This is a genomic window from Microbulbifer mixtoriginis (SeqCode) (assembly GCF_052466765.1).
The window spans coordinates 4,571,578-4,802,263 of record NZ_CP174289.1; the positions used below are offsets into that span (position 1 = coordinate 4,571,578).

General features: G+C 49.6%; 193 protein-coding genes and 1 tRNA gene (2 of these 194 running past the window's edge). 125 read left to right on the plus strand and 69 right to left on the minus strand.

Translation table 11 applies throughout. The features are described from left to right. Window positions 1-1,052, plus strand: the final stretch of a protein-coding gene (gene rlmKL, locus ACJJIV_RS19950) for a bifunctional 23S rRNA (guanine(2069)-N(7))-methyltransferase RlmK/23S rRNA (guanine(2445)-N(2))-methyltransferase RlmL (RefSeq protein WP_444890116.1). It extends 1,147 nt beyond the left edge of the window; only the last 1,052 of its 2,199 coding nucleotides appear in the window; its start codon lies beyond the left edge, outside the window; the stop codon is at window positions 1,050-1,052. Between the two features lie 201 nt (window positions 1,053-1,253). On the opposite strand, the gene ACJJIV_RS19955 is transcribed toward rlmKL, so the two are convergent. Both ACJJIV_RS19955 and ACJJIV_RS19960 read right to left on the minus strand, forming a co-directional pair. Beyond that, complete coding sequence (locus ACJJIV_RS19955; RefSeq protein WP_444890117.1) at window positions 1,254-3,590, minus strand: bifunctional serine/threonine-protein kinase/formylglycine-generating enzyme family protein; 2,337 nt, start codon at window positions 3,588-3,590, stop codon at window positions 1,254-1,256. Window positions 3,591-3,607: 17 nt separating this feature from the next. After that, window positions 3,608-4,540, minus strand: a complete 933-nt coding sequence (locus ACJJIV_RS19960) for a PP2C family protein-serine/threonine phosphatase (protein ID WP_444890118.1) — start codon at window positions 4,538-4,540, stop codon at window positions 3,608-3,610. 329 nt (window positions 4,541-4,869) lie between these two features. Here ACJJIV_RS19960 and ACJJIV_RS19965 point away from each other — a divergent pair, with 329 nt between their 5' ends. Together ACJJIV_RS19965 and ACJJIV_RS19970 are read left to right on the plus strand one after the other, a co-directional pair. Then, a complete protein-coding gene (locus ACJJIV_RS19965) occupies window positions 4,870-5,751 on the plus strand; it encodes an FHA domain-containing protein (RefSeq protein ID WP_444890119.1) in 882 nt (293 codons plus the stop codon). Further along, window positions 5,748-6,005: a glutaredoxin family protein gene (locus tag ACJJIV_RS19970; RefSeq protein ID WP_252081970.1), complete on the plus strand. Its 258-nt coding sequence runs from the start codon at window positions 5,748-5,750 to the stop codon at window positions 6,003-6,005. Before ACJJIV_RS19965 ends, ACJJIV_RS19970 begins: the two co-directional genes overlap by 4 nt. Window positions 6,006-6,135: 130 nt before the next feature. Here the strand turns inward: ACJJIV_RS19970 and ACJJIV_RS19975 are convergent, their stop codons facing one another. Further along, window positions 6,136-8,139, minus strand: a complete 2,004-nt coding sequence (locus tag ACJJIV_RS19975) for a transglycosylase SLT domain-containing protein (protein ID WP_444890120.1) — start codon at window positions 8,137-8,139, stop codon at window positions 6,136-6,138. Window positions 8,140-8,302: 163 nt separating this feature from the next. On the opposite strand from ACJJIV_RS19975, the gene ACJJIV_RS19980 reads away from it, so the two are divergent. Further along, window positions 8,303-10,168, plus strand: a complete 1,866-nt coding sequence (locus ACJJIV_RS19980) for an ATP-binding cassette domain-containing protein (protein WP_444890121.1) — start codon at window positions 8,303-8,305, stop codon at window positions 10,166-10,168. Between the two features lie 59 nt (window positions 10,169-10,227). On the opposite strand, the gene ACJJIV_RS19985 is transcribed toward ACJJIV_RS19980, so the two are convergent. Then, the gene (locus tag ACJJIV_RS19985) at window positions 10,228-10,671 is read right to left on the minus strand and encodes a universal stress protein (protein WP_252081967.1); all 444 of its coding nucleotides are present in this window, start codon (window positions 10,669-10,671) and stop codon (window positions 10,228-10,230) included. A gap of 146 nt (window positions 10,672-10,817) precedes the next feature. On the opposite strand from ACJJIV_RS19985, the gene ACJJIV_RS19990 reads away from it, so the two are divergent. From ACJJIV_RS19990 to ACJJIV_RS20005, 4 genes are all read left to right on the plus strand, one after another. Beyond that, window positions 10,818-11,342: a hypothetical protein gene (locus ACJJIV_RS19990; protein ID WP_252081966.1), complete on the plus strand. Its 525-nt coding sequence runs from the start codon at window positions 10,818-10,820 to the stop codon at window positions 11,340-11,342. 214 nt (window positions 11,343-11,556) lie between these two features. Further along, entirely contained in the window at window positions 11,557-14,226 is a 2,670-nt protein-coding gene (topA, locus tag ACJJIV_RS19995) for a type I DNA topoisomerase (RefSeq protein ID WP_252081965.1), read from the plus strand. After that, window positions 14,227-14,715: a DUF6586 family protein gene (locus ACJJIV_RS20000; protein WP_252081964.1), complete on the plus strand. Its 489-nt coding sequence runs from the start codon at window positions 14,227-14,229 to the stop codon at window positions 14,713-14,715. It begins immediately after the preceding gene. Window positions 14,716-14,818: 103 nt separating this feature from the next. Further along, window positions 14,819-15,073, plus strand: coding sequence for a hypothetical protein (locus ACJJIV_RS20005; RefSeq protein WP_252081963.1), 255 nt, complete (start codon window positions 14,819-14,821; stop codon window positions 15,071-15,073). Window positions 15,074-15,159: 86 nt separating this feature from the next. Here ACJJIV_RS20005 and lexA read toward each other — a convergent pair whose 3' ends face one another. Further along, entirely contained in the window at window positions 15,160-15,765 is a 606-nt protein-coding gene (lexA, locus tag ACJJIV_RS20010) for a transcriptional repressor LexA (RefSeq protein ID WP_252081962.1), read from the minus strand. Window positions 15,766-15,929: 164 nt separating this feature from the next. On the opposite strand from lexA, the gene ACJJIV_RS20015 reads away from it, so the two are divergent. From ACJJIV_RS20015 to ACJJIV_RS20035, 5 genes are all read left to right on the plus strand, one after another. Then, entirely contained in the window at window positions 15,930-16,568 is a 639-nt protein-coding gene (locus tag ACJJIV_RS20015; RefSeq protein ID WP_252081961.1) for an LOG family protein, read from the plus strand. 393 nt (window positions 16,569-16,961) lie between these two features. Next, complete coding sequence (locus tag ACJJIV_RS20020) at window positions 16,962-17,594, plus strand: TetR/AcrR family transcriptional regulator (protein ID WP_444884603.1); 633 nt, start codon at window positions 16,962-16,964, stop codon at window positions 17,592-17,594. Window positions 17,595-17,628: 34 nt separating this feature from the next. Next, a complete protein-coding gene (gene nagZ, locus ACJJIV_RS20025; protein ID WP_444890122.1) occupies window positions 17,629-18,645 on the plus strand; it encodes a beta-N-acetylhexosaminidase in 1,017 nt (338 codons plus the stop codon). A 79-nt stretch (window positions 18,646-18,724) separates the two neighbouring features. Continuing rightward, the gene (locus ACJJIV_RS20030; RefSeq protein WP_444886415.1) at window positions 18,725-19,831 is read left to right on the plus strand and encodes a mechanosensitive ion channel family protein; all 1,107 of its coding nucleotides are present in this window, start codon (window positions 18,725-18,727) and stop codon (window positions 19,829-19,831) included. 299 nt (window positions 19,832-20,130) lie between these two features. Next, entirely contained in the window at window positions 20,131-20,346 is a 216-nt protein-coding gene (locus tag ACJJIV_RS20035) for a cold-shock protein (RefSeq protein WP_020413094.1), read from the plus strand. 661 nt (window positions 20,347-21,007) lie between these two features. Here ACJJIV_RS20035 and ACJJIV_RS20040 read toward each other — a convergent pair. Continuing rightward, window positions 21,008-21,967, minus strand: a complete 960-nt coding sequence (locus ACJJIV_RS20040; protein ID WP_444890123.1) for a CsiV family protein — start codon at window positions 21,965-21,967, stop codon at window positions 21,008-21,010. Window positions 21,968-22,104: 137 nt separating this feature from the next. After that, window positions 22,105-25,584 (minus strand): transcription-repair coupling factor, encoded by a 3,480-nt coding sequence (gene mfd / locus ACJJIV_RS20045; protein ID WP_444890124.1) that lies wholly within the window; start codon window positions 25,582-25,584, stop codon window positions 22,105-22,107. 306 nt (window positions 25,585-25,890) lie between these two features. On the opposite strand from mfd, the gene ACJJIV_RS20050 reads away from it, so the two are divergent. The 12 genes from ACJJIV_RS20050 (at window position 25,891) to ACJJIV_RS20105 (ending at window position 37,425) form a co-directional block, all read left to right on the plus strand. Then, complete coding sequence (locus tag ACJJIV_RS20050; protein WP_444891736.1) at window positions 25,891-27,351, plus strand: glyceraldehyde-3-phosphate dehydrogenase; 1,461 nt, start codon at window positions 25,891-25,893, stop codon at window positions 27,349-27,351. 393 nt (window positions 27,352-27,744) lie between these two features. Continuing rightward, window positions 27,745-29,085, plus strand: coding sequence for a Na(+)-translocating NADH-quinone reductase subunit A (locus tag ACJJIV_RS20055; protein WP_444890125.1), 1,341 nt, complete (start codon window positions 27,745-27,747; stop codon window positions 29,083-29,085). A gap of 2 nt (window positions 29,086-29,087) precedes the next feature. Beyond that, entirely contained in the window at window positions 29,088-30,299 is a 1,212-nt protein-coding gene (locus tag ACJJIV_RS20060; RefSeq protein WP_252081954.1) for an NADH:ubiquinone reductase (Na(+)-transporting) subunit B, read from the plus strand. Further along, window positions 30,292-31,074, plus strand: a complete 783-nt coding sequence (locus ACJJIV_RS20065; RefSeq protein ID WP_252081953.1) for a Na(+)-translocating NADH-quinone reductase subunit C — start codon at window positions 30,292-30,294, stop codon at window positions 31,072-31,074. Before ACJJIV_RS20060 ends, ACJJIV_RS20065 begins: the two co-directional genes overlap by 8 nt. Window positions 31,075-31,076: 2 nt before the next feature. Next, window positions 31,077-31,733, plus strand: coding sequence for an NADH:ubiquinone reductase (Na(+)-transporting) subunit D (locus ACJJIV_RS20070; RefSeq protein WP_252081952.1), 657 nt, complete (start codon window positions 31,077-31,079; stop codon window positions 31,731-31,733). A gap of 3 nt (window positions 31,734-31,736) precedes the next feature. Beyond that, window positions 31,737-32,345, plus strand: a complete 609-nt coding sequence (gene nqrE, locus ACJJIV_RS20075) for an NADH:ubiquinone reductase (Na(+)-transporting) subunit E (protein ID WP_020413086.1) — start codon at window positions 31,737-31,739, stop codon at window positions 32,343-32,345. Window positions 32,346-32,362: 17 nt separating this feature from the next. Then, window positions 32,363-33,586: an NADH:ubiquinone reductase (Na(+)-transporting) subunit F gene (gene nqrF / locus ACJJIV_RS20080; RefSeq protein WP_252081951.1), complete on the plus strand. Its 1,224-nt coding sequence runs from the start codon at window positions 32,363-32,365 to the stop codon at window positions 33,584-33,586. 14 nt (window positions 33,587-33,600) lie between these two features. Then, window positions 33,601-34,659 carry an FAD:protein FMN transferase gene (locus tag ACJJIV_RS20085; protein WP_444890126.1) on the plus strand — a complete coding sequence of 353 codons (1,059 nt, stop codon included), beginning with the start codon at window positions 33,601-33,603 and terminating at the stop codon, window positions 34,657-34,659. Beyond that, window positions 34,659-34,901, plus strand: a complete 243-nt coding sequence (gene nqrM / locus ACJJIV_RS20090; protein WP_252081949.1) for a (Na+)-NQR maturation NqrM — start codon at window positions 34,659-34,661, stop codon at window positions 34,899-34,901. The genes ACJJIV_RS20085 and nqrM overlap by 1 nt, the downstream gene beginning before the upstream one ends. 136 nt (window positions 34,902-35,037) lie before the next feature. Continuing rightward, the gene (gene sthA, locus ACJJIV_RS20095) at window positions 35,038-36,435 is read left to right on the plus strand and encodes a Si-specific NAD(P)(+) transhydrogenase (protein WP_444890127.1); all 1,398 of its coding nucleotides are present in this window, start codon (window positions 35,038-35,040) and stop codon (window positions 36,433-36,435) included. Continuing rightward, entirely contained in the window at window positions 36,432-36,896 is a 465-nt protein-coding gene (locus ACJJIV_RS20100; RefSeq protein WP_252081947.1) for a thioesterase family protein, read from the plus strand. Before sthA ends, ACJJIV_RS20100 begins: the two co-directional genes overlap by 4 nt. Window positions 36,897-36,978: 82 nt before the next feature. Next, window positions 36,979-37,425: a GNAT family N-acetyltransferase gene (locus ACJJIV_RS20105; RefSeq protein WP_444890128.1), complete on the plus strand. Its 447-nt coding sequence runs from the start codon at window positions 36,979-36,981 to the stop codon at window positions 37,423-37,425. Between the two features lie 80 nt (window positions 37,426-37,505). On the opposite strand, the gene ACJJIV_RS20110 is transcribed toward ACJJIV_RS20105, so the two are convergent. Next, the gene (locus ACJJIV_RS20110; protein WP_444890129.1) at window positions 37,506-38,486 is read right to left on the minus strand and encodes an integron integrase; all 981 of its coding nucleotides are present in this window, start codon (window positions 38,484-38,486) and stop codon (window positions 37,506-37,508) included. 377 nt (window positions 38,487-38,863) lie between these two features. On the opposite strand from ACJJIV_RS20110, the gene ACJJIV_RS20115 reads away from it, so the two are divergent. From ACJJIV_RS20115 to ACJJIV_RS20145, 7 genes are all read left to right on the plus strand, one after another. Further along, complete coding sequence (locus ACJJIV_RS20115) at window positions 38,864-39,268, plus strand: DUF2251 domain-containing protein (RefSeq protein ID WP_444890130.1); 405 nt, start codon at window positions 38,864-38,866, stop codon at window positions 39,266-39,268. A 104-nt stretch (window positions 39,269-39,372) separates the two neighbouring features. Beyond that, a complete protein-coding gene (gene yidI, locus ACJJIV_RS20120; protein WP_444890131.1) occupies window positions 39,373-39,798 on the plus strand; it encodes an inner membrane protein YidI in 426 nt (141 codons plus the stop codon). Between the two features lie 211 nt (window positions 39,799-40,009). After that, window positions 40,010-41,566: a transposase gene (locus ACJJIV_RS20125; RefSeq protein WP_444889496.1), complete on the plus strand. Its 1,557-nt coding sequence runs from the start codon at window positions 40,010-40,012 to the stop codon at window positions 41,564-41,566. 156 nt (window positions 41,567-41,722) lie between these two features. After that, entirely contained in the window at window positions 41,723-42,052 is a 330-nt protein-coding gene (locus ACJJIV_RS20130; RefSeq protein WP_252081938.1) for a hypothetical protein, read from the plus strand. Window positions 42,053-42,131: 79 nt separating this feature from the next. Then, a complete protein-coding gene (locus ACJJIV_RS20135) occupies window positions 42,132-42,587 on the plus strand; it encodes a hypothetical protein (RefSeq protein ID WP_252081937.1) in 456 nt (151 codons plus the stop codon). Window positions 42,588-42,678: 91 nt separating this feature from the next. After that, entirely contained in the window at window positions 42,679-43,065 is a 387-nt protein-coding gene (locus tag ACJJIV_RS20140; protein WP_252081933.1) for a hypothetical protein, read from the plus strand. A gap of 99 nt (window positions 43,066-43,164) precedes the next feature. Next, window positions 43,165-43,464, plus strand: a complete 300-nt coding sequence (locus ACJJIV_RS20145) for a hypothetical protein (RefSeq protein WP_252081932.1) — start codon at window positions 43,165-43,167, stop codon at window positions 43,462-43,464. 35 nt (window positions 43,465-43,499) lie between these two features. Here ACJJIV_RS20145 and ACJJIV_RS20150 read toward each other — a convergent pair whose 3' ends face one another. After that, on the minus strand, window positions 43,500-44,441 hold the full coding sequence (locus ACJJIV_RS20150; protein ID WP_252082793.1) for an IS110 family RNA-guided transposase: 942 nt from the start codon (window positions 44,439-44,441) through the stop codon (window positions 43,500-43,502). Window positions 44,442-44,737: 296 nt separating this feature from the next. On the opposite strand from ACJJIV_RS20150, the gene ACJJIV_RS20155 reads away from it, so the two are divergent. The 4 genes from ACJJIV_RS20155 to ACJJIV_RS20170 all read left to right on the plus strand — a co-directional run bounded on the left by ACJJIV_RS20155 (window position 44,738) and on the right by ACJJIV_RS20170 (window position 48,856). Continuing rightward, a complete protein-coding gene (locus tag ACJJIV_RS20155) occupies window positions 44,738-45,355 on the plus strand; it encodes a LysE family translocator (RefSeq protein ID WP_252081931.1) in 618 nt (205 codons plus the stop codon). 718 nt (window positions 45,356-46,073) lie between these two features. Then, on the plus strand, window positions 46,074-47,573 hold the full coding sequence (locus ACJJIV_RS20160) for a vanadium-dependent haloperoxidase (protein ID WP_444890132.1): 1,500 nt from the start codon (window positions 46,074-46,076) through the stop codon (window positions 47,571-47,573). Between the two features lie 211 nt (window positions 47,574-47,784). Continuing rightward, complete coding sequence (locus ACJJIV_RS20165) at window positions 47,785-48,501, plus strand: helix-turn-helix transcriptional regulator (protein WP_444890133.1); 717 nt, start codon at window positions 47,785-47,787, stop codon at window positions 48,499-48,501. Window positions 48,502-48,535: 34 nt separating this feature from the next. After that, window positions 48,536-48,856, plus strand: coding sequence for a hypothetical protein (locus ACJJIV_RS20170; RefSeq protein WP_444890134.1), 321 nt, complete (start codon window positions 48,536-48,538; stop codon window positions 48,854-48,856). A 333-nt stretch (window positions 48,857-49,189) separates the two neighbouring features. Here ACJJIV_RS20170 and trmA read toward each other — a convergent pair whose 3' ends face one another. Next, a complete protein-coding gene (trmA, locus tag ACJJIV_RS20175) occupies window positions 49,190-50,278 on the minus strand; it encodes a tRNA (uridine(54)-C5)-methyltransferase TrmA (protein WP_444890135.1) in 1,089 nt (362 codons plus the stop codon). A gap of 55 nt (window positions 50,279-50,333) precedes the next feature. On the opposite strand from trmA, the gene ACJJIV_RS20180 reads away from it, so the two are divergent. Beyond that, window positions 50,334-50,738, plus strand: coding sequence for a secondary thiamine-phosphate synthase enzyme YjbQ (locus ACJJIV_RS20180; protein WP_252081926.1), 405 nt, complete (start codon window positions 50,334-50,336; stop codon window positions 50,736-50,738). An 8-nt stretch (window positions 50,739-50,746) separates the two neighbouring features. On the opposite strand, the gene ACJJIV_RS20185 is transcribed toward ACJJIV_RS20180, so the two are convergent. The 9 genes from ACJJIV_RS20185 to ACJJIV_RS20225 all read right to left on the minus strand — a co-directional run bounded on the left by ACJJIV_RS20185 (window position 50,747) and on the right by ACJJIV_RS20225 (window position 59,746). Beyond that, complete coding sequence (locus ACJJIV_RS20185; RefSeq protein WP_444890136.1) at window positions 50,747-51,082, minus strand: TusE/DsrC/DsvC family sulfur relay protein; 336 nt, start codon at window positions 51,080-51,082, stop codon at window positions 50,747-50,749. 8 nt (window positions 51,083-51,090) lie between these two features. Beyond that, entirely contained in the window at window positions 51,091-51,381 is a 291-nt protein-coding gene (gene tusB / locus ACJJIV_RS20190) for a sulfurtransferase complex subunit TusB (protein ID WP_444890137.1), read from the minus strand. A gap of 1 nt (window position 51,382) precedes the next feature. Further along, entirely contained in the window at window positions 51,383-51,745 is a 363-nt protein-coding gene (tusC, locus tag ACJJIV_RS20195) for a sulfurtransferase complex subunit TusC (RefSeq protein WP_444890138.1), read from the minus strand. A gap of 2 nt (window positions 51,746-51,747) precedes the next feature. Next, window positions 51,748-52,140: a sulfurtransferase complex subunit TusD gene (gene tusD / locus ACJJIV_RS20200; protein WP_444890139.1), complete on the minus strand. Its 393-nt coding sequence runs from the start codon at window positions 52,138-52,140 to the stop codon at window positions 51,748-51,750. Between the two features lie 65 nt (window positions 52,141-52,205). Further along, complete coding sequence (locus tag ACJJIV_RS20205; RefSeq protein WP_152453311.1) at window positions 52,206-52,889, minus strand: Bax inhibitor-1/YccA family protein; 684 nt, start codon at window positions 52,887-52,889, stop codon at window positions 52,206-52,208. Between the two features lie 178 nt (window positions 52,890-53,067). After that, window positions 53,068-55,515 (minus strand): endonuclease/exonuclease/phosphatase family protein, encoded by a 2,448-nt coding sequence (locus ACJJIV_RS20210; RefSeq protein ID WP_444890140.1) that lies wholly within the window; start codon window positions 55,513-55,515, stop codon window positions 53,068-53,070. A gap of 9 nt (window positions 55,516-55,524) precedes the next feature. Then, a complete protein-coding gene (locus tag ACJJIV_RS20215) occupies window positions 55,525-56,799 on the minus strand; it encodes a glycosyltransferase (RefSeq protein ID WP_444890141.1) in 1,275 nt (424 codons plus the stop codon). After that, window positions 56,796-59,039: a hypothetical protein gene (locus ACJJIV_RS20220; protein WP_444890142.1), complete on the minus strand. Its 2,244-nt coding sequence runs from the start codon at window positions 59,037-59,039 to the stop codon at window positions 56,796-56,798. The genes ACJJIV_RS20215 and ACJJIV_RS20220 overlap by 4 nt, the downstream gene beginning before the upstream one ends. Further along, on the minus strand, window positions 59,039-59,746 hold the full coding sequence (locus ACJJIV_RS20225) for a TVP38/TMEM64 family protein (protein ID WP_444886380.1): 708 nt from the start codon (window positions 59,744-59,746) through the stop codon (window positions 59,039-59,041). The genes ACJJIV_RS20220 and ACJJIV_RS20225 overlap by 1 nt, the downstream gene beginning before the upstream one ends. A 304-nt stretch (window positions 59,747-60,050) precedes the next feature. Between ACJJIV_RS20225 and ACJJIV_RS20230 the strand changes: the two genes are divergently transcribed. The 5 genes from ACJJIV_RS20230 (at window position 60,051) to ACJJIV_RS20250 (ending at window position 68,527) form a co-directional block, all read left to right on the plus strand. Next, window positions 60,051-61,373: a TolC family protein gene (locus ACJJIV_RS20230; RefSeq protein WP_444890143.1), complete on the plus strand. Its 1,323-nt coding sequence runs from the start codon at window positions 60,051-60,053 to the stop codon at window positions 61,371-61,373. 2 nt (window positions 61,374-61,375) lie between these two features. Beyond that, entirely contained in the window at window positions 61,376-62,482 is a 1,107-nt protein-coding gene (locus ACJJIV_RS20235; protein ID WP_444890144.1) for an efflux RND transporter periplasmic adaptor subunit, read from the plus strand. Between the two features lie 18 nt (window positions 62,483-62,500). Beyond that, on the plus strand, window positions 62,501-66,190 hold the full coding sequence (locus ACJJIV_RS20240; protein WP_444890145.1) for an efflux RND transporter permease subunit: 3,690 nt from the start codon (window positions 62,501-62,503) through the stop codon (window positions 66,188-66,190). Window positions 66,191-66,319: 129 nt separating this feature from the next. Beyond that, window positions 66,320-66,586 carry a hypothetical protein gene (locus tag ACJJIV_RS20245; RefSeq protein ID WP_444886376.1) on the plus strand — a complete coding sequence of 89 codons (267 nt, stop codon included), beginning with the start codon at window positions 66,320-66,322 and terminating at the stop codon, window positions 66,584-66,586. A 1,002-nt stretch (window positions 66,587-67,588) separates the two neighbouring features. Then, window positions 67,589-68,527 (plus strand): UDP-glucose 4-epimerase family protein, encoded by a 939-nt coding sequence (locus ACJJIV_RS20250; protein ID WP_444890146.1) that lies wholly within the window; start codon window positions 67,589-67,591, stop codon window positions 68,525-68,527. Between the two features lie 215 nt (window positions 68,528-68,742). Here the strand turns inward: ACJJIV_RS20250 and ACJJIV_RS20255 are convergent, their stop codons facing one another. Further along, the gene (locus ACJJIV_RS20255) at window positions 68,743-69,294 is read right to left on the minus strand and encodes a hypothetical protein (protein WP_444890147.1); all 552 of its coding nucleotides are present in this window, start codon (window positions 69,292-69,294) and stop codon (window positions 68,743-68,745) included. Window positions 69,295-69,832: 538 nt separating this feature from the next. Here ACJJIV_RS20255 and ACJJIV_RS20260 point away from each other — a divergent pair. Both ACJJIV_RS20260 and ACJJIV_RS20265 read left to right on the plus strand, forming a co-directional pair. Beyond that, window positions 69,833-70,999 carry a patatin-like phospholipase family protein gene (locus ACJJIV_RS20260; RefSeq protein ID WP_444890148.1) on the plus strand — a complete coding sequence of 389 codons (1,167 nt, stop codon included), beginning with the start codon at window positions 69,833-69,835 and terminating at the stop codon, window positions 70,997-70,999. A 78-nt stretch (window positions 71,000-71,077) separates the two neighbouring features. Next, window positions 71,078-71,812, plus strand: coding sequence for an SOS response-associated peptidase family protein (locus ACJJIV_RS20265; RefSeq protein ID WP_444890149.1), 735 nt, complete (start codon window positions 71,078-71,080; stop codon window positions 71,810-71,812). A 383-nt stretch (window positions 71,813-72,195) separates the two neighbouring features. Here the strand turns inward: ACJJIV_RS20265 and ACJJIV_RS20270 are convergent. Continuing rightward, window positions 72,196-72,283, minus strand: a tRNA-Ser gene (locus ACJJIV_RS20270). Window positions 72,284-72,447: 164 nt separating this feature from the next. Next, window positions 72,448-75,411: an Rne/Rng family ribonuclease gene (locus ACJJIV_RS20275; RefSeq protein ID WP_444890150.1), complete on the minus strand. Its 2,964-nt coding sequence runs from the start codon at window positions 75,409-75,411 to the stop codon at window positions 72,448-72,450. Here ACJJIV_RS20275 and ACJJIV_RS20280 point away from each other — a divergent pair. Next, a complete protein-coding gene (locus tag ACJJIV_RS20280; RefSeq protein WP_252081844.1) occupies window positions 75,410-75,895 on the plus strand; it encodes a hypothetical protein in 486 nt (161 codons plus the stop codon). The genes ACJJIV_RS20275 and ACJJIV_RS20280 overlap by 2 nt on opposite strands. 123 nt (window positions 75,896-76,018) lie before the next feature. Here the strand turns inward: ACJJIV_RS20280 and ACJJIV_RS20285 are convergent, their stop codons facing one another. Continuing rightward, window positions 76,019-76,210, minus strand: coding sequence for a hypothetical protein (locus ACJJIV_RS20285; RefSeq protein WP_444886370.1), 192 nt, complete (start codon window positions 76,208-76,210; stop codon window positions 76,019-76,021). Between ACJJIV_RS20285 and rluC the strand changes: the two genes are divergently transcribed. Together rluC and ACJJIV_RS20295 are read left to right on the plus strand one after the other, a co-directional pair. Then, window positions 76,209-77,204 carry a 23S rRNA pseudouridine(955/2504/2580) synthase RluC gene (gene rluC / locus ACJJIV_RS20290; protein ID WP_444890151.1) on the plus strand — a complete coding sequence of 332 codons (996 nt, stop codon included), beginning with the start codon at window positions 76,209-76,211 and terminating at the stop codon, window positions 77,202-77,204. The genes ACJJIV_RS20285 and rluC overlap by 2 nt on opposite strands. Before the next feature lie 12 nt (window positions 77,205-77,216). Continuing rightward, entirely contained in the window at window positions 77,217-77,861 is a 645-nt protein-coding gene (locus tag ACJJIV_RS20295; protein ID WP_444890152.1) for an HAD-IA family hydrolase, read from the plus strand. Here the strand turns inward: ACJJIV_RS20295 and ACJJIV_RS20300 are convergent. Further along, window positions 77,851-78,450, minus strand: coding sequence for a Maf family protein (locus tag ACJJIV_RS20300; protein WP_444890153.1), 600 nt, complete (start codon window positions 78,448-78,450; stop codon window positions 77,851-77,853). The genes ACJJIV_RS20295 and ACJJIV_RS20300 overlap by 11 nt on opposite strands. A gap of 108 nt (window positions 78,451-78,558) precedes the next feature. Here ACJJIV_RS20300 and ACJJIV_RS20305 point away from each other — a divergent pair, with 108 nt between their 5' ends. From ACJJIV_RS20305 to ACJJIV_RS20410, 22 genes are all read left to right on the plus strand, one after another. After that, complete coding sequence (locus ACJJIV_RS20305) at window positions 78,559-79,101, plus strand: YceD family protein (protein ID WP_444890154.1); 543 nt, start codon at window positions 78,559-78,561, stop codon at window positions 79,099-79,101. 74 nt (window positions 79,102-79,175) lie between these two features. Then, window positions 79,176-79,370 (plus strand): 50S ribosomal protein L32, encoded by a 195-nt coding sequence (gene rpmF, locus ACJJIV_RS20310; protein ID WP_252081838.1) that lies wholly within the window; start codon window positions 79,176-79,178, stop codon window positions 79,368-79,370. Between the two features lie 3 nt (window positions 79,371-79,373). Then, window positions 79,374-80,420, plus strand: coding sequence for a phosphate acyltransferase PlsX (plsX, locus tag ACJJIV_RS20315; protein ID WP_444884690.1), 1,047 nt, complete (start codon window positions 79,374-79,376; stop codon window positions 80,418-80,420). A gap of 52 nt (window positions 80,421-80,472) precedes the next feature. Then, complete coding sequence (gene fabD / locus ACJJIV_RS20320; RefSeq protein WP_444890155.1) at window positions 80,473-81,417, plus strand: ACP S-malonyltransferase; 945 nt, start codon at window positions 80,473-80,475, stop codon at window positions 81,415-81,417. 45 nt (window positions 81,418-81,462) lie between these two features. After that, complete coding sequence (fabG, locus tag ACJJIV_RS20325; RefSeq protein WP_252081835.1) at window positions 81,463-82,218, plus strand: 3-oxoacyl-ACP reductase FabG; 756 nt, start codon at window positions 81,463-81,465, stop codon at window positions 82,216-82,218. Window positions 82,219-82,440: 222 nt separating this feature from the next. Next, window positions 82,441-82,677 carry an acyl carrier protein gene (gene acpP / locus ACJJIV_RS20330; protein ID WP_152453358.1) on the plus strand — a complete coding sequence of 79 codons (237 nt, stop codon included), beginning with the start codon at window positions 82,441-82,443 and terminating at the stop codon, window positions 82,675-82,677. Window positions 82,678-82,872: 195 nt separating this feature from the next. Beyond that, window positions 82,873-84,114 carry a beta-ketoacyl-ACP synthase II gene (gene fabF / locus ACJJIV_RS20335; protein ID WP_444890156.1) on the plus strand — a complete coding sequence of 414 codons (1,242 nt, stop codon included), beginning with the start codon at window positions 82,873-82,875 and terminating at the stop codon, window positions 84,112-84,114. A gap of 79 nt (window positions 84,115-84,193) precedes the next feature. Further along, window positions 84,194-84,925, plus strand: coding sequence for an aminotransferase class IV (locus ACJJIV_RS20340; RefSeq protein WP_444890157.1), 732 nt, complete (start codon window positions 84,194-84,196; stop codon window positions 84,923-84,925). Next, entirely contained in the window at window positions 84,919-85,983 is a 1,065-nt protein-coding gene (gene mltG, locus ACJJIV_RS20345; RefSeq protein WP_444890158.1) for an endolytic transglycosylase MltG, read from the plus strand. Before ACJJIV_RS20340 ends, mltG begins: the two co-directional genes overlap by 7 nt. A 5-nt stretch (window positions 85,984-85,988) precedes the next feature. After that, window positions 85,989-86,609, plus strand: a complete 621-nt coding sequence (gene tmk, locus ACJJIV_RS20350) for a dTMP kinase (protein WP_252081832.1) — start codon at window positions 85,989-85,991, stop codon at window positions 86,607-86,609. Between the two features lie 67 nt (window positions 86,610-86,676). Next, window positions 86,677-87,696, plus strand: coding sequence for a DNA polymerase III subunit delta' (locus ACJJIV_RS20355; protein ID WP_444890159.1), 1,020 nt, complete (start codon window positions 86,677-86,679; stop codon window positions 87,694-87,696). 128 nt (window positions 87,697-87,824) lie between these two features. Continuing rightward, a complete protein-coding gene (locus ACJJIV_RS20360; protein ID WP_020415211.1) occupies window positions 87,825-88,178 on the plus strand; it encodes a PilZ domain-containing protein in 354 nt (117 codons plus the stop codon). Between the two features lie 7 nt (window positions 88,179-88,185). After that, window positions 88,186-88,962 carry a TatD family hydrolase gene (locus tag ACJJIV_RS20365; protein ID WP_444890160.1) on the plus strand — a complete coding sequence of 259 codons (777 nt, stop codon included), beginning with the start codon at window positions 88,186-88,188 and terminating at the stop codon, window positions 88,960-88,962. A 28-nt stretch (window positions 88,963-88,990) separates the two neighbouring features. Beyond that, window positions 88,991-89,614, plus strand: coding sequence for a dUTP diphosphatase (locus ACJJIV_RS20370; protein WP_444891737.1), 624 nt, complete (start codon window positions 88,991-88,993; stop codon window positions 89,612-89,614). Window positions 89,615-89,745: 131 nt separating this feature from the next. Beyond that, complete coding sequence (locus ACJJIV_RS20375) at window positions 89,746-90,726, plus strand: malate dehydrogenase (protein ID WP_444890161.1); 981 nt, start codon at window positions 89,746-89,748, stop codon at window positions 90,724-90,726. 393 nt (window positions 90,727-91,119) lie between these two features. Continuing rightward, the gene (locus ACJJIV_RS20380) at window positions 91,120-91,641 is read left to right on the plus strand and encodes a DUF2244 domain-containing protein (protein ID WP_444886357.1); all 522 of its coding nucleotides are present in this window, start codon (window positions 91,120-91,122) and stop codon (window positions 91,639-91,641) included. A gap of 82 nt (window positions 91,642-91,723) precedes the next feature. Further along, the gene (gene bcp / locus ACJJIV_RS20385; RefSeq protein WP_252081827.1) at window positions 91,724-92,200 is read left to right on the plus strand and encodes a thioredoxin-dependent thiol peroxidase; all 477 of its coding nucleotides are present in this window, start codon (window positions 91,724-91,726) and stop codon (window positions 92,198-92,200) included. A 422-nt stretch (window positions 92,201-92,622) separates the two neighbouring features. Further along, complete coding sequence (locus tag ACJJIV_RS20390) at window positions 92,623-93,069, plus strand: helix-turn-helix domain-containing protein (protein ID WP_020415217.1); 447 nt, start codon at window positions 92,623-92,625, stop codon at window positions 93,067-93,069. 115 nt (window positions 93,070-93,184) lie between these two features. Next, window positions 93,185-93,517: a preprotein translocase subunit YajC gene (gene yajC / locus ACJJIV_RS20395; RefSeq protein WP_020415218.1), complete on the plus strand. Its 333-nt coding sequence runs from the start codon at window positions 93,185-93,187 to the stop codon at window positions 93,515-93,517. A gap of 136 nt (window positions 93,518-93,653) precedes the next feature. Continuing rightward, window positions 93,654-94,244 carry an OsmC family protein gene (locus ACJJIV_RS20400; RefSeq protein WP_252081824.1) on the plus strand — a complete coding sequence of 197 codons (591 nt, stop codon included), beginning with the start codon at window positions 93,654-93,656 and terminating at the stop codon, window positions 94,242-94,244. An 87-nt stretch (window positions 94,245-94,331) separates the two neighbouring features. Continuing rightward, window positions 94,332-95,357 (plus strand): D-cysteine desulfhydrase family protein, encoded by a 1,026-nt coding sequence (locus tag ACJJIV_RS20405; RefSeq protein ID WP_444890162.1) that lies wholly within the window; start codon window positions 94,332-94,334, stop codon window positions 95,355-95,357. 108 nt (window positions 95,358-95,465) lie between these two features. Next, window positions 95,466-97,124 (plus strand): alanine/glycine:cation symporter family protein, encoded by a 1,659-nt coding sequence (locus ACJJIV_RS20410; protein ID WP_252081822.1) that lies wholly within the window; start codon window positions 95,466-95,468, stop codon window positions 97,122-97,124. Window positions 97,125-97,235: 111 nt separating this feature from the next. Here ACJJIV_RS20410 and ACJJIV_RS20415 read toward each other — a convergent pair whose 3' ends face one another. Together ACJJIV_RS20415 and ACJJIV_RS20420 are read right to left on the minus strand one after the other, a co-directional pair. Beyond that, window positions 97,236-99,359, minus strand: a complete 2,124-nt coding sequence (locus ACJJIV_RS20415) for a M4 family metallopeptidase (protein ID WP_252081821.1) — start codon at window positions 99,357-99,359, stop codon at window positions 97,236-97,238. Window positions 99,360-99,793: 434 nt separating this feature from the next. Beyond that, a complete protein-coding gene (locus tag ACJJIV_RS20420) occupies window positions 99,794-101,128 on the minus strand; it encodes a glutamine synthetase family protein (RefSeq protein ID WP_444886354.1) in 1,335 nt (444 codons plus the stop codon). Between the two features lie 229 nt (window positions 101,129-101,357). On the opposite strand from ACJJIV_RS20420, the gene ACJJIV_RS20425 reads away from it, so the two are divergent. From ACJJIV_RS20425 to cysB, 4 genes are all read left to right on the plus strand, one after another. After that, window positions 101,358-102,647: an NAD(P)/FAD-dependent oxidoreductase gene (locus ACJJIV_RS20425; protein WP_444890163.1), complete on the plus strand. Its 1,290-nt coding sequence runs from the start codon at window positions 101,358-101,360 to the stop codon at window positions 102,645-102,647. Between the two features lie 87 nt (window positions 102,648-102,734). Continuing rightward, window positions 102,735-103,415 carry a TetR/AcrR family transcriptional regulator gene (locus ACJJIV_RS20430; RefSeq protein ID WP_252081818.1) on the plus strand — a complete coding sequence of 227 codons (681 nt, stop codon included), beginning with the start codon at window positions 102,735-102,737 and terminating at the stop codon, window positions 103,413-103,415. Continuing rightward, complete coding sequence (locus ACJJIV_RS20435) at window positions 103,415-104,326, plus strand: 5'-nucleotidase (RefSeq protein WP_444890164.1); 912 nt, start codon at window positions 103,415-103,417, stop codon at window positions 104,324-104,326. The genes ACJJIV_RS20430 and ACJJIV_RS20435 overlap by 1 nt, the downstream gene beginning before the upstream one ends. Before the next feature lie 209 nt (window positions 104,327-104,535). Then, window positions 104,536-105,507 carry an HTH-type transcriptional regulator CysB gene (gene cysB / locus ACJJIV_RS20440; protein ID WP_252081816.1) on the plus strand — a complete coding sequence of 324 codons (972 nt, stop codon included), beginning with the start codon at window positions 104,536-104,538 and terminating at the stop codon, window positions 105,505-105,507. Between the two features lie 27 nt (window positions 105,508-105,534). Here the strand turns inward: cysB and ACJJIV_RS20445 are convergent, their stop codons facing one another. The 3 genes from ACJJIV_RS20445 to ppsR form a co-directional block, all read right to left on the minus strand. Continuing rightward, complete coding sequence (locus ACJJIV_RS20445; RefSeq protein ID WP_444890165.1) at window positions 105,535-105,831, minus strand: hypothetical protein; 297 nt, start codon at window positions 105,829-105,831, stop codon at window positions 105,535-105,537. Window positions 105,832-105,999: 168 nt separating this feature from the next. After that, the gene (gene pabB / locus ACJJIV_RS20450; protein ID WP_252081814.1) at window positions 106,000-107,331 is read right to left on the minus strand and encodes an aminodeoxychorismate synthase component I; all 1,332 of its coding nucleotides are present in this window, start codon (window positions 107,329-107,331) and stop codon (window positions 106,000-106,002) included. An 84-nt stretch (window positions 107,332-107,415) separates the two neighbouring features. Then, window positions 107,416-108,243 carry a phosphoenolpyruvate synthetase regulatory kinase/phosphorylase PpsR gene (gene ppsR, locus ACJJIV_RS20455; RefSeq protein WP_252081813.1) on the minus strand — a complete coding sequence of 276 codons (828 nt, stop codon included), beginning with the start codon at window positions 108,241-108,243 and terminating at the stop codon, window positions 107,416-107,418. Window positions 108,244-108,439: 196 nt separating this feature from the next. On the opposite strand from ppsR, the gene ppsA reads away from it, so the two are divergent. From ppsA to rraA, 3 genes are all read left to right on the plus strand, one after another. After that, window positions 108,440-110,803, plus strand: coding sequence for a phosphoenolpyruvate synthase (ppsA, locus tag ACJJIV_RS20460; protein ID WP_444890166.1), 2,364 nt, complete (start codon window positions 108,440-108,442; stop codon window positions 110,801-110,803). Window positions 110,804-111,231: 428 nt separating this feature from the next. Further along, on the plus strand, window positions 111,232-111,801 hold the full coding sequence (locus tag ACJJIV_RS20465) for a L,D-transpeptidase (protein ID WP_252081811.1): 570 nt from the start codon (window positions 111,232-111,234) through the stop codon (window positions 111,799-111,801). Between the two features lie 141 nt (window positions 111,802-111,942). Then, window positions 111,943-112,422: a ribonuclease E activity regulator RraA gene (gene rraA, locus ACJJIV_RS20470; RefSeq protein WP_252081810.1), complete on the plus strand. Its 480-nt coding sequence runs from the start codon at window positions 111,943-111,945 to the stop codon at window positions 112,420-112,422. Window positions 112,423-112,518: 96 nt separating this feature from the next. Here rraA and ACJJIV_RS20475 read toward each other — a convergent pair whose 3' ends face one another. Continuing rightward, a complete protein-coding gene (locus ACJJIV_RS20475) occupies window positions 112,519-113,955 on the minus strand; it encodes a di-heme oxidoredictase family protein (RefSeq protein ID WP_444890167.1) in 1,437 nt (478 codons plus the stop codon). A gap of 360 nt (window positions 113,956-114,315) precedes the next feature. Between ACJJIV_RS20475 and ACJJIV_RS20480 the strand changes: the two genes are divergently transcribed. Both ACJJIV_RS20480 and ACJJIV_RS20485 read left to right on the plus strand, forming a co-directional pair. Further along, on the plus strand, window positions 114,316-116,550 hold the full coding sequence (locus tag ACJJIV_RS20480; protein WP_444890168.1) for an acyl-CoA dehydrogenase: 2,235 nt from the start codon (window positions 114,316-114,318) through the stop codon (window positions 116,548-116,550). A gap of 24 nt (window positions 116,551-116,574) precedes the next feature. Continuing rightward, window positions 116,575-118,779 carry an acetyl-CoA hydrolase/transferase C-terminal domain-containing protein gene (locus ACJJIV_RS20485; RefSeq protein WP_444890169.1) on the plus strand — a complete coding sequence of 735 codons (2,205 nt, stop codon included), beginning with the start codon at window positions 116,575-116,577 and terminating at the stop codon, window positions 118,777-118,779. 7 nt (window positions 118,780-118,786) lie between these two features. Here the strand turns inward: ACJJIV_RS20485 and pta are convergent, their stop codons facing one another. From pta to ACJJIV_RS20500, 3 genes are all read right to left on the minus strand, one after another. Next, window positions 118,787-120,952 (minus strand): phosphate acetyltransferase, encoded by a 2,166-nt coding sequence (gene pta, locus ACJJIV_RS20490; protein ID WP_444890170.1) that lies wholly within the window; start codon window positions 120,950-120,952, stop codon window positions 118,787-118,789. Window positions 120,953-120,954: 2 nt separating this feature from the next. Then, entirely contained in the window at window positions 120,955-122,163 is a 1,209-nt protein-coding gene (locus ACJJIV_RS20495) for an acetate kinase (RefSeq protein ID WP_444890171.1), read from the minus strand. Window positions 122,164-122,422: 259 nt separating this feature from the next. Then, entirely contained in the window at window positions 122,423-124,021 is a 1,599-nt protein-coding gene (locus ACJJIV_RS20500; protein WP_444886341.1) for an isocitrate lyase, read from the minus strand. A gap of 114 nt (window positions 124,022-124,135) precedes the next feature. On the opposite strand from ACJJIV_RS20500, the gene ACJJIV_RS20505 reads away from it, so the two are divergent. The 8 genes from ACJJIV_RS20505 (at window position 124,136) to ACJJIV_RS20540 (ending at window position 135,028) form a co-directional block, all read left to right on the plus strand. Further along, entirely contained in the window at window positions 124,136-125,071 is a 936-nt protein-coding gene (locus ACJJIV_RS20505; protein ID WP_252081803.1) for a LysR family transcriptional regulator, read from the plus strand. A 189-nt stretch (window positions 125,072-125,260) separates the two neighbouring features. Beyond that, the gene (locus tag ACJJIV_RS20510; protein WP_252081802.1) at window positions 125,261-127,435 is read left to right on the plus strand and encodes a malate synthase G; all 2,175 of its coding nucleotides are present in this window, start codon (window positions 125,261-125,263) and stop codon (window positions 127,433-127,435) included. Window positions 127,436-128,338: 903 nt separating this feature from the next. Next, entirely contained in the window at window positions 128,339-130,519 is a 2,181-nt protein-coding gene (locus ACJJIV_RS20515; RefSeq protein ID WP_444890172.1) for an FUSC family protein, read from the plus strand. 17 nt (window positions 130,520-130,536) lie between these two features. Beyond that, window positions 130,537-130,749, plus strand: a complete 213-nt coding sequence (locus tag ACJJIV_RS20520) for a DUF1656 domain-containing protein (RefSeq protein ID WP_353505426.1) — start codon at window positions 130,537-130,539, stop codon at window positions 130,747-130,749. A 2-nt stretch (window positions 130,750-130,751) separates the two neighbouring features. Continuing rightward, on the plus strand, window positions 130,752-131,873 hold the full coding sequence (locus ACJJIV_RS20525) for an HlyD family secretion protein (RefSeq protein ID WP_444890173.1): 1,122 nt from the start codon (window positions 130,752-130,754) through the stop codon (window positions 131,871-131,873). After that, window positions 131,851-133,377: an efflux transporter outer membrane subunit gene (locus ACJJIV_RS20530; RefSeq protein ID WP_444884712.1), complete on the plus strand. Its 1,527-nt coding sequence runs from the start codon at window positions 131,851-131,853 to the stop codon at window positions 133,375-133,377. Before ACJJIV_RS20525 ends, ACJJIV_RS20530 begins: the two co-directional genes overlap by 23 nt. 191 nt (window positions 133,378-133,568) lie before the next feature. Beyond that, on the plus strand, window positions 133,569-134,453 hold the full coding sequence (locus tag ACJJIV_RS20535; RefSeq protein ID WP_444890174.1) for an arylamine N-acetyltransferase family protein: 885 nt from the start codon (window positions 133,569-133,571) through the stop codon (window positions 134,451-134,453). After that, on the plus strand, window positions 134,450-135,028 hold the full coding sequence (locus ACJJIV_RS20540; protein WP_444884714.1) for a flavodoxin family protein: 579 nt from the start codon (window positions 134,450-134,452) through the stop codon (window positions 135,026-135,028). The genes ACJJIV_RS20535 and ACJJIV_RS20540 overlap by 4 nt, the downstream gene beginning before the upstream one ends. A gap of 913 nt (window positions 135,029-135,941) precedes the next feature. On the opposite strand, the gene ACJJIV_RS20545 is transcribed toward ACJJIV_RS20540, so the two are convergent. The 7 genes from ACJJIV_RS20545 to ACJJIV_RS20575 all read right to left on the minus strand — a co-directional run bounded on the left by ACJJIV_RS20545 (window position 135,942) and on the right by ACJJIV_RS20575 (window position 143,336). Continuing rightward, the gene (locus ACJJIV_RS20545) at window positions 135,942-137,363 is read right to left on the minus strand and encodes an 8-oxoguanine deaminase (protein WP_444890175.1); all 1,422 of its coding nucleotides are present in this window, start codon (window positions 137,361-137,363) and stop codon (window positions 135,942-135,944) included. A gap of 346 nt (window positions 137,364-137,709) precedes the next feature. Further along, window positions 137,710-138,132, minus strand: coding sequence for a GNAT family N-acetyltransferase (locus ACJJIV_RS20550; RefSeq protein WP_444890176.1), 423 nt, complete (start codon window positions 138,130-138,132; stop codon window positions 137,710-137,712). Window position 138,133: 1 nt separating this feature from the next. Further along, the gene (locus ACJJIV_RS20555; RefSeq protein ID WP_444890177.1) at window positions 138,134-139,288 is read right to left on the minus strand and encodes a JmjC domain-containing protein; all 1,155 of its coding nucleotides are present in this window, start codon (window positions 139,286-139,288) and stop codon (window positions 138,134-138,136) included. A 157-nt stretch (window positions 139,289-139,445) separates the two neighbouring features. Continuing rightward, window positions 139,446-140,819 (minus strand): adenylosuccinate lyase, encoded by a 1,374-nt coding sequence (gene purB, locus ACJJIV_RS20560; protein ID WP_444890178.1) that lies wholly within the window; start codon window positions 140,817-140,819, stop codon window positions 139,446-139,448. Window positions 140,820-140,833: 14 nt separating this feature from the next. After that, the gene (hflD, locus tag ACJJIV_RS20565) at window positions 140,834-141,469 is read right to left on the minus strand and encodes a high frequency lysogenization protein HflD (RefSeq protein WP_152453442.1); all 636 of its coding nucleotides are present in this window, start codon (window positions 141,467-141,469) and stop codon (window positions 140,834-140,836) included. A 9-nt stretch (window positions 141,470-141,478) separates the two neighbouring features. Beyond that, complete coding sequence (gene mnmA, locus ACJJIV_RS20570) at window positions 141,479-142,624, minus strand: tRNA 2-thiouridine(34) synthase MnmA (protein WP_444890179.1); 1,146 nt, start codon at window positions 142,622-142,624, stop codon at window positions 141,479-141,481. A 97-nt stretch (window positions 142,625-142,721) separates the two neighbouring features. After that, window positions 142,722-143,336: a pseudouridine synthase gene (locus ACJJIV_RS20575; protein WP_444890180.1), complete on the minus strand. Its 615-nt coding sequence runs from the start codon at window positions 143,334-143,336 to the stop codon at window positions 142,722-142,724. Window positions 143,337-143,485: 149 nt separating this feature from the next. Between ACJJIV_RS20575 and icd the strand changes: the two genes are divergently transcribed. After that, entirely contained in the window at window positions 143,486-144,736 is a 1,251-nt protein-coding gene (gene icd, locus ACJJIV_RS20580) for an NADP-dependent isocitrate dehydrogenase (protein WP_252081790.1), read from the plus strand. Window positions 144,737-144,851: 115 nt separating this feature from the next. On the opposite strand, the gene cspD is transcribed toward icd, so the two are convergent. Then, window positions 144,852-145,160: a cold shock domain-containing protein CspD gene (gene cspD / locus ACJJIV_RS20585; RefSeq protein ID WP_286036961.1), complete on the minus strand. Its 309-nt coding sequence runs from the start codon at window positions 145,158-145,160 to the stop codon at window positions 144,852-144,854. 280 nt (window positions 145,161-145,440) lie between these two features. On the opposite strand from cspD, the gene clpS reads away from it, so the two are divergent. Further along, entirely contained in the window at window positions 145,441-145,821 is a 381-nt protein-coding gene (gene clpS, locus ACJJIV_RS20590; protein WP_252081789.1) for an ATP-dependent Clp protease adapter ClpS, read from the plus strand. Between the two features lie 134 nt (window positions 145,822-145,955). After that, window positions 145,956-148,241 (plus strand): ATP-dependent Clp protease ATP-binding subunit ClpA, encoded by a 2,286-nt coding sequence (gene clpA / locus ACJJIV_RS20595; protein WP_444886328.1) that lies wholly within the window; start codon window positions 145,956-145,958, stop codon window positions 148,239-148,241. Window positions 148,242-148,332: 91 nt separating this feature from the next. Here clpA and infA read toward each other — a convergent pair whose 3' ends face one another. From infA to trxB, 4 genes are all read right to left on the minus strand, one after another. Then, window positions 148,333-148,551, minus strand: coding sequence for a translation initiation factor IF-1 (infA, locus tag ACJJIV_RS20600; protein ID WP_010130378.1), 219 nt, complete (start codon window positions 148,549-148,551; stop codon window positions 148,333-148,335). A 126-nt stretch (window positions 148,552-148,677) separates the two neighbouring features. Then, window positions 148,678-149,397 (minus strand): arginyltransferase, encoded by a 720-nt coding sequence (locus tag ACJJIV_RS20605; RefSeq protein WP_252081787.1) that lies wholly within the window; start codon window positions 149,395-149,397, stop codon window positions 148,678-148,680. Continuing rightward, window positions 149,390-150,109: a leucyl/phenylalanyl-tRNA--protein transferase gene (gene aat, locus ACJJIV_RS20610; protein WP_444890181.1), complete on the minus strand. Its 720-nt coding sequence runs from the start codon at window positions 150,107-150,109 to the stop codon at window positions 149,390-149,392. Before aat ends, ACJJIV_RS20605 begins: the two co-directional genes overlap by 8 nt. Window positions 150,110-150,178: 69 nt before the next feature. After that, on the minus strand, window positions 150,179-151,120 hold the full coding sequence (gene trxB / locus ACJJIV_RS20615; protein ID WP_444890182.1) for a thioredoxin-disulfide reductase: 942 nt from the start codon (window positions 151,118-151,120) through the stop codon (window positions 150,179-150,181). A gap of 401 nt (window positions 151,121-151,521) precedes the next feature. Here trxB and ACJJIV_RS20620 point away from each other — a divergent pair, with 401 nt between their 5' ends. The 7 genes from ACJJIV_RS20620 to cysG all read left to right on the plus strand — a co-directional run bounded on the left by ACJJIV_RS20620 (window position 151,522) and on the right by cysG (window position 160,251). Beyond that, window positions 151,522-152,559, plus strand: a complete 1,038-nt coding sequence (locus tag ACJJIV_RS20620; protein WP_444890183.1) for a class I SAM-dependent methyltransferase — start codon at window positions 151,522-151,524, stop codon at window positions 152,557-152,559. A gap of 98 nt (window positions 152,560-152,657) precedes the next feature. Then, the gene (locus ACJJIV_RS20625; RefSeq protein WP_444890184.1) at window positions 152,658-155,000 is read left to right on the plus strand and encodes a DNA translocase FtsK; all 2,343 of its coding nucleotides are present in this window, start codon (window positions 152,658-152,660) and stop codon (window positions 154,998-155,000) included. 88 nt (window positions 155,001-155,088) lie between these two features. Further along, window positions 155,089-155,700: an outer membrane lipoprotein periplasmic chaperone LolA gene (lolA, locus tag ACJJIV_RS20630; RefSeq protein ID WP_444890185.1), complete on the plus strand. Its 612-nt coding sequence runs from the start codon at window positions 155,089-155,091 to the stop codon at window positions 155,698-155,700. Then, window positions 155,693-157,036, plus strand: a complete 1,344-nt coding sequence (locus ACJJIV_RS20635) for a replication-associated recombination protein A (protein ID WP_444890186.1) — start codon at window positions 155,693-155,695, stop codon at window positions 157,034-157,036. The genes lolA and ACJJIV_RS20635 overlap by 8 nt, the downstream gene beginning before the upstream one ends. 19 nt (window positions 157,037-157,055) lie before the next feature. Next, a complete protein-coding gene (gene crcB, locus ACJJIV_RS20640; protein ID WP_444884728.1) occupies window positions 157,056-157,430 on the plus strand; it encodes a fluoride efflux transporter CrcB in 375 nt (124 codons plus the stop codon). Between the two features lie 55 nt (window positions 157,431-157,485). Beyond that, window positions 157,486-158,769 carry a serine--tRNA ligase gene (gene serS / locus ACJJIV_RS20645; RefSeq protein ID WP_444890187.1) on the plus strand — a complete coding sequence of 428 codons (1,284 nt, stop codon included), beginning with the start codon at window positions 157,486-157,488 and terminating at the stop codon, window positions 158,767-158,769. 90 nt (window positions 158,770-158,859) lie between these two features. Next, entirely contained in the window at window positions 158,860-160,251 is a 1,392-nt protein-coding gene (cysG, locus tag ACJJIV_RS20650) for a siroheme synthase CysG (RefSeq protein ID WP_444890188.1), read from the plus strand. A gap of 488 nt (window positions 160,252-160,739) precedes the next feature. Here the strand turns inward: cysG and ACJJIV_RS20655 are convergent, their stop codons facing one another. Next, complete coding sequence (locus ACJJIV_RS20655) at window positions 160,740-163,097, minus strand: penicillin acylase family protein (RefSeq protein WP_444890189.1); 2,358 nt, start codon at window positions 163,095-163,097, stop codon at window positions 160,740-160,742. Between the two features lie 294 nt (window positions 163,098-163,391). Between ACJJIV_RS20655 and ACJJIV_RS20660 the strand changes: the two genes are divergently transcribed. The 4 genes from ACJJIV_RS20660 to ACJJIV_RS20675 all read left to right on the plus strand — a co-directional run bounded on the left by ACJJIV_RS20660 (window position 163,392) and on the right by ACJJIV_RS20675 (window position 168,873). Next, complete coding sequence (locus tag ACJJIV_RS20660; protein WP_444890190.1) at window positions 163,392-165,938, plus strand: TonB-dependent receptor; 2,547 nt, start codon at window positions 163,392-163,394, stop codon at window positions 165,936-165,938. A 188-nt stretch (window positions 165,939-166,126) separates the two neighbouring features. Further along, complete coding sequence (gene egtB / locus ACJJIV_RS20665; protein WP_444890191.1) at window positions 166,127-167,410, plus strand: ergothioneine biosynthesis protein EgtB; 1,284 nt, start codon at window positions 166,127-166,129, stop codon at window positions 167,408-167,410. 1 nt (window position 167,411) lies between these two features. Then, window positions 167,412-168,380: an L-histidine N(alpha)-methyltransferase gene (gene egtD, locus ACJJIV_RS20670; RefSeq protein ID WP_444890192.1), complete on the plus strand. Its 969-nt coding sequence runs from the start codon at window positions 167,412-167,414 to the stop codon at window positions 168,378-168,380. A gap of 22 nt (window positions 168,381-168,402) precedes the next feature. Beyond that, window positions 168,403-168,873 carry a DUF411 domain-containing protein gene (locus tag ACJJIV_RS20675; RefSeq protein WP_252081773.1) on the plus strand — a complete coding sequence of 157 codons (471 nt, stop codon included), beginning with the start codon at window positions 168,403-168,405 and terminating at the stop codon, window positions 168,871-168,873. 51 nt (window positions 168,874-168,924) lie between these two features. Here the strand turns inward: ACJJIV_RS20675 and ACJJIV_RS20680 are convergent, their stop codons facing one another. Next, window positions 168,925-170,172, minus strand: coding sequence for an ArsB/NhaD family transporter (locus tag ACJJIV_RS20680; RefSeq protein ID WP_444890193.1), 1,248 nt, complete (start codon window positions 170,170-170,172; stop codon window positions 168,925-168,927). 117 nt (window positions 170,173-170,289) lie between these two features. Here ACJJIV_RS20680 and ACJJIV_RS20685 point away from each other — a divergent pair, with 117 nt between their 5' ends. Together ACJJIV_RS20685 and ACJJIV_RS20690 are read left to right on the plus strand one after the other, a co-directional pair. Next, window positions 170,290-171,504, plus strand: a complete 1,215-nt coding sequence (locus ACJJIV_RS20685) for an MFS transporter (protein WP_444890194.1) — start codon at window positions 170,290-170,292, stop codon at window positions 171,502-171,504. Window positions 171,505-171,693: 189 nt separating this feature from the next. Further along, window positions 171,694-172,680 (plus strand): hydrolase, encoded by a 987-nt coding sequence (locus ACJJIV_RS20690; protein WP_252081770.1) that lies wholly within the window; start codon window positions 171,694-171,696, stop codon window positions 172,678-172,680. 45 nt (window positions 172,681-172,725) lie between these two features. Here the strand turns inward: ACJJIV_RS20690 and ACJJIV_RS20695 are convergent, their stop codons facing one another. Next, window positions 172,726-173,784 (minus strand): methyltransferase domain-containing protein, encoded by a 1,059-nt coding sequence (locus tag ACJJIV_RS20695; protein WP_444890195.1) that lies wholly within the window; start codon window positions 173,782-173,784, stop codon window positions 172,726-172,728. 248 nt (window positions 173,785-174,032) lie between these two features. Here ACJJIV_RS20695 and ACJJIV_RS20700 point away from each other — a divergent pair, with 248 nt between their 5' ends. Then, complete coding sequence (locus ACJJIV_RS20700; protein WP_252081768.1) at window positions 174,033-174,653, plus strand: RNA polymerase factor sigma-70; 621 nt, start codon at window positions 174,033-174,035, stop codon at window positions 174,651-174,653. 4 nt (window positions 174,654-174,657) lie between these two features. Continuing rightward, window positions 174,658-174,852: a zf-HC2 domain-containing protein gene (locus ACJJIV_RS20705; RefSeq protein ID WP_252081767.1), complete on the plus strand. Its 195-nt coding sequence runs from the start codon at window positions 174,658-174,660 to the stop codon at window positions 174,850-174,852. Window positions 174,853-174,923: 71 nt separating this feature from the next. Here ACJJIV_RS20705 and ACJJIV_RS20710 read toward each other — a convergent pair whose 3' ends face one another. Continuing rightward, window positions 174,924-175,439, minus strand: coding sequence for a hypothetical protein (locus ACJJIV_RS20710; protein WP_252081766.1), 516 nt, complete (start codon window positions 175,437-175,439; stop codon window positions 174,924-174,926). Continuing rightward, window positions 175,436-176,440, minus strand: coding sequence for a DUF2092 domain-containing protein (locus ACJJIV_RS20715; protein ID WP_252081765.1), 1,005 nt, complete (start codon window positions 176,438-176,440; stop codon window positions 175,436-175,438). Before ACJJIV_RS20715 ends, ACJJIV_RS20710 begins: the two co-directional genes overlap by 4 nt. Window positions 176,441-176,657: 217 nt before the next feature. Here ACJJIV_RS20715 and ACJJIV_RS20720 point away from each other — a divergent pair, with 217 nt between their 5' ends. From ACJJIV_RS20720 to ACJJIV_RS20750, 7 genes are all read left to right on the plus strand, one after another. Continuing rightward, window positions 176,658-177,053, plus strand: a complete 396-nt coding sequence (locus ACJJIV_RS20720) for a hypothetical protein (protein WP_252081764.1) — start codon at window positions 176,658-176,660, stop codon at window positions 177,051-177,053. 76 nt (window positions 177,054-177,129) lie between these two features. Continuing rightward, the gene (locus ACJJIV_RS20725) at window positions 177,130-178,461 is read left to right on the plus strand and encodes a TolC family protein (RefSeq protein WP_444890196.1); all 1,332 of its coding nucleotides are present in this window, start codon (window positions 177,130-177,132) and stop codon (window positions 178,459-178,461) included. Window positions 178,462-178,475: 14 nt separating this feature from the next. Continuing rightward, entirely contained in the window at window positions 178,476-179,729 is a 1,254-nt protein-coding gene (locus tag ACJJIV_RS20730) for an efflux RND transporter periplasmic adaptor subunit (protein WP_444890197.1), read from the plus strand. A gap of 13 nt (window positions 179,730-179,742) precedes the next feature. Then, window positions 179,743-182,889, plus strand: a complete 3,147-nt coding sequence (locus ACJJIV_RS20735) for an efflux RND transporter permease subunit (RefSeq protein WP_444890198.1) — start codon at window positions 179,743-179,745, stop codon at window positions 182,887-182,889. 227 nt (window positions 182,890-183,116) lie between these two features. Continuing rightward, on the plus strand, window positions 183,117-183,557 hold the full coding sequence (locus ACJJIV_RS20740; RefSeq protein ID WP_444890199.1) for a hypothetical protein: 441 nt from the start codon (window positions 183,117-183,119) through the stop codon (window positions 183,555-183,557). A gap of 539 nt (window positions 183,558-184,096) precedes the next feature. Beyond that, on the plus strand, window positions 184,097-184,330 hold the full coding sequence (locus ACJJIV_RS20745) for a hypothetical protein (protein ID WP_444890200.1): 234 nt from the start codon (window positions 184,097-184,099) through the stop codon (window positions 184,328-184,330). A 127-nt stretch (window positions 184,331-184,457) separates the two neighbouring features. Further along, a complete protein-coding gene (locus tag ACJJIV_RS20750; RefSeq protein WP_444890201.1) occupies window positions 184,458-185,264 on the plus strand; it encodes a matrixin family metalloprotease in 807 nt (268 codons plus the stop codon). Window positions 185,265-186,066: 802 nt separating this feature from the next. On the opposite strand, the gene ACJJIV_RS20755 is transcribed toward ACJJIV_RS20750, so the two are convergent. Together ACJJIV_RS20755 and ACJJIV_RS20760 are read right to left on the minus strand one after the other, a co-directional pair. Continuing rightward, complete coding sequence (locus tag ACJJIV_RS20755; RefSeq protein ID WP_444890202.1) at window positions 186,067-186,618, minus strand: serine protease external chaperone; 552 nt, start codon at window positions 186,616-186,618, stop codon at window positions 186,067-186,069. 13 nt (window positions 186,619-186,631) lie between these two features. Then, window positions 186,632-189,322, minus strand: a complete 2,691-nt coding sequence (locus ACJJIV_RS20760) for a S8 family serine peptidase (protein ID WP_444890203.1) — start codon at window positions 189,320-189,322, stop codon at window positions 186,632-186,634. Window positions 189,323-190,632: 1,310 nt separating this feature from the next. Here ACJJIV_RS20760 and ACJJIV_RS20765 point away from each other — a divergent pair. Then, window positions 190,633-191,943, plus strand: coding sequence for a hypothetical protein (locus ACJJIV_RS20765; RefSeq protein ID WP_444890204.1), 1,311 nt, complete (start codon window positions 190,633-190,635; stop codon window positions 191,941-191,943). A gap of 155 nt (window positions 191,944-192,098) precedes the next feature. Beyond that, complete coding sequence (locus ACJJIV_RS20770) at window positions 192,099-192,872, plus strand: penicillin-binding transpeptidase domain-containing protein (protein WP_444890205.1); 774 nt, start codon at window positions 192,099-192,101, stop codon at window positions 192,870-192,872. An 83-nt stretch (window positions 192,873-192,955) separates the two neighbouring features. Here the strand turns inward: ACJJIV_RS20770 and ACJJIV_RS20775 are convergent, their stop codons facing one another. Then, the gene (locus ACJJIV_RS20775) at window positions 192,956-194,845 is read right to left on the minus strand and encodes a potassium transporter Kup (RefSeq protein WP_444890206.1); all 1,890 of its coding nucleotides are present in this window, start codon (window positions 194,843-194,845) and stop codon (window positions 192,956-192,958) included. 445 nt (window positions 194,846-195,290) lie between these two features. Here ACJJIV_RS20775 and ACJJIV_RS20780 point away from each other — a divergent pair, with 445 nt between their 5' ends. Beyond that, the gene (locus ACJJIV_RS20780; protein ID WP_444890207.1) at window positions 195,291-196,931 is read left to right on the plus strand and encodes an acetolactate synthase large subunit; all 1,641 of its coding nucleotides are present in this window, start codon (window positions 195,291-195,293) and stop codon (window positions 196,929-196,931) included. Window positions 196,932-197,020: 89 nt separating this feature from the next. Here ACJJIV_RS20780 and ACJJIV_RS20785 read toward each other — a convergent pair whose 3' ends face one another. Then, window positions 197,021-198,265 (minus strand): MFS transporter, encoded by a 1,245-nt coding sequence (locus tag ACJJIV_RS20785; protein ID WP_444890208.1) that lies wholly within the window; start codon window positions 198,263-198,265, stop codon window positions 197,021-197,023. Between the two features lie 172 nt (window positions 198,266-198,437). Then, a complete protein-coding gene (locus ACJJIV_RS20790; protein ID WP_252081748.1) occupies window positions 198,438-198,689 on the minus strand; it encodes a hypothetical protein in 252 nt (83 codons plus the stop codon). Between the two features lie 161 nt (window positions 198,690-198,850). Here ACJJIV_RS20790 and norR point away from each other — a divergent pair, with 161 nt between their 5' ends. Further along, complete coding sequence (gene norR / locus ACJJIV_RS20795; RefSeq protein WP_444890209.1) at window positions 198,851-200,437, plus strand: nitric oxide reductase transcriptional regulator NorR; 1,587 nt, start codon at window positions 198,851-198,853, stop codon at window positions 200,435-200,437. Window positions 200,438-200,633: 196 nt separating this feature from the next. Here norR and ACJJIV_RS20800 read toward each other — a convergent pair whose 3' ends face one another. The 3 genes from ACJJIV_RS20800 to ACJJIV_RS20810 all read right to left on the minus strand — a co-directional run bounded on the left by ACJJIV_RS20800 (window position 200,634) and on the right by ACJJIV_RS20810 (window position 207,531). Next, window positions 200,634-203,735: an efflux RND transporter permease subunit gene (locus ACJJIV_RS20800; protein ID WP_444890210.1), complete on the minus strand. Its 3,102-nt coding sequence runs from the start codon at window positions 203,733-203,735 to the stop codon at window positions 200,634-200,636. Then, the gene (locus ACJJIV_RS20805; protein WP_444890211.1) at window positions 203,732-204,811 is read right to left on the minus strand and encodes an efflux RND transporter periplasmic adaptor subunit; all 1,080 of its coding nucleotides are present in this window, start codon (window positions 204,809-204,811) and stop codon (window positions 203,732-203,734) included. Before ACJJIV_RS20805 ends, ACJJIV_RS20800 begins: the two co-directional genes overlap by 4 nt. A 542-nt stretch (window positions 204,812-205,353) precedes the next feature. Next, complete coding sequence (locus ACJJIV_RS20810) at window positions 205,354-207,531, minus strand: heavy metal translocating P-type ATPase (RefSeq protein WP_444890212.1); 2,178 nt, start codon at window positions 207,529-207,531, stop codon at window positions 205,354-205,356. Between the two features lie 78 nt (window positions 207,532-207,609). On the opposite strand from ACJJIV_RS20810, the gene cadR reads away from it, so the two are divergent. From cadR to ACJJIV_RS20825, 3 genes are all read left to right on the plus strand, one after another. Further along, complete coding sequence (gene cadR, locus ACJJIV_RS20815) at window positions 207,610-208,035, plus strand: Cd(II)/Pb(II)-responsive transcriptional regulator (RefSeq protein ID WP_444886291.1); 426 nt, start codon at window positions 207,610-207,612, stop codon at window positions 208,033-208,035. 28 nt (window positions 208,036-208,063) lie between these two features. Beyond that, a complete protein-coding gene (locus ACJJIV_RS20820) occupies window positions 208,064-208,954 on the plus strand; it encodes a metallophosphoesterase (RefSeq protein ID WP_444890213.1) in 891 nt (296 codons plus the stop codon). A gap of 100 nt (window positions 208,955-209,054) precedes the next feature. Beyond that, window positions 209,055-209,480, plus strand: coding sequence for an acyl-CoA thioesterase (locus ACJJIV_RS20825; protein ID WP_444890214.1), 426 nt, complete (start codon window positions 209,055-209,057; stop codon window positions 209,478-209,480). On the opposite strand, the gene ACJJIV_RS20830 is transcribed toward ACJJIV_RS20825, so the two are convergent. From ACJJIV_RS20830 to ACJJIV_RS20855, 6 genes are all read right to left on the minus strand, one after another. Further along, the gene (locus tag ACJJIV_RS20830) at window positions 209,470-210,495 is read right to left on the minus strand and encodes an HlyD family secretion protein (RefSeq protein ID WP_444890215.1); all 1,026 of its coding nucleotides are present in this window, start codon (window positions 210,493-210,495) and stop codon (window positions 209,470-209,472) included. The genes ACJJIV_RS20825 and ACJJIV_RS20830 overlap by 11 nt on opposite strands. Before the next feature lie 5 nt (window positions 210,496-210,500). Then, a complete protein-coding gene (locus ACJJIV_RS20835; protein ID WP_444890216.1) occupies window positions 210,501-211,766 on the minus strand; it encodes a glycosyltransferase family 2 protein in 1,266 nt (421 codons plus the stop codon). 307 nt (window positions 211,767-212,073) lie between these two features. Further along, window positions 212,074-213,339: a glycosyltransferase family 2 protein gene (locus ACJJIV_RS20840; protein WP_444890217.1), complete on the minus strand. Its 1,266-nt coding sequence runs from the start codon at window positions 213,337-213,339 to the stop codon at window positions 212,074-212,076. After that, a complete protein-coding gene (locus ACJJIV_RS20845) occupies window positions 213,339-214,817 on the minus strand; it encodes a TackOD1 domain-containing metal-binding protein (protein ID WP_444890218.1) in 1,479 nt (492 codons plus the stop codon). Before ACJJIV_RS20845 ends, ACJJIV_RS20840 begins: the two co-directional genes overlap by 1 nt. Window positions 214,818-214,870: 53 nt before the next feature. Then, window positions 214,871-216,136, minus strand: coding sequence for a glycosyltransferase family 2 protein (locus ACJJIV_RS20850; protein ID WP_444890219.1), 1,266 nt, complete (start codon window positions 216,134-216,136; stop codon window positions 214,871-214,873). Between the two features lie 372 nt (window positions 216,137-216,508). Further along, the gene (locus ACJJIV_RS20855) at window positions 216,509-217,684 is read right to left on the minus strand and encodes a thiolase family protein (RefSeq protein WP_444890220.1); all 1,176 of its coding nucleotides are present in this window, start codon (window positions 217,682-217,684) and stop codon (window positions 216,509-216,511) included. 311 nt (window positions 217,685-217,995) lie between these two features. On the opposite strand from ACJJIV_RS20855, the gene ACJJIV_RS20860 reads away from it, so the two are divergent. The 4 genes from ACJJIV_RS20860 to ACJJIV_RS20875 all read left to right on the plus strand — a co-directional run bounded on the left by ACJJIV_RS20860 (window position 217,996) and on the right by ACJJIV_RS20875 (window position 223,435). Beyond that, window positions 217,996-219,705, plus strand: a complete 1,710-nt coding sequence (locus ACJJIV_RS20860; protein WP_444890221.1) for an alkaline phosphatase D family protein — start codon at window positions 217,996-217,998, stop codon at window positions 219,703-219,705. 171 nt (window positions 219,706-219,876) lie between these two features. Continuing rightward, window positions 219,877-221,370, plus strand: a complete 1,494-nt coding sequence (locus ACJJIV_RS20865) for an aldehyde dehydrogenase family protein (RefSeq protein ID WP_444884765.1) — start codon at window positions 219,877-219,879, stop codon at window positions 221,368-221,370. A gap of 434 nt (window positions 221,371-221,804) precedes the next feature. Further along, the gene (locus ACJJIV_RS20870; RefSeq protein ID WP_444890222.1) at window positions 221,805-223,016 is read left to right on the plus strand and encodes a serine hydrolase domain-containing protein; all 1,212 of its coding nucleotides are present in this window, start codon (window positions 221,805-221,807) and stop codon (window positions 223,014-223,016) included. Window positions 223,017-223,105: 89 nt separating this feature from the next. Continuing rightward, window positions 223,106-223,435, plus strand: coding sequence for a hypothetical protein (locus ACJJIV_RS20875; RefSeq protein ID WP_444890223.1), 330 nt, complete (start codon window positions 223,106-223,108; stop codon window positions 223,433-223,435). A 24-nt stretch (window positions 223,436-223,459) separates the two neighbouring features. Here the strand turns inward: ACJJIV_RS20875 and ACJJIV_RS20880 are convergent, their stop codons facing one another. Together ACJJIV_RS20880 and ACJJIV_RS20885 are read right to left on the minus strand one after the other, a co-directional pair. Continuing rightward, window positions 223,460-224,344, minus strand: a complete 885-nt coding sequence (locus ACJJIV_RS20880; RefSeq protein WP_444890224.1) for an SDR family oxidoreductase — start codon at window positions 224,342-224,344, stop codon at window positions 223,460-223,462. Between the two features lie 34 nt (window positions 224,345-224,378). Next, entirely contained in the window at window positions 224,379-225,467 is a 1,089-nt protein-coding gene (locus tag ACJJIV_RS20885) for an alkene reductase (protein WP_444890225.1), read from the minus strand. 109 nt (window positions 225,468-225,576) lie between these two features. On the opposite strand from ACJJIV_RS20885, the gene ACJJIV_RS20890 reads away from it, so the two are divergent. After that, window positions 225,577-226,434, plus strand: a complete 858-nt coding sequence (locus ACJJIV_RS20890) for a LysR family transcriptional regulator (protein ID WP_444890226.1) — start codon at window positions 225,577-225,579, stop codon at window positions 226,432-226,434. Between the two features lie 355 nt (window positions 226,435-226,789). On the opposite strand, the gene ACJJIV_RS20895 is transcribed toward ACJJIV_RS20890, so the two are convergent. Next, a complete protein-coding gene (locus ACJJIV_RS20895; RefSeq protein ID WP_444890227.1) occupies window positions 226,790-227,803 on the minus strand; it encodes an aldo/keto reductase in 1,014 nt (337 codons plus the stop codon). Between the two features lie 249 nt (window positions 227,804-228,052). On the opposite strand from ACJJIV_RS20895, the gene ACJJIV_RS20900 reads away from it, so the two are divergent. Beyond that, window positions 228,053-228,958: a LysR substrate-binding domain-containing protein gene (locus ACJJIV_RS20900; RefSeq protein ID WP_444890228.1), complete on the plus strand. Its 906-nt coding sequence runs from the start codon at window positions 228,053-228,055 to the stop codon at window positions 228,956-228,958. Window positions 228,959-229,042: 84 nt separating this feature from the next. Here ACJJIV_RS20900 and ACJJIV_RS20905 read toward each other — a convergent pair whose 3' ends face one another. After that, complete coding sequence (locus ACJJIV_RS20905) at window positions 229,043-229,345, minus strand: GFA family protein (RefSeq protein ID WP_444890229.1); 303 nt, start codon at window positions 229,343-229,345, stop codon at window positions 229,043-229,045. Between the two features lie 106 nt (window positions 229,346-229,451). Here ACJJIV_RS20905 and ACJJIV_RS20910 point away from each other — a divergent pair, with 106 nt between their 5' ends. Continuing rightward, window positions 229,452-230,375, plus strand: coding sequence for a LysR family transcriptional regulator (locus ACJJIV_RS20910; RefSeq protein WP_444890230.1), 924 nt, complete (start codon window positions 229,452-229,454; stop codon window positions 230,373-230,375). Between the two features lie 51 nt (window positions 230,376-230,426). Here the strand turns inward: ACJJIV_RS20910 and ACJJIV_RS20915 are convergent, their stop codons facing one another. After that, window positions 230,427-230,686 carry the 3' end of a DJ-1 family glyoxalase III gene (locus tag ACJJIV_RS20915; protein ID WP_444886273.1) on the minus strand. Its footprint extends 310 nt past the window's final position, so the window shows 260 of its 570 coding nt (coding positions 311-570); its start codon lies beyond the right edge, outside the window; its stop codon occupies window positions 230,427-230,429.

Below are 230,686 nucleotides of genomic sequence, written 5' to 3' on the forward strand. Positions count from 1 at the left end.
CCAGTCAGTTGTTGTTGTTTCAGGTGCGCGAACAGGGGGGGCAGGCCGAGAGCGCACCCAAGGAACGCAAGCTTTCCCCAGAAGCTGAAATGGTGGCCAATCGATTGCGCAAAAATTTGCGCACAACAGGCAAGTGGGCATCCAGAAACGGCATTGACTGTTATAGGCTCTACGATGCTGACTTACCGGAGTACGCCGCTGCAGTAGATTTATATCGCACCTTAGAAGGGGAGCTCTACGCTCACCTCCAGGAGTACCGCCCGCCGGCCAGTATTGATGAGGGTAAGGCGCGCAATCGGTTAAGGGATCTGTTGAGAGCCGTGCAATCCGTATTGGAGCTGCCTAGAGGGAAAATTAGTATCAAGGAGCGTCGCCGCCACAGCCATAAAGGTGGCCAAAAGGGCGCTGGCCAGTATCAAAAACAGGTTGACGAAAGGGCTAGCTTGCAGGTGCAGGAGTACGGCGCTGAGCTGGAAGTGGATTTATGGCGCTACTTGGATACAGGGCTGTTCCTAGATCATCGCCCGGTGAGAAAGCACCTGCGCGAGATATCCTCTGGGAAGAAATTTCTCAACCTGTTTTGCTATACCGCAACAGCCACTGTACAAGCTGCTTTGGGTGGCAGCGTACAAAGTACCAGTGTGGATATGTCCAAAACCTATCAATCCTGGGCTGCGCGAAACTTCCGTGCAAATGGTATGGATCCTTATAAGCACCAGCTGGTGGAAGCTGATTGCCTGCAGTGGTTGGCATCGGCCCAACAAAATCGCAAAGGCCATTACGACCTGATCTTCCTCGATCCCCCGAGCTTTTCCAATTCGGCCAAAATGCGCGGAGTGCTGGATATTCAGCGCGACCACGCCAAGCTGATCAGCCAATGCATGGCATTATTGGCCCCGGGGGGCACTCTGATTTTTTCCAATAATTTGCGCAGTTTTAAAATGGATGTGGCGATTACAGATGCCTTTGCTGTGCAGCCTTTACAGTTGTTGGATAAGGATTTTCAACGCAACCCTAAAATCCACAACGTTTGGGAAGTTCGGGCTAAGTAGTGGGAGTTGGCTGCTAGCCTAGGGTCTGAATGATGCGGTGAGTTAATGCGGCACAGGGAAGTGTTGCCGCTGCTGGCAGCCATAAGGTTAGATTATAAAGAATTTCTGTATCACTATTTAGCTGGTGTAAATCAAAAGCCATTGGCAGAGGCTCAATGAAAATCAGGGTTATTTTTTGCTTCGAAAGTAGCCTGGGGTCGGTCAATAAAGTTCCATAACAATCCGCATTCCTACATCCTTTGCACGACTATTTTCATTGAGGCCCTTGCGATAATCTGCCCCAATTCTGCTAGATGGGTCCCGCATTGAGCCACCGCGAACGCTGCGTAACTGACAGTTTTTGATTTTCAGTGGTGCAGATGTGTTGTGGTTTTTATCATAACCGGGTTGGTAACAGTCTTGCACCCACTCTGCCGCATTGCCGGCCGTATCGTATAGTCCAAAAGGGTTGGCTTGGTAATTCGCTACCGGTCCGGTTTTCGTGATAAAGAGACTGTTAAATTCACTGTCACATCCGCGCCTGCAATTGGCTTTTCCCCTTGCATCGCTGCTTTTCCACCAGAAAGGTTGGTCAGTGCCCGCGCGGGCTGCATATTCCCACTCGGCCTCGCTGGGCAAACGATATTTTTGTCCCGTTTGCTCTGAAAGCCACTCAACATATTTTTGTGCGTCCCGCCAGGTAATATTGGTGACCGGTCGCCTCCCTCGGCCCCAGCCTGAGTCACTGGGCTGATTGGTCCCTGTGGCGAGAGCAAAGCGGTCGTAATCCTCAAAAGTGATTTCTTGAGTTGAAATGGCAAATGGTTTGGGAATTTTTACTTGGTGCTCGGGGCGGCTATTACTGCGCTTAATGCTGCCCATCATAAATTCTCCCGGGCCTACTACGATCATCTGAGGGCCCTGACCGCCGGAGGAGAGCTTGGAGCGTATTTTCTTTCCGGCAAAATAGGCTTTTTGTAGCTTTACTGAAAGCTGGTGGTTCTGATCCTCGATAATGATCCAGTCACGATAGCGGTCATAGCCGGGTTTGCTGACCTCTACATCGTATCGCCCGGGCTCTAGTTGAATACCCGGTGCATAGCGCGGGCTTATGTTCATAATACGCACGCGGGCATCTTCGGGTTCAGTTTTGACCGTAAATGCAAACTTTGGTACAGAGTTTGGCTGCTCCTGTGAAAGCACAACCGAGTTTTGGGTGGGTAGATTGCCCGATAGTGAGTTATCCGGGGATTGATTGTTTATGGAATGACCTTGAGAGATCTCCTGCCCTTGTGTCTGTACCAGATCTTTAACTGGAGGCTTCTCTACATCTCTGACTTGTACTTCTTCAGAACGATCGGCGCTGGGCGCAGTGTCGGAGGTATGGCGTCTTGCGCTGTCGGATAAAGTGATCTGGCTAAGCCAAGTTTCCTTACCACTGAAAGTGCTATGAACGCTCCAGCCAAAAAGTAGCGCAATGGCGGTGATGGCGGTTAGTGTCCATGGGCGCCTGTGCTTTGTTGGTTCACTGACCAGCTGTCGTAAACGCACCAGGGTATCCTGATCTTTACGTACGGAGTCCACTTGCTGGGGGTTCTCCAGTCTCACCTGCCAGCCTTTAATAAAGCGATCCCGGAGGCTGCTCAACAGAGTGAGAAAAAGTGCACGGGCTAGACTGGAAACACCGACAGAGGCGTTGTTTAACTGGCTGATTTGCTGGCTGGGCTTGCCGGCTAGGGTTGCAACTAACTGATCGGTTGCATCTGCGACATCCAGGCCCCGTTGAAATCGTTTGGCCGGCTCTTTGGCCAGGGCGCGATCAATGATCGGCTGGTATAGCGCGTGCCGAGCAGGTAACTTGGGGATGGGGTCGGTCAGGTGCTTGATGGCAATAGCCACCGCTTCCTCTGCTTGGTAGGGAACAGCACCAGTGAGCATTTCATAAAAGACAACACCTAGGCTGTAGAGATCGGCCCGACCGTCAATAGCATTACCTCTGGCCTGCTCGGGGCTCATATAGTGGGGCGTGCCTACGACCATGCCGCTATTGGTCATTCTTGTGGTATGTGCAACAGCGCGCGCCACGCCAAAATCACTCAATACGGCAGAGCCATCCTCCCGAAACAGTATATTTTCTGGTTTTAGGTCCCTGTGCACATACCCCTTGCTGTGGGAGTGGTCCAAGGCCATGGCGATTTGGCGTACAACATTGAGGGCTTCCAGTGGCTCCAATGGCCCTTTGGCGAGTCTTTCAGAAACAGAGCCCCCAGCCATATAGTCCATGGCGATATAGTTAAGGCTGCGGTAGCGTCCAATATCATGGATACCAACGATATTTGGATGGGAGAGCTGTCCGACAATGTTGGCTTCCCGTTGAAATCGCTCACTGAAAATCGGGTCGGCATTGAGAACCGGCGACATAACCTTGAGGGCCACTTGGCGGCCGACACTGCGCTGAATGGCTAGGTATACCGTGGACATGCCACCCTGGTTAATTTTGCGGAGGATGCGATAGCCGGGGATTTGTAGCGACGAATTGCCACTCTTTACGAGCTCCATGGTGTGCTATGGCCTCGTTAAAATAGCTGGAATATTCCGCCTGCCAGTGCGGCAATTGCTCCGCAAGCAGCAAGCAAGACCAGAAGTGGTCGCCAGCTTCTATTGCTTTGGCTGTCACCATTAGTTTTGTTTTGTGCAGTGCTGCTGTGAGATTCTTGCGAAAAGCTTGGGGGAGGGGCGATAGCTGGTGCTTCGATAACCTGAACAGTGATATTGTCCTTGCCACCGGCATCAAGGGCTGCGTTTATGAGAAACTCAACTATTTGGTGGTTATTGGGGTATTCAGCAATGATTCGGTTTATTTTTTCATTGGGTACTTCGGAACTGAGTCCATCGCTGCAAAGTAGAAGTTTTTGTCCTGAACTCCAGTGATGAGATACCCGGTCAACTTCGAGCTTGGGGTTGGTACTACCGCCGATACATCGGGTAATAACGTGGCGATTTGGATGGGTTGCGGCTTCCTCTGAGTTGATGGCACCAGAATCCATCAGCATCTGAACATAGGAGTGATCACTTGTCAGTTGGCTGAGTTCGCCGTTTTTGTCGCCCGGTGTCCAGAGGTAAGCTCGGCTATCTCCAACCCAATAGATGTGATAGTAATCGCCCTCCTCGGCGAGCACTACTGCGGTTGAGCCCATATTGGCAGTGCTGTGCTCATCACCAAGCAGTAGGGCGTGGGCCCTTTGTAGGGCGCGTTCATAGTGGCGGTCAGTTGACGCGCACTGTTGGATTTCTTCTACTACGGTCTGGCTGGCAATCTCTCCGGCGTGGTGCCCGCCCAAACCATCGGCGACAACCCAAATGCCTTTTTCTTCATCAGCCCAATAGGCATCTTCATTCTGCTCTCGCCGGTAGCCGGGATGAGTGGCGCCAGCGCTACGTGTAGCACTTGGGGTGTGTTGAACTACTTCGCTGTGCCGCGATACCTCGCGAACTTTGGCTTCACTCACTGGCGTGCAACTACCTGTTATGGTTTCTCATCGTAACTGACGGTGATAGCCGATTTGGCAAAGATCCGTCTTTTCCTTGTGGTGCTGCAAGTGTACTTTACCCAACGACACCATTGGCAGCTGAATTGGTCACCCCTGCCTGAGCCGGATATTAGACCTTTGCGCCATTGTAAGCTGCAAACCCAATCACACGCTAATGATATTGCCCGTGTTAAACTCGGTTTTATCTTCAATCTGCAAATTTTTTTCAGGTTTTACTGTTACTTGGGACAGTCCCTTTATTTAGGCTGCCCTATATTCAGTCTCCTTAGGGCTGAGGAGCGTGATCAATGCTAAAACTTTGTGATGTAAACGATTCTGGCCAGAGTGTTTGGCTGGTGGCCCCCGGTGTAACGGTGGGGCGAGATCAGGTTTGTGATCTGTGTATACCGGATGACTCGATTGCGAAGTTACATCTAAAGATCGCGATTAAAGGGGGGCAGCTTACCCTGGGGAATGTTTCTGGAGACTCCCATGTATTGGTTAATGGGAAGCCGATAGCATCAGCCTGTCGAATCAAGCTGAACGATCAGATAACAATCGGTACTCGAACACTACAAATTATTGACCCCAAAGTAACAAAACTTAATTCGAGCAAGTCGAAAAATACCGCCTGGGCGCTACGGGCAAATCACAAGGCGATTGCGGGAAAAGTGTTTCCTGTAAAAGGGGGCGCGGTGGTAGGGCGATCTGAGGAGTGCGATATCACGTTTTCCTTGTCACACCTTTCGCGTCGCCATGCAAGGTTGGAGGTGCGTGAAGGGTTGCTGTTCGCAATTGATCTCGGCTCGGCCAACGGGACATTCGTCAATGGTCGACGGATCACGGAAAGCCGTGTGCGAAGAGGCGATGAGCTGCGGTTTGATTCGTTGAGTTTTTCTGTTGTGGGCCCTGTGGATGATCTTGATCGCACTGCAGTGCGCCCTGCAATCTCTTCACATCTTATGAAGTCTCCAAAAATTGGCTCAGGTGAAGTGGCAGCTGAAGATGTCACTCAGAGATCCTTCTCGGCTTCTATCGCCGGGCTGCGGGAAGAGAGCCCAAGTATGGCTGAGCCCCAGGAGGAAAAACTTCAGCCACGTATCCCTATAAAAGCCTTGGGCTTGACTCTGTTATTGGTTGCCGGTGCTGCCGGATATCTTTGGGTTAATAACCAGGGAGTGTTCTCATGAGTTCGCCCCGTGAATTGCTGCTCTATACCACCCTTGGATGCAGCCTGTGCGAAAAGGCCAAGCTGGAAATATGGCCCCTGCTCGAGCAGTTTGGGTTGCGTTTAAGGGAGGTAGATATTGCCGATGATGACAATTTATTCGAGCGCTTTAGTCTTTTGATACCCGTGGTGGGGCTCGGTGATCCTGAAGACACTTATGCATGGCCCTTTCAGCAATCGCAGCTGCAAGCCTGGTTAGCCAAACGAATTGGTTAGGCGCCCTTCATTTATTGGGAGATAACTCCCACCTTAAGCCCTAATGACTCGGCTGCCCAAGGGGGGCTCTATTCCTATTTAAACGGTATCAAAGTTAGGGCAGAGGTTTGTAAGGTTATTCTGAGGCACCTTAAAGTTTATTCCCTGCCTCATGCGCCTTGAGAAGTTGCAGCTTGGTGCCGCTCCGATAGGCATAAATTACCGTATAAGCGAGTACATTCTGTACATAATTCCTTGTTTCACTATAGGGAATCGTCTCGATCCAGACATCGTGTGGCAGGCGCTGACGAGTCTCCTTTAACCACTTGGCAACCCGCGTTGGCCCCGCGTTGTAAGCGGCAGCGGCGAGGAAGCGATTGTTATCGAATCGATTTAACAGGGTGCTCAGGTAAAAGCTGCCAAGGGCAATATTAGTTTTGGGGCTTAGTAGATCCCAGCTGCGTCGATAGCGTACACCGGCGCGCTTTGCCGTTGCGCGTGCGGTAGAGGGTAGCAATTGCATTAGACCCAATGCGCCAGACCGTGATTTGGCGTCGTGGCTGAAGTGGCTTTCCTGGCGGGCAACTGCGTAAATCATATAGGGCTCTAGAGGCGTGCTCTGCCGTCCAACCTGCTCACTTACACTTTCTACAATATCGGCAAAGGCCAGGGGGAAGCGGAGTTCCAGATCATCCAGGTAGTCTGCCGCAAGAACAGATTGAATGGATTTGTGATACCAACCCCATGCGCTTGCCACTTTGCCCGCGGCTAATAGCTCCTCGTGATCCATTTCCCGAGTAGCGTAGCTCCACTCACGCCGAGCATGGAATAGTTCACCAATAGCCTGCAATTCACGTGCCCTTTGTAAGCCGGTGTGCTGGGCCATCTGCTGCACTTGAATTGGCGTGATTGGCGCGGGACGATCTACAAAGCTGTAATTTTGTCCGAGGGTATCGGCAGCAAGGAAGCCGTAGTAACTGCGTTCCCGTGCAGCTTTTCGATAGAGCAGGGAGGCTGCTCCAGACTGCGCTTTACCATAAAGTTCTTCCAGTGAGCGGGCTTTCCAGTAGAGCCAGCGATCGCGCTGTTGCCGATCGAGTGGCAGGCGATCAATCCAAAAGGCAACCTGCTCCCAGTCGAGCTCTCGCAGGGATTGCCGCGCCAGCCATTCAATGGAATATCCATCATCCATTGTGTGATTCTTGGTCAGTTGTAGCAGTCCCTGGGTATCGTCTTGACGCGCAAATTGTCGAGCCAGATGGCGGAGCATATTGGCTTGCTCCTTATCGTTAAACAGGAGGCTGGCACTATAGCGCTGCCATGCCTGTTCAGCGACGGCTGCATCTTCCCTAGCTAATCGATGCAATCCATGCAGAATAATTTCCCTGTGATGCTCCGGTGACTGTAAGAAGCGAGGGTAATTGAGAAGAAGCTTGGGTGATTTGTGTACCTCCCGTAGCAGGGCTGCTCTTTGTTGGAAGGGTTTGTCCATTTTCCTGGCGATATAGGAAGCGAGTTCTAGGTTATCCTCTTCTAGGGCGAGTAAATGGCGGGACCAAATCTTTTCCTGGGTTAGGCCGCCATTGCGCTTCCAGCGGGCAAAAACTGGGTCACACTCCTCTACTTGTGAGTGCCCAACCAGCCAGAGCTCGGTGGTTACTTGATCGGCATTGTCTTTGCTGCCATGGCGAAATAGTGCGTCGGCATAATAGCAACGCAGTGCCGCGCGCTTGTGTTTCTCAGGTTTAAAGTATTTTAGGTAGGTCTGAAATTGTCTCTGTTGCCCCAGCTCTCTGAGTAACCTAATACGCATCCAGTCACCCACCGCTGTTCCCTGGTTCTCAGCGAGAAAGCGATCAATATCTTTTAGAGGTAATTGGCGTAATTTTTTTCCGATTGCCCAGTAGTCGAGATAGGGCACTAGAGGGTAATTCGCTAACTTGGCTTTCAATTGCTTTAACTGTTTTTTATTGCCGTATTTAATCGCTATCCTGGCTTGTTGTAATAGCTGGCGCTGGTTGGATATACCTGTGGTTGGCTTGTTTTGCTGAGACAACTCCTTCGATGATGCTTGTGGCTCTGCCTGGGCGCTGAGGCAGATCCAGACCATTAAAGGGGCAATAAACTGGAAGAGTCGACTTGTGCTAACTGACATGACAGTAACCCCGAAGTTGAGTCTGGTCGCGCAAGTTTATGAGACGGCTTGGCAAAAAAGCGTAAAATAGCGAATTTTTCACAGGACCCGAAGTATCAATTTTCGTTTCATTCAACTAACTAGCGAGAATGTTAACCGGGTCTGTTAATTGTAGTGCCTAATTATGTTGCTTCTATTGGATGGGGTCAGTCTGCGTTACGGGACCCAGGTGCTTGCTGAAAACGTCAGTGCAAAAATTGAGCGGGGCGATCGTATTTGCCTTGTTGGCCGCAATGGAGAGGGTAAGTCCAGCCTGTTGCGTTTAATTGCGGGGCAGGTGGACCCAGATGCTGGGGAGATTGTGCGCGCGAGTGGGATGGTTATGGCAACCCTTGAGCAGGAGTTGCCCGCAGGCTGTCTCGACTCTGTCTACCGATATGTTGCCGAGGGTCTGGGCCCTATAGGGGGGGTATTGGCTGGTTATCGGGAGGACCCATCGGCCGAGCTACAGGCCAAAATTGAAGCGGAGCACGGCTGGGATCTCCTGCCTAGAGTCGATAGTGTGCTCGACCGCCTCGGCTTGAGTCCCGATGAATCCGTGGCTGATCTCTCTGGAGGTTGGCAGCGCCGTGCAGCTCTCGCGCGCGCACTGGTTACAGAGCCCGATTTGCTCATTCTCGATGAGCCCACCAACCATTTGGATATTGCCGCTGTGGAGTGGTTGGAAGGGTTCCTCGATACTTTTAGAGGCGCGTTATTGTTCGTCAGCCACGATCGTGCTTTGGCGCAGCGGCTGGCCAGTACAGTCTGGGATTTGGATCGTGGATACCTACGAGTTTTTCGTTGTAAGTTTGGGCGTTACCAGGAAGAAAAAGAGAAACTTTTAGAAGAAGAGGCCAGGAACGAAGCGCTATTCGACAAAAAGCTAGCCCAGGAGGAAGCCTGGATTCGCCAGGGTATCAAGGCGCGACGCACCCGTAATGAAGGGCGGGTGCGGGCCTTGCAGGGACTAAGGCGCCAGAGAGAGGCGCGTCGAACTCAACAGGGCATTGCAAGGATGTCTCTCGATAGTGGAGAAACATCCGGTAAGTTGGTGGCTGAGCTTAGTAACGTTACCTTTGCCTACCCCAATGAGTCCCCCCTGATTCGCGACCTTTCATTTACCTTAATGCGCGGTGATAAGGTGGGATTGATTGGCCCTAATGGAGTTGGTAAAAGCACCTTAATTCGAGTGTTGCTCGGGGACCTTCAGTCTCAGTCTGGTCAGGTGCGTTTGGGTACAAAGCAGCAGGTAGCCTACTTTGATCAGCGCAGGGACCAATTAAATCCAGAACTTACCGTGTTGGATAATGTTGGTGGAGGGCGCGACTCTGTCACCATTGGCGGCAAAAGCCGCCACATCATGTCCTATTTATCCGATTTCCTCTTTAGCGGTTTGAAAGCGCGGACCAAGGTAGGTGCGTTGAGTGGTGGTGAGCGCAATAGGGCTCTTCTGGCGAAATTATTCAGTCAGCCAGCCAATATTCTGGTGCTCGATGAGCCGACCAACGATCTGGATGTAGAAACCCTGGAGCTGCTTGAAAAGTTACTTTTGGAATTCACAGGCACAGTGTTATTAGTCAGTCACGACCGTGCATTTCTCGATAATGTTGTGGATTCCTGTCTAGCCTTCGAGGGAGATGGTCGTATCCGAGAGTATGTGGGTGGTTATGCGGACTTCATTCGCCAGGGAGGTAGTTTTGAACAGGAGTCAAAAGAGGAAAAAGTCCCCGAAGGCAAGGTGAAAGCGAAGCCGGTCGAAGCGGACAAGCCTCAGGCTAAGAAAAAGAAGCTCAGCTATAAGCTGCAACGTGAACTGGATGGCTTACCAGCCTTGATCGAACAGCTTGAAGTTGAAATTGGCGCTATAGAGGCTGAGGTAGCAGACCCTACTTTTTATCAACAGGAGCAAGCCCAGGTGCAAAACCGGCTCAATTTACTGGCGGAGAAGCAAACTCAATTAGAGACCGCTTTTGATCGATGGTCGGAGTTGGAGGGGGGCGAAGAGTAAGGTTTGAGTATTGGAGAGAAGGGGTGCATGGCACCACTTCTCTCGCCGAAAGAGGGGGCTTATTCTTCGTCCACATATACCCTGACAGCTAAAACATCGCACTTGGCGCCGTGAAGAACCCCATTAGAGGTTGAGCCCAGCAGAAGAGCCAGGCCATGGCGTCCATGGCTACCGATAACAATAAGATCGACCTCTAGATCTTTGGCTAGGCGATGTATCTCGGTGGATGGTTGGCCCAAAATTACATGCTGTCGTTCAGCGGGGATATTCAGCGGTAGAGCGGCTTTGTGGAGCTGTTCCTTGGCCTGTCTCTGTAGCTGATCCTGCACCTCTGATAAATCCATGGGGATATCCCCACCGTAGGCAAATGTCAGCGGCTCAATGGCATGCATCAAGCTGATTTCGGCATTGAAAGCTTCAGCGAGAGAGGCCGCCTTTTCCAGCACTTGTGAGGATTCTTCCGAGAGGTCCAGGCCCACCAATATTCGTTCATATTTCGCCATTTTCCATTAGCTCCTGTCTTTTCTATTTGCCCAGTGGGGCCTCTTACGACAGCTATTTTCAGTCTATCGCAAAAAAAACTGTTTGACATGGATCATATATGGCGCCGCAGAATAGGCCGTTTTTAAATCTATCATAAGGAACTTTTATGTCCGAATGGCTACCGGTAATCATAATTGGCTTTGCTATTGCCCTGGTGCTGGGGCCAGTGATGTGGCTGAAGCCCAATCAGCGCGACAGCCGTCTGGCTGATTTGCGTGGCCGTGCCGCCAGGGCAGGCATTACCGTGCAAATTCAAGCCTTACCTGAAGCTTTGGGGGAGGGGACCGCAGCGGTTTATTACTATCGGTGGAAGGATAGAAAGCGTCTACAGATTGGTTGGAAGCTGCAGCGCCAGCGGATTACGCATGAAATGAATTTTGCCGGTAGTTGGGACTGGGGCAACAGTGTGAGAGCCCCCCAGGCAGCATGGCAGCAATTGCACCAGTTGCTGGATAGCTTGCCGGCGGATTGCTGTGCGATTATCGCAACCGATGTCGGATTGGGCGTGCAATGGCAGGAAAACGGTGGGGTCAAAGCTTTTTCGCAGCTGTCTGAGAGTTTGGCGGAGTACACCCCTCTTATAGAAGAATCTGTACGCAAGATCAGTCCCATTAAGCTCCCAGAAGACTAGGGCGACAGGCATTTTAGTGGGCTGCTCAAATAGGGAAAATTGTCACAATTTTACCCTTTTCTGGGGGTGAAATTTGGCGAATAAGCACTAAAAGTTGTCAGCTTTGCTTGACCGCGCCTTGACTGAGGCTTATATATTCGCGCAGCGCAGGCCCGATTGAAGGGCCTGAAATGCTTCGGATAGCAGTAAATTTTTCATTTGAAATCAAAGGCTTATGGGTAAATCACTGGTCATCGTCGAATCACCGGCCAAAGCGAAAACCATCAATAAATATCTCGGCAAGGACTTTGTTGTTAAGTCCAGCGTCGGTCATATTCGCGATTTGCCAACCGGTGGCGGCAACAAACAGCCCGTTGACGCAAAAGAACGGGCAAGGCGTGCGGCAGAGACTCGTAAGCTTTCCCCTGAGGCGAAAGAGGCTTACAAGCGCAAGAAAAATCGTGCTCAGCTGATCAAGCGCATGGGGATCGACCCGGATAATAGCTGGCAGGCTCACTACGAAATTTTGCCAGGCAAGGAAAAAGTAGTCAGCGAGTTGCAAAAGCTGGCTGAGAATGCCGATCACATTTATCTGGCAACGGATTTGGACCGCGAGGGAGAGGCGATCGCCTGGCACTTGCGGGAAGCAATTGGCGGTAATGACGAACGCTATCGCCGAGTGGTTTTTAATGAAATCACTAAGTCCGCGATCCAGGAGGCGTTTAAAGATCCCGGCCGCCTGAATATCAATCGGGTTCATGCCCAGCAGGCTCGCCGATTCCTCGATCGTATTGTTGGCTATATGGTCTCCCCACTATTGTGGGAGAAAGTTGCCCGAGGACTCTCTGCTGGCCGGGTGCAGTCAGTGGCAGTTCGTCTCGTGGTAGAGCGCGAACGTGAGATCCGCGCTTTCATTCCTGAGGAGTATTGGACGCTTTTCGCTGACACCGCTACCAGCAAAGCGAACAAGCTGCGGCTAGAGGTTAAAAAACAAGCTGGTGAAACTTTCCGCCCCACCAATGAAGCTGATGCGAATAGCGCGGTGAAATTGCTTCAGGGTAGTGAGTTTGTTGTTAGCGGCCGTGACGATAAGCCTACCAGTTCCAAGCCTGGTGCTCCCTTTATTACTTCGACACTACAACAGGCGGCTAGTAATCGCCTCGGTTTCAGTGTCAAGAAAACCATGACCCTTGCGCAGCGCCTCTACGAAGCCGGCCATATTACATACATGCGTACCGATTCGACCAATCTAAGTAAAGAGGCGGTTGAGTCGGCCCGGCAGTATATCGGAGAGAATTTTGGCGATAAGTATCTGCCAGAAAAGCCGGTTAGTTATAGCAGCAAGGAGGGAGCGCAAGAGGCTCACGAGGCAATTCGTCCCTCCGATGTACGTGTTGCCCCCAATATGCTCTCAGGTGTGGAGAGGGATGCGGAGCGGCTCTACAATCTGATTTGGCAGCAGTTTGTCGCCTGCCAGATGACCCCGGCAAAATACACTTCCACCTCAATTGTGGTGAGTGCCGGTGACTTTGAGTTGCGTGCTCGCGGCCGGGTGATTCGTTTTGATGGCTTTCTCAAAGTTGCCCCTCCTGCGGGCAAGAAAGATGAAGATCTGCTGCTGCCTGATGTTCAGGTTGGCGATAAGCTGTCTCTGCAGCAGCTGGACCCGAAACAACATTTCACCAAGCCTCCGGCTCGTTTTAGCGAAGCCGCTCTGGTGAAAGAGCTGGAAAAGCGTGGTATCGGCCGGCCCTCAACCTATGCCTCTATTATTTCCACAATTCAGGATCGGGGCTATGTGCGGCTTGAGAACCGCCGTTTCTACGCGGAAAAAATGGGTGATATTGTCACCGACCGTCTCAGCGAAAGTTTTAAAAATCTGATGGACTACGGTTTTACCGCAAGCCTGGAGGAGTCTCTGGATGCGGTTGCCGATGGCGATAAAGGTTGGAAGCAGTTACTCGACGAGTTTTATCAGGATTTCTCCTCGCGGTTGGAAAAAGCTCAGTCCAGTGATGCGGGTATGCGGCGCAACACGCCGACAGATACCGATATCGAGTGCAGTAAGTGTGGTCGCCATATGCAGATCCGCACAGGCTCTACCGGTGTATTCCTTGGCTGCTCCGGTTACGCGCTTCCTCCTAAGGAGCGCTGCACCAACACGATGAATCTCGTCTCTGGCGATGAGGCTGTGGACGCGGATAAGGACGAAGATGCCGAAACCCGCCAGTTGCGGGAGAAGCGCCGGTGTCCCAAGTGCGGCACGGCGATGGATAGTTATCTGCTCGATGAGCAGAGAAAGCTACATATCTGCGGTAATAACCCGGACTGTAATGGTTACGAGGTAGAGCAGGGCACGTTCAAAATTAAGGGCTACGACGGTCCGATTATTGAGTGTGACAAGTGCGGTAGCGACATGCAGCTGAAGTCAGGCCGTTTTGGTAAATACTTTGGTTGTACTAACGAAGCCTGTAAGAACACCCGCAAGCTGTTGAAAAATGGCCAGCCGGCGCCACCCAAAATGGATCCGGTTCCTATGCCGGAGTTGGCTTGCCTGAAGGTTGAGGATCATTACATTCTCCGCGATGGTGCCTCCGGATTATTCCTTGCCGCCAGCCAGTTTCCGAAAAACCGTGAGACCCGTGCCCCGCTGATAAAAGAGCTACTGCCTCACCAGAGTGAGATTGACCCTAAGTACAGCTTCTTGTTCTCGGCCCCCTCACAGGATGATCAGGGGCGCGATACCGTAGTTCGCTTCAGTCGTAAGACCCAAGAGCAGTATGTTCAGTCCGAGGAGGACGGAAAGGCCACGGGTTGGAAGGCTTTTTATCGGGATGGCGCCTGGAAAGTCGAAGCGGCGGCCAAGAAAAAGCCGGCAGCTAAGAAAGCGGCGGCAAAAAAGTAAATGAGTAATCCCTATACCGGCCTAGTCACTTCGGCATTGCGTAAGAGCCAGCTGCTGGCCACAAGTAGTTATGATTCTTCTATTCAGCGAATGGCCCTGGAAGAAGGTGCTTTGTTGCAGCTGTGGAAAGCCTATCAGGCTTTCCTGGCTGAACTGTCACATCAGCTGCAATTGAGTTTTGAACCAGAGTCTGTACAGGTTATTTTAGATAGCCTGCACAGCCAGGGGAGAGCGAGCCTTGAAGTAAGTGAACTGCAGTTATTGCTCTCAGAGCCAGAGAGTTGGCTTAGCGAATTATTACGCGCGTGGAACCAGCTCCTGAGGCTGCCTACATTAGCGGAGGAAAAGGGGCAAGCTGGCAACCTTATTCCGACCCACAATATCGCCGGAACAGTACCAATTGAGCTTTCTTTCGAAGCGCTGCTTAAATGGCACAAAGCTCTCAGTGAGCTGATACTTAGACAGCGTGCCAATCTCGAGGAGTGCTAAGAGGGCTCCGCTACCTTTCTATTCATCTTTTTGCGCCCACTGAAACTTCTAAATTGCCTGTGGTACACTGGGCGCAAACTGATGTGCAGTGAAGGGAAAGCAAATGTCCTCCGAAACTTATGAGATTATCGAGTTGGCCAATGGCGATGTGGCTCTGCGCCGTGCCGGCCATGAGGAGGACCCTCTGGTGAGTATTCGTTTCTCAGCCGAGAGTCTCCAATTTTTGCGAAAGCACAAGGTAGCAGTAGCCCGGGCCATGTTAGAGGCGGGTATAGAAGCTGTGCAAAATCTCGATGACCTGGAGCCAGGTTACTTTGAAGAGGAAGAGTCGATGCCGGTTAACCATACGATTCACTAATCTATGGTAAAGGCGAAAAATTAAGTGGAACAACAGCGGCTAGAAGCCGCTGTTGTTGTTTTTGAGTGGCGGTAAATCTTTTAGTCTCATGGAGTTTGGCGAATAACGCCTACGGCTAATCCTTCGATCACAAAGTTCTTATCCCGCATATCTACTTGGATGGTATCAAAGTCTTCGTTTTCAGGTAGGAGTTGTACCGTTGCCTGATTACCTTTGCGGCGGAAGCGTTTAACGGTTACTTCATCATCAATCCGCGCAACCACAATCTGCCCGTTTCTGATTTGCTCGGTCTTCTGTACTGCCAGAAGGTCCCCATCGAGAATGCCGGCATTTCGCATACTCATGCCGTGTACCCGCAATAAATAATCTGCCGGTGGGTGGAAGAAACTGGCGGGCAGGTCGCAATAATCCTCAATATGCTCGGCTGCCAGAATAGGGTTGCCTGCGGCGACACGCCCCACGATGGGAAGTCCCGATTGGTGGTCGGGAATTCGAATACCTCGGGAGGCACCGGCAACCATCTCAATGGCTCCTTTTCGTGCCAGTGCTTTGAGGTGTTCCTCTGCAGCGTTGGGCGAGCGAAAGCCCAGCTCTTGGGCGATTTCTGCGCGGGTGGGAGGGTAACCTGTGTCGTCCAGGTAGGCTTTTATCAGCTCTAATACTTGAGTCTGGCGTGCGGTGAGATTGGTCATAGATTTACCTAGCGTTTCTGTATTTTTATACAGTTGCTGGGATTATATACAGATTTAAGGATCTCGCAAACTGAGCACCTGCCTGCAGTCCAGCTGCTACATTGTTTAAGAAAACAAGGAATGAAACGAATAGTTGAAAGAACTGACAGCAAGGGAGAATAATAATGCTTGATGCGAAAATGGCTGAAGCCTGGAGAGTTCTGCGCATTCAATCTGAGTTGGTTGATGGAATTGAGCGTTTGGTTGCGCTTAACGGGGCGGTAACAGTTTTTGGCGGTGCGCGTTTCACTGAAGATAGCCAGGAATATCAGCAAGGAGTGAAGCTTGGGGAGCTTTTAGCAGCAGAGGGGATACCTGTGATGACCGGTGGCGGGCCGGGTCTGATGGAGGCGTGTAATCGTGGGGCTTTTGAGCAGCCTGGTACTTCAATCGGATTAAATATCGAGCTGCCTTTTGAGCAGGCAGCCAATCCTTACCAAGATATCAGTTTGAATTTTCGCTATTTCTTTGTGCGTAAATTTATGTTTGTGAAGCATGCCGTGGGCTTTGTGGGTTTACCGGGGGGCTACGGCACGCTGGACGAATTATTTGAGGCGCTGACATTAGTGCAAACTCAAAAAGTACGGCGATTCCCGATAGTTTTGGTGGGCAAGCGTTATTGGGGAGGGCTGTACGATTGGCTGGTAGATACGGTATTGGAACGAAATTGTATCGACTCTGCTGATCTAGATCTGTTTCATGTGGTGGATGCAGTGGAAGAGGCTGCAGATTTAATTATGAAATATATGCGAGCCAGGGATTAAATAGTTTTCGAGATGTCTAGGTTACTTTCTTTATTAATTAACAATCGGATAGGGCGAGGAGTAGGGGAGGCAGGAAAAACAGGAATACAGGAGGTAGAGGCCAAATACAGAGCCTACAGCTGTGCCTCGTCCCTAAATAGTAGTTAGCGCCTCTATCTTTCTTCCCGCGCAGTGGAATGCACTAAGGCCTATGGGAAGAGGTAGTGGTCAGTCGCTTCGGTAATTACATCTTATCCTGCCAACTTACCAAACCAATTTCGCCTATGGGGATTCGCCAGGTCGGACTTCCCCCTACAACCGTTCTTTCTGCATGTGCAATAAGCCGCCAGCGAGCTGGGAGTGTGCTACTCTGGCCGAAATTAAACAGCTGTTTTAAATGGTGGTTTGATATCTATGAGTCAGATGGATACCGTTAACCGCATCTTGGATGCTGCCGAAGCGCTCTTTGCCGAGCGCGGCTTTACTGAGACATCCCTTAGGACTATTACGAGTACTGCCGGAGTTAATCTGGCAGCTGTCAACTACCACTTTGGTTCTAAGAAAGAGTTGATCCAGGCGGTCTTTGAGCGTTTCCTAACACCATTTACCGATGCCCTGGAAGCAGAGTTGGATCGACGCATAGCTTCTGGCCAGCCACTTAAGGTTGAAGGGTTGTTAGAGAGCCTATACCGAGTTGGGTTGGGCAGTCTGAGCCAACTTGGGCTGGATGCTCAGCGCTTTATGCGACTGCTGGGACTAGCTTATACGCAGTTTCAGGGGCACTTACGCCGCTTTATAGTGTCTCGTTACGGTGATAGTTACCGACGCTTCGCAGGTCTACTGGCCGAGGCCTTACCGGGGGTTGATCCCGTGACGTTCTACTGGCGCCTGTATTTTATGTTAGGGGCCACTATTTTTACCTTGTCGAGCTACGATGCCATAGAGGCTATCCTGAGAGAGGATTTTGGTGCTCAGAGCAGCCTGCCGGAAACTTTGGAGCGCCTTGTGCCGGCCGCTTCGGCAATGCTAAAGGTGGAGTCCGGTTAAACTGCGCAGCTGGTGAATCTTAGAGGAACTGAATATGCCTGCATCACTCGGACCGGTGATGATCGATATCGAAGGGCAGAAGCTCACTGATGAGGATTGCGAGCTTTTGCGCCACCCACTTGTGGGTGGTTTGATTTTCTTTGCGCGCAATTATCGCGATCGCGATCAGATTCAAGCTCTGATTGCCGATATTCGATCTGTGCGCCCAGAGATACTGCTGGCTGTTGATCAGGAGGGTGGGCGAGTACAGCGTTTTCGAGAGGGGTTCACGCGTTTGCCTTCTATGCAAAAGCTGTCCGCCGAGGCTTCAGCAGCACAGTTGCAGGATGTGGGTTGGTTGCTTGCCTCTGAGTTATTGGCTGTAGGGATGGATTTCAGTTTCGCCCCTGTACTGGATGCCGATGACAGCCACAGCCGAGTTATTGGAGATCGCAGTTTTTGTCCCGACCCCCATCACCTGACGGCTATTGCAAGGCCATTTATTCAAGGGATGCGTGAGGCCGGTATGGCTACAACCGGCAAGCACTTTCCAGGACACGGGCACGTGCTTGAAGATAGCCATGTGGAGCTTCCTCAAGATGAGCGCTCCCTGGAGCAGGTGCTGGTTAGCGATGCCTTGCCCTTTATTGACTGCATAGGGGCCGATGAACTGGATGCGGTGATGCCCGCTCACATTCGCTTCGTCAATATAGACAGTCAGCCGGTGGGTTTCTCCCGTTACTGGCTACGGGATATTTTGCGAGGACGGCTGGGTTTTAATGGGGTTATCTTCAGTGATGATCTGTCCATGGAGGGGGCGGGAGCTGCCGGTGGTTATGTGGAGAGAATCCGCGCTGCTCTGGAAGCGGGTTGTGATATGGGCGTAGTCTGCAATAACCGCGCAGGGGCTTTGGAGTCTCTCGCTGGGCTGCAGAACTTTATTCCCGCAGCGGAATCGAGTGAGCGCCTGAAAGCCATGCGGGGTAGACCTTCAATCACCTCTTGGGCGGAACTCGAAAAAAGTGAGCGCTGGCATAGAACTCGCAGCTGGTTAGCTTCAATAATGCAGTAGATGAGAAATACCGGTTTCCGCAGCTTGCTCCAAGAACCTATGGGCGGCTGGAACCGGTTTTATAAGCGGAGGGGGAATTGTGGAGTCCGTAGAGAGTGTGCTGTTGTCCTGGCTGGGTGATAACCGGGTTTGGATAATCTCTGTTTTTCTTATTGTATTGGCTTCCGCACTGGCGGCCTGGATTTTCGGCCGCTTTGTGCAAAAACTGGCTGCCAGGGCTGAGAAGACTGTCAATCCCTGGGATGATGCGCTGGTTGGGGCTCTCTCCCCTCCTGGACAAGTATTAATCTGGCTGTTGGGACTCACGGTGGCCGCCCACCGTGCGGGTCAGGCGACGGGTGCAGAGATTTTCTCCCTGGCAGAGCCTGCCCGTGAGATAGGCCTTATTCTGGTCCTCTCCTGGTTCGCTTGGCGCTTCTCGCACAGCGCTGAGCGTAACCTTTGCAATCCCCGCTATATTGGCAAGCCGATGGATGCCACTACAGTTAGAGCCATCGGCAAGCTGGTGCGGGCTTCGATCGCTATCACTGCGGGTATAGTGATTATGCAATTCCTGGGCTACAGCGTCAGCGGCGTTTTGGCCTTTGGTGGCATCGGGGGGTTGGCGGTAGGCTTTGCCGCTAAGGATTTGCTGGCGAACTTCTTTGGTGGGCTGATGATTTACTTAGATCGCCCCTTTGCGGTTGGCGATTGGATACGCTCCCCGGACAAGGAGATTGAGGGGACTGTAGAGGATATTGGCTGGCGCCTGACTCGCATACGCACCTTTGATATGCGCCCAGTTTATGTGCCTAATAGTGTCTTCACGCAGATTTCTGTCGAGAACCCTTCGCGAATGCTCAATCGCAGGATCTTTGAAACTATTGGGGTTCGTTATGAAGATGGCCATTTAATGGCGCAGATAGTGGCAGATGTTAAGAAAATGTTACAGCATCACCCGGAAATAGATGCCAACCGAACTCTTATTGTTAATTTTAATAGTTTTGCAGCCTCATCCCTTGATTTCTTTATATACACCTTTACCAGAACGACAGAGTGGGTGAGATACCATGAAATCAAACAGGATGTTTTGTTGAATGTACTCAATATAATTGAGCGCCATGGTGCGTCTTGTGCATTTCCGACCTCGACGGTACATATTGCCGATATTCCTTCATTAGCGCGAGAAGCCGCGTTAGACAGTTGAGTATTGGGAGTGCGATAAGGTACAAATGTTTAGTTTAAATATCGCGCTTAATTGGGGTTTTGACGGTTAATTACGCCTCTTGGTAAAAACGTAGTATTTATTTCACATAGAAACCTAGACACTGGCGCTGTTTTATCTAAGAATCAGGTTACGCCCTTTGGGTTACTCTCAATAGGGTGAAGCAAGATAGCATTCTGCATGGAGCAGTTTGTTAACAATGGGGTGGCGTTTGCCCCTCTTGCCGAATTGAGCAGTGAGGTAATAGAGGTAGGCGCAATAACAATAATGAGGTTTTCTCAATGAGTGATCGCGTTACAGGTACAGTGAAGTGGTTTAATAACGCACGGGGTTATGGCTTCATCACCTGTGGAGAAGGAACTGAAGATATTTTTGTTCACTATCGCAGCATTCGCGGAGAGGGTTATAAAACCCTTAACGAGGGGCAGGCGGTTGAGTTCGAAATGCAACAAGGTGACAAAGGACTGCTGGCGGAAGATGTTGTTCCCTGTGAGTGATTTTCGGATCACTCGTTGAAAGAACTGTTGTCGCGTAGAGTTTGCGGTGCCAGCCGTTAGCTCTGCCAGCGCCTCCAAAGCGGGCTTTTCAGCTCGCTTTTCTATTTCTCCATTCGCTTGGTTCAATATGTGTCTTATGGCGGTCTGCATACATATATGACCCGTTCCACGAGTTTCGTTATATTTTGAAATGTATTAATTACCTGCGCCTTAAATTTCTGAAAGCACTTCAGGCTATTTGTGAAGCTTTAATAATCTTGAAACCAATTTAATGTTAGGAGTCAGGGTTTCAGTTCTGTCTGGCGAATAAATTTAAAAATCTTTATTGCTGCTTCTTTACTAAGCTTTTTTATTTTATTTGGCTATTTTGCTTTTCTATTGATTTTCACTTGAGCGAGGGTGTTGTAATAATGGGGTGAGTTTTTCTCTTCGCCTTCCGTGTTTTTGTACTTGTTTCTTGTCGGATATCGTTAAGTTGCTGCCTTTGTAAAATTTTATTTTATAAATTGCAGTCAAATTGGTTTGGTTGTGTTATCTGTTATGCCGGATTCGATTCGGCTTTTATAGATTTAGGAAAGTGTAATTTGTTTGGTTATATATACTGTTGCAAATGGAATACCCCCTTTGAAGGGGGGTATTTAAAAGAGTATTAATTGGCCGTTTACAAGGTAACTGGGGTGGTTTCTTCTGTGACTTCTTCGTTGCTTTCAGCCACAGTGCGAATTTCAATCAAAATACCAAAAGCCGGGTGGTCAATATAGTGCAGTTGGCCGCTTCGCATACGGCGCTCATGTTGTAAATGAGCGGCCCGCATCACATATACCGGTTGCTCAGTCGGGGCATCTAGGGTTATAGGCTCCTGGTCTCCTGCTGCGTTTGAGAAGTTATACCTATCCGGATTGGAAGCAATAAACCCTTCATTCGTGGCAGAGAAAGAAATTGTTTCCTCGGAGGGTGTTGGGGCAGTCTTGGGTCGATGAGGCAGGCGGATACCCGCCGCAGATGCGGGAGCAGAGAAATCATTGAGCCAAAGGTTTGTGCTCAGGTGCAAATAGCGTGAGACGCTCAGGGTAATTGACCCTTCCAGTTGGCTGTGCCCTGAAAAGGTTTCGCCACCATCAATCAGGATTGCTGGTGACTTGTGTTTTTGCTCCAAAACTTGGTGCCAAGCTTTGTGGAATAAAATGCGATCCCCGCCTCTCACTAGAGCTGCCGCCTTAGTATCCAGCTTGGTGTCTACGGGGGAGAGGAGTAAGCGGAGGGGGGGAGCTTGGTCAGTATTGTGATCTCCGAACTCGCTGACTGCAAAGCTGACAGGCTCCTCGTCCAATGCTGTATCTTCTTGGGGGGGCTCTGTGGATTCAGGGAATGCGGTTGCAACAGGGGATTCTGCTTTTTCTTCCTGGGGTGCAGGGGTGTCAAAGTCCACCCAGCGAGCAGGGTAGGTGAGGTTCGGCTCCGCAGGCCAGGTTTCATTGGTTTGTGCCATACCTTGGGGGCGTTCGAACACGATCATCTCGATTTCGAAAGTATTGCCGGCGTAGTTCGCCGCCTGTGAGGCCGTGGCGGAGAGTGCCAGGGCAAGTGTAGAGCAGAGGTGCACTATCTTTTTTATGGTCATTGGGTTACCACTTTCTTCCATCTGTCCTGTCTATCGTCAGAGCAGGGTGAGTATTTCGCGGCCAGCTATATAGGCCGGGATTGTGGCAGGGGGTGGCCCCCCTGTCGATCGATCAGGTCACTAGCTGCCGGATACTATCACTGGGCTAAGCGCTCCAGCACTTCGCTTATTTCCTGTAGCTTGCGGTCGGCGCCCTCTTCATCGAGGCTGAAGTTCAGCTGGTTGGCGCCGGCCAGCTGGTAGCGTCCCGGTTGTGTCTGCACCAATTTCACTAGGGTGAGGGGGTCTACTTGGGTATTTTCGGCAAACTCGATGCGACCTCGGGCGGCGGAGGCTTCCAATTTGCGAATGCCCATTTTATCGGCCTTCAGTTTTATTTCGGTGGTGCGGAACAGGTGTTTGACCGGTTCAGGCAGTAGACCAAAGCGGTCGATCATCTCCACCTGTAACTCCTTCAGTTGTTGGCGATCAACGGCATTGGCGATACGTTTGTACATCATTAGACGGCCATGGACATCCGGCAAGTAGTCCTCTGGAATCAGCGCCGGTACCCGCAGATTGACATCTACAGCCGGGGACTCCAGGGGGTCGTCGATATTGGGAGTGCGCCCCTCGCGAATGGCTTTTACCGCGCGGTCGAGCATCTCCATATACAGGTTGAAGCCGACACTTTGGATTTGCCCGCTCTGTTCCTCACCAAGTAACTCGCCGGCGCCACGGATTTCCAGATCGTGGGTGGCCAGGGTGAATCCAGCCCCAAGATCCTGGGCTTCACTGATTGCTTCCAGTCGCTTGACTGCGTCGCCAGCCATTGAGCGTTTGTTGGGGGTCAGCAAGTAGGCATAGGCTTGGTGGTGGGATCGCCCCACACGACCACGCAGCTGGTGCAGCTGGGCCAGGCCAAATTTGTCTGCGCGTTCGATCAGTATTGTGTTGGCAGTTGGGACGTCGATACCGGTTTCGATAATGGTGGTACACACCAGTACGTTAAAGCGCTTGTGGTAAAAGTCACTCATGACCTGCTCCAGTTCGCGCTCACGCATCTGACCGTGACCGATACCGATGCGGGCCTCGGGAATCAGCTCCTGTAATTCTCGGGCGATACGCTCAATGCTTTTCACTTCATTGTGCAGGAAATACACCTGGCCGCCACGGAGGATCTCCCGCAGTATGGCCTCCTTCACCAGTGCATCGTCGCGCTCGCGCACGAAAGTTTTTACAGAGAGGCGTCGCGCCGGCGGCGTGGCGATGACTGATAGATCGCGAATGCCGGCCATTGCCATATTTAAAGTGCGCGGGATCGGTGTGGCGGTTAGGTTGAGGATATCCACTTCGGCGCGCAGGCTCTTGAGGCGCTCTTTCTGGCGTACCCCAAAGCGGTGTTCTTCGTCGATAATCAGCAGTCCGAGATTCTTAAAGTCCAGGTCGCTCTGTAGAAGCTTATGGGTACCGACAAGGATATCCACTTTGCCACTGGCTACCTTCTCTTTCACGCTGTCCACTTCTTTGCCTGAACGGAAGCGGGAGATCACTTCAATATTGATGGGCCAGTCGGCGAAGCGATCCTGGAAAGACTGGAAATGTTGCTGCGCTAACAGTGTGGTGGGTACCAGCATGGCCACTTGCTTGCCGGCATGGGCGGCGACAAAGGCCGCACGCATAGCGACTTCGGTTTTACCAAAGCCCACATCGCCACACACCAGTCGGTCCATGGGCTTTTTCGACTGCATGTCGCCAATCACGGCTTCAATGGCCTGCTGCTGGTCTGGTGTTTCCTCGAAGGGGAAGCCGGCTGAAAATTCTCTATAAGCCAGCTTAGGGTCGGCAAAAGCATGACCTACACGGGCTTCACGACGCGCATAGATATCCAGGAGTTCGGCAGCGGCATCACGAACTTTTTCGGCGGCTTTGCGCTTGGCTTTCTGCCACTGTTCGCTGCCCATTTTATGCAGTGGAGCCAGGGCTTCATCGGCACCGGAGTAACGGCTGATCAGGTGCAGGCTGGCTACGGGAACATAGAGCTTGGCTTCATTGGCGTATTCCAGAGTCAAGAACTCGGCAGGCTGTCCATCGATTTCCAGGTGTTGCAGGCCGCGGTAGCGTCCCACTCCTTGATCGATATGCACTACCGGGGCGCCGATACGCAATTCCGCCAGGTTTTTGACTGCATTGTCTGCATCATCTTTGGCTTTTTTGCGGCGGCGCTGTTGTAGCACCCGCTCGCCAAATAACTGCGGTTCCGCGATCAGGTTGACGGCTGGATCGGTCAGTAACAGGCCCTGATCCAGGGGCGCTACGGTGATCCCAATGGATTCACTGCTTTGGAGGAATTCTTCCCAGCTGGCATAGGTTGGGGGAGTCAGGCGAATACCTTTTAAAAGCTCCAGCAATGCCTCGCGGCGCCCACCGCTTTCGGCACAGAAGAGCACTCGTCCCGAGTACTCTATCAGGTAACTTTCCAGGGCGGCCATTGGCTGCTCGGCCTTGCCGTCTACTGGCAGGGTTGGAGGCACTTGGGTGGCAAAGTTGTAATTGCCCCGGGCATCGGGCAGCGTCTCTGCAGAGAAGATGGCCCTTGGCATCGATTTGAGCGCGCCATTGAATTCATTGATATCCAGCAGAATCTGGCGTGGTTGAAGAATTGGGCGGGTCAGATCGCCACGGCGGCTCTCATAGCGGTTGCTGACCTCGCGCCAAAAGCTATCAACAGGTGCTTGCACATTTCCCTGGATAAAAGCCTGGCTGTTCTTGGGAAGGTAGTCGAACAGGCTCGCGCAATTGTTATCGAAAAATAGTGGCAGGTAGTATTCGATACCCGCTGGGGCAATTCCTGCACTGATATCCTGGTAGATGGGCACAAGACTGGGGTCCACCTGGAATTGTTCATGCCAGTTCTGCAGAAAGCCGGAAAGACCGGCCTTGTGCATTGGGAACTCTCTCGCGGGCAGCAGGTGAATAGTTTCCACCTTATCCACTGTGCGTTGAGTTTCCGGGTCAAAGGTGCGCAGGGATTCAATTTCATCGTCGAATAGATCGATGCGATAGGGCAGTGGACTGCCCATAGGGAAAATATCCATGAGTGAGCCGCGCACGGCAAACTCACCGTGTTCATAGACGGTATCTACACAGTGATAGCCTGCCTGCTCTAACAGGCGACGCTGGATATCAATATCAAATTGTTGCCCCTCAGTGAGAATCAGCGCATTGCCGGCGACGTAATCGCTGGGTGGCAAGCGATGCATTAGAGTGCTTACAGGCACTATAACGATGCCGCTCCCCATTTGCGGCAGGCGGTAGAGGGTGGCCAGGCGGTCCGAGATAATATCCTGGTGCGGGGAGAAGGTATCGTAGGGGAGAATTTCCCAGTCTGGAAAATGAAAGATCTCAAAGTCGCCCTCTGAGGCTGCATCTCTCCGCGCTTTGTTAAAAAATTTCAGCTGTACCTCTAAGCGGTGCGCTTCGAGGCTGTCACGAGTGATCAGCAGTGTGGGGGATTGACTGTTGCGAGCAGCATTCAGAATGGCGAGTGCGGCCGCTGCGCCGTGAAGTTGCCCCCAGAATTGCCGGTCGGTGGTGCTGTGAAATTTGGGGGGAGTCAGGGGCTGTATATCGGTCATCGTTCCTTAAATATCCGCGCTTTCATTTGCTGTAGTGCCAGGGGCGGCTATTGTAGCCGCGATCGGATCGGGCTGCAGTCTATGATATCTATGTCTGTGGTTTCGATCTCAAACGGCTGCAATTTTTGGGGGATTGCGTATCGCGAGGGCTTGTGACAACAAAAAGGTAGTTTTACTACATTTTTTTGGTTTTTTTTTGCGCAGTTGCGTAGCAGCAGGTGAATACTGATAATGCGCAGCCATACGGCCCCGAGTGGTTTGTGGGCCGTGATTTCCTGCCTATTAAACACATTGCAGAGGTGTCCGATAGTGACTCAGAAGCGACCGAAGCCCGCGGACTTTTTCAAGGACTGGAAACAGCGTGAAGCACTGGCTGAAACCATGATCCCGATGATTGGAAAGCTCAACCGTGAGAGCAACGTCGGTATTTATATGTACGGCCGCAACCTGGTTAATCGCTCAGTGCTGAGCATTATGAAAGCGCACCGCTTCGTGCGTCAGGTTGAGGAAAATGAACTCTCCGAGTTTGAAACCTTCCCTGTATTGGAAGCCATCTGCAAGATGGAGCTGGGTCCCGTACATATCGACCTGGGGACCATGACCAACAAGTACATGCGCGACGATCGCGGCTTGTCTGTGGATGAGTTTGTACGTGAAGAGCTGTCCGACGCAGCGGGTGCCGGCAAGCCTCTGCCTGAATCCAAAGATGTTGTGATCTACGGTTTTGGCCGTATCGGCCGTCTGGTTGCCCGCCTGCTGATCGACAAGGCCGGTAGTGGTGACGTTCTGCGTCTGCGCGCTATCGTACTGCGCAAGGGTAAGGCCCCCAACGATCTGGTGAAGCGCGCTTCTCTGCTGCGTCGCGACTCCGTACATGGCGCCTTCCAGGGTACTATCCGTGTGGACGAGGAGACCAACTCCCTGATCTGTAACGGTAACGAAATCAAGATTATCTACGCCAACTCCCCGCAGGAAGTGGATTACACCCAGCACGGTATCAACGATGCGATTATCGTTGACAGTACCGGTGTATGGCGCGATGAAGAAGGCCTGAGCCAGCACCTGCAGAGCCCCGGCGCCTCCAAAGTGCTTCTGACTGCACCGGGCAAGGGCGATATCAAGAATATCGTTTACGGTATCAACAGTAGCGACATCAAGCCGGAAGACAAGGTACTGTCTGCCGCTTCCTGTACCACTAACGCCATCGTGCCTGTGCTGAAGGCGATGATGGACGGTTACGGCGTTGAGCACGGCCACGTAGAAACTGTACACGCCTACACCAATGACCAGAACCTGATCGACAACTACCACAAAGGTGAGCGTCGCGGTCGCGCAGCAGCGCTGAATATGGTTCTGACTGAAACTGGTGCCGCCAAGGCGGTTGCCAAAGCGCTGCCGGAGCTGAAAGGTAAGCTCACCGGTAACGCAATTCGCGTTCCAACCCCTAATGTTTCCATGGCGATCCTGAACCTGAACCTGGGTAAAGAGACCACCAAGGAAGAGCTGAACGAATATATGCGCGACGTGGCGCTGCACTCGCCACTGCGTCAGCAGATCGATTTCACCAACTCCCCGGAAGTGGTATCCAGCGATTTTGTTGGCTCCCGCGTTGCCTGCGTATTCGATTCCACTGCGACTATCGTGGATGGTAAGAACGCAGTGCTCTACTGCTGGTACGACAACGAGTTCGGTTATAGCTGTCAAGTGGTTCGCTGCTTGGAAGATATGGCTGGCGTTCGTTATGAGTTGTTCCCTAAGAAAGACTAAGGCGTCAGCTTAAGGTCTGCAGGTCGGCTCTTTGGGCTGACCATGAGGGTGGGGCGGCAGTCACAGCCGTCCGCCCACATCTTTCCAAATCCCTGTTTTTTCAGTAGAAATTTCCCTTCTAAGTGCCACTTTGGACGCTTCCAGACTGGTAAAGCTTTTGCCCCATCTTTATAATGCGCGCGATTTTGCGGGGCGGCCGTGCGCCGAGAAGTTAGCGCGCACAACCTTTAGTTAGCTTCCTTCCGCCCGGTCTACGGGTGAAACGGCATAAGCCCTCGCAGCACAGAATTCCACAGTATGGCTCGCCAGTCCGGGATTGACTGTTTTTCAGTTTGAACCTGGGCGGGTGGGCTTTATTGCAATTTTATAAACTAGAAACTTAGGCATAGGCGTATGAGAAAGATCCGTCGGGGATTGGACTTACCCATATCCGGCGCGCCCGAGCAGGTCATCCACAAAGGACCTGCGATCAAGACCGTTGCTGTTCTCGGCCCCGATTATCACGGGATGAAGCCGACAATGGCAGTGGCTGTAGGGGATCGCGTCAATCTTGGTCAGCTACTGTTCAGTGACAAAAAAACCGAAGGCGTGCGCTATACCGCGCCGGCCGCCGGTCGTGTTGTTGCTATCAATCGCGGTGCCCGCCGTGTTCTGCAATCCGTTGTGATTGGCATAGACGGCGATGCAGCAGAACAGTTCCAGAGCTATAGCGTAGATAAGCTATCTGGTCTGACGCGCGAACAGGTCGTTGAGAACCTGGTTGAATCCGGTATGTGGACCGCACTGCGTACCCGCCCGTTCAGCCGCGTTCCCGCTTTGGATGCTAAACCGGAAGCGGTGTTTATCAATGCGATGGACACCAATCCTCTCGCTGCCAACCCAGAAGTGGTCATTGCCGAGAACCCCAAAGCCTTCTCTCAGGGCGTTGAGATTCTTTCCAAGCTGGCGAAAACCACTTACGTCTGTACCGCTCCTGATGCAGATATCCCCGTACCGAGCGCTGCGAATATTCGCCGTGAAGCTTTTGCCGGCCCCCACCCGGCTGGCCTGTCCGGTACCCATATCCACTACTTGAACCCGGTTTCCGGCTCTCGCAGTGTATTTACCATTAATTACCAGGATGTGATCGCCGTAGGCAAACTGTTTACCACCGGTAAACTGTTCACCGATCGCGTTGTTTCCCTGGCCGGCCCTCAAGTTAAGCAGCCCCGACTTGTGCGCACTCGTCTCGGCGCCAGCCTGGAAACTTTGACTTCCGGTGAGTTGAAAGGTGATAACGACCGTGTTATTTCCGGCTCCGTATTTGGCGGCAGCACTGCTGAAGGTCCTTTGGGTTACCTGGGGCGTTACCATAATCAGGTATCTGTGCTGGAAGAGGGTGGTGAGCGTCCTTTCCTGCACTATCTGCGTGCCGGTAACAAGCGCTTCTCCGTTTTCCCGATTTACCTTTCGCGCCTGTTCAAGAACAGACTGTTCAACTTCACCACCAGTACTAACGGTTCCGAGCGTGCCATGGTACCGGTCGGCACTTATGAGAAGGTCATGCCGCTGGACGTACTGCCGACCCAGCTACTGCGCTCCCTGATCGTGGGTGATACCGCTATGGCCCAGAAACTGGGTGCTCTGGAGTTGGATGAGGAAGATCTGGCACTGTGCACCTTTGTGTGTCCGGGCAAGTACGAATACGGCCCCATTTTGCGGGACAACCTGACCCGTATTGAGAAGGAGGGGTAAGTATGTTGCGTAAATTCCTCGATTCCATCGAACCGAAATTCCACAAAGGCGGCAAGTTCGAAAAGTTCTATGCCCTCTTTGAGGCCATTGATACTGGCTTGTTCCAGCCGGCTGATAAAACCAAGACCACCTCTCATGTGCGCGATGGTATCGACCTGAAGCGTATTATGATCACCGTGTGGGCTTGTGCGATGATCCCTGCCTTCTACGGTATGTGGAATATCGGTTTCCAGGCCAACACTATTCTGGAAGGTATGACCAATCCGGATCTGTCCGGCTGGCGTCACGCCATTATTGGTGCTCTGACCTCCTATAACCCTGCGAGCCTGTGGGACAACTTTGTCTACGGAGCCATGTACTTCCTGCCGATTTATGCGGTCACCTTTATTGTGGGTGGTATCTGGGAAGTGCTGTTCGCCGCTGTGCGCGGTCACGAAGTGAACGAAGGTTTCTTCGTAACCTCCATTCTGTTTGCCTTAACCTGTCCGCCGGATCTGCCTCTGTGGATGGTGGCTATGGGCATCAGCTTCGGTGTGGTGATCGGTAAGGAAGTGTTCGGTGGTACCGGCAAAAACTTCCTCAACCCGGCACTTACCGGTCGTGCGTTCGTATTCTTCGCCTACCCGGCAGCGATGTCTGGCGATGCAGTTTGGACTGCGGTTGACGGTTACACCGGTGCTACCGCGCTGTCTGTCATGGCCAGCGAAGGTATCCAGAACGGTATCGTGAATGCTGCGGTTGGCCAGGTAACCTGGTTCGACGCTTTCTTCGGCAAGATACATGGTTCCATCGGTGAAACTTCTACCCTGGCTATCCTGATTGCCGGTGTAATTCTGATGGGCATGAAGATCGCCAGCTGGCGCATCGTAGCCGGCACTCTGCTGGGTATGATGGCCACCGCATTTATGTTCAACATGATCGGTTCCGAAACCAACCCGATGTTCCAGGTACCCTGGTACTGGCATCTGGTGGTGGGCGGTTTTGCTTTCGGCCTGATCTTTATGACCACTGACCCGGTTTCCGCTGCTATGACCAACACTGGTCGCTGGTGGTACGGCATCCTGATCGGGGTGATGGTTGTCCTGATTCGTGTAGTGAACCCGGCCTTCCCGGAAGGCATGATGCTGGCGATCTTGTTCGCTAACCTGTTCGCTCCGCTGTTTGACCACTTTGTGGTGCAGTCCAATATCAAACGGAGGTTGGCACGTGGCTAATAAAGATTCCGTAACCGGTACTCTGATTGTCGCGCTGGTAATGTGCCTGGTGTGCTCTGTGGTGGTTTCCACTGCGGCGGTAATGCTGAAGCCTGCCCAGCAGGCGAATGCCGAGCTGGACATGAAGCGTAACGTACTGATGGCTGGTGGCCTGCTGAAGGACTCTCGCGCTAACAAAGCGGAAGTAGAGAAAGCCTTCGCCGATGTGAAGATCAAATACGTTGATCTGAACACCGGTAAGTTCACCGATGAAGCGCCGGCTGGCGGCAGCGGTCGCGCTGCTTCCAAGATTCCCTCTGCCAGTGAGAGACTGCCGGCAGACGAGGACACCGCCAAGATTATCCGTCGGGAAAACATTAAAGAGGTTTACCTGGTAGAGAAAGACGGCCAACTGGACAAGATCATTCTGCCTGTCCGTGGCTACGGACTTTGGGGTACCTTGTACGGCTTCCTCGCGCTGGAGAGCAACCTAGACACCGTAGCGGGCCTCGGCTTCTACGAGCACAAAGAAACTCCCGGACTGGGTGGCGAAGTGGACAACCCTAACTGGAAAGCCCAGTGGGTTGGTAAGCAAGTCTTCAACAAGCAAGGCGACGTAGATATCGCTGTGATCAAAGGCCAGGTTAACCCCAACAGCCCGAATGCGATTCATGAAGTAGACGGCCTGTCCGGTGCAACTCTGACCAGTAAGGGCGTTAGCAACCTGGTGAACTTCTGGCTGGGTAACCAAGGTTATGGTCCCTTCCTGAAAAACCTGAAAGCAGGGGAGGCATAAGCATGAAAATCAAAGAGACTCTGCTAGAGCCGATTTTTAACAACAACCCGATCGCACTGCAGATCTTGGGCATCTGTTCCGCACTGGCTGTAACCAGCTCGCTGCAGGTAACCCTGGTAATGTGTATCGCTCTGACCTCGGTTGTGGCCTGTTCCAACGTTGCGGTATCTCTGATCCGCAACCAGATCCCGAACAGTATCCGCATCATCGTTCAGATGACCGTGATTGCCTCATTGGTAATCCTGGTGGACCAGTTGATCAAGGCATTGGCATACGACATCTCCAAGCAGTTGTCCGTATTCGTTGGCCTGATCATTACCAACTGTATCGTAATGGGTCGTGCGGAAGCCTTCGCTATGAAGAACCCGCCGCTGCCCAGCTTCTTCGATGGTCTCGGTAACGGTCTGGGCTACAGCGTTATCCTGATTGGTCTCGCGGTAATCCGTGAACTGTTCGGCGCTGGCAAACTGTTCGGTGTGGACATCCTGACCACCGTGAGCAACGGTGGCTGGTATATCCCCAACGGCCTGCTGTTATTGCCGCCCAGTGCATTCTTCCTGATCGGCCTGTTCATCTGGGCAATCCGCGCCTGGAAGCCTGCCCAGGTTGAGCAAGACGAGTTCAAGATTGCGCCTAATTCCCAAGCGCAGGAGGCCTAATCCATGGAACATTATATTTCTTTGATTATCCGCGCCGTTTTCGTTGAAAACATGGCGTTGGCCTTCTTCCTCGGTATGTGTACCTTCCTGGCCGTATCGAAGAAGATCGAAGCTGCGATTGGCCTGGGTGTTGCGGTTATCGTGGTACTGACTCTGACAGTACCGGTGAACAACCTGATTTACACCTACCTGCTGAAAGACGGTGCACTGGCCTGGGCCGGTTACCCCGACGTGGACCTGAGCTTCCTCGGCTTGCTGTCTTACATCGGCGTAATTGCGGCACTGGTACAGATCCTGGAGATGTTCCTGGATAAATATGTACCAGCGCTCTACAACGCCCTGGGTGTATTCCTGCCGCTGATCACCGTGAACTGCGCCATCATGGGTGCCTCCCTGTTCATGGTTGAGCGCGAATACGCGTTCGGTGAGAGTGTTGCCTACGGTTTCGGTGCCGGCCTCGGCTGGGCACTGGCGATTACCGCTCTGGCCGGTATTCGTGAAAAGCTGAAGTACAGTGACGTTCCGGATGGCCTGAAAGGTCTGGGCATCACCTTCGTAACCGTTGGTCTGATGTCCCTAGGCTTCATGTCCTTCGGCGGCATCGATATCTAAGCGGGGAAAACAATAGAATGAGTATTGAAATTATCCTCGGCGTAGCGATGTTTACCGTCATCGTTCTGGCGCTGGTGGCGGTGATCCTTGCGGCCCGCTCGCGCCTGGTAAACACCGGCAACGTCAACATTTTGGTTAACGGTGAGAAGACTCTCACCGTGCCAGCCGGCGGCAAGCTGCTGCAAACCCTGGCTGCCAATAACCTGTTCCTGGCCTCCGCCTGTGGTGGCGGCGGCAGCTGTGCACAGTGTGTGTGTAAAGTGACTGCCGGCGGTGGCGATATGTTGCCGACTGAAGCGGCTCACTTTACCCCGCGCGATGCGAAAGAAGGCAAGCGTCTTTCCTGTCAGGTTGCGGTTAAGCAGGATATGGAAATCGAAGTGCCGGAAGAGGTGTTTGGAGTGAAGCAGTGGGAGTGCACTGTGGAATCCAACCCCAACGTTGCCACCTTTATTAAGGAGCTGACCTTGCGTCTGCCCGAAGGCGAAAACGTTGACTTCCGTGCTGGCGGTTATGTACAGCTGGAAGCCCCAGCTCACCACGTTAAATTTGCTGACTTCGAAGTAGAAGACCAGTACCGCGGTGACTGGGAGCACTTTGGCTTCTTCAAGTTGGAGTCCAAGGTCACCGAGCCTGTGGTTCGCGCCTACTCCATGGCTAACTACCCGGAAGAAAAAGGTGTTGTTAAGTTCAACATCCGTATCGCGACTCCGCCACCCCGTACCGAGGGTATCCCGCCGGGTCAGATGTCTTCCTACGTGTTCAGCCTGAAGCCGGGTGACAAGATCAAGGTGTACGGACCCTTCGGTGAGTTCTTCGCCAAGGAAACCGACAACGAGATGGTGTTTATCGGTGGTGGTGCCGGTATGGCGCCGATGCGTTCACACATCTTCGACCAGCTCAAGCGTCTGAATTCCAAGCGCAAGATCAGCTTCTGGTACGGCGCGCGTTCTCTGCGCGAGATGTTCTACGAAGATGACTACAACGGTCTGGCTGCTGAGTTTGATAACTTCAAGTGGCATGTGGCCTTGTCTGATCCGCAACCGGAGGACAACTGGACGGGTTACACCGGCTTCATTCACAACGTGGTGTATGAAAACTACCTGAAGGACCACCCGGCTCCGGAAGACTGTGAGTACTACATGTGTGGGCCACCCATGATGAACGCCGCAGTAATCAGCATGCTCAAAGACTTGGGCGTAGAGGATGAAAATATCCTCCTTGATGACTTCGGTGGTTAAACGGAGAGCTTAGTTTGCTAGACGCAATCAAAGCCCCGATAAAAGCAAAAACAGGGCCCGTTCTTCCGGCCCTGTTTTTGCTTTGGGCGACTGTAATTTTCACTGCCTGTACTCCGGCAGCGGAAAACTGGCAGCTTAGTGGCCGCACCATGGGGACCACTTATCACATCACGGTTGTCGATGTACCGCAAAGCGTAAAGCGTAGCGAGCTGCAAGCGTTAATTGACGATGAGCTGCAGCAGGTCAACCAGGAGATGTCCACCTATATCGAGGACTCGCAGTTGATGCGTTTCAACCGCGGTCCTGTAGGTGAGGCCATCCCGGTCAGCGAACCGCTGGCAGATATTGTGGCGCTGTCCCTGGATATTTATCGACGCAGTCAGGGTGCCTTCGAGGTTACCGTTGGCCCATTGGTTAATTTGTGGGGATTTGGTCCCCAACCAGAGCCTGAGAAAATTCCCTCCGATGCGGAGATAGCCGGCCTGCAAAAGGTAGTCGGCTCCGATGCACTTAAAGTGACCCGGAAACCGGATACGATCACTCGTCAGAGACCGGTAGAAATTGACCTTTCGGCTATCGCCAAGGGGCACGGCGTCGACCGGGTTGCACTGTTGCTGGAGCAGCAGGGAATTCGCAACTACTTGGTCGAAATCGGCGGTGAACTGCGTACCCAGGGTGTGAATCCAAAAGGTAAAACCTGGGTAATTGGTATTGAAGCGCCTGACTCGTTCGGCCAGATGGTTCAACAGCCCATTGGTGTTAGTGGTAAGGCGGTGGCTACCAGTGGTGATTACCGGAATTACTATGAACGCGATGGAGTGCGCTATGCGCACAGTATCGACCCCCGCACTGGTCGACCGTTACAGCACAAGCTGGCCTCGGTAACCGTGCTGGCAGATACCTGTGCTGAAGCAGATGGCCTTGCTACCGCTCTCAATGTACTTGGGGCTGAAGAAGGGTTGGCTTTGGCCGAACGTGAAAACCTGGCTGTTTTCATGCTGGTAAAAACTGATAAGGGTTTCGAGGAACGCTATAGCCGCGCCTTTGCACCCTACTTAGAGAGGTCTGAGTAATGACAATATTTATCTTTGCTTTTATTGCGATGCTGTTAGTAGTTGCCGGAATGGCACTCGGCGCCATGGTGCAAAATAAGCCACTAAAAGGCTCTTGTGGCGGCCTGAATAATATCGGAATGAAGCAGGACTGCACCATTTGTGGTGGCAACGACGACGAATGCGAAAAAGAGCAAGAGCGTAAGCGTCAGCAAAAGGTTGCCGCTGAAGACCTCGCTTACGACGCGACTAAGCGCAAGTAAGCAATCTCTCCCAAGCCCGTAATTAACGGGCTTGTTGTTTTATATCATTGGCACCTTCTGTGCTGATTTTAATATTGAGTGTGAGGCATTCTTAAATCTCATACTCCGTTTTGGAAAAATAGAATTAGAGCTATAGATGGCAGAGCAAAAGTTTGACTTGGTTGTAATTGGTTCTGGTCCGGCTGGTGAGGCCGCAGCAATGAGCGCCGCGAAAAAAGGTATGCGTGTCGCAGTGATTGAAAAACGCCAGGTAGTAGGCGGTAACTGTACCCATAAGGGCACCATTCCCTCCAAAGCTCTGCGCCACTCTGTCAAACAATTAATGCGTTATAACACTCAGAGTGTTTTTCGTGCTTTGGGTGAACCGCGCCGCCTAACCTTTCCTCAGGTGATGCAAACGGTCAATAAAGTGATTTCCTATCAAGTGGAAATGCACACCTCTTTTTATGCGCGTAATCGGGTTGAGCTAATCGTTGGGGCGGCAAATTTCCGCGATGCGAATAGTGTAGAAGTACAGCTGCCCGATGGTGCCACAGAAATTGTCACCGCGAAAAAATTTATTATTGCCACGGGTTCCCGTCCATATCGTCCCGCAGATGTGGACTTTGATCACGAGCGTGTCTACGACAGCGATATGATTCTGGATATGCAGCATACGCCGCATTCCATCATGATCTACGGCGCCGGCGTGATTGGCTGTGAATACGCTTCTATTTTCGCTGGTCTTGGTATCAAGGTAGATTTGATCAATACCCGCAGTAGCCTGTTGGAATTTCTGGATGATGAGATCTCTGATGCCTTGAGTTACCACTTGCGCGATATGGGCGTTACCGTTCGCCACCAGGAGGAGTATGCGCGTGTGCTCCCCAATGACCAGGGCGTGATTATGGAAATGCAGTCGGGTAAGCGTATCCATGCAGACGCGCTGCTCTGGTGTAATGGTCGTACAGGTAATACCTGCTCCCTGGGCCTGGAAAATGTCGGCCTCGAAGCGAATCACCGCGGCCAGTTAAGCGTAGATGATCATTACTGCACGGAAGTGGATAATATCTTTGCGGTGGGCGATGTTATTGGTTGGCCCAGCCTTGCCAGTGCCTCCTATGACCAGGGTAGGGCGGTAGCAGCAGCTATTGCCGGCCGCGGGCACCGTGTAATCGAGGATGCGCCCACTGGTATTTATACCCTGCCGGAAATTTCCTCAGTAGGAAAAACAGAATCCGAACTGACAGCCGCCAAGGTACCCTATGAGGTGGGGCGTGCGCTCTTTAAACACACTGCACGCGCACAGATCTCTGGTGAGCGCGTGGGCATGCTCAAGATCCTGTTCCATATTGAAACCCGTGAAATTCTCGGCATTCACTGTTTTGGTGCCGAAGCGGCAGAGATTGTGCATATTGGTCAGGCCATCATGAAGCAGCCTTCGCCAAATAACACCATCGATTATTTCGTTAACACCACATTTAATTACCCCACCATGGCAGAGGCCTACCGTAGTGCCGCACTGGATGGTCTCAACCGGGTTGCAAGATTATGACAGAGCCCTCTCCCCATGAATTTCAGGAGTTGGTAAAGGGATTTTTTGAAAAGATCCCTTTTAATCAGCAGATTGGCCTTGAAATGCGCTCCCTAGACCTAGAGGCCCTTACTCTTTCCGCCGGTTTTCAACAACGTCCGGAGTTGATAGGTAACGTCTGGACAAATATTTTGCACGGCGGCGTAATTGCCACCGCTCTGGATACCGTCGGTGGCCTTACCGCAATGGTTGCTGCATATCAGCGCATGGGGGATCTGCACTGGAAAGAAAAAGCCGATCGCCTTTCTAAGCTGGGTACGGTAGATATGCGCGTGGATTATTTAAAGCCCGGAAGGGGGGAGCACTTTCTCTGTGAAGGCTCAATTCTACGCACAGGCAATAAACTCGTGGTTGCGCGTATGGAGTTGAGTAATGACCGGGAAGAATTAATTGCTACTGGGACTGCCACATTTCTCTACTGATGCCCCCTTGGATTAGTTGCAAGAACTGACTTACAGCTAATTTGGTAAGCTGAAATGCTTTTGTAAATTGCGAGGGGACATTGTGAAAATATTACGATGTGAAAGCCATCATGTACCTGAGGTGGCTCAATTATTTGATGAATACAGGGTGTTTTGTGGCTATAAATCGGACTTAATTGGAACTGAGTCTTTTCTGGGCAACTTGATCGACAGTCAGGCTTCCACACTTTTTATAGCAATAGATTCCGAGTGTTCTGAGGTAATGGGTTTTGTGAATCTTTATCCCAGCTTTTCTTCCCTTGCTCTCACACGCCTGTGGATTTTAAATGACTTAGGGGTGTCAAGCCGCTTTAGGGGTAGGGGTGTTTCTAAAAAGTTGATCCAGGCTGCGATAGATTTTGCAAAAGAAACTCAGGCCATTCGTATTGAACTTAAAACAGAGAAAAGAAACAATCGCGCACGTCAGTTATATCAGTCTTTAGGTTTTGAGATTGACTGTGAAAATATTTACTACAGAGTACCCTGTTAAAAAGCAACGGGTCTTTTAGCAAAGAGTGAGAGAAGGACTTAAAGCTCAGCCGTTTTTAGAGGTCATGCCTGGGGCTCAATCTAATCTAATGGACTGCTAATCCCACGTTCATGAACACCAATCACGTGTGTGTAGATCATCGTAGTACTTATATCATTGTGACCAAGAAGTTCTTGAATATTGCGAATGTCTGCACCTGATCGTAATAGGTTGGTAGCGAATGAATGCCTGAAGGTGTGGCAGCTGGCTTTATTTCGTATACCCAAGCTCGAAATAGCCTTGGCAACTGCACGCCTTATCTGTTGTTCTCCAATATGATGCCTTCGTATGATATCGCTACGAGGATCGAGCGAGCGCTCTCTAGCAGGAAATATATATTGCCAAACGGGGTTGGTGGCAGCCTTTGGGAGCTTTCTGGCTAGCGCAAATGGGAGATAGACCTCGCCATATCCTTCAACGAGATCCTGCTGATGGAGCGAGAGAGCATAGTGAATTTGGGCCCTTAATGGTTCAATAAGAGATTTAGGTAGTAGGGTCCTTCTCCACTTTTCACCCTTGGCTTCACGTACGAATATACACTGCTCTGTAAAATCAACGTCTTTCACCCGAAGCCGCACGGCTTCCATGACCCTAAGACCGGAACCGTACATCAAAGATGCAGCAAGCTTTGCCGGGCCAGTAAGCTGCCCCAAAATATCTGTGGCCTCCACATGGCTGAAAACCACTGGCAACCGCCTGGGACGATGACTGCTGTGAAATTTGAGCTCACCTAGTTCAAGGCCGATAAACTGCTTGTATAAAAATACGACGGCATTTAAAGCCGTTTTCTGGGTATTGATTGATACGGATCGATTGGTTGCCAAATGACTGAGCCAGTTATTCACTTCAGCCTTGCCTAGTGCTTCTGGGTGGCGCATCTGATTAAAGCGAATAAAGTCTTTAATCCAATAGCAATAGGTTTGCTCGGTTTTGTATGCCAAATACTTTGATCGCATGAAAGTTCGCAATCGATCCATAAATCGAGAGGAGCTTTTGGGGATCGGTATAGGAATGTCATCCATTTAAACACACCCAGGCCTGGTTATATATACAGTCTTGCAAAAAATATGACCAGATGCGAGCTGGAATTTCGGTCATCGTGACCGTTATTTTGATAGGTTTGGCAAATATGTTCAAAAAATCATTAAATACAATGAGTTACGTAAAGTGGTATATTTAAGAATAGTGGTCGCAGTGACCATTTTTCCATATTGCACCTTCGTATCATTTTTGTATAACTATATGATTTTAAAGTGATTCAAAGGGGGCTGTCGTGGGATTGCTTCTGAAATAGTAATCAGGATAATAGTGGTCATGATGATCACTATATAAATGTTAAACGAATATGATCATCAAATATCTGCTACTTACAATAACGATGACTTGGAGCCTTATTAGCATGGCCGACGAGGCAATGATATATGCCGAAACTGAGTTCACAGTTGGTGTTGAAACTACTCTTGAAAGTGGGTCACCGAAGAATAGCTACATGGTCGTGTTCGAAGATGATGGTGACACTGGATACTTATACGGATTAGATAGAAGCCGTGATGATAACCCAGTTCTAGATGCTCTTCATATTTATAATGTCGCTAATGTCACGGATAAGCATCTGCCATCTGAAGCTCAAATTGTGTGGTCAGGAGATGGTAATAAGGCTCTACTACTGATTAACGGCTACCCTCATGCAGCATTCGATTTTCTAGCTCAAAGAGGTTATTGCCGTACGAATTTCCCACAGCCAGACACCAAATGGACTAAGCACAGCCATGAATGGAGCGATGATGTTCTTACACTGTTCTGAGTCCGCGTTTAACAATGCAAAGCATGTCGCACCTGCGGTGCTGGACCTCCGCACTGCGTGCTCCGGCCCATGTTTACGGCGTTATATTTCGCAAGGACCAAGCCATGAATATTAAATTTGGAAATTTGGGGATAGTCTTCGGTGGCTTGGCTCTCATGCTTGCTCTCGTACATTTTTGGGGTGGCCCATTTTCACCACAACCAACAATGGAAACAGTAGTAGCAGAGAAAGCGGCTTCACTGAGGCAAGCGGCCATTGATGCACTTAGCGGAAAGAAAGTAGTAGAAACCACTTATAGAAAGAAAATCGATGCTGATTCCATTATTAATATAGTGACAGCTATTCTGGGAGGTATAGCGCTAATTCTAGGAGTAGTTTCATTTACACAAAAGGAGCCAACTCGAGTTGCCGGAGGAGCTGCAATCCTTGGTGTAAGTGCCATAGCATTTCAATTTATTGCAATGGCGGTAATGGTACTGCTCGCAATCCTACTAATTAGCGCAGTGCTTTCAAGCATCGGAGTGGGGTAAATATAACAATCGCAGGCAGTGAAGCTCCGGCCCTACGGGCCTCCGCGGGACGGCTTACCTTATGCACGTTTTGCGCTGTCGCTTCGCTCCCATTTTCGCGCAAAATGCGCATAAGGTAATCCGCCCCTGCCTTGGGCGTTCAGGCTGTAGAAAAACTCTTAAAAGGTAGCTTTTTTGTTAAAATGGAGGTCTTGATGTCGAGATTATCCATATGCCCAACTTCAAACGTTACGATTACAACCAAGATGCAATGGTCGTCATCAATTTCGAAGAACAATTACAACCTGAAACCTTTGAGTTTACACTTCATCATCTGATTGATGATCATATCGACCTCTCTGCCTTCCATAAAAAATATCAAAATGATAGCGGCGGGCGAACCGCTTATGATCCAGCTATCCTCCTGAAAATCATATTGTTTGCTTACTCAAAAGGCATTACCTCAAGTCGTGAAATTCAATGGCAATGTGAGAACAATATCCTCTTCAAAGCACTGTCATGCGATACCGTTCCGCATTTTACTAGTATTGCAAGTTTCGTAAGCAGTTATCCTGATGCGATTGAGTCGGTGTTTGAGCAAGTGTTACTGGTCTGCGATCAGCAGGGACTGCTTGGAAACGAACTTTTCGCAATAGATGGATGCAAGATGCCATCCAATGCCAGCAAAGAACATTCGGGGACTTTTAGAGAGCTAGCACAGAAGCAGGAAAAAATTCGCAAGAAGATCAAATATTTCCTCAAAGAGCACAAGAGGCTGGATGGCAGGAAGCCTAAAGAAAAAGAGCGAAAGCAAGCGGTAGCTAAAGCGGCGGATACGCTGCAGAAACACTTTGATAAAATTGATCAGTTCTTAAAGAATCATTCCCCCAGGATGGGGCAAGGTAAAAAACCTAAAGAAGTGAAAAGTAATATCACGGACAATGAATCAGCTAAGATGACTACCAGCAAGGGAACCATCCAGGGCTATAACGGTGTTGCCGCAGTTGATAGGAAGCATCAGATAGTTGTTGAGGCCCAGGCCTTTGGAGAGGGCCAGGAGCATCATACATTGAAACCTATTCTTGATGGCATCAGTTGCCATTATCAGAATATAGGAATAGATGAAGACATCTTGGCCAAACAGGTCATCATTACTGCTGATACTGGATTCTCCAACGACGCTAACTACAACTACCTGCGAGAGAACGGCATCAATGCCTACATACCTGATAATAAATTCCGTTCACGTGATAAAGCTTTTACAACGCAAAAAACCAAGTATGGCAAGCGCAATCAAAAAGGTAGGGCTAATGTCCAGAAGACTACCCCAGCTAGTGAATTTACATTCAACAAGAAAAAGAAAACCTGTATCTGTCCTGCAGGAAAAGCCATGCTCTTGTTAAAAGAAGAGCATGTCAGTGAAGGTAAGAAGAAACTACTGTTCGAAGGGCGCCTCACCGACTGCAGGGCATGCAGCCTTAAAAGTCAGTGTATGCGAAACCCAGACTCTGCTGACTCTCGAAAAGGACACGGAAGGCAAGTATCCCTTACGTGGACAAACGGACGGACAGCCACCGACTGGATGAAGAAGAGGGTTGATAGTATCGAGGGCAAGACCATTTATGGACATCGAATGTCTGCTGTCGAACCGGTATTTGGAAACATTGGTACCAATAAACGATTGAATCGCTTCTCGCTACGAGGAAAAAGTAAGGTTCAAGGACAATGGCAGATGTTCTGCTTGGTACATAACATTGAAAAGTTGATGAGATATGGCAGTATCCACTGATTGAGTATAAATTAAGGGCATCAAGATGCCTAAATTTAATACAATGAATGAAATTTGGTGGTATAGATAAAATTTGGCCGAAATTTCAATTGGAGGAATCTGGGAAATGGCAGATTTTTCTAAAACTGTTTTTCTACAGTCTCGTTATGTGAATACATGAATTACTACATACTTTCAAAAGACCTATGCTTAGGTCGATCGAGACTGGAACATGCTGATTTAAGCATGGGCATGGTTCATGGAATCTTTACGCAAGAACCTGATTATCAAAAAGTAAAAAATGTTTTTAAACTGTTCGCCAATGAGCAATATGATGAATATTATCAGAAAAGAGATGATTTAGAGTTAACCCTTCAAGATGAGTCAGGTAATAAAATTTCTACTCACTTTATCCACATTGAAGACTATTCTCCAGAGTTTGAAGAGATTAGTGTAGAGGTCAAATTAGTAGACCCTCAGTCATGGGCAGGTAATGCAAACACATAACCAGTGCAGGCAAAATCGCCGGCAAGCGGGCTGGGCCTCCGTGACGGTCGGCCTTTGCTGCAAGCGTTAGAGTTTAACGATGATTATTTCATTGATAAAGGGTAAAAATTTCTGGGAGTTATTGTTCTCCCTATTGCTGCTGTTCCAAATTCTACTTCGAATTGTAGGTGGTCCCTTATCACTGAGATTATCGGTTATTGTGTTGCTTTGTGTAACACCATATTTAATTACACTAATCTTTAAAAGTTGGAGTTTAAGTTATGAGCTTCACAGGCATGCACATCGCCACCGTGCCAATTATCGAAAGCCAGCATTTCTGTCGCCGGCATTGATGCCTCATAGTATGGCAGTTGCTTTGTTTATACTTCTTCCGCCAATACTATTTATTGAGTTAGTGTTCGGCCTGGATAGTGTTTCTTCTAGGTCCTCTGAAGGTCAAACTGTAATCTTATTGTTTACTTCAATTGCGTTTTGGTATTTTCGAGTAGCAGAGCCTGTACTATCCAAGGAAATAGGTACAAAAGATGGGGAGTAACTCTAACAAGCGCCGGCACAAGCGCGCACGTAGTGCGCTGGACTCGCAACAAGTTGCTCGCCTGTGCGGCAAGCGTTACATGCCCTAAATCATGAGTATCTACGAAGAAGAATTAGAAGGCAGAGAGTTCGACTGGTTCGCTATAGATAGTGAAGGAAATATCGGCTTATTCTCTACCGCTGGCGAAGGAAAGATTCCAGGCCCAGTAATGGAGGCTTACTCTGAGCATGATAATATTTCAGAACAACTCGAATCGCCCAATTGGGGGAGTTCTGAAGTTTGGTCAGATTATGCTGTATTGGGGCTATATGTCTACGATTGGGATCTGCCCGGTGGGCCATATAAGCGAGTGCGTGCGCCGTCTAAAGCTATGAGTGACGAACTTAAAACAAAGTTATTAAACATGGGTAGCCTTTACAGCATTCCCACTAAGTTTGTGGAGCTAAAGGAAATATCCTGTGTGCTACTCAGCATGTAACAAGTGGGTGATGTTCGTTCCAGCCACTGCGTGGCTTCCACTGGACGGTCCACGCTTTGCGCGGCCCGCCGCATACCCAGGGCGTTATGCATAAAAACTATGTCTAATCTCAAAGACCGCCGATGGCGTCGAAAAGGCCTCGATAGAAAAATCGAGACTCCTTCTTGGGGGGAGCTTGCTTTTGGGAAAAAGCTTTTCAATTTGCGGCATATGTTACTAGCACTATTTACTAGTGGCTTCATATCTTTTGCAATGCTATACCAGCTTATAACCTATGGGCATTGGGAGGCCAAAGGAGCAAAAGTAGATGGTGCCGTGGGCTATGGTATTGCCTTTTTCCTCCTAGTAATTTCCATAGCCCTACTTATTGAAACTATTAAAGACTGGCGGAGAGGCTAATGCATAACAAGTGACTATGGTCCTTTGTCAAGTATTTAAGCCATTTTCTCATCCCAGTAAGTGTTGTTTTTTACCATCGTATTTAGAATGGTAAGTTGCTTCCTCATACATGCGATAAGGGCTACTTTCTTTGGTTTACCAGCAGCGACCAGGCGCTCATACATTGGCTTTAATTTAGGGTGGCATTGTATTGCCGACATCATAGAAACAAACAAAACCGTGCGTACACGATGTCGCCCACCTCGAATATAGCGCTTACCCTGGAAGCTGCCGCTATCACGATTCATCGGGGCGATACCCACAAGTGCCGCAATCTCTTTGCGGTTCAACTTGCCTAGCTCAGGAAGTTCGCTCATTAGCGTGTAAGCCAGTACATTGCCAACTCCTTTAGCACTTAATAAGAGATCGCGTTTTTGTCGCCACTCGGCAACACTGTTAACAAGTTTATCAAGTTGCTTATCGACCCCTTCTAGCTCTTTCTTGATGGCTTTTAAGATAGCCTGAATGGGCTTGTGAACAGATTTGGGCATTCTCTTGAGGCGATTCTTTTGCATTGTGCTCATTTCTAAGCACTGGTTCCTGACCGTCAGTAAATCACTAATATTTCTAAGTTTTTCTGGTTTGATTGATGACAATCTTGGCTTCATTGCTTCACCAAAATGTGCGATATCAATTGCATCTAGCTTATCTGTTTTGGCGAGTCGCCCCGCTGACTTTGCAAAGTTTCTTACTTGTAAAGGATTGCAAACAACTATCGGCAGTCCCGCTTTATAAGCAGCACAGACGAATTCTAATTCTAGTCTTCCTGTGGACTCGATTAATACTCTTTGCGGTTTAAGCGGTTGTAGTTGTTTAATGGCGTCTTTAATACCCTCTTTGTTATTGGTAACACTAAAGAACTGGCCATTAGGTCTCACATATATATCGAGTTGTTTACTGCTGGTATCGATACCGACATTGATCTCTTGAGGTTCCATAAGATAAGCTATCTCCGCCTTGCTATTCGGGCTCGAGGCCCACATGACTATTCGAGTTATGCCTAGTGAGTGTCTGTCACGTTCATACTTGTTAACGGTCTTTATGAACCGGCGCAGCAACGAACTGTGACAAACAAGGCCTTCGGTGGCCGCCGAAGGTGGGTCTCAATTTACCCGTTAGCGAAAAGGATTTTCAACATCAGAATTGGACAAGAACAACCATACAAAAAGCAGCACGATTGCCCACAAAATATGCGAGCTGGACGTTATACCCTTGCAGGAGAAGGATACACCGGATGATATCTTTAGAGTTTTTACTTACTTCGTTAGTTGTAGTTTTAATTCCGGGGACCGGAGTGTTGTATACTGTGGCTGCCGGATTGTTTATTGGTAGAAAAGCAAGTTTATTTGCTGCCCTAGGATGCACTTTAGGCATCATTCCAGCACTCTTAGCAAGCGCTTTTGGTTTGGCTGCAATTTTTCACACTAGTGTAATAGCGTTTCAAATCGTTAAATACATTGGAGCTGTCTACTTGCTTTATTTGGCATATCAAATGTGGCGTTCCTCATCTCCTTTATCAGTTTCTAACCAGCAGTCAGACAGCAAATACTCAGGCATCATAGTAAAAGGCTTTTTGCTAAATATACTAAACCCAAAATTATCTATTTTCTTTCTAGCGTTTCTTCCTCAGTTTATTCCAGCTACAACAGAAGGTGCATTGGATAGCATGCTTACACTTGGCGTTGTGTTCATGATAATGACGTTTGGCGTTTTTATTGTGTATGGTTTTCTATCAGGTAGTTTTAGCGCATTCATTATTAAATCAGAGAAAGCAAGCATTGCAATTCAGAAGCTCTTTGCAACTAGCTTTGCAGCACTCGGCATCAGGCTGGCGTTTAGTGAGCGGGTATAACAAGCGAATTAACTTCGCGCCTGAAACCTCCTCCAGTTAAGTGGGTAGTAGTTTTTCACTCTAAGTGCCTGAAGGCGCTAATTAATCGATGTCGCATCCTTGCTTGTGGTGAGATTCTCAAAATTTATCTATGTTTTTCTGTCACCTCCCTAGGTTTTATTCTGACACGCTAGGCAATCTGATCGTCTCATCTTTAATTGAAATTCATGTCGACTAAAATAACAAAATTAAGTTGAAGAATATACTTTCCTTCGAGTTATTTATTTATATGAAGATGGCGCTAGGGTAGGTTTTAAATTCACTGTTTGGAACACTTTTCTTACTCCATTCTTGTGTCTTTTTTAGGGTGTAAGTTCTTGTATTCTGGGGTATTTGGCTGTGTCCCTTTCATCGGTTAGGCTGCTTGGTAAATAGTAGGTGCGATCTAATAAGAACTTAATATGTATCGTTTGCTTAACTGCCAGCAGTATCTAAGTACTTAATAAGAGAAGAACTCTAATGGTAATTGGTCTCCTCTTGGCTTGACACTACATATTTAGGATGCTTGCGTTGTATCACAATATTGCAGTAATGCGGGCGTTATGATCACTATAAATGGTAATGGGGGGTAGTAGTGTCAAAATTTTGAAATAGTCTACGTGGCTTTTGCTGACGGCGGAAATGTCTCATGGGACGAAAGTTCTGTTATTAATGTTAATCAAATGAAAAGGGAAGTTTAATGCGAAGCAATAAATTTTATAAGCAGGCTCTAAAAGGAGTTTTGGGTTTTCTAGTTGTTTCAGCTAGCTGGCAGGCTCAAGCCTTCACTTGCCCACAATTGGCCGATGTTACATTGCCACCAAAGTGTAGCTCTGTAGACTTAGAGAGTTGCAATGCTGCAGTACAGAATATAATTCCTGCTGCGGCCTGCGCAATTTTTGAGGTTTCGCCCGCTGCTAATGATGCAACTTTAGTGCTACGTTTTACGACACTAATAACCAACTCCTGGTTTGATGCAACAGCACCTTATCACCCTACTGCAAAAGGTGTTTATTCTGACATTGCAAGGATGCCTCAGCCATCGGATAACAGTGAATTAAATATTGCACTTTCTTACGCATCTCATAAAGTGCTAAGTGGGTTGTTTCCACATTTGGTACCGGAATGGGATAACATGCTGGTTGAATTAGGTTTGGATCCCTACAACCTTTCTGAAGATACTACTACGCCGATTGGTATTGGTAACTATGCCGGCCGAAAGGTATTGGAAGGGCGCGCCAATGATGGTATGAACCAGTTGGGTAATGAGGGAGATCAGCTATATCATCGTTTACCCTATGCCGACTATACCGATTTCAAGCCAGCTAATACGGCATACAAATTACGCTTCCCTTCTAAGTGGCAACCAGCCGTTTTAATGGAGCGCCCTGGCGTATTCAGAGTTCAGCAATTCGTAACCCCTCAAATTGCACTGACAACACCCTATAGCTATGAGTCTCCGGATGAATTCACCTCTCCAATACCTCTGAAGTCAAAAATCTGGAACTATCCAAGTTATGTTGCGCAAGTTAATGATGTACTGAATACGTCAGCGAGCTTGACCGATGAACAGAAGATGAAAGCCGAGTTGTTTGATATGAAAATATTCAGCTTGGGCTTTGCTGCTGTATTTGCATCTGAATCTCAAGGTCTTTCGTTGATGGACTTCATTCATTATGACTTCCTCACCAATATGGCCGCTTTTGATACCGCTATTGCAATTTGGAAAGAAAAGCGTCGCCATAATTCAGTACGGCCTTTTTCTGCCGTTCGTTATATTTATAAGGACGAGCTAGTTACTGCTTGGGGTGGCGTAGGCAAAGGAACAGTGAACGACTTGCCAGCTAGCCAATGGACAAGCTATTTACCTGTAGCAGATCATCCGGAATATCCCTCTGCATCTGCCAGTTTTTGTGCGGCTCATGCAGAAACAAGTCGCCTATTTTTACCTCAAGGAGATACGTTAGGGTATAGCGTACCTGCTCCTGCGGGAAGCTCACAGATTGAACCTGGTATAACACCACAAGCTGATATGTATTTGCATTTCCCGACTTGGACATCGTTTGAGGAAGACTGCGGAAACAGTCGTGTTTGGGCTGGTGTGCACTTTGAACCTTCAGTACCAGCGGGCCAAAAGATAGGCCATGAAATTGCGAGCCGTGCTTATCAATTTTATCTTTCAAAAGTAGCAGGTGAATAATAAGGATTTATCGGGGCGGAGAGTGTATTTGCTGATTCAATGGTATGATTAATGATTACACTCTGCGTCTTGCTCCTTATGCGCAATCTTTCGGCTTTGCCATAGCGGCGTAGCTGAACTTGGGTGAGGTGACTAGATTTTCCTGAGTTTTTCAAGTGTTTGTTATTTTGATTAGTTTTTCCTTAGTTATGGATAGAGAGAAGTAACCAAAATGAGGAAATCAGATAGGCTTTTTCAGCTTGCGAACATTTTAAGAGCTCACCAGCCTATAACTGCAAAAGAACTTGCCGAAAAATTATCTGTTTCTGAACGGACAATATATAGGTATATGGATGATCTCTCTGTATCGGGGATTCCTGCTTATGGTGAAGCAGGTGTAGGGTATCGCCTTTCAAATGGGTTTGAGCTTCCCCCATTGCAATTAACACAAGAAGAATTTGAAGCGCTTATTATTAGTTTAAATTTACTGTCTTCATGGACTGGGGCTGAGTTAAAGCAATCTTCACTTTCACTGTTAAGTAAAATTGAAGCTGGTTTACCTGATCTTGGGAAGTATGACCTCCATAAAACAGTTAGGGTACCAGGTAAGCATTTAAGATCAGTGGACTTCAGTTTGTGGGACCAGCTTCATAAAGCGATTAGTTCAAAGCAGTGGATTTATCTTTCATATACTTCCCTGATAGGCAGTAGGTCAAAGAGAATCGTTTATCCCTTGGGTCTCTTCTATTGGGGTGGCAAATGGACCCTTGGTGGATGGTGTGGTTTAAAGCAAGATTATCGTGACTTTAGAATTGATCGTATTGAAAGCCTTGACCTGGAAGTGCCCCAGCGTGAACTTCCCACTAATGTTAGCTTGTCAGATTATATTGAAGTGCAGAAAAGCTCATCTTTGCAAAACACTACTGACACAATGCTGTCAGGAGTCTAACCCGATAATGTGACCTCCACAGAAGGAGTGAATCATGTTATATAATAATCGAACGGCTGATTTTATAGGTTTTGAATTTGCTACATTTCGTCTCCGGGAAGGTGTTTCGGAGAAAGACTTGATAGCACTCTCAAAAGAGGTGGATGATGCGTTTTTATCTAAGCAAGAAGGTTTGTTATCTCATTTCCTTCTGCGAGGTAAAAATGGCATCTACGCTGATGTCTCTTTAGCCTCAACCCAGGAAAGGGCTGAACAGATATGCCAGTTGTGGCTGGATAATGAAGTTACAAGAATGTATTTGCAGCTCCTTGACTCGGAATCTGTTGATATGACATTTTGGTCGAAAATTGCTTGATGGATAGCTAGGCACAGAACGAAAGTAATAAGGAGTATCACTTTGTGCTGCTCCTTATTTATAACAGTTTTGATCCGAACTGAGAGGATGTCTTCGAGAAGTGCTTATTTTGTTCAAATGTAAGTACTACAATTGTTCCTTTGGGTGTTGGTTTCGCTTTGCTGCAATAACTAGTAGGGAAGTAATACCCCTCCCCTCAAAAGTTCCCTTTCAAGGTTTCCTCTTGATTTGGGACTGTCAGGTCTTCAATTGATTTACAGTGGTGATTAGAGCGATGTAAGGCTGTTTCGGGGGCAGTAAGAAGTTGCCCCCGAGTAATACCTTCATTGGTCGTTATTTGCGCACCAGTAACAAGCCGGTTTCGGTGTGGTCTGTGTAGGGGAATTGATCAAATAAGGCAAAGCGCTCGATGCGGTGGGTCCTGCTCAAGAATTTGAGGTTTTCCAGCTGGGTCTCCGGATTACAGGAGATATACAGAATGCGAGGGAAGCGCGCAACCATTGCACAGGTATCTTCATCCAGGCCGGCGCGGGGGGGATCTACCAGCACAGTGTCAAAACTGTAACTATCCAGGTCTATATGAGCGAGGCGACGAAATGGGCGAACCTTGTCGATAGCCTGGGTAAACTCCTCGCTGGATAAGCGCACGATATCCAGATTATTGATGCCGTTTACCTGAATATTCTCCTGGGCAGAGTTGACTGAAACCTTGGAGATTTCAGTGGCCAGTACTTTCTCAAAATTTTCACTGAGTGGAATGGTAAAATTGCCATTACCGCAATAGAGCTCAAGCAGGTCGTTGGAGTTTTGGCCGCAGGCATTTTTGGCCCACTGGATCATGGAACGGCAAATGTGCCCATTGGGTTGGGTAAAGCTGCCTTCTACTTGTTTGTACTGATAGCTCTTGCCATCGATATCCAGTTTTTCGGTGACGAAATCTCGCTCTAACACCATTTTCTGCTTGCGCGAGCGCCCAAGGATCGGGAAGCCCAGTTTTTCTTGTAAGGCCCTTGCTTCCCGCTCCCAGCTCTCATCCAGCTTTTTGTGATAGATGAGTGTGATGAGCGCATCACCACTCAAGGTGGTAAGGAATTCGGCGGAGAACAGGCGCTTGCGCAGTATCTCGCTGCTGTTAACGGCCTCCAAGACCTTGGGCATTAGCTGATTCATCAGCTCCGAGCCCACGGTAAATGTATCGATGATAAAAGGCTTTTTATACTCGCCCTGGCGATACATGGCGTAATGAGCTACGCCGCCTTCATGCCAAACCTTGAACTCGGCGCGAAGCCGGTAATGAATGGGCGGAGATGGAAATAGCTCAGGCTCCAGATCGGTAAATTCACGATAGGCCTCGGCCAGGCGCATGGCCTTTGCATGGAGCTGGTCTTGATAGTCGACGGTGTTAACGCGGTGCAGTGCCATATTAAAATACGGTAGTCTCAATGGTAGAGCGGGCGCGAATTATATAGGAATCCGTATGGCAATAGGTGAGATTGCAATAAGAGTGTCTGGGCAGGGGCTTCAGGAGTTTACCAGCCAAGTGGCCGATTGGGTGTCGAGGCTCAATGTGGGGGAGGGGCTCTGTACGCTATTTATACAACATACTTCGGCGAGCCTGCTGATTCAGGAGAATGCTGATCCCAGTGCGCGCAGGGATCTGGAGCAATGGTTCAATCGGTTGGTGCCAGAGGATGATCGCCTATATACCCACACACTTGAGGGGCCGGACGATATGCCGGCTCATATCAAAGTGGCCCTAACCGCCACCAGTCTTTCCATCCCTGTTCAGAATGGACGGCTAATGTTGGGCACTTGGCAGGGCATCTATTTATGGGAGCATCGCCACCACCATGGTGAGCGCAAAGTCATTTTACATATTTAAGCGCCTGGCTAGAGGCAGTTGGTGGGTTTGGGCAACCCGGCAATTTTGCTGGCAACCTTGGCTGGGCTGGGCGGAAATAGCTGCATCAGATAGATGCTGCGACCTTTTTCAGGGCCCAATCGTTGGCCGATAAACTTTACTAACGGGCGCATGGCGGGCGATAGTTCGAATTGGCGATAGAATTCCTGCAGTAGCTCGATCACTTCCCAATGGGCGTTGGTCAGCTCTATATCCTCGGCTCGAGCCAGTTCTGCGGCCGCATCGCGGCTCCAATCATTGAGGTTTCGCAGATAGCCTTCATTGTCCAAAGGAATTTCTTGGCCATTTACATTCAGATTGCTCATTGTACTAATCACCGGAACCAACTGACGATGGGGTTGTACTCGGTGCACAATTGCACCCAGCGAGCATCATCAATCATCTCTACAGAGGCGATTGCCGAGCTGTTTTGGAGCCCGCGAGCTTCGCTGTCGGCTATCAGGCAGTAGACCTTTGTTTCTTGTAGGTCGTGCAAGGCTTGGTGTTTCAGGGCGTAGACCCCGTCTTCAAGTAAGAGTAGGGCATCGCCTTCAGTGAGACTCTGTAGGCAATCGTATAGGGCCTGGCTGCTAAAAGGCGATTTACTGACAATATGTAGGGTCATTTCAAAAGCTCAACACGCACTGGTAAGCAGCGATTAGCTTCCCAGGCTTAGCAACCAGGGAGATTTCCGCTCCGGGAATCTGTATTTGGTCAGGATGAATACCTCTTTGCTCCAGGCTGTGCTGGCACACATAGAGCTGTTCGACACCAAACATGGGGAGTGCCATAAGGTTCCGGTACAGGTTTTTTTGTTCTATGGCCTCTGGAGTTTGGTTGTCCAGTAGTTGGAATACGCCATCACCAAGGAATAACAAATCAACGTCCTGTTCCATAGCCGCTGAGGCCAGTACAGCTTCAATCCCCTCTCGGGCCAGGGTGCTACCATAGGGTGCAGCCCTGCATAGGGCCAGGGTCTGGTTACCCATTGTTAACCTCCAAAAGTGATCAGGCGCTCAGAGTTGGCAACGGCATCGGTGAGCTGGCCGAGGCCGGCCAGTTCGAAGCCTTCTGCAAGATTGGCTGCGGGCTTTTCCAGGCGGTTTGCTTCCCGCTGGCTTAAGACACCGCGTCTCTGCGCTGCGGCGATACAGACGACCAAATCCAGGTTGTGTTTCTGTTGCAGTGATTGCCACTCATTGATCAGGTCGGCTTCGTCCTGGGGGGGCGCGGCAATATTGTTGCCGTTTTGTATGCCATCACAGTAGAAAAAAATCCGGTAGATTTCATGACCCTCGGCCAGTAGTGCTTTGGCAAAGCGCAATGCGCTGGCTGCCGATTGCGAGGCGTGTGGAGCGGAGTAAATTGCCAGGGAAAACTTCATAGGGGGCCAAATAGTAAAATGCCCCGCAGAGCGGGGCATTGGGTCTAGCTCAGCAGCACTTATGCTTAGTCGTCAGAGGAAGCGAACCCAAGAATGTGCAGCAGGCTTGTGAACAGGTTGAAGATATTCAGGTACAGGGAAGCCGTTGCCATCAGGTAGTTGGTCTCACCGCCGTTGATGATACGGCTGGTGTCATACAGGATGAAACCTGACATCAGCAGGGCAACAACACCACTCAGGGCAACGCTGACCAGAGGCATGTGAATGCCGAAGAAGCCTGCGATGATGACTGCCAGGAAGCAGACCAGTACAGCGATCAGGCCAACAGCCAGGAAACCACCCATAAAGCTGAAGTCTTTGCGGGTAGTCAGTACGTAAGCAGACAGGGCAAAGAAAATCAGGGCTGTGGTACCTAAAGCTTGCATTACGATCTGGCCGCCGCCAGCGAGGCCCAGGTAATGGTTAAGCAATGGGCCGATAGATGCGCCCAATAGGCCGGTGAATGCGAAAACAACACCTACGCCGGCGCTGGAATTGGCAGTGCGTGGCAGAACGAACCAAATCAGGGCCAGGGCTCCCAGAGAGCAGATCAGGCTCATGCCGCGGCCCATGCCGACGGCCATAGAGATACCGGCTGTGACAGCACTAAAAAGTACAGTCATGGCCAAGAGGGCATAGGTATTGCGCAACACCTTCGCCGATTCCGAGCGGTCCAGTGCACGGGTATTTGTATAAGCTTGCGGTTGCATTTAGCGACTCCTGCTATTTAATCGATACCGGAATCATATAGCTCGCGGTGGGGACCATCAAGTCGGGAAATCCCTTTTAGGCGCTGGCTATAAATTGAGTTGAATTCGAAAAACCGGAGTTTTTTCAGGGTTTTAGTCGAATCTTCTCCTGCTATTAATAGGGACCGCTGGGGATTTTTCAAGGGGTTTTGCTTGCTTCGGGCCTAAAAGGCACCTCGATATCGACAATCAAAGGCAGGTGATCCGAAGCTTGTCGGGTCAGCACGGTACGTGGCACTCGCACTTTTTTTATCACAATGCCGGCGCTCAAGAAAATATGATCGATTCGCACCTTGAGAAAAGTGCCTTTAGGGCTATGCCTGGGTGCTTGCTCCTGGGCATCGCGCAGGTAGCCGCAGAGGCGTTTACACTCGGCGGAAGTGGGCAGTGCATTGAAGTCACCGAGTAAAATCCGCTCCCCTTTACAGCGAGGGTTGCTCAGCCATTCTGGTCCCAGCAGGGCATCCACCTGCAGTAACCGCTCTGCGCGCGAGAGTCCGAGATGCGTATTGATCACCTGAATTTTGCTGCCATTATGCTCAACCTCTACCCAAATGGCGCCGCGAGGTTCATCTGCAGCGGGATTGAACAAGCGCCCCTTACCCTTGGGTGGCCCCGGTAAAATTCCTTTTTTGATCAGCTTTGCCGGTAGGTGAGTGAGAATGGCGTCGCCGTAGCGCTCCTCATTGAGGTTAATGGCTGGCTGAAAATGCACATCCATTGAGAGTAACCGTGCCAGCCGCTCAGCCTGATCAAGCCCCCCGGTGCGTTTGCGTTTCACATCCAGTTCCTGCAAGGCGACAATATCGGGGCGATAGCGGGCGATTACCCTGGCAATACGCTGCGGTGACAGAGTACCGTCGGTTCCTTTACAGCTATGCACATTGTAAGTCATGACTCGCAGAGTTTTTTGTGGCAGCTGGTGCTCATCCAATTTCATCGGGTGGGCGCCGCGCAGGTAGGCCCTCGCAGCAGTGCGTAGATCCTGGGGGCGCCAGTAGCCCAGCCGCGGATCTGGCGGCTGTATATCTTTAGGCATTAGGGCAAAGGCGTGGGTTTCCCTGGGACCGGCGGCACCGTGGCTGCCGTTTTCCATGGCGAAAGTCAGAGGCTGTTCCTCGCTGGAGCACCAGCCGTACATCATAAAGTCGCCGGAGTCGGGGTGACTGCACAAGCTGATCATGTCGGCAATGGATTTCTCGGGGTAGGGGTGCTCGTCCCCCATCAACTTACGGCCGTCTTCGGGCAACCTCACCGGACCGTGTTTCCACCATCCGTGTACCGGAGACTTTGCCGAAGTGGGGTCCACCCGATAGAGCACCAGAGGCACATGGGCCTGTTCAACTATTTTGCGAGCGACCTGTTCGCGGCTGATATTACCCAATTCCAGGTTGTAGAGCATGGCCAGAGGGCCAAGGGCGGTGAGTGCCAGAGGGGTTTTACTGGTGCTGTAATCAACAGACTCCTCCTGTTTTTCTATGTCTTTTTTATCCATCCATTCGCTGCCAAACAAGCGCGCCCGCTCCAGCTGCACGCCGTGCCTGCTTTGGCCTGGCTCAATTTCTGGCGGTTTTGCGAGATCGGACAATGTCTCTGACAGGGCATCGCCAAGACTGCGGCCAAAGACTTCCTCGTAGGGCTTGGTTTGTTCCTGGCCGTGATCGGAAAAAATCCACACATCGTAGTGGCGCCGGTCGGAGGCATGGGCGGCACGCCAGATCCGGGCTATGGCATCGTCGATACCCTTCAATACCCAGTGGGCGAACGCCGAGCGCGGGCCGCGTCGGTGGGACTGCTCGTCATAACCGAGCAAATTGACATAAATAATGGGTAGGCCGCGGCTGATGTCCACCTTGACCCCCATGGTGCAAAATTCTCTTGAGAGAATGGTGATACCGACCCGGGTGGGGACAAACATCAACTCCTTGAGCAGGTTTTGCCCCTGCATCACGCCGCGTATGCAGTCTACAAGGGATAACAGCAACTCCACCACAATCAGTGCAGCTGTGCGTATCAGACTCCATAAGTTGGTCAGGATTAGAACGGCAATGGTCCAGGGACTGGCACTACGCAGGGCTGGGCCCCAGCCCTGATCGGCTGGGCAAAAGTGTGCCTCGCCGGTCTTGGTACCGGCGCGAAACAAGCTCAGGTAGCAACTGCCATCGCGCAGAAGGGGATCACGCTGTTTGAACATATCCCTGCTTTCCACCAGCGCGGCCACTTCCGGATCGTACATACGGCCGAGTTTTTGGGTTTCATGGATAAGAAAGCCAAAGGCAGGTACCGCCTGGCGCACTCCGTAGAACAGCTCTGCCTGTACAGCGGGGGTGGTGGAGGGAATCCCGGAAAACATGTGTTCCAGGCGGTAGTGTTCTTTGCGGATTAGGCCCTTTAAGAAAGGCATCCGGCCCCCAGAAAGGGCCTTTAAGAGTTCCGGATGTGCCAAACCATCAATCTGGATCAGGATCAAACCCGGTGCATGGGGTTGACGGCCGCTGGTGGAGAGTCCTAACAGTTTGGCGATCCACTCGCTGCGGCTGAAGCGGCGGCGCCAGCGCCTAATGGAAAGTCCGACTCTGCTTAACATAATGGGCGGCTATGGCTCCGGTGCCTGGCCAAATGCCGCACCGGCGGCTCCGGTCAGTCCTTCGATAATCTCCCACTGGGCACCAATAAGATTGCGCATGCGCATCCACTGGGCGAAGAGGGAGTCATCCAGGGCCCATCCGTATTTGAGCAGAGGTTGATAGAGATCCAGCGCTCTCTGTGCACAGCTGTGCATAGAGAAATCCCGTGCGGTATTTAAGGCTTCTCGGTTGAGAGCCTGGCGTTGTTCCGGGGGTAGCTGGTAAAGCCAGCAGATTGCCTCAATAAAGCTTTCCAGGTTTATTTCCGTCACCAGTCGCCCATTTTTACCATTGCGTACCATTTCTCGGGAGCCGTTGGCATCCAGGGCAATAACTGGCACCCCTCCAGCCATGGCCTCAGAGAGCACTAGCCCCTGAGTTTCACTGGTAGAGGCGAAAACAAAAGCATCCATGGCGTTGTACATGTCCCGGCGCGCCTCGCCGAGCACTGCACCGGGCATATGCAGACGCTGGGAAAGCCCCCGGCTGGCAAAAATTGCCTGCAGCTCATCCTCAAGAGGTCCGCTGCCGGCAAACAGGAAGTGAGTGTTGCCTTCATCCCGCATAAACCTCGTCACTGCATTGCAGAGGAAACGCAGATTTTTTTCCTGACCAAAGCGGCCCAGATGGCCCACCACAAATGCGGACTTGGGAATACCCAGGCGCCGACGCACCTTGCTGCCGTCGCCGTTGTTATAGTCCTCCAGTTGAACGCCCGTGGGCACCTCGGCGATGGGGGTTTGAACGCCGCGCTCGCGCAATAATTTAACAATGCTGTGGCTGGGTGCCAGTACCAGGCTGGACAGGTTGGCGTAGCGTGTGGCCAGCTCAATCACGAAGCGTTTCAGCACTTGAGAGTCAGCGGGTACATAGTGGGTATAGTGCTCATAGAGCGTGTGGTGGGTGAAAACCAGCGGTAGTTCCCGCTGCCGGGCTACCCGGAGGGCAGTCATACCCAGAAGAAAAGGGTGGTGGGCGTGAACGATATCGGGCTTGAATTGATCTAGCCGATCACTCAAATCCGGTGAAAAAGGCAGTGCTACCGAGAAGTCGCTGCCATTGAAATTTTGGATGGCGTGGATGCGTACAACGTGCTTTTCCCCGGCGATTTTCTCTGGAAATTCCGGGGCCACGATCAAAACCCTGTGCCCTCGCTTGCGATATTCCTCGCTGAAAGCAGCGACCGAGTGCGCCACGCCACCGACATGGGGTAAGTAGGTGTTGGTCAGCATGACGATATTCACTGGGATTTTAACTCCACAGATTGCAGCCCCTCGCCAACCAGTGTGGGTGGAAAGCCAATGGGGTTAACAGCAATGGCCGGTGGCTTTCCGTACCAGTCTGCGGTCCAGGAGACCTTTGGGCGGACTCCGGGAGTGATCTCTAGGGAAATCACTCCAAAGCGCGTCGGCGCTGGGCCGAAGCGAATGGGGACCTTGGCAGACGTATCCTTGAGCCATTCCGGCGGTAATCCTGAGACCAGTATCAAGGCGTCCTGTTCCTCTCGCACAAAGCAATTGCGCTGCATGGCGACCCACTCTGCAGCGGCCCAGGCATGCTGCCCGTCGCCCATGCAACCGCCCAGGGAATGGGGGTGGATGGCTTCAGGCCACTGGCCGGTGGGGGAGGCCAGTTTGGCGACACTGCGCATTAACTCCAGGCATCGCCGATCCCCGGCGCGCAGTAAGACCTGGGCAATATGTAGTGTGAGGTAGGCATTGATACCCGAGTGGATCATATCTTGAAAGAAACCGCCGCTGACAAAGCATTTGTCGATCAAAAAGTCAGCCAGGTCGATCAAGCGGGGATCATCCGGGGGGTAGAGCTGTAGTGGATAGCCTGCCACCACGGACCCGATAGCTCCGGCATCCAGGCGCCGGTTGGGAGAGGCCGGCATGGCGGATCTTCCGAGCCTTTCTTGAGCACTGCTGAGGCTTTCGTCAATGGTGCGCTGAAAATCATTGGCGGCAGTGCTGAATCGGTGTGCATTGTCGTCGATGCCTTCTCTGGTGCAGATGGCGGCAGCGGCGTGTAATCCGGCTACTCCCCAAAAGTCATCCCAGTAGTAACAGTCGTTGGGGCCCAGGTGCTCTGCACTGAAGCCCGCTGGTAACAAGCCCGCACAGAGGCTGCCATCCTGGGGCAGGCGCTTGTTGATAATCCATCTGGCTCCCTTGAGGATGGGCTCGCACCAGAATTGCTTAAGCGGCTTATTTGCCAGTTGGCAAAATAAGTTGAATATCCAAAGAGCTTCGCCGTTGGAATCCCACTCACCATCCTGGGAGTGAAAAAAACCATCGCGTTTTTGTCGATGGGGAAACTGATCCAAAGCCCGTTCTGCGCGATCTATCAAGCCTGCGTAAAGCAGTGACTGGATCATAAAGGCGGCATCCCGGAACCAGAATCGCTTGTAGGTGTAGGGGCCTGGGTACACATCTTTGGGTGAGTGCAGAATCAGGGTGCGAATGGCTGAGTCGTAGAGGAACTGGAAGTCCCGATCTGGAATCTTGAGCGCGCAGTGGCCTGCCAAGCTTTCCGCCCAGCTTTTCGTCTCTGTGTCTTTAGGGGTTTCGCTGTCGAGGGGAACTGAAACTTCCAGCTTCAGGGGTTTGTGACGCTCTAATCGAAACATGGCTGCAGCGGAGGCCATGCCCACATCACATTCACCCTGCATACGCCCAGTCTCGTCTTTCAAGTGCAGGTAAATATCCCCACCGCGATAATCTGAGGCCAGGTGCTTGTCGATGGGTTGACTGAATAAAACCGCTTGCTTGTCTTCAATGAGCCACCCCCGGCCTTGGTCATTGAGGCGTACCTTGTGTACAAAACTGACCCCCTCTGGATTACATGGGCGCAGGACCACCAATAGCCAGCCGCTGTCCCGGCAACTGGCGGTAAGTTTAATGTTGCAGTGGGGGGCTCCATCAATGGCTTCTACGGCTACAGTGTTGCGCAGTTTGAGTCCGTGGCGAGCGGATTCCGTGACCACAGAGAGGTGATCATCCAGTTCCTGGTGTTGCTCACAGTAGGTGAGTGAGGCGGGAGTTAATTCCTCGCCACCGTCGCCGATTACCCAGGCATCAATAGACCACCCATCGTAATAAGGTGTGACCAGGCCACGGGGATCGACCACCGGCAAAGCCTCACAGTCCGGCAACCCCACAGCGGTCCAATTGCGGTGGCTGAGGTTACAGTGGGTAATAGAAAAAGCCCGGGGGATAAACGAATTATCTCGTGGGTCAAACTGGCGTTGTATCCAGTAGGGCCAGACCCAGTCCAGGTTGTGCTGGATTACCTTGCTATTGATCAGTGCACGGGCGTGAAATACCGCACCCGCACGCAGTAGCTCAATGGGCTCGCTGACTTCTGAGGGTTCGGCGAAGCGCTGCAAGCGTGCCATCAATGTCAGCGGATCAAGAAAACCGTGGGCGGTGGCAAATCGGCGTACGAAGAAGCGCCACGGTAGCCATTTCATCCAGGGCATTAGAGATCCTCTTCTTTCACGATCTTCTTCAGGGCGCGTCGCGCCATGCGTGTGAGGCCGATCAAGGCTAGTACAGCCAGTACAAAGCCCATGATGTAAAGCGCCCATTGCACCGTAGTGCGCTCTTCTACCTCACCCAGGGACGTTAGATCCGCGGCGATGGAGCCTACATATACATTGTTCAGAGTGAGGGGGATAACCCCCAGAGCATTGCCCAGTATGAAATCCCGCAAGCGAACCGGTGTTAGCCCAAAGAAATAGTTGGAGAGCTTGAAAGGGAACAGTGGTACCAGGCGGGTTAACATGATCATCTGCCAGCCCTCACGACGAATCACTTCGCCCACCGTGGCGGGCTTTATGTGGGACATAATCCAGCGTGATGGCCTCTCTCCGAGCAAGTAGCGGGCAATCAGAAAGGCCAAGGTTGCGCCGAGGACGGTTCCCACCAGTACCAACAAAGTGCCTTTGATTACTCCAAATACAAATCCTGCGCCCATGGTGAAAATAACACCAGGCAACAACAATACGATCGCTAGGGCAACGATTAACACGAACAGCAGGCTGGTTTGCCAGCCCTGCTCATTGAGCCACTGGAACAGTTCGATCAGTCGCTCATCCAGGTTGAAATACATCATCAGGCTGAGCGCACCGGCCACGGCGATCAGGCAAATCAAAATCACAATTACCGGTAGGAATTTCACCGCCATAGAACTGCTCGGGAGCCAACAACAAGCGGTTTTGATCGCCGCCAGTTATTAGCCTAGCCAATGGAAAAGGGCAGGTGAAACTTCATTGTGGCGCATCCGGGTTTTATCGGGCGCTAGCACCTAGAAAAGATTCATTGGCGGGGAAATGGCTCAGGCAGATATAAAAAAAAGAAATATGTAGGGGGAGTACACTGGTTGGCGTGGGGATAGGCGTGCTGACTAAGCGGTGAGCATGAAGCACATATACTTACTGGAATAATTGCATATTGTGCGGGTGTGTGCTGCTGCCAGGAAGGGGTGATCGTTGTTCAAGGGCGGGTTCGCAATATGGATCTTTATCGGCGCTGCCTGGAGCTCTGCCCCTGAGCCTGTGCTTCCGCTCAATGATGCAGTACAAACGGCCATTCGTACCAACCTGCGGGTGCAGGGCGCGGCTCTAGAAGTCGATGAGGCGGGTGATATGGTTGAAGCGCTAAAGACACGCCGTTACCCGCGTTTGGAACTGAATGCCGCCATTAATCACAACCTCACCACCCAGAGCTATACCTTCCCTGAGGGTAGCCTTGTTCCCGATTCTGAAATAGGACCAATCCCACCAAACAATGTGGAGATCACCACCGAGCAGGGAACTACTGAGATCGTCTCCTTCAGTGCGCGCCAGCCTCTTACCCGTCTCTACACTATTGCCTTGGAAATCTGTGAGGGCTATGTCACCACTGCTATGGCGGTGCAAAAAGTGCGCTGGACGCAGCAGGATGTCGCTTTTTTGGTAAAGCTGCAATATTTCGAGGTGGGCAGGATTATCGGTGACCTCCAGGCAATTGATGAATCTATTTTGTTCTTGAGTTCCCTGAGTGACCTGGTGCGCAATTATGTCGACCAACAGGTGGCACTGGAATACGAGTTGCTGGATGTACGTGCCCGCTTGGCCCAGCGCCAACTGGAGCGTCAGCGCAGGATTGATGAGATGATTACGGCCAAGGAGCGACTCAATGCTCTATTGGGGCGCGATGTAGAAACGCCATTTAGCGTCGAGTACCTCCCTGTACCTCATCAAGTCGTGTATGACACCGATGCATCCCTGGTGTTGGCCTTTGATCAACGCCCTGATTTTATTGAATCACTGTTGGCCATTGAGAAGGCTGAATACAGCTACGATGTTAAGAAATCTGAATATATTCCCGATATAGACTTTCACTTCAGTTATCTCAAGCTCTTTAACGTAAGCCTTGTGCCTGATGCCGAGGTAATCGTTGCTTTAGATTTACGCTGGGAGATTTTTGACTGGGGACGCAAGCGGGATGAACTGGCCAGCCGCGCGAGTAAGATTGCTGGGGCTGAAGTCAAAATGGGGGAGGTTCGCAGCCAAATCGAAATAGAGGTGCGTGATAGCTTGCGCAAATTGCGGACTGCGCAGGAATCGGTAGCTGTAGCCCGAGAACTACAAGCGGCATATCGGGAAAAGTTACGGGTAATGATCAACCGCTATCGTGAGCAAACGACGCTATTAACCAACGTACTGGAAACGGAAACCCAGCTCGATCGCGCCAACAGCGATTACAACAAAGCGGTACTTTCTGTCTGGAGGGCGTTAGCCGAATACGAAAGAGCGGTGGGGGAGGTGTAACGATGTTGCGTTTACCCCTTTTACTGATGTTTCTGCTCTTACTATCGGCCTGCCAAAGTGAGCCACCGGAGAAAAGTCCGGTGCCTGTGCAAGCTACAGTGGCTCGTACAGAAAGTGGTATTGAAGGTTATCCATACTCTGCCGTGGTCCACCCCTATACGCAGGTAGATGTAGCATTTAGAACAGAGGGATATATCGATGAAATTCCAACTCGCCGGGCTCTTGGAAAAATAAGAATATTGCAGGGCGGGGACCGAGTGATTCAGGGAGAGCCCCTGGCTATCGTCAACGACGAGCAATACAGAGACAAGGTGGTTGAGGCGGCAGCGAATGTCAGTAAAGCAGAGGCTGCTCGGAGGAAAGCAGATCTGGACTACAAAAGAGCTTCGGCCCTTTTTGCTACCGCAAGTATCACGGCGCCGGATTACGACGCCGCCCGGGAGGAGTATGAGATCTCACAGGCCTCGGTTGTAGGCTCTAAGGCACGCCTGGATAACGCTAAAGAGAATCTTAATGACACGGTGTTACGTTCACCCCTTACCGGAATTATTCTTCAACGCAATATAGAGGTCGGCACTCTGGTGCAAAGGGATGCCATTGGTTTTGTGGTTGCCGATATCTCTCGTGTCAAAGTGGTTTTTAATGTGCCCGATGTGGTGTTGAGCTTTGCCAAACTGGGTAGTGTTATCTCTATGATGACAGAGTCCCAACCAGGCAAGACTTTTACTGGCCAGGTCACAGAAGTTTCCCCGAAAGCAGAGGAGCGCACCAGAGTTTTTGCCATTACCGTAACCGTGCCTAACCCCAATGCAATATTAAAACCGGGCATGATTATGAGTCTTTTACTGGACAAAATGCAGCCTCAGCCAAACCGGGTTGTGGTGCCCCTTTCATGTTTGGTCCCGCAGTCAAATGAATCGGAAGGCTTTGCCGTTTTTGTATTGGAAATTGACAACAATGTTTTACAGGCAAAACTGCGCAGAGTGGTTCCAGGGCCGGTAGTGGGTAACAAAATTGTTGTTTTACACGGCCTCAAGGAGGGGGAGCGGGTTGTGTCCAATGGCGCGTCACAATTACAGGATGGTCAGGCGGTAAGGATAGTGCCCTAGTGCCTCAAGGGAATATCAATGGCGGTTAAAGACGAAAAAACCAGAGAAGAAATCCTGGAAGCTGAAAGTGAGCACCGTTTTAATACCGCTCGCTTTTTTGTCGATAACTCCTCCATTTCATGGGCGCTACTGGTTGGGGTTATGTTTTGGGGGCTTATCTCTTATATCGCGATGCCCAAAAGTAAGGATCCAGATATTCCCGTCCGTATAGCCACAGCAACAACTAAATGGCCAGGGCAAAGTGCCATCAAAGTTGAGGAGCTGGTAACACGACGAATTGAAGATGCCATCGCCCAGAGTGAATATCTATACCAGCCAGATGCGCGGTCCTTTGCAATAAAATCACTGACCCTTAACGGTGTGTCCGTAGTACAAACTCAGCTTGCCCCTCACACCGATGTCACCAAGGCATTTAATGATATAAACCTGAAACTTATTGACGCGCAGAGTCAACTGCCTTCAGGGACACAGGCTACTCAATTCAATGATGAATTTGGGGATACGGCTGCCGTGCTTTTGGCAGTAGCCAGCCCAAGGGCCGGAGCTACTGAAATTAGCCTCCGAGCAGAAAACATTCGAGAAGCATTATCGGAGGTTCGCGCCAAGTATAAAAACCAGGGAGTAGAGCAGAGGGTCAGTATTATGGTGGCCCTGCCGCTTTCAGTGCATGGGGTGAATAGCTTGGCTGCCTTCAAGGTCTTGTCCCGGTGGATGGAGAAGCAAGGTTATGGCACTGCATTTAAAATTCTGTCGGGCCCCGGTTATATTGGCGTAGATTTTACTTCTGATAAAAGCGATGAAGAGTTGATGCGTGCGGGATATCGTTTTTTAAATGAACGACTCAGTGCACAGAGATTCTTTCCCGATGCCTGGGATCCATTTATTGTGCGTGATCTTGCTAAAACTCGTGAACGTCTTACCGGAGTAGCGGGAGCAAAATATAGCTATCGGCAGCTGGACGATTTCTCTGATCTGATTGCTTCGAATATTTATACTATGCCTCAGGTGAAACGGGTGCTGCGTTCCGGGGTGCTGCAACAGCAAGTCGATTTGGTTTATTCCCAGGAGCGGCTTGCTTCTTACGGCCTGCGCCCGGATATGATTGGCCCAATACTCAATGCCCGCAATACAACCATTCCTGGCGGCAATCTGACTGTTGAGGATATGGATGTTGTAATATTCCCCAGTGGGGACTTTAGCAATTATGAAGAAATTGGGGACGTACCTATCACTTTGAGTGATGATGGTACTCCAGTGTACTTACGGGGTGTACTGGATGTTTCAATGGGATATGAGTCGCCGCCAGAGCTATTAAATTACTATGTTAGCCAGTCTAAACACGATGGAACATGGCAACGGCATCGCAGTGTCAACTTATCGGTACAGATGCGTGATGGTGAGCAAATCGGCGAGTTGGGTAAGGCACTCACTAAGCTGTTGGATAAGGTTAGGGCCGACTTACCGCCAGATTTAATTATTGAAAAAGTATCTGATCAGCCCAGACAAGTAAAGGAAAGTGTGGGGCTTTTTATTGAAGCGTTGGTTGAAGCCATTATCCTTGTGGTTATTGTCGCTTTTATTGGGTTTTCTGATTGGCGTTCCGCCGTCCTACTGATGATCTCAATCCCGATTACTTTGGCAATGACTTTTGGTTTTATCCAGTTTATGGGGGTGGATATTCAGCAGGTCTCTATTGCAGCCTTGATTATTGCTTTGGGACTTTTAGTGGATGACCCTGTTGTTGCCGGGGATGCCATCAAGCGGCAAATGGCCGCGGGCAAGCCATCGTTCATTGCAGCCTGGCTTGGGCCAACCCTACTCGCGAAAGCCATTTTCTTTGCGACGCTCACCAATGTGGTTGCGTATTTACCTTTTTTACTGCTAACCGGTAATCAAGGTGATTTTTTGCATAGTTTACCAATTGTTATGGCCTGCGCATTGATCGCCTCCCGTATAGTATCTATGACGTTTCTGCCTTTCATAGGAAATCTTCTATTGCGTCCACCAAAGCGTATAGAGCCAACACTGGAGGAGCGGCGGAAACATGGGCTTACAGGTGTGTACTATCGAACCGCTAGCTGGGCAATAGATCATAGGAAACTTGTGCTACTGGCATTTTTACTTATTCTGGTAGTGGGAGTGGTATTGAAAACGCAGTTGAAGAATGCTTTTTTTCCCGATGATATTCAATATTTGTCCTATGTGGATGTTTGGTTGCAGAATGATGCAAGCATTGATGCAACAGATAGTGTTGCCAAACAAGCGGAGCAGGTGATTAGACAAACAATAGAAAAGTATCAAAAAGAAAATGGTGGAAATTCTGATGAGTCAATTCTACAGGCGCTGAGTACTACTGTTGGTGGAGGTGCGCCGCGTTTTTGGTATACAGTGAATCCTCGGCCACAGCAGGCTAATTATGGTCAAATTATTATCCGTATCAATGATAAAAATCTGACTCCAAAGTTGGTTCCGATTATTCAGGAAGCCCTCAGTAAGAATATTCCCGGAGCCGATCTGGATGTGCGCCAATTGCAAACTACCCCGGTAGATTACCCCTTTGAAATAAGGGTTTCAGGGCGTGTGACAACAGGCTCTGAGGAAGAGCGTAAGGATATTATCATCCTGCGAGATATTGCCGAGAAAGTGAAAAATATTGTACAGAAATCGGCATATGCTCGTACGGTTCGCCAGAACTGGGGAGAGAGGAGTCTTGTGCTTTATATGAATGTTCTTGAAGACCGGGCAGCGATGTCTAGAGTCACCAATGCCGATATTGCCCAGGCTTCATCAACGGCAATTAATGGTAGTGAGGTATCCACATTACGGGAGGGAGACAAAGAAATACCAATTGTTGTTCGCCTCCGACTGGATCAGCGTGGGCAATTGCAGGATATTAACAACCTTTATGTGTTTTCATCCGATACGGAAGTAAGAGTTCCCCTAGAGCAGGTGGCTACAACAAGAATTGACTTTAGAACTGAGCGAATTCGTCGTTTGGAAAAATTTCGCACGATTTCCGTTTTTGCATACCCTTATGCTGGATTTATTGCCTCAGATATTATGGGAGATGTAAAAGGTGAGTTAGATGCCTTGCAAAAGACGCTGCCCAGTGGTTACCAAATACAAGCTTCTGGAGATGCGGCTAACTCAACACATGGGTTTGCACAGCTACTCATGATACTTGGTGTTTCCTCAGGGGCCATTTTTTTGGCTCTGGTTTTCCAGTTTAGTAACTTATTGAAACCCTTGGTGGTATTTGCCACCGTACCATTGGGTATGGTGGGTGCCCTTGCAGCGCTATATATCACTGGCCAGGCATTCGGGTTTATGGCTTTTCTGGGGATAGTAAGCTTGGTAGGGGTAATTGTCAGCCATATTATTGTCTTGTTTGATTTTATAGAAGTGCGTCATGCCGCAGGCGATCCTTTCAGAGAGGCATTGCTGGACGCGGGGATCCTACGGCTAAGACCAATCCTGATCACAATAGCGGCTACTACCTGCGCCCTGGTGCCTCTCGCCTTCCATGGTGGCCCTCTTTGGCAGCCCTTATGTTTTGCCCAAATAGGAGGCCTGATATTGGCAACCTGCGGTACTTTGCTACTGGTACCGGTGCTCTATACCGTGATGGTGGTGGATCTAAAGTGGATTCACTGGCACGAGAGGGGTTCAGGCGCGGAAGACGGCAGTAGCAACATGGTAGAAGCATAAGAAATCTACTTAACCACCAGTGTCCTTCAGCGGGATTAGTCACCTCATATCGCTTAATTGGTTTGGTATTGACTATGGTTGGAGCCTAAACCTTAATTCCCCAACAGAGGAAGCCCGATGCGCCTGTTAATGAAAATCCTGATCCCCGTTAAAAGTGGCAATAATGCTATCGCAGACAAGTCCATGCCGAGAGCCTTCAATGATTTTATCGCTTCGGCTGAGCCTGAATCCTCCTATTTCTTTTTAGAGGATGGTAAGCGCGCGGCTATTTTTATTCTTGAGGAGAAGCGGCAGGATCATCTGATGGCTTATAACGAAAAGTTTTTTTCAGCTCTGGGCGCGGAAATTTGGATTACCCCAGTGCTAAATCAAAAAGAACTACAAAAACACCTTTAAGTCTTGACGTAGGCAAGTTTGGTTTCTCCGAAAGAGCGTAGTTGGGGCTTAAACTTCGCGACACTAGACTAACTTTCTAGTTTGTTTACAGTTTAAGTCTCTCGCTTCGGACTGTCCGGGCATCTAAATTTATTAGGGTCTGCTTATGCCTACAAATGGTAATAAACGGATTGGACAGTCACTAGTTGGTTTAAACAGTCTATTGATACTTATCATTTCCACATTCTCAGCCGGCACTATGGGGTTTGATAGCGGCCCTTTAAATGGTTTTAGTGCCTCTAAATGGTCAACGTCTCATAGGTTAACGACTAGTTACTATCTAAAGAAGCTTCCTCTGGGTGGCACTAGCCCGACTCCAGTAATATGTTTGTCTAAGAGGAAACTTTTAGCCGTTTCACCCATTGATTTTTTCTCAGATCAGCCCGCGTCAATCACGGTACGCTGGGCTATCCCTTCTAGGGCCAATGCTAGGGGGGGCGCGACACCGCAAAGGATTATAGCTTCGCCTGTTCGGCACTTTGATGCGGTAATAGATAAAGACTTTAAAGCAAATTTGGCCCGCAAAAGATACCATCGCATCTGTGACCGTAAGGTTCCCAGAGATCTTAACCCCTGTGCTGAGGCTCGCTGGCATTATCGGCAAGCCAAGGCTTGCTTGGCAGCCCGAGAAAAGTGGGAGATTAAATGGGGAACCGCAGAAACTACTGAGCCCCATCGGCGTGCTCTAGAGAATGTCAGAGCCAGAGTGAAAAATGCTGGCAAAGCTAAGCTTCGTTTTTGCAGCCTTAGAGATCAAAACTAAAGCTCGAATAATAGATAAGAGAGTATTCGAAGCCCCTCTGCTGATTACTTTTGAGTTGTCTAATCATTTCTTAGCCAAGATACTTTTATTTTCAGGCTACCCGATAAGAGCTCTTTATCGTCAACCCTTCCACCAGTGACTCATTGCTTCCCCATCTGTAAACTACTCGTTGATGAAATTAATTGATATGGGCGGGGCTTGTGGAAGAGCGAGTATTGTTGACCGGTGCCAGTGGCTTTATTGGAAGTGCTCTTTTATCAGCCCTGCGATCTAAAAGGGTCAAGGTACTGCCCGTGTATCGCCAGGAGGTAGAAGGGGGGCTTTATGTACCTCGCATAGATGCGGAAACTGACTGGGGTAGCACACTGAACAACATTGATGTGGTGATCCATACTGCCGCGAGAGTTCATGTGATGCAAGAAAGTGCTGTCGACCCCTTGGCAGAGTTTCGCAAAGTGAACTTGGAAGGTACCTTACAACTGGCCCGCCAAGCTGCATCTTCAGGAGTAAAAAGGTTTATTTTCTTAAGCTCTATTAAGGTGAATGGGGAATCCACTACTGGCAGAGGCCCATTTACCCCAGAGGAACTCTCAAATCCTGTAGACCCCTATGGGATTTCAAAAAAAGAAGCTGAGGATGCCTTACTCGCTCTGGCAGAGGAAACTGGCCTGGAAGTGGTTGTTATTCGTCCACCACTAGTCTATGGACCTGGAGTAAAAGCTAACTTTCAATCCATGATGCGTTGGCTGCAGAAAGGTATTCCACTGCCGTTAGGTTCAATTAACAATCGGCGCAGCCTGGTTTCTGTCTATAACTTGATCGACTTGATCACAGTTTGTATTGAACACCCGAACGCAAGAAATCAAGTCTTCCTTGTATCTGATGGTCTTGATATGTCTATCACGGATTTATTGCGGCGGCTTTCAAGGAGCCTAAGATGCCGGGCTCTATTGATACCTGTGCCAGCATCTGTTCTGATCTTTACTCTCTCCCTACTGGGGAAAAGGGCTGTTGCCGATCGTCTATGTGGTTCTTTGCAAGTGGATATTGGAAAAACTATGAACCTGCTTGATTGGCTGCCACCGGTATCGGTAGAAGAGGGGCTTGCTAAGACTGCTGAAAGCCTGCAGAAATCTTAGTTTATAGATTATAGAAGCCTGGGAGTATCTGAATGATCCCGCCAGGCTTTCGGCTCTATTTTTTGGGAGTGATCAGACTATTCACAAACCTGTTATGAAGACTTTGCCTCGTTAAGCAATCCAGGCGCTGAAGTCTGTATAGGTATTCCGGAGCTACTCAGAGATCCCACAATTTAAAGGTCACACAATAAGTAATTGTGATGGCCTTCCAGTTTTTAGCCCCGTCTATTGACAACACTGGAGTAAAAACCCATTAGATAAGAGCTGGGCACTTCGATAACCGAGCGATGACCTGACTTTGCATAAAGCTTCACTGTAAGGCTTTCTCGCTTCTTGAGAGCATTGATGATCTGATTTTCACTCAATGTGACTTCCAGAGTTTCTTCAAGCATGCATTTAAATGCTGATGCACAGTTGAGGACTTTTCGATCGAGTTGGGATAGCTCAACCTCGTTTCCACCACTAAATGTGGCTGTGTCATAGTTGCGCCAGTTTTCCCGGTATGTGATATCAATACGCAGTTGGTATTGGGGGCTTCCGCCATTCTTGGGGGCAAGAGCACGTAGCATATAGTAGTACAGGTTGTGATCCGAGCCATCGGTGGTTGCCTGCATTGGAGGGCCGCTATATTCAGTTGCGTTATTTTCGGAACTATTATGTATCGTTACCGCCTGACGAACTTCACTAGCACTTTTTTGTGTGATGCTTGTGGTGGCGCTACATCCAGCTAGTAAGACAGCTGCCAGGTAGGTGGTGAACTTAGTCATAGGTCTTTTCCCAGTTTATTAGGGTTCTTTTATGGGGGGAGTATCTCATATTTGACGCTAATTGTAGGGATTGTTGCATTTTTTTTGACAAATGCCAGCGATAAAGTTTTGCATAAGATTTGAAAGACCAGGATGCTAATGAATCAGTTAAGTCTGTTAGAACATATAGTGTGAGCAAGTTTCGAGAGGCTAGGCGTAACGTTCGTTAAGGATAATTGTAAGGCTATGAATAGGATAATGGCAGTAGGACATGAGTAGTCAATATCTGTATTTGCCTACAGAGAAGAAAAGCCACTAGTAATTCGTTCTCATATTTTTCGAAAAAAGGATTATCTTGCTCTTTTTATGTCTGTTCGGATAAGTGTCTTGGGGGTGAAATTTTATATAGGTTTAATACTTTACTTGGGGGAATTTGTTTGTGGTATGTTATTTTTGATAAGACACAAGTCTCTCCAATAGAATTTACAGCTAGCTTATGATGGTAGAGTCAAACTTAAGGTTTGTGCTTATACTTTGTATGTAGGGTAGAGGTGCTGTAATGAAAATCAAGCATTCTGTAGTCATTTTCTTTTTATTAGTAGTGGCTCTAGGTTTGCTGGTTTTTTCTTACAATTATGTTTTTGTTCGCGGTATCAAGTTTGATTCCCAGCCGATTGCAGAGGAGTTAATAAAAAGCAATGAGGCGTTAGAGAAAAAGGAAACAATTAATATTCTGATCATTGAAGGGGGTGGCGTCAGGGGGCTTATACCTCTCTATGTGATACAGCACATTGAGAAACAATTGGGGAAGCCTGTAGAGGAAGTGTTTGATGTCTTTAGTGGAGTTTCAACAGGTGCCATTATTGCCACCAGCTTGAATATTCCACTTTCTCAATTGGGTCGGCTTGATTTTGATCATGACAACATTTCCTCAAGAAGTGAAAGGTTAATAAAAGTATATGAAAAAGAAAGCGAGTTTCTGTTTTCAGTGCCCTGGTATCATAATGCCTTGACATTAAATGGATACCTCTCGCCGCAATTTATGGGTACCCATCTTTCAGAAGTCTTGGAGCGAAATTATTCCCCAGCGATGAATTTTACCAGCTTAAATAATTATGTAATTATCCCGTCTCTGGATGTACATAATGGACGGTTGCATCTTTTTAAGAATAGAGGGATAAAAGCTTTAGATTTGCCTACTAATACGCTTTATCAGCTCGTTGCTGCTGCATCGAGTGCAGAGGCTTTTTTTACCCCTGTTGATTTTGTGGGGCCAGACAAGAAGATTACTCATCGTTACTTTGCGGATGCAGCAATCACGGCTAATGATCCGGCTAACGTCATCTTGCATGATGTAATAAAAAATTTTCCAGGCAAAAACTACTACTTGCTGATTCTTGGTTCCGGGATACATCCAGTTCATACTATGGGTTTTGATTATAGAAGTCTTAAGAGTTGGGGGAAATTACGCTGGTTCCATGATGCAATATTTAGCATGACACGATCAATGGATTATCAGCAGATATTTTCTCTGGAAATTGCTGAGTCTTTGGCGCCCTCGCGGGTGAAATATGATTATCTAAATGTTGAGCTCATTGACCCCTTTGTGGGCCCTTTTGATTACAAATCAATTGACAAGCTTAAGATTCTTTCAGATAGGCTTATTGACGAAAATGAAGAGGAGATTGATAAAATAGTGGATTATCTGAAAGGTGAAGGCAGGTGATACACTCCTCTTAAATTCTCTTTCTTCTTTTAATCATCTTATTAGTGTGGTTCAGCCCACATTCTACGGTGAATTTCCATGTGCTACTCCTTTACGGCCCCTAGTGACAAGACGCTGTCATCACTTCCTGTAGGGTTTAGAGCGGATGTGAATGCCTGGAATCAATTCCGCTTCAACCAAAAATGGGAGAACTGCTCTGCTAAAGCGGAGGTTCGCCACGCGCTAGGGTTGAAGGGGCTACCTCGTGTCAGTCAATTCCGCCTTGCAGGGCCAGGCGAAAGAGTATACCCCCGCTATTTTGCGCCGGGCATAATATGTGATGGAGGTCAGAATTGGTTGCGCCCGCTACGTTACTCGATACGCCTATCCAACTCGGCTTGGGATCTAGCGACAAAATACAGTCTATATAACGCTCGGCTAGATAGATTGCTTGAAGCAAAAACCTGGCGCTCCCTGATTGGCCACCAGCATGGGATATTACCATTCACGAGTTTCTTTGAGTGGGTCGAACATAAGGGTAAGAAAGCTCAGGTCCAGTTTACTCCAAAGGGTAAAGATTTGATGTGGGCACCAATCCTTTGGGACTACTGGGAATCATTGGGGGGAGAGGTTGGTTACTTCTCATGCACCTTGATTACCGATGACCCGGCTCCAGAAGTTGAGGCGGTTGACCATGACCGTAGTCCAGTTTTTCTAGGGGCGGATCATATGTTGACTTGGTTAAATGCTGAATCTAAATCAGCTGAGGGTTGGCAAGATTTCTTAGCTGGGCATCGTGAGCCAGTAGCTTATCGTCACTACATGATGGTATGAGCAATGGGAGCCACTTGCTCATGGGTATATCCTTCCCGGTAGGTCTTTATTTTTACATGCTACGCTCATGAGTGGTATGCGCTTTCCTTATGATGCTCCCCCTTTTTTTGTGGTGGTAGTTGTGGCGCTGGATGGTCAGCTGACTTGTTAAAGTTATTGATGGGGACGCGAGTAGTTACTAGTTACTGGCAGTCAATGAAAATATCCGCCAGTTCCTATCCGGGATGGGTATGAACTGATTGCGGAAGGACTGCCACGGTGCCAATTCGATACAGTAGGGGCGGAGCGGCTTTTGCTGTGAAGATCTTACAAAAGTTAAGTGGGGGAGCACAAAGGGCACAAACCAAAAAGCCCTGATAAATCAGGGCTTTCTGCATGAATAATGGCGGTGGGGCAGGGATTCGAACCCTGGGACCTGTTACAGTCAACGGTTTTCAAGACCGCCGCTTTCGACCACTCAGCCACCCCACCAAATTGTGCTGTGCATTATACATAGCTTCGTGCTACATACAAGTGCCGTTTTAAATTTTTTCAATTAGTTCAATGGGTTAGGTGATTTATTGACCAGTCAAGGGCAATTCTTCAGATGTAAAAAGCCGCCAGCAGCTGAGCTGCTAGCGGCTTTGATTGGTTGCTTAGCCTGCTTCTGCAGAATTGTGGTCAGTATTAGCCTGTGTTACTTGACGTGCCACACGCGGGTCATTGGCTGGGCGTGCAAGTGTGCGAGGGCTGTGCTGGATGGCCGCTGGTTGAGCGGTGTCTAGCGGCTGCTGGGAGCCTATGTCACGATGCTCTGTCACGATTGCCAACTCCAGCAATGGCTTGGGGTTGATGCGCGGGTCGTTGCCGGCGCGTCCCTGAGTTGCCGGCGTAGCGATTTCCTCAGAAGCTTTAGCTTCTGCAGCCATCATTTCCTCTCTGGCGATAGCGTCGCCTTGCTCTACCGATGCCTTTGCGGCTTCACTGGCTTCTTTTAGGGCAGTTTCTTCAGCATCTTCAGTTGCTGCGGTAGCCTCCACGTTAGTAGCAAGTGCTGACACTTTTGTGGCTTTTACTTCTTGAGAGGCTTTGGGGGTTACCAGGGTAGGAGAGGGTTGCTCTTCTCTGGTTGCAGTAGCCTTTTCAGGTGTTACTGGCTGCTGAGCGGGTGCCTCGTTTGTGATTGCTGGCTGTGCCTTTGGGGAGGCCTCTGCAACTGGTTTTACTTCCGCTTGGCTTTCAGAAACCTTAGGCGCAAAAGGCTTTTGCTCAGGAGCCTTCACTACAGGCTTGGACTCGGTTACCTGGGTGGGCTCGGGAGCTTTTTGCTCTTTGTGCTTGTGCTTGGGCTTCGCCGCCTCACTCACAGGAGCTTCGGTTAAGTTATTGGCTGCGGTATCCCTGGATTTCCTGGCTTCACTTTCCGCTTCGTCAATCGCTTCATTGACTTCGCGATTTAGCTCTTCCTGGCTCTGAGCTACGGCTGTGGCGGCAGTGTTTTCTGTACGGCGGCCACGACGACGAGCTTGTGGACGGCCGCGAACATTGCTGGGGCGACGTGCTGGGCGATCCTGATCGGCGCTTTCATCTACCTGTGAGATGTTTTCGTTAGTATTACCCTCGGAGGCGTTGCCGCGATTTTCATCTTTACGGCGATTGTCTCCGCTGCGGCGGCGGCGGCGACGGCGCTGTCCTTCACCGCGATCGGCTCCGCTATCACGCTCATCGAACGACTTTGTGGTCTGCCTGGCTTCGCGGAGGTCATCGCTCTTGCTATCTTCGCGGCGATCGTCTTTGCGGCGATCGTCTTTGCGGCGAGCCTGACGTTCATTGCGACTGCCCCGGTTGCCACCGCGCTGATTGCGATTGCGGTTGCGATTGCGCTGGTAATCTTTACCGCGGTTTTGGGACTTCTGATGCTTCTTGGGCTCTTCTTCTTTGCTGGTGAAAAGCTCAGCAATAGCGTTTATCAGGCGGCTAAACAGACCTGGCTCCGGTTTTTTCTCCGGAGTTGGTGCCGGTGCGGTGTGCGCGAGCGGTTGTACAGCAGGCTGTGCTTGTGGGCGCTTAGGCTGCTCTTCTTTCTTGGTGACAGTTTCCTCTACGCTTCCAGATATTTTATAGGAGGTTTCGAGGGTAGATGTGTCGTCATCGCGTAGGCGTTGAACTTCAAAGTGCGGCGTTTCAATTTCCGCATTTGGTACGACCACTACGCGGGTTTTATTGCGTGACTCAATTTGGGAGATCGCCTTGCGCTTCTCGTTGAGGAGATAGGTGGCAACATTTACCGGGGTAATTGCGCGAATCTCTGCGCTGCGCTCCTTTTTGGCCTCTTCTTCTACCAGGCGCAAGATAGAGAGGGCCAGAGATTTGGTGCCGCGAATAGTGCCTTGGCCGCTACAGCGGGGGCAAACGCGGAAGGTGGTTTCACCGAGAGATGGGCGCAGGCGCTGGCGTGACATTTCCAGCAAGCCGAAGCGGGAGATGCGGCCAACTTGTACACGGGCGCGGTCCATGCTGAGAGCTTTCTCCATGCGCTTTTCAACTTCGCGCTGATTGGACTTGCTTTGCATGTCGATAAAGTCGATCACGACCAGGCCGCCCATATCGCGCAGGCGCAGCTGGCGGGCAATCTCATCGGCGGCTTCCAGGTTGATGTTGCGCGCGGTCTCCTCAATGTCTCCGCCTTTGGTGGCGCGGGAGGAGTTGATATCAATGGAGACCAGTGCTTCAGTCACATCAATAACGATTGAGCCACCGGAGGGAAGTTTTACTTCGCGTTCAAAGGCGGTCTCAATCTGGCTTTCGATTTGGTATCGGTTGAAGAGCGGAATTGAGTCTTCGTAGGGTTTTACCTTGTGGGCGTAATGGGGCATTACTTGGCGGGCAAATTCCGAAACAAGCTCGTACGCTTTTGGGTCGTCGACGATGACTTCGCCAATATCATCGCGCATGTAGTCGCGAATTGCGCGAATGATTACATCGCTTTCTTGGAAGAGAAATTTTGGCGCACTGTTTTTGCTGGAAGCTTCTGTTATAGAGTTCCACAGTTTTAGCAGGTAGTTGAGATCCCATTGCAGCTCTTCGCCACTGCGGCCCACACCGGCGGTGCGCACAATCATGCCCATGCCAGAGGGGACATCCACGCTGGCTAGGGCGTCACGTAGCTCAGAGCGTTCATCGCCCTCAATGCGGCGGGAGATGCCGCCGGCACGGGGGTTGTTCGGCATTAGTACCAAGTAGCGCCCGGCGAGACTGATAAATGTGGTGAGGGCCGCGCCTTTGTTGCCGCGCTCTTCCTTATCTACCTGAACAACAACCTCCATCCCCTCTTTGACGACATCTTTAATCTTGATGCGGCCTTCGATGTCCTTGGGTTGCTTGAGGAAGTATTCTCGGGAAATTTCTTTCAGGGGAAGGAAGCCGTGGCGCTCTTCACCGTAGTCGACGAATGCGGCTTCAAGCGAGGGTTCTACACGGGTGATTTTACCTTTGTAGATGTTGGCTTTTTTCTGTTGACGGGTGCGATTTTCAATATCCAGGTCATAGAGCCACTGGCCGTCCACCAGTGCTACACGCAACTCCTCAGGCTGGGTTGCGTTGATCAACATTCTCTTCATGCGTGTCGATTTCCTTGCGTTGCGCAAAGGTGAGACACCGCTCATTGCAGGCTTGCTTATGGGCCGCCAAGAGGAGATGACCTGGTGGCGGGGCAGGGAAGTTAGAGAGGCTGTCTGTTCCGCAAATTCAGTCTACGCGGCCTTTCGAGACGAGCGTTCGCCCAACATTCCACTGCAAAAACTCCGGATATGCGATGCTGTGCTGCTATCCGTTGGCACTTACCAGTACCTTTCTTCCTTTAGTACCTTACGTTTAGTACTGCCCTGTACCGGGGCCGTGGGTTTCCATGGCCGGGTTGGGCGCCACCCTTGGGTCAGTTTCAAGCTGGGTGGCAAGGTTTGCGTCATCGTTTCTAGCTCTGTAGCTCGGCTTTTGGCCGCTACTCTTCTTCTATATTTTGTTGACCAGGTTAAAGTAAGCAGTTGTCTCCTGGTTGCCAGTTCGGTCGCTGGCATTATCTACAGAGCGGGACGCAAGTTTTGAGTCGTCCTTTCAAGCGCTGCGGGTCGCGGCCCGTCTTACCTTCGCGATTGTTACCCACTTAACTGTGGGCTGTTGTGCTGGTGAGGCCCCCTTGAGATTCTCGTTTTGGGGAGTGCTCATCAGCTAAGTTTTTATCAATAACACGGGTATGCCCGCGCACTGGCCGAACAGCAGTATTTTCTCCGAAGCCATGGCTATCTCTTCATGTGGGAAGCCGCCGATGACCGAAAACCAGCCGAATTCAGGCCGGCCGAATATAGCACGGGCAGGGAGGTGCTTCAATTGTCCTTGCAGCGGCGCTATGATGCGCGTCATGCGAAGTACACCTCCCCTGAAAACGGCTGCGGCCGACACTCCCTCTGATACCTGGAACCCCTCTGGCGGCGTGCAGTTTTTGACTGTGCCTGAAGAGCTGGCTGGGCAGAGGATTGACAATTTCCTTCAGGCACGCCTAAAAGGTGTGCCCCGTTCACGCGTTTACCGAATCCTGCGCAAGGGTGAGGTAAGGGTAAATAAAGGACGGGTAAAGGCAGAATACAAGCTCGCGGCGGGCGATGTGGTGCGTGTGCCGCCAATTCGTGCGGCAGAGCAGGCTCCTGCCCCCCATGCTGGAGAGCAGCTGCGCCAGTTGGTGCACGACTCCATACTTTATGATGACAAGGGCCTACTTGTGATCAATAAGCCTGCCGGCCTTGCCGTTCATGGCGGTAGTGGCGTCCGGCTTGGTTTGATTGAAGTGCTCCGGCAGATGTATCCGCAGAGCCCGTTTATTGAGCTTGTGCATCGCCTCGACCGGGATACTAGCGGTGCGATCATGGTGGCGCGCAAGCGTAATGTTTTACAGCATGTGCAGGCGGAACTGAGGGGCGGACGGATTGGGAAGTCTTATCTGGCGCTGGCGGTAGGTAAATGGCCTCGAGGTAGGAGGGTTGTTGAAGCCCCGTTGCGTAAAAACACCCTCAAGAGTGGTGAGCGGATGGTCTCGGTGCATCAGGATGGAAAGGCTTCCGAGACGCGCTTCCAGGTGTTGGAGCGTTTTAAAGCGGCAACACTGTTGGGCGCAGAGCCGGTAACCGGGCGCACCCACCAGATTCGCGTGCACGCCCAGTTTGTTGGTTGTCCCCTGGCGGGTGATAGTAAGTACACCGGTGATGAGGATAACCGTGCGTTTCGTGAGCGAGGCCTTAAGCGTCTTTTCCTGCACTCGGCTTCTGTGCGCTGCACGCCTCCAGACGGCACCGATGTGCATGTTGAAGCGCCGCTACCCGCTGAAATGCAAGCGCTATTAAAGAAGTTGCGAGACGAGTAAAGGGGCGCGGCGATGCTGGTTATTCTCGATTGGGATGGCACTGTTTGTAATTCCGAGGCGCGGATTGTTGACTGCATGCTGCGCGCGGCGGCGCGAGTTGGTTTGCCGGCACTTTCTCCTGGAGCGGTGAGCAATATTATTGGGTTGGGTTTGCCGGAGGCGGTGACCACCCTTTTTCCTGAGGCTGTTGATAAAGATCGGCAAGCCTTGAAGCAATTCTATTCAGAGGAGTGGATGGCGGCGCGAGTGGAACCCCTACCTTTATTTGATGGGGTTTTAGATACTTTGGATGCGTTGCTTTGCCAGGGGCATCAGTTGGCGGTCGCCACGGGGAAGAGTCGTCGAGGCCTCAGTCGGGAGTTTGAAGAGCATGGCATGGAGCACTTATTTATAGCGAGCCGCTGTGCAGATGAAACTGCTTCCAAGCCAGACCCATTGATGCTGAGTGAGCTGCTAGCTGAAGTTGATTGCGGTGTTGATGATGCGGTGATGGTTGGTGACACCACTTATGACTTGGCAATGGCGGCAGCGATTGGTATGCCCGCCGTGGGGGTTAGCTATGGCGCTCATTGCCCAAGTCGCCTGCGGGAGTGTAATCCCCAGGCGATTATCGATGAGTTTCCCGGGTTGCTGGGTTGGCCGCCGCTTAGCTCTTAGCAGTTGATTTCAGTGGATCTATACCAAATTCGCCGAGCAGATCTACCAGGCGAATTAGGGGTAAACCTATAAGAGTGTTGATGTCGGTGCCGTCGAGCTTTTCAAATAATGCTATACCGAGGCCCTCCACTTTAAATGAGCCTGCACAATCGTAGGGCTCTTCCAGCTCAATATATTTTTCAATTTGCGGAAGGCTGAGTGGCCGGAAATACACTGTAAAGGTTTCCACGGTGCTCACTTGGCGGTTGCTTGCGCTTTCCAGCAAAGACAGCCCTGTATGGAAGGTAACTTTGTTGCCGGAGCAGGCCTGTAGTTGAGCAATGGCTTTGTTGCGATTACCGGGCTTGCCCAGAATTTGTCCCCGGCATTCTGCAACCTGGTCGGAGCCGATGATCAGGGATTGGGGGTTGTCTCGCATTAAAGCGCGAGATTTTTCCTGTGCGAGCCTTAAGGCAAGGGCGTCAGCGGCCTCCCCCGGCTTGGCATCTTCATTTATATGGGGAGACGCGGTCTGAAAGGGGAGGTGGAGTTGCTTCAGTAGCGCCCTGCGGTAGGGGGAGCTGGAAGCTAGTATCAGTGTGGAGGCCATTATTTGGGCGGTTCCATGGTTGGTTAGGTCAAAGTTTGTGACCGAGCGATACTGCAGTGACTGAATTGTTTTGACAAGGGTAGGGTGAGTCCATAGAATTGCGCGCTTATGTCGATAGCCCCCTCTAAATCAGTATTGCCTAAGAGCGTTGACGCTCGGAAATTGGTGCAGCGCGAGCAGTATCTGGAAGGTATTTTGCCTCTGGAGTCACTGCAGCGACTACGTGAAGCCGTTGAGTCTGTGAAAGGGGAGGTCGAGGCTGAAATCCAATTTGGCCGCGACCTGCAAAATCACCTCACTGTTAGCGGTAAGGTGCACTGCGCGGTGGATTTGTTATGCCAGCGTTGCCTGCATCCTGTAGGCGAGCAACTCGAGGCGCAGTTTTGCTGGGGTATCGTTTGGTCTGAAGAGCAGGGCAAGGCCCTTCCCAAAGACTTGGATCCGGTGATTCAGGATGGCGATGAGCTGGACTTGCACCAGATCCTTGAAGATGAAATTTTGCTCAATCTGCCGATGGTGGCTTATCACAATGAGGAGTGTGTCTCCAAGGAGACTTTCCATATTGGTGAGAAGGCATCTGAAGCGGGTGAGCAACGGGAAAACCCCTTTAAAGTGCTGGAGCAGTTGAAGGGTTCTTCGGGAAAATCCTAGATTTTCTCTTAGAGTTTGGGCTCGCCGGTAGGCGCCCCGGTTCCAGCGAAATTTGTTTATTTTAGGAGCTAGCAATGGCTGTTCAACAAAACAAGAAGACTCGTTCCCGTCGCGGTATGCGCCGTTCACACGACGCGCTAGGCGCCGGTGCAACTCTCTCCGTAGATCCGACTACTGGTGAAAAGCACCGTCGCCACCACGTGACCAAAGATGGTTTCTATCGTGGTCGCAAGGTGATCGACATCGGCGGCGGCTCCGAAGAAGAGTAAGCTTTGTCCAGCCAATTGCGATTGGCCGTGGATGCAATGGGCGGGGACTTAGGTCCCCGCTCTGTCGTTCCGGCCTGTATTAGATTTCTGCAAAATTTCCCTGAAGCGCAGTTGAAACTTTTCGGCCCGCGCGCGCAATTAGAAGCTCTGCTCCTCGAGCAGCGCCACGCCCAAATTCCCGATCGCCTTGAAATCATCCCTTGTGAGCAGGTTGTTACCCAAGAGTGCAACCCTTTGCAGGCGGTTCGCCATAAGCGCAACTCCACCATGGCCCAAGCTCTAAAAGCTGTGGCGGAAGGTAGTGCCCAGGCAATGGTTACCTCTGGAAATACCGGCGCCCTTTTGGCCTTAAGTCGCAGTGTTCTGGGTAATATTGAGGGCGTTCGCAAGCCGGCATTGGGCAAGTCTGTACCCTCAGGGCACGGTTCCTGCTACCTTTTGGATCTCGGCGCAAATGTGGGGTGCAGCGCGGAAGATCTACTGCAGTTTGCGCGTATGGGTATTGAGGCTCAGCATCTCCACACTGGCGTTCCGCGTGCGGACATTGAGGTTGCACTGCTGAATATTGGTGCCGAGGCGCACAAAGGTACCGCTGAAATACGCAGGGCGGCCGAGCTCCTTGAGGGGGATCCACAGGTTAACTATGTGGGTTTTGTGGAGGGGCACGACATCTTTACCGGGGCTGTCGATGTAGTTGTGTGCGACGGTTTGATGGGAAATGTTGCCATGAAATCCGCCGAAGGCGTGATTAGACTGATGGGTCAAAAAGCGTTCACTATTGAGAAAAAGGGGTGTTTCAAACGTTTTTTTGGCCAATTAGCCATAAAGTTGTTGCGAAAATGGCGCACACAGGTGGAACCCGCTCGCTATAATGGCGCCAGCTTTGTAGGGGTGAAGGGCAACGTGATCAAAAGTCACGGGGGTGCCAGCAGCGAAGCTTTTTACCGGGCTATGGTGACGGCAAAAGAATGTGCCGATGCCGATTTGGCTGCCAGAGTTGGCGCCGCCTTGGTACAAGCTGGCGAGCGAAACTCAAAGGAAATGGGGTAGATACTACACCTCCCTCCTACTGAAATTTGCCAAACAGGTTTAAGGATATCTTATGACCAATGCCGCGCTTGCATTCGTCTTTCCGGGGCAGGGATCTCAAAAGATCGGCATGCTCTCCGAAATTGCTCAGGAGGCCCCTGGAATCCAATCCACCTTTGCTGAAGCCTCAGAAGTTCTGGGATATGACCTCTGGGATCTCTGTCAAAATGGTGAGCAGGAAGCAATCAATCTTACCCAGCGTACGCAACCTCTTCTTTTAGCCTCCAGTGTTGCTCTCTATCGCCATTGGCGCGCTCGTGGTGGTGCGATGCCCGCTCGCATGGCAGGGCATAGTCTTGGGGAGTGGTCGGCATTGGTGTGTTCCGGTGTCCTGGCTTTTAAAGATGCTGTCCACCTGGTTCGTGAACGTGGCCGCCTGATGCAGGAAGCTGTACCCGTGGGTACAGGAGCTATGGCCGCAGTGATTGGGCTTGATGATGGTGTGGTGGGAGAGCTCTGTGCTAAAGCCGCTCAAGGTGAAGTGGTGGCTGCGGTGAACTACAACTCTCCGGGCCAGATCGTAATTGCAGGCAATGGTGCTGCTGTGGAAAGGGCGATAGATGCCTGTAAGGCGGCCGGTGCAAAGCGCGCCATGCCTTTGCCGGTGAGTGCGCCATTTCATACTGAGTTAATGCGTCCGGCAGCGGAGAAGCTCGCCCCTCAGATCGAGGCGGCGGAATTCAGTGCCCCGCAAATCCCTGTTGTACACAACGTGCATGCCGAAACTGAATCTGATCCCGCGAAGATCAAGGCTTTGATGATTGAGCAGATATATAGTCCGGTTCGCTGGACTGCCTGTGCGCAAAAGCTGATAAACGATGGTGCTTCCCAGCTGGTCGAGTGTGGTCCGGGTAAGGTGCTGGCTGGTCTCATTAAGCGTATTGATCGCAGTGCCGTTTGTCACGGTATAGACACTCCCAGCAGCTTTAATGAAGCGCTGAGATCTACAGCCGCCTGAGTTGCTCAGGCACGATGGCAATGGTCAAATAAGGATAAAGCAAGTATGAGTCTGAAGACCTCCCTTGAGGGCAAAGTTGCCCTGGTCACTGGTGCTAGTCGCGGCATAGGTGCAGCAATTGCGGATATGTTGGGCAGCCAAGGCGCAGTGGTCATCGGTACTGCCACTAGTGCTGGTGGTGCCGAAAAAATTAGTGCGCGTTTCGCCGAGCAGGGCTTCAATGGCGCAGGTATGGTACTTGATGTCACCAGTGCGGAAAGTATCGCTGGGCTGCTAGAAGTAGTGAAAAATGATTTTGCGGCGCCGACCATTTTGGTTAATAACGCGGGAATCACAAAAGACAATTTGCTCATGCGCATGAAAGATGATGAGTGGGACTCAGTGATCGAGACAAACTTATCCGCTGTCTACCGTATGACAAAAGCCTGCCTCAGAGATATGACTCGGGCGCGCTGGGGGCGTATCATCAATATCAGCTCCGTGGTGGGTAGCATGGGCAACGCGGGTCAGAGCAATTACGCGGCCACCAAGGCTGGAGTAGCAGGTTTTGCTCGGTCCTTGGCTGCAGAGATCGGCTCTCGCGGCATTACTGTGAATACTGTCGCCCCGGGTTTTATTGATACCGATATGACCAAAGTGCTGCCTGAGGCGCAGCGCGAGGCGCTTCTTGGTAAGATCCCTCTGGGTCGTTTGGGGCAGCCCGAAGAGATTGCCTCTGTTGTGGCCTTCCTGGCGAGTGATGCCGGAGCTTATGTCACGGGGGAGACGATACATGTCAATGGCGGCATGTATATGGCCTGAGGTACGTTGAAAATATTTCAATAAACTATTGATTTTTAAAAGTTTTTTGTATTTGCTGATGGTGCCGCAGAGCCGTGCATTACAACCCTAAAAACTTGGGGTACAATGGCCTCTGAATTATCCAAAAGCTGTGTGAGCCGGTCGTTATCGCCGTTAATTGGATTGGCGAAATAACAATAGCGACTAAAACAGATTTTTACCCACTAGGAGTTAAATTGAATCATGAGCAGCATTGAAGAGCGCGTTAAAAAGATCGTTGCTGAACAACTGGGCGTGAAGGAAGAAGACGTTAAGCCTGAAGCCTCTTTTGTTGAAGATCTGGGCGCGGACTCACTCGACACAGTTGAGCTGGTAATGGCTTTGGAAGAGGAATTCGAAACCGAAATCCCCGATGAAGAAGCTGAGAAAATCACAACTGTTCAGCTGGCAATTGATTACATCAAGGACAACCTTGGTTAATTCCTGCTGGGTGGTTTAGGCGCGAGCAGTTTTATTACTGTGCGTAGCCAAGCGCTTCTGAGAGCCGTTCTATGTTACATAGCGCGGCTCTCTTTATATTTGCACTATGGAATTGTGACTGCTGTTCTAGTGTTGATTCCTTCGTATGTAGATTGAAGGGAGAGCAGTGGCAGTAAGAGTTTCGGGGGGACCGCAGTGTCGCACAGAAGAGTTGTTGTAACCGGAATGGGCGCAGTGAGCCCGCTGGGTAACACCGTAGAGGAGACTTGGTCTGGCATCCTAAAGGGCGTCAGTGGAGCTGCTCCAATAGAGTCATTCGATGTTTCGGCGTTCTCAACCCGCTTCGCCGCTATGGTGAAAGATTTTGATCCGACTCCTTATGTAGCCGCAAAAGATGCGCGCAAGATGGACACTTTCTTGCAATATGGCCTGGTTGCGGGTAATCAGGCGATGGAAGATAGCGGTCTGGAAATTAATGAAGAGAATGCGTCGCGTATGGGGACCTGTATCGGTTCCGGTATGGGAGGCATTTTGGCTATTGAAGATAATGCCCTGTTGATTGCCGACAAGGGCCCCCGACGAGTGTCACCATTTTTTGTGCCGGGTGCCATCATCAATATGGTCGCTGGCAATTTATCGATAAAATTTGGTCTTCGGGGCCCAAATCTCGCTGTCACAACAGCCTGTACTACTGGCACTCATGCTCTGGGATTGGGTATGCGGACCATTCAGTATGGCGATGCGGATGTTATGGTGTGTGGCGGGGCCGAAATGGTCACTACGCCTGTTGGGCTCGGTGGTTTCTGTGCGGCCAGAGCGCTCTCTACGCGCAACGATGACCCCAAGGCGGCCAGCCGCCCGTGGGATAAAAGTCGAGATGGTTTTGTGCTGGGAGAGGGGGCTGCGGTACTTGTCCTGGAGGAGTACGAGCACGCGAAAGCCCGCGGCGCAAAGATTTACGCGGAGCTTGCAGGCTTTGGTATGAGTGGTGATGCCCATCATATGACTTCGCCTCCAGAAGATGGTGCTGGGGCTGCGCTCTCCATGCAGAATGCGCTTAATGACGCCGGTATGAATGCTGCTGATATCCAGTATATCAATGCACATGGCACTTCTACGCCATTGGGAGATACGGCTGAAATTCAGGCTGTTCGTGAGGTTTTTGCAGATTCTTTAGAAGAGCTGGCGGTAAGTTCTACAAAGTCTATGACTGGCCACCTTCTCGGTGCTGCAGGAGCTCTTGAAGCAGTTTTCTCTGTCCTCGCTCTGCGCGATCAAATGGCGCCGCCAACAATCAATTTGTATGACCCAGACGAGGCTTGTGAAAATATCAATTTAGTGCCTCAGGAGGCCCAGCCTAGAGTAATTAATTCGGTACTATCTAACTCTTTTGGGTTTGGTGGCACCAATGGTTCATTAATCGTCAAGCGAACCTGATCTGTCTGCCCGCCTCTGGGCGGGCAACTCCCTTCCTGATATGTGCAAATTGCCACAATTTTTTCTCAGAAGCCGACCTGTGCAGAGCTTGCCTGCTGATGAGAGTTACGAAGATGGAATCCTCGAAACCATGCGCTGTCACAACGGAAGGTTGCCGCTGTGGCCGCTACACCGAGAGCGCCTGGCCCGGAATGCTGGTTTGGATGAGATGCTCCTTAAAGAGATTGATCAGTGCATACCCCGGTTGGTTGAGCAGCTTAACCAGAAAATGGCGATCGCCCGATTGCGGCTGGGTTCGGTTGGTGGTGAGTGGTGCTGGGATCTGTCCTTGTTGCCGCTAAAGTTGACTGCCGAGACTGAACTTGGAGTTCGACTTTACCCCTGTAAGACCTATCTATCGCTTTCAAAAAGTAGGAACTTAGGCAGCAAACTTCTATGTCGCAATCGATATAATAAGGCGAAATCTGAGCTTCCTGAAGGGGAGCGTATCGATGGCCTGATGTTAGATAGTGAGGGCAGGGTTATCGAGAGCTTGCGCTGTAATTTACTGGCTCGCTTTGGTAATACCTGGATAACGCCTGATTTGCATCGCTGTGGTGTCCGGGGCGTCATGCGGGACTGGTTATCCAGTGAGATTCAGTGGCAGGAGCGAGATTTAGAAATTTGGGATCTGAGCGGCGCTGATGAAGTAGCATTGTGTAACAGCGTGCGCGGGGTATTGCCGGTTGTCGAGATTATCGGTCATCAACGTTGGTCGATCGGGGCTGGTGTTCGAGGGTTGCAGCATTTGATCATGGAAACATTGTGGTAAAGAAAAAGCGGACAAGCTCTCCTTTCAAGCTTTGGAAAATCCTGTTTAGTGGTTTTCTCCTCGTTGCCTTATTGGGCGGAGCCTCTCTGTGGATGTTACAGATGGCCTTAGCGTCTCCACTGGCTGTGGGAGAAAAGGGCCTGCAGTTCCAAGTGCAAAAAGGCAGCAGCTTATCTGGAACCTTGCGGAAACTGAATAGTGACGGGGTGATTAGCTGGCCGCGATTGATTCTTGCCTATGCCTATTGGGAAGGCAAAACCGATATCCACTCTGGTGAGTATCTGATACCCAGCGGAAGTACGGCAGTGGATTTAATTACCCGGTTAAACCGGGGTGACGTCACCATTTATCGACTCACTTTAGTCGAGGGATGGACTTTCCAGCAGGCGCTGCAAAAGATTCGCTCGGGGCAGAGGGTTGTTAGATCTGAGGCTGGCAGTAGTGTCAGTGCCGCGGCCAGGGCTCTTGGCCTGAAAGAGGGGGCTGAGGAAGGTTGGATTTTCCCAGATACCTATGTATATCGCTCTGGGACTACAGATATTGAGCTTTTACGCGAAGCGTATGAACGTATGCAGCGCGTGCTGGATGAAGAGTGGCAGGCAAAAGAGGATGGCCTCCCTTACGCAACGCCCTATGAGGCCTTGATTATGGCTTCGTTGATTGAGAAGGAAACTGGTCAGCCTTCCGAGCGAAGTCAAATTGCTGGAGTTTTTGTGCGGCGCCTAAATATGGGCATGCGCTTGCAAACCGATCCCACCGTAATTTATGGGCTGGGGGAAGACTATGATGGTAACCTCACCCGAGCACACCTTCGCCAGCCAACCCCGTATAATACTTATGTAATCAATGGGCTCCCCCCTACACCAATTGCACTGCCGGGACGCGCGGCTATCCGCGCCGCACTGAACCCAAAGCCCGGCAAAAGCCTGTATTTTGTAGGTAAGGGGGATGGTTCCCATCATTTCTCAGCCACTCTGACAGAGCACAACCGTGCGGTGCGGGAGTATCAGTTGAAAAGGCGAGCGGATTACCGCTCCAGTCCGGCAAAAGGAAATTAGAAATAGTGTCGCGCGGAAAATTTATAACCCTGGAAGGCGGGGAGGGGGTTGGCAAGTCTACCAACCTGCAGTTTATTACCCAGTGGTTAGCTGATCGTAATATTCCATTTATTCAAACCCGCGAGCCGGGTGGCACTCCCCTGGCTGAGCAGCTGCGGGAGTTGCTACTAGCTAAGCGTGACGAGGCTGTTGATCCCACGGCGGAGCTGCTTATGGTTTTTGCCGCTCGAGCACAACATCTGGCGAAAGTGATTATCCCGGCCTTGGAGCGGGGTGACTGGGTGATTTGTGACCGCTTTACTGATGCCACTTATGCCTACCAAGGTGGGGGGCGAGCGCTTGACAGGGCTCTAATCGAGCGCTTAGAAAATGATGTGCAGGGAGATTTGCGGCCTGATAAGGTACTTCTTTTAGATTTGGACCCGCAAATAGGTTTACAGCGTGCTGCCAGTACTGGAGCTGCCGATCGGTTTGAAAGTGAGCAGCTGGCTTTCTTCCACCGGGTGCGTGAAGCTTATCGTGAACGTGCTCAGGCAGCCCCTTCGCGCTATGCCGTTGTCGATGCTAGTCAACCTTTGGTGCAGGTCCAGCAACAGCTGGGGCAGGAGTTACAGCGCCTTCTTTGATGCACGCTTTAAAATATGGTCACCACGAGTGTGGTGAAGTTTCCAGTTACAAATTTGGCAATTGGCAGTGTCTGAAGTACCTGAACATACCCCTATCCCTTCTTTACTACCCTGGCAAACGGAACAGTGGCAACGGCTTGGTACCCAGTGGCGCGCTGGTCGATGCCCTCATGCCCTGTTGTTGAGTGGCCAGCCTGGTCTTGGCAAACGTGCTTTTGCTGAGGCCTTTTCTGCGCTGGTATTGTGCGAGCAGCCCAGAGAAGGGCAGGCCTGTGGAAGTTGCAAGGATTGCCACCTTTGGCAGGCGGGGTCGCACCCGGATTTTCTTCGGGTAGAGCCTGAAAAGGTAGGCGGTCCGCTTAAGGTTGAACAGATTCGCCAGCTGGGGGATTTTGTCTCCCGCACCAGTGGGCGCGGGGGTGCGCGCTTGGTATGGCTGGCGCCGGCGGAAGCAATGAACATCAATGCGGCCAATGCGCTATTAAAAAACCTGGAGGAACCTGCGGCATCAGTGATTTTCCTTCTGGTCAGTGACTCTCCCGCAGGTTTGCTGCCAACAATTCGCAGTCGTTGCCAAGCTGTTGCTTTTCCATCCCCTTCTGCAGAAATGGCATTGCAATGGCTGCATGGATATGGCTTGAAGGAGGGTGCTGCAACCAAGGCCCTGGCGTTGGCCGGTGGGGCGCCATTGTTGGCTGCGCAATTGGCCGAGCCAAAATGCGAGGAAGTTCGGGAGCGCTTTCTGGGGGAGCTAATTGCTCTGGCTCAGGGTAGTGTAAGGGCTGTGGCAGCTGCAGGTCGCTGGGAGGCTCCGCCCGAGCCTGCAGATCTGGCCCAGCTTATTCAATTTTGGCAACAGTGGGTTGCCCAAATGGCTAGGGTGCGCAGTAGTGATTCCACTGGCGATACTCAAGTTATGACCCTTCTTCAAAGGTTCCCGGGAATAGGTCAAGGCAGTTTGCGCCCACTGTTTGATTTTTACGATCACCTCGTTCAGGCGCGGAAGGGACTTGCGAGTGGAGCGAATCCCAATCGCCGCTTGTTGCTGGAGGAGTTGATGATACGGTGGTCTAGGCTTTTTGCTTAATGAGAAATGTAAAGCCGTAACCACACGCAAGGGCATAAAGCTTCTTTCTATCGGGAACGTGTAGTGTTCTGGACAGAAACAGTACGCTCAGATAAGTTAGCGCAACATTTAAAACATTGAGGTTGAGCATGAAAGCCATGGGAGGCGGTGCCCGAAACGGCATCCTATCGCTGAAAATCCAGGATAAGTCGGTTCTCTATGCCGCTTATATGCCCTTTGTAAAAAATGGTGGCTTGTTTATCAGCACGGATAAATCCTACAGCCTCGGCGATGAAGTATTCCTGTTGTTAAGCTTGATGGATGAGCCGGAAAAAATTCCGGTGGCAGGCAAGGTTATCTGGATAACCCCTAATGGGGCCCAGGGAAACCGTACGCCGGGTATTGGCGTTCAGTTTGGTGACAAGGACAATATTGCACAAAACAAGATAGAAACTTACCTGGCTGGCACCCTTGAATCCAGTCGACCTACTCACACGTTGTAATTATCACATGCTCGTAGATTCTCATTGTCACCTGGATAGACTGAAGCTCGATAAATTTGATGGCGATTTGGATGCAGTCTTGGAGTTCGCACGCAGCCGAGGAGTTGGGAAATTCCTATGTGTTGGTATCAGTCTGGAAAATGCAGATGCCGTTGTAGAAATCGCCTCAAAATATGAGGATGTTGTTTGCTCTGTTGGAATACACCCGCTGGATGTTGAATCCGGTCTCGCTGGGGTGGACGAACTGATCGCGATGGCTGAGCGTCCCAAGGTAGTGGCACTTGGGGAGACTGGTCTTGATTATTATTACAGTACGGACACCAAAGAGACCCAGCAGCAGAGCTTTATAGCTCACTTGCAGGCCGCAGGTCAGGTGGGGTTGCCGGTTATTGTGCATACACGCGATGCTCGTGAAGATACAATTCAGTTGATTCGAGAGTACGGAAACCCACAAACAGCCGGTGTATTGCATTGCTTTACTGAGAGCTGGGAGATGGCCAAGGCCGCATTAGATCTCAACTATTACATTTCCCTCTCCGGTATTGTGACATTTAAAAATGCCGAGGATCTGCGCGATGTTGCGCGTAAACTGCCTCTCGATCGTCTGTTGGTGGAAACAGATTCTCCCTACCTTGCACCGATCCCCTATCGTGGCAAGCCCAATGTCCCGGCTTATGTGCGGGAAGTAGCCGAATTTATTGCTGAGTTGCGCGGAATTTCATACGAGCAGCTGGCTGAAATCACTACAGAAAACTTTCTCCGATTATTTCCTCGGGCTGCCTAAGCCCGGCTAGTTAGAAGCTCCCTATATGATGAAGCAACAATTGCAGGTCATGCTGACCCTGCAGGACGAAATTAATACCGTTGTTAACAAAAACTGGCGTGCGCAAAATTTTGCCTGGTATCGCGCGATCTGGGTAGAAAGCGCGGAACTCTTGGATCATTACGGCTGGAAGTGGTGGAAAAAGCAGCAACCGGATATCGACCAGGTAAAGTTGGAGCTGGTGGATATCTGGCATTTTGGCCTGAGCCTTGAGCTGCAACAGGGCTCTCCGGCCCAAGTTGCTGAAAAGATGCTGAGGGAATTAGAGGCTGGCCAGCGAGAGCCCGGTGATTTTCGTGAAGATCTGGAGGCCTTTACTTTGAGCACCTTGGCAAGTAAACAATTCGATCTGCCAGGGTTTGCGCAGCTTCTTGCCGACACAGAGATGCCTTTTACTGAACTGTATCAACGCTATGTAGGAAAGAACGTACTCAATCGATTCCGCCAGGATAACGGATACAAAGAAGGAACTTATGTGAAGAACTGGGGCGGACGTGAAGACAATGAACACTTAGCGGAAATCGCTGCTGAGCTTGATGCCTCGGCAGTAGATTACAGCGAGCAGGTTTATCGTATTTTGCAGCAACGTTACCGGGAAGCTGCCTCGGCTTGAGCCTTTTTTTGGCGTCTCTTATAAAAAATTAAAGTTTTGTTAGGCAAATTGAGTTGAGAATTGCTCCGCTTGAGGTGAAATTTGCTCAAGAGGCCCTATAATGCGGCCGCTTACAAACGAGGAGAACTATCGTGAAAGCACCTGTTCGTGTTGCTGTTACCGGCGCTGCCGGTCAGATCAGCTATTCGCTGCTGTTCCGTATCGCTTCCGGCGAGATGCTGGGTAAAGATCAACCCGTTATTCTGCAGCTGCTGGAAATTACCCCGGCACTAGAAGCGCTGAAAGGCGTTGCTATGGAGCTTGAAGACTGCGCCTTCCCGCTGCTCGCGGGTATCGTTCAGTCCGATGACGCTACTATTGCGTTCAAAGATGCAGATTATGCTTTGCTGGTCGGCGCGCGTCCCCGTGGACCGGGTATGGAGCGCAAAGACCTGCTGGAAGCTAACGCTGCTATCTTCTCTGCACAGGGTAAAGCCCTGAACGACGTTGCTTCTCGTAACGTAAAAGTACTGGTTGTTGGCAACCCGGCTAACACCAATGCCCTGATTGCTCAGCGCAATGCGCCAGACCTGGACCCGCGTAACTTCACCGCGATGACCCGTCTGGATCACAATCGCGCTCTGTCCCAGCTGGCGAACAAAACTGATTCCAGCGTTAACGATATCACCCATATGACTATTTGGGGCAACCACTCTTCCACTCAGTACCCAGACCTGCACCAAGTGAAGGTTGCCGGTGCTGCGGCGATGGATAAAGTGGAGCAGGAGTGGTACGAAAACGACTTCATTCCGACGGTTCAACAGCGTGGTGCAGCTATTATCAAGGCGCGCGGTGCTTCTTCTGCGGCTTCCGCTGCCAATGCTGCTATCGACCATATGCGCGATTGGGCCCTGGGCACCGCTGAGGGTGACTGGACCAGCATGGCTGTATTCAGCGATGGTTCTTACGGTATTCAGGAAGGCCTGATTTACTCTTTCCCTTGCACCTGCAAAGGTGGGGATTGGGAAATCGTACAGGGTGTTGAGATCAATGAGTTCTCCCGCGAGAAGATGACTGCGACCGAGCAGGAGTTGGCGGAAGAGCGTGATGCAGTCGCTCACCTGCTGCCCTAACCCTGTCGATTGATCGGCCTTGATGGCTGGTTCGTCTAAAAAGCCCGCACCAGTGTGTGGGCTTTTTTATTTGGCTCTTCGGCGCTGATTTATTGACTTCGCTGTAGTATAAAATCGCCAGCTAGTCCAGATAAAAAAGTTTGCGTATTTCAAGTAAGAAGTAAGTGATACCAAGTGAGGGCATTTCCTCTTATTTTTTCAATCCCGCCAACAGTAGCTTATTCAGAAAGGCTAGATTAGGGTTCCTTTAGCCGCAGCTTAATAAAGTGACTTTTGCTAATGGTATTTAAAATAGAATGGGGTAGCCTGAATACTGGCGGGTCGTTATACGAGTGTGGGCTGATGGCGGCGGCACTACACTGATTAGGTAAGTATTGTCTGGAAGTATTTGCCATGGTCACAGAAGTCGGCCGCCAAGCCCCTCGATGCGCCTGTATTCTTCTTCAGCCTAATCAATCCCTGTCGGCAACGGGAAATCTTTGGGTGTTCTTTTCCCTGGTTGGTGTTTCCCTTGGTATTAGTTTGGCTTTTGCCTTTGCTGGGGCTTGGATGATCCTGCCATTTGCAGGGTTGGAAATTTTACTACTTGCAGTTTTATTCACCTATGTCTACCTAGAAGGGACCCGTCGCGAAGTAATCCGCATTAGCGATGAGCGGGTTGTGTTCGATTGTTGTAAAGGGTTCCGCCAGCAATCTGTCTATCATCGGGAGTTCTCACGGGGAAATCTTGCCTTGCTGGTGCGGATGGGTAACAGTCCGGCTGAGCCTGCCTCGGTGACCTTTAGTGGTCCAGAAGGATGCCTGGAGGTAGGTGAGTTTTTGACCGATGCAGAGAAGGCAGAGTTAGTGCAAAAGCTGAGGAAAATAGGCATTTTTGCGCGCAGGGAGAAGGAGTTTCGCCTGCACCAGTTTTGAATGATGGAGTTCTTGGCATTTCAGTTAGTACTTTTCGTTATAATCCCCCCAAAACTTAAACCAACACTTCAGGGGATTTCTTATGTCTTTTCCCAAAATTGGCAATTTGGCACCGGCATTCACACTGACAAACCAAAGCGGAGAGAAGGTTTCACTGAAAGATTTCCGCGAAAAAAGCAATGTTGTGCTTTATTTCTACCCAAAGGCACTGACCCCAGGTTGTACAACACAGGCTTGTGGTATCCGGGATAGTGCCGATGCGTTTAAGGAGCTAGACACTGTTGTTCTCGGTGTGAGCCCAGACCCAGAAGCTAAGTTGCAGCGATTTATTGATAAACATGAGCTGAACTTCGACCTCCTGTCCGATGAGGATCACAAGATTGCGGACAAGTACGGTTGCTGGGGGCTGAAGAAGTTTATGGGCAAAGAGTATATGGGGCTAATCCGGACAACTTTTATCATCGACAAAAGTGGACGCTTACGCCATGTTATCGACAAAGTGAAAACCAAGACCCACAGTGATGATGTGCTTGGCTGGGTGGCTGAAAATCTGGATTGATTATCTGTTACACAGCTTCTGCAAACTCTTTTTAAGGGGGTAGGGTAGCCTCTGGCCCCCGAATTTCCTTGAGTTTTCATTGAAATTGCGTACCGGGGCCACTCAATTTCGTCTTCTGCTGCACAATAAGATGAAAAAAACCACTGTCGTCCCTTGCATTCTCAATTCTTGGTCTATACTGGCAGATGTAAAGGAAAGGTGCGCCGGCGAGAGAGTGTTTCTCTTTGGGTATTGCCGGAGCGGTTAGTTTAAAAATTGTACATCTCTGTGAAGGATTCGATGTCTGTTTTTGGTGCATCCCGCATCGAGTAGTAGTCCGCCGAAGTTGTAGGTGTGTTGGTGTGGGCAGGGGCAACCGGGATTCGCTGGATGCGGACATAGAAAAATAACTGCGGCTCACGGAACTCAAAAGGAGCAGCTCGATGAACCATACTCAGCCCGACCAGACTTCGCTCTCTGAAGATAAATCCCTGCAGCAGGCCAGAATATCCGGCGACCCGAATATTCTCGATCAGCTGCTGGCCCCACCGGAAGCTACCAGCTTTGGCATTGCTGCCAGAGTCATCGATGTGCTCGAACAGCGCATTGGTAAGGCTTCTCTCGCTATTCGCCCCGTTGCTTCCGACTTAAGCATGTCCACCCGGACTTTGCAGCGTCGTTTGCAGGAGCATAACTTGAGCTTTGCCTCACTGCGTGACCACGTGCGCTTCCGCCACGCGGTGCACTTCCTCAAAGATACCGCCCTGAGTGTTGACGGAATTTCAAGGATTTTGGATTTTTCTGATCGGACCAGCTTTACCAGTGCCTTCAAGCGCTGGACCGGTATGTCGCCAACTGGTTATCGCCGTCAAGTGCGGCAACGCTTTTAAGTGAGTGCGAATTGGTTTGGCCGGTCTCCTGTTGATCGGCCCAATCCGTTGCCTCAACAGGGGAAACCCGTTAGAGTTGGCGGCAATTTTATAGGCTGACTCTTTGAGGTTTTGCATGAGCTTTTTTATCCCCTCCGCCATGGCACAGCAAGCGGCACCGGCGCCACAGGGTAACCCCATGATCACCCTGTTGATGTTTGCGGGCCTGTTCGCTTTCATGTGGTTTTTTATCATCCGTCCTCAGCGCAAGCGCCAGAAGGAGCATCAAGAGTTGGTTGGTGCACTGAAAAAGGGTGACGAAGTCGTGATGAGCAGCGGTATGCTGGGGCGTGTAGACAAGGTGGACGAAGATTACATCGTGCTGGAAGTTGCAGACAATATGTCTTTGAAGTTCCAGAAAGTAGCAGTTCATGCTGTTTTGCCCAAGGGCACGATAAAGAAGATCTGATAGCTTTTTACTAGATTTTTTAGTGATTCAGATTGGAAAGCCTGGCATATGCCGGGCTTTCTCGTTTTTCGGCAAGTGAGATTTACTCGGGCGATACTTCTGGTTAATTGTTTTAGAAATTTTCAGGAGGCCCCATATGCAAAGCGATAGCCAAAATGCTTTGAAAGCAGCCATTGTTAGAAAAGTTACGGCACTTCCTAAGTTATCCAAAATTCAAGTGGATCCACCAGTTAAAGAACGGGGAAGTTTTCACTTTCAAGTTAACCTCTCGGCTAAAGCAGCCTTGGAAGAGGGGTACCTGAAGACTGCCACTGTACAAGCGAACGTACCGGGATGTGGTGCTTTTGAATTACTCTGCGACGAAGGCACCATTATTGGAGGTGCGGATAGCGCACCGGCACCACTTGATTACCTATCAGCAGGTATTGCTTTTTGTTTTCTCAGTCATATCAGCATCTACATTAATCAGAACAAACTGGATGTTGAAAGTGTCAAGATTGAGCAACAGATGCGTTTTAAGGCTGAGGTGTACAAAATGCAGGAATGTACCGATACTCCACCTAAGGGGGTCTGTGAAGGAGTAGAAACTGTTGTTTTTGTTAAATCTGCAGAGTCGAGGGAAGCGATTGAGAGAATGGTGGGAGTTTGCCGCGCTGCCTGCATGGGTTTACAGACTGTAGTAAATGCTGTTCCTGCCAGGATTACATTGGCTTTTAACGAGTCCTAGAATTGTTACCTTTACGGGAGATTTAGCATAGACAAGGCTTTATGCCTTTACCGATAAGCCTTTTTGGTATTTGCAGTGGAACTTGCTATGCCTGACAGTTTACCGATTTCTTTACCTGGGCGGATACGTTTAGCCCATCTTCCCACGCCAATACAGCCGCTGGATAGGATTAGTAAACAATATTCCTTTCCTTTTGGCGGCCCTAGAATTTGGATAAAAAGGGATGACCTGACTGAATCTGGAATGTCAGGTAATAAATTGCGAAAACTTGAGTTTGTTGTTGCTGAGGCCTTAAAGCAGGGCAGCGATACCTTGATCACTGCTGGGGGTATTCAGTCCAATCATTGCCGCACCACTGCACTTGTCGGTGCTCGCTTAGGACTCAAAGTGCACCTGTTATTGCGTGGTGAGCCCTTAGCCCAAGCAGATGGAAACCTACTGCTGGATCAGTTGGCGGGGGCAGAAGTGAGCATCCATTCGCCTGAAGATTTTGCCAAAGATCTCAAGAGGCTGTTCAATTTTTGGTCTGATCAATATTCGAAGCGCGGGCACATTCCCTTCCGTATCCCTATTGGTGCCAGCGATGGTCTGGGATTGTGGGGGTATCTCTCGGCATCGCAAGAACTTATTACAGATTGTCGAATGAGAGGATTCCGGCCGGATCATATTGTGTGTGCCACTGGCAGTGGAGGTACCCAGGCGGGTTTAACGATGGGGTGCTATCTGCTGGGGCTTGGTGTTCAGGTCACAGGTTATGCTGTCTGCGATAATGCCACTTATTTTCAAACCAAAGTGAGAGAGGATATCCGCCATTGGAGCAGGCTATCGGGAAACCCTGTGGATTTGCAATCTCTGCAAGTGCATGTGAACGCCGACTATATTGGGCCGGGGTATGCCAAGGCTGAACCTCCAATCTACGAAATGATTGAAGAGATTGCTGCTCTAGAGGGAATCTTGTTGGACCCTATATATACCGGTAAAGCTTTTTATGGGCTGATGCAAGAATTGAGAAAAGGCCATTATAAAGGATCTAGTAACCTGGTATTTCTGCATTCGGGGGGGCAGTTTGCCTTGTTCCCCTATCGTCATAACTTCTCTTTTAATAGGGTTTAGGCCCCTTTACTGTTCTAGTGCTTCGGAAGCTGCTAACCTGCGCAACAAATTACAGCTGTGGCTGTATATAAAACAATCAGAATTGGTTCAGAGAAGTGGGGGGTTAGTTTGGATTCCTTTAATCAGCTGCTACTGTCGTTGGACGGTATGCTCGGATCGGCACCTTGGTTCCCGTGGGTGCTGCTCGGGGTAGGTTTCTTTTTTACTATCTATCTTGGGTTTCCGCAATTTCGTTACTTTGGACATGCGATTAAGATTGTCCAGGGGAAATATGATAAACCCGGTGACCCAGGAGATACCTCTCACTTCCAAGCACTGGCTACCGCTCTTTCAGGAACTGTAGGTACCGGTAATATCGGTGGTGTTGGCTTGGCTATTTTCCTGGGCGGCCCGGCCGCTTTGTTTTGGATGTGGATGACTGCCTTCCTGGGGATGACAACCAAGTTTGTCGAAGTCACACTGTCACATAAATATCGTATTAAAGCGGCAGATGGCTACTACGCAGGTGGTCCTATGTTCTATATGGAGCGCCGTCTCAATATGAAGTGGCTGGCAGTGTTATTTGCCATCGCCACAGTAATTTGTTCCTTCGGTACCGGAAGCTTGCCCCAGGTGAATAATATTGCCCAGGCGATGCACGATTCTTTCGGTATTGAGAAAGCGCTCACTGGTGGTGTGCTTGCCATCCTGCTGGGGATGGTGATCATCGGTGGCATTACCCGAATTGCCAAGGTTACCTCCACTATCGTTCCGGCAATGGCACTGATCTATGTAATTGGTGCGTTGGGTGTGATTTTCTACAATATAGAAAATATCGTCCCTTCATTTGTGGCCGTTTTCCGTGATGCCTTCACTGGAAGTGCTGCTGTAGGTGGTTTCCTCGGAGCCAGTTTTGCCTATGCCTTTAACCGTGGTGTGAATCGTGGCCTCTTCTCCAACGAGGCGGGGCAGGGCTCTGCACCGATTGCTCACGCCGCCGCACGTGCCGATGAGCCTGTTTCCGAAGGCATGGTTTCACTACTGGAACCGTTTATCGACACCATCATTATCTGTACTCTGACTGGCTTGGTAATCTTATCTTCCGGTGTATGGACTGAAAAACACGAAAACCTGTTTGAGGGGGCTGACACATATGTTGTCGAAGGTCGCTACGAAGAGAGTGACCCCAAGCAGGTTAAACAGCTGTTTAATTACTTAAGTGGTCAACCCAGTGATGTGAAGCCCTATAACGGATCAGTGGTTGTCACTGATGGGCAGCCTCTAAACCTGCAGGATTTCACCCTGATTCATGCACGCTCAATTGCAGAAGATCTGGATTTCCGTGTTGGTGAAGATCAGTTTAGCGGTGTGCTTAATGTTGTTGATGGTAAGTTTGCTAATGAGGATGTGGATATTTGGGGTAAATCCCTGGTTCATTCCGTTGCATTGACCAGTAAAGCTTTCCAGCGCGGTTTCTTCGGAGAATACGGTGGCTTGATTGTAACTCTGGGTATTCTCATGTTTGCTTTCTCGACCGCTATCGCTTGGTCCTACTATGGTGATCGCTCTATGATCTACCTGTTTGGTCCGAAGGCGGTAATGCCTTACCGAATTGTGTATGTGATAGCTTTCTTCTGGGCGGCGATTGAGGACACCACCGTTATTTGGAACCTGTCTGCGGTAGCTATCGTCATTATGACCTTACCGAACCTGTTTGGTATTACGATATTGGCGAAGGAGATGAAGTCAACGGTGAAGGATTATTGGAAGGACCCCAGCCATAAGTAACTTGGCTTGCAAGGGTTACTCCTAGAATAAAAAAGGCAGCCACTAGGCTGCCTTTTTTATTATCTGGCCCTGTTGGTATGGCAACGGGGCCAGATTGTTCAGCAGATAAGCTTATTCTGCTTGGGCGCTGAGTGCTACACCGGAGTATGTCTGGTAACCGCGAATACTAATGTACCAGGTACCTGCTTGTGGGTTGCTGATGTTGCAGTTCTCGTCATTACCCCACTTATATGGACGACAATCCCAGGTGTTTCGAGTTGGTGCTGAGCCAAAGCGAACATAGAGGTCACCGTCCCCACTGCCACCAGACATTACCGCTTTCAGGGATGACATACCGCTGTCCACATCCAGGGTAAAGTGCTGCCAGGCATTAGCGGAGCCAGACAGATTGGTTTTTTCCCAGCCGCCGGGATTGCCACCGCCACCGTCGGTGAAGCTACCTACCAGACTGACACCGGAGAAGGAACTATAACCACGCACCATCACATAGTAGGTGCCTGCTTGTATGTTGGAGATCTCACAGGTTTCATTGTTGCCGGTAGTGTAGGGACGGCAGTCGTATGTGCTGGTGGTTGGTGCTGAGCCAAAGCGTACATAGAGGTCCGCATCACCGGTGCCACCAGACATATTAAAGCTTAGGCCGGTAGCGCCAGCAGGAACATCTAATGTGTAATGGAGTTCATCGCCAGAGCCGCCACCAAGGTTGTCAACGGAAACTCCATTTTCAAGCTCTCCAGGAGGAGGTGGTGGAGTGTTATCACAGGTAACTCCTACGGTACTGAAGGCGGTTGTAACATCCGCTTTACTGTACCCTAGGTCTACAGCAGCTTGCTCAACACCGCAGGCAGCCTCATCGTAGTCAGAGTTTGAGCCCCAGTACATCTGATTAGCGAGGACAAAAATATCAAATGCCTTGCGAGTATCCCAGCCGTTGGTATTGGCGATCAGATAGAAAGCTCGATTGTAGACACCGGAGCTATAGTGTACGTCCATACCGCTGTAATAATCGTCGGCATGGCCAATGGAGCGTCCATCCTGAGTCGGGTCTTCAAAATAACGCAAGGCGCCATTGGCTTTGAAAATCTGGGCTCCAACCAGCCAGTCGTTACTGCCAGTCATAAAGTATTCAGCGGCTTCACCAGAGATATCGGAGAAGGCTTCATTAATTCCCCCTGGTTGTTGACTGTAAACTAGGCCAGAGTTCTGCTCGGTAAAGCCGTGGCTGACTTCGTGAGCTGTAACATCCAGGCTGACTAGGGGGTGGAAGGTGTTTTGGCCATCGCCAAAGGTCATCTGGCTACCATCCCAGAAAGCATTTTCGTAGTTATTACCGTAATGCACGCGAAGGCGCAGCTTTTGAGTCAGCGGTGAAGTGTTGTACCAGTCACTGAACATCGCGAAGACCACGCCACCAAAATAGTGCGCGTCATTTAGCGGTGAATAAGCACCATTGATTTCTTTGTGATCATTGTAGGGGCAGTTGAATTGATGGACGCTACCTCCACTGGTTCCATGATTCAGGTTCACAGTTTCAACGTTGGTAGTATCCATACGGCAGTTGGCATCAACCTGCATGGAGGGGAAATCGGTACCATATTCATAGCGGCCCGTTTTTACATTGCCGCCAGGACCTTGTGCATCTTGGAAGGTGAGGCCATCCCAATGCTTAATCACTTCACCGGTCATGGCATCAATAAAGTAGAAGGGGCGCTTGGGGTCGTCTCCATACTCGACCCAGTTCACCAGGTAGGCCAGGCGAGCCTCATCTTGTTCATTGATGTAAACATAGAGCTCTTTTTTCTGGTTTTTGGCCTCCAGTTTAAGCACTGGCAGTGACAAAGCACCCGACATCACTCCCTGTTGTGCGCGCAGAGAAACCTGATGGTTCATGGCGCGATCAAGGGCATTGCCCGCGTCAATTGCCGCGCGCACGGTGGGCACTTCAAGTTCGAGTCCGGTAAGGATATTACCGTGCATCTCGGTAATGAGTCCCTGTCCAGAACTGGTTACGGTCTGTCCCCACACGGGTATGCCTTTGTGGGTTTGTTGGTAGCGGGCGACGGTTTTGCCATTTCCCAGAGTACGCTCACGAATTTTTACCAATGCCATATCAGATCCGGCAACGGTATTTAATGTCTGTGGCGAGAGCATATCCGGAGTGGCTGGAACACGGTCGGCAGCCTGCGCACTAATAGCCATAGCTAAAGTGCAGGTAAGTCCTATGAAATGCTTCATTGCTAGCTTTCCCTTATTTAACTTTTTTATTAGCGACCGAGCATCAGCAGCTGGAAAGCAATCCAGTAAGGCATTACTGATTACTTCAGCAACTTGATGCAAACGGTCTTTATGGTTGGTAAGACAGCAGAAGAAGGCCGGGCATCTGGGGTGGGGCCAATAATTGGCAATGACGTCCGCTTTCTCAAACCGGTTGCCCAAATATTCCGGGCAACCTGAGATTACCTTGCATGTGCTTAGTGGCAACAAAAAGGTGATGACAAACTCATATATTTGAATTGTTTTCGATATTTTTGCTTATTTAGTCACAAATCAGCAAATAATATCCTGCCGAGGAATCCAAATTGATGCGCCTAAATAAACCCGATAAAAGGGTGGTGCGCCAGCCGAGAATAAAATTTCAGAAAAGTCTCAAAAATATTTTTTGGGATTATCTATACGTTGAGAAGTAGATATTCCCGCTCCCAAGAACTGATAACTCGGTTAAATTCCTCGTATTCATCGCGCTTTATTGCGCTCCATGCTTTCACGAATTTTTTGCCAAACATTTCAGCAGCGGCTTCGCATTCCGTTAAAAGATTGAGGGCGTGCTCTTGAGTACGGGGTAAGGTAATGGTCTCTTTGGAGCAGTCGCCCTGATACGGTGCGCTAGGTGCTACCTTATTGATCATACCGAGATAACCGCAAGCGAGAGAAGCCGCAATGGCGAGATAAGGGTTGCAGTCGGCACCAGGAAAACGATTTTCCAATCTTTTTCCTTGAGGTGAACTGTCGGGAACTCTAAGGCCGGTAGTGCGATTGTCATAGCCCCAATGCAGGCTTGTCGGGGCGGCCATTTCGGGAGTGAAGCGTCGATAAGAATTGACATTTGGGGCTAGAAAACTAATGAATCCTGGAGTGTACTCCTGCATACCGCCAATAAAATACATGAAGCTATCGTTTTCATTTCCATGGTCGTCTACAAATATGTTCTTCTCTGTTTTTAAGTCGACAACACTTTGGTGAAGATGTAATGCACTGCCGGGTTCGTCCTCCATGGGTTTGGCCATAAAGGTGGCATAAATTCCGTGGCGCAGAGCAGTTTCTCTGACGGTGCGTTTAAAGGTGAAAACTTGATCGGCGAGTTGAAGTGGGTCTCCATGAAGGAAATTGATTTCCATCTGCGCGGTTCCTGATTCGTGAATCAAGGTATCTACATCGAGCCCCTGCGCCTCACAGAAATTATACATATCCTCAATAATGGGTTCGTATTCGTTGGCAGCGTCGATGCTATAAGACTGTCTGGTTTTTTCCGTGCGGCCAGATCTGCCAACGGGTGCTGAGAGTTTTTCATCTGGATCAAGATTGCGCTTTATGAGGTAAAACTCTACCTCCGGAGCAACGATTGGTTTCCAGCCTTTCTCTTTATATTTTTCCAAAACGAATTTGAGGATGTTCCGCGTACTAATCGGATGTGGTTGACCATCCCGGGTATAACAATCGTGAATAATTTGAGCAGTGGGATCATTGGCCCAGGGGTTAAGTCGAACGGAATCGGGATCTGGCACCAGCAACATATCCGTATCTGCTGGGTCCACGAGTTCATTGTGCTCATCGACATAGTCGCCGGTAACGGTTTGCACAAGAATACTTTCTGGAAGTCGGCTGTCCTGGGTAAGGAATTTATCTGTAGGCGTAAATTTGCCTCTGGCATTACCCGACATATCCGGCACCAGGCACTCCACCTCGGCAATATCGTGTTCGGCGAGCCAGCTTGTAATCTTGTCCATTTGTTAGAGTTACCCAGTGTGTTTCCATCTATATGTAGTACCAGTATATGCCTGACCCTCACATTGGCGGTAGCCGCCAGTGCAGGCAAAAATAATGACTTGCCGGATATGTTTTGAGATTTATGGGAAGCCTGGCACGGCAGGTAAAAGGGAATTACCATTTTGCTATTCTCGGGGCCGAACTATTTCAGAGCTTCCCGCATACTCAACGCCTTGAAGGGCTGCATTGATGAAAACCACCTCTGGTTATACAGATTCTTACTACTCAGCAAGTGCCAATCCGCTTACCTCCTATCCCCAGCTGGATGGTGTCCGGGAGGTGGATGTTTGTGTGATTGGGGCCGGCTATACCGGGCTCTCCACAGCGTTGCATTTAGCGGAACGGGGCTACAAAGTGTCTGTCTTGGACGCGCAGCGTGTGGCATGGGGCGCATCTGGTCGCAATGGTGGACATGTTGGGGTTGGGCAGCGGCGCTGCCAAAGTGACTTGGAAGAAATGTTCGGTGTGGAGATTGCCAAGCGGTTTTGGCAATTTAGCCTTGAGGCGGTGCGGCTGGTAGAGCAGTTGATTGATAAGCATCAAATTAATTGCGACCTGAAGCGAGGGATTATGCATCTCGCAGCCAAACCCAGCCATGACAACTACCTGCGCAAGGAAGCCGAGCTTCTCCAGGAGCGTTATGGTTACTCGGGTGTGCGCTATGCCGATGAGCAGGAGGTGGGTGGCCTTGTAGGAACAAGGCGTTATTTAGGCGCGCAAATTGACAGTGGCTCCATGCACCTTCACCCATTGAACTATGGGCTTGGGTTAGCGGCGGCTTGTGTCAGAGCTGGGGTCGAGCTCTATGAGCACAGCAGAGTGACTAGCTACCGGGGAGGGAATTCCTGTACCGTCGAAACAGCCAAGGGGCAGATAAAGGCGGCTAAGGTTATATTGGCCTGCAATGGCTATCTCGGAAACTTGGAGCCGCGGCTGGCTGGCAAAATTATGCCAATCAATAATTTTGTTCTGGCCACTGAACCTCTGTCTGAGCCTGCTGCTCAAAAATTGATCGCCAATGATTATGCAGTGCAGGACACACTATTTGTTATCAACTACTGGAAGTTATCGGGAGATAACCGCCTGATTTTTGGTGGTGGTGAGAATTATACGGCCAGCTTTCCTGCAGATATACGCAAGTTTGTACGGAAAAAAATGCTGCAGGTGTATCCGCAGCTAAAGCAGACCCGAATTGATTATGGCTGGGGCGGCACTCTGGCGATCACTATGAATCGCATGCCGCATATGGGGCGCCTGGAGCCCAATATCTATTACAGTCAAGGTTACTCGGGCCACGGGGTGCCTACTGCAACCTTTGCGGGAAAACTGCTCGCTGAAGCAATTGCTGGCACTGAGGAGCGCTTTGACATCATGACGAAGATCCCAACAGAGACTTTTCCTGGTGGAACCCTTTTGCGTTGGCCGGGCCTGGTGCTGGGAATGCTTTACCACAGTTTGCTTGATAGGTTTGGGCATTGAAAGAGGTGAGGTGGCTGGACTGTTGCTGGTGAAATTGTCGACTCCTTTGGTGTTAAGATGCTGTGAGTTGCCATTAGGAAACCGATCTTGTCCAGTACCGAACAGCATAAGCGCAAAAGCCAATTAACCCCTCGCCGCGAGCCGGTCCAAGCCCGTGCACGGGCTCGAGCCCGGCAGATACTCGATGTCACCGGGAGGCTCCTGGAAGAGGTCGGGCTCGATGATCTCACTACTATCCTAATTGCGCGGAAGCTCGATATTTCAGTGGGCTCCCTCTACCATTATTTCCCCAATAAACATGCGATTCTCTATGCTATGGGCGAGCAGTGGCTCGCTAGTATCAGTGAGGCCATGGCTGAGCTGGCAGAGCTCGATCTCGAGCATATGACACTTGGGAGTTTTATTGATGAGTTTGTTGGGCGCCTTCTAGCTGTGTACCGTGAGCAGCGAGGACTGCTGCCATTGGCCCAAGCTATGTGGGGAATTCCCGAGTTGCACGAGCTGGATAAGAGCCATGACGAGCTGGTGATCGGGCACCTGGTGGATATGTTCCATCGCTTGGGCTTTACCTGCCCGCCCAATGAAATGAATCGCTTGGGTCGGCTCACACTGGAAAGCTGCCATGCGCTATTGCTGGTGATGGTTAACCAAGCAGAGGTGCGTGCTTACCGTACCCGTGAAGATTTACAGCAAATGCTTTTCACTCTGTTGAACCTCAGAGGAAGCGATAATAGTCCCGAGGGGCTCAGTGATGTGGAGGCGCCCTGATGGCCATGCGTCCGGACAAACTGGTAATCGCGATTTCTTCTCGGGCACTGTTCGACTTGAATGATAGCCATAAGGTTTTCGAGGAGCTGGGCCTGCAAGCTTTCTCGCGCTATCAAGTAGAGCGGGAGAATGATGTTTTGCAGAAAGGAGATGCCTTCCACCTGGTAGAGAAATTTCTAAAAATCAACGAGCAGCTTGAGGGGGAGCCCAGGGTCGAGGTCATCCTGCTTTCCCGTAACAGTGCTGATACAGGACTTAGGGTGTTTAACTCAATTGAGCACTATGGTCTGGATATTACCCGGGCTGCCTTTTGCAATGGTGAAAGCCCCTATCGCTATATCGGTCCATTTGGCTGTAATTTGTTTCTCTCGACTGATGGCTTGGATGTTCGTCGCGCCCTGGATCAGGGGGTTGCTGCGGCAACTCTGGTGGCTGGGGGTAACCGCGAGCAGCACGACGATGTTTTGCGCTTTGCCTTTGATGGTGATGCAGTAATCTTTTCTGATGAGGCTGAGCAGATTTTCAAGCGGGATGGGCTGGATGCCTTTACCCGTGCAGAGCGTGCCTCTGCACAGATGCCGCTGGGTGGGGGGCCTTTCAAGGGATTTCTTGAGGCTTTACAGACATTGCAGGCGGAATTTGGTTTAGAGAGCTGTCCAATACGCACCGCCCTGGTGACGGCAAGGTCTGCGCCAGCCCATGAGCGGGTAATACGCACGTTGCGTGCTTGGGACATCCGGGTAGATGAATCGGTATTTTTGGGGGGGCTTCCAAAGGGGGAGTTTCTGCGGGCATTCGGTGCTGATGTGTTCTTTGATGACCAGCCGGCGCACTGTGCCTCCGCAGCTGAGCATGTGGCTACAGGTCATGTGCCGCACGGAATTGCCAATATCGCAAATAGTGATGCCTGAGTATTTGAGCCCTTTCGGGGCCAATTAATGCTTGAAAGTCGATTGACACCCGCCGCTCTTCACTGGATATTCATCTGTCCGTTGGCCCCGGCTTCGATTGGCTGCTATTCTTTTCTCGCATAACTCAAGATGTTTTTTATAACTAACAATTTATATGTCAGAGTTGCACTCGTCCTGGGGCGGGGTGATTGATATTAAAGGGAGGACTTATGAAGCTGCAGCAGTTGCGATATATCTGGGAAGTGGCGCATCACGATCTCAACGTTTCTGCTACTGCGCAGAGCCTCTATACCTCCCAGCCGGGCATCAGCAAGCAGATTCGCCTACTGGAAGATGAGCTGGGGGTGGAAATCTTTGCCCGCAGCGGCAAGCACCTCACCAGGGTGACGCCAGCGGGGGAGGCGATCCTCAAGACCGCTGGCGAAATTATGCGCAAAGTGGAAAATATCAAGCAGGTTGCCCAGGAGTTCAGCAATGACAAGAAGGGCAGCTTGGCGGTTGCCACTACCCATACCCAGGCGCGGTATGCGCTGCCCCCGGTTATCAAGCTGTTTATTTCCCGTTACCCTGATGTATCGCTGCATATGCACCAGGGAACCCCCATGCAAATCTCGGAAATGGCAGCCGATGGTACTGCGGATTTCGCTATTGCTACCGAGGCACTAGAGCTTTTCAGTGATTTGGTGATGATGCCGGTTTATCGCTGGAATCGTTGTATTTTGGTGCCTAAAGATCATCCTCTCTGCCATGTCAGCAAGCTGAATCTTGAAGAGGTTGCAAAGTATCCAATCGTCACTTACGTGTTTGGCTTTACCGGCCGCTCAAAATTGGATGAGGCATTCCTGGAGAAAGGGCTTTCGCCTAAGGTCGTGTTTACCGCCGCGGATGCGGATGTTATTAAAACCTATGTGCGCCTGGGTCTCGGTATTGGCATAGTGGCGGATATGGCGGTGGATGGTGAGGATGAAGATTTAGTTGCCCTGGATGCCAGTGATTTGTTCGAGTCCAGTATTACCAAGATCGGCTTTCGCAAGGGAATATTCCTGCGAGGCTTTATGTATGATTTCATCCAACAGTTTGCTCCGCATCTCACCCGGGAATTGGTGGATCAAGCTGCGCATGCTACTTCCAGAGCTGAGGTAGATGCGCTATTTGCCGATACAGAGCTGCCGGTATATTAGTATTGCGGTGTAGCTGGCTGGCAGAGGCTAAGAGGCCTCTGCCTGTTGGATCAGGGGTTGTAAAACTTCCTTGGCAAATTTGAAGTAGACGGTATAGATCTCTGCTTCTTGCCCTTCACGCTCGACCACAAAGAATGGCGCTCGATCCACATTAAATTGCTGTGCAATTTGCATCCCGGCACTTTGCGGGTCGCGCACGTCAGCTATCAAGGTTTGATCGATAAATTTGAGTTGTTCGTTCACTTCCAGTTTTTCCTGCACATCCCGGCATTTGGCGCAGGGTGAGCCATCGGCGAGTACTTTTTTGACTAGTGTGATCTTCACAATAAATTCCTTGATCCAGTTAAGCGCTGAAATTGGCACTACTGGCATTGAATCTATCAGATGGCCTAATAACTTTGAAATATCAATCCTAGATAGTTCTATAACCAAAATGCTGTAGTAAGACTACAGAAAAGCCCGGCAGGCAGTGATTTTTGACGGGCTGGGTGATCAATTCAGGAATTGCTCTGCGGTTTCAAGAAGTAAGCGCACTTTGGCCAGGCACTCCTTGTACTCTGCTGTCGGGTCAGAGTCGGCGACTATGCCTCCACCGGCAGCACAGGTAATGCGCCCATTACTGGCGCTAAAGGTACGAATGGCGATGTTGGTATCGGCGCGGCCGCAGCTACTGATATAGCCGATGCTGCCGCAATAGATACCCCTGGGGCTGGCTTCCAGCTCGCGAATGACCTCCATAGAGCGGCGTTTGGGGGCACCGGTGATGGAGCCTCCGGGAAAACAGGCCGCTAACAGGTCGCTGTAAGCTGAGTCCTCATGCATCTCTCCTGTCACTACGCTGACCAAGTGGTGAACATTGGCAAAGCTAGCCAGCTGGAATAGCTCCGGCACCCTCACGCTGCCACTGCGGCATAACTTGCTGAAATCGTTGCGCAGCAAATCCACGATCATCAGGTTTTCTGCGCGATCTTTAGGGCTTCTCTGCAGGGTAAATGCCGCACGCTGGTCCTCTACCGGATCAGCTACTCTGGCGGCGGTGCCCTTGATGGGCTCGGTGCGCAAGCTACTGCCATCGGCACGAATAAAGCGCTCTGGCGATAGGCTCAGCAAGCTGCCCTGGGGCATTTCCATAAATGCTGAAAATGGCCCTGCCACGCGTCGACGCAATGCCAGGTAGGCCCCAAAGAGATCGCCCTCGTAGGGGGCGCTGAAGCGTTGGGTAAAGTTTGCCTGGTAGACATCTCCCGCTGCGATATATTCGAGGATTCGCGCAATGCGCTCCTCATAGTCAGCAACACTGAGTTCGTGGGCAAATGGTGCTAAAAGGCGAAACCCCTCGGGATCCTGCTCTCGCTCCCAGTGCACCGATTTAAAACGATCGATTAGCTCTTGTACCTGCCTGGCTGGGCAGGCAGGATGAAAAACCAGATGGCAGGAGCCCAGCTGGTGATCTGCAATAAAAGCCCAGCTATAGAGCCCAAAAAAGCCTGCCGGTAGGTCCGTAGGTCGGGTATCCGCCGGCAAAAAGTTACCGCCGGTGCCCAGTTCATAACCGGCAAAACCGATGATTCCACCGCAAAATGGCAGTTGCGAGTCCCGCTCCTGAGGGCACAGCTCACGACTTAGGTCATCTACCCGAGTGAAAGGCTCGCTGCTATCTGCTGCCAGTTCCAGCGCGTTAAGAGGGTCGGCACTGATAATATCGTAGCGACCTCCGCTGCTGAGAGGCCGGCCGCTATCGAGCCATACCGGCACAGGTAGATCCGCAATTGCCTGGAAGGCTGCTGCAGAATTGAGTGAATAGGGCAGGGAGACTATTTGCATATCAAAACACGGCAGTCTGGAAGACGGCGCACACTACACACTTTGTCGCGGCGTGAAAAGGGCGCCTGGCTTTTTGGTCATCCCTTAGTCAATTCTTCGCTCGATGCCGGCCTGGGACATCAGGCGCGTAGCGAGCTCCTCCACGGATAGCTGGGTGGCATTGAGGAAGGGCACTTGCGCCCGCCTTAGCATCTGTTCGACTTGGCGCACCTCAAATTCGCACTGCCCTATAGAAGCGTAGCGGCTATTGGCGCGTCTTTCCTGTCGAATCTGCATCAAGCGTTTGGGATCTATGGTGAGACCGAAGAGTTTGCGCTGGAAGGGGCGCAGAATCTTGGGCAGGGTGGTGGAGTCCATATCCTCTTCGGTGATGGGATAGTTGGCCGCGCGCAGTCCAAATTGCAGGGCTAAATATAGGCAGGTGGGGGTTTTGCCGGAGCGGGAGACGCCGAGCAATATGACATCCGCTTGCTCAAATTCACTGATGCGGCGCCCGTCGTCGTTATCGATAGCAAAATGCACCGCATCAATGCGTTCGCTATAGCGGCGATTATCGGCAATGCCGTGGGAGACATTAACGGTCTGTGCAGGATCGCGCCCAAATAAATTGGCCAGAGGTGTCAGGTAATTCTCGAAGATATCCAGCATTAAAGCGGGGCTTTGGTGCAATTGATCGCGAATCTGGTCAGAAACGATGCTGGTAATAATGATGGGCTGCAGACCGGATTCCTGGGCAGCGCTCTCTATACGCTGGAGAGCCTGCTGGACCTTTTCGGTAGAGTCAATATAAGGCAGAGTCACCTGCTCGACATGCTGGTCCTGAAACTGTGCCAATAGGCTGTGGCCAATGCCCTCTACAGTGAGGCCGGTTCCATCGGAAATAAAAAAAGCGGTGCGTTTGTCTTTTGCCATGCTGCGTCTCTGTCTGTTGGCGGGACTTTTTAGTGGCCGCTAGTATAGGGGTGGTGGGCTTAAAGGTCTTATTTTCTGAGAGCTAAGCAAGCTTGTAGAAAATTTACAACATATTGACCGTTTTTCCTGGGCTATTTTTTACAAGACTCATCCTTATAATCAGCGCCCAACAAACCTGATTTCAGAGGGCCTTCACTTGACGAATTTCACCATCGACTTTGCAAAACTGGGAATGGATGATGTCGACAAAGTCGGCGGTAAAAACGCATCGCTCGGCGAGATGATTTCATCTCTGGCCGGCGCTGGTGTGAGTGTACCGGGCGGCTTTGCGACCACAGCGGAGGCTTTTCGGGCTTTCCTAGCCCATGAGCAGTTAGAGCAGCGTATCGCCGAGCGGCTGAAAGGACTCGATGTCGGTGATGTTACTGAGTTAGCCAAAGCCGGCGATGAAATTCGCAATTGGATCATACAGACCCCATTTCCTGCACAGCTGGAAAAAGATATCCGCGATGGTTATGAAGCTTTGGGTGGTGGTGAGACAGCTGTTGCTGTGCGTTCCTCCGCGACTGCTGAAGATTTACCGGATGCTTCTTTCGCAGGCCAGCAGGAGACCTTCCTGAATATCCGTGGTATAGATGCGGTTCTGATTGCGGTTAAAGAAGTATTTGCCTCTCTCTATAACGACCGTGCCATCGCCTACCGTGTACATACAGGCTACGCGGATGTAGGTGTAGCTCTGTCGGCTGGTATTCAGCACATGGTGCGCAGTGAGACTGGCGCGGCCGGTGTAATGTTTACCTTGGATACTGAGAGTGGATTCCGTGATGTGATCTTTATCACTGCGGCCTTCGGTCTGGGTGAGACTGTTGTACAGGGTGCTGTGAATCCTGACGAGTTCTATCTCTACAAGCCGGCTTTGGATGCCGGGCGCCCAGCTATCCTACGTCGCAATCGCGGTAGTAAAGCCATCAAAATGGTTTACGACGAAAGCGGCGATTGCGGGCGCTCAGTAAAAACCGTTGAGGTTGCAGAAGAAGATCGCCAGCGTTTTGCTCTCAATGATGAAGAGCTGACCAGCCTGGCAATTCAGGCCCGTAAAATCGAAGAGCACTACGGTCGTCCGATGGATATCGAGTGGGCCAAAGACGGTGATACCGGTAAGCTATTTATCGTACAAGCGCGCCCGGAGACCGTACGCTCCCGCGATCAGGGTACCAGCATTGAGCGTTACAGCCTGCAGGAACGCGGTGAAGTACTGTGTGAGGGGCGCGCGATTGGTCAGCGTATCGGTGCCGGCCGCGTTCGCAAGCTGAAGTCCGTCCAAGATATGGCAGCTATGCAGGACGGTGAGGTCCTGGTGACCGATATGACCGACCCGGATTGGGAACCGGTGTTGAAAAAGGCGAGCGCAATTGTTACCAACCGCGGCGGCCGTACTTGTCACGCGGCGATTATTGCCCGTGAATTGGGGATTCCCGCAGTGGTTGGCTGTGGAAACGCCACCGAGTTATTGGAAGACGGTACTCCCGTCACCGTCTCTTGTGCCGAAGGCGATACCGGCTTCGTAATGTCCGGCGAGTTGGACTTCCAGCGTGAAGAAACTGAAGTTTCCGAAATGCCGGATCTGCCTTTCAAAATCATGCTCAATGTGGGCAATCCAGATCGCGCTTTTGCCTTTAGCCACTTGCCCAATCAGGGAGTTGGCCTGGCGCGCTTGGAATTTATCCTGAATCGCATGATTGGGATTCACCCGAAAGCCCTGCTTGAGCTGGATAGCCTCCCGGATGACTTGCAACAGAATATCCGCGAGCGCATAGGCGGTTACGCCTCCCCGGAAGACTTTATTGTTGAGAAACTGGTAGAAGGTATCGCTACCCTGGCCGCGGCCTTTGCACCTAATCGTGTAATCGTGCGTCTATCAGACTTTAAGTCCAACGAATACGCACACCTGGTTGGTGGCCAACTATACGAACCCAGCGAAGAGAACCCGATGCTCGGCTTCCGTGGTGCGGCTCGCTACCGCTCTGAAGATTTCCGCCAGTGTTTCGCCCTGGAATGTCGTGCACTGAAGAAAGTACGTGACGAGATGGGGCTGACCAATGTGGAGATCATGGTACCCTTCGTGCGAACTCCGGAAGAGGCAGAAGAGGTTGTCGGTCTGCTCGCCGAGAACGGTCTGCGCCGCGGCGAGGCTGGTCTCAAGGTCATTATGATGTGCGAACTGCCATCCAATGCCCTGCTGGCAGAAGAGTTCCTGCAGCATTTTGATGGCTTCTCAATCGGTTCTAATGACTTGACCCAGCTTACCCTGGGTCTTGATCGGGATTCCGGTCTGGTGGCCGACCTGTTCGACGAGCGTAACCCGGCAGTGAAGGCTCTGCTGTCCCGCGCCATCCAGGCCTGCAAAAAAGCTGGTAAATATGTAGGCATCTGCGGTCAGGGACCTTCTGACCACAAAGACTTCGCCCGCTGGTTGATGGATGAGGGAATCGACAGTGTTTCCCTGAACCCGGATACCGCTGTAGATACCTGGCTATTCCTAGCTAACGAAGAAGCCTAATTTCCTTTCTAAGCGGCCCTTTTGGGCCGCTTTTCCTATCTAAGCGCCCCTCCAGCGACTGTGGTTTTTTTTCCTAATTCATTGCGTGTTTGCCCAAAAATTAGACTTCTGTTGCCGCTTCTCTCGATAACTTCGGAATTTATCCTGCTATTTCTGTGTGAGATTTACAGATCACACGCTACCGAAAAAATTCAAAACTCTATGGCTTGCCTTCAGAGATAAGAATTCATTCTAAGGCTTACCACCAGCCTCAATAAAATCGGAAGAGTCCTGAGGCAGCGCGTAGATAGAAAACAGAGCGCAATTTGCTTTGGTGCTGATTCACCTGCAGGGGTAAATCCTCCGGTGTAGAAGTTTGAGTGGTATCGGTTGGGCTGTTTTCCTTTCCGCCCACTTTGGCAGAGCAGAGAAAGTTGTTGAGGTGAGCTATGCATACGAGCAGACAGTTACAGATCCCAATATTACATATTTTTCTGATGTTGTGTCTCTTGGCACTAATCGCGGTTCCCCCTGCAATGGCAAAGCCCCGCGGTGGTAACTGGTTTGATGATCGCGCTGCGGCTAGGGGAGGAGGCGCCTCAATCAGGATTGACTTGAGTGAACAGCGCGCTTACCTCTACAAAGGCGGTAAGTTGGTCGGGGTATCCAGAATTTCCTCCGGTAAGCGGGGTTATAGTACGCGGCCAGGACACTTCCGGGTATTGTCCAAGCACCCGCATCATCGCTCTTCGATCTACGGTAGTTATGTAGATAGGCGCACAGGACGGGTGGTGAGGTCCAATGTAAATACTCGTAAACATCGTCGCCCCGCCGGTACTGTGTATCGTGGTGCAAAAATGAATAACTATATTCGCTTCAACGGCGGGATCGGTCTGCATGCTTCTGGCCATGTGCCCAGACACCCTGCCTCGCATGGTTGTGTGCGTATGCCTCCGCACATGGCTAGAAAGTTTTATCGCCATGTACGTGTAGGTACTCCGGTGCGTGTTACGCACTAAAACCTGAAAACGATTTTGTAGCAGCGAAGCCTTGGCCGGGTATTATCTATAGGGATGATACCCGGTATTTATTTGTCAGCCTGCCACCAGAGTGACACTATCGCTATCATCATTTTTTACGGAATGATTGCGAGAGGACTTATGCCAATTTCTACCCCCGATTTGTGTGATGACCACGGTGATGCAGTGCAAGTGGTTGAGCCGATGTTTATTAATTACGGAGGCCGTGAGAGCTTTGGCGGTCAAATCGTAACTATTAAGTGTTTTGAGGATAACTCGCTGGTGCGGGAGTTAGTGGCGGAACCGGGAAAAGGAAAGGTTCTGGTAGTCGATGCGGGTGGTTCAATGCGTCGCGCTTGTCTTGGCGATATGCTCGCCGATAAAGCGGTAGCCAATGGCTGGGAAGGCATAGTGATGTATGGCTGCATCCGCGATGTTGACCAGATTGGGGCGCTAGATTTAGGCGTTCAGGCCCTGGGTACACACCCAATGAAAACGGAGAAAAAAGGTATTGGTGAGCGGGATTTGGCAGTGACTTTTGGAGGGGTGACTTTTCGACCTGGAGAATATCTGTATGGGGATAACAACGGAATCATTGTTGCGCAAGAAGCACTAGTGTGAACCCCACTTTTCAATTACACAGCTTTCACAAAAGTTTGTAAATAAAAATGCCCGCTGGCAACTTTGTTGCCGCGGACATCGTTCATGAAGAGCTGCCTATCGATTGTGTAAATCTGAAACTGGATCCTTGGGCATGCGCAGAGACATCAGAAAATAAAGGATCTTGTTCTTGTCTTCGTCACTCAGATTTTGGAAGTTTTCTGCGGCGTAGCCGGCATCACTTCCAGGATTATCGTGTAACAAGATGGCTTCTACCAAGGTGAGTGCGCGCCCATCGTGCATATAGGGAGCTGTGTCAGCAACTCCCCAAAGGCGTGCGGTGATAAATTCCCTGTTTTGCACCTCATCCTGGAAAAAGGCGGTTTCAGCTAGTGCTATGCCCATGTCATAGCGCTTGAGATCAGAGAACATTTCGACCTCAATTCCCGCTCCAAAAATGGATTTAAAAACCGTGGGGGGCTTGCTTAGATCCACGTGATAGAAAGTATCTTCAAATGGTGCCTCCGGGGAGCCCGTTAGCTTAAAGGGCAAGGTCCTCCGCTCAGTGGTCATTACGGGACGATGGCAGTCGGCACAGCCTACCTCGTGGAACAATTTGCGACCCCGGTTATTTTTGCCGGATTCTATTTGGAAGGGGCGGTCCAGGGTGGCAATGAAAATACTGATCGCGGATAGATCACCGACAGAAATTTCGTTGGTCACGCCGTCATTGTCTTCGTCGGCTTCTGCCCCGCCAAACTTTTCTATTGCCTGCATCCCCATGTGAAAAGAAAGGGCGTTCAAGGAGAATTCGCGGGCTGAGGCATTATCGCCTTTCCTGCCAAACGGGCGTACCACAAGGTCGGCATCGACGCCTTCCACATTGCTGGTGTCCAGGTTGCCATCCTCATCGACAAAAATACTGCCAAAATTAACGGATTTAGTATCCAGACTGACAACAGTTCCAGGGTTGTCTAAGGCGTATTGTTTGAGGCGCTGAAGGTCAGCGGTCATTTCTCTGGCGACTAGTTCAATCCCTCCAGAGCCAAATAAGAATAGGGGGTTGATTAGGCGGCCATCGTATTCCGCAGTCCCATCGAAGCTTTCGTCAATGACATCGATATTTACCGGACGCAGCATTGCGCTGGTACTAAAACCGCCACCGCCGCCAATACCCATGGTGGCCGGCACAGTTCTATTGCTGACGATACTGTGACATTCCAGGCAGTTCTGAGAGTCGAGTCCATTGACTCGCAGGAAGGTACCATTGCCCTGTAATGTCGGCCGGTTACCGCCATCCGCGGAGTGGTTATCAGGCTGGGATTCATCGTGTGCACCATCCCCGTAGCCATCGTAGCGATTAAAGGGGGTGCTGAAAATGAGCATCCCGGCCTGGCGAATTTCATCCAGGCTCAGTTCACCTTCAACAATTTGTCCCTGGGTAATTCTGTCTTCCGGGGCCAGCCGGGGGCCTTCACCCACCAGATTGGCGAAGAGCAGGCTGGGGGTTAAAAGTCCGACACCGGCAAGCGAGTTCACAAGAGTCTGCTTCATACGAGCATCCTAATTCAATGCTTTCTATCAACTGATCCAGAGCTTCATTTGCGGCGTCCATTCCATCTCTCTAAATATAGGTAGTATTTCCCAGGAATATCGCGACAACTGGCGCTTCATACATCTTATTGATGTATAAATTTCAGGTTCTCTTGGGCGTCTAGTTACTAGGGGGCTCTCCCCGCACAAAATGTTGTGTCAGGAGTACTGAGTGAACGCTTGTGAGTTTTCAGTTTGGGAAGGGATCTTACTGAAACTCTTCAACCGCATTCGTTGCCTATCATTATTTTTTGAAATAGCACCATGGCTAGTGGTAATTGGCGGGGTAGTGCACCGCTAGGGATACTGCGGAAGGTAAAAATGAGCGAGTTGCGCAAGAAATTCTTTACCAAACCCCTATTGAATATCATAAAGAGGATTTTACCGCCAATATCTCAAACGGAACGGGAGGCAATGGAGGCTGGAGAGGTTTGGTGGGATGCTCAGCTACTCTCCGGTAAACCGGACTGGAAGCAGCTACTCGATATGGGACCGCCAGAGCTGAATGAGGAGGAACAGGCTTTTCTCGATGGGCCTGCCGAAGAGCTCTGTAAAATGATCAATGATTGGCAGATCAGTTTTGTCGATCACGATATCCCAGAGCATGTTTGGGAGTTTCTGCGTAAAAATCGTTTCTTCGGCATCATCATTCCCAAAAAATATGGTGGTCTCGGCTTTTCCCCTACTGCGCATGCAGAAATAGTCACCAAAATTTCTACGCGGAGTAACACCGTCGGCGTCACTGTGATGGTGCCCAATTCCCTCGGGCCGGGAGAATTGCTGCTCGCTCATGGCACCCAGGAGCAAAAAGACTATTATCTACCCCGGCTTGCCGATGGCACGGATATTCCCTGTTTCGGCCTCACCAGCCCCCAGGCGGGCTCCGATGCGGCATCCATGATTGACCGCGGAGAGGTCTGTTACGGTGATCATCAGGGGGAAAAGGTCCTGGGGATGCGTGTCAACTGGCACAAGCGGTATATCACCCTGGGGCCTATTGCCACGGTCTTGGGGCTCGCCTTTAAGTTGTACGACCCGGAGCATATTCTCGGCGATAAAGAGGAGCTGGGAATTACCGTGGCACTGGTTCCTACTGATACAGAAGGCGTGACTATTGGTCAACGCCATCTCCCGGCGATGCAGGCCTTCCAAAATGGTCCCAACTGGGGAAAAGATGTCTTTATCCCTATGGAGTGGATTATTGGAGGTCAGGAGAATGTCGGCAAAGGCTGGGAAATGTTGATGAGCGCCTTGGCTGCCGGGCGTGGCATCTCGCTTCCCTCGCTCTCTACGGGCGGTGCCAAGATGGCGGCGAGGACCACTGGTGCCTATGCGCGTATCCGCGAGCAATTCAATATTCCTGTAGGGCGTTTTGAAGGGGTGCAAAGTCGGCTGGCGGAGATCGCCGCTATCGCTTTCGTGCTAGATAGCGCCCATAAGACAACCACCAGGGCATTGGATGATGGACTTAAGCCGGCGGTAATCACCGCAATTATGAAAGCCAATGCAACAGGGGGGCTGCGCCAGGCTATTGATGACGCCATGGATATTCATGCCGGTAAAGCCATCATGGATGGCCCACTAAATTACCTGGGTAATGCCTATCGTGCGGTACCCGTGGCGATAACGGTAGAAGGGGCCAATTTATTGACCCGCAGCTTAATGATCTTTGGTCAGGGTGCTATTCGCTGCCACCCTTACATACTTGATGAAATGCTCGCTGCTGAAAATCCCGATGAAGAGGAGGGGCTGGAGCAACTGGATCATTTACTCCCCAAGCATATGTGGTTCCAGTTCAAGACACTATTGCGAGGAGTATTTCATGGTTGGACCGTGGGGCTCTTTGCCAGCAGCCCTCGTAATGTTGGAGGCGCGGCCAAGTATTTTCGTCAGATCAATCGCTACTCGGCTGTGCTAACACTGGTGACAGAGGTCTCGCTGATCACCTTGGGCGGTGAGTTAAAAAGAAAAGAGCTGATATCCTCCCGGCTCGGCGATGTGCTCAGCCAGCTTTATCTGTTGAGCTGTACTCTCAAGCGTTTCTATGATGATGGCAATCCCAAAGATGATTTACCGTTGCTGGAATTCGCCATGCGCGATGGTTTGCATAAAATCGAAGTTCAGTTGTTGGAAGTTTTTCAGAATTTCCCGCGCTCATTTTTTGGACAGTTGATGCATTTTCTGACTATGCCCTGGGGGCATAGTATCCATACTGCTTCAGATCGACAGGCGCGAGCATGTGCCGAGTTGCTGTTGAGTCCCTCCAAAACCCGAGACCGTTTGACCCGTGGTGTTTTCCTTGGCAATCCTGGCGATGGAGTTGAAATTGTCGAGCAGGCCTTCAACAAGGTATGTGCCTCTGAGCGTGCACGAGAGAAGTTAAAAAAGGGGGGTATTCGCACCCTAAGTCGCGAGTCGGTGGAAGAGGGGTTGCAACGTAATCTCATTAGTGATGAAGAAGCGGGTGCTCTTCGTGACGCAGCTGATGCAGTGGATAAGGCTATCCAGGTCGACCACTTTGATCATTTGGCCAGGGTGGTGGGAAAAATCCAATAGCCTTGTGAGAAAAGCCTGATTTCCATGGAAGTTTCTCCTGATAATGTTCCCCAGCGGTTTACCGGCGCCGAGGAGTGTATCGATGCTCTGTTACGCAGGGTCGGTAAAAAGATTGTGCTGGGGTTACCCCTCGGATTGGGAAAAGCCAATCACTTTGCCAATGCCCTTTACGCGCGTGCCGCTGCAGACCCTTCTATTTCTCTGACCATTTATACCGCCCTGACCCTTGAGCGACCCAGGGGGGACAGTGATATCACGCGCCGTTTTGTACAGCCTTTACTGGATCGCCTTTACAGTCACTACCAGGATCTTGGTTATGTGACGGCAAGGAGACAAGGGCAGCTTCCCAATAATATTGAGGTGATAGAGTTTTTTATGGAGCCCGGTGCTTTGCTGGGTAATCGCTATGCTCAGCAACATTATGTCAGCACTAATTATACCGAGGTGCCCGAAGATCTCTTGCGCAATGGGATCAATGTGATCGCGCAAATGGTGTCCCCCTCACCGGCGGGTGGCAAATACAGTTTGAGCTGTAATCCGGATCTGACCCTGCCACTTTTAAAGCTGGCCTCCGATCGCAAAGGGCAATCGCTTTTTTTACTGGGAGAGGTAAATCATCAATTACCTTATATGCCGGGCAGTAGTGAGCTTGCGGAAGGCGCTTTCGATTTTTTGTTAGAAGGTAACCAGTTCAATACTCCATTGTTTGCCGCTCCTGCAATGCCGGTGAGTTTTACCGAATATGCTATCGGTTTTCATATTGCCAGCCTGATCGCTGATGGTGGTACTTTACAAGTGGGTATCGGGGCGCTCGGCGATGCGGTTTGTCATGCCTTGCGCTTGCGTCACAAAGAGAATCCGCTCTTCACTCGCCTGCTGGATAAGTTAGCCGATTCAGAGTCATCCGCATACCGAAAAAACCTCCCCCTACAAAAGACGCCCTTTCAACAGGGACTATATGGTGCCAGTGAAATGGTTCCCCATGGCTTTTTACATCTACGTAAGGCGGGGGTTTTAATCCGTGAAGTGTTTGCTGATGCGGCACTGCAGGAGTTGCTGGACTCGGATGCGATCACCCATACAGTGAACGAAGAGACTCTGCTCGCTCTGAAAAAGAGAGGGCGTATCGACTGCCCGTTAACCCCTGATGATACGGCGTTTTTGCAGCGTTTTGGTATTGTGGATCCAAGTTACAGTTGGCGCGGCCACAAGTTGTTAACACCCGATGGCGAAGAGGAGGAGTGTGACCTGCACAGTGAGCACGGCCGTCGACGATTGATAGGCAGTTGTTTGAACAACAAACTTAAAGGCGGTATCTGGTTGCACGGTGGTTTTTACCTTGGCCCTGAGGTGATGTATCGAGAGTTACGGGATCTAGCCCCCATTGAGCGGGCCGGTATCGATATGACTTCTATCGATTTCACCAACGATCTGCGCGGCCAACAAATGCTGAAGCAAGTCCAGCGCAAACACGCACGTTTTGTAAATTCAGCCATGATGGTGACATTGGGCGGAGCCGTTATTTCCGATGCTTTAATGGATAATCAGGTAGTTAGTGGTGTTGGAGGGCAATACAATTTTGTTGCCCAGGCCTTTGCACTGCCTGGGGCCCGCTCCATTATTGCCCTGCCGAGCACACGCGTTCGCGACGGAATTTGTGAAAGTAATATTGTCTGGGAATACCCCCACACCACTATACCTCGGCACTTGCGGGATATTGTGGTAACTGAATACGGCGCGGTGGACCTGCGGGGTAAAACAGACCGGGACGTGATGGTTTCCATGCTCAGTATTTGCGATACACGATTTCAGGCAGTGTTGCTGGAACAGGCCAAATATGCAGGCAAAATCGAAAAGGACTTCACTATTCCGACCGAGTTTAATCGAAATAGCCCGGAGCATATTGACGAGGTCTTTTCCGATGAAAAGTCCCTCGCCATGTTGCCTTACTATCCGCTGGGTACGGACTTTACCGATGAAGAGGGATGGCTGGCTGTCGCACTTCAGCAGTTGAGAGCGGCTGACCGCAGCTGGTGGCGAATGCTGCTAACGGTGATCAAGGGGCGTAGAGTGTGGCGGGACAATTCTGATCAGTTCGCGTTTACCCATCGCTGTCTGGAGCGGATGGGTTGTGACCATTCGGATACCTATGAGCACCGCCTGGAGGCCTATGTTATTGCCGCCGCGCTGCATGAATATATTGACCCTCGCCGTCCCCTCTGTGGATAGAGGCCAGTTATTTTTTAATTATATGTGATTGATGTTGCTGGGCCTGAATAGCGGTAAGTGCAATGGTGTAGACAATATCGTCCACCAGGGCACCGCGGGAAAGATCATTCACCGGTTTGCGCAGCCCCTGCAACATAGGCCCAATACTGACTAAGTCCGCACTGCGCTGTACTGCTTTATATGTGGTGTTGCCGGTGTTTAAATCAGGGAAAATAAATACGGTGGCGCGGCCCGCGACTGGGCTCTGTGGCGCTTTCTGCTCAGCCACATTTTTTATCAGCGCCGCATCGTATTGTAGTGGTCCATCAATAATCAGCTTGGGCCTTCTCTGCTTGGCGATTTGTGTAGCTTCACGCACTTTGTCTACGTCTAAGCCGGTTCCTGAGGTGCCGGTGGAGTAACTGATCATTGCTACTCGGGGTTCTATCCCAAAGGCCGCTGCGGAGTCTGCCGACTGGATGGCGATCGCAGCCAATTGGTTGGCGTTGGGGTCCGGGTTGATGGCGCAGTCTCCGTATACCAGTACCTGCTCGGGTAGAAGCATAAAGAAAATTGAGGAGACAAGCTCTTCACCTGGAGCGCTCTTGATCAATTGCAGGGCGGGGCGGATGGTATTGGCGGTAGTGTGAATAGCGCCTGAAACCAGGCCATCCACTTGGTCTAGGGCCAGCATCATAGTGCCCAAAACGACATTGTCTTGCAGCTGTTCTTTCGCAACCACCTGAGTGAGGCCCTTATTTTTTCGAAGAGCTACCATGGGCTCTACATACTCTTCCCTGACATCTTCGGGCTTGATGATTTCTACTTTTTTACTGAGCCTGAGGCCCTGTTGCTCGGCGATTCGCTGGATAGATCCAGGTCTTCCCAGCAGTATCGGTTGTGCAATTCCCCGTTCTGCACAGGCCAGAGCTGCGCGTATAGTGCGGGGTTCTTCTCCCTCTGGAAGCACAATGCGTTTTAGTACCCGGCGGGCCATTTCTGTTAGGTGGTAGCGAAATGCTGGGGGTGACATCCGCCGCGGTCGTTGGGAAACCTGACTTAAGGATTGCACCCAGTTTTTATCCAAGTGGCTGGCAAAAAAATCCTGTACCCGGTTTACTCGCTCGCGGTCATCTGCGGGGGTGCGCAGGTTGAAGGTTTGTAACTCCATCACGGTATGCCAGGTGTTGGAGCTAACTAACATTACCGGCAGTCCAGTCTCCATGGCCGGTGTGCAAAGTTTGTGTACCCCGCGATCCAGTCGGTAGCCCCCGGTCAGCAGCAAGCAGCCAATTTTTACACCGTTCATTGCTGCCAGGCTGGCTCCTATCATGACATCGGGCCTGTCAGCTGAAGTGACCAGTAGGGCACCTGAATTAAAGCGATGCAGCATATTGGCTAGGGATCGCGAGCAGAAGGTTACGCTGCGCAAACGGCGGCTCTCTAGTTCTCCGCGATTGATTAGTTGTGCATTGAAATGCCGGGCCAGATCCAGCGCCCGGGGGGCCAGCAGCTGCGCATTCCAGGGGATGGCGCCAACGATGCGTAGAGGAATTTTACGATACAGATCCTTTCGGTTGACAGCTTTGGTACAGGGCTCCTGTTGAGCGCCCACCGAGATAAAGTGGCCACCAGGTGGGTCGGTTATGCGGGGAGGGGCATCCAGCTTATTGATAATGCAGCCTACCACCGGGTTGGATGGGCCCTCACCAAACGGTTGCATCGCATACTGCAGGCGCTCTGTAAGCTGGCGAATATCGCCTGTGTGCAGGCTGGCAACCAACACCACTTCCGCATCCAGGGTTTTTGCCATCTGGCAGTTCAATTGGTCAGAAAATTGATTCTGCCTTCCGGGTAAAAGTCCCTCCACGACTATTACATCCGCAGTTTGAACGCTGCTGCGGTAGCGGGACAAAATTTTCTCCAGTAGCTCCGTGGTTCCACCTGCGGAGATCATAGTTTCAGCTTCTTGTGCGCTGATTGAACGGGGAATGTCCAGCTTGGTAGTCTGCCGCAATATCTCTGTGGTTCTCTCAATGGCGCCGTCGCGGGAAGGTGCTTCGCTGACAGGTTTGAAAAACTGGGTTTCTACGCGGTTGCGTTCAAGTGCCCGTATTAAGCCCAGGCTTACCGACGTAATACCCACACCCACATCCAGTGGAATCAGCATTAGGGCGCGCGCGTTGTGGGGCATGTTTATAGCGCCCTGTTCGCTAAGCGGATGGTATCTCGAGCAATAACCCAATCTTCACGGGTGGGTATCACAAGGATATCCAGTGTTCCGTCTTTCGATATCTGCCCTTCAGAACCGAAGCGAATGTCTTCATTGCGCTTATTGTCCAGCTGGTAGCCGAGCTGGCTGAGCCAACCTATCGTTTCTCGCCGCACCCAAGATGAGTTTTCGCCAATACCCCCGGTGAATACCAGCGAATCAACGCGCTTTAGTGGCACTGTGTAGGCTGCAATATATTTGGCCAGCCGATAACAAAATAGCTTCAATGCCAAGCTAGCACCGGCATGGCCTTTGCCCATAGCTTCTTCCAGTTCACGACAGTCATTGCTTAGCTCGGATATCCCCAGCAGGCCGCTGTTGCGATTCAGTAACTGTTCGAGTTCCGCTAGGGAATAGTCCAGTGCCTCTCCCAAATGAAGTAATAAACCAGGGTCTAGGTCCCCGCAGCGACTGCCCATTACCAGCCCTTCAAGAGGAGTCAGCCCCATACTGGTATCCACGCTCTTTCCGTTTTTAATGGCGCATAGGGAAGCGCCATTGCCGAGGTGAGCGGAGATCACATTGATGTTGTCTGTGGGTGTTTTCAATATTTCGGCGCTGCGCTCACCGATATAGCGATGACTGCTGCCATGCATACCGTAGCGGCGCAGTTGGTGATCCCGATACAAACTGTAGGGCAGTGCATAGAGGTAGGCGTAATCCGGCAAACTCTGGTGGAAGGCGGTATCGAAGACCGCCACCTGCGGCAACTCTGGGAAAGCGAGCAGTGAGGCCTGTATACCTTGCAGGGCTGCAGGGTTGTGTAGTGGCGCCAGTTCACAGCAGGCTCTGATAGCTGATACCACGCTGTCATTGATCAGCGTGGAATCTGCGAACTGTTCGCCACCATGGACCACCCGATGCCCGATTGCCCGAAGCTGCTCGCGCAACGCTGACCAGGGGCCGTCGAATCGCTTTACCAACGCTCCGATAACAGCTTCGTAGTCATCCCCAGGGGAGAGCTTCTGTGTTCCTTCTTTTTCATCGTGCTGCCAAGAGAGTGCTGCTGAGGATGATCCCAGGGCATCGGCTTGGCCTTTTAAGCGCTCCTCACCAGTTTCTGGGTTAATGATGGTGAACTTTAAAGAAGAGCTGCCGCAGTTGATGGTCAGTACAAGTCTTGGGCCAGACATAGGCGGTGCGCACCTTAGCGTGTATACCCTAAGGCTAGCTAATATGGCGCAAAAGTCTTTGAGAAAAGGCAATAAGATTGGGAGCAAAAAAAGGGCCGCGATTGCGGCCCAAGTTCAAAATGCAGAGATAAAAGCGCAGTTTGCATAACTGTTCTTCTTCGGCGGAATCATTGTCCTGATCAATTTGAACAGGAGAGAATCCCTGAAGAAAAAGGCGGCTTGCGCCGCCTTGAATCTACCTGAAAGGTATAAGAGCGATTTAACCGAACTGGTTCATGGTGTTGTCTTTACCAGCAGCCTTCAGTGCCGCTTCGCCAGCAAAGTACTCTTTGTGGTCGTCGCCGATGTCGGAACCAGCCATGTTCTGGTGCTTAACACAGGCGATACCTTGGCGGATCTCTTTACGCTGAACGCCTTTCACGTAGCCCAGCATGCCTTGCTCACCGAAGTACTCTTTGGCCAGGTTGTCGGTAGACAGGGCCGCAGTGTGGTAAGTCGGCAGGGTGATCAGGTGGTGGAAGATACCGGCTTCGCGAGCCGCGTCGGCCTGGAAGGTGCGGATCTTCTCGTCAGCAGTTGCGGACAGCTCAGTATCGTCGTACTCGGCGCTCATCAGGTTGGCGCGGTCGTAAGCGGATACGTCTTTGCCTTCTTCAGACCAGGCATCGAATACCTGCTGGCGGAAGTTCAGGGTCCAGTTGAAGGATGGGCTGTTGTTGTAAACCAGCTTCGCATCGGGAACAACTTTGCGGATTTCGTCCATCATGCCGCCGATCTGGCGAACGTGGGGTTTCTCGGTTTCGATCCAAATCAGATCGGCGCCGTTCTGCAGAGAGGTGATGCTGTCCAGGATGCAGCGAGCTTCGCCGGTACCTTTGCGGAACTGGAACAGGTTGGAAGCCAGGCGCTTAGGACGCAGCAGCTTGCCTTCGCGGTTGATTACAACGTCACCGTTGGCCAGATCAGAAGCTGCGATTTCTTCACAGTCCAGGAAAGCGTTGTACTGGTCGCCCAGGTCACCCGGCTCTTTGGTCACGGCGATCTGCTTGGTCAGGCCGGCACCCAGGGAGTCGGTACGGGCAACGATAACACCGTTGTCTACGCCCAACTCCAAAAATGCGTAGCGAACTGCTCGGATCTTGGCCAGGAAGTCTTCGTGAGGAACGGTGACTTTACCGTCCTGGTGACCACACTGCTTCTCGTCGGAAACCTGGTTCTCGATCTGGATACAGCAAGCACCCGCCTCGATCATCTGCTTAGCCATCAGGTAAGTGGCTTCTGCGTTACCGAAACCGGCATCGATGTCGGCAATGATCGGCACAACGTGAGTTTTGTGGTTGTCGATCTTGTCTTGAACTGCTTTCTCGGCTTCTTTATTGCCGGCTTCACGGGCGGCATCCAACTCGCGGAACAGGTCGTTCAGCTCGCGGGCATCGGCCTGGCGCAGGAAGGTATACAGTTCGTTGATCAGGTGCGCAACAGAGGTTTTTTCGTGCATGGACTGGTCGGGCAGAGGACCGAATTCACTGCGCAGAGCGGCGACCATCCAGCCGGACAGGTACAGGTAGCGACGGTCGGTATTGCCTTCGAAGTGCTTCTTAATAGAAATCATCTTCTGTTGGCCGATGAAACCGTGCCAGCAGCCCAGGGATTGGGTGTACTTGGAGCTGTCTTTGTCGTAGTTCTCCATGTCAGCGCGCATGATATTGGCAGTGTATTTGGCAATATCCAGGCCGTTCTTGAACTTGTTCTGGGCGCGCATACGGGCAACAGATTCGGGATTGATAGCATCCCAAGTGCCGCTTTTGCTGTCACGGAGCTTAGCTACCGCGTCGATGTCTTGAGTGTAAGTGGACATGACAGTGTTTCCTTAAAACGGTGACTGCGATTAGGTGTTGAGTATCTTAGGAGGAGTGGCATAATTTGCCTAATTTATTGATTTTATTTTCACTATCGATCTGGCAAATGTTGTATGCAACTGGAAAGAGCTGACCTGAACCTGCTGGTATACCTGGATGTGCTGCTGCGCGAGCGCAATGTGACACGAGCGGCCAACTACTTAGGGCTGTCCCAACCCGCAATGAGCAATGGCTTGAAACGCCTGCGCGAACTCTTTGATGACCCTCTGCTGGTACGCACCCGAGAGGGCATGATGCCCACGGAGCGTGCCTTAGAGCTACAGCCTATGGTTCGTGAAGCGCTATCCAGCATCGACCGTGTGATTCAGCCCAATCGGGATTTTGATCCGGCCAACACCCGGCGAACCTTTCGCATTATGGCCAGTGACTATGCCGAATCCACGTTGATCCCGCCCCTGCTTAAGCAGCTGAGGGATGGTGCTCCAGGAATCAGCCTGGATATCATGACGCCCAGCGATGTGAGCTTTGTCGATGTGGAGCAGGGTAAGGTGGATATGGTAATTAACCGTTTCGATAGCATGCCCCAGAGCTTCCACCAAGCCACCGTATGGCGCGACAGTTTCTCTTGCATGATGCGAGCGGATAACCCAATTCTCGAAGACTACAATCTGCAGAGTTACTTAAAGGCTCAGCATATATGGGTGAGCAAGACCGGCATGGGTGTGGGGGTAGGAGTAAACCCAGAGGATGTGCAACGCTTGGGCTGGGTAGATGAGGCTATTGGTAAATTGGGGGAAAAGCGGGATATCTCGGTTTTCACACGCCACTACCAAGTGGCTATGCTGTTGGCCGAGCAGAGTGACCTGATTGTCACTGTGCCCACCCGTCTGGCACAGCTTGCCAGCGACAATCCTAGAGTCGTGCGCAGGGATCCGCCGCTGGATATCCCTCCTCTTGAGCTAAAAATGGCTTGGAGCCCACTTTTACAGCAGAGTGCACCGCACCGCTGGTTACGGCGCCTGATCCTGGATATTGGTCGGGCTTTATGAGTGACCCCTTAGTAAGGAATCATGCGCCCTGAGGGTGAATATACAGTTCTCTTGGCAGTGAATCATGCGTCATCCATTTTCATAAAAATTTGATCTATGAATAGTGGAAATTGTGTCTATAAATTAGCGGTATGCTGAAATGGCTGTTTAGAATGCCGTAATTCCAACAATCAGTGAGAGGCCCAGGGTATGACGGAACGAGTCCAAATCGGTGATCTACAAATCGCACCAGAGCTTTACAACCTGGTCTGCGAGGAGGTGATTCCAGGAACCGGGGTCGATGCCGATAAGTTCTGGGCTGGACTCGATGCGATTGTCCGCGACCTGGCGCCAGTCAATCGCTCCCTGCTGGAAAAACGCGACGAATTACAGGAAACCCTGGATCGCTGGTACACCGAAAATCCGCAGGGCTTCCTTGATCTGGAAGGCTACCAGACCTTTCTGAAAGAAATTGGCTACTTGGTGGATGAGCCCGCTGAGTTCAGTGCTTCCACTGAGAATGTGGATGAGGAGATCGCCACTCTCGCCGGTCCTCAGCTAGTGGTCCCGGTGATGAACGCCCGCTATGCACTGAATGCCGCAAATGCCCGCTGGGGCAGCCTTTACGATGCCCTCTACGGCACTGATGTGATCAGCGAAGAAGGTGGAGCGGAAAAGGGTAGTGAGTACAATCCGGTGCGCGGAGCCAAAGTGATTGAATATGCGCGCAGCTTCCTAGATCAGTCTGCTCCATTAACCTGCGGCAGTCATAAAGAAGCCGTGCAATATCGTATTAACGGCTCTCTGCTGGAAGTTGTCCAAGCCAATGGTGATATTGCCACCTTGAAAGACGGCACTCAGTTTGCCGGTTACCGCGGTGACAGCGAAGAACCCTCGAGTATTTTGCTCAAGCAGCACGGCCTGCACTTTGAAATTCAGGTGGATCGTGAAAGCCCTATCGGTAAAACCGATGACGCGGGTATTAAAGACGTCCTTATGGAATCTGCATTGACCACCATTATGGACTGTGAGGACTCCGTAGCGGCAGTCGATGCGGAAGACAAGGTTGTGGTTTACCGCAACTGGCTCGGCTTGATGAGAGGTGACCTCAAGGAAACCATCAATAAAGGCGGCAAGACTTTTGAGCGCAAATTAAATGTCGACCGTGAATATATTACACCGAATGGTAATCAGCTAACCCTGCCGGGTCGCAGTTTGATGTTTGTGCGCAATGTTGGCCACCTGATGACCAACGATGCTGTTTTATATGGTGACGGCCAGGAAATTCCGGAAGGTATTCTCGACGGAATGATTACCAGCCTGATCGCTCTACATGATCTACGCGGCAATAACGAGATCAAGAACTCTCGTGAAGGAAGCATCTACATCGTAAAGCCGAAGATGCATGGCCCGGAAGAGGTGGCTTTTGCCAACACGTTGTTTAATCGTATTGAGGATGCCCTCGGCCTACCGCGCCACACGGTGAAAATGGGTATTATGGATGAGGAGCGGCGTACCACGGTAAACCTCAAAGCCTGCATTGCCGAAGCCAAAGAGCGCGTGGTCTTTATCAACACCGGCTTCCTGGATCGCACAGGAGATGAAATTCATACCTCTATGCTTGCCGGCCCCATGATTCGCAAGGGAGATATGAAGCAGTCCACTTGGATCAACGCCTACGAAGAGTGGAATGTGGATGTGGGTCTCAATAGCGGTCTCAAGGGTAGGGCGCAGATTGGTAAAGGTATGTGGCCGATTCCAGATCAGATGTCAGCGATGATGCACGCCAAGCTCGCACATCCAATGGCTGGTGCGAATACTGCTTGGGTACCATCGCCCACGGCGGCAACTTTACATGCACTGCACTACCACAAGGTCGATGTGAACCGTCGACAGGAAGAGATTCAGCACCGCCATCACGCCAAGCTGGAAGATATTCTCACCGTACCGGTGGCCAAAGACACTAATTGGAGTACTAAAGAGATTCAATTGGAGTTGGATAACAATGCTCAGGGCATTCTTGGCTATGTGGTACGCTGGGTTGAGCAGGGGGTAGGTTGCTCCAAGGTGCCGGATATTAATGATGTCGGTCTGATGGAAGATCGCGCCACCTTGCGAATTTCTTCACAGCATATTGCCAACTGGCTCAAGCATGACATTGTCAGCGAGAAGCAAGTGCGCGAAACTATGGAGCGTATGGCTGCAGTTGTGGACCGACAAAATGCCGGTGATGCCAATTACAACAATATGGCTCCAGATTTCGATAGGAGTGTTGCCTTCCAGGCCGCTTGTGAGCTCGTATTTGAAGGTTGTGTACAACCAAACGGCTACACTGAGCCGGTTCTGCACCGTCGCAGGCGTGAGTTTAAGGCTTTGAATGGTTGATTTCTGAGCTGGATAGTTTCTAAAGGCCCCTCAAGGGGCCTTTTTTATTGGGGGTGTGGAGTATCATTTAGCATGCCTTACAGTGGATAGTAATTAATATTCCGATAGAGGTCCGTACCTGAAGGTGGTAAGTGATATGGCTTTGCTGTTAAACAGTAAAGCATGGAGAGTGTTGTCATAGTGCCCTCCTCCTATTTAGTCACTCTAGCTGTGCAAAGTGCCGCCCTACTAGCCACCGCAACTACTCGAATTGATAGGTTGTTGGCGCCATTGGGTCAGTCGTCCTAGCTGTTTGTATCATTTAATTTCGGCCGCTTACAGATGGAGTAAAGTATGGCCCATTTTCCTCATTCTTTGACTTAGCAGGTATTCAATTTTCAAAGTGTATGGTTATGACACGATGGCGCGTAATCAAGTGAAGTAAATGTTAAGTAGGCAAATGATGGGCTGATTGCTTTAGGGTACCTTTCTAACCGATCCTGATTTTATTAAGCGGTTAAAGAAAGGTATACCACTTAATAAATTTGATAATACAAGTTTGCTGGGAAGGATGAAAAAGCCCATACAAATTATCTCTTTGCCTATGCTCAAACTACAGGCTATAAAAAGAGGCGGACGAAAAGTCATAGACTGTGAGACGAGCTTTTAAATACTAACTTCATTTTTTCGTTTATAACTTATGTCGTATGTTGAGATATAAGTTTTCAGTGATCTTCGCTGACACTCATACTTTATTGGCACTTTAAAATACGCTTTGTGCGTGCTGTATCTATAAGTGTATCCCTGATTTGGTTGCTTTCTTATATGCCATACTTCCTCCTGCCAACCTAAAAATTACATGCCTCGTAATCATTAGGGTGTCAAAAGCTTGTCGCTTTATCGTGAAAATACTCGGAGATAACATTGTACCTGTCTCGCAATGCGAAAGAGTCAATAAAAATTGCGCTGGCTTTGGTAATTGTTTATGCCATTGCAATGGGTATCAATTGGGAAAAACCTTTTTGGGGTGCATTTGCCGTTATTGTGTGTAGTCAGGCAAACTTGGGGCAGTCGTTAAATCGTGCCATTTTGTGGATGCTGGGCACTCTGTTTGCACTTCTAGGCGGCTGGATAATCGTCGCATCATTCCCTCAAGATCGATGGCTTTTTATGATTGCGCTATCGGTATGGGTTGCGGGCTGCGTTTATATCCTGCAAAGATCAAAGCGTCAGTATTTTTGGATGACCTGTGGCTACGTTATTTTGATGTTATGGGATGCGACCGGTGGTGATTTATCCCTTTCTTATGAGGAAGGGATATTCCGTATTCAAGAATCTTTACTGGGTATTATTGTATATGGGCTTGTAGCTGTTTTGATCTGGCCAAATTGTAGCCGCGAAGAAATGTATGAAGCAGCGGTTTCCCTGCTAGATATGCATCGTGCTTTTGCAAATAGATGTTTTTTAAGAATTCAAGATCGAAAGAAAGTTAAAGTCCTTAGAGATAAGCGAGTTGAACTGTTAAGGGCAGATACACGTTTGCGTACAGCTATTAATGATGCCAGTTCTGATAGTTATGAAATCTGGGAGTGTCGTAGGCAGTGGAAGGCATTTGGTTATCGTACAACAGCGGTGTCACAGTCATTACTTAAATTAGAAGAGGGTTTGGCTCTATCCAGTGATTTGGGGATCATGAAGTTTCTTTTGAATATGAATGACTATTTGGAGGTTATGAGAGGGCGATTTAAAAGAGTTAGATTTGCCATTGCTGAAGATGAGGTGGCTGGAGATGCTCGGGAGAGGGTGGTTAGGGGGGACGTTGAAAAAGTAAAGGAGCTGTCAACCCCCGAGACTGCCGCGATAGCTGTAACAAGGCGTTCTTTGAATGATTTGGAGGTGGAAACCCGGGCACTAATTAATGCTGTAAATGATCTAAAAAACCCGGAATTTTCCAGTTCGAGTACTTCAAGTGAACGTGAAGAATACTGGTTTGGATTGTTAATGCCTGATCCTGATAGGTTGGCTAATGTGGTTCGCGTACTAGTGGGGATCTGGATATCTTATTTAGCTTATTTATTTGTTCCAGATATGATAGGCGGGCTGCTTGTAGTGCTTTTAATAACAATTATAGCAATCATAGCATCTGTAAGCCCACAAATTAACTTATTTAAATCTTGTATATATACAATTCTCGTATGCTTGATGTCCGCACCTCTTTACTTTTTAGTTATGCCAAAATTGCAAGGCTTTTATTCGTTAGGGTTAATGGTGTTTTTCTGGACTTTTACTATTTCCTATTTTGCAAATCGAATGTTTGGTGCGCAGTCAATGATAAGAACCTTGGCTCTGCTCTTTCCGCAAATTATTTTCAATTTTAATAATTATCAAACTTATAGTTTTGTCGTTTATACAAATTATATATTTGTGCTGGCGATTATTTTTTGCATACTGGCGGTATCTAGAAATATCCCGATTTCCTCTCATCCTGAAAGAAATTTCAAAAAAAATGTGAATCGACTCCTTGATAGTGCTGCTCGTTTAGTGGTTGAAGGCGATTTGCCGGCCTTAACAAGACGCTCAATATTTCATCGCCTTTATATTTTATATCATTTAAACATCGTTGTGATTTCGCATGAGAAGATCCTTTACTGGAAAGAAGGTATTGATGTCAATAATGTTAAAGGTATGTCGAGGGATCAAATGCGAAGGGTAATTGATTTACTTATGCTGATTGCTAATCAGGTTAAGATTTTGTATGGAATTGATCACTCAAAAATGAAACTTGTTGCAACCAAAAGTATGCTGCGCGAGGTGTTTATTTGGAGATCTCTCGCAGGAAAAATATTGTTTTACTTGTCAGGGGAAAAGCGAAATATAAACATCAAGTCTTTACGAAGAGGTTATAGACGTATATTTGATAGAGTAAATGTGGATGTTGGAGGGCTGATGGAGCTCTGGGAAAAAGATGAGGAGACTGCAAAGGGGGTGTCCAACTTTTTGTACTTTTTGGGTGTTACCCACTGTATTAGCAATTACCTCGATGAGTTTTATAAATTATCAGAGTCCGTAGATTGGAAATATTTTTGTGAAGAAAGATGTTTATGATTCAAATAGGTTAATGTATGGAAAAGATACCTCATGATGTATCAGTAGGAGGTTTTTTTATTTCTCCAGTTCTAGTTGCGGGGGTACTTGGGGTGCTCGCGGCATTACTTACCGCAAGACTTCTGGATCGTTACCGCCTTTCTAGATACTTCGCAAACCCGCCAGTAGTAATTATATCGTTGAGCATTATCTACTCAGTCTTTATTGGGTCAGTATTTGTGGGTATTTAAGGGTGGAGAAGTTTAGAAAGTACATACTTACGGCGAGTATGGTATTCCTGGCAATTTTTGTATTGGTTCTTCAGTTTTGGAAGTATCTCAACAACCCCTGGACTAGAGATGGGAAAGTGCAGGCGGATATTATCCAGGTTACTCCTAGAGTTTCAGGTCAAGTGGTTTCGCTGCCTATTAGAGATAACCAATTTGTCAATGCGGGTGAACTTCTATTTCAAATAGACCCAAGAACCTATGAAGCCGCTTTGGCGGAAGCCAAGGCTCAATACGAGGAGGCAGTCGATATTTATAATGCTCAGAGGGAGAATATTCTGGCTTATGAGGCTAGGATAAGGGAGTCCTCCGCGGCTATAGATTTGGCGCAAAGCAACATCAATGCACTAGATGCAGAGATCACCAAGGCTAGAGCGGAGTATAGGCGTCAGCAAGAACTACTTCCTCAGCGCGCCACTTCAGTGAGATCTCTTCAGGCCGCACAAGCTGAGTTTGAGTCGTCAGTGGAGTATCGGGCTGGTGCAGAGGCAACACTCGTTAAATCCTTAGCTGCTTTAGAGCAATCTCAGGCTGAATTAGCACAGGTCCGTGCGCAACTCGGTGCACTTGGGGCAGATAATCCTGGTGTGCGCGCAGCTCTGGCTTTAGTACGTCAGGCTGAACTTAATCTGGAATATACAACGGTGACGGCGCCTGTATCCGGATATGTTACCAATCTGGATTTTCGCTTCGGTGATCAAGCTGTAGCAAATCAGCCCGCACTATCAATAGTGGATATTAGTACTTATCGAGTAGAAGGTTATTTTCGTGAAACCTTTATACGCAGAATTGCTCCAGGGGATAAGGCAATAGTGACATTAATGGCATACCCACATAGGCCACTCAAAGGGTATGTTGAAAGCATTGGCTGGGGTATTGCACAAACTGATGGAACTGCGGGTAACGACCTTTTACCACGAGTTGATCCAACTTTTGAGTGGATTCGCCTCGCTCAGAGAATTCCGGTGAGAGTTCATTTGTCAGAAAGGCCTGAGTCTGTCGAGCTTCGTGTTGGTTTTACCAGTTCAGTGCTCATATTGAGCAATACTGCGAGCGCCGACCAAGATGATACGGCGCAAAATCCTTAGCCTGTTTAGGTTTGAATATCTACGCAAGTCCTTAGCTCTTGGTGCTTTTTCTGTATTTGTTGGTAATGGTTGCATGCTGGGCCCAGATTATGTACCGCCCCCTGTTACAGTTGAAGACACCTGGATTTATCAAAACAGTAAACGGGTAGATATCCTTGAAACAGTGAATCCTTACTGGTGGCAGTCTGCCTTCGCCGATCCTGTTCTGGATGATTTGGTAGAGCAGGCAATAGAAAATAACCTGGAATTGCGATCAGCCGCATTAAGAGCACTGCAAGCGCAGCAGCTCCTCGCTATTGCAATAGGGAATCAATATCCACAGATACAGCAAATTGAGGGGCTCGTAGATCGCTCCAAATATGTTCGCTCCGGTATAACCGGAAACTATCAGAGTGAGTACTACCTTAATTTCAATTTAACCTGGGAGTTGGATATGTGGGGGCAGTTGAGGCGATTGGTTAATTCCGCCGCAGCTGACTTTGAGGCCAGTATGGCTGAATATGATGGGCTGCTTGTCTCAATCATTGCACAGGTAGCGCAAACATATATCAATATTCGCACTGTAAAACGCCGTATTCAGGTGGCACAGGAAAATATTCGTATTCAGACTGAAGGGCTAAGAATCGCTGAAGTAAAATTTCATGCAGGAGAGGTCAGTGCGTTGGATGCCGAACAGGCCCAAACCTTATTAAGTAACACTCAGGCTGCTGTTCCTGCGCTGGAAGCTACGCTTCAGCAGTTCAAAAATACCCTTTCAATACTACTGGGTATGCCCCCTCATAGCCTTAATGACCTCCTTTCTGTACCTCCAACGGTGCCCCATGTGCCCTCAATTATAACGATAGGCATGCCGCAGGATCTTTTGCGTCAGCGTCCTGATATTCGCCAGGCTGAGCGGCTTCTCGCAGCACAGGGGGAGCTGATTGGTGTTGCTCGAGCGGAGCTATACCCAAACTTTTCAATCGGTGGGCTAATAGGAGCAATTGATATCAGGGGGGGGCAGTTAAATGGCAGAAGTGATGCTTGGGATTTATTCGTTGAGTTTGATTGGAATGTGTTTAATTATGGCCGGTTGCGCAACAATGTGCGCTTGCAGGATGCGACCTTCCAGCAGCTGGTATCAGACTACCAGCAAGTGGTCTTACAGGCGCAGGTTGATGTTGAGAATGCCATAGTTGCATATCTCAAATCCCAGGAACAGCAGTACTTTTATAATATCGCAGCTATGGCTTCTGAAGAGGCCGTCAATCTCTCCATGACGCAATATGTCGACGGAGCGATACAGTTCAACACTGTTATCACCACGATGGTTTCAAATTTTACCCAGCAGGATCTCTTGGTGATTGCCCAAGGTGCAGTAGCAGCGAATCTAGTTCAGGTTTATCTTTCTCTTGGGGGCGGCTGGCAGATTCAAGATGGGCTGACGCCATTGGAGTTATTACCCGAAGAGACAATAGAGGATATGCTTCGCAGGACTCACTATTGGGATAAGATCTTGGAATAATCTCTCTTTGCACTTGTCTGGCCCGCACCAATCCATTAATCCGTATCTTTAGGATGATCAGCGTACCATCAGCCGCTTAGAGACATTTGGCGCAAAAAGAGTAAAGAGAATTAGCAATCGATATTGACCTAAACCAAGGTTCAGGTATTAGACTGCTGCAATTGTTGATTGGCCATGAGGATTGAAGTCAAATGACACCAAGCACCCATAACATCAATTTATCAAAATACTTAGCACGTATTGGTTACCGCAATAAGCCAGCCCTGGATTTGAAAACCTTAAGGGATATTCTTACGCAACATATTCGTACTCTGCCATTTGAGAATGTAACGTCCTTTCTTGGGAGTCCCGTGAATATTGAGATGGCCGCTATTGAACAAAAGCTTGTGAACCAAAAGCGTGGTGGTTATTGCTTTGAGCAAAATGCTTTATTACGGGCTGGGTTACAGCAGATAGGCTTTGCAGTTACAGGACTTGCCGCTCGGGTTCTTTGGCAAACACCACCGGGCCATCAGCCGGCTCAGTCTCATATGATCTTACTTGTAAAAGTAGGGCAGGTACCGTATTTGGTGGATGCGGGCTTTGGCAGCAATACACTGACTGCACCTCTGCGCTTAGATGTTTCAGGTCCTCAGAGTACGCCCCACGGTACTTATCGCCTAACTCAATCAGGTGAGGACTATCTATTAGAAGTGAAGGTCCATGATGCCTGGCATTCAATGTACAGCTTTGATTTACGGCCACGAACAGCGGGCGACTATAAAATCGCCAATTGGTTTTGTAGTACTCACCCTGAGTCCCGTTTTGTAGAGCACTTGATTGCTACTCGTGCTTTCCCCGAAGGGCGTCATGCTTTACTGGATCGCCAATTGAGTTATCAGCCGATAACTGGAGCAAAGACAGTCATCATGCTGGCGAATGTTGAAGAGTTACGCAAAACGCTATTAAGTATTTTTGGGATCGAGGTGCCCGAGGATATATCTTCCTTTGAGAGGTTAGCTGGTCTCTTTGAGAACGGCTCATCTCAAAAGGTTGCAGAGCATGCTGCTGTGAACACTGATCGGGTCGCATCATGATTAAAGCAGGAGTTGTTTATCACTCCGTTTGCGGCAGTACAAGGACATTGGCAGAAGCCACTGCGGATGGAATTAATAGTATCCCTGGATGTGAAGGAGTTACATTTGCTGTTGAAGCCAAGCATATTCAGCACGGGCGCTATGAGAATCCTGACTTGATGCATCGTCTGGATCAGTGTGATGGAATTGTGCTGGGCTCGCCAACTTTTATGGGGTCGGTTTCAGCCCAGTTTAAGGCTTTTATGGATGCGGCCAGTGAACGTTACAGTAGTCGCGGCTGGGTTGATAAGCTATCTGCAGGTTTTACTATCGGCAGTAATTTCAGTGGGGATCAGCTTAATACTCTAACTACTTTGCAAATATTTGCCGCGCAGATGGGGATGTTGTGGGTGCCTAATGACATTTTACCAAATCTGGATGTACAGGGGCGAAATAGAAGTGGTTGTCAGTCCGGTCTTGTGGCCGTTGTTAATAGTGAAGGGGCTGTGCATGAGCTTGATCGACTTACGGCTTTATATTTGGGGGAGCGAATAGGGCGTCTATTAAAGCGCTTTAGTCCTTGCGGCAGTATCTAATATCCAACAAATAAATTTTGATACAACTTTAGGGAAAGTGGCGTAGCCCCAGAGGAATAGCCTCGATGTTCTTTAATTGAAAGGACTGAGGCTATTTTGCGTTATCTTTAAAAGAAAAATCTGCTAATGAGGCCGAGACAGATAACTAGATCTATCAACTGGAAGGCTGATTGGTAACTTAGGAATTTTCACTGCTCGTGGGCAAGGGATTAAGATATTTGGTTTTTATTTCTGTTAAATAAAAATATTGAAGAAGTTCTAGCTTAGGCCCAAGGACTATTTGCAAAATACGACCTAATATAAGCCCTGAAGTAAGTACCATTTCTGTGGCCAACTTGTGCGCTGATTTTGATATATGGACTTGAATGATTGAAAGGGCCAGGGCGGAGTCGCTGAGCCCAGCTCCTGCGATTAAGCTATAAGTCCTTGTTGGTAATATGTAGGCATGACGAAAGTGGTCGAAAAACCCAATGATGAGACGTCCAGTGATTATTCAGAACAAGATCATTGTATTGTTGATAGCCCCTTCCCATATATTTTTACCAAAAAATCTAATTGAATTTGTATATTCTAAAAATCGAAGTGTGTAAGAATACAGTCTTAGAGATAAATATAAAAAATCAGAGCCGCCCATTGCTGTGTAGAATTCCTGCAAATTCTAAACTTGCTTGCAAGTGGTAACAGATACTCCTTTGACTCATTTTAAATTTTTGGCTTGCTGTCTGTATGGAGTCCTATTTCGGTATTGGGCTAGAGAAGGGCAAACAAAACTGAGAGTGCAGCGCTGGTTGAAAAAAACCGTACAGCAACGCCCTAGGTAGATACCTTTTCTATCCTTCCACACTTACTACTATTCTGTGCCCATTAGCCATTAGCCATTAGCCATTAGCCATTAGCCATTAGCCATTAGCCATTAGCCATTAGCCAGTAACCTCTGGCTCCATTGATTGTGATCTCGAATAACGGGTTCCATATCTATTGAAGTAATCTCTCCATTGCTCACAACTTGTCGACCGTGAATTACTACAGTTTTTGCTGATTGGGGGGCGCAGAAGACTATCGCGGCAACTGGATCTGAAAGCGCCCCGGCATATTGAATAGTGTTGAGTTCTAGAGAAAAGAAATCAGCACAACGCCCAACTTCCAATGCTCCGATATCAGTGCGATTAAGAACGCTGGCACCACCGATAGTGGCAAGCTCTAAAGCTTCCCTGGCTGTCATCCATTCCGGCGAGCGTAGAGGGTGGGACTGAGGAAGTTGGGCGTAGCGATGTGGCCCCTCCGGTGGGCGAAGGCCCATGCGCAACCTTGAGAGCAACATTGCCTGGCGGGTTTCCAAGAGCATATTGGAGGCGTCATTGCTGGCTGACCCATCCACACCAAGTCCCACTTTAATCCCAGCTGCAATATAGTCTTTAACGGGGGCTATCCCTGATGCAAGGCGCATATTAGAGCTTGGACAGTGAGCGATGCCACACCCGGTACGAGCAAAAGTATTTATTTCTTGTGTATCGATGTGTATTGCGTGAGCAAACCAAACATCGGGCCCCAACCACTCGCTTTCTCCCATCCACTCCAGAGGGCGCTTGCCAAATCGTTCTAAAGTGTGGCGCTCTTCATCAAATGTTTCGCAAATATGCGTGTGTAGCATAACGCCTTTATCACGGGCCAGCAGGGCAGTTTCTTTGAGCAGATTTTCCGAAACAGTAAATGGAGAGCAGGGGGCCAGAACAATTCGAGTCAGAGCTCCATAGCTTGCATCGTGATAGCGATCAATGACCCGGATACTGTCTTGGAGAATAAAATCTTCATCTTCGACACTTTCATCAGGGGGTAAGCCCCCTTTTGATCTGCCCAAAGACATGGAGCCGCGGCTTGCATGGAACCTCACCCCTAAGTCCTTTGCTGCTTCAATATGAAAGTCCACTTTGTTGCCACTTTTAAATAAATAAGAATGGTCAAAAACCGTAGTGCAACCAGAGAGAATAAGCTCAGCCAAACCAATCAAAGCACTTGTGCGGGAGGCCTCTGGATTTATCCGGCTCCAGATAGGGTAGTGAAGCTGAAGCCAAGCGAATAAATTTTTGTTCTGGGTCTCTGGCAGGTTGCGGGTGAGTGTCTGGTTTAGATGGTGATGAGTGTTCACCAGTCCTGGTAGGACTATCTGCCCGCTAGCGTCAATAATTGTGTCAGCGCTCATGGGTAGTTTATCTGTGGGGCCTACAGCCGTGATAATGCCTTCTTCGGCAAAAATACCGCCATTGGAAATCTCACGCCTTTCTGAGTCCATGGTTACCAGGACTTCAGAGTTCTTAAGCAGCAGTGTCTTAGGCATATGATCTGAGCACTCACTTATAGGGTTTCCTGGCATTCTGATATTAGTCTGGGTAGTTTCTAGCAGGGCGAGAGTTTTGACCCGAGTAATGAGTAGCCGGTACTCCTGCGGTTACTTCAAGTTGCGATGCGGAATCCAGTTCAGAGCACCAAAAGAATACACTTACAAAGCCGTTATCATTTGTTTTTATTTTATCGCTAGCTACTTCGACAAATATGTTAGTCAGAAAGAGGAGAGGGAGTTGTCTAGCGAGACCAGAAAATTAGTGGCGGACATTTCATTTTTAACGAGCAGACGGAAATGAAGGCGTCGGTATGCGTAAACATACTAGCGCCTTCATTACGGCTTAGTGCAACTGACGAATCATTTTGATATGAGGGATATTGGCCTCGTAAAAGGTCTCTCCCTCTGGGATAAAGCCACTCCGAATGTAGAAGCCTTCAGCATGCTGTTGTGCATGTAGATATACACTGCGAAAGCCCTGTTGTTTGGCAAAGTCACAAATCGCCTTGAGTAACTGGGCCCCCAGACCTTTGCCTCGGGCGGATGGCATGATCGCCATCCGCCCAACTTTACCACTTTTGCTGAGCCGCCCGGTTCCAACGGCAACATCACCATTAAAAACTAGGAAGTGTTGTGAAGATTCTTCCTGGTTATCCCACTCCAAGTCGGCAGGAACTTTCTGTTCCTGGACGAACACAGCTTCGCGGATAGTGCGAATGCTTTCTTGTTCTTTTTGCCAGTCAGCGGGGCGCACCAGTGCGGCCATATCAGAAATCCTCAGGGGGATAAATCAGTGTGCCTTGGGCTACCAATTGGTCAATTAAACCATCAGGGTTGGCAATTTCTGGAAAGGTTTCAATGTCGCTCCAGGAAATTTCGTGGGACTCGGCAAATTGTTGAGCAAAGGTGAGTGGTGCGGTCAGGGCTTCACCGTCGACAAATAACGTGGCCGGCGCCCTGGAAAAGGCGACTCGAGATGCGGGGTTTAGCACCAATAGCATCCCCTTTGGCATTTGCTCACGCCAGTCAGCGGCCTCATCCGCGTCTAGTGCGACGGTATCAGGGTATTTTGCTTCCGTCATCACTGCGCCAAACCACTGAGTGACCTTTTCTGGTTGCCTAAGCCACTCGGCCAGTTGTTGTTGTAAGCGAGCTACGGACTCGGGATCAACTTCCGCTGGGGATTTTGTCGGTTCCATGCCGGCATCGGTATAACGCAGGCTATCCTTCAGTCCCATTGCCACTTCGGCAGCGAGATCTTCCAATATGGCTGAGGCAGAAGGTGCTCGGAAGCCAATGGAGATCGTGGTGCAGCCGCCCTCGGCGATACCCCAGTGACTGTATTGTGGCGGGAGGTAAAGCATGTCGCCAGGCTCCAGTACCCAGCTGTTCTCAGCATTAAATTCTTTCAGGATATTGAGGGGCGTGCCTTCCAGGCGGGGATTGGTCTCATCCACTTTCGCTCCCTGCTGCCACAGGCGTTTGCCCTCGGCCTGGAGCAGAAAGACATCGTAGTGGTCATAGTGTGGTCCGACACTCCCCTGATCCGCCGCGTAACTAATCATCACATCATCCAGGCGCCAGTCTGGGATAAAGCGAAAATACTCTTTTAATTCAGCCACTTCGGAAAGCCATTGATCTACGGCTTGTACAAGCAGGGTCCAGTGCGTGCGGGGTAGGGATAGAAAGTCTTCCTCAGTGAAAGGGCCGTTGCGTAGCTCCCAGGGACCGCTCTGGCCATTTTCAAGCACCAAGCGAGATTCAATCGTCTCCTCCAGAGCCATTCCGGCAAGCTCTTCTCCTGATATGGGCGATTCGAAGTTGGGGAAAGCATTGCGGATCAGCAAGGGTTTTTGCTGCCAATAATCGCGCATAAAAACTTCAATTGGCATATCGCCGAGATGGGTAAGGGGGCTTGCCACGGTAACTCTCACTGTTTGTTGGGCTGGGGAAATCTTCTCTAGTCTGCCACTAATAGGTGTAACTCAGCCCGAGGTTAAAGCTCTGCAGAGTAGAGCGGCAGTAAAGAAATTTGAATAAATTTCCGGCCACTGCGGTGTGGCCGGAAGCGGTGCTCACTTAGATTTTGCGAGCTTGCTCGACGGCGTTACCGATGTAGGATGCAGGAGTCATTTCCAGCAGTGCGCTTTTGGCTTCCGCAGGAATTTCCAGATTCTCGATAAACACTTTCAAGGTTTCGCGGGTGATGCCCTGGCCGCGAGTAAGGGCCTTCAGTTTCTCGTAAGGCTCTTCGATGTTGTAGCGGCGCATCACAGTCTGGATCGGCTCTGCCAGCACTTCCCAGGAGCTGTCCAGGTCTTCTGCCAGGCGTTCACGGTTGATTTCCAGCTTGCCCAGCCCCTTCATGGTGGCGGCATAAGCGATGGCAGAGTAACCGGCACCCACACCCATGTTGCGCAGTACGGTGGAATCGGTCAGATCGCGCTGCCAGCGGGAGACTGGTAACTTCGCGGCCAGGTGCTGGAATACAGCGTTGGCCAGGCCCAGGTTTCCTTCGGAGTTTTCGAAATCGATAGGATTGACCTTGTGCGGCATAGTGGAGGAGCCCACTTCTCCGGCAACGACTTTCTGTTTGAAGTAACCGAGGGAAATATAGCCCCAGATGTCGCGGTCAAAGTCGATCAGGATGGTGTTAAAGCGCGCAATAGCATCGAACAGTTCGGCAATATAGTCGTGTGGTTCGATCTGGGTGGTGTAGGGGTTCCAGGTCAGGCCGAGCGAGGAAATAAATTCTTCCGCATTCTTTTCCCAGTCGATATTTGGGTAGGCAGACAGGTGGGCATTGTAGTTGCCTACAGCACCGTTGATTTTACCCAGCAAGGGGACAGCCCCTACCTGGGCTACCTGGCGGCGAAGGCGTGCAACCACGTTGGCGAGTTCCTTGCCCACGGTCGTAGGGCTGGCGGTTTGGCCGTGGGTGCGAGACAGCATGGGCACGTCGGCGAAATCCTGGGCTAGCTGGGCGATCTTTTCTACCAGGCTATTCATTGCGGGCAACATAACGTTGTCGCGACCAGCGCGTAGCATCAGAGCGTGGGACAGGTTGTTGATGTCTTCAGATGTGCAAGCGAAGTGCACGAACTCGCTTACTTTTTCCAGCTGGGCATTGCCGCTGATTTTTTCTTTGAGGAAGTATTCAACCGCTTTCACGTCGTGGTTGGTGGTGCGCTCAATTTCTTTGATGCGCCCGGCATCTTCCAAGGAAAAGTTGGCCACAATGCTATCGAGTAGCTGGTTAGCAGCTTCATTGAACTGTTCTACCTCAGTGATTTCTGAGTGCGCGGAGAGTTTCTGAAGCCAGCGCACTTCCACTTCAACACGGGCGCGAATCAGGCCGTATTCACTAAAAATTTCGCGTAGGGGGGCAGTCTTGCTCTCGTAGCGACCATCAATAGGGGATACCGCTGTGAGTGCGGAAAGCTCAACTGTCATAGTAAATCTCCGGATTAGTTTTTTATAGATTCGATCTGTGCGATTAGCTCGTCGGTCGCACGCAATAGTTTTTTGCGTTGAAATAGCAGATGCAGGCGCCTTCCGCCCAATTGTCGCCACAGCGTGGCTGAACGGATACCGGCAAACAGCATTGAGCGGATTTGGTTGGCGACGCGCTGTTGCTGCAGGAAATTAAAATCTCCCAGCACCTGGATACGAAAGCGGAAAGTGCCGAGGGTATCGCTATAAATACTGGCGAGATTGGAAAATACATTCTCGTGGGTGGGGGCGAAGTGTTCCGCCTGAGTCTTGGCTTTTTCGAGGCGGCTGCCAATGATGGAGAGCAACTCTCCTTTCTTACTCAATTGCCTCTGCAGATAAAGCACAGACAGTGCATAGCGCAGGCAGTCTGTGTATTCAGGGTGTTGCCGCGATTGCAGTAACTGCCGTGAGACCTGCAAGCCGGGCAGCAGCTTCTCTGCGCCGGCGAACACATCTTCGGTGCGATCTGGGTTGAGCTGGAAAAGGCTGTATACCCCGGTTTCCAGCTGGGCCTGGGGAGCGGTGCCTGTTTTGGCCAAGCGCTCCACTAAAGTTGCGGATTGAAATATTCCGGCCAATGCCAGAGCCTGATCCCGCCAGTTATTCAAGGTTACTCCTTAGTGTTTCTTGTATTTTTCCGGTACGGCAGTGCCGATACCTGTAGCCTGTTCGATAACTGCGCCGCCGAGGCATATTTCGCCATCGTACAGGACCAGGGATTGTCCTGGGGTAATTGCCCGCTGTGGCTCGTCAAATTCCACAGTCAGGTTACCACCCTTTTGCACCCGTATTGTGCAGTCCTGGTCTGGCTGTCGGTAGCGGGTCTTCGCTTGACAGCGGAAAGACTCACCCGGTGCGGCGCCATTGATCCAATGTGTTTGGGCTGCCACCAGACCCGTGGCGTAAAGCAGGGGGTGATGTGCCCCCTGGGCAACAATCAATACGTTGCGCTCTAGGTTCTTTCCGACTACGTACCAGGGTTCTTCGCCCGCGCCTTTTACCCCTCCGATACCAAGACCCTGCCTCTGTCCTATGGTGTGGTACATCAGGCCGGCGTGGCGCCCCATAATTTCACCTTCTGGAGTTTCCATGTCGCCCGGCTGGGCGGGCAGATACTGCTCCAGAAAGTCCTTGAAGCGGCGTTCGCCAATAAAGCAGATCCCCGTACTGTCTTTTTTATTGTGGGTGATAAAGCCGTTTTCCTCAGCGATACGCCGTACCTCAGGTTTTTCCAACTCGCCCAGTGGAAATAGAGAGCGAGCGAACTCACCCTCGCCGACAGCGTGGAGGAAGTAGCTTTGATCCTTGTTGCCATCCAAGCCCTTGAGCAAATAGGTGCGACCTTCTATATCGCGTCGGCGGGTGTAATGTCCGGTGGCAATGGCATCAGCTCCCAGAACTTCGGCATATTCCAGGAAAACTTTAAACTTGATCTCCCGATTGCACAGAATGTCCGGGTTAGGCGTGCGTCCGGCCTTGTATTCTGCCAGGAAGTATTCGAAGACATGGTCCCAATACTCGGCAGCAAAATTGGCGGTATGCAGCTTGATGCCCAGTTTTTCACATACCGCCTGGGCATCGGCCAAGTCTGTTTTCGCGGTGCAGTACTCAGTGCCGTCATCTTCGTCCCAATTCTTCATAAACAAGCCCTCCACCTGGTAGCCCTGCTCCATGAGCAGAAGTGCGGCTACAGAGGAATCCACACCGCCGGACATACCGACGATGACGCGTTTGGGCTGTTTGTTGTGCGTGGAATCAGGCATAAGAAGGACAGTCACTACTTCACTGGGATGGAAAGGGGGCGAATTTTACCTGTGAATCGGGCTTCTGACCAAGGCCGCTTTCATCTTGGGTTATTGCTTATTGTCTCCGGCGAGGACGATTGCGCTTCTGAGGTGGCTTCGACTTACCTTTGGGCCTTGGCTTAGGCGCAGAGAAAACCTCCTCCGAGCGGTGCTGCCCCGGCTGCAGAGTGTCGAGATGCCAATTACCGATAGCCATTCGAACCAAGCGCAGGGTAGGGAAGCCAACCGCTGCGGTCATACGTCGCACCTGACGGTTTTTACCCTCGTGAATGATAAGTTCTACCCAGCTGGTGGGAATGGACTTGCGCTCTCGGATTGGGGGATTGCGCGGCCACAGGTCGACTTCGGAGAGTCTGCGGGCCTTAGCGGGCGCTGTGCGTCCATCCTTCAAATCTACGCCTTTGCGCAGAAACATCAGGGCGTCATCTGAAATGTCCCCCTCTACCTGAGCCCAGTAAGTCTTCGCCATCTTTCTCTTCGGGTGGCTGATTTGATGTTGTAGCGCTCCATCATCTGTGAGTAGTAGAAGTCCCTCTGAGTCATAGTCGAGCCGACCCGCGGCATAGAAGCCCTTGTGCGGGATATAGTCTGCCAGCGTGGCGCGACCCTGGGGGTCCGTGAATTGGCTTAACACGCCAAAAGGTTTGTTTAGGAGAATAATCTTGGGCATAAGAAAAATTGAGTATTGTAATCCAACTACAAAAATTAGCCGATGCTGCTATAATCCCGCCGATTTTTATCCCCGCCCAATGGTCCCGGGGGAGCGGTGCAAGCAACGCTGGACCTAAAAAGTCATAGAATTTTGGGAGTTTACGCAATATGGGTCACATCCAAGTGCCGGCAGACGGCGAAAAAGTTACAGTCAATTCCGACGGTTCGCTGAATGTTCCGAATCGCCCGGTAATTCCGTTCATCGAGGGTGACGGCATCGGTGTGGACATCACTCCGGTAATGCGCAAGGTAATCGACGCTGCGGTAGAGAAAGCTTTCAGCGGCGACAAGAAAATCGAGTGGATGGAAATCTACTGCGGTGAGAAAGCCGCAGAGACTTACGCTGGCGACTGGTTCCCAGCTGAAACTCTGGAAGCGATCAAAGATTACGTTGTCAGCATCAAAGGCCCTCTGACCACACCTGTGGGCGGCGGTTTCCGTTCCCTGAACGTTGCCCTGCGTCAGGAGCTGGACCTGTATGTATGTCAGCGTCCAGTTCGCTGGTTCAGCGGTGTACCTTCTCCGGTTAAAGAGCCGAACAAGGTAGACATGGTTATCTTCCGTGAAAACTCTGAAGATATCTACGCTGGTATCGAGTGGAAAGCTGATACCGACGAAGCCAAGAAAGTTATCAAGTTCCTGCAGGACGAGATGGGTGTTAAGAAAATCCGTTTCCCTGAGAACTGTGGTATCGGTGTTAAGCCGGTTTCTGCAGAGGGTACCAAGCGTCTCGTGCGCAAGGCTATTCAGTACGCTGTGGACCAGGATCGCGATTCCGTAACCCTGGTACACAAAGGCAACATCATGAAGTTCACCGAAGGTGCCTTCGCCGATTGGGGTTACGAGCTGGCTCGCGACGAGTTTGGCGCTCAGCCGCTGGACGGCGGCCCCTGGCACAGCTTCAAGAACCCGAAGACTGGCAAGGAAATCGTTGTTAAGGACGTAATTGCTGACGCTATGCTACAGCAGATCCTGCTGCGTCCGGCTGAGTACGACGTAATTGCTACCCTGAACCTAAACGGTGACTACCTGTCTGACGCGCTGGCTGCACAGGTTGGTGGCATCGGCATTGCTCCGGGTGCTAACCTGTCTGACGACGTTGCCCTGTTTGAAGCGACCCACGGTACTGCGCCTAAGTACGCTGGCCAGGACAAGGTTAACCCGGGCTCCCTGATTCTTTCCGCTGAGATGATGCTGCGTCACCTGGGCTGGAACGAAGCTGCTGACCTGGTAATCAAGGGTATGGAAGGTGCTATCGAAGCCAAAACCGTAACCTACGATTTCGAGCGTCTGATGGACGGTGCTGAGCTGAAGTCCTGTTCTGCGTTTGGTGACGAAGTGATCAAGCACATGGCCTAATTGGCTGATTTGGGGCTAGGTTTTTTAATCAACCTGGCCCTAGCTATAAAAAGCCCTTTGCTTTGCAGCAAAGGGCTTTTTTGTTGGTGGGGGCTGCTTGTGCGGACTTGTAGGGTTAGTCGAGCATCTCTGCCTCTTTTTCCCGCTCTGTTTCAGAGTGGTTGGGATCTGCAATAGCGGCCACTTTGGGGCTTTGGGGGCTAGGTGCGGTCTCTGCCGCCACTGCGGTGGAAATATTGGCGGCGTGATAGCCTTTGTCGCCTCTGACGATATCAAAGGTGACCTGTTGGCCGGCCTTTAGGGTTCGGTAGCCTTCCATCTGAATAGCGGAATAGTGCGCAAACAGATCCTCCCCTCCTTCATCTGCAAGAATAAACCCATATCCCTTAGCGTTGTTGAACCACTTCACGGTACCAGTAGGCATATCGAACTCCCTCTAATTGCCTGAGTGGCCAGTCGGCCACCTTACAGAGTTTTTATATTTATTTGACCTGCGGATTAATCGGCTGCGATCCTATCTGCGACTAACGGCTGTGAATGAGCAGGCACTACCTCTTGTAGTCAACTGCTATAGGAATGTCAAGAAACCGCGCTTGAGGCTGTGATCTTCCTGTGTCGTTGGTCAAATAAGGTTACAATGGCAGGTCATTGATGGTTGAGCATGCTGCACTGTCAAGGCTCGATAGAACACATTGATAATTGTTATGAGTATTTTGCAGGTCATTAAACTAGGCTCCAGTGATTCTGGAGAAGACTATTTCGACGGTGAGGGTTCCGAGGGTGGGCTCGCATTGGAGGAGGCGCCGCCACGGCTCAAGCGCCCGCCTATGTACAAGGTCATCATGTTGAACGATGACTACACCCCCATGGACTTTGTCGTAGAGACTCTGGAGTTGTTTTTTGGGGTTAACCGTGAGCGCGCCACACAGTTGATGTTGCAAGTACACACGCGGGGAAAAGCAGTGTGCGGTGTCTATACTCGGGATATAGCGGAGACAAAGGCCGCTCAGGTTAATCAGTTCGCCCAGGAGAATGAGCATCCACTATTGTGTGAGATTGAGGCGGACGAGAGTAAAGACGATTGATTGAAATTACAGCTGCTTTAGCACAAGGGTCCCGTCACCTGAAGGGAATCAGCCAGGAGTTAGACGCCGGCAAAGGGTGCACGCCTACCAGCGGAGTCGGCGGGGAACATTGGCGATTAGGGTTTGAGGTTTAAATGCTCAGCAAGGACTTAGAGGTAACGCTCAATCTGGCGTTCAAGGGTGCACGAGCGAAGCGGCACGAATTCATGACTGTGGAGCACCTGTTACTGGCGCTTCTGGATAATGAGTCGGCTGCTGACGTGTTGCATGCCTGCGGGGCCGACCTGAGCGCACTGCGCCGCGAACTATTGGAGTTTGTGGACTCTACCACGCCGTTAATCCCAGAGGCGGACACCGATCGCGAAACTCAGCCCACATTGGGTTTCCAGAGGGTGTTGCAGAGGGCTGTTTTCCATGTTCAGTCATCGGGGAAAAAAGAGGTTACCGGTGCTAATGTACTCGTGGCTATTTTCTGTGAGCAGGAAAGCCAAGCCGTTTATTATCTGAAGCAGCAGAGTGTTGCGCGTATCGATGTAGTCAATTACATCACCCACGGAATTTCCAGGGTCGGTTCCAGCGGCAACAATCACAATCACCACCACGGTTCAGATACCACCCAAGAGCAGGTGGAAGAGGAGATCAGTACAGGCTCTGAGCCTGGAGGTTCTGACCCCCTGGAGAGTTACGCGACCAACCTGAACCAAGAGGCTATCTTGGGGCGAATTGATCCCTTGGTAGGGCGAGGCCCCGAAGTAGAGAGAGTCACCCAGGTTCTTGCGCGGCGTCGCAAAAACAACCCCTTGTTGGTTGGAGAATCCGGAGTTGGTAAAACTGCAATCGCGGAGGGGTTGGCCCGACGAATAGTGGATGAGGATATCCCTGAGCCACTAAAAGAGAGCACTATTTACTCCCTCGACCTCGGTTCTCTGCTCGCTGGTACCAAGTACCGTGGGGATTTTGAGAAACGTTTTAAAGCGCTGCTGGCAGAGCTGAAGAAGCGCGAGCATGCAGTCCTGTTTATTGATGAAATTCACACCATTATTGGAGCCGGCGCAGCATCCGGCGGCGTTATGGACGCCTCCAACCTGTTGAAACCGCTGCTGTCCAGCGGTCAGCTCCGCTGCATTGGCTCCACCACCTTTACCGAATATCGCGGCATTTTCGAGAAAGATCGTGCGCTTTCCCGTCGTTTTCAAAAGATCGATGTCAGTGAGCCATCGGTAGAGGAGACCGTGCAAATATTACAGGGGCTTCGGAGTTGTTTCGAAGACCATCATAAAGTTCGTTTCACTGACGCCGCCCTAGATGCCGCGGCTCAGCTTTCCAGTCGCCATATCACCGAGCGCTTCCTGCCTGACAAGGCGATAGATGTAATTGATGAGGCCGGAGCTTTCCAATCGCTGTTGCCGGTTGAAGAGCGCACTGAGGTGATTGGTATCAGTGAAATCGAGTCGGTAATTGCCAAGATGGCCCGTATCCCGGCCAAGAGTGTCTCCGCTTCTGATAAAGAGCAGTTGTCCAAGCTTGATGACAACCTCAAGATGGTGGTATTTGGCCAGGATCGTGCAATTGAGGCGCTCAGTACAGCGATCAAGCTCAGCCGTGCTGGGCTGGGTGCTGAGGAGAAGCCCATAGGATCCTTCCTGTTCTCAGGCCCCACAGGCGTTGGTAAGACTGAGCTCTGTCGGCAGTTGGCCAAAGTGATGGGGATTGAGCTAATCCGCTTCGATATGTCTGAGTATATGGAGCGACATACGGTTTCCCGTTTGATCGGTGCGCCACCGGGATATGTGGGTTTTGATCAGGGCGGCTTGTTGACTGATTCTGTGACTAAGCATCCACATAGTGTGGTACTGCTTGATGAGATTGAGAAAGCTCACCCAGAAGTCTTCAACCTGCTTCTCCAGGTGATGGATCACGGAACTCTGACAGATAATAACGGCCGCAAGGCGGACTTCCGCAATGTCATATTAATTATGACCACTAATGCGGGCGCAGAGCTGATGAGTCGTCGGTCTATCGGCTTCTCCAGCCAGGATCACTCCTCCGATGGTATGGAGGAAATCAAAAAGATGTTTACCCCAGAGTTCCGCAACCGCCTCGACAGTATTATCCAGTTTGGCTCTCTGCCACTGGATGTGGTTAAAACAGTAGTGGATAAGTTTATTGTCGAGTTGCAAGCGCAGCTGGATGACTCTCGTGTGACTCTGATCGTAGATGATGAGGCTCGCGAGTGGCTGGCTATTCGCGGTTACGATGAAAAAATGGGGGCTCGCCCGATGTCGCGTTTGATAAGAGACAAGCTGCGTAAGCCATTGGCTGAGTCAGTCTTGTTTGGTGAGTTGGCAGAGGAGGGGGGCCGCGTGGTGGTCGTCATAGAGAATGATGAACTCTCCATAAAAACGGCGGTTCCTGCCTAGCTCTACAAAAAAATACATCAAAAAAGCCACCGCAAGGTGGCTTTTTTGTGTCCAGGGCAAATCACCTTAAGCTCTTTGCCTGGCGAGCGAATTAGCGGGCGCGGTAGGTGATGCGACCTTTGCTCAGGTCGTAGGGGGTGAGTTCCACTTTGACCTTATCGCCGGTGAGGATGCGAATGTAGTTTTTACGCATCTTTCCAGAGATGTGCGCAATGACCACGTGTCCGTTTTCCAGCTTTACGCGGAAAGTGGTATTTGGCAGGGTGTCGATCACCTCGCCTTCCATTTCAATATAATCGTCTTTTGCCATGCGGCAGCAACCTTCAAATAACTTGATCAGACCTTTACCCCGGAGGCAATCTTGCCTAGCCGCGGCTTGACGGGCGAGCATTTTGCACGAAAAGGCAGAATAGAGCAAAGGGCGCGTGCGTAGGAATTATAGAGATTTCAGGCTCCAGCGGTTCTCTGTGAGCATTTCAATGGGTTGGAACTGGCTTTTGTAGGCCATCTTATGGCATTTCTCTATCCAGTAGCCCAAATACAGATTGGGAAGCCCTAATCTTCTGGCCCATTCAATTTGGTAGAGAATGCAGTAACTGCCCAGGCTGCGCTTGTCCTCATCCGGGTCGAAGAAAGTATAGATGGCCGACAGGCCCGCAGTAAGCAGGTCGGTGACCGCCACTGCGACTAGGCGCCCACGCGCACGCAGCTCAATATAGCGAGTAGCTCCCCAGGCCGGGCTTAAGAAGCTGCGATACTGCTCGCGGCTCGGAGGGTACATTTCCCCATCGGCATGACGCTGCTCAATGTAACGTGCGTACAGCTCGTAATGCTCATCGGTGTCGATGGATTCGATATGAAAGATATCCAGGTCCTTATTGCGTTTCCAGCAGCGGCGCTGGTTGCGATCCGGTACAAAAAGGCCCACTGGTACACGGGCGGGCACACAGGCCCTGCATGTTGCGCATTGAGGTCGGTAGAGATAGGCCCCGCTGCGGCGAAAGCCCAGCTCTGAGAGGCGATTGTAAAGGCGTTGGTCTACCTCTGTCTGCGGGTCCACAAATACCGTTGTAGCCTCCCTATCTGGCAGATAGCCACATGGGTGGGGCAGGGTTGCCAAAAGTCGGACCGAGTCGAGCTGAGAATATTTACCCATAAGTCCACGAAAGTTTCCAAGGCTGCGGAAAGGCGGGTTGTATAAGGCCGTCCTCCAGCAGGTGTTCGAAGTCCCTACGACACATTTCAACGGCCCCAAGACTACTCAGGTGGGGGTTGCTTACCTGGCAGTCGATCAGTGGGCAGCCCCACAATTCTAATTGGCGAACGAGGTGGACAAAAGCGACTTTGGAAGCATCTGTCTCCCTGTGAAACATGGATTCCCCAAAAAAAATACGGCCGATTGAAAGACCGTAAAGTCCACCGACTAACCGACCCTCACGCCATACCTCAACGGAGTGGGCATGGCCCAGATGGTGCATGTCGATATAGGCCTCGGCCATCTCATCGGTAATCCAAGTGCCATCTTCAGAACTCCTGGGGAGGCGGCAACCCTCGATTACTTGTTCGAAGGCTTGGTCAAATGTGACTGAGAATATACCTCTGCGCAGGGTTTTACGCAGACTGCGGCCAATATGGAAGTCGCTGGGTATTACTACACAGCGCGGTGAGGGGCTCCACCAGAGGATAGGCTGGTCTTCGGAAAACCATGGGAAGATACCTCGACGATAGGCGGCCAACAACCATTCCGGGGAGAGATCTCCACCAGCTGCGAGGAGTCCATTGGGATCGTCTAGAGCAGTCTGGGTAGAAGGGAAATCTATATGATTGTGGTCGAGCCACATTAGGCGGCTTTGGGTATTCCTTGCCACAAACTGTTTCCTGTCCTGGGTCTGAGGAGGCCCGGGTAGCTTTGAGGCTACCCGGGTGAGAAGCAGTTGTTAGGCGTCGAGGAAACGCTCGGCGTCCAGGGCTGCCATACAGCCGGTTCCAGCGGAGGTGACCGCCTGGCGGTAGATGTGATCAGACACATCGCCAGCTGCAAACACGCCGGGCACAGATGTCTGAGTGGCGTTACCCTCCAGGCCGCTTTGCACGATGATATAGCCGTTATTCATTTCAAGCTGATCTTTAAAGATGTCAGTATTGGGCTTGTGGCCAATCGCGATAAATACACCGGCGGTCTCCAATTCCTTGGTGGAGTCGTCCTGGGTGCTACGAACGCGCAGGCCGGTTACTCCGTTGTCATCACCAAGAACCTCGTCGAGGGTGTGGTGAAAGCAAAGTTTGATATTGCCGTTTTCCACCTTCTCCATCAGGCGATCCTGAAGGATTTTCTCGGCGCGAAGCTCGTCACGGCGGTGGATCAGGGTAACTTCACTGGCGATATTGGACAGGTATAGGGCCTCTTCTACTGCGGTATTACCACCGCCCACAACGGCTACTTTTTGATCGCGATAGAAGAAACCGTCACAGGTCGCACAGGCACTGACACCACGACCCTGGAAGGCTTCTTCAGACGGTAGGCCCAGGTATTGAGCTGAGGCACCAGTGGCGATGACTAGGGCGTCGCAGGTATAGGTTTCATTGCCCTTCAAAGTGAATGGGCGATTGTTCAGATCTACAGACTCGATGTGATCAAAAATAATCTGGGTGTCGAAGCGCTCGGCGTGTTGTTGCATTTGCACCATCAGGTCGGGGCCCTGCAGCTCGGGGATGCCACCGGGCCAGTTTTCAACTTCTGTAGTGGTGGTCAACTGCCCACCCTGTTGCATACCGGTAATAACAACGGGATTCAAGTTTGCGCGGGCTGCGTAGATGGCTGCTGTGTAGCCTGCAGGGCCAGAACCGAGAATAATCAGTCGATGATGGTTGTTGCTCATGAAACTCTCTTTAAACCTGTCTGTGTGCAAAGTTTACCCAGAGAACTGGGAGTCCACCTAGCCGGCCATATTTTGATCAGCCAAAGCTATTAGATTGGCCGATATAATAGGCGAAAGTGACAATTCGACGAAATAGTTTGCCTCAATTTATGCCATTGGAAAGTGCTATTTAGATCGCTGCAGCGAGTCGACCCGGCTCTCACTATCCAGAAACGACATCAATAATTGAGAATAATTCACTGTTTTTATTGAATAAATTGCGATTTATTCGATGTGAAGTCCGCTCGGTACGACTTATAAAGTATTTGTATTTGGTCACAAGAGGGCTCGGAGGAGGTGTTTTCATCCTTTTGGTAGTTAGCCAAATTTGGGATGCATAACAACGGCCAAAGGGCGAAGCCATGAGGCAGGGCAGAAAAATAGTACCGTTGAATCTGGGCAGCAATTTGATTGGCCACCCCACATTTACCTTCAGTCTCAGTAATGAAGCACAGGTATTTGTGTCGGAAATCCTGGATGACACTTTCTCCTTGAGGCTTTCTGTCGATTTAGGGCCTGATGGTAGCCATATTGCCAGTTTGCATGGCCCTCCAGATTTAGTGGAGTTGTTCGCATCCCTGAAGCTGCAGGTCAGATGCGATATTGTGGCGGATGGGTACAATGTCCTTTCCCATGATGCTTTAGATGCCTTCGTGGCTTCACCCGAGTCGAAAGCAAAGCTACTCGAAGCGCTGGATCTCAGAGAGGGGAATAAAGTACTGGATTTAATGAGCGGCAGTGGCGCGGTCAGCCAGTTGCTGTTGGAGTATGGTGATAAAAAGTCAATGGGGCTCGCCCTCAGTATGTGCGATACCCACCACTCCCAGCTCAAGCGTATCAACTCAAAAGTGCGTGAAAGGGTTGTCGATGTTACTGTGGGTGATGCCAGGGCATTGCCTTATGAAAAGGAATCTTTTGATGCGGTGGTACTCAAAATGGGGCTGCACGAAGTGCCCCAGTTGGACCAACCGTTGGTAATGAGGAATGTCTTTCGGGTCCTGAAGCGAGGGGGGCGTTTTATTATTTGGCAATTGCTGCCGGCCTCCGGTGTGATACAGGATGTGTTTACAGATATCGTACGAAAAACCAGCATGTTGGCTGGTTGCGAATCTCAAGCATTCAACCGCTACTTCCCCAGGCAGGACCAGATATCCTGGCTGTTTAAAAGTGCTGGGTTCAGAGGGTGTGAGGAAATATTTCAGGCTGAATTCACTTACAGCACTCGAGCAAGCCTGGGTGCCGAGCTGGGTGGAGACTCCAGCAAACTAGAAATACTGAACAACTTTGCCCGCGACAGAGTGCCCCAAGAGATAAGAGATTCGCTGTGTTGGCGGGATACTGGAGTGGATATCTCCCTTAAGATCCCGGCTTGTATATATCGCACATACAAACCAGCATAAATCAAAGATAATTAGGCCATCGAGGAAATCGCTCAAGTAGCGATTTCCGTTTGTTACAAGTACCAGAAAGCAACAACAAAGAATATTGAGGTAAGCCATTGAAGGCCGAAAGCGCAACCGGAGAAAATTCTGAAAAGAGCGGTGCATTGCCGGATTCACTCGTCGCCCGTTTGGTCCGTGAGGGAGCATTAATCTGCCTGCTGGCAGGGGCACTATTAATGGCTATTAGCCTGCTCAGTTACGACTCCCAAGATCCAGGTTGGTCCCATACCGGGCAGGTCGGAAAAATTCACAATGCCATTGGTCCTGCAGGCGCCTGGCTCGCCGATGTCTGCCTTTCTCTATTGGGTTGGATGGCCTATCTGTTTCCCCTGTTGATTGGCTTGCGTGCTTATAAAATCTTACGCGACCGCAATGCACGTTTCCATGCTCCCCTGTTTGCGCTGAGAGTCTTTGGTCTGTTCCTTCTGTTAATTAGTGGTGCCGCTTTGGCGACACTATGTTTTTCTCCCGCTGACGATCCTCTGCCTTTCACCAACGGCGGAATCATTGGAGACGCGCTATCAAGTTCTCTTCAGGGAAGTCTTGGTTATGTTGGTGGGACCATTTTATTGTTGGCGATTTTTGCCATTGGTGTGACGGTATTCACTGGCCTTTCCTGGCTCAAGTTGGCCGAGTCCATTGGTCGTAATGTGTTAGGGCTTATTGCCTGGTTGAGCAGTTACTACAAGCAATGGCGCCTGAAGCGCACAGAACAGCGCGTGGCGCGGGAAGCCATAGTCGTGCGCAAAGCCGCAGTGGAAGAAGAGAAGCAGCGCACCGCCAAGCGAATTCCCCCCAAGATTGAAGCGGCTCCAGTAAAGCCCAAGCAGAGCCCCCGAGCGGCTAAAGAAAAGCAAGGCGAATTATTCAAGGGCGGGCCTGTTACAGGAACATTGCCACCTTTAGGCTTGCTTGATCCTTCCGATCAAAATAAGAAACCGGGCTTTTCCCGGGAATCCCTCGAAGCCCTGTCGCGCTTATTGGAGCTGAAGCTTAAAGATTTTGGTGTGGTAGCCGAAGTTGTATCGGTATTGCCTGGTCCTGTGGTAACCCGCTTTGAGATCCAACCGGCGCCGGGTGTAAAGGTGAGTAAGATTTCAAACTTGGCCAAAGACCTGGCCCGATCTTTGGCGGTAATCAGTGTCCGCGTAGTGGAGGTGATCCCGGGGAAATCGGTGGTGGGTATTGAAATTCCCAATGAAAATCGACAAATGGTACGACTTAGTGAAGTGCTGTCCGCCGATGTCTATGAGAATGCCAAATCACCCCTGACATTGGCACTTGGGCACGATATTTCCGGCCAACCGGTAGTGACCGATCTCGCCAAGATGCCCCACCTCCTGGTTGCCGGTACCACTGGATCTGGTAAGTCTGTGGGCATCAATGTGATGTTGCTAAGCCTTTTGTACAAGTCTACTCCGGATGAGGTTCGCCTGATCTTGGTGGATCCGAAGATGTTGGAGCTATCGGTGTACGAGGGTATTCCCCACTTACTCACCCCGGTGATCACCGATATGAACGATGCGGCCAATGGTTTGCGTTGGTGTGTGGGCGAGATGGAGCGCCGTTATAAATTGATGGCGGCGATGGGAGTGCGCAATCTAGCGGGCTTTAATCGCAAGATAAAAGAGGCAGAGGAAGCTGGTGAGCCGATTTTAGATCCTCTGTGGGAACCGGATCCTGCTTCCAGCGTTCCGGCTGAAGAGCAAACCGCTCCTGCACTTAAGGCACTGCCCGCAATTGTGGTTGTTATTGATGAATTTGCCGACATGATGATGATCGTTGGCAAGAAGGTGGAGCAGCTGATTGCCCGTATCGCACAGAAAGCTCGTGCTGCGGGGATTCATTTGCTGTTAGCTACTCAACGACCCTCAGTGGATGTGATTACCGGATTGATCAAGGCCAATGTGCCTACCCGTATCGGTTTCCAAGTTTCTTCCAAGGTGGATTCCCGCACAATCCTAGACCAGGGCGGTGCCGAACAGCTGCTCGGTCACGGCGATATGCTCTACCTCCCTCCGGGCAGTGGGGTGCCAGTGCGGGTTCATGGCGCCTTTGTGGACGATCATGAAGTGCATAAAGTCGTCGCGGACTGGACGCGGCGCGGAGAACCCGAATATATCGACGGCATTGTTGATGACAGCAACAACAGTATTCCAGTGCCTGGCCTGCAATCTGAGGGCGGTGATGAAGATGACCCTGAGGCTGATGCTCTTTACGATGAAGCGGTTGCCTTTGTCACCAAATCGCGCAAAGCATCCATCTCTTCAGTTCAGCGCCAGCTTCGCATCGGCTACAATCGCGCCGCGCGAATTATCGATGCCATGGAGGCTGCCGGAGTTGTTTCACCGGCGGGGCATAATGGCAACCGTGAGGTACTGGCTCCGCCACCAGCCTAAAAGGGAGGGGTGGCGCCATCCAAAGTTAAGCTGCGGTTCACTTCCCGCTGACTAATCTTTAGGGAAATCAACATACTGGAAATCAATGATGAAGAATATTCTGCGCAACTTCCTGCTGGTATTGACCGTTGCGAGCAGTGCAGCCTGGGCCGATGCTACAGAAGAACTCGGCAAGCTCCTGCAACCGTTGTCTTCCCTTTCAGGAAACTTTAAGCAAACGCTGATTGATGAGCGCGGTAAGGTATCGCAAAAAAGCAATGGGAGTTTTTCAGTACAGCGGCCAGGCAAGTTGCGCTGGAAAACCGGCGAGCCATACGCCCAGTTATTGGTAACGAATAATAAAACCCTTTGGCTCTATGATCCGGATCTTGAGCAAGTCACTATACGCCCGGTGGATGAGCGAATGAAAGAGACCCCAGCTTTACTACTCGGCGGTAAGGTTGAGGATATTCGTAAATCTTTCGATGTGGCTTTAAAAGATGGTATTTATCAGCTGACGCCAAAAAATCCAAAGGCGCCGTTCAAGTCTATGGAAATCCGCTTTGCTAAAGATGGTCTGCCGTCTGCTATGAAAGTGCGCGACAGTATGGGGCAGACAACGGAGATTGTTTTCAACAATATGAAAGCAAACCCGAAACTTTCCGAGTCCATCTTTAATTTCAAGCCGCCCGCTGGTACAGACATAATCAAAGATGAGTGACCTGTTTCAAGCCCCGCAACGGCATCAGCCGCTGGCCGCAAGAATGCGGCCTAATTCTCTGGCCCACTATGTGGGCCAATCGCATTTATTGGGAAAGGGAAAGCCGTTGCGGGAAGCGGTTGAGCGCGGCCAGCTGCACTCAATGATCCTGTGGGGACCACCAGGAGTCGGCAAAACCACATTTGCCCGGCTGTTAGCTGAGGAGTGTGATGCGCGCTTTGCTACCCTTTCAGCGGTGTTGGCGGGGGTGAAGGATATTCGGCAGGCAGTGGCAGAGGCCGAGCAACAGCGCATGCAGTCAGGCCGCAATACCATTCTTTTTGTCGACGAAGTACATCGTTTTAATAAGGCGCAGCAGGATGCCTTCTTGCCCTATGTAGAAGAGGGTACGGTGACTTTTGTTGGTGCTACAACCGAAAACCCAGCTTTTGAGCTGAACAACGCCCTCCTATCCCGCTGCCGTGTGTATCTACTGCGCAGTATTCCTGAAGAAGATCTGATCGGGCTGCTTGGGTATGCTCAGCAGACGGATGATCAACTGCGCGAGCGCAATGTTTATATCCCAAAAGAAGTTTTGGCTAAAATTGCCCGCGCGGCCGATGGGGATGCGCGCAGTGCCCTGAACCTGCTGGAAGTCGCCTGCGATTTGGCCAGGGAGGAGGGTGGTAGGTTGCTGGTCGATGAGGATGTGCTCAGTGAAGTACTCAGCGCTGACGTGCGTCGATTTGACAAGGGCGGTGATTATTTTTATGACCAAATTTCCGCCATGCATAAATCGGTACGGGGCTCAGACCCCGATGCCGCGCTTTATTGGTTTGTGCGCATGCTCGATGGTGGTTGTGATCCCTTATATGTTGCCCGCCGGGTAGTGCGAATGGCCAGTGAAGATATTGGCAATGCCGACCCGCGAGCATTGCAACTGGCGCTTAATGCCTGGGATGTACAGGAGCGTCTCGGTAGTCCCGAAGGAGAGCTGGCCATTGCGCAGGCAATTACCTATCTTGCTGTCGCGGCGAAAAGTAACGCAGTTTATAGCGCTTATAAGCGCGCAGTGGCGGATGTGCGCCGTGATCCCAGCTACGAGGTGCCGGTGCATCTGCGCAATGCCCCCACGAAGTTGGCGAAAAGTTTGTCGCATGGGGCCGAGTACCGCTATGCCCACGACGAGCCAGATGCTTTCGCAGCCGGGGAAAACTACTTCCCTGAAGAAATTGCGGACAGAGAGTATTACCAGCCGGTTCCCCGTGGGCTGGAGTTAAAAATTTCCGAAAAGTTGCAAGTGTTGCGCCGGCTTAACAATGAGAGTGACCAGCAACGCTATAAGAAGAAACCGTAAAAATTTAAGGTAACAGACCATGCAGTGGCTGGCCATCGCCATAGGTGGTGCCTTGGGGGCAATACTTCGTCACCAGATAAGCGTCTGGAGCTATCCGGTATTCAGTGGGAAGTTCCCGCTGGGTACGTTGATCGTGAATGTGCTTGGATCATTTCTGATTGGCATCGCCTACATTTTGATCACCCATAGAGCAATGCTCGGAGAGGAGTGGCGCCTGCTAATCATGACAGGAATGTTCGGTGCACTGACCACCTTTTCCACTTTCTCCCTAGAAAGCTTGATACTGTGGCACAATGGCCAACCTTTGATGGCTCTTGGCTATATTGTCGGCAGTCTCATTTGCTGTCTGGCGGCCACGGGAGCCGCGGTCGCCCTAGCGACGCGTTATTTTTAACCAATATTTATTTTAATTCTGTTGTAGGAGCCTGATTTCAGGCGAACTGGAAACGATGCTCGATCCCAAACTGATTCGCACGGATATGGACCAAGTGGCCGCGGCCCTGAAAAAACGCGGTGTGGAACTGGATACTGCCAAACTGGAAGCCCTCGAGGAGCGCCGTAAAGAGCTGCAGGTGCGCACCGAGAGTTTGCAAAACGAGCGCAATAGCAAGTCGAAAAATATCGGGCGAGCTAAGGCCTCCGGAGAAGATATTGCTCCGCTGCTCAAAGAAGTCGAGTCCCTCGGGGGCGAGTTACAAAATGCCAAGCTGGCGCTGTCTGAGTTGCAAGAAGAGTTGGATGCGATTCTGTCCGCAATTCCCAACCTGCCGGATGCTTCGGTGCCCGAAGGCGAGAGCGAAGATGACAATGTGGAAGTACGTCGCTGGGGTCAGCCCCGTAGCTTCGATTTTGAGATCAAAGATCATGTAGATCTCGGCTCCCAGCTCGGCGGTCTCGATTTTGAGATGGCGGTAAAACTTACCGGATCGCGCTTTGCTGTGATGTCCGGTGAAGTAGCACGTTTACACCGTGCTCTCGCCCAATTCATGCTCGATACGCACATTGAGGAGCATGGTTATAAAGAAACTAACGTACCGGTGATCGTCAATGGTGACTCCCTGTATGGAACCTCGCAGCTGCCAAAGTTCGAGGAGGATCTGTTTAAGCTGACCGATGAGCGTGGCTTCTATCTGATTCCGACAGCAGAAGTGCCTCTCACTAATATGTATCGCGATCATATTGTCGAGGACAGTAATTCTTTACCGCACAAGCTGGTCGCGCATACAACCTGCTTCCGTTCTGAGGCCGGTTCACACGGCCGCGATACTCGCGGCATGATTCGCCAGCACCAGTTTGAAAAAGTGGAATTGGTGTGGGCGGCGCGCCCGGACCAGTCCGAGGAAGCGCTGGAGACCCTTACCAAAAATGCTGAGGCGATCCTGCAAAAGCTGAACCTGCCTTACCGCACTGTAGTGTTGTGTGGTGGTGATATTGGTTTCGCTGCGCGCAAGACTTACGATATCGAAGTCTGGATTCCCTCTCAGGACAAGTACCGCGAAATCTCTTCCTGCTCCCTGGTGGGTGACTTCCAGGCTCGCCGTATGAAGGCGCGTTGGCGCAACCCGGAAACCGGCAAGCCGGAATTGTTACACACACTGAATGGCTCCGGCTTGGCAGTAGGGCGCACCTTGATTGCAGTGCTGGAAAACTACCAACGCGAGGATGGCAGTATCGAGGTCCCTGAAGCGCTGCGCCCTTATATGCGTGGTCAGGAAGTAATCTCCGCTGCCTGAGCGCAGTGACTTAAAAGGGCGAACGTTATGTTCGCCTTTTTTCTTTTCTGGGTAAAATACTACCCGACTGCTTGTTTGATGGATTAATCAGTGCGTTATCTTCCTCTTGCATTCGATGTAAAAAATCGCCCCAGCTTAATCGTTGGCGGAGGCTCCATTGCCACACGAAAGGCCCGCTTGCTGCAAAAGGCGGGGGCTCGGATTCTGGTGGTATCCCCGGATATCACGGAAGAATTACTCCGGATTGTGGTTGACTCTGATGGAAAGTGGCATCGGGTAACTTATTCTGTTGAGCATTTGGATCTGGCCGACTTGGTGATTGCGGCAACGAGCAGTTCTGAGGTCAATGGCTGTGTATCCAGGGATGCGCAGAGGCGCCGCTTGCCGGTAAATGCAGTGGATGCCCCGGAATTGTGCACTTTTACTTTCCCTGCAATTGTCGAACGTGGCGATCTATCCATCGGGATCAGTAGTGGTGGTGCGGCCCCAGTTCTTGCCCGTCGGATTCGCGCCCAGCTTGAGGCATTGCTTTCCCCTGGGCTCGCATCATTGGTTGATTTCGCTTCGCGTATGCGCTCACAGGTGAAGCAGGCATTGCCGGAGGCGCGGCGTAAGAATTTTTGGGAATGGGTCTTTGCTGGGCCTGTTGCCCGTCGGGTGGAAGCGGGCCAGCTGGCGGATGCAGAGAGGGAATTCTTGGGCGCGTTGCAAGACTGGCAGGGGAGCCCCAACCCGCTTGGAGAAGTTTATTTGGTTGGGGGTGGCCCCGGGGATCCAGATTTATTAACTTTCCGCGCGTTGCGACTGATGCAGCAAGCGGATGTGGTGCTGTACGACCGCCTGGTTTCTCCAGAAGTTATGGACTTGGTCCGAAGAGATGCCGAGCGTATTTATGTCGGCAAAAAAAAGGCATTTCATGCCGTACCCCAGGATGATATCAACCAGTTACTGGTTGATCTGGCCATGCAGGGAAAGAAAGTTCTGCGCCTGAAAGGTGGTGATCCCTTTATTTTTGGGCGAGGTGGAGAGGAGATCGACAAACTGGCCGACGCCTCAATTCCTTTTCAGGTGGTACCGGGAATAACCGCTGCAGCGGGGTGTGCTAGCTATGCGGGGATTCCGCTGACTCATCGAGATCATGCACAGTCGGTACGCTTTATTACGGGCCATCTAAAAGAAGGTAGTCTCGACCTGCCGTGGAAAGAGCTGGCTTCCGGTAGCCAAACCCTGGTTTTTTATATGGGATTAACGGGCCTGCAAACAATATGTACAGAGCTGGTTCAGCATGGCCTACCGACGGCCACGCCAGCGGCGCTGATTGAAAAAGGCACTACCAAGGCACAAAGGGTGATCATCGGTGATCTCAATACGCTTCCCGCTCTTGCCCAAGAAAAGGCTGTGCGGGCGCCTACGCTCACCATTATTGGTGGTGTGGTGGGGTTGCATAAAAAACTCAGCTGGTACCAATCCAGCGAGCGCTAAATGGGCTTTGGCAGGCTAATTACTATTGTGCAGGCCTGAAACTACCTAGGTAAGACCTATACTGAAAAGGTCTTTCCGTCAGGTATTTGTGTCATGCTGCTGACGATAATTTGCTTTTATTGCACTAATTTTGTGAGATTCTTTCTTCCGCAACAGCCCGAGTTTCCACAAATTGGCCTATTAAGTCACGACTCCCGCCGCTATAGATACCAATATCGCCAAAAGAAGGTGTTGGTACGCTGGTTATGGATAGGAGTTTCTCTGGTTATGCTGTGCTTTCCACTTTTACCTTTAGTGGTTGGCCTAGCTTTTTTTACCACCTTCCTGTCATTCGCTATTCTGGATGAGACTGCCTGATATCTGTTTCCAATGGTTAATCTAAAAATCCTGTCATGAGCATTAGCGGCACAGGCTTGTGCCGCAGCGAGTGTGGGTGGGGATAGGCCTGAATAACTTTTTTATCAGTATTCTCAGTAAAGTTACGGCAGTTATTGCAGTCTGAGCTGATAGCGGCTCTCTCCCTCAATAAAAGGGGAGGGGTTTCCCTCGACCCAATCTTCATGGCCTTTGTCAAAAAACGGGGATAACGGGTGACTGCTTTGCCCTGTAGCCATATGAAAAATACCCTGCTCTTCGCGCCCAGGGGAGATAACCATTCGCTCGGAGGCACCATGGGTTGGTGATTGGAAGCGGGGCATGTGGGTGTCTCCTGACAATTGGTCCTTGGGCATGGCGGTAAACCAATCTATGGCCGAGACTGCTCTTGCCAATGGGTGTCGAATGGAAGCCGTGTTTTGTTCCCCCCAGGTTTGCTCTAATAGCGGGAGCCCGCCCGTCGACATCTTATCCAGTACTTGGTTAAGTGCAGATAGCTTCAGGGCTGTCCAGGATTCAAAGTCGGGGTTAAGTAAATGTTGAGGTTCTTCTTGAGCAAGAGTCCAGATCGGATACTCAAATTGGCGTTTTAATTGACCGAAGGAAAAGTTCGGTTGGGTTTTTCGCATAAATGTAAGAATAGGGGCGGTACTAAGCTCCATAAACTTTAAGCGATAGTTGCGCACAATTCGGTATCCAGCCGAATCAGCGCTGGCGCGTCCGCCCCAATCTCGAACGAGTTTATAGGCTTCGTCATAGCCTTCCCGGTCATGTAGAAGTTCTGAGAGGTGTTGCTGCCATCGCTGAAGAAAAATAGCGCGATCATCCAGCTGTATATCTAATAGTGCTTGTTCATCAAATTGTTGGCGGGCAAGTAGGCTGTCGCGAATCTGCTGCTGGCGGGCACCGAGAGCATAGCCATGGTCGCCCATGATCTTAAGCCAGTCGCCGCTCAGGGTGCGGGCATTTGCGCTCCAAAGGCGGTGGTTGTCTGGGTTGTAAATTCGTGGCTGTTCCGCCACAGTAAGGTAGCCGTCCCAATATGTTGTGCCCTCAGCCCAACTTACTGAACGGCTGCCATCAAAGCCTATACGCTTGGGAATGGGTCCAGCGATTGTCCAGCCAATATTGCCTTCTTTATCGCCTACAACAAAATTTTGGTGGGGGATGCCGATGTCCGGGCCCAGCTCTAATGCCTCGCTGGCGGAGGTAATAGATTCCATCCGCAGCAAGTTCATATTGCCACCGGAAATATCGTGGGCAACCCAGCGATAGGCGAGGGGGGTTCCCCGGTGATCTTTACCGATAACAGGTCCCCAGATGGTTTTTTGTATCATTACCGTTTCATCTTCGCCACCTTTTACTTTTATGGTTTCCTGTTCGATAGCGAGATCTCGCCAGCCGTCTGGAGTCAGATACTGGGTGGCATCAGAGTTTAATTCCAGTGGAATAAGGTCACCCCAATCCGCTCCGGTATTGGTAAAGCCCCAGGCAACGGTACCGTTGCTACCTGCTACCACAATTGGGCCTCCAGGCAGGGTCACACCGCGGATACTTCTTTCAGTTCCAGGAATATTCCAGCCGGCACGAAACCAGATATTGGGTACAGCCAGCCCCAGGTGCATGTCGTTTGCGAGTATGGCACTACCATGTTCTGTTAAAGCTCCCCCAACAACCCAATTGTTACTGCCGTAAACTTTGTCATCACTCTGCATGGCTTGATAGGCAATGGGATCGTTTTTATCCAGTAGTGAGGAAATAGGCGTTTCTGGAATACTATCGAGAGATTCCGCTTCGCCAATTAGAGGCGCATCCCAAATGCCTCCGGCGGGAAAGAAGAAAGCATAGAGATCTTGAGGTAACAGATCTGCTAAGGCAGTGTCGCGCCGCTCAAACTTGCCTTCTTCACTTTGCAATGTTAAGTACATGCTAAAGGTTGCCAGCAGGCTGTCTGCTGCGCTCCATGGCCTGGGCTCTTGCCCCAGAAGCAAATACTCCCAGGGAGTGGCGTTCAGCTGCTGTAGGCCAAAGTTCACCCCGCGCACATAGTGGTCGAGAAGTTGGCGCTGGTCTTCAGGCATTGTCGCAATATTCCTCTCTGCCCGCTTGCGAAACTGATGCCTACGGACCTTCTTGTCTTTCTTCAGTACTGCCGAGCCGAGCAATTCGGACAGCTCACCGGCAGAACTTCGGCGCAACAGGTCCATCTGGAAAAAGCGCTCCTGGGCATGCAAAAAGCCCAGGGCAAAAGCGCTGCTATTGCGGTCACTGGACTGAATTGTTATTACACCCTGTTTATCTCGCTGAATAAGTGCGGGTTCCGACAGTTGTCCTGTGACAATATTCCCCTCGAATAATGGCAGGCTCTGTCGCCACCAGACCACGGCTGCGAGAAGGGTGATAGCGATGAAAACCAGAATTGCAATAAGTAAGTGCAATACACGGCTTTTTAAATAAGACGAACGCACCATAGTTTTTCCCGTAGAACGGTTATTGAAATTAATGCTGTTTAAATCGGACCCAATGGGGACCGTAAATATATAAGTTACTAGAGAACACACCTTAGTAACTTTTCGTGACGATAATAGATGGCTATTTTCGCCAATTAACCTGTCTTTTCGCGCAATCCTTCACAAAACTGACCAGTCATAAGAAAAAGGTCATGTCGGGGTTTTAAATCCAAAAAGGCGACCGTAAGATGGCGTGGAATAACAAAAATAAAAAACCAATACATCACGCTGTATAACAATAAATGCGAGGACGCGATGATGCACGATGTTGGTAGCACCGTAAAAAACCGTCAATTTAACCTCTCTATCCTCTCCGGCGCTATTGCCTTCTTTACAGCTGTGAGCGCTAATGTTCAAGCTGCAGAAATTGAAGAAGTTGTGGTTACGGCACAGAAGCGAGCGGAAAACCTGCAGGAAGTGCCTATCGCGATTTCCGCATTTACCGGGGAAAATATAAAAGAGTCGGGTGTCAAAAATCTCACGGATCTGGGCCGGTATACGCCTGGTGTCGAGATGCACAATGACACCGCTTTGCAGCCAACATACAGTATCCGCGGTATTCAAACCAACGATTGGACCGTGGGATCCGATCCGGCCGTTGCTGTTTATGTGGACGGTGTCTACACCGGTCGCGGTGCGGGCGCCGAAATTCCCCTGACGGATATAGAAAGAGTAGAGGTTCTGAAAGGCCCACAAGGTACACTTTTTGGGCGTAATGCTACGGGTGGGGCCATTCATATTATTACCACCAAGCCCCAGGCAGATAATACCGTCGAGCTAAATCTCACCGCTGGTAATTATGGCCGCCAGTCCTCCGATCTGCTTCTCAATCGCCAGCTAACAGATACGCTTTCCGCTCGTTTCTCCGCATCCACTAATCGCCGAGAACCCTTTGCGGATAATTTGGCGGGTGGTTTTTCAGTAGGGGATCAGGATACCCAGACCTACCGGGCATCTGTTCTGTGGGAGCCTGCGGAAGATATTGAGGTGCTGTGGCGGGCAGACTATGGCGTAATGGATCAGGGCAGTGCTTTGCGCACAACTATTGTGCCCAGCCTAAAAGAGGGAACCGATGTATTCGGGGACTACGCTCTGGATACACCAACCATTGAAGATCGAGATTCTTTCGGCACTTCCCTGACCGTTAGCAAAGCGTTCGATAACTTTACCCTTACCTCGATCACGGCCTATCGAAAGTTTGATGCGCACCTGCAGCAGGACGAGGATGGCACAGCCAATCCTGACCATATGTTTGGGTCTGCGAATACAGATGACCAAAGCCAGTTCTCGCAGGAATTCCGCCTCAACGGCGCTACCGACTCGATTAAATGGACTCTGGGAGCCTCATACTCCCAAGAGGAGCTGGACCACACAACTTACGCTTATTTCACTACCGGTTCTGTTGAATCTTTTGCCGTTTACGAAGGTATCAAAGAGAGTTTTCCAGAATTGACCCAAACAGAGCAGGAAGACCTGGCGGTTATGAATCGGCAGTTATTGCAGTCGATGGGACTGGAAGGCGTTGCCAGTGCGACTTTTGTCTATGACTTGATGTTGCAAAGTGGCCAGGTGGATGCGTTACTTCATGCGCTAGGAGCGCCGGTAAGTGGCAGTATGCTCAGGGCGGATCAGGTTGTAGAGCAGATGATGGCAGGCTTCCAGCCTTGGATAGCTTCTGATGCCCCTTGGAATGAGAGTGTGCGCAACACTGGTGATTACCGCTCTACAGCGATCTATGGTGATATGACCTGGAGTATCACCGACAAAATGGATCTGACGGTCGGTGCCCGCTACACCTACGATAAGAAAGATTTCACTATCCAAACCGCCTATGGCAACAGTATCCCGCTGTCATTGTCTGGCGGAGACGTGGATCTCCTAGATGAAAATGGCAATAAAGTCGGCAGCATCACACTGCCAACAGTTGACCTGGGCTCACAGCTTTTTGGCATCGCCTTTTATAACAATGGTCAAACAGAGTTAAATTCCAAGCTGAGTGATAGCTGGAGTGATATTTCCGGCCGCATCGTGCTCGACTATCGCTGGACTGATGAGATGATGACCTTTATCTCCTTGGCGGATGGTTTTAAGGCCGGCGGATTTAACAGCCTTAACTTTGGTCCAGGTGTGGAATCCTCATTTGATCAGGAAGATGTCGTCAATTTGGAAGTGGGGCTCAAGAGTAGCCTGTTTGATAACCGCGTGCGTCTAAATGCGTCTGTATACACCTATGAGTATAAAAACCTTCAGGAGTTGGATCTGGTCGGTTACCCAATCCCCAGCTACAACCTTAGAAATGCTGACGCTGAGGGGACTGGTGCCGAGATAGAAGTGCAGTGGGCCGCTACCGATAGTCTGTTCATTGCCGGTAATTATTCATACTTGGACACTGAATTCACAGACTACCAAATTATTACGGCTATTGGTGAAACCGAGGAAGATTCCAAGGTTGGTCAGGCTAGGGTTTCCACTCCCGAAAGTAAGCTCAACCTGATGGCGGAGTACACAGTGGATTTAGCTTCAGGTGGAGAGTTTGTATTCCGTGGAGATTATAACTGGACGGATGAGCGCATCGGCTCCATCACCGATAGAACCCGCATCGTGGATGATTATCAGTTATTTAATCTGCGTGCTGCTTGGAATAGCGCATCGGATAACTATTCAGTAGCCCTTTGGGTGCAGAACTTAACCGATGAAGAAATAGCTGGAGGCTATGGTGGCACTGGTGCTGCGATCGGGGCGAGCCCGGCATGGCGTTTTATGCCGAGAATGTATGGCGCAGATTTTACTGCACGATTTTAATTCATTATTCATGTCAGCATGACGAGAGTGTGGGCCGGTTATCCGGCCCTTTTTTTTGCATGAGTTTTTCTTAATTGAATAAAGTGGCGTGGATTAGGTCGTGTAGTTCTGCAAGCTCTTAGGAATACGCCTAAAACTGCGTATGATGATTTCAATAGAACTGAATTCTATCGTAGTTGATAATTGATATGACAATATTTGCAGGTGAAGTATCTCTGGAAGAGTTACAGCAGCGGGTTCTTTTAGCTTATCAAAGGGTGCGGGGAGAGACAGAGTGTCTTGCTGCACCTTTATCTGTCGAGGATATGCAGCTGCAGTCGATGCCGGATGCGAGCCCAACCAAGTGGCACCTGGCGCACACCAGTTGGTTTTTTGAAACATTCTTGCTCGCTCCTTATCTCCCCAATTACCAGCTCTTTGACCCGCATTTTCACCATCTTTTTAATTCCTACTACAACAGTTTGGGTACCCCATACTCCAGATCGCAAAGGGGGGCGATCTCCAGGCCTGGAATTGAGCGTATCTACGCCTATCGCCAGTCTGTAGATACAGCAATAGAGCAACTGTTAGATATAGTTCCCATTACTTCAACCATTAGTGCTCTGCTGGATCTTGGCCTCAATCATGAGCAGCAACACCAGGAATTATTGCTGACTGATATCAAGCATGCTCTATCGATGAATCCAATGGCACCTGCTTATAGTGATAATACTCACGAAGAAGAAGCTGAGAGTGTTGCTGCACTTTGCTGGCTGGAAATACCCGGCGGATTCTATGGAATCGGTAGTGATGGGGAGGATTTCTTTTTTGATAATGAAGGGCCTGTACACCAGCAGTTTCTGCCTGACTTTTCAATTGCTTCACGTTTAGTCAGTAACGCTGAATATCTCGAGTTTATTGAGGATGGAGGCTATCAACAGCATCGCCTGTGGTTGTCGGATGGTTGGTCACTGGTGCAAAAGAACGATCAGAAACATCCTTTGTATTGGCGTGAAACGAAGGATGGTTGGCAGCAATATACGTTACATGGGTTACAACCGCTGAATGGTTTTGAACCTGTGCATCACCTTTCGTTTTATGAGGCGGATGCCTTTGCTACCTGGGCCGGTAAAAGACTGCCAACAGAATTTGAGTGGGAGGCAGCAGCTTGTCACTTGCGACAAGTAAATCAGCTTGCCAGTGCCAACTTGTTGGAAAAACGTAATCTGAAGCCCTTGGCGGCTCAAAATGGCCATACCCAGTTCTTGGGGGATCTGTGGGAATGGACTTCTAGTGCTTATTTGCCATACCACGGTTTTAAGGCCCACAAGGATGCAGTTGGCGAGTACAACGGCAAATTCATGTGTAACCAGAAGGTCTTGCGCGGAGGATCCTTCGCAACCCCGTCTGATCATATCAGAATCAGTTACAGGAATTTCTTTTATCCACATCAAGCGTGGCAATTTACCGGTGTCCGATTGGCAGGAGACTAAAGTGAAAGCAGCCGTATCGTCAGTTATTGAGAATCAACTCCAGAATAATGAATTCCTGGGGGATGTTTTGGAGGGGTTAGGGAGAAAAAGAAAGACATTGCCCTGCAAATACTTATACGATGAAGTTGGTTCACGCCTGTTTGAGGAAATCTGCGATTCACAAGATTACTACCTGACCCGAAATGAGGCGGATATATTTACAACCTATCGGGATGAAATTGCTAAAAAATTTGGACCTGAAACACTGCTGATAGAGCCAGGTGCAGGGAATTGTGAGAAGGTAGAAGAGCTTCTTGATGCTATGGATTCCCCCAGGGGCTACTGCCCAATAGATATTTCTCCCGAGATTTTACTGGAGGCAGAAAAACGGATCAAAAAGAGTTTGCCGGAAGTTCAGGTGTGGAGTGAGGTGGGTGATTTTTCCCAATCTGAGGTATGGAATAAGCTTATTCATGTTTCCTCAAGAAAAAAAGTTATCTTTTTTCCGGGGTCCACAATAGGAAATTTTGAGCCATTGGAGGCGGAGCGCCTCTTGAAGTTGTTTGCCTCGAATCTTGGTGCTGGCGATGGCTTATTGATTGGTACAGACCTGGTTAAGGATTCTGTTATTTTAGAGCGAGCCTATAACGATAGTGATCACGTTACTGAGCGGTTTAATCTGAACCTTCTGCAAAGGATCAATGTTGAGCTAGGAGCAAACTTTGATCTTTCTCTATTCGCGCATCGAGCATTTTACCACCCGTTACGTCAGCGAGTGGAAATGCACTTGGTTTGTCTAAAGAACCACAGTATTTCTATAGCGGATACATGCATAGACTTTACTGAAGGGGAAACAATTCATACTGAAAATAGTCACAAGTATTCAATTGCTGGATTCAAGAGTTTATTGGCCCGCAGTGGATTTGAGTCCGTTTGCTTTTGGCAGGACCCTGCTAAGACTTATGTGATTCATTACGCTCAGGCTATTTAAAATTTGAATAAAGAGGTGGCAGTTGAAAAGGGTTTTTTTATTGCTTCTATTTGCTATCGCACTAGTTGGTGGTGCTGTCGCAGAAAGCGGTGATGACGCTGCGGGACTTATTGTTTATAAGCATCCTTTATGTTTTTGCTGTAAAAAATGGATGGCGCACCTAAAGGAAAAGGACTTCACGGCCACCTCTGTTTTTAAAGTGAATATGCAGGAGGTTAAACGTAAATGGGGTATTCCTAGAGGAATGGAAGGCTGTCACACAGCGGTATGGCGCGATCAGTATGTTTTTGAGGGGCATGTTCCGGCTATGTATATCCAGAATTTCCTGGCCTCACCACCAGAGGGTAGTGTGGGGCTAATAGTTTCAGGGATGCCGGTTGGGAGCCCGGGAATGGAAAATGGTGAAAAATTCGAACCTTATAATATCTATCTGTTGCTCCAAAATGGCGATTACCGTTTATACGCGCGTATAGAGAAACCTGAAAAAGCTTAAGCATATCTAAATTGCTTCTTTATGGCTCACTACTGTAGGTTTTGTTGCTGTTTACTGCCAGGATGCAAACCAGAGAATCCAGATATAACTTATCAGCACGCTTATAAAACTGACTGGCAGCATCAGATAAAAGAATTGCCAGAAATTAAAGGGCTTTACCCCGAACTTCTCCGCCTGCTGTAGCACGATAACATTACTGGCCGCGCTAATAATAAACAGGTTGCCGGCAACTGTTGATATGGCGGAAAGCATCATTAAGGTTTGAGGGTCTCGTTGATGCAAAAGGTTAAGGTAGATCTCTACTACTGGTACATTGGAGAATAGCTGGCTTGCAAAGAAGCTGACAAAAGCTACGGTCTCTGGTTCTGCTAAATCAATATTGCCCATTTTCAGGAAGTGCTGGAGAGAGCCAGATTGTAGCAGTGAACCGGTTACTACAAACATAGAAACAAAGAAGAAAAGAGTGGGCCAGTCTACCTCTCTTAATATCCTTCTGCGCTCATGGCTGGCCAAATATATCGGCAAACAAGCGGCTAGCCCGATTTGCCCAATACTTGGGTGATATATGCCATCCACGTTGTGTAGGATACTGGCAAGGACAATAAAGATTAATAATAGGGCTGCAGATAAAAGTGCCGGCCACTTTTGCGTAACCCTTTCTGACTCCCTGTACTCTTTACTAGCTTCGTAATTGATTATATCGCTGGTTTTGAAAAAACGTTTCAGCCATAGCATGGACAGAAACATAGTGACGATAGCGGGTACAAGAGTCCACTGGGCAAAAACGACAAACATATTGTCGAAGTTCCCTGCGTTGGCAATCAGTATGTTTTGGGGATTGCCTACGGGGGATACCATGCTGCCAATTGTGACTGTTGCACAGAGTGTAATCAGGAGTGGAATCAGTCCCCATTTCATATTCCGCGCAAGTACAATTGCAATGGGTACACCGATTACAGCAGCGGCATCATTGGTAAGAAGGGCTGCACAAATTGCCATTACGAGGATATAACTTGTTAATACAAGACTTGGATGCTTGATTGAAAGAATCCGGTGGCTGATTTGTGCGGATATCCCTGTGTCGTACAGGGCTGAGGCAATAGAGAAGACCGAGAATAAATATAATATCAGATCCCAATCTATGGCCCAGAAAGCCTCTCTAAAGGTAATTTGACGCATGAGCAGTAAAGCGATCGCACCAAGGGTCATAATATGCCAGATGCGAATCGAGGAGGGGAGCCACTGCCGGGCAGCAATCATTAAGAAGATGATCGCCGATACTATCAGGCTAAGGGACATTGGTGCAGCCTCGGATGTCGTCTCTGCTTACTGCTACTCTGAAAATCATTCTCCACTTCTTTTATTTGGTGTCAGGGCATCCACCTGGGCTGATAAATCCCACGAGAAGACTTATTTATGAGTTTAAACAAGCCTCTTCTTTTTACGAACTTCTTCGCGGGAGATGTGGTTGCAGGTTTAGGCCCCTACTTGGCGATATACCTGTTGTCAGCTATGCACTGGAAGCCAGGGGAAATTGGCATCGTTTTAGCTATTGGTGGTATCACCACGGTTTTATTGCAAACGCCCGCTGGGGCTTTTATTGATAGCACCCGCTTAAAGCGCATGCTAATAGCAACTTGCGGTATCATTATTGCGATTGTCTCTATCGCTATTGTCGCACTGGCTAATCACAAACCTGTCATTTATGGCTCCCAGGTGTTAATGGGGGCGGCTATTGCTTTCGTGGCTCCCTCTATTGCTGCCATTACTCTGGGAGTTTGTAGTGATAAGACTTTTACATTACAGACCAGTGCTAACCAGGCGGCCAATCATGCGGGCAATGTATTTGCTGCGGCGATTGCAGGAATTGTAGCGCTGACGATTGCTGCGGAGGGGGTTTTCTGGTTGATGGCCGTTATGGGCGTATTAATGGCTATCTCAGTTGGCTTTATTCCTGCCCATTCAATTGATCATATTCGAGCTCGGGGAGGTGAACGGCGTGATGCTTCGGGAAAAAGGGAGCCCGCCGGTTTTTCTGTATTGCTTACCGATAAACGCCTAATCGCTTTGGCTGTGAGTGTCTTTCTATTCCATTTTGGCAATGCGGCTATGTTGCCTCTGGTCAGCCAAAAGCTGTCACTCAATTCGAATGTGAACCAGGCTATTGCTTTTACCTCTGCCTGCATAATTGCTGCGCAATTCTGGATGATGTTGATGTCACTATTGTGTGCGGCCAAAGCCGATGCCTGGGGACGTAAAGTAATCTTTATGATCGGTTTTTGTATTAACCCTATTCGCGCGCTCTTGTTTATGTCTACAGATAACCCTTTCTTTTTGGTGGCTATACAGTCGTTGGACGGTGTGGCCAACGGCATCTTTGGGGTGATCATCATTCTGATGTGCGCCGATCTTACTAAGGGTACAGGACGCTTCAATATTACTCAGGGAGCCATGGCTGCTTTGGTGGGTATTGGTTCTGCCTGCAGTAATTTCTCGGCAGAATATGTTGTTCAGTACTTCGGGTATAACGCCGCGTTCTTATCGCTGGCGGGAATTGCCACTATTGCCGCAACCTTCTTTCTGATCTTCGTGCCTGAAACCATGTCCAAAGCTAGGGTTCAGCCGCAGTAATAACACACGATACCCGTCGCCTATCCCAACATATGTCCTCACAGGTTATATACTGATGATATTCGCGCAATACTTTCGAGGGACAGCTACCCCTCATGCTTCGCGAAGCCAGCTCTGCTTGGTCGCTATCTAGAAGTGCCTAAATTGAGCAGAGAAGGGCAGGTAAATAGCAATAGCGGAACCCGGTATATGACTGATCAGTTTATCCCCGCCACAGGCCTTGGAAACTGTCATATTCAAACCGTCTTTGGCCGTGTGCATCGCCCAGTTCCATGGATAGAAACCCAGTGCCGTTGGTATGAAACGCCGGACGGAGATTGTCTCGCACTACTCACTCCTCGCCCTTTGGTTGATGACCCTGAACTCCCATTAGTCTTGATTCTCCATGGTCTAGGTGGCTCGGTGGCTTCTCCCTATGTCCAGGGTATGATGGAATCCTTACTCGCACGCCGCTACCAGGTTGCTGTCATGCACTTCCGCGGTTGTGGGGGTGTGCCAAACAGGTTGCCCCGGGCATACCACAGCGGAGATAGTGAGGATCCACGTTGGTTGGTAGAACAGCTGAGGGGGGAGTTACCCCTGACCCCAATTACGGTGGTGGGTTACTCGTTGGGTGGCAATGTACTGCTTAAGATGCTGGGGGAGGATGGAACCTGCAGCCCGGTGGCTGCGGCGGTGGCGATATCTTCTCCAATGGATCTCCATGCGTGTAGTCGCAAGATTAATACTGGCCTTTCCAGACTTTACCAGCGCCATCTTTTGAGTTGCCTGCGCCTCACTCTCAAACAAAAGGCGCAAGACCCTTGTATGGCGGCAGCTCTGCCAAATGTGGATGATGCTACGGTCTTTGCCAACTTCCGGCGCTTTGACAACACTTTTACCGCGCCCTTGCATGGGTTCCGGGATGTTGATGACTATTACACCAAGGCATCTAGCAAGCATCTTTTACGGGAAATTGGGGTGCCAACGATGATCGTAAATTCTGTGGATGATCCCTTCGTTTGTCCATCGGCTATTCCCGAGAAGAGAGAAGTGAGCTCCATGGTGCAGTTAGAAGTCACTTTACAGGGGGGGCATGTGGGGTTTGTTGGGGGTTCTGTGTGGCGGCCGAATTATTGGCTCGAACATAGAGTCCCTAAATTTCTCGACTGTGTTATTCGGCGGAATAGAGCCTGAATACTCGGCGTCGCTGTTGCGACGCTGAGTAGTTGGGTCAGACGGTTAGCAACACTGGCTACCAGTGTTGCTACTGCTTATTGAAGGGTTAGTAGCCCCCTCAGAGAAAGGCATCTCTCGACCGCAACCGGGAAATAAACCGAAGTGCTGGGAGAAGTCACCGATAAAGTCAAAGTGGGGAGCTAAGCGCGTTTCTGCCAGCATTTTCCACGTATTACCGCAGACAGAAAACACACGCCCCTTCTCAATCCGGTGGTGCCCATCCAGTACAAATTCAGTCGGTTGTTCTGGAATGCTCCCCTTATAAACCACAGCCTGGCCGTAGTCTTCACAGTCCTTTTCCAAGCCTGCCAGTTTGAAAAGACGGTAGCTGGCGGAGTAAAAGCGAACACTGCCACAGCGGGCAAGCAAAAGCGCATTGGTCACTTCCAGTGGGCGACTTTCCACCAGGCGGCTGTCGCGGAAGCCGCTGGCCTGGGCCAGTTCGAGGAAATCGTTCCAGTAGAGAGCGCCACCCAGGCACTCGCCGATGAGTTCCGGATCTGTGCGCAGGGTGTCAGGGACACGCCTATCGGCATACACATCGGAAAAGTAAAACTCCCCACCTTCCTTTAATAATTGATATAGGCCTCGTAACACGGCCCCTTTGTCGGTAGAGAGGTTCACGACACAATTGGAGACAATAACATCGAAACTACCCGGTTCCAGGCCGAGTTCATCCAGTTTTTCGATATAACCATGCAGAAAGGTGACGTTGTCATAGCCAAACTTTTCCGCGTGATAATCCTGGTGCTGGCGGGCAACTTGTAGTTGTTCATCGGTCATGTCGATACCGACCACTTCACCGCTTGCTCCCACGAGTTGGGAGAGGAGGTAGACATCGCGACCTGAACCACAGCCAAGATCGAGAACCCTGCAGCCTTCTAAAAGCGGGGGGCAAACGAGCCCGCAACCGTAATAGCGGGATAGGACTTCTGGATGTATATTGGCTAGTAGCGGCTTCAGCCAACTTGGCACCGCACTGGCATCGCAGCAGGCATCAGTTTTGAGATCTGATGTGCTTTTTAGCTGGCGTCCGTAGTAGTCCTGAACAATATCATGCATGGAGCATACCTTTCGCAGAGTGATTTTCCTTTCGGGCGCTGGGCGCCATTCGTGGGTTATTTTTTACCTGTCCTTTCTTTTTGTAACAAGTCCCGCTGCTTCACGACTAATAACTTTGTGATTGTGTTGTTAGTACCGGCAGAGGGAATTAAGTTGCCTTTTGGTGTCAGGGTGAGCTGGCTGTTAGATAATTCTCGCTTTTTAGTTAATATCGCCGGTCTCCGCTTCGATTTTATGAGGGAACGTAGTTGAGCGATTACCTTGCCCCTGATGCTTCGCCTGAACCAAGAGTTGAGGAATCCTTGCAGAACCCCCAGTTTCTGGTGGATCTGCGCCAGCAGATGCTTCGTTTTGCCAGCTTGCAGTTGCAGGATGCCCAATTGGCCGAAGATGCTGTGCAAGAGGCCCTTATGGGAGCCCTGAAAAACTCCCGCAGCTTTACCGGGCGATCGGCCCTGAAAACCTGGGTGTTTGCCATCTTGAAGAACAAGATTGCCGACATTTTGCGACAACGGCAGCGCTTTGTTGATGCAGACCAGCTGGTGCGTGGGGATCGCGAGGAGCACGATCACGACGAGTTATTTGATCAAACCGGCCACTGGAGAAAGGATGAGCGACCAAAGAAATGGGCAGACCCCGAGTCGGCCATTCACGACAAGCATTTTTGGCGAATCTTCGATGCATGCCTCAATCATCTGCCTTCCCGTCAGGCGCAAATATTTATGATGCGAGAATTCATTGAGCTGGAGAGCCACGAGATCTGTGCCGCAGCAGAGATTTCGGTGAGCAACTTAAATGTGACACTGCACCGGGCGCGCCTGCGATTACGTGAATGCCTGGAAGATAACTGGTTTGGCGTGGAGGGCTGAGTCAATGAAATCGTGCCGGGAAGCTACGCGGTTGATGTCGGAGTCCCAGGAGCGCAGGCTGCAGTTGCGGGAGCAGGCCAGCCTTAAGCTGCATTTGGCAATGTGCGCCCCATGTAGGAACTTTGGCAAACAGCTCAGCATCCTCCGTGGTATCAGTAAATCCTATGCCGAGGGTGGGCCGGAAAGAACAGAGGACTAACTTTCCTATAAGTCTCCCAGCGCCATAAACCCAATAGAGAGTTTCAGTTAGGCGCTGGGAAGAATTTCAAGCTATCGCCGCGGCCGCCGTGGTGCTCCTACATGCCGATAGGCGATATGCCCTGCCACGAAATGGGGTTGATACCAATAAGACCCACATCGCTCATAGGTCACATTACCGACCGTCACACTGACACAGCTGGGAGGTAGTGTGTAGAGCCAGCCACCAACACCCACAGCAGTAACCCCCCAATATCTAGGGCCGGGATAGGGCCAGTGTCGAGGGCGCCAGGGTGGAGGGTAAGGAGGGTGACGGTGGTGCCCCGGGCGAATGGGGTGGAATGGTGGATGGTTTGGAAACCTGCGCTCAAAGTCCCCCCGTGCAAATTCGCCGTGGAAGCCTCCTCCGGGTCCTGGGCGAACCGCATTGAAGTGTCCACCCACATTAAAATGCGCGCCGCGTCCACCAAAATGCTCGCGCGCCTCCACCTGAGAGCTGAACACTGCGGCGAGCAGAGTTCCGGAGAGTAATAGTGGTGCCGCCCATAGTGACAAGGCTCGCGACTTACGATGCTTAGCATGGATCATTGTGGCGCCTCCTGCTTGTTTGGCTCAGCCTTTTTAAACGGGATTTGTTTGTGCTTCCCGGTAGCTGGAGTGAACTCTTTTGCCGCTTCTGGTTTGGCCTTCATCCATTTAAGTGTCGCGATAAAGCGCGGCTTGGCTGGATCGCGGGTATTAACGGTGGATATCCGAAGTGGTAGGGGCTTATCGCCAACCTGGATCCAGATCTCCCAGTCCAGGTTTTCCGAACGGAAAGCCCAGTGCTTGGTACGTTGCCCGTTAACTTTGGGAGAGTTAACCAGAAAGCCCTCCTTGATCCCTGCCCAGGCGTCCGGTTTGCGCCCCCATTCCAGAAGGTCTGCAAAAGGTACTTCAATGCCGTATTCCTTTGCTGCCTTGGAGAGTACTTGGGAGGTGGGTTGAGAGGCCTCCATTTCGGCAAAATAACCATTGCGCGGGGCAATCATGGTGAACTTGCCACCATTGTGAATAAAGTTCCGAGTAATTGAATCAGTAGTCATATCCACGCGCAGTTTATCTGGTGGCATTGCCATGTATCTGACTTTGCCCCCGATCAATAACTTTTGCTCATTCTCAAGTACTACATCGGCAAAAATTCTGGCTTTGAACATCAGCATCTTCATGCTCGCCAGGTATTTTCCCATTGCCTTCAGTGCCTCCATGGCTTTGGGATCAATAGCTTCACCATTTTGGTCAACTCCCGCCAGGGACTGAGAGCTTTGCCCTTGTCCAGATGAGGTATCTGGTGGTGAAGAGGGTTGACCTTGACCGGTTGTGCCCCCCGGTGGCGCAGGGGGTTGGCCCTGACCGGTAGTATTGTCATTAGGAGCTGGGGGTTGGCCCTGCGGTGGATTGTTTGAGACCCCCTGCTGGTCCTGGGTCGGCGGACTACCTGGCTGAGGCGGTGGGGGAGTGGGCTGTGCAACTACGGCCGGAATTAAGGCTATTGACACAGCAAGAAGCATTGCTCTGGTGTGGCAGCCAAGTGGATGAGGGGCAAGCATATACAGATACCTCCCGGTACAAACTCAAGTTAATGGCATCAAAATCAGTGTAGAGGAGTTGAGGGTGACCAAATGGACAGGGGGCTCACTTTGCTGACTAGGGCTTCTATTTCTCAAAGCCGTTGGCGGTGCGCAAATTCTGAGAGGGTTTTCTGTTTGAGCTATCCTGACATGTTTGCTAGAGTCCTGCATAAGATTTTGTGGTCCCCCTGTTCATATGAACCTAGTTAGGCTGTCTTTTTTATTGATCGCACTGCTGGTCTTCCAGACCGCAGGGGCTTTCTATGACAGTCATGAAGAACTGCAGGATGTAACCGGGCATCTACTTCCCCACCATCTGGACCAATCTGATCTCAATAGTGAATTCACTTCGCCGGAACTTGGCGAGGTGGTTCAAGTTTCGCTCCCTGTCGATGAGCCCGCGCAACAGTCACCACTTCTCGACTTTTGTAATCACTGTTGCCACTGCCATGGCAGTACCGTTGCCGGACTGCTCGGACAGTCATTCCAACCCTTTCTCTGGGGTACCATTTCTTATCGTGAAGTGATTAATATCGCGGTACCCAGCGGTTACTTCTCTCCCTTACTGCGCCCACCTATAACCCAAGTCTGATTGATCTATTACTGCGTGAGTTAAGAGAGTCGCAAGACCCAGCTCACGTATATGGGATGTGATTTGGGAGATATCCATGGATTTGTTTCACACGCTCATTGCGAGTGTGATTCGTCGCCTTGCCGCCTGGCTATTGGCGATGGCGATATTGTGGTTGCCTGTGCAACCTGTATTTGCACAAGAGGGGGGCTTGCTAACACTACCGGATGCGATAGGGCTTACGCTTGCGCAGAATCCGGAGCTTGCAGTTTTTCCATTACAGAAAAGGGGTTTGGATGGTGCCGGGCAGACTGCGGCACTAAAGCCGGAGATGGAGCTGGGTGTTGAGGCCGAGTACAAGCACTTCAATGAAGGTGACTCGGACAATACTCCAGATCCAGAGGACGATGCCGACAATGAGTTTGAGCTGACGGTAACTCTTTCTTCAGTCGTGGAGCTGGGCAATAAACGCCAGGCTCGTATAGATGTTGTCAATGCGCAGCGCGACCTGCTAATCGCCGATGAACAGGCTAAGGCTTTGGATCTGTTGGCGGAAGTGATCCGTCGCTATACCCAGGTCTTGGCCGCCCAAGAGCTGGTGGTTTTGGCGGAAGAGAAAGTCGCGCTGGCACGTGAGGCTTTGAGCGCTGTAAGCGCGCGGGTCAGTGCTGCGGCCAGCCCCGTCTCAGAGCGTATGCGTGCGGAGTCTTCTCTGGCAAAAGCGATCCTCGCACAACAGACCGATCAGAGCATGCTGGTGTACTACAAGCATGCGCTCTCGGCACTCTGGGGGCAGCCAGCCCAAAATTATCGCGTGGACTCCGCTGAGCTTTATCGCTTTGATCCGGGTGCAAGTTTTGAGGCGCTTTATGAAAGAGCCCAGGCAAACCCTGCGATAGCACGATTTGCCTCTGAAGAGCGTTTGCAAGCCTCCCGGCTACGCCTGACCCAGGCGAATTCCAGACCGGATGTTGGGTGGTATGCAGGTCTTCGTGTGAATCCGGCAGTTAATGAAACTGCAGTCCAAGCGGGTTTCAGCGTCCCCCTATTTACCGCCAAACGTAATCGCGGTGCTGAACTAACGGCAATGACAGAGCTGGATGAAGTCATGCTGCGTCGTGAGGCAGCACTTTTGCAGCTCTACCCACAGCTTTTTCTCGCAGTGACCAGCCGCGAACAGGCCCTGGGTACTGTCTCCACCTTGCAAGACTCTGTAATCCCTAAGCTACGCCAGGCTTTGACTGAAGTGGATCGCGCTTACCGCAGGGGTAGGGATTCCTATGTAGACCTGATTTCTGCCAGGGATGAATTGTTGAGTGCTGAGCGAGCCCGCATTGAAGCGGCGAGATCCGTACTTCTTTTCGGCGCGGAAATTGAACAGCTGACCGCCGGACCCTTGGGGCCCATGAGCGTCGATAGCAGTAAATAATTTTGGATTGAAATATGAGTGAGTCAACTAAAGCGAATCAGCTGGCGATACTGTTCCTTTCCCTGTTTCTCTTGGGGAATTGGTTGGTGCCCCAAAGCTATGCAAGTGGTGATCATAGTGATAGCCATGGTGAACACGGAGAGCATGAGGTAGAAAAAGGCCCAAATGGAGGCCGTTTATTGGAAAAGGGTGATCTGTCAGTTGAACTGCTTATTTATGAACGAGGCATTCAGCCGGAATTTCGCGCTTGGATTTCTCGGGGAGATAAGCCTCAGGAAAATGCTCGCCTTACCGTAGAGTTAAAGAGACTCGGTGGGAAAGTGGATCGCATCCCATTTACCTGGGAGCAACGCAACGGGTATTACCGTGGTGAAGGTGCTGTAGGGGAGCCGCATTCTTTCGATGTTACTGTTTCTGCTCTTCATAACGGGGAGCGAGCAGAATGGAGTTACGAATCCCATGAAGGCCGTGTTCAAATCTCTGAGGAAATGGCGATAAAAGCCGGTATTCAAACTGCTGTTGCTGGCTCCGGAACAATAAAAGAGAGTGTCACTCTATACGGTAAAACAGCCGTTGATCACCGCAGCCTTAGCCATGTGCGCGCACGCTACCCGGGAACTCTGGTCACTATCGAAAAAGCACTGGGTGATTTGGTAGAAAAAGGGGAAAAACTCGCTACGATTGAATCCAATGACAGCCTGCAAACTTACCCGCTGGTTGCGCCTATTAGCGGCCAGATAATCGATAAACAAGCCAGCCGTGGTGAGTTTAGTGGTGAACGAGTCCTGTTTACTATCGCCAATTACAATCAATTGTGGGCTGAGCTACAGGTATTTCCCACTCGCCGTGGTCAGATCAGTCGCGGCCAAAAAGTGTCCATTACAGCTGGAGAGAGAACTTTCGATTCAACCATTGCTAGCCTCGCTCCCGGCGGTAATGGCCAACCCTTCGCGATTGCAAGAGCGGTAATTGAGAATCCTAACGATCTTTGGACAACCGATTTAATGGTTCAGGGCCAAGTGGTAACCAGTGAAAGTCCTGTACCTCTCGTGGTGGAAAATCGGGCTCTGCAGCCATTTCGCAATTGGACAGTGGTATTTGTCAAGGTGGGCGAAGCCTACGAAATTCGCCCGCTCAAGCTTGGGCGTACCGATGGCAAAGTGACGGAAGTGCTGAGTGGTCTCAATGCGGGGGATCGCTATGTCACTGAGAACAGCTATCTGATCAAAGCGGATGTCGAAAAATCCGGCGCTGCACATAACCACTAATTGAGGCCAGAAGATGATTGAAGGCATCCTGCGCTTCTCAATTGAGCGGCGTTTTTTCGTGCTGTCCCTGATCTTTGTATTGGTGGGGCTGGGGATTTGGAGTTACCAGAAACTACCGATTGATGCGGTCCCCGATATTACCAATGTCCAGGTACAGATTAATACTGAGGCCCCCGGATACTCGCCATTAGAAGCTGAGCAACGGATTACCTACCCGGTGGAGGCAGCTCTTGCCGGTCTCCCCAACTTGGAATACACCCGTTCGATTTCCCGCTATGGGCTATCCCAGGTCACTGTGGTTTTTAAGGAGGGGACTGATCTCTATTTTGCCCGTAATTTAATTAACAGTCGCCTCGGTGCCATAAAGAGCAATTTACCCCCGGAGCTGGAGCCCGAGATGGGGCCTATTGCCACCGGTCTTGGTGAGATCTTTATGTACACAGTGGAGGCAAACCCCGGCGCTACCCAGCCGAACGGGCAGCCCTACGATGCCACGGCACTGCGGGAAATTCAGGATTGGATTATCAAGCCGCAATTGTCTTTGGTGCCCGGTGTTACAGAAGTGAATACCATTGGCGGCTACAACAAACAGTATCACGTTACTCCCAATCCTCGGCAGATGCTCAACTTTGGTCTCTCCATGGAAGATATCGCCGAAGCCCTGCGTCGGAATAACGAGAGTCGAGGTGCCGGCTACCTGGAGAATAATGGTCGTCAATTATTAGTGCGCTCACCAGGCCAGTTACAAGGTATCGCCGAAATTGAAGATGTAGTGATTACCAGTCGCAGTGGGGCGCCGGTTAAAGTTTCGGACGTGGCGGAAGTGGCTATCGGAAAGGAACTGCGTACCGGCGCTGCCACGCGTGATGGTGTAGAAACGGTACTGGGTACCGCCATGATGCTGGTGGGGGAGAACTCCCGAGAGGTAGCCCGCAATGTTGCGGTTGCCTTGGAGGGAGTAAAGTCTACCGTGCCGGAGGGTATTAAGGTAGAAGCGGTTTACGACCGCACCACTCTGGTAGATAAAGCCATTGCTACGGTACAGAAAAACCTTATCGAGGGGGCGTTACTGGTTGTTGTAGTGCTATTCCTGTTACTGGGGAATATTCGAGCGGCTTTTATCACCGCAGCAGTAATTCCGCTTTCTATGCTTGCCACAATTTTCGGTATGGTGCAAACCGGTGTTTCCGCAAACTTGATGAGCCTTGGCGCTCTAGACTTCGGATTGATTGTCGATGGGGCGGTGATTATTGTCGAGAATGCCATTCGCAGACTTGCCGAAGCCCAGGGCCGTAAAGGTGGTAAGTTGCCCTTGCAAGAGCGATTGGAACTGGTTTTTCAAGCCACTAACGAAGTTATTCGCCCGAGCTTGTTTGGTGTGTTGATTATCACGGTGGTGTATATACCATTGTTCACCTTAACCGGTGTGGAAGGCAAGATGTTCCACCCCATGGCTGCTACTGTAGTAATGGCTTTGCTGGCTGCGCTGGTGCTTTCACTGACAGTTGTACCGGCAGCGGTTGCTGTTTTCCTCACAGGCAAAATCAGTGAGAAAGAAAACAAGCTGATCGTTGCTACCAAATCTCTTTATAAGCCACTGCTAATCGCTGCGATGAAAGTGCGCTGGCTGGTACTTTCCGGGGCTCTTGCACTGGTACTTTTTTGTAGCTGGCTTGCAACCACCCTGGGCTCGGAATTTATTCCTCAATTGAATGAGGGAGATATCGCACTACACGCCTTGCGGATTCCCGGCACCGGTTTGGAGCAATCGGTCGAGATGCAGCGCTTGTTGGAACAGCGAGTTAAAGAATTTCCCCAGGTAGACAAAGTATTCGCAAAGATAGGCACACCAGAAGTGGCCACAGATCCAATGCCCCCCAATGTAGCCGATAATTTTGTGATCCTGAAGCCCAGGAACCAGTGGCCTAATCCGAAACTACCTCAAGAGCAACTGGTAGCAGAGATTGAAGAAGCTGTGCGTCAGTTGCCAGGTAACAACTACGAATTTACTCAGCCAATTCAGATGCGCTTTAACGAACTGATTTCCGGGGTGCGTGCAGATCTGGGCATCAAAGTATTCGGCGATGATCTGGATCAGCTGGTGGTCTCCGCTAATGAAATCCTCGGTGTGCTCAATGGTATTGAAGGGGTTGCCGATGCGAGGGTAGAGCAGGTAGAGGGACTGCCGGTTCTCTCTGTTGTTCCCAAGCGTATCGCACTTGCCCGCTACGGTATTGATCTGAAAACACTGCAGGATTTGGTATCCACCGCGATTGGTGGGGAGGAGGCCGGATTGATTTACGAAGGAGACCGTCGTTTCCAATTAGTAGTCCGCCTGCCGGAGGAGCTACGTCGTGATTACGAAAGTCTCGGTGATTTACCTGTGCCGTTACCCGCCGGTAGTCCACTGGGTAGCTATGTGCCATTGTCTGAAGTCGCCAGTTTGGAGATGACGCCAGCTCCAAATCAAATAAGCCGTGAAAATGGCAAGCGACGTGTGGTGGTAACAGCCAACGTACGCGACCGTGATCTGGGTTCTTTTGTGGAAGAGGCGAGGGCGAGTATCAAGCAGCAGGTATCCCTGCCAGCAGGATATTGGCTTGCCTATGGGGGTACCTTCGAACAGCTGGAATCCGCAAGTACCCGCTTGTCAATCGTAGTGCCGCTAACGTTGATTATCATTCTCGGCTTACTGGTAATGGCTTTTGGATCGTTTAAGGATGCCCTGATTATCTTTACCGGAGTCCCCTTGGCGTTGACTGGGGGTGTCCTGGCTCTATGGATGCGTGGTATGCCACTGTCGATCTCTGCAGGAGTTGGCTTCATCGCCCTATCAGGTGTGGCAGTCTTAAATGGCCTGGTAATGCTCTCTTTTATCCGTCAATTACGCCAGCAAGGAGGCGGGCTTTTCACTTCAATTATCGATGGCGCCATGACCCGTCTGCGTCCGGTGTTGATGACTGCATTGGTGGCCAGCCTCGGCTTTGTGCCTATGGCTTTGAATGTAGGTACAGGAGCTGAAGTGCAAAGACCCCTAGCCACGGTAGTGATTGGGGGAATTATTTCTTCGACATTGTTGACGTTATTTGTATTGCCACTGCTTTATCGGATTGTACATGGCAGAGAGGAGGCTAATAGGGACACAAGGATAGCCGAATAAACTGATTAGCTTACTCATACTACCTCAGGGAGTTAGAGTTAGTATGAGTAGGGCTCCTATTGCAAACCATACGATAGCTGACAAATATGCCATTATTCTGTCTGGCTTAAATATACTGGGGCTACGACTCTTTGAATCGGAAGTGATTTTTTAGTAGCCATAGTTTTCAACGTAATTTACTTTGCATCTGAAATTTTGAGTGTCCAAACAAAGTTGGGGATTTCAAAATGACTGAAAGTTACTGGAAATTCAAACCGTTTGTAGGGGTGTTTTTGGGCGCTGCTTGGTTCACATCCCTGGTCCTTGGTCTTAAAGTTTGGGAGATGACGCACACAGCAACATTATTTCCAAGCTTACCTAGAGCAATGCAATTTACTCTAGTCTTGTCTTTTACCGGAGTAATAATATTTGTATTAGCAGAGCTCATCGTTTTAAGGTTTCAAATTAATCAGAATAAATGTTTTCAGCACCTCGAAAGGTGCTGGACTCTATACTTGCTCGCTATATTAATTTTTACTTACTTTGTGGCTCATTTGCCGAATTCTAATGAGCATGTAGAGGCTCCTCTAATAGCATTAGCTGCCGCACTCATGTTGTTATTCTTGGGTATTTGTATTGATATAGTGATGTTCAATCTATATAGGTGGGTGGCACTAATTAAGAATTAAAAAATAAAGCGTTGCTAGTCATCAAGTCATTTATTTGGCGATACTCTCATGATGCCACTTTTTCCCATTATATCAATTTATCAAACGATGGCTTTGGCAAGGGGGATCAAAAGCAAAGAGTAGGTAAAGAAGTGAGATAAAATTGAACGAGTGATTCAGGTTCAAGCTACTGGAGCGCCTTTGCTGGTTTGTTGGGTTTCTTCTACTACGTTGTGCTTTCTTATAGAAATCTACTTTATCCGTGAATCTAGAATGATATTTTTGGGAAGTTAACGAAATACCTGAACAGATTTTTGGAGGTTTCACTTTCTGGACCACTGTGCTGGGCTTAGTTCTCTTGTTGGCGAAGGCCATTATGATTGTTGAGCCCAGGCAGTATCACTTTGCACTGTTTTTAGGTGGTCACTAGAAAATTGCTATGTCCAGTTTTAACTTGAGTATTTCTTACCTTTCATGGATGGATAAAACTCCTGTTGAGCTCAGTCTTAAGATCACATAACCATGTGATCTTCTGTCCGATCCTTAAAGCGCAGCATCAGGTGTCGTCGGACGTATACCTTGCCTACCAGGCGCAGCTGAAGTCTATTGATACGGTCGGGGCTATCATTTTTGCCAATTATATTAAACTTGAAGGCGTCTACAACAATAAGAAGCAGACTGCCCATAAAGCTAAAGAAAGTCTTCGCCACTTAATCCATGACTTTGGAGTAGAGACTGTTGAAGCCCACTCGGATGGGACTTGGTTAAGCAATGAGGATAGTGCTATGGCATAGATTATGAGGTTCTATTATTGTTTCGAAAGGATTCTGCTGCGAGAAATCACCTATATCCCCGCGTTTTACTAAACATGTATTATCGTTTTAGTTATGTTTCTTTAATGTTTTATATTGGTGGATTACAGTGTCATCAGACAATAGCAGCTATTCAAATGAAACTCTCCATCTGGAACTTAAGTCAAAAAAAGAATGTGATTCTTGCGTCGAGCCTATAGTTCATAAGTATGGTGAGAATAAGATTTGTGTCACTGATAAAGTGGGATATCCTGCCTTAGAAAATAGATCCCCGCTGGATTTAGTATTGCACAGTGGAGAGGGGTACATCCCCCTTTGGGGGAAAGATGTAACTCTTAGGTGGAAATTTGATGAAGAGTCTTTGCGGTATTTTAAAAACCCAGACGAAGTAAAAAACTATATTCGGGCTCTACTTGGGGAGGCCTTGTTAAAGTGGGGGGATGCTTCTCCGGTCAAATTTAATGAGAACCCAAATGTTTGGGACTTTAAAATTAGAGTAGAGCCTGTAGAAAGTTGTAGTGTGGTAGGCTGTACATTAGCGCGTGCCTTTTTTCCTAATTCGGGGCGTAATGAATTGGTGCTCTTTCCCACAATGTTTGAACAAAGTCGGAAAGAGCAGGTTGATACCATGATTCACGAATTGGGCCATATATTTGGATTGAGACATTTCTTTGCTGACGTAAAAGAGAAAGCTTGGCCCAGCGTGATCTATGGTTTGCATAAGCCATTTTCCATTATGAATTATGGCGAAAAAAGTGAGCTCACTGAAGCTGATAAGAATGACTTGAAAACTCTTTATGAATTAGCTTGGTCTAAACAGTTGACCGAAATTGATGGGACGCAAATTAGATTTGTTAAACCATATCATGAAGCTATTGAGCAGGCATCTGTTTTCGTTGAGGTTTCAATTGTATAAGGTATAAGGTATAAGGTACTCTAAACTTGGTGGGCTAGTGAAGTGTAGTGGTCAACTGTAGTAGTTCAGACGTGATCTGATAGTTACCGATTTTTTCAAAAGGTGCTCAGTCAGGTCAAATTCAGTTTACGAGTTTTTCCTTCCAGATCTTTTTACCTAGGTCAATGCGATCATTATCGTAATATACAAGCGATTTGCTCAGATCTTTTTTTAGATCTTCTATATCCATGGAGCTTTCGACGCAGTGAGGGCTGCTGAAGCCTCTGTAAAATAGTTTTATGGGAGCGTTTATAGGTAGTGTTCGTTTGTTGGTGCTTGACTTTTGGCTTGGTAAGCTCTATCTCGTTTATGCTCAAGCTCAACTGATAATCATGCTGCTTCAACTTGCCACAATATTCAGTTCCGTAGTAAGGGTACACAGTACCGGTAGGTTATGCGTGGCATAAAATAGTAATACGCACCTTTCAGAAGGTCTGCCGAGGTCATTGGTATTTGTGCTATACGGCTCGCAGTGGGTTACCCTTGCATAGGTATCGACAGTTGGGCGATAGGGAGTGCTGGAAAAGTTCTGGCGCTTCTCATATGGGGCAGTATGATACTAGTGTTAATATTTTTTGGTTTTACAATCCGGGCTTGAGTATCCACTTTCGGCAAGCAGGAAAAGCTAGTTATCAGAATTCATAGTCCAAATATTGTTGGTTAAAACCGGACGTTGCTCGCTATATGCAATTGAAAAGGCATCACTTATTAGCGATGCCTTTTGCTTTTATAAGATGAAACTCACTTCTATAGGTTGTTTTATCTATTGTGCTTTATGCATAGTCTCAGTGACTTCGACTCGACTTTCAATTGTCAGGCCGGACTGTTTTATTGCATTGAAAGCTTCTAACAAATCATTGCCTTCTTTAATTTTCAAGATGGCAATATCAGTACCAGGAAATACCGACAATACTTTCATGCCGGTAGCTTCAGCTACTTCAGATGCAGTAACATTTTTACTTAATAAAACTGTTACGTTTCCAGTTAGGGTTGTTAATTCTTTCGTTATTGTGTTTCTTACTATTGTACCTTTACCGACAATATCTTTTGCAGAATCGTCACCGATATTCACTATTGCTACTTCCCCTTTTCTTGCAACAATGTGTTCTGGTGCAGCAATCGATGATGGGACGCTTGTCAGTGATCGCTCAACTTTAAAGATGCCAAGCTCAGCAGAGTCTGTTGTTGCTGCAGCTAAAGTTTTTAGCGGTTTGGTTCCGACATTTTTTTTGTCCATGCTATCAATGGAGCTAGCTTGCGCCATACCTGATACACATAATGCGGCAGTCAAGATCAGTAATTTATTTAACTTCATTGTATTATCCTTCTTATTGAGCAGCACGACCGAATGTTCTTAATGATACCCCCTCTAGAACACTTTCTACGGGATTGTTTATCATGCCTGTCGGCTTCTCTTCTGTCTCTTCATTTACAAGAATAACGAGATCTTCTGTGTCACTAAATTCAAAGTTGGTGTCACCGGTATCTAGTGCCTTGATAGTCCAAGTTCCCCTAGCATTTTCACCATAAAACGCATTAGATAGGAATACGGCACCATCCAAGATATAACCTTCGCTATACCCATTCGCAGAGCTCCAAGAAGCCTCCAGTAATGCCTGCTTAGAGGAGAGTAAAACGCTTCTAGTACCTGAAGGAGAGACTACTTCAAGCGCCAGATCGTTACCTGCAGAGGATAGTAGATTATCATTTACAAAAGACCCCATATCATTATTGCGGATATCAAACTCGAATTGCATAGCTTCAATAATGATATCTTCTGATACTTCGATTTGCTGGGTTACACCAATGGCACTGTTGTCTGGAATAGTTGCCTGCAAGGCTTCTTCTCCAGCAGTTGAGCCTAGACCTTTCCATTCGGTGATAATTTGCTCGCCAAGATTTTCTGAGTAGTCTAAAGCCTTAGCAACAGCTTCGCCGGCATCAACACGGCCAAAACCATAGAGGTTATTAAAGTGATAGCCCGCGGCATTTTCAATCCAGCCGTCATGAGCAATAAAAGAACCTTCCCCAATTGTCAGCTCAACTTTTTCGTTTTCAGCGTCAATCAAAGTACTTGTTGAAGCCAGAATGTGTCGAACATCACGCCAGGTCAGTTCTGGGTTTGCGGATAAGATTAGAGACACAACACCTGATGCATTCGGTGCAGCGGAAGATGTCCCATTGAAAGTTGAAGTATAGTTGCAACTTGCATTCTCTGGGTGACCCGGGTAGTTGAACGGGAACTGGCTAGCTGCAAAGTCTTCACCATAGGCGCCGCCCCAGGCGCTGATTGTTCTACCATTGAAGCCGGAATAACCATTAATACAGGTCATTTGATCTGTTGTTACCATCGCTGGCGCCCAGCGACCATACTCACCCGCAGGAGCCGATACCATTGTGCTTGCGCCGGCTGTTGAGTAACTGGTATGTTTGCCGTTGGCGTTCACTGCAGCAACACTCAAGTAGTATGGGTGGGCCTGACTGGGTTCGAACGCTGCGCTATAACATGTTAAACCTAATTCATTAGCGCCATTATCTTTACAGAAAGCCCCTTCGCGGCCGCCATCTATAAAAGAATTACCATTAGACTTAATGTTCAAAGCGCCTTTGCCGCTTCGAAGCATAAGATTAGGGTAAGATTCAATAGCTTCATCTAAAGCAGAGTAAGCAATAAAAGCTGGCCAAGTGATACCGTAGCTGCGATTAAATGCTGAGATTTCCTCGCTTGTAGAAATACCACTTCCAGGAAACCCATGAATTAACAGTTCGGTTTGCTCTATTGTATCACCGCCCAAATAATTCATGCCGATTAACCCAGTATCTGGGGATGTGCCACGGCTACCTATATTGTTCCAGCCTTTAGCAGCAATTAAGCCCGCGACACTAGTACCATGATCGCCGCTATTGGAGAGACTGGTTGGGTCTGTTCTGTCGTTTGCCGATACAGCTAAATTGAGAGAGCGATTAACTAGTACATTATCTATTAAGTCTTCATGACGAATCTCTAAACCAGAGTCTACGACAACCGCTGTTACACCTGCACCAGTTACACCCTGAGCATAAGCAGCTGCAACATTCATATCTTCGCCGGCAAGGAGCTCCTCGGCTTCACCTTCTGCAAGTGCTTCGGCAGCTTCTACGGGAGTGTAAAATCCAGCATCTACCAATCCTTGAGCCATCTGCTCACTTAATGCATACGATTTTTGCCCTGTATTGCGAAGGTGCCACTGCTGATAAGCTAGTGGGTCATTTGCAACATTCAAGAAGTCAATTGTTGCAGATGTTGAGATATCATTTGCTGTTACGGTATAAGTAATTGTGGCATCTTGTCCAGAGATTGATCTATATTCAAATTGACCATCTTCTTCTGTAAGCTCCCCATGGCTAAAAGTATAAATGCCATCTACTTCATTAACAGCCACACCATTCTCAGAAAAACTATAGACTAACTCATCACCATCTTCATCGTTGCCCAGCAGCTCGATAGATATCGGTATCCACTGCTTTGCACCATCTATAGTAACAGTGTTCGCTGTTGGAGGAATATCAGCAATAATTTCGATTCTTGCAGAAGCCGAAGCACCGTTTGCGGTTACGGTATAGGTGATAGTGGCGTCTTGACCTGTGATTGAAATGTATTCAAAGCCATCATTGTTTAATGATAATTCACCGTGACTAAATTTATAAACGTCATCAACGGGGGTAATTGCTTTATCTTTTTCTGAAAAACTATAAGTTAAAGCATCACCATCAGGGTCGCTGCCCAATAGTTTTCCAGATACCGGAATTCCTTGCTTAACACCGCTGATAGTTACATCGCTAGCTGTTGGCGGTTTATCGGCGGGAGTAGGTGTAGGAGTAGGTGTAGGAGTAGGTGTAGGAGTAGGTGTAGGTGTAGGTGTAGCTGCAGCAGGAGTGACTGCAGGATCAGAAGATGAGCTACTATTACTATCACAGCCTGTTAATGTTAATAGAACAGCTGCTGAAATTACAGAAAGTCGAAACATCTTTTTATTCATTAAAATTCCCCATTGTCCCTATTTTAAGTAGTTATCGGGTTCTGGCATTATAAACCACCTAGTAGATATTTAGCCAACTAGATTAGGTTAACTTTATTCTGCATAAGACCTGACAAAAAGTATTATTGTGACATTCCATTACCTTTAGGTTGTTTAGTGTGCAATTAACATGGGCAGGAGATAAACGACTTAAGCTAATCCAGTACTCATTGAGTTACTCAGGCTACTGGGAACATTTTATGTGTGAAGCGATTGGGGTGGGGTAAAATAAATTGGTTGGTGAATTTGAAGGTTGCACCAGTATCTACAGCGGAAAGGGATATGCTTTCATGAGCTAGTATGATATTTAAGGTGAGCTGAAAGATTAAAAGCCCTTTTAAATATTTCTTTACATGACCAACTTTCAAATAGGTTCAAAAGTACTTCAAGGTTTGAGGTTGACACTTCAAATTATAGTATCAAGCAATTTTGAGAGGCTTTTAATCTTAATATGGCAGCAATTAAGGCTAGGAAATGAGCATAATAAAAAGCTTTTATCGGTACTTTTAAGGGCCTGGAAAAATAGCATATAAAAATAATAATTTTTTTGAGGCGAAGCCAGTCTTAGCTAATTTACCTTGGGGTGGGTTTTTATCTAAAATATCGCATAGTATGAAAGGCAAGTATTTTTGGGGAAAGCTTGATAGTTGATTGTATATGCAAGTTGAGTGGCATTATCGCTCCATGGCCGCTAAATGGAGAAGTTTAAAAACATTAATTAAATGAAGGTGTTTTCGAGTGTAATATTTGGGTTGATTTGGGGTGCGTTCTATATGGGTATTTCTTTCTAGTACCTTTCTTATTCTGTTTTATACATAAAACCTTGCTAATAAAGTTGCGGTGTTGACTTAAACTTTGCTGGCTTCTCGACTTTGCACCAATGTGAAGGATTTGGAATGCAATGCTAATGGAGGTTTCTAGAATGGCTGCGCCAACGATTTCACCTGGTTGGGAGGGAACTTATTTTAATGACTACTTTTCTCAAGTGAAAACCATGTACACGAGTAGTAAAGTGTGACGTCTATTTCTAGTGCATCAAACAATATAAAATACTTATATTCCCGAATTGCAAATGCCCTGTAAAAAACAGCTTTTTTACAGGGGGCTTCCTGTGGAATGGAGATAGCCTAATAGGTTGCCTTTTTATCAGGGCCATGGTTCTATTAATTTGAGTTAGAGAAGTTGTGACTGTTAAATAAAATACTCATGAGAGGTCTCTGGCATATTTTTGTTGCCATTCCAGAATAAACTCAAATAAAAAGGAAGTGGTTTTGAATAAGATAGTACTTGTGGTGTTGCTGGTTGTATTGAGTGTAAAGGTCTTTGCATCAGATCCCAACGTAGATCAAGCCAGGGCCTCTTTACAGGTTGTCAAAGAGCTAACACCCTGGCCTTGGGAAGAGCCTGTTACTCCAATACTTGATGATTATTTGGCCGCTGATTTTGACCAGTATCAGGGGTGGGCTAAATCGCTTTATATGGTTGATGAATTGAAAATGCACAAGTGGGGTCAGTCTATCACTGAGTTTACCGTGCTAGCCGAACTTTTATATACCTTTCAGCCGGAAGATTACCAAGAGGAGAACAGGTTAACTTTTGAAGCTGCTATTGCGGATTTAGATATGTTCCGGATGGAGCTGAATGAATTCCTGTATCCCTATGTGCCTAGCTATAACCTCAAGCATCAGAATTTGGTACGGCATTTTGACGGTGAGGGTATTGTCATTGGGGTGTTTGATTTGTTTGATCCTGTTCGTTTACAGGAACAGCGCGAGCGGCACCCTAATATCGAAGCAGAAGTTCAATTTGGTGATCCCATTACCTTCCTGCATGGCAATACCGTTATTGATATTATCCTCGATATTGCGCCCAAGGCTACTATTGTACCCATAAGTACTGAAAGCAAAACTTACAATGAAGCCATGGCTTACATGCGTAACCGAGATGATATTGATGTAATTAATATGAGTCGGGCTTTTCATATCACCAATGATCAGCTGGATCCGGAGTTTTCGGAGCATCTATCCCATATTTTGCAATCCAAATTATTTACCAAGTCAATTGGGAATACAGGTACTGACCTGGAAGGTGAGAATACGGATGTTCGCAAGCGTCTAGGCCTTCCTCCGCTGGGAAGTTTCTTTACCTATGACCTGGATCTGATCAAGGCCTTTTTACAACAAAATCAAGGTGCTCCAGGCAGTCAAAACTTGATGTTTGCGATCAATTTGCAGCCATTCTCCAACGAAGTCTCTTTAACTGCCACGGTTCCTGGTTATAACCCCTTGGCGATCAAGCGGAGCTTTGCAATTTCGGGAGATGCAGTTTACTCAGTTTCAAGCCATAACTTTGAATCCGGTAGCTCTTTTGCCGCACCACAGTTGGCGGCTATCAGCGCGTTGCTATTGGATGCAGCGGATCATTATGGGTACTCCAGCGGTGAGGCTGTGCCATTGGTAGCGCAGTCGCTTCAGGGTACGGCAAGGCGATCCCACTTAGGTGCCAATAATACCGGATTGGGCCTTGTTGATGCCCACAAGGCATTAGCAAAGCTAATTCAGTCGAGTCGAAGGGTAGAATAGGTCTTTGCGCAGTTTTCGATGCCGGTAACAGCTACCTGTGCAATCTTCGTGTCGGAGTACTCTTGAAATGAAGGCAGGTGAGAATGCGGCAGGATCGTTTATGATTGCTACCCTGATCAGATATTTTATTAACGAGTACCTCTGGGAAGTTTAAATTGAAAGCAATCGTATTATTATTTCTGCTCTTTAGTAGTCTCGCCTGGTCTTCCGAAGATATCGAATGTGGCAAATCATGCACATTTGTACTGAAAAATCACAAAGAGGCCACTTACTCAATCATCAATGAAAAGAGAGCCGATGTAAGGCTCACTCCATTCTCAACCTTTAAGGTGCCTAACACTCTGATTGCATTAGATGCTGGTTTGGTCCGCAGCCTTGTACAGGAATTAACCTATGACCACTTGAAGTATCCGGCTCAGCGGTGGTGGCCCAGTATTTGGTATGACAAGTCGCTACCCATCCGGGCGGCTTTTCAAAATTCCGCAGTGCCTATTTATCGGCAATTAGCCTCTCAAATAGGCAGGAAGAGAATGAGCCAATATTTGATTCAGTTCGAATATGGCAACAGGGATATCTCCTCTGGTTTGGATAAATTTTGGCTAAATGGGAGCCTGAAGATATCGGCCAAGGAGCAGGTGAATTTCTTGCAAAAGCTATTTTCTGGAGCCCTACCTATTTCTGATGACTCTCTCTCTTTATTCAAAGAAGTTATGTTGGTAGAGGAGACAGACTCGTACAAGCTCTATGCAAAAACGGGCGGTGGACAGATTAATGATGAATTTGCCTTGGGTTGGTATGTTGGCGTAGTGGAAACTGGCAACAATATGTATTTTTTTGCAGTCAATATAGATGGTAAGAGTTTTGCCGAAGTACAGCAGAAAAGGATTCAGTTTGCCCGACAACACTTGTCACGGCTCGGAGTGATTTAGATTCCCGCTTTATAAATAAGTTAATGATTTCCCATTACTGGCAAGCAGTGGTGCCACTTGGTGCTACTGCTTTATCGTTTAAATTAAATTCGGATTTTTTCGCCCATTACTATCACGCGGCTCATAGGAATACGGTAATACTCTACAGCGCTACTCACATTGCGGAACATAACCGCAAACAACCGCTCTCGCCATAAGAACATACGGCTATCCTCCTGCTTGGTTGGGGTGATGGTTTGTCTTGTTAAAAAATATGAAGCTTTATTGGGGTCGATATCCAGCTCTTTCTTAAGGCGTAGCCGCTTTAAAACCTTCCAAATATCCGGCTGCTCTATGTAGCCATAGCGTAAAAGTAAGTAGTGGCAGTTTTCACGGATTTCGCTGAGGATATACCGGTTGCCAGGCATTACCCGTGGAGCATTCACAAATGATACAGTAATGAACAGTAAGTTTTCGTGTAATACTTTATTGTGCTTCAGGTTATAGATCAGTGCGTGGGGAGTGGATAGCTGTCTCGAGGTAAGGAATACTGCAGTTCCAGGCACTCTTATAGGGTTTTTCTTCAGCAGGGCGGTTAGATAAGGCTCCAGTTTAAATTCCTGCCGCTGAAGTTGCAGTGCTAAGGCTTCCCTGCCATCTCTCCAGGTGAACATTGAGATACAGGCTATGGCACCTAAACCGAGAGGAAACCAGCCACCATGACTAATTTTTAGCAAGCTGGAGGAGAAAAAGGCGAGATCTATGCAGATAAAGAAGGTCGCCACTGATAGGCAAAGAAGTAAGTGACATTTTAATTGAATACGGTACACAACTGCTGCCAGGCAAGTACTTATCAACATAGCGCCGCTTACGGAAACACCGTAGGCAGCGGCTAAATTGGTGGATGAGCCGAAACCCACTACCGCTCCTATCACTAAAAACATAAGCAGCCTGTTAACACCTGGCATAAATATCTGTCCCTCAAGATGTGCTGAGGTATGGCGAAGGGTAAGGCGGGGTAAAAGCCCTAGTTGCATTGCTTGTTTGGCCAAGGAGAAGCTGCCGGTAATGCAGGCTTGAGAGGCAATAACTGTGGCGGCGGTGGCAAGTATGATTACCGGGTAAAGCCCCCAACTGGGAAACATGCGGTAGAAGGGGTTATCGACTGCATGGGGATGGCTCATCAACAGTGCACCTTGTCCCATGTAGTTCAGAAAAAGAGCGGGAAAAACCAATCCCAACCATGCCATTCTGATTGGGCTGCGGCCGAAGTGACCCATATCGGTGTAAAGTGCCTCAGCCCCGGTGAAAACCAGAAGAACAGCGCCTAATACCAAAAATGAGCTAAAACCATGATTGGTGAGGAATCTCAGGGCATGTTCAGGGTAGATCGCATGGAGAATCTGGGGGTTGTTGATGATGCTGGATACTCCAGCCGCCAAAAGTGTGAGGAACCAGAGAGCAGTGATGGGCCCAAATAGAGTTCCCACGGTAGAGGTACCGTAGCGCTGAACTGAGAATAGGCAAATTAAGACTCCAATGGAGATAGGTACCACTAGAGATTGGTGTGTCTGATTTCCAACCTCAAGCCCCTCTATAGCCGAGAGTACAGAGATCGCTGGGGTAATAATGGCATCCCCAAAGAAAAGTGCGGCGCCAAGTATGCCGGCAGTGACTACAAACCATTGGAGGTATTTTCGCCCTTCTGTGGCATCCATTGCCAGCGTCATCAGTGCCATGATGCCGCCTTCCCCACGATTATCCAGCCGCATTATCAATGTCACATATTTGATTGTCACGATCAGTATCAGGGCCCAGAAGATCGTTGAAACGCCACCGAGTATATTGGCCTCAGTTAAAGGAATATTGAGCCTTGAGTGGAAGATCAATTTAACCGCGTACAGGGGGCTGGTGCCTATGTCTCCGAAAACCACGCCGAGCGCCGCCAGCGATAGAAACCATTTTCCCTTGCGAGTCTTCTCTTTGCTTTTCATAAGGGGCTGCTATCAAAAGGCGGCCGAGCTTTCTCGATCTGCTGGCATTAGAGTCGATTGTGGGGCTGTTGTGGCTGGCTGAGTCGGGATTGGCAATATCAATTTACTGCTTTCACTCTTGTGGTCCATGGGGTCCGCCTATCCAGATCCAGTTCTCCGTTGAAAGATATTAGCAAGTGGCTGGCATGGGCAAATTTGCCTTGCAAATTAGTCTTCCAAACTGGACTAATAGGAAAAGTGGAGTTTGCGGTCTCCGAAGGAGTCATCCTGTGCTAAAACTCAGAGGGGTTTTGCATCCGTAAGTGCAAAATACTGACTCTGCCCAATGGGTGTGGGGAATGCTGGATCAGGTTTTAGGCTAGCAAGTAAAAAAGCAAAGAAAGAAGTGTCGAATAACCCATATCTGGCCAAATCATGAGTGATTACAACGACGAGAGACGCTCTTATGAAAGCATCCGATCTATTTGTGCGCGCCCTGGAAGCCGAGGGGGTTGAGTATGTTTTTGGTATTCCCGGCGAGGAGAATCTGGATATGTTGGAGTCTTTGCGGGGCTCCAAAATACAATTAATCCTTACCCGTCACGAACAAGCCGCTGGTTTTATGGCGGCCACTTATGGCCGCCTTACCGGTAAGTCTGGTGTGTGTTTGGCAACCCTGGGGCCGGGTGCCACTAATCTGGTTACCGCGGCAGCTTATGCTCAGCTGGGAGGGATGCCTATGGTGATGATTACTGGGCAGAAACCTATTAAGAGTTCCAAGCAGGGACAATTTCAAATTATTAATATCGTCGACATGATGCGGCCCCTTACCAAGTACACAAAAACGATTGTGGGAGGGGATTATGTGCCGGCGTATGTGCGCGAAGCCTTTCGTCTCTCAGAGGAAGAGCGGCCAGGGGCCACGCACTTGGAGTTTCCTGAGGATATCGCCCGGGAGCATTCTGCCATGCCGGTGCTCGACATCAGCTATCAGCGCCGTCCCATTGCTGAAGAAAAAGCCATTCGTAAGGCGGCTGAGGCTATCGCCAGCTCTCGCAAGCCTCTACTGCTGATCGGCGCCGGCGCGAACAGAAAGCTGACGTCGAAGATGCTGAGAAAATTTGTGGAAAAGCTGGGAATCCCCGCAATTACCACGCAGATGGGTAAGGGAGTGATCGATGAATCAGGGCCGCACTTTATTGGCAATACGGCCTTATCCGATGGTGACTTTATTCATCGCACTATTGAGCAGGCAGATCTGATCATTAACGTAGGTCACGATGTTGTAGAGAAGCCCCCGTTCTTTATGCGCCCTGGTGGGCCAGAAGTGGTACATATTAACTTCAATGCGGCCCAGGTAGACCCGGTGTATTTCCCGCAGATAGAAGTGATCGGTGATATCGCCAACAGCCTATGGCAGCTGCAGGAACACCTAGAGCCGCAAGAGCACTGGAGTTTTAGCGATGCTCACCGCATCCGTGCTGCCTTGCAGAAGCATATTGAGGAGGGTTCGAGCGCAGATACTTTCCCCATCAGACCCCAGCGACTAGTAAGGGATGTGCGTGAGGTGATGCCAGAGAAGGGCGTGATTGCCCTTGATAATGGCATGTTCAAGATCTGGTTTGCCCGCAATTATCCCGCTTACTTTCCGAATACCGTACTTTTGGATAATGCGCTGGCCACTATGGGGGCTGGTTTGCCATCGGCCATGGCGGCCAAGCTGGTTTGTCCCGATCGCCGGGTGGTGGCTATCTGTGGGGACGGGGGTTTTATGATGAACTCCCAGGAAATAGAAACCGCTGTGCGCCTGAAGCTGGACTTAATTGTGTTGATTTTGCGCGATGATGCCTATGGCATGATCAAATGGAAGCAGTCCATGATGGGGCTTAAGAATTTTGGTCTCGATTTCACCAATCCTGATTTTGTGGCTTATGCGAAATCTTATGGTGCCGAAGGGCATCGAATACAGGCAACAGATGAATTAAAACCGATGATTGAGAAGTGCTGCCGGGAGGGTGGGGTACATTTGATAGAAGTTCCCATGGATTACAGCCATAACGATCGAATACTGAATCACGAAATTAAGGAGTTGGCGAGCAAGCTATAGCTTGAGGTAGCAACGCTAGTTCACGGTATTTCTGCGGCCTCATTTCAAGCTCTGGCTCGCAGTGATACCGTGATAGTATTCAGGAGGCTTCACCGATCAACAATTTTTTTCATTGCACTGCTACGCCAACTGAACCAGCTCAGTATCAAAACGAAAACAGCCGCAATGGCAGTGATAAAAAATGGTAGTCGGATATTAATTTCCATAGCGCCGCCACCCAATAGTGAGATAAGGGTGGCCACAATGGTGAAGCCCGCTGTGGCGATACCCATTACCCATCCCTGTTCGCTCTCATCCACACTATTGGCAAACAAGTTCAGTAGTGCCGGATAGGCTAGTCCAAAGCACAAGTAGGCGAGAAACACACTCAAGTAACAAAGCCAAACCTGGTTACTGAAAGCAAAAACCAGCGCACAGGCCCCCATAGTCAATGCCGATACCTTGATAACCAGTGGCTTACCCCATTTAGACAGCACGGGTTTAACCAAAAAGATACTGGAAGTACCCACGGCGATTCCCATGAATAGCATGGCCATACTGGTTCCCAGTAAGCCGAGGCCAAAGCGGCTGCTGAGATAGTTGGTGATAAAGATATAAAAACTGAGGTGAACCAGCATAAAACTTAGGTAAGCTGGGCAAAGCCTGATAACTAAGGGCCTCTCTTTGAGGTGTGCAAATTGCCTGAATAAGTCAGATAAGCGCAATTGAATAGGCGAAGTCGGGGGGCGGCTATCGTGATAAAAGAGCAGAATTAGGCCGAGGGTGATAGCAACCAAAAGTAGCGCAAAATAAAAAGGCAGTTGAATGCTTGCAATATTACCGAGTAAGGCCTTGTCGGCTAAGACTCCAGCGATAATTGGTCCCGCAACTGCTCCCGCGCTCATTCCCGCCACCAGTAACCCCAAGTTTTTTGAAGCATCCAGTTCATCACGGCTTGCATCAATCATTGCCGCTTGGGCAATGGGCTGGTTGCCGGCAGTAAATCCACTGACCACGCGCCCAAGAATCAGCAACCACAGGCTGCTGGTAAATAAGGCAGCGAGTGTAATGGCATAGCCTGCCAGGGCGCCGACCAAGCAAAGTACCATCGCGCTTTTTCGGCCGATACTGTCAGATAACTTAGCGATATACACCGCCCCAACAAACCAAGCTAAAAAAAAGCTACTGATAACAATGCCATAGTAGAGGTGGCGGGTGGATTGTGCGGTGTCTGTAGGCAGGAATTGAAACTTGGTGGACATGACCAGTTCATTAATGATGGGGAATAGCAGTCCTTGACCCATCAAGTCGATAAATACCACAGCCAGCAGGGCCAGACGGCTCATTGCAGACATCGAGTTTCCTTATGGGGTTTGTATTGATCGCTGTGCAGGGTTGATGGCCCTGAAGAGAAGATAGCACTGAGGTAGTTGTTAGATGCGGCTGCTGAGGTGATGGTGTGGAAAGTTTGAAAGCTACAAAGGTCGCCCCCAAAGGGGATGGAGGCGAGAAGCTCGGCGTGATCAGTTAGCGCACTTCCTGGCACAGGTTGTATTGCGCAACGCAGCGGCTGACATAGCCAATCTTGATAAACGTTGCGCTGATAATCATAAAAATATGGCCCGCCACTTGGGCTGGGATAGAAAAATAATGGGAGAGCGGGTAGCAGATGACAACGGTGAGTAATAGCAGGGGGGTAGAGAGCAACAGGGTGAGATTTCCGGCCTTGAGCAAGAGTTCAAAACGCCTGCGAATTTTTAAAGTGTATGTGTCCAGCATTGTCTTCGCCTCTATTACTAAATAACCTCAATGGTTATTAGGCAAATGTTGTGCCAGCTTAATAATTCCTTATAAATCAATAAGTAAAATTAATTATGATATTCGTTTGTGTCAATTTGACCTATATAGCGACCATGTCATAATGACACAAAAGAAGCTTATTGACTTGGTGGGATATGGTGGATATCAATTCTACTCTACTGCTTGAAGTAGCTCTGGATCTCGCAAATAGCCTGAATAATAGTGACCGATTTGAACGACTGCTCTCCACCATCCGCAAGGCAATTAAGTGTGATGCGGTGGCCTTGCTGGGGCTGAATGGAGAGGTGCTTACCCCCCTTGCTGTGCAGGGCTTGGCCAGGCGTACTATGGGGCGGCGTTTCCTAATTAACGAGCATCCCCGCCTAGCGCAAATCTGCAGTTCTGATGCTCCCGTTCGCTTCCCCTCTGATTGCAATCTGCCGGACCCTTTTGATGGCTTACTACTGGATAGGGAAGGGGACCTACCGGTGCACTCCTGTCTCGGTTTGCCACTGTATTCTGACAATCATCTAGTGGGGCTGCTTACTTTGGATAGTATGACCTCAGACGCCTATAGCCTGATTAGCGATCGAACGCTTGAGTTAATCGCCGCACTCTCAGCCGCTACTCTCAAAACGGCTTTGGAGCTAAAAGCGCTGTCCCTTTCTGCTGAACATGCCGAACAACTGGTGAAAGAGTTGACCCAGGAAGCCTTTCTGCGCGATGGCGGTGAGTTAATCGGCGAAAGCCAAGTGATGAGGGCCTTGCGAAGTGATATTGAATTAGTTGCAGGGTCTGACTACAGCGTGCTTATTCTGGGGGAGACTGGGGTGGGTAAGGAGCTGGTTGCCCGCACGGTACATCGGCTGTCATCTCGCCGGGAAAAACCCCTTGTCTATCTCAACTGCGCCTCCTTAACAGAGACACTGGCAGAGGCGGAATTATTCGGGCATGCGAAAGGGGCTTTTACTGGCGCTGATCGGGATCGCCCGGGAAAGTTTCTATTGGCAAACGGCGGGACACTTTTTCTGGATGAAGTGGGTGAACTGCCTTTATCAGTCCAGGGTAAACTGCTGCGGGTACTGCAAAGTGGTGAAATTCAGCCTGTTGGTAAGGATGCGGTACAGCATGTAGATGTGCGTATTGTGGCCGCTACCAATCGGGATTTGCTCAAAGAAATCGACTCAGGTGGATTCAGGGCCGATTTGTATCACCGTCTCTCTGTTTACCCTCTGGAAGTACCCGCACTATCACAGAGAGAAAATGATGTTCTGCTGCTGGCAGATTATTTTTTGGAGCGCTCCACGAGGAAGCTTGGCTTCCGTCAGCTGCGGCTATCAGCAGATGCTTCCAGTAAATTAAAGCGTTATAGCTGGCCTGGAAATGTGAGAGAGCTGGAGCATATCATCAGTCGCGCAGCGCTCAAGGCAAGAAAAAATGCATCACTCTCTGAAATTGTATCGCTGACAGCGGCACATATAGAGATTCCGGATGACATAGCGGCGCAACCAGAGTTTGAGAAGCCCGTTCAGCCTCCGCTTGGGGTAATAAATCTTAGGGTAGCCACTGAAGAATATCAGCGGGATCTTATAAAGCATATATTGACTCAGAGCGATGGGAATTGGAGTAGGGCAGCGAAATCGCTCTCAATGGATAGGGGTAACTTGGTCCGCCTTGCAAAACGTCTGGGTATCTATATTAAAAAAGAGGTTGTGGGCGTAAATTGATGGCGCTTTGCACAATGTAGGTTGCTAGGGGATATGGATGAATAGGGGTATTTGTGATTGGGTTTGGAGTAGTTACTTTCACTAAGGGTAATAAACAACTCTCTATAGCAGATTAGAAACCGGCGAGACACACCTGTGCTGACATTTTGGCTGTTATTGCCAGCACAGGTTAGATCAATAGATCGCCACCCTTATGTTACGCGCTAGCAGGTTCAGGCACGTCCAAGTCGATCTTTTGAGCAAAACTCTGCTGCTCAGAGCGGAACAGCTTTTGTGAGAGTAGCGCGGACATAAAGGCTAAAACAAACAGAGCGCTAAATATCATCCCGCCAGTAATCACCGTCGCCAGGCCTCGATAAATTGCAGCACTGCTCCCTGGGTTTAACACCAAAGGCAGGTTGCCAAAGATACAGGTGATTGTTGTTAGCATAATGGGACGAGCGCGCAAGCTGGCTGCTGCATAAATAGCTTCTAGCTGACTGGCCCCGGCCTGCAATGACTTTTGAAATTGATTCACTAATAGTATTGCATTGTTGACTACAAGTCCCATCAGAATTACGAAACCAATCATTGTAATTACATCAAGGCTTTGGGGGGTGAAAAGGTTTAATAGCTGTAAACTTAACATCCCGCCGGCAAATGAGAGAGGTATAGCGCAAAGCACGGCGGCAGCCAGCTTTGCAGATCTTAGGGCAAAATACATCAACAGGGCGAGTACTGCGAGAGCAGCCAAGAATATTTTAAGAAATTCAACTAGAAACAGGTTTAGTTCGTTTGCGCTGCCCCTGAACTGAGTGTGCAAATCGCTATAGGAGCTTTCAGCTAAAAAGGACTGTACCGATTGGTCTACATTTTCAACAAATGACTTCATTGCTACCCCTTCTGGCGGGGTTAGGTTTAACGATGCGCTGACTTCTTGCCCAACTCGTAAAATACTGGCAGGGGCTTGGGTTATTTTCGCGCTTGCTAATTCACGGACAGGAATCAGGCCGTGCCCATCAATCCATATTTCAGTGTTTAGAAGTGCTTCCAGGTTCTGAGGGTCTTTTGCTTTGAAGTAGAATGGTAGCGTGTTAGTGCCAGTATAAAAATGGCCTATGTATATCCCATCAGTCAAAGCCATAAGTTGGCGGTTTAGCTCTGAAACTGTAATACTTAAATAAGTTAATTGATCCAGGCGAGGTTGGAACTCTATGCGTACAGCCCGGTTTTGCAGTGCGCTCCCCTCCTGGATTTGTGCGTCTGGAAACTCTGCGCGCAGATGGTTCATTAACTCAGTGCCAGCCATTTGTAGCCTGGAAAGTTCAGCCCCTTTGATATCCAGTTGGCTTATTCGGTTGTTTGGCATTGCAAACCTTAACAGACCCCCATGCCTGAAATGGATACGGGTGCCTACAAGTCCATAGAGTACTTTTTCATTCATCCATTCCCGTAGTGATTCAAAATCCCAATCGCCTTGGGTATACATATAGAGGTTGCAATTGCTTGGGTTGCAGATAATGCCGTAAGTGGAAACATGATCTTCTATTTCTTTAAAGTTGTTGGTGATTCGATTCATCACGCGTTCCCCGTAATCCGTTCTAATAGCATCTGTGGCTAGTGCGCTCTCAAAATTGATGAAAACAGAAACCATATTCTGTTTTGGGTCTGGCAATACATCTATGGAGGGTGTGGAAACATAGGTAGCTATGAGTGCGATGGGTAGCCCAAGAATAATGGCTGTAATAGACCGTCTGGGGGTAGCTGTAGCTTTGATGGAAAGGGCAACCCATCTTTTTAGGGCTAATAGAATTCTTGTATTTGAAGATTCTTTTTTTATTTTTTTTGAATGGCCCAATATGTACCTTGCGAATGAAGGTAGTATTAATAAGGCAAAGAGCAGTGAGGCGAGTAAAGCGCTTGAGATTGTAAAAGCGAGATCTCTAAATAACTGCCCTGTTGCAGATTGCATGGCAATAATAGGCAAGAACACAATGACGCTTGATATCGTTGATGATGCCAATGAACCTGTAACTTCTCGTGTTCCCTGTACAATACTTTCCTGGGTGCCAATGCCTTGCTGGCGAAGCCTTTGAATATTTTCCACAACAATAATTGCCGCATCTACCATCAATCCGATAGAAAGAGCAATGCCTGCCAATGAAATAACATTCATGCTTCTACCCCCAATATACATACCCACAACGACGAGGGAGATGCATACGGGAATACTGAGGAATATTAACGTTAAAGTTCTCAGGTTGCGTAGAAACCAGTACAAAACCAAGCAGGCTAGCAGCGATCCAAGAAGGAGGCTCCCGTACACCAGATTCAGGGAGTCTCGGATTCCTTTGGAGTCATCACGGCTTATGGCCAATTCCATGTCTAACCGAGCTAACTCTCCACTATTCAGCTCCGCCATGGTTGATTTCAGCTGTGCAATAGTGTCAAGAGCATTGACGTTTTCGGTAGGGAGCAAGTAAAAATAAAAGGATCGATTGCCCTCAAGGGCAAAATATGCCCAGTCAGATGCTGGTCGTGCGTTTACAGAGGCAATATCAGAGAGCCGTATGATCTGGTTCCCACGTGTGGCGATAGGTAATTGTGAGAGCTTATCTAGGGGAATTTGGCCCTTAAAGTGTAATGCATAGTCTTTAGAGCCAATTTTCAGGTTGCCGCCCGATCGGTCCACCAGATCATTAAGATGTGCAGTTACCCCAGCAATACTTAAGGAATTTTGAGTCATCTTCTCTGGATCGAACTCAATATCGACCCGCTGGGCGATAGGCGTAGCGGCAACTTCTATAGAGGATACTCCCGGGATTTTACTGATGGCTGGCTTTACGTGATTTAAAAATGCATCAATTAATTCCAGCTCACTGGCTGACTTCTTCGAATAGAGGAAGAAGGTTGCCAGCGTAGCCCCCGCACCGTTGGCAAAATTGAAAACTTGGGGTGTGCGGACTTGTGTGGGCCAGTTGGGTACCTGATTAATTCTGGAGAGTACCTCAATATACATTTGCTCCATATCTGCTTCAGAGTGAAAGTCAATCGTGACCCAGGCAAAGCCACTGTTGATATTTGTCTGCACCTCTTTCAGGTAGCTTAGGCTCGATAGCTCCTGCTCAAGTGGTGCAACTAATATCTGTTCTATCTCTTCCGCTGTCTTTCCCGGCCAAGGAATAGCCAGTGCAATTTGTGGGCGATTGATAGTGGGGAGTAGTGCATTAGGCAAGTTTAGGCCCGCAATAATACCGGCAACAATTAGGGCAAAAGTGCAACTTATAATAAATGAACTGTATTTCTCCAGGGATTTCATGTGTTTTCCCTCTTTGTCGGAGAGACAGTTTCATTGGGTTGTAGGCCTTCATAACCCAGAACGACTACAAGATCTCCAGGTTTAATGGTTGAACGTACAACAAAGTGCCCCTTCAAGGTATCTATTATTTGAACCTCGGTACTAACCGCCCTTTGATCACTGTCTAGAGTCCAGACTTTATATTGGTCGCCCTCTAGTATTACGGCATCACTGGGAACTTTTGTTACCCTCTCCCGCGTGTTTTTAGTTAAGAGGGGTGTTCGCATCGTTATTTCGAATCTCTGTCCTACTAATAGAGACGGGAATTGCTCTGATTCTGTTTCAAAGTAGAGGTTGAGATTTTGTGTTTCCGGATTGACCGTATGACTAATATTTCTTAAAGGGATATTTTGGTCCCTAAAAGTAAAGGAGCTGCTGTTGAGTAAATTTTCATTGTTTAATTTTTCTTCGGGAAGGCTGCACTCAATTTGATTTTCTTTCAGAGGCAGCAATTGCATGATTCTTTGCCCCGAATTCAGTCTCTCACCGGGGTTGGCTTCTATACTTACAACTTGACTATCAGTTCTTGCATAGTGTTGCAGTCGTTCTAAACGGTATTCGGCTGTTGTTAGCTGATGCTCGAGTCTTTGCTTTGTGAGCCGGTAGGTATCAGCATTAAGCTTAAGGCTGTTTAAGTGGGACGGAGACACCATGTCTGCTGAGCGAAGCTTCTCCAATCTGCTCAGCTCTTCTTCCGCATAAATAAGCTGGCTCTGTGTGATTGCAATATCTGTGCGAATAATCTCAATCTCCTGAGAGAGATAAAATCCATCCTGTGCGGCTACTAACTCGCCAGCTTTAATTATTGAACCTACGGGTTTTACTTGGGTGAGCTCGGCTTCAGTGTGGCTGGAGACTTGGTGTAGGGGAGGAGATAACACCGAACAAAATAATCTGGTATTAATGGCTTGCTGCCACGGGTGTGCAGCCTCAACGAGTACTGCACGACTATCATCAGCAAAAATACTAGAGCTAGAAAATAGAGTGGTAGAAATGATGCTGCTGGCAAGAAATGCTCTAAATTGACTGTTTCGCATTCGTAGGCTCTAGTCGATTTTATTCTTAGATTAATGTTTGTGGTGAGACTATCTGGCGCTAAAGAGACTTAATGTCTTTAGTGTTGTAGTTGACAAAAGGGTATGGGGATGCTGATTTTCCTGCAATTGGCCTACGACAAGGTGAGGCCTAAAGGGGATAAGTGGTGTCTGGAATTAGTTTCTATTTGTTCGGTTTTTTGAGAGGGCTATTTGCTGGCATAATTCTTTGTTTAGACACTTCCTAAGTGCCATTGGGCATGTCTTGCTAAAGCGGAATCGAAATACTTTATTTTAGGCCTGTAGCGTGTTATCAGTGTTGCTGAGTTCTGCTTTCTTTATGTTTAAAGTTTTTTGTCATGCCAATTTTGCACTATCCAAAGAAACTCTCGAAGGTGCCTGCTTTTGCTGGTTAATAAGGCAATCAATAATTGCGTATCCAAGCACCTGTTTAACGAGAGCTTCTGCGGGATAGATTGGTTGCGTATTAAATAATTGGTACTGTCTTTTCTATTTTCAGACTTTTCTACCGTCTTGTTTTGAGATCACTTCCGCATCAGTCTTAGCCCATTGAAAACCACCAGCAGGCTGGTCCCCATATCGGCGAATACTGCCATCCACATAGTGGCTTCACCGGCAAAGGCGAGTGCCAGAAAGACCGCTTTGATACCCAGGGCAAGGATAATGTTTTGCCAAAGAATATGAGCTGTCGTACGGGAGAGGCGGATAAAGCTGGCGATTTTACCCAGGTTGTCATCCATCAGGGCAACGTCTGCCGTTTCTATGGCGGTATCGGTGCCGGTTGCGCCCATGGCGAAGCCGATATCAGCTCGCGCCAGGGCTGGTGCATCATTGATGCCGTCGCCCACCATGCCGACCCGGCCGTGGCCGGCAAGGGAATCCACTTCATGGAGTTTATCTTCTGGCAGTAGGTTGCCCATAGCCCGATCGATGCCCACCTCCTTGGCAATGGCATCGGCGGTGTGCTGATTGTCACCGGTCAGCATCAGGGTTTTCACCCCCAATTGGTGGAGCTCATCTATGGCTTTGCGGCTGGATTCTTTTACCGTATCGGCTACGGCAAACAGAGCCAGAACACGGTTTGCATCCACCAACATAACGACAGTTTTCCCCTGATACTCCAGTTTTGAGAGGCGATCCTCTAGCTCCTCACTGCAAACGCGCAACTCTTCCACCAGGCGGTGATTGCCCAGGTAATAGCCTGTGCCTTCAATCTCTCCGCGAATCCCGCGCCCGGCCAGGGCTTCAAAGGCTTCTACTTCTAGTAAGGGTGCTCCACTGGCGTTGAGAAAATCTGCCACTGCCTTCGAAACCGGGTGATCGGAGCGGTGGGCGAGGCTGGCGGCGAGGCGCTTAACTCGCGCCTCATCTGTGCCCGTTATCAGGGCAAAATCTGTTAACTGCGGTGCACCGTGGGTGATGGTGCCGGTTTTATCCAGGGCCAGCCAGCGCAGCCGGCGCCCCTCTTCGAGGTATGCCCCCCCTTTAATCAGCGTGCCGTGTCTTGTTGCTGCTGCGAGGCCGCTGACGATGGTGACCGGGGTGGCAATGACCAGGGCGCAGGGGCAGGCGATAACCAGCAGTACCAGGGCGCGGTAGATCCACTCCATCCAGGCACCGGAGAAAAACAGCGGAGGAATTAACGCTGTGGCTAGGGCAACCGCAAATACCAGGGGGGTATACCAGTGCGCGAACTGATCGACAAAACGCTGGGTGGGCGCGCGGCTGCCTTGCGCCTCCTCAACCGCGTGGATGATTCGGGCAAGTACGGCATCACTGGCTACGGCAGTCACCCTATATTCCAGTGCGCCGGACTCATTGATGCTGCCGGCAAAGAGGCTGTCTCCAGCTTCTTTATCTACCGGAAGGCTCTCCCCGGTGATTGGGGCTTGGTTCACCGCAGAGTTGCCTTTTATTACTTCGCCATCCAGGGCGATGCGCTCACCGGGCCTGACCCTGACCTTGGCGCCGAGGGAAACAGTTTTTGCATTCACCTCGCGCCACTGGCCATCACTCTGAAGTACCGTGGCGGTTTCCGGGGCCAAGTCCATTAACTCGCGAATAGCGTTTCTGGCCCGGTCCAGAGACTTGGCCTCAATCAGTTCGGCGAGGGTGAACAGTACCATCACCATGGCGGCCTCAGGCCAGTGCCCAATCAAAAGTGCGCCTGTGACCGCGATGGACATCAGCGCATTCATATTCAGGTTGCGGTTCTTAAGGGCGATCCAACCTTTTTTGTAAGTAGAGAGCCCCCCGCCGGCAATGGCGGCTAATGCCAGCAACATGACCAGCCAGCTGTTTCCCCCCTGTAACCAGAACACCACCTCAGAAGCGAGCGCCGCAAAGCCGGCCGCCCCCAGCAGCCACCAATTGGCCTTGGTTGCGGGTGGTGCATTTTCTGTATCCGATGGGGAGGCGACCCTGGCATCCAGATCCAGAGGAGCGAGTATGTCCAGGATCTGTTGCTGCATACCCGGAGCGTGTCCAACCCGCAAAATGCGTTGCACCAGGTTAAAGTCCAGGCTGTAAATACCTTCGAGTGGGGTGAGCTTGGCGCGGATCAAACCTTCTTCGGTGGGGCAATCCATTTTGGTGATTGAGAAGAGGGAGCTCTCGCTATCCTTTCCGGCGCCACTATCGAGCGGTTGTTGTAGAGGTTCAGTGCTACTGCCACAGCCGCAAGTGGAATCCTGTTTTCCCATGGTTAACTCTCGAATAGCTCAATGAGTGAGCCAGCATTACAATCCCTCTAGTAACTATAGAGTCAAGGGGACACCAGCATGCGTTACCGAATAGGGGAGGCGGCCAAGCAGGCAGGCTGCAAGGTGGAAACCGTGCGTTACTACGAACAGGTGGGCTTGCTGCCGCAACCATTGAGGTCCGAAGGCAATTATCGCCTGTATTCAGAAGCGCACTTGGCGCAATTGCGTTTTATACGGCACTGTCGCTCCCTCGATATGCCCATTGAGGATATACGCAAACTGTTAACCTTGCGGGAGCAACCGAGAGAGCATTGTGCTGAAATCAATGCGTTGGTAGATGAGCATATTGATAGGGTGGACAGCCAAATGGCATTGCTCGAGCAATTGCGGAAGAGTTTGCTGGCATTGCGCAGCCAGTGTGGCGGCCCCGGTTCTACTGATTCCTGTGAGATTGTACGAGAACTCTCCAGTTGTGACTGTCACCCGGCTCAGAGCACCGTGTAAAAGCTAGCTGTAAGTTGAGAGTACTTCATTGAAAAAGTTGTTGAGTAAGCTACCGGGAGAACTATTGAGCTGGCCACGGGGAAAGTACCGGGCTTTCTTTTTGGTGGCTCTGGTTGTTGCTCTTACCCTTGCCGTTTGGGCCTTTTTCGCTGAGCCAAGAAGCTTCAGGATCAATGAGCAAGCACTTCGCCTGGAATCTTGGCCAGCTTCCTGTAGTGGTTTAAGCGTGGCGGTATTGGCGGATTTACATGTGGGTTCCCCCTATAAGGGTATTGAAAGTCTGCGTTCATTGGTTAGCCAAGTAAATGCCAGCAGTCCTGACTTAGTACTACTCCCCGGTGACTTTGTTATTCAGGGGGTGGTTGGTGGTTCTTTTGTGACACCGGAGAGTGCCGCTGAAGTGCTTGCCGGCCTCAGGGCACCCTTGGGCGTTTTTGCTGTAATGGGCAATCACGACTGGTGGCTGGACCCGAAAAGAGTAGAGCGGGCTTTTACTGAGAAAGGCATCCCGCTATTGGAAGATGCATCCACCAAGATCAGTAGCGGCCACTGTGCCTTGCAGTTGGTTGGCATCAGTGATTTCTGGGAGGGGCCACACAATATAGATCAGGCAATGTCTGCCATTGAAGAGTCAGAGACAGTCTTAGCCTTTACTCACAACCCAGATATATTTCCCCAAATTCCACAACGGATTGCCTTGACGATTGCCGGCCACACTCATGGCGGCCAGGTATTTTTACCCTTGATTGGCCGCCCGATTGTGCCCTCCCGCTACGGGGAGCGCTATGCCATTGGGCATATCGAAGAGGAGGGCAAACACCTGTTTGTGAGCCCAGGGGTAGGCACCAGTATCCTGCCGGTAAGATTTCTGGTGCCGCCAGAAGTCACTTTGCTGAGGCTTTTTAGCCGTGGTGAATAAATAAGCAGTTTATGGTTGGTTGGATTGGTTATCTGCTTTGGCAGGATGTAAATAGAGCGCTGGATTAGAATGGCTGCCTGGCTTTTTGGGAGAACCTCATATGATAACTGTCAAGCGCAAGGTCTTATTTGGGGATTGTGATCCCGAGGGTATTGTTTATACCCCGAGGTTCTCAAATTTTGCCCTGGAGGCCACCCATGAAGCCATGTCTATTTTATTTGATGGGCCGGCTATAGCCACGATGAAGAAGCGGGGGTTCCTGACACCGGTGCGGGCCTTTAATCTGGAATTCTTAAGCCCGGTTACTTGGGACCAGGAGTTACAGCTCAAAGTCAGCGTACTCAAGGTTGGCAATCAGTCGTTTACCTTTCTAGTGCAGGCCCATCTCACCCCAGACCTATTGGCTTTTACGGCAACAATTACTTATGTCACCCTTTCGGTTGAAACCAAACAGATGATCACCTTGCCGGAATGGTTGAGGGCGGCACTGACAGAATTTAATGCCCGACAAACCTTTAATCCATAAAGTTCTCTACAAAGAGATCCTTCCAGTTTAATTCCAGAGTAACTTGTACCTTTTCAGATAAGGGAAAATGCTCTGGATCAGAGAGTACTATTTTGGCGAGCTGATTGCGCTCCTGGGGTTTAAACGTATTCTGGAATTCTTCCGGCAGTTGGTCGGAAATGGGCAGTAACTCAGAGATCACGCCTTTATCTTTGTAGCGGCCACTCTTGACCGTGACAACCATGCCCGGCCGAAGAGCAAGAATATATCGGCGCGGCATATAGGCGAGTACATAGGGTTCCCCCCAATAGACTTGCATTAGGGGTTCCCCCTCTCGGTAGACATCGCCTACAGAGGGTACAGTAGCGCCGACCAAACCATTTACCGGGCTGCGTACACGGCCATCATCGTAGTGGTCTTTCAGTCTCTGGTAGGCCGTTCCGGCTACCTTGATTGCTGTATCTACGGCTTTTTTCTTTTTGTCTAACGTGGTGCTTTCTACCTGAATCCTGACTAGTTCCTGGCCCGCATTAAAGTTATCCTTGAGTACTTCCTGATAGGTGATTTTGCTGACAAAACCCTTGTCGGCAAGTTTATTGATTCGCGCCAGAATTTCTTCTATCTCTTGCTTGCGATGTTCTGCAGGAACCAGCAGTTGTTTGGCGGTCTCGGAAAGCAGGGTAAACTCGGCGGAAATTTGAATCAGGTTGGCCTGGCGGCTGGAGAGGTCTGCCAAGCGCCCCAGTAGTTCCATGGATTCTATTTTGAGGAGTAGCTGCCCCTCCTTAACTAATTCCCCCTCATCAACTTCCACTGCGGTCACTCTGGTAATATAACCCATCTCGACCGCAGCATAATCCCTAAGGACCAGCCCATCCCCTTTGAGAATAAACAAATCCCCAAATAGATAGCGGAGAATAGCCAGGGCAAATAATATCAACACTCCGATATAAATGCGTCGCCCTATGGCACTATGATGGGGGCGGACCTCACTGGCCATGGTGTCTGGGCGAATATGTTTTCGTATGGTTCTCATTGAATTTACTCCCTGACACGATGCACTTTGGAGGGTGCATAAGTGTCGGAATAGGAGGTTTTAAATACCCACTCCTGAATATAAGAGTAGAGCCGAACGATACGCATCAAATTGACATAAAAAATACTGTAGCCAAGTAGGTATGGCCAGAGAGGGATAGCTTTAAATTTGATTGTGGCGATGGCGCTTAGGGTAAAAGTAATTATATCCAGTATTATAAGAACAATCTGGGCTCCAATTAAAATGAACCAACCATTAACGCCGTAAGTATAAAATAACCAAGCCAGGTAAATAGGCAGCACCAGAATAGCGATTACATTAAATAATAAGAACTCAAACTGGTGAAAAAATTCCCGAAATTTAAGGCGCTGCTCAAGTGGGTTGATAAAGTGGCGATACTTTCTAAAACGCAGGCGAACCGCATCTCGCTCCCAGCGGAGCCGCTGCCTAATCAGTGCGCCCAAATTAGTCGGTACATCGGTATAGCAGATTGATTCAGAGGCATAACCTATTTTCCAGCCGTAGTGGCGAATACGCAATGTAATATCTAGGTCTTCACCCCCACCAGCATCGAAGCCTCCGGCCTGAATAAGTGCCTCCCTCCGAAATGCACTGAATGCTCCCGAGGCACAGGACATTTGTCCCAACATGAAAAGCGCATGTTTGCCAAGAGAAATACTAATCATGTATTCAATGGCTTGAAACGTCGTGAGTAGATTGGCGCCCCAGTTGCGTACAAAGATATTATTGGAAGCTGCCCCTACCAGAGGGTCATCAAATTGTTCGGCGATATTTTTTATTGCGTGATATTCAAAGGAGCAGTCGCAATCCACATTAATAATTATATCTCCGCTACAATATCTTACCCCTAAGTTGTTTGCGGCGGATTTCCCTCCGCGAATTTCTGTGGCGTGGGCACCGTGTATGACACCCTCTCTTAATAGATTGCGAACTTTTAATCTCATGCCGTCGGTTGAGCCATCACTTACCACAATAATTTCATCGGGCGGGCGGCTCTGCTCCCATAAGCTGTAAACACACTCCTCAATTGCATCCTCTTCATTGTGCCCGGTAATGATTACTGAAATTTTTCCCTGACTTTTGATGTCAGTATTATATTCTGGTCTAGATGAAAAAAATAACAAAGCGGTAAAGAACGAAAGTAAGTAGCGGGGGATCTCGAAGATTACCACTACCCAGAGCATCAAAAATAGCGTCGTAAAGCTCTGGGAGATAAGGTAATAGTAGCCGTCTTGAATTTCCTCCCACATTAGCCGGAGACCTCAGGATCGCATCGTTGAAGGGTGGTATTACATCCATAAAAAACTACATGGTTGCTTATGCCTCTTTTAATAAGCTTAATGCTCATATACTACTCGTTAACATGTGCGCTAAAGTTGCTATTTTTTCGATTTAGACCTTCGATAGCAAAATCCCTACTTCAATTAAAACCATAGACCAAGAGGTGTGAAGCGCCAATCTGTTGGATGTAAATTGGCTCATCTGGGTGCTTAGAGTGACAGGAATTAATGCTTGAGTTTTCTTTAAGTCTTCATCCATTGCCCTGAGTAAGTGAAATTACTCTCGTGCACGATGAACTTTTGAAGGTTGGTAGGAATCGGTATATGAGGTTCTGAATATCCATTCCTGTGTATAAGCAAGGATTCGAACAATACGCATCAGATTTACATAAATAAGACTGTAGCCCAGTAAGTAAGGCCAAATTGGGCCTGCCCTAAATTTTGGTGTGTTGATGGCGCTTAGAGTGAACGTAACCATGTCCATTGTGAAAAGGGCTATTTGGGCTGCTATTAAAATGAACCAGCCATTCACGCCATAATTATAAAATAGCCAGACTAGGTATATGGGTAATATTATGGTTGCAATCACATTAAATAAAAAGAATTCAAACTGGTGAAACAGCTCTTCGGGTTTGATACGACGTTCAAAAGGGTTAATCAAATGCCGATGCTTTCGGTAGCGTAGACGGATGGCATCTCTATCCCAACGAAATCGTTGTCGAATTAACGCTCCCAGATTGTTGGGTGCGTCCGTATAACATATGGAATCGGCAGCAAATCCAATTTTCCAGCCATAAGACCGTATCCGTAAGGTCACATCCAGGTCTTCGCCGCCGCCGGGGTCTAAGCCGCCAGCCTGTAGTAGCGCTGTTCTTCTGAATGCGCCAAATGCTCCAGATGCACAAGTTACCTGGCCCAGCATAAACAGCGCATGTTTACCAAGACTAATACTGATAATATATTCAATGGCTTGAAAGGATGTGAGTAAGTTCTCTCTCCAATTACGCACTAAAATGCTGTTAGCTGCCGCTCCTACTCTAGGATCGTAAAATTGCTGCAAGATGTTTTTTAATGCGTGATAGTCAAAAGAGCAATCGCAATCGACGTTTAGAATGATGTCCCCTGTGCAATATCGTATGCCCAGGTTCACCCCAGAGGGTTTCCCACCGCGTAATTCTGTTGAGTGTGCCCCATGAATCAACCTTTTTTTTAATAGGTTACGCATCTTAATTCTTGTTTTATCTGTAGATCCGTCACTGATTACAATGATTTCATCTGGTGGATGGCTTTGCTCCCATAAGCTGTACACGCACTTTTCAATTGCATCCTCTTCGTTGTGTCCTGCGATAATTACAGAGAGCTTCCCCAGGTTTTCTGTGTCGGTATCGAATTTTGGCTTTGAATGGAAAAAGAATAAAGCGGTGAAAAATGAAAGTAGATAGCGAGGGATTTCAAAAACAACTAACACCCATAGCATCAGAAATAAGGTTGTATAACTCTGGGAGAATAGATATTGGGTGCCGTCTTGAATACTCTCCCACATTAACTTAGGTCCTCGGGGCCATAGACCTGAAGGATGGGTTCCACATCCAATCGCAAAGAACTCGCGGCTCTTTGCCCGGCTTCTTCACTAAATTTGTACAGATCTTTCTGACTGATATGGCTTACCAGAATAAAATCTTCCATCCTTCCTTTAGCTGCGGTAACCGGGTATTCCCCTTTCATAACCTTTTTTAACGAGTGGCTTAAACTCTGAAAAAACTGATTGCGGCTATGAAAAAACTGGCGGTTACCGTGCTCTTGCTCGATCAAATATTCATTTTCATATTTGATACAGAGCAGTGAAAACTCACTCTCGTTGTTTTTCCAATCTTTCAGCTCTTTGTTTAAAACCACGATAAGTTCAAAGGGTAGGCTAGCAAAGATAGGGCTTTGCTGGGTGAGTTCTAGGAATGCATGGCCAGCGTGCAGGTAATGAACGGCTTTTTCGGTAAGGCTATACTTAAAGATATCCCCGGTTTTTATCGAATCACCATCTATATGGGTATCACAGTTGAGGCATAAAAAGCCAACTTCTGTTTCTGAGCTGGTTTTACCGCAGGAATTGCATATCAAAATAGTGCCTGGTTTATCGTAATCACTGCCGAAGTGGCTCATCTCCATTCGGCACTTGGGGCAGATCAAATATTCGCCCTGGCGAAAATCGTCTTCAGGCCCCAGGTAGGCGCACTTAAAGTGGTGTAGATAGAAGGATTCTCTCAAGTTGGGAGATCGACATTCCGGGCACTCTTCGCGCACATTAAATTGAGAGGCACTGCAGCCGTTACAAATATGCCGCCGGTCAAAAAAGCTGCCGGCCAGTAATTCGGCCGTCATCATTTTTTCGCATTCGTGCAATACCGTTTCTGAATCTAACAGGGTGTTAAAGCATACGGTGGTGCGCGAGTCTGGCTGGTAGCTAGGGGTTAGGCTTATCCCGGAGACAAAGATGCGGGCCAGGATTTTGTCGTCATCGTTCTGGGGGTTGTAGAAATCCGGGTGTAACTGAGAGCGGCGAAAGTTAAAGGAATCGATCAACTTGCCGTACTCTGTAGGGTCTGCCTTGAGCGTGTTAGAGGCATCCAGGTCTGCCCTGACTCCCAGTGTGCCGGTTAGGTCAATCACCGGTAGCAGGTGCAAGCCTATCTGGCTGTTCCAAAGTTTTTCAATGCACTGAGGAGTCATGGGCTCCTCAACCACCAGGGCATCACACTTCTCAATGCCTGGATGCACCGTATTAAAATCACTGGGCCAGCGATAATAGTTGTATGCATCAGTGAGAAAGGAGATGGCAAACCCTCCTACAGAAGGGGCAAACTGACGCCGGTTGTACTTGGTTGATACGGTTGGCGGGTAAAATTCCGCCTTAAGTAAAACGATAGACCACGAGGGCTGAAGCGCCAGCCCGTAGGAAATAAGGAGATAAGGCTTGGTCTTATGAGCTGGGTATCGCGATTGACTATAAAGTCGAGTTTTAGCCAAAAAAGTGGGGTCGCCAAGGGATAACTATCGGCTTCTGAGGTGTTCCCAGCAGTTTACTCCCTTACCTTGTGTACTTTTGAAGGGGCGAAGGAATCCGCATAAGAGGTTCTGAAGATCCACTCCTGTACATAGGCATAGAGCCGTACTACACGCATCAAGTTGACATAGAGGATGCTGTAGCCAATAAGAAAGGGCCAGAGTGGAAAAGTACTGAATTTGTAGGTGGCATAGGAGGCGAGCGCAAAGGTGAGGCAGTCCAGCATTATCAATACTATCTGTGCACCGATTAAAATAAACCAGGCATTACTGCCATAACTCGCAAACAGCCAGACCAAGTAGATGGGCAAAGCGATAGCAGCGATCACATTAAAGATCAAGAACTCAAATTGATGAAAGAACTCTTCGAATTTGATGCGGCGCTTAAAAGGATTGATAAAGTGGGCGTACTTGCGGTAACGCAAACGCACAGCATCCCGCTCCCAACGCAAGCGCTGGCGAATTAGAGTCAGGATATTCGTGGGTACATCCGTATAGCAGATCGCCTCTGGGGCGAAGGCGATATCCCAGCCGTAGTTGCGCAGGCGAAAAGTAATATCCAGATCTTCCCCCCCACCGGAATCAAAGCCACCAATCTGGTCAATAGCGGTTTTTCGGAACCCGCTGTAGGCGCCAGATGCACAGCACATTTGCCTGATCATGGCCAATGCATGCCTGCCGAGGGAGATACTGACAATGTATTCGATGGTTTGAAATGCGGTGAGTAGGTTATCGTGAGGGTTGCGCACAAAAACATTACCGGAAACCACCCCCACTTTGGGGTCTTCAAAGGGGAGTAACACTTCCTTCATGGTGTGGTGCTCAAAGGAGCAATCGCAGTCTACGGTGATAACGATATCGCCAGTGCAAAAGCGTATTCCCAGATTTAGTGCGGAGGCCTTACCGCCTCTAAGTTCTGTCGCATGGGCTCCCTGAATGAGTCCTCGGGTCAGTAAGCTGGACATCACTTTTCTGGTTCCATCGGTGGAGCCATCGCTCACCACGATGATTTCATAGGGCTTAACACTTTGCGCCCAAAGACTGTGCACACACTTTTCGATCGACTCCTCCTCGTTATGGCCGGCAATAATCACCGAAATTTTGCCGATTTTCTCCAGATCTACTTCTTTCTCGATCCTTGAGCTAAAAAAGAAAACCGCGGTGAAGAAAGAGAAGATATAGCGAGGGAGTTCCAGAAAAATCACGATCCAGAACATGATAAACAGAGCGCCCCGGCTCTGTGCAGAGAGAAAAATAAAGCCGTCATGGATTGTCTCCATCATCAGTGCAATACACCTTTGATGGAGGCTTTAGACTGCTTGTTCGGTGGGCAGCTACAGAGAGCGTCTTTACAGAGAGAGTCTTGGCTGTGGCCCTCTTTGAGCTGGGACATAGCTATTCCTCCAGCTTCGAGGCAAACCTGGTGGCAATTGCAAGCTTCTTTCCGGGCACTTTGAAGCCATAGATACGATATATTGAGAGGATCGAGACGCCAAATTGTCCAGCAGACCAGGCGCTCAGGCGCTATAGGTGGGATCAACTTCTAGGTGGTGATGATTGAACGCAGTTTGCGTGTTCCAGTTCGCTTGTTTTTGCTTGTTAAAAGTACAAAGTGGCCAGGGGTAGGGTGGCCAGAGGGGAAGACTTTGTAACTGTTAGCGCTCGAGGAATACTGCTGTGGCCATCCCGCCAGCAGTACAGACCCCAATAACCGCCTTGTGTGCGTCTCTGCGCTTGAGCTCCATCAGTGAAGAACCCAGGTAACGAATGCCGGACATTCCATAGGGGTGCCCGAGGGCAATGGCGCCCCCATTAACATTAGTAATATCCCAAGGCGTGTCCAGTTCCGCTTGGTTATAGAGGGTGGTAACCGCAAAGGCTTCGTGTAACTCCCAAAGGTCTATCTCTCCCATAGAAAGCCCTTGATGCTTCATTAAGCGCTTGATGGCTGGCGCCACGGCGATACTCATTTCATCGGGGGCCACCGCTGCAAGCTGCATACCGCGAAATAGCCCCAGGATGGGCAGGTTTCTTTTGGCGGCCAGCTCGGCATCCATCATGACGACGGCCGCAGCGCCATCAGAGAGCTGTGAAGCGTTGCCCGCAGTTACCGTGCCGCCATCATTCACTGGCTCTAAAGCCGATAACCCTTCCAGGGTGGTACCGGGGCGTGGGCCTTCATCTTCTTTCAGCAACACTGTCTTTTCTGAGATCTGCCCAGTCTCTTTATCTTTTATCGACATGACTGTCTCAAAAGGAACGATTTCTTCGGCAAATTTGCCTGCTCTGTGCGCTTCCGCCACGCGTTTTTGCGACTCCACCACATAGGCATCCTGTGCCTGCCGGCTGATCGAAAAGGTGTCAGCGACGAAATCCGCTGTTTGGATCATGGTCCACCAAACAGCGGGGATTTGTTGTTGCAGGGGCTCATAGACAAAGTGATTTAGGTTCAGGTTGAACTGCACGAGACTAATACTTTCTACGCCACCGGCAACGCCGACCTGCATTTCCCCGCTGGCGATCCGATTCGCTACGATCGATGCGGCATTGAGACCCGAGCCGCAGTAGCGGTTAATCGTCATACCGGGCACTTTGACGCCACAACCTGCAAATAGGGCGGCGTTGCGAGCGATATTGTGGCCGGTTGCCCCCTCAGGTAACCCACAGCCCAGTACAACGTCTTCCACTTCCTCGGGATCCAAAGTAGCTCTGTGCAGCGCTTCCTTGATGACATGCGCGGCCATGGGGATACCGTGGGTTTGGTTTAAGGCACCGCGCCTTGCTTTGGCGATTGCGGTTCTACAGTAGGCAACAACGGCAACGTCTCGCATGGGGTATGCCCTGAGTTTTGAGGCTTTTGTAAACAGTAGAACAGCTGATATTGCTTTGTACTGGAAGCATTATCTGGAGGGTTAGGGGGGTTAAAGATAGTTTATTGACCTGCCACTTCCCTGGTATCTACTATCCTGCCAAACTGTCAGATGTGACTAATGTAGCGTATATCGACTTTTTTCGGTTAAACCTTCATCAAAATTTAATACTTCGTAGAATAAACCGACTTCTTTGTTGGTACGCATTTCTATAAAATGCGCGCCAATTCACATTATTCGAATTCTAAATAACAAACAGGAAGTTGGGGTTTATGACTGTTTCTCGCCGTACATTTGTGCAAGCCATGGGGCTTGCGCTGCTTACACCATTTACCGTTCGCTCATTAGCGGCTAGCAATAGCGAAACCTATGCGCGCTTTAATCTGAGTGGCAGCCCCTCGGGCTACGATATCGATCAGGATGGGTTGATCTTCGATTTGTCTGTGGCCTCCGGTGATCCCAGCCAAACTGGTGTGGTGCTCTGGACCCATATCAACCCCGCTGCCTTTGTACCTGGCCAAATCCTGTATGTGGATGTGGCTTTGGACGATTCATTTACCCAGCCGGTGTTGAGTGCTGAGATCAATGCTGAGGATATTAGTGCGGATCGCGACTACACCGTAAATATCGACCTGGAAGGCTATCTGTCTCCCAATCAGCGCTACTACTACCGCTTTAAATACGGCGCACTGTGCAGCCGCACGGGGCGCTGCCATACCCTGCCAACTGGTGGGCTGGAAAGTATCAAAATGGCGGTGGTGACCTGTCAGGATTACACCACGGGTTATTACAACGCCTACAGCCATTTGGCGGATGAAGATGTGCATTGCGTATTGCACTTGGGAGACTTCATCTATGAGTACGCGCAGTACGAAGGTTTTGAGGATGCGATTGTTCACCCAATGAGCCTGCCTTCCGGCGGTAATGTGGCCATGGATCTCGAAGACTATCGCCATATTTACCGGGAATACCGCAAGGATAAAAACCTGCAGCGGGCGATGGAAATGCATTCCTTTATTATCACCTGGGATGACCACGAAACTGCGGATAACGCCTACTGGGATTACGATCGCGATACCCTGGGTGTGCCATCCCATCCCTACCAAACTGGGGCTAACAACCCCGAGCAATTGCGCCAGCTGCGCCGCGATGCGCAACAGGCCTGGATTGAGTATGTGCCGGCTCGTGTAAAAGTGGATGAGGCGGCCAGCCACGCCTTCGACTACCTGCAAATTTACCGCTCTTTCCAATTCGGCGATTTGGTCGACTTATATATGACCGATAGCCGAACCTATCGGACCAAAGAGCCCTGCAAAGACGGTAGTGCCTGGGAAAACTACTGGTGCACCGATTACGAAGAGAAATCCCAAACCATGCTGGGGAAAACCCAACGGGATTGGCTGATTAATGGCTTGGTCAACTCCAATGCCCGCTGGAAAGTTTGGGGTAACCAGACCCTGCTTGCCCAGTTAGCAGGCACCGCACTGGGGCGTCCTCTGGTATTCGCTAACTACGATGCCTGGGATGGCTATCAATGGGAGCGTGAGAAAATTCTCTCCAGTGTGAAAGACAACAGTGTCGATAATTTTGTTGTGCTGACCGGGGATCTGCACACCAGTATTGCCTCTTACCTGAAAGTGAACTTCAACAAGATCAGCAACTGGGACTATGACAACTTGGTAGGCATTGAGCTGATGACCCCTTCGATCTCGTCACCGAACCTGAATGACACGGTAGAGAGAGGGGTCGATGTGGGTAGCGTATTCACTTCATTGCTTAATGGAGGCGTGCAGGTTAACAATCCGCATATCAAGGATTTTGTCAGCAATATCTATGGTTATGCGGTGATTGAGTTCAACCACAGCGAGCTGAATTGGACTGTCTATGACATCGATAAAAAGTCAGACAACCCATCCACCAATAAAAAGACCTACAAAACGTTTAACTACGAACCCGAAGGTATGTGGCTGACGGAGAAATAGCCAAACCAATAACCATCTTTAATAGCGCCACCCAGTGACTCACCTCAGTGACTGTGGTGGCGCTTTCCCGCGCCTGTTGTATCAACGCCTACCTTTCTAGATTTGGGTCAGCCCCTAAGGCCTATAGAAGCTATCCGTGTTGCTATCTGTCTCTGGGTAACCTATACCCTCGTGACAGATCGAGCGGGTTCCGATGTCGATGCTCACCGTGAATACCACCAGGAGCCATTGATGTTACAGAAAGCGTACCCCTACTACCTGGCCAATGAAGCCATCTATGCCAATACCGAGCTGGATGTAACCGATAAGTACTCCGGCCAGGTGGCAACACAGGTTGCCATGGCAGATGCCAAGGTGATCGATAGCGCGATAGATTGGGCCTTGCTGGCAGAAAAACCCATGGCTGCGTTTCCGCCCTACAAACGTCAGCAAGTCTTGGATCACTGTGTACAGCGCTTTCAGACTCGCTTTGAAGAGTTGGCCGTGGCCCTGTGTATTGAGGCAGGTAAACCGATCCACGATGCCCGTGGGGAGGTCTCCCGTTTGATTGATACCTTTCGTGTGGCCGCAGAAGAGGCGGTGCGTATCGATGGGGAGATTATCAATCTGGAAATCTCCAAGCGCAGCGCGGGCTATCGGGGATTTGTTAAACGGGTTCCCGTAGGGGCCTGCTCTTTTATTTCACCGTTTAATTTCCCATTGAATCTTGCGGCCCATAAAGTGGCTCCAGCCATTGCTGCCGGCTGCCCCTTTGTGCTCAAACCCGCGAGTAGAACCCCGATCGGTGCCCTGATTATCGCAGAGGTACTGGCGGAAACCGATCTGCCCAAGGGGGCCTTCTCGGTGCTGCCCTGTCACCGCGAAGGCGCGGACCTATTTACTGTGGATGATCGCTTTAAGCTACTCAGTTTTACCGGCTCCCCTGCGGTAGGCTGGGACTTGAAGGCCAGGGCAGGGCGCAAGAAGGTTATTCTGGAATTGGGGGGCAATGCTGCCTGTGTGATTGATCGGGATACCGATCTGGAAGATGCGGTAGAACGCCTGATCTTTGGCGCTTTTTATCAGTCGGGTCAGAGCTGTATCGGTGTGCAGAGGATCTATGGGCATTCCAGTCTATATGAGGACCTGAAAGTGCGTTTGCTGGAGCGCACCAAGAAGCTTAAGAAAGGTGATCCTAAAAATGAACATACGTTTATTGGTCCGATGATTTCAGAGGGGGAAGCGACAAGGTTACATAACTGGATTAAAGAAGGGGTTGAACAGGGAGGCAGCCTTCTCTGCGGTGGTAACCGCGATGGCGCCATGCTCGAACCCACGTTATTAGAGAATGTCCCCAGTGATTGCAATGTAGTGCAGCAGGAAGCTTTTGGGCCTGTAGCAATACTGGAACCCTTTGATGATTTCGATGAGGTGCTGAAAAAGGTCAATGACAGCGCATTTGGTTTGCAGGCCGGGATTTTCACCCGTGATTTGTACAGAGCCCAAAAAGCCTGGGACACCCTGGAGGTGGGTGGTGTGGTAATAGGGGATGTGCCCAGTTGGCGGGTAGACAATATGCCCTACGGTGGTGTGAAGGATTCGGGCCTGGGCCGAGAGGGGGTGCGCTGGGCGATCAAGGATATGACCGAAGAGCGGTTGATGGTGGTGCGCTCACTGCCTGCCTAGCTCGAGATTTGTAGGGGCTCAACAAACATGCCGGCTCGATCAGTGGCTCTTAAAGCGTATATGGCGGGATTGCCCCTCCCATCTAGATGCGTACTTAATAAGCAGCTGGTGAATGACTTTAGGTCAAAATACAGCATGCGACATGCGAAGAGGGCTTCCACAGAAGAGCTGCCGAAGTTGAGTACCGTTGAAATGATATCCACCTGTGAGCGCCCTCCTGAAGCCAAGAATCGTGCAACTCCCGGTCACTTGGTTGTAGGTCATGTTAAGTACATTTTTCTGTATCTAAATTTAAATTTTCATTCTGCTACGATTTTTGAAGATGTGTTAATTGAGGTCGTGTCAGGATAAACAGCAACGAGTTCTTTTTTATGTCAACAACGATAAATCCAATGAGAAATGGTGGAATATGTTTGAAGTATGGGTGTGTAGCAATGATCTTGGCGATTAGTTCTTTTCCATCTGCTCTAGCTAAAGAAAAAGTTACGCTCAATGATTTTTATCGGCCGTTTGATCTATCTGATATTAATCAAAATAATATGCAAACTTGGCCATATTACAGATATACATCCATGCACTGGGATGACTATGGCATCTTTGGCACGGTGCATATAATGGGTGCTGATAAACCATCCAATCTGGAGGTTGTTGAAGAGCCCTTTAATATAAGTCTGGAAATCCACAAGGGCTGGCCTTTCGTTGAGTCGCTAAATGCCACTCAAACAAAAGGTTTTCTGGTTATGAAAGATAATAAAATTATCGGGGAGTTTTATGATAATGGACTTGATCACAATCAAACTCAGCTTTTGCAATCCGCTTCCAAAACTTACGCAGGAATCATTATCTCAAAGCTGATTGATAAAGGTAAGATAGATCCTAATTTGTCGATTGGAGATTATCTCTCTGATTTTGCTGGTTCAAAAATTGGAAAAGCCAAGGTGCAAGAGGTGCTTGATATGACCTCGGGCTTATTACCCGCGACAGATTATCATGTGCCAGGAGGTGAAGCCTATTTATTTGAGGTTGAGCAAGGCTTAAAGCCGGGTAAACCAACTGGACATCGCAATGCCATCAAGAATGCTAAAGTCCAGAATGAATCGGGCAAAGTATATACATATAATGATAAAAACACCGATCTATTAGCCATACTTGCAGAAGAAGTTTCAGGGCACCCATTCAACAAGCTTCTTTCGGATCTCTTTAATGATTTTGGGGCAAATAGTTCTGGCTCCATTGCCTTGACCGTTGATGGTACCGCTAGCCCTTCCTATGGTATCAGTACTACCCTACGCGACTATGCACTTTTTCATCAGTGGATTGCTCAGGGCAAGGCTCCAAAGAGCTTCTATGATTCAGTAAAAAATCTTGATAAGGATCTTCTTGCTAAATCTGAAAGTGGCAAGGCACTTGCCACTGCGTTGGGTACTCCTGTGGCATATGGGTCTCAAGCCTGGTACTTGCCTGAATACAACGTTATCTACACAGCTGGTTCCTATGGGCAATATGGGTTTAGTGATCTCAATAGCGGTTTGTCAGTGGTCTTTATGCAGGATTGGGAAGACAATGCTGTACCCAAGAAACTAGTTGAAACCGTGGAGCGTGCAAAATTCATTATTAATAAACTTGGTAAACAAAAAGGTTCATAGTGCAAGATCAGTGTTGTAGAAATTCTTTACATGTTAGTTAATGTTGGTCTTGGGGAGATTGACTGGGTTCCTATTGGAGAAATCAGGCTTTGAACGGTTTGTTTATGATGAAGCCTACCTGGAGTCTAAAGGTTGTAACTCTGGCTCTAAGAACAGTGACGCCCAGCCTTCGAAGCGTGGGGGTGTTTCTGGGCGGGGCACTGCCACAAGTAATGAAAAACATCCATGATATGATTGTTATCGGTGCCGATCCTATCGGCATTACCGCTGCGGTTCAACTCTTATCCCGAGGTCTACAGCCATTGGTGCTGAAAAAAGACACAACCATCGGAAGCGCCATGCTGAAGAATGCCTTTCATTTCTACTTATCAAAGATTATTGGCATAGTTGGAAAGTTAGTGCTCATTGTTAAACACTAACTTTCCAACGAGGTAACTACTTATCTAGACTTCTTTTTTCTTAAATCGATGTATCTCACTGCGAAAAAAGGCTCTAATTGAGGTTGCCCCTCTACCCAGTAGTTTTTCTGTATGGTCAGAAAGCTCAATAGTATGGCCCCATTCGCGAGTTACTGGCCAAAGTTGTGCTAAGGCATCAATATCGCTCTCGGGAATTCCAGAATTGAGTAACCCCAGCCTTGCAGTTTTATCGCTGATGGGCATGTATTTAATTTCTCTGTCTAACTCCTCAGATAAGATCTGTGCTATATCGCTATAAGTTAATTTTTCCGGGCCAGTGAGAATATATTTCTTTCCTTTATGTAAATTTGGTTCCATTAATATTTTTGTTGCCACATCGGCAATGTCTTGATGATCGACTGTCACAACGGTTGCGCCCGGTTCGCAGCCAAAAGGCGCACTAATAGTACTTAAGTTGGCAACTTCATCGGCCGAAGCGAAGAAATTGCTGTTAAAACTGGCGGGTTGTAGTATCGTCCAGTTTAAAGTGGATTGAATAAGGTAGTCTTCTGCCTCTCCTAACCATCTTGCTATATCTATAGGCGAACTTGCATCGGCCCCTAAACCGGAGAGTTGCACTATATGTTTGACACCGGCTTGCTCAGCTACACGGATAAAAGCGGCATGTTTCTTGGCGAATGAGGATTCGAACGCGGTAACCAAAAAGGCTGATTCAATACCATTCAGAGCCTCTAATAGAGAGTGTTCATCTTCATAGTCCCCCTTTACGTAGCTGATATTCTTAGTCCTTATTGGCGCTTTCGAAATATCACGTAACATAGCTCTAACAGGCATATTGGTGTTGGCGAGATTCTCAAGAATGGCTTTGCCGTTGTTTCCAGTTCCGCCGGTAATCAGAATTTTTTCCATGGCTGTGTCCAAAATACAAATAATAAATTGATGCTTAAGCGCTTTGCTCGGATAAAGATGGGTAGTCCACATATCCCCGTGCATCACCGGAAAAAAATGAAGACATATCTTCTTCGTTATAGGGCCCATTACTTGCCAGGCGCGCTACTAGGTCAGGATTTGATATAAAGAGGCGTCCAAATGAAATGTAATCGGCAGAGCCATCGGCAATAGCGTTGTTTGCAGATTCCGAGTCATACATACCATTGGCAACGTAGCAACCTTTGTAAGCATCACGCAGCTGGGTATGGTCAATGGATGGTTGCTCATTTCTATCCCATGCCCGTTCCATCATCTGTAAGTAAGCCAGGTTATATCTACTGAGTTGACTGACAATATATAAGTAGGTTTCTTGAGCGCGGCTGTCTGTCAAGCTAATCTCTGGTGATAGCTTGATACCGACTCTGTCAGACCCCCAGACTTCACACAGTGCCGATAGAACTTCAAAGGTGAAGCGAGCTCTGTTTTCTATACTCCCTCCGTAAGCATCGGTGCGCTGATTACTACTGTCATGTAGAAATTGAGCCGGCAGGTAAGGCCCTGCAGCGTGGAGCTCGACTCCATCAAAACCGGCTTTGAGAGCATTCTTAGCCGCCTGTTTGTAATCCGCGATAATGCCTTGAATCTCATTGTGAGTTAGGGCTCTGGGCATTGCGTAAGGTTTCTTTCCTTCATAAGTATGTGCTACGCCTTCTGCAGCGATTGCTGAGGGTGCTACGGGAGCCTGGCCTCCGATAAGATCGGGGTGCACTTCTCGGCCCATATGCCAAAGTTGGATGAAAATCTTCCCGCCACGGCGATGTACAGCATCGGTAACCTTTTGCCAGCCTTTGATTTGTTCTTGCGTAAAAATACCTGGGGTATCTACCCATCCGAGCCCTTGGGCTGAAATCGCTGTGGCTTCAGAGATGATCATCGCTGCACCGGCTCGTTGGGCGTAATACTTGGCATTGATGTCTGTAGGTACGCCATCCCTTCCAACTCGAGCACGTGTCAACGCAGCCATGATGACACGGTTGTCAGTTTCTATTGATCCGAGATTTCCTGATGAAAAAAGACTCAGATTTAGATGATTCTTAGCCATATCGCTTAACTCTGCTTGTGTTGATAGGGCGTAGGATAATTATGTATACGATAGATAGATAATGGTATATTTGTATCAACATGATTAATCATTTGGATCAGGTTTTGTTATGACCCAGGAACAACTCAAGATGTTTATCGCTGTAGTTGAACAGGGCAGTTTTCGAGGTGCGGCAAAGACCATTTTCAAAACCCAGCCGACAATCAGTAATGCAATTAAGAAGTTGGAAGAAGAGTTTGGCTTTCCCTTATTCCATAGGGATAGCTATCGTCCAAGTCTTACAAAGCAGGGGGAGGCTTTTTATAAGCAGTCTAAGCGCGTTATTCAGAGCCTTGAACAGCTCTCTGTAATGGGACACCAGCTTGGAGCGGGAATAGAGCCAAAATTCACCGTGGTTATCAGTGGTATTGTTGAGCTATCTCCTTTATTAAAACAGATCAAACCCATAGTGTTGTCTTTTCCCAATACAGATTTCAGTATTAGTACTGAACTATTATCGGGCGTTATGGAACGTGTCGATAATAATGAAGCTGATCTAGCATTCGCTACTTTATACGGTGTTGAGAGTAAACATGAATGGAAGAAAATAGGGGAGGTTGAGCTTGTGAATGTTGTGGCGCCTGAGGTCTTCCCAGGGGAAAGTGTCTCACAGTTGGAAGCTGCACAGTTACCGCAAATTGTTGTGAGGGATACCGGCCACTCGGGAAACAAAGGAAATATTAGCTTGCTAGAAGTTGGGCGCAGGTGGCTTGTTAATGATTACCATACAAAAAAAGAATTGACTCTAGCTGGGCTTGGTTGGGGGAGAATTCCCAGGCATTTTATAGAGGATGAGCTGAAGAAGAGCTTACTCGTCCCAATCAATGTCGAAGGCATCAAAGCATTTAGTAGTTTTGATTTATGTATTATCCGCAATAGAGAACGTGCTCTGGGACCAATCGCTAGTAGGTTTTGGAACTTCTTTTAGATTAAGTAGCGAGATTCTGAAAGTGTAAATACTTTTTATATTTGGGGGTTCTCAAATTATAAGGATTTCTGCATTTCTTTTAATTTTATCAAATGGCTATGTAAAATTGCAGGCTTACATAAGTTTTTCTTCTATCCGCTGTGTTTAAAATTTTTACAGTCAGTTGACTATAGAAATTCTCGCGTATAGTAAATGATCGGAAAACTGAACTTGACCTGGCAGAGCAACTTCTAAAAAAACCGGTTACTGTCAGATCAAGTTCGAACGACTAAATATTAAGTTAAATTTCCCTAATAATCCCACCAATAATGTTTATAGGCCGGGATTAATATTGTATAGCTAGTGATGTTTACCCTTACCTTCCATTTGGTAGTGGAGCGGAGTCATCGACAAGATGTTCTTGACGCAATTCTTGCCATAGAGCATCAGGGATATTAGTTTCCATAGCCTCAACATCTTCTTTGATCCTACTAGGTTTGCTCGCACCTGGTATCACCGCAGCAATGGCTGGATTAGCCAGTACAAATTGCAAACCAATAGCCTTAGTGCTAACTCCGTACTTATCGCCAATCGCTTTGAATTTGGAAACTTTTTGCAGTATCGAGTCTGATGCCGGCGCGTACTCAAAATTTGGTCCTCCGACTAGCGCCCCGGAGCTATAGGGGCCTCCAGCTACGATGCCGAGGTCGCGTTCTATTATCTGAGGTATTACTCTCTGGAGAGCTCGAGAGTGATCCAGCAAGCTGTAGCGGCCAGCGAGTAAAAAGCCATCGGGGCGAGGTTCCTCAAGATCAAGAAGTATTTCAATCGGCTCCACTCTATTTACCCCCAGGCCCCAAGCTTGAATTACGCCTTCATCACGCAGTTTATCGAGAGCCCTGAAAGCACCTTTCCGCGCGCTTTCAAAAATACCAAGCCATTCGTCACCATAGAAATCCTGTGCAACATCGTGAACCCATGCAATTTCAATACGATCGGTCTTTAACCGCTTGAGGCTGCCTTCTATCGAGCGCATTGTTGCATCGTATGAGTAGTCATTAACAACCTTATTGGGGCGGCCATGCTTGAATATCTCACGCTTATCTTGAATATCTCGGCTCGCTACATCTTCAACTTCATCCAAAATTAAGCGGCCAACTTTGGTGCTGATAACATAGTCTTCGCGTGGGAAGCTAGACAACGCTTCACCCATACGAATTTCTGCAAGACCGGCTCCATAGAATGGCGCATTGTCAAAATACCTGATACCGCTATTCCAGGCCGCCTGTACCGTTGCTAAGGCTTCAGCATCCGGAATCTCGCGGAACATATTGCCAAGAGGTGCTGTGCCAAATCCGAGCTTACTGGGCAATAGATTTTTCAGCTTCACTTGCTTCTCCCATCAATGAAATTCTTAACTTAAGAGGTTTTGACTATGTGGTCGGGCGGTTAAAAATGCCTGACTAGCCAGTTACGTCCCGTTACCAATGTACTTAGCATAAAAACTGCAGCTGATTACTATGGCGATATGGCCTGTTTGTAGTAGCCGACGGTAGTGGGTCGATGGAGTCAGTGTGGGGTAATAGCTTTTGATGAAAAAGCCGCATATAGGCAATATACTATTGATTTAAGGTCAACAATGCAGGTTACCCTTCAAGAGCTCCAGGTATTTACCACTGTGGTAGATACCTCTTCGATCACTTCGGCTGCCGAACGGTTAGAGCAGACTGTCTCCGGGGTTAGCCGTGCATTAGCCCGTTTGGAGAATAAACTGCAAACTACATTGCTACAGCGCACTACCAGGCGTCTGGAATTAACGGAGGAGGGACAAGCTTTCCTCAAATATGCACGGGATATTCTCATCTCAGTGGAAGAGGCCGAGGAGCAGATGGCGGCCCGCAAAAAGCACCCCTCAGGTCTTCTGCGTATAGACGCCGCCACACCATTTATGCTGCATGTAATAGCACCTATGGTAAATAGCTTCCGAACTAAATACCCTCAGATAGAGCTTGAGCTAAACAGTAATGAGGGGATAACCGATTTGATAGAGAAGCGCACTGATGTGGCCATTCGTATCGGTAAGCTCCAAGACTCAACCCTATATGCCCGGCCAATAGGTTCTAGCAGAGTTCGAATTCTAGCCAGTCCTGGCTACTTACAACAACATGGTACCCCGGAGGATGTGGAGCAACTCGCCCAACACACCTTGCTTGGTTTCACAAAGCCTGAATCACTCAACAAATGGCCGTTGTATGAGCAGAGTGGGGACATACTGCACATTAAGCCAACGATTACTTCATCTAGTGGCGAGACTTTACGGCAACTAGCACTATCAGATGCAGGAATCGTATGTTTATCAGACTTTATGACCCAGAGAGATCGCCAAGCTGGGCGATTGGTGCAGCTATTCTCTAGTAAAACCTTAGACATGAAACAATCTATTAATGCGGTGTATTACCGTAACACCGCACTTTCATCACGTATTACCAGCTTTATCAATCACATTCTTGAGGAGCTGGGTGATCAACCATTCGATGAGGTTTAACTACATGCACACCTTTATGCAACAGCGAATCTTAGAGAGTGACTGACTAAGTTAATTTTCTGCCTGAAGGATTGACAAGGCTAATTAAAAACCGAAGCTCAGAATTCCACTATAGTCGGCTTGATAATTTTGCTGGCTATGTATTACGAGATGGGTTTGTCCACGGCGATCTGTTTGATATATACCCGCACCACACCGACTACAAAATCCATATTCTTTTACTGGTCCAGATTTAAAAGAATAGGTATTAAGCTGTTTTTTGGCATCTTCAATGAGCGCTGGATTGGAAGTCTCAACAAAACTTATTGCCCCAGCTACCTTAGGGGAAACTGAGCTATTGAAAAGTTTGTAATGAATAGCCCCACAGTGACAAGTTAAGTGATTCATGGGTTAATTTCCAGAGTGGATTAGTATGGGTTTAAAGTTTACTATTTGGCCGATCTTAATAAAGATCATCAGCGGAAAGTCATAATTAGCTTTAAGGAAATAGTCGGTGCGGCGGGAATATGATAAGTACCACTTAATCAGTGTCTTTTGTGCGGTAGTGGATCATGGCTCTCTAAGCAAAGCCGGTAGCCATTTGGGCTTGTCAGCGCCAACTGTGAGCAAGACATTGGCTCAATTGGAGCAGGTGCTGGGCCAGGTACTATTGATCCGAACAACCAGATCGGTCTCGGTAACCGATGCAGGCAGGCTTGTTTACCAGCAAGGGCAGCAGATAATCAATGCCTTTACTGACCTGGAAGATCGGGTTGCTGAAATTGGGGCCTTGGACCGGGGCAAATTGCGCTTAACCTTCCCTGAAACATTGGGTGAAAATGTCTTTAGCCAGATATGTATTGACTTTCAAGAAACCTTTCCAGACTTTAATCTCGAACTTATCTTTACGCCACACCATTTGGATATGGTTGAGGATGATATCGATATTGCCATCCGTGTTTGGTCGGCAATACCAGATAGCCAGTTTTATGCGTTGCCACTTTTTCATATTCACCCCATTTTTGTGGCATCTCCTGAATATTTAAAAAAGAAAGGGCATCCAGACTCAATCGAAGAACTCGGAAAACATAATATTTTGTTGGCCAGGCTTAATGGTTTGAAAGATGGGTGGCTATTCAATGGCAAGTTCTATCAGTTTAAGGGTAATCTTGTTTCTAACAAGACCACTCATATTCGCGCTGCGGCAATAAATGGCAATGGTATTGCTATATTGCCTTCTTATTTCTGTCAGCCAGCCATTAAATGCGGTCAATTAATAGAGATATTTCCTAATTTAAAGCAAGAGGTTCAGGTAGTTGGCGCTCTGTATAAAGTTAGGCGTAATAGCTCCAAAAAAATAGATTTGTTTTTGAATTTTCTAGAGAGGCGTTTGCGAAAGTCAGACTTTGATTTGTTAGTTTCAGCGGAGTCCGAGTAGCTCGGCAGCGTGGAATTCGATTGAAAAACTGAATGTCAGGATAATGTTAGATTACTTACCTGGTAATAAGACATTCATCGTGTGAGCAATTGAGTGTGTTCGCTCTTCCCCAAATAAGCAGGTTACGAGTGCAAGTGCGAACTCTATCGCGGTTCCTGGTGATTGGCTGGTCACTAAGTTCCGGTCAACAACCACTCGTTGATCGCTGACTTCCCTTACATATTGACTAAGCTCACTACGAAAAGCTTTGTAGCAAGTTGCTTTAAAATTGGTAATTAACTGATGTCGGCCAAGTACGATTACTGGGGCGG

What these genes read in the sequence shown, in the direction of transcription:
- ACJJIV_RS19955 (WP_444890117.1), bottom strand. Translation starts at nt 3,590, where the DNA reads ATGGAGCTCGTAAAGAGTGGCAATTCGTCGCTACAAATCCCCGGCTAT.
- ACJJIV_RS19965 (WP_444890119.1), top strand. Translation starts at nt 4,870, where the DNA reads ATGCTAAAACTTTGTGATGTAAACGATTCTGGCCAGAGTGTTTGGCTG.
- ACJJIV_RS19970 (WP_252081970.1), top strand. Translation starts at nt 5,748, where the DNA reads ATGAGTTCGCCCCGTGAATTGCTGCTCTATACCACCCTTGGATGCAGC.
- ACJJIV_RS19975 (WP_444890120.1), bottom strand. Translation starts at nt 8,139, where the DNA reads ATGTCAGTTAGCACAAGTCGACTCTTCCAGTTTATTGCCCCTTTAATG.
- ACJJIV_RS19980 (WP_444890121.1), top strand. Translation starts at nt 8,303, where the DNA reads ATGTTGCTTCTATTGGATGGGGTCAGTCTGCGTTACGGGACCCAGGTG.
- ACJJIV_RS19985 (WP_252081967.1), bottom strand. Translation starts at nt 10,671, where the DNA reads ATGGCGAAATATGAACGAATATTGGTGGGCCTGGACCTCTCGGAAGAA.
- ACJJIV_RS19990 (WP_252081966.1), top strand. Translation starts at nt 10,818, where the DNA reads ATGTCCGAATGGCTACCGGTAATCATAATTGGCTTTGCTATTGCCCTG.
- topA (WP_252081965.1), top strand. Translation starts at nt 11,557, where the DNA reads ATGGGTAAATCACTGGTCATCGTCGAATCACCGGCCAAAGCGAAAACC.
- ACJJIV_RS20000 (WP_252081964.1), top strand. Translation starts at nt 14,227, where the DNA reads ATGAGTAATCCCTATACCGGCCTAGTCACTTCGGCATTGCGTAAGAGC.
- ACJJIV_RS20005 (WP_252081963.1), top strand. Translation starts at nt 14,819, where the DNA reads ATGTCCTCCGAAACTTATGAGATTATCGAGTTGGCCAATGGCGATGTG.
- lexA (WP_252081962.1), bottom strand. Translation starts at nt 15,765, where the DNA reads ATGACCAATCTCACCGCACGCCAGACTCAAGTATTAGAGCTGATAAAA.
- ACJJIV_RS20015 (WP_252081961.1), top strand. Translation starts at nt 15,930, where the DNA reads ATGCTTGATGCGAAAATGGCTGAAGCCTGGAGAGTTCTGCGCATTCAA.
- ACJJIV_RS20020 (WP_444884603.1), top strand. Translation starts at nt 16,962, where the DNA reads ATGAGTCAGATGGATACCGTTAACCGCATCTTGGATGCTGCCGAAGCG.
- nagZ (WP_444890122.1), top strand. Translation starts at nt 17,629, where the DNA reads ATGCCTGCATCACTCGGACCGGTGATGATCGATATCGAAGGGCAGAAG.
- ACJJIV_RS20035 (WP_020413094.1), top strand. Translation starts at nt 20,131, where the DNA reads ATGAGTGATCGCGTTACAGGTACAGTGAAGTGGTTTAATAACGCACGG.
- ACJJIV_RS20040 (WP_444890123.1), bottom strand. Translation starts at nt 21,967, where the DNA reads ATGACCATAAAAAAGATAGTGCACCTCTGCTCTACACTTGCCCTGGCA.
- mfd (WP_444890124.1), bottom strand. Translation starts at nt 25,584, where the DNA reads ATGACCGATATACAGCCCCTGACTCCCCCCAAATTTCACAGCACCACC.
- ACJJIV_RS20055 (WP_444890125.1), top strand. Translation starts at nt 27,745, where the DNA reads ATGAGAAAGATCCGTCGGGGATTGGACTTACCCATATCCGGCGCGCCC.
- ACJJIV_RS20060 (WP_252081954.1), top strand. Translation starts at nt 29,088, where the DNA reads ATGTTGCGTAAATTCCTCGATTCCATCGAACCGAAATTCCACAAAGGC.
- ACJJIV_RS20070 (WP_252081952.1), top strand. Translation starts at nt 31,077, where the DNA reads ATGAAAATCAAAGAGACTCTGCTAGAGCCGATTTTTAACAACAACCCG.
- nqrE (WP_020413086.1), top strand. Translation starts at nt 31,737, where the DNA reads ATGGAACATTATATTTCTTTGATTATCCGCGCCGTTTTCGTTGAAAAC.
- nqrF (WP_252081951.1), top strand. Translation starts at nt 32,363, where the DNA reads ATGAGTATTGAAATTATCCTCGGCGTAGCGATGTTTACCGTCATCGTT.
- nqrM (WP_252081949.1), top strand. Translation starts at nt 34,659, where the DNA reads ATGACAATATTTATCTTTGCTTTTATTGCGATGCTGTTAGTAGTTGCC.
- sthA (WP_444890127.1), top strand. Translation starts at nt 35,038, where the DNA reads ATGGCAGAGCAAAAGTTTGACTTGGTTGTAATTGGTTCTGGTCCGGCT.
- ACJJIV_RS20100 (WP_252081947.1), top strand. Translation starts at nt 36,432, where the DNA reads ATGACAGAGCCCTCTCCCCATGAATTTCAGGAGTTGGTAAAGGGATTT.
- ACJJIV_RS20110 (WP_444890129.1), bottom strand. Translation starts at nt 38,486, where the DNA reads ATGGATGACATTCCTATACCGATCCCCAAAAGCTCCTCTCGATTTATG.
- ACJJIV_RS20115 (WP_444890130.1), top strand. Translation starts at nt 38,864, where the DNA reads ATGGCCGACGAGGCAATGATATATGCCGAAACTGAGTTCACAGTTGGT.
- yidI (WP_444890131.1), top strand. Translation starts at nt 39,373, where the DNA reads ATGAATATTAAATTTGGAAATTTGGGGATAGTCTTCGGTGGCTTGGCT.
- ACJJIV_RS20125 (WP_444889496.1), top strand. Translation starts at nt 40,010, where the DNA reads ATGCCCAACTTCAAACGTTACGATTACAACCAAGATGCAATGGTCGTC.
- ACJJIV_RS20130 (WP_252081938.1), top strand. Translation starts at nt 41,723, where the DNA reads ATGAATTACTACATACTTTCAAAAGACCTATGCTTAGGTCGATCGAGA.
- ACJJIV_RS20135 (WP_252081937.1), top strand. Translation starts at nt 42,132, where the DNA reads ATGATTATTTCATTGATAAAGGGTAAAAATTTCTGGGAGTTATTGTTC.
- ACJJIV_RS20140 (WP_252081933.1), top strand. Translation starts at nt 42,679, where the DNA reads ATGAGTATCTACGAAGAAGAATTAGAAGGCAGAGAGTTCGACTGGTTC.
- ACJJIV_RS20145 (WP_252081932.1), top strand. Translation starts at nt 43,165, where the DNA reads ATGTCTAATCTCAAAGACCGCCGATGGCGTCGAAAAGGCCTCGATAGA.
- ACJJIV_RS20150 (WP_252082793.1), bottom strand. Translation starts at nt 44,441, where the DNA reads ATGGAACCTCAAGAGATCAATGTCGGTATCGATACCAGCAGTAAACAA.
- ACJJIV_RS20155 (WP_252081931.1), top strand. Translation starts at nt 44,738, where the DNA reads ATGATATCTTTAGAGTTTTTACTTACTTCGTTAGTTGTAGTTTTAATT.
- ACJJIV_RS20160 (WP_444890132.1), top strand. Translation starts at nt 46,074, where the DNA reads ATGCGAAGCAATAAATTTTATAAGCAGGCTCTAAAAGGAGTTTTGGGT.
- ACJJIV_RS20165 (WP_444890133.1), top strand. Translation starts at nt 47,785, where the DNA reads ATGAGGAAATCAGATAGGCTTTTTCAGCTTGCGAACATTTTAAGAGCT.
- ACJJIV_RS20170 (WP_444890134.1), top strand. Translation starts at nt 48,536, where the DNA reads ATGTTATATAATAATCGAACGGCTGATTTTATAGGTTTTGAATTTGCT.
- trmA (WP_444890135.1), bottom strand. Translation starts at nt 50,278, where the DNA reads ATGGCACTGCACCGCGTTAACACCGTCGACTATCAAGACCAGCTCCAT.
- ACJJIV_RS20180 (WP_252081926.1), top strand. Translation starts at nt 50,334, where the DNA reads ATGGCAATAGGTGAGATTGCAATAAGAGTGTCTGGGCAGGGGCTTCAG.
- ACJJIV_RS20185 (WP_444890136.1), bottom strand. Translation starts at nt 51,082, where the DNA reads ATGAGCAATCTGAATGTAAATGGCCAAGAAATTCCTTTGGACAATGAA.
- tusB (WP_444890137.1), bottom strand. Translation starts at nt 51,381, where the DNA reads ATGACCCTACATATTGTCAGTAAATCGCCTTTTAGCAGCCAGGCCCTA.
- tusC (WP_444890138.1), bottom strand. Translation starts at nt 51,745, where the DNA reads ATGGGTAACCAGACCCTGGCCCTATGCAGGGCTGCACCCTATGGTAGC.
- tusD (WP_444890139.1), bottom strand. Translation starts at nt 52,140, where the DNA reads ATGAAGTTTTCCCTGGCAATTTACTCCGCTCCACACGCCTCGCAATCG.
- ACJJIV_RS20205 (WP_152453311.1), bottom strand. Translation starts at nt 52,889, where the DNA reads ATGCAACCGCAAGCTTATACAAATACCCGTGCACTGGACCGCTCGGAA.
- ACJJIV_RS20210 (WP_444890140.1), bottom strand. Translation starts at nt 55,515, where the DNA reads ATGTTAAGCAGAGTCGGACTTTCCATTAGGCGCTGGCGCCGCCGCTTC.
- ACJJIV_RS20220 (WP_444890142.1), bottom strand. Translation starts at nt 59,039, where the DNA reads ATGCCCTGGATGAAATGGCTACCGTGGCGCTTCTTCGTACGCCGATTT.
- ACJJIV_RS20225 (WP_444886380.1), bottom strand. Translation starts at nt 59,746, where the DNA reads ATGGCGGTGAAATTCCTACCGGTAATTGTGATTTTGATTTGCCTGATC.
- ACJJIV_RS20235 (WP_444890144.1), top strand. Translation starts at nt 61,376, where the DNA reads ATGTTGCGTTTACCCCTTTTACTGATGTTTCTGCTCTTACTATCGGCC.
- ACJJIV_RS20240 (WP_444890145.1), top strand. Translation starts at nt 62,501, where the DNA reads ATGGCGGTTAAAGACGAAAAAACCAGAGAAGAAATCCTGGAAGCTGAA.
- ACJJIV_RS20245 (WP_444886376.1), top strand. Translation starts at nt 66,320, where the DNA reads ATGAAAATCCTGATCCCCGTTAAAAGTGGCAATAATGCTATCGCAGAC.
- ACJJIV_RS20255 (WP_444890147.1), bottom strand. Translation starts at nt 69,294, where the DNA reads ATGACTAAGTTCACCACCTACCTGGCAGCTGTCTTACTAGCTGGATGT.
- ACJJIV_RS20260 (WP_444890148.1), top strand. Translation starts at nt 69,833, where the DNA reads ATGAAAATCAAGCATTCTGTAGTCATTTTCTTTTTATTAGTAGTGGCT.
- ACJJIV_RS20265 (WP_444890149.1), top strand. Translation starts at nt 71,078, where the DNA reads ATGTGCTACTCCTTTACGGCCCCTAGTGACAAGACGCTGTCATCACTT.
- ACJJIV_RS20280 (WP_252081844.1), top strand. Translation starts at nt 75,410, where the DNA reads ATGCGTGTCGATTTCCTTGCGTTGCGCAAAGGTGAGACACCGCTCATT.
- ACJJIV_RS20275 (WP_444890150.1), bottom strand. Translation starts at nt 75,411, where the DNA reads ATGAAGAGAATGTTGATCAACGCAACCCAGCCTGAGGAGTTGCGTGTA.
- rluC (WP_444890151.1), top strand. Translation starts at nt 76,209, where the DNA reads ATGCGAAGTACACCTCCCCTGAAAACGGCTGCGGCCGACACTCCCTCT.
- ACJJIV_RS20285 (WP_444886370.1), bottom strand. Translation starts at nt 76,210, where the DNA reads ATGACGCGCATCATAGCGCCGCTGCAAGGACAATTGAAGCACCTCCCT.
- ACJJIV_RS20295 (WP_444890152.1), top strand. Translation starts at nt 77,217, where the DNA reads ATGCTGGTTATTCTCGATTGGGATGGCACTGTTTGTAATTCCGAGGCG.
- ACJJIV_RS20300 (WP_444890153.1), bottom strand. Translation starts at nt 78,450, where the DNA reads ATGGCCTCCACACTGATACTAGCTTCCAGCTCCCCCTACCGCAGGGCG.
- ACJJIV_RS20305 (WP_444890154.1), top strand. Translation starts at nt 78,559, where the DNA reads ATGTCGATAGCCCCCTCTAAATCAGTATTGCCTAAGAGCGTTGACGCT.
- rpmF (WP_252081838.1), top strand. Translation starts at nt 79,176, where the DNA reads ATGGCTGTTCAACAAAACAAGAAGACTCGTTCCCGTCGCGGTATGCGC.
- fabD (WP_444890155.1), top strand. Translation starts at nt 80,473, where the DNA reads ATGACCAATGCCGCGCTTGCATTCGTCTTTCCGGGGCAGGGATCTCAA.
- fabG (WP_252081835.1), top strand. Translation starts at nt 81,463, where the DNA reads ATGAGTCTGAAGACCTCCCTTGAGGGCAAAGTTGCCCTGGTCACTGGT.
- acpP (WP_152453358.1), top strand. Translation starts at nt 82,441, where the DNA reads ATGAGCAGCATTGAAGAGCGCGTTAAAAAGATCGTTGCTGAACAACTG.
- ACJJIV_RS20360 (WP_020415211.1), top strand. Translation starts at nt 87,825, where the DNA reads ATGAAAGCCATGGGAGGCGGTGCCCGAAACGGCATCCTATCGCTGAAA.
- ACJJIV_RS20365 (WP_444890160.1), top strand. Translation starts at nt 88,186, where the DNA reads ATGCTCGTAGATTCTCATTGTCACCTGGATAGACTGAAGCTCGATAAA.
- ACJJIV_RS20370 (WP_444891737.1), top strand. Translation starts at nt 88,991, where the DNA reads ATGAAGCAACAATTGCAGGTCATGCTGACCCTGCAGGACGAAATTAAT.
- ACJJIV_RS20380 (WP_444886357.1), top strand. Translation starts at nt 91,120, where the DNA reads ATGGTCACAGAAGTCGGCCGCCAAGCCCCTCGATGCGCCTGTATTCTT.
- bcp (WP_252081827.1), top strand. Translation starts at nt 91,724, where the DNA reads ATGTCTTTTCCCAAAATTGGCAATTTGGCACCGGCATTCACACTGACA.
- ACJJIV_RS20390 (WP_020415217.1), top strand. Translation starts at nt 92,623, where the DNA reads ATGAACCATACTCAGCCCGACCAGACTTCGCTCTCTGAAGATAAATCC.
- yajC (WP_020415218.1), top strand. Translation starts at nt 93,185, where the DNA reads ATGAGCTTTTTTATCCCCTCCGCCATGGCACAGCAAGCGGCACCGGCG.
- ACJJIV_RS20400 (WP_252081824.1), top strand. Translation starts at nt 93,654, where the DNA reads ATGCAAAGCGATAGCCAAAATGCTTTGAAAGCAGCCATTGTTAGAAAA.
- ACJJIV_RS20405 (WP_444890162.1), top strand. Translation starts at nt 94,332, where the DNA reads ATGCCTGACAGTTTACCGATTTCTTTACCTGGGCGGATACGTTTAGCC.
- ACJJIV_RS20415 (WP_252081821.1), bottom strand. Translation starts at nt 99,359, where the DNA reads ATGAAGCATTTCATAGGACTTACCTGCACTTTAGCTATGGCTATTAGT.
- ACJJIV_RS20420 (WP_444886354.1), bottom strand. Translation starts at nt 101,128, where the DNA reads ATGGACAAGATTACAAGCTGGCTCGCCGAACACGATATTGCCGAGGTG.
- ACJJIV_RS20425 (WP_444890163.1), top strand. Translation starts at nt 101,358, where the DNA reads ATGAAAACCACCTCTGGTTATACAGATTCTTACTACTCAGCAAGTGCC.
- ACJJIV_RS20435 (WP_444890164.1), top strand. Translation starts at nt 103,415, where the DNA reads ATGGCCATGCGTCCGGACAAACTGGTAATCGCGATTTCTTCTCGGGCA.
- cysB (WP_252081816.1), top strand. Translation starts at nt 104,536, where the DNA reads ATGAAGCTGCAGCAGTTGCGATATATCTGGGAAGTGGCGCATCACGAT.
- pabB (WP_252081814.1), bottom strand. Translation starts at nt 107,331, where the DNA reads ATGCAAATAGTCTCCCTGCCCTATTCACTCAATTCTGCAGCAGCCTTC.
- ppsR (WP_252081813.1), bottom strand. Translation starts at nt 108,243, where the DNA reads ATGGCAAAAGACAAACGCACCGCTTTTTTTATTTCCGATGGAACCGGC.
- ACJJIV_RS20465 (WP_252081811.1), top strand. Translation starts at nt 111,232, where the DNA reads ATGCATACGAGCAGACAGTTACAGATCCCAATATTACATATTTTTCTG.
- rraA (WP_252081810.1), top strand. Translation starts at nt 111,943, where the DNA reads ATGCCAATTTCTACCCCCGATTTGTGTGATGACCACGGTGATGCAGTG.
- ACJJIV_RS20475 (WP_444890167.1), bottom strand. Translation starts at nt 113,955, where the DNA reads ATGAAGCAGACTCTTGTGAACTCGCTTGCCGGTGTCGGACTTTTAACC.
- ACJJIV_RS20480 (WP_444890168.1), top strand. Translation starts at nt 114,316, where the DNA reads ATGAGCGAGTTGCGCAAGAAATTCTTTACCAAACCCCTATTGAATATC.
- ACJJIV_RS20485 (WP_444890169.1), top strand. Translation starts at nt 116,575, where the DNA reads ATGGAAGTTTCTCCTGATAATGTTCCCCAGCGGTTTACCGGCGCCGAG.
- pta (WP_444890170.1), bottom strand. Translation starts at nt 120,952, where the DNA reads ATGCCCCACAACGCGCGCGCCCTAATGCTGATTCCACTGGATGTGGGT.
- ACJJIV_RS20495 (WP_444890171.1), bottom strand. Translation starts at nt 122,163, where the DNA reads ATGTCTGGCCCAAGACTTGTACTGACCATCAACTGCGGCAGCTCTTCT.
- ACJJIV_RS20500 (WP_444886341.1), bottom strand. Translation starts at nt 124,021, where the DNA reads ATGTCCACTTACACTCAAGACATCGACGCGGTAGCTAAGCTCCGTGAC.
- ACJJIV_RS20505 (WP_252081803.1), top strand. Translation starts at nt 124,136, where the DNA reads ATGCAACTGGAAAGAGCTGACCTGAACCTGCTGGTATACCTGGATGTG.
- ACJJIV_RS20510 (WP_252081802.1), top strand. Translation starts at nt 125,261, where the DNA reads ATGACGGAACGAGTCCAAATCGGTGATCTACAAATCGCACCAGAGCTT.
- ACJJIV_RS20520 (WP_353505426.1), top strand. Translation starts at nt 130,537, where the DNA reads ATGGAAAAGATACCTCATGATGTATCAGTAGGAGGTTTTTTTATTTCT.
- ACJJIV_RS20530 (WP_444884712.1), top strand. Translation starts at nt 131,851, where the DNA reads ATGATACGGCGCAAAATCCTTAGCCTGTTTAGGTTTGAATATCTACGC.
- ACJJIV_RS20535 (WP_444890174.1), top strand. Translation starts at nt 133,569, where the DNA reads ATGACACCAAGCACCCATAACATCAATTTATCAAAATACTTAGCACGT.
- ACJJIV_RS20540 (WP_444884714.1), top strand. Translation starts at nt 134,450, where the DNA reads ATGATTAAAGCAGGAGTTGTTTATCACTCCGTTTGCGGCAGTACAAGG.
- ACJJIV_RS20545 (WP_444890175.1), bottom strand. Translation starts at nt 137,363, where the DNA reads ATGCCTAAGACACTGCTGCTTAAGAACTCTGAAGTCCTGGTAACCATG.
- ACJJIV_RS20550 (WP_444890176.1), bottom strand. Translation starts at nt 138,132, where the DNA reads ATGGCCGCACTGGTGCGCCCCGCTGACTGGCAAAAAGAACAAGAAAGC.
- purB (WP_444890178.1), bottom strand. Translation starts at nt 140,819, where the DNA reads ATGACAGTTGAGCTTTCCGCACTCACAGCGGTATCCCCTATTGATGGT.
- mnmA (WP_444890179.1), bottom strand. Translation starts at nt 142,624, where the DNA reads ATGCCTGATTCCACGCACAACAAACAGCCCAAACGCGTCATCGTCGGT.
- ACJJIV_RS20575 (WP_444890180.1), bottom strand. Translation starts at nt 143,336, where the DNA reads ATGCCCAAGATTATTCTCCTAAACAAACCTTTTGGCGTGTTAAGCCAA.
- icd (WP_252081790.1), top strand. Translation starts at nt 143,486, where the DNA reads ATGGGTCACATCCAAGTGCCGGCAGACGGCGAAAAAGTTACAGTCAAT.
- cspD (WP_286036961.1), bottom strand. Translation starts at nt 145,160, where the DNA reads ATGCCTACTGGTACCGTGAAGTGGTTCAACAACGCTAAGGGATATGGG.
- clpS (WP_252081789.1), top strand. Translation starts at nt 145,441, where the DNA reads ATGAGTATTTTGCAGGTCATTAAACTAGGCTCCAGTGATTCTGGAGAA.
- clpA (WP_444886328.1), top strand. Translation starts at nt 145,956, where the DNA reads ATGCTCAGCAAGGACTTAGAGGTAACGCTCAATCTGGCGTTCAAGGGT.
- infA (WP_010130378.1), bottom strand. Translation starts at nt 148,551, where the DNA reads ATGGCAAAAGACGATTATATTGAAATGGAAGGCGAGGTGATCGACACC.
- ACJJIV_RS20605 (WP_252081787.1), bottom strand. Translation starts at nt 149,397, where the DNA reads ATGGGTAAATATTCTCAGCTCGACTCGGTCCGACTTTTGGCAACCCTG.
- trxB (WP_444890182.1), bottom strand. Translation starts at nt 151,120, where the DNA reads ATGAGCAACAACCATCATCGACTGATTATTCTCGGTTCTGGCCCTGCA.
- ACJJIV_RS20620 (WP_444890183.1), top strand. Translation starts at nt 151,522, where the DNA reads ATGAGGCAGGGCAGAAAAATAGTACCGTTGAATCTGGGCAGCAATTTG.
- lolA (WP_444890185.1), top strand. Translation starts at nt 155,089, where the DNA reads ATGAAGAATATTCTGCGCAACTTCCTGCTGGTATTGACCGTTGCGAGC.
- ACJJIV_RS20635 (WP_444890186.1), top strand. Translation starts at nt 155,693, where the DNA reads ATGAGTGACCTGTTTCAAGCCCCGCAACGGCATCAGCCGCTGGCCGCA.
- crcB (WP_444884728.1), top strand. Translation starts at nt 157,056, where the DNA reads ATGCAGTGGCTGGCCATCGCCATAGGTGGTGCCTTGGGGGCAATACTT.
- serS (WP_444890187.1), top strand. Translation starts at nt 157,486, where the DNA reads ATGCTCGATCCCAAACTGATTCGCACGGATATGGACCAAGTGGCCGCG.
- ACJJIV_RS20655 (WP_444890189.1), bottom strand. Translation starts at nt 163,097, where the DNA reads ATGGTGCGTTCGTCTTATTTAAAAAGCCGTGTATTGCACTTACTTATT.
- ACJJIV_RS20660 (WP_444890190.1), top strand. Translation starts at nt 163,392, where the DNA reads ATGATGCACGATGTTGGTAGCACCGTAAAAAACCGTCAATTTAACCTC.
- egtB (WP_444890191.1), top strand. Translation starts at nt 166,127, where the DNA reads ATGACAATATTTGCAGGTGAAGTATCTCTGGAAGAGTTACAGCAGCGG.
- ACJJIV_RS20680 (WP_444890193.1), bottom strand. Translation starts at nt 170,172, where the DNA reads ATGTCCCTTAGCCTGATAGTATCGGCGATCATCTTCTTAATGATTGCT.
- ACJJIV_RS20685 (WP_444890194.1), top strand. Translation starts at nt 170,290, where the DNA reads ATGAGTTTAAACAAGCCTCTTCTTTTTACGAACTTCTTCGCGGGAGAT.
- ACJJIV_RS20690 (WP_252081770.1), top strand. Translation starts at nt 171,694, where the DNA reads ATGACTGATCAGTTTATCCCCGCCACAGGCCTTGGAAACTGTCATATT.
- ACJJIV_RS20695 (WP_444890195.1), bottom strand. Translation starts at nt 173,784, where the DNA reads ATGCATGATATTGTTCAGGACTACTACGGACGCCAGCTAAAAAGCACA.
- ACJJIV_RS20705 (WP_252081767.1), top strand. Translation starts at nt 174,658, where the DNA reads ATGAAATCGTGCCGGGAAGCTACGCGGTTGATGTCGGAGTCCCAGGAG.
- ACJJIV_RS20710 (WP_252081766.1), bottom strand. Translation starts at nt 175,439, where the DNA reads ATGATCCATGCTAAGCATCGTAAGTCGCGAGCCTTGTCACTATGGGCG.
- ACJJIV_RS20715 (WP_252081765.1), bottom strand. Translation starts at nt 176,440, where the DNA reads ATGCTTGCCCCTCATCCACTTGGCTGCCACACCAGAGCAATGCTTCTT.
- ACJJIV_RS20720 (WP_252081764.1), top strand. Translation starts at nt 176,658, where the DNA reads ATGAACCTAGTTAGGCTGTCTTTTTTATTGATCGCACTGCTGGTCTTC.
- ACJJIV_RS20725 (WP_444890196.1), top strand. Translation starts at nt 177,130, where the DNA reads ATGGATTTGTTTCACACGCTCATTGCGAGTGTGATTCGTCGCCTTGCC.
- ACJJIV_RS20730 (WP_444890197.1), top strand. Translation starts at nt 178,476, where the DNA reads ATGAGTGAGTCAACTAAAGCGAATCAGCTGGCGATACTGTTCCTTTCC.
- ACJJIV_RS20735 (WP_444890198.1), top strand. Translation starts at nt 179,743, where the DNA reads ATGATTGAAGGCATCCTGCGCTTCTCAATTGAGCGGCGTTTTTTCGTG.
- ACJJIV_RS20740 (WP_444890199.1), top strand. Translation starts at nt 183,117, where the DNA reads ATGACTGAAAGTTACTGGAAATTCAAACCGTTTGTAGGGGTGTTTTTG.
- ACJJIV_RS20755 (WP_444890202.1), bottom strand. Translation starts at nt 186,618, where the DNA reads ATGAAGTTAAATAAATTACTGATCTTGACTGCCGCATTATGTGTATCA.
- ACJJIV_RS20760 (WP_444890203.1), bottom strand. Translation starts at nt 189,322, where the DNA reads ATGAATAAAAAGATGTTTCGACTTTCTGTAATTTCAGCAGCTGTTCTA.
- ACJJIV_RS20775 (WP_444890206.1), bottom strand. Translation starts at nt 194,845, where the DNA reads ATGAAAAGCAAAGAGAAGACTCGCAAGGGAAAATGGTTTCTATCGCTG.
- ACJJIV_RS20780 (WP_444890207.1), top strand. Translation starts at nt 195,291, where the DNA reads ATGAAAGCATCCGATCTATTTGTGCGCGCCCTGGAAGCCGAGGGGGTT.
- ACJJIV_RS20785 (WP_444890208.1), bottom strand. Translation starts at nt 198,265, where the DNA reads ATGTCTGCAATGAGCCGTCTGGCCCTGCTGGCTGTGGTATTTATCGAC.
- ACJJIV_RS20790 (WP_252081748.1), bottom strand. Translation starts at nt 198,689, where the DNA reads ATGCTGGACACATACACTTTAAAAATTCGCAGGCGTTTTGAACTCTTG.
- ACJJIV_RS20800 (WP_444890210.1), bottom strand. Translation starts at nt 203,735, where the DNA reads ATGAAATCCCTGGAGAAATACAGTTCATTTATTATAAGTTGCACTTTT.
- ACJJIV_RS20805 (WP_444890211.1), bottom strand. Translation starts at nt 204,811, where the DNA reads ATGCGAAACAGTCAATTTAGAGCATTTCTTGCCAGCAGCATCATTTCT.
- ACJJIV_RS20810 (WP_444890212.1), bottom strand. Translation starts at nt 207,531, where the DNA reads ATGGGAAAACAGGATTCCACTTGCGGCTGTGGCAGTAGCACTGAACCT.
- cadR (WP_444886291.1), top strand. Translation starts at nt 207,610, where the DNA reads ATGCGTTACCGAATAGGGGAGGCGGCCAAGCAGGCAGGCTGCAAGGTG.
- ACJJIV_RS20825 (WP_444890214.1), top strand. Translation starts at nt 209,055, where the DNA reads ATGATAACTGTCAAGCGCAAGGTCTTATTTGGGGATTGTGATCCCGAG.
- ACJJIV_RS20830 (WP_444890215.1), bottom strand. Translation starts at nt 210,495, where the DNA reads ATGAGAACCATACGAAAACATATTCGCCCAGACACCATGGCCAGTGAG.
- ACJJIV_RS20835 (WP_444890216.1), bottom strand. Translation starts at nt 211,766, where the DNA reads ATGTGGGAGGAAATTCAAGACGGCTACTATTACCTTATCTCCCAGAGC.
- ACJJIV_RS20840 (WP_444890217.1), bottom strand. Translation starts at nt 213,339, where the DNA reads ATGTGGGAGAGTATTCAAGACGGCACCCAATATCTATTCTCCCAGAGT.
- ACJJIV_RS20850 (WP_444890219.1), bottom strand. Translation starts at nt 216,136, where the DNA reads ATGATGGAGACAATCCATGACGGCTTTATTTTTCTCTCTGCACAGAGC.
- ACJJIV_RS20855 (WP_444890220.1), bottom strand. Translation starts at nt 217,684, where the DNA reads ATGCGAGACGTTGCCGTTGTTGCCTACTGTAGAACCGCAATCGCCAAA.
- ACJJIV_RS20860 (WP_444890221.1), top strand. Translation starts at nt 217,996, where the DNA reads ATGACTGTTTCTCGCCGTACATTTGTGCAAGCCATGGGGCTTGCGCTG.
- ACJJIV_RS20870 (WP_444890222.1), top strand. Translation starts at nt 221,805, where the DNA reads ATGATCTTGGCGATTAGTTCTTTTCCATCTGCTCTAGCTAAAGAAAAA.
- ACJJIV_RS20880 (WP_444890224.1), bottom strand. Translation starts at nt 224,344, where the DNA reads ATGGAAAAAATTCTGATTACCGGCGGAACTGGAAACAACGGCAAAGCC.
- ACJJIV_RS20885 (WP_444890225.1), bottom strand. Translation starts at nt 225,467, where the DNA reads ATGGCTAAGAATCATCTAAATCTGAGTCTTTTTTCATCAGGAAATCTC.
- ACJJIV_RS20890 (WP_444890226.1), top strand. Translation starts at nt 225,577, where the DNA reads ATGACCCAGGAACAACTCAAGATGTTTATCGCTGTAGTTGAACAGGGC.
- ACJJIV_RS20900 (WP_444890228.1), top strand. Translation starts at nt 228,053, where the DNA reads ATGCAGGTTACCCTTCAAGAGCTCCAGGTATTTACCACTGTGGTAGAT.
- ACJJIV_RS20905 (WP_444890229.1), bottom strand. Translation starts at nt 229,345, where the DNA reads ATGAATCACTTAACTTGTCACTGTGGGGCTATTCATTACAAACTTTTC.